Source organism: Massilia sp. BKSP1R2A-1 (assembly GCF_050586525.1).
In the GTDB taxonomy this organism is placed as follows: domain Bacteria; phylum Pseudomonadota; class Gammaproteobacteria; order Burkholderiales; family Burkholderiaceae_D; genus Telluria.
In genome coordinates this window covers 54,910-280,882 of record NZ_JBOBRE010000008.1, presented here as the reverse complement: position 1 = coordinate 280,882, position 225,973 = coordinate 54,910, and the positions used below count along the sequence as shown (strand labels likewise).

General features: G+C 66.6%; 192 protein-coding genes and 1 pseudogene (1 of these 193 cut by a window edge). 78 read left to right on the top strand and 115 right to left on the bottom strand.

Annotated elements, in window-relative coordinates; translation table 11 throughout:
• Together ACQ7JA_RS14745 and ACQ7JA_RS14740 are read right to left on the bottom strand one after the other, a co-directional pair.
• On the bottom strand, positions 1-1,210 hold the 5' portion of the coding sequence (locus ACQ7JA_RS14745; RefSeq protein WP_430898953.1) for a homoserine dehydrogenase. Its footprint begins 110 nt before the window's first position; the window shows 1,210 of its 1,320 coding nt (coding positions 1-1,210); its start codon is at positions 1,208-1,210; its stop codon lies beyond the left edge, outside the window.
• Positions 1,211-1,235: 25 nt separating this feature from the next.
• A complete protein-coding gene (locus tag ACQ7JA_RS14740) occupies positions 1,236-2,462 on the bottom strand; it encodes a pyridoxal phosphate-dependent aminotransferase (RefSeq protein WP_430898952.1) in 1,227 nt (408 codons plus the stop codon).
• A gap of 128 nt (positions 2,463-2,590) precedes the next feature.
• Between ACQ7JA_RS14740 and ACQ7JA_RS14735 the strand changes: the two genes are divergently transcribed.
• Positions 2,591-2,977, top strand: coding sequence for an Mth938-like domain-containing protein (locus tag ACQ7JA_RS14735; RefSeq protein WP_430898950.1), 387 nt, complete (start codon positions 2,591-2,593; stop codon positions 2,975-2,977).
• Positions 2,978-3,049: 72 nt separating this feature from the next.
• The gene (locus ACQ7JA_RS14730; protein WP_430898948.1) at positions 3,050-3,424 is read left to right on the top strand and encodes an EamA family transporter; all 375 of its coding nucleotides are present in this window, start codon (positions 3,050-3,052) and stop codon (positions 3,422-3,424) included.
• Between the two features lie 30 nt (positions 3,425-3,454).
• Here ACQ7JA_RS14730 and ACQ7JA_RS14725 read toward each other — a convergent pair whose 3' ends face one another.
• Positions 3,455-4,078: a PEP-CTERM sorting domain-containing protein gene (locus ACQ7JA_RS14725; protein WP_430898946.1), complete on the bottom strand. Its 624-nt coding sequence runs from the start codon at positions 4,076-4,078 to the stop codon at positions 3,455-3,457.
• A gap of 294 nt (positions 4,079-4,372) precedes the next feature.
• Between ACQ7JA_RS14725 and ACQ7JA_RS14720 the strand changes: the two genes are divergently transcribed.
• From ACQ7JA_RS14720 to ACQ7JA_RS14685, 8 genes are all read left to right on the top strand, one after another.
• Complete coding sequence (locus ACQ7JA_RS14720; protein ID WP_430898944.1) at positions 4,373-4,864, top strand: peroxiredoxin; 492 nt, start codon at positions 4,373-4,375, stop codon at positions 4,862-4,864.
• Between the two features lie 226 nt (positions 4,865-5,090).
• Positions 5,091-6,941 (top strand): PhoH family protein, encoded by a 1,851-nt coding sequence (locus ACQ7JA_RS14715; protein WP_430898942.1) that lies wholly within the window; start codon positions 5,091-5,093, stop codon positions 6,939-6,941.
• Between the two features lie 76 nt (positions 6,942-7,017).
• Positions 7,018-7,800, top strand: coding sequence for a hypothetical protein (locus tag ACQ7JA_RS14710; RefSeq protein ID WP_430898940.1), 783 nt, complete (start codon positions 7,018-7,020; stop codon positions 7,798-7,800).
• Positions 7,801-7,831: 31 nt separating this feature from the next.
• Positions 7,832-8,197, top strand: a complete 366-nt coding sequence (locus tag ACQ7JA_RS14705) for a YciI family protein (protein ID WP_430898938.1) — start codon at positions 7,832-7,834, stop codon at positions 8,195-8,197.
• Positions 8,198-8,281: 84 nt separating this feature from the next.
• Positions 8,282-8,677, top strand: coding sequence for a YciI family protein (locus ACQ7JA_RS14700; protein WP_430898936.1), 396 nt, complete (start codon positions 8,282-8,284; stop codon positions 8,675-8,677).
• Positions 8,678-8,688: 11 nt separating this feature from the next.
• On the top strand, positions 8,689-9,120 hold the full coding sequence (locus ACQ7JA_RS14695) for a VOC family protein (RefSeq protein ID WP_430898934.1): 432 nt from the start codon (positions 8,689-8,691) through the stop codon (positions 9,118-9,120).
• 11 nt (positions 9,121-9,131) lie between these two features.
• Positions 9,132-9,560: a VOC family protein gene (locus tag ACQ7JA_RS14690; RefSeq protein ID WP_430898932.1), complete on the top strand. Its 429-nt coding sequence runs from the start codon at positions 9,132-9,134 to the stop codon at positions 9,558-9,560.
• Positions 9,560-10,831 carry an RNA polymerase sigma factor gene (locus ACQ7JA_RS14685; protein ID WP_430898930.1) on the top strand — a complete coding sequence of 424 codons (1,272 nt, stop codon included), beginning with the start codon at positions 9,560-9,562 and terminating at the stop codon, positions 10,829-10,831. The genes ACQ7JA_RS14690 and ACQ7JA_RS14685 overlap by 1 nt, the downstream gene beginning before the upstream one ends.
• A gap of 8 nt (positions 10,832-10,839) precedes the next feature.
• On the opposite strand, the gene ACQ7JA_RS14680 is transcribed toward ACQ7JA_RS14685, so the two are convergent.
• From ACQ7JA_RS14680 to ACQ7JA_RS14660, 5 genes are all read right to left on the bottom strand, one after another.
• A complete protein-coding gene (locus ACQ7JA_RS14680) occupies positions 10,840-11,607 on the bottom strand; it encodes a FecR family protein (RefSeq protein ID WP_430898928.1) in 768 nt (255 codons plus the stop codon).
• Complete coding sequence (locus ACQ7JA_RS14675) at positions 11,573-15,892, bottom strand: filamentous hemagglutinin N-terminal domain-containing protein (protein ID WP_430898926.1); 4,320 nt, start codon at positions 15,890-15,892, stop codon at positions 11,573-11,575. Before ACQ7JA_RS14675 ends, ACQ7JA_RS14680 begins: the two co-directional genes overlap by 35 nt.
• Before the next feature lie 9 nt (positions 15,893-15,901).
• Entirely contained in the window at positions 15,902-17,503 is a 1,602-nt protein-coding gene (locus tag ACQ7JA_RS14670) for a ShlB/FhaC/HecB family hemolysin secretion/activation protein (RefSeq protein ID WP_430898924.1), read from the bottom strand.
• Positions 17,504-17,713: 210 nt separating this feature from the next.
• Positions 17,714-19,957, bottom strand: a complete 2,244-nt coding sequence (locus ACQ7JA_RS14665) for a CHASE2 domain-containing protein (protein ID WP_430898922.1) — start codon at positions 19,955-19,957, stop codon at positions 17,714-17,716.
• 42 nt (positions 19,958-19,999) lie between these two features.
• On the bottom strand, positions 20,000-21,619 hold the full coding sequence (locus ACQ7JA_RS14660) for a GAF and HD-GYP domain-containing protein (RefSeq protein WP_430898920.1): 1,620 nt from the start codon (positions 21,617-21,619) through the stop codon (positions 20,000-20,002).
• Positions 21,620-21,872: 253 nt separating this feature from the next.
• Here ACQ7JA_RS14660 and ACQ7JA_RS14655 point away from each other — a divergent pair, with 253 nt between their 5' ends.
• From ACQ7JA_RS14655 to ACQ7JA_RS14645, 3 genes are all read left to right on the top strand, one after another.
• Positions 21,873-22,760 carry an MBL fold metallo-hydrolase gene (locus tag ACQ7JA_RS14655; RefSeq protein WP_430898918.1) on the top strand — a complete coding sequence of 296 codons (888 nt, stop codon included), beginning with the start codon at positions 21,873-21,875 and terminating at the stop codon, positions 22,758-22,760.
• Positions 22,757-25,108, top strand: a complete 2,352-nt coding sequence (locus ACQ7JA_RS14650; protein WP_430898916.1) for a GspE/PulE family protein — start codon at positions 22,757-22,759, stop codon at positions 25,106-25,108. The genes ACQ7JA_RS14655 and ACQ7JA_RS14650 overlap by 4 nt, the downstream gene beginning before the upstream one ends.
• A gap of 116 nt (positions 25,109-25,224) precedes the next feature.
• Complete coding sequence (locus tag ACQ7JA_RS14645) at positions 25,225-25,428, top strand: hypothetical protein (protein WP_430898914.1); 204 nt, start codon at positions 25,225-25,227, stop codon at positions 25,426-25,428.
• Positions 25,429-25,543: 115 nt separating this feature from the next.
• Here ACQ7JA_RS14645 and pulA read toward each other — a convergent pair whose 3' ends face one another.
• The 10 genes from pulA to ACQ7JA_RS14595 all read right to left on the bottom strand — a co-directional run bounded on the left by pulA (position 25,544) and on the right by ACQ7JA_RS14595 (position 35,528).
• Positions 25,544-28,630: a pullulanase-type alpha-1,6-glucosidase gene (gene pulA / locus ACQ7JA_RS14640; RefSeq protein WP_430898912.1), complete on the bottom strand. Its 3,087-nt coding sequence runs from the start codon at positions 28,628-28,630 to the stop codon at positions 25,544-25,546.
• A gap of 297 nt (positions 28,631-28,927) precedes the next feature.
• Positions 28,928-29,938 (bottom strand): inorganic phosphate transporter, encoded by a 1,011-nt coding sequence (locus tag ACQ7JA_RS14635; RefSeq protein WP_430898910.1) that lies wholly within the window; start codon positions 29,936-29,938, stop codon positions 28,928-28,930.
• A 23-nt stretch (positions 29,939-29,961) separates the two neighbouring features.
• Entirely contained in the window at positions 29,962-30,588 is a 627-nt protein-coding gene (locus tag ACQ7JA_RS14630; protein ID WP_430898908.1) for a DUF47 domain-containing protein, read from the bottom strand.
• Between the two features lie 107 nt (positions 30,589-30,695).
• The gene (locus ACQ7JA_RS14625) at positions 30,696-32,081 is read right to left on the bottom strand and encodes a replicative DNA helicase (protein ID WP_430898988.1); all 1,386 of its coding nucleotides are present in this window, start codon (positions 32,079-32,081) and stop codon (positions 30,696-30,698) included.
• Between the two features lie 107 nt (positions 32,082-32,188).
• Positions 32,189-32,641, bottom strand: a complete 453-nt coding sequence (gene rplI / locus ACQ7JA_RS14620; RefSeq protein WP_430898906.1) for a 50S ribosomal protein L9 — start codon at positions 32,639-32,641, stop codon at positions 32,189-32,191.
• A 38-nt stretch (positions 32,642-32,679) separates the two neighbouring features.
• A complete protein-coding gene (gene rpsR / locus ACQ7JA_RS14615) occupies positions 32,680-32,970 on the bottom strand; it encodes a 30S ribosomal protein S18 (RefSeq protein WP_036249492.1) in 291 nt (96 codons plus the stop codon).
• Positions 32,971-33,018: 48 nt separating this feature from the next.
• Complete coding sequence (gene priB / locus ACQ7JA_RS14610; protein ID WP_231057184.1) at positions 33,019-33,309, bottom strand: primosomal replication protein N; 291 nt, start codon at positions 33,307-33,309, stop codon at positions 33,019-33,021.
• Positions 33,310-33,348: 39 nt separating this feature from the next.
• The gene (rpsF, locus tag ACQ7JA_RS14605) at positions 33,349-33,735 is read right to left on the bottom strand and encodes a 30S ribosomal protein S6 (protein WP_020656856.1); all 387 of its coding nucleotides are present in this window, start codon (positions 33,733-33,735) and stop codon (positions 33,349-33,351) included.
• Positions 33,736-33,843: 108 nt separating this feature from the next.
• Complete coding sequence (locus ACQ7JA_RS14600) at positions 33,844-34,437, bottom strand: DUF4276 family protein (RefSeq protein ID WP_430898902.1); 594 nt, start codon at positions 34,435-34,437, stop codon at positions 33,844-33,846.
• Positions 34,434-35,528: an AAA family ATPase gene (locus ACQ7JA_RS14595; protein ID WP_430898900.1), complete on the bottom strand. Its 1,095-nt coding sequence runs from the start codon at positions 35,526-35,528 to the stop codon at positions 34,434-34,436. The genes ACQ7JA_RS14600 and ACQ7JA_RS14595 overlap by 4 nt, the downstream gene beginning before the upstream one ends.
• A gap of 191 nt (positions 35,529-35,719) precedes the next feature.
• Between ACQ7JA_RS14595 and lexA the strand changes: the two genes are divergently transcribed.
• Complete coding sequence (lexA, locus tag ACQ7JA_RS14590; RefSeq protein WP_430898898.1) at positions 35,720-36,352, top strand: transcriptional repressor LexA; 633 nt, start codon at positions 35,720-35,722, stop codon at positions 36,350-36,352.
• 77 nt (positions 36,353-36,429) lie between these two features.
• Here lexA and ACQ7JA_RS14585 read toward each other — a convergent pair whose 3' ends face one another.
• From ACQ7JA_RS14585 to ACQ7JA_RS14490, 20 genes are all read right to left on the bottom strand, one after another.
• A complete protein-coding gene (locus ACQ7JA_RS14585; protein WP_430898896.1) occupies positions 36,430-37,164 on the bottom strand; it encodes a tetratricopeptide repeat protein in 735 nt (244 codons plus the stop codon).
• Between the two features lie 97 nt (positions 37,165-37,261).
• Entirely contained in the window at positions 37,262-38,083 is an 822-nt protein-coding gene (locus ACQ7JA_RS14580; protein WP_430898894.1) for a tetratricopeptide repeat protein, read from the bottom strand.
• Positions 38,084-38,180: 97 nt separating this feature from the next.
• The gene (locus tag ACQ7JA_RS14575; protein WP_430898892.1) at positions 38,181-39,419 is read right to left on the bottom strand and encodes a cystathionine gamma-synthase family protein; all 1,239 of its coding nucleotides are present in this window, start codon (positions 39,417-39,419) and stop codon (positions 38,181-38,183) included.
• Positions 39,416-40,942, bottom strand: a complete 1,527-nt coding sequence (gene purF / locus ACQ7JA_RS14570) for an amidophosphoribosyltransferase (protein ID WP_430898890.1) — start codon at positions 40,940-40,942, stop codon at positions 39,416-39,418. Before purF ends, ACQ7JA_RS14575 begins: the two co-directional genes overlap by 4 nt.
• 56 nt (positions 40,943-40,998) lie before the next feature.
• Entirely contained in the window at positions 40,999-41,487 is a 489-nt protein-coding gene (locus tag ACQ7JA_RS14565; protein WP_258825942.1) for a CvpA family protein, read from the bottom strand.
• 28 nt (positions 41,488-41,515) lie between these two features.
• Positions 41,516-42,415 (bottom strand): SPOR domain-containing protein, encoded by a 900-nt coding sequence (locus tag ACQ7JA_RS14560; RefSeq protein ID WP_430898888.1) that lies wholly within the window; start codon positions 42,413-42,415, stop codon positions 41,516-41,518.
• Positions 42,416-42,427: 12 nt separating this feature from the next.
• Positions 42,428-43,726 carry a bifunctional tetrahydrofolate synthase/dihydrofolate synthase gene (gene folC / locus ACQ7JA_RS14555; RefSeq protein ID WP_430898886.1) on the bottom strand — a complete coding sequence of 433 codons (1,299 nt, stop codon included), beginning with the start codon at positions 43,724-43,726 and terminating at the stop codon, positions 42,428-42,430.
• Positions 43,727-43,797: 71 nt separating this feature from the next.
• Entirely contained in the window at positions 43,798-44,670 is an 873-nt protein-coding gene (accD, locus tag ACQ7JA_RS14550) for an acetyl-CoA carboxylase, carboxyltransferase subunit beta (RefSeq protein WP_430898884.1), read from the bottom strand.
• Between the two features lie 261 nt (positions 44,671-44,931).
• Complete coding sequence (trpA, locus tag ACQ7JA_RS14545; RefSeq protein ID WP_430898882.1) at positions 44,932-45,729, bottom strand: tryptophan synthase subunit alpha; 798 nt, start codon at positions 45,727-45,729, stop codon at positions 44,932-44,934.
• Positions 45,730-45,775: 46 nt separating this feature from the next.
• The gene (gene trpB, locus ACQ7JA_RS14540) at positions 45,776-47,017 is read right to left on the bottom strand and encodes a tryptophan synthase subunit beta (RefSeq protein WP_430898880.1); all 1,242 of its coding nucleotides are present in this window, start codon (positions 47,015-47,017) and stop codon (positions 45,776-45,778) included.
• On the bottom strand, positions 46,971-47,693 hold the full coding sequence (locus ACQ7JA_RS14535) for a phosphoribosylanthranilate isomerase (protein ID WP_430898878.1): 723 nt from the start codon (positions 47,691-47,693) through the stop codon (positions 46,971-46,973). Before ACQ7JA_RS14535 ends, trpB begins: the two co-directional genes overlap by 47 nt.
• Before the next feature lie 18 nt (positions 47,694-47,711).
• Positions 47,712-48,512: a tRNA pseudouridine(38-40) synthase TruA gene (gene truA / locus ACQ7JA_RS14530; protein WP_430898876.1), complete on the bottom strand. Its 801-nt coding sequence runs from the start codon at positions 48,510-48,512 to the stop codon at positions 47,712-47,714.
• Complete coding sequence (locus ACQ7JA_RS14525; RefSeq protein WP_430898874.1) at positions 48,509-51,589, bottom strand: FimV/HubP family polar landmark protein; 3,081 nt, start codon at positions 51,587-51,589, stop codon at positions 48,509-48,511. The genes truA and ACQ7JA_RS14525 overlap by 4 nt, the downstream gene beginning before the upstream one ends.
• A 293-nt stretch (positions 51,590-51,882) precedes the next feature.
• Positions 51,883-53,010, bottom strand: coding sequence for an aspartate-semialdehyde dehydrogenase (gene asd / locus ACQ7JA_RS14520; protein ID WP_430898872.1), 1,128 nt, complete (start codon positions 53,008-53,010; stop codon positions 51,883-51,885).
• A gap of 43 nt (positions 53,011-53,053) precedes the next feature.
• Positions 53,054-54,124 (bottom strand): 3-isopropylmalate dehydrogenase, encoded by a 1,071-nt coding sequence (gene leuB / locus ACQ7JA_RS14515; RefSeq protein WP_430898870.1) that lies wholly within the window; start codon positions 54,122-54,124, stop codon positions 53,054-53,056.
• 12 nt (positions 54,125-54,136) lie between these two features.
• Positions 54,137-54,784: a 3-isopropylmalate dehydratase small subunit gene (gene leuD, locus ACQ7JA_RS14510; protein ID WP_430898868.1), complete on the bottom strand. Its 648-nt coding sequence runs from the start codon at positions 54,782-54,784 to the stop codon at positions 54,137-54,139.
• A gap of 30 nt (positions 54,785-54,814) precedes the next feature.
• Positions 54,815-54,937, bottom strand: a complete 123-nt coding sequence (locus ACQ7JA_RS14505) for an entericidin A/B family lipoprotein (protein ID WP_430898866.1) — start codon at positions 54,935-54,937, stop codon at positions 54,815-54,817.
• A 42-nt stretch (positions 54,938-54,979) separates the two neighbouring features.
• Positions 54,980-56,380 carry a 3-isopropylmalate dehydratase large subunit gene (gene leuC, locus ACQ7JA_RS14500; RefSeq protein WP_430898864.1) on the bottom strand — a complete coding sequence of 467 codons (1,401 nt, stop codon included), beginning with the start codon at positions 56,378-56,380 and terminating at the stop codon, positions 54,980-54,982.
• A 247-nt stretch (positions 56,381-56,627) separates the two neighbouring features.
• A complete protein-coding gene (locus ACQ7JA_RS14495) occupies positions 56,628-58,532 on the bottom strand; it encodes a chemotaxis protein CheA (RefSeq protein ID WP_430898862.1) in 1,905 nt (634 codons plus the stop codon).
• Positions 58,532-59,377 (bottom strand): protein phosphatase CheZ, encoded by an 846-nt coding sequence (locus ACQ7JA_RS14490; RefSeq protein ID WP_430898860.1) that lies wholly within the window; start codon positions 59,375-59,377, stop codon positions 58,532-58,534. Before ACQ7JA_RS14490 ends, ACQ7JA_RS14495 begins: the two co-directional genes overlap by 1 nt.
• A 386-nt stretch (positions 59,378-59,763) precedes the next feature.
• Here ACQ7JA_RS14490 and ACQ7JA_RS14485 point away from each other — a divergent pair, with 386 nt between their 5' ends.
• The 3 genes from ACQ7JA_RS14485 (at position 59,764) to ACQ7JA_RS14475 (ending at position 62,169) form a co-directional block, all read left to right on the top strand.
• Entirely contained in the window at positions 59,764-60,231 is a 468-nt protein-coding gene (locus ACQ7JA_RS14485; RefSeq protein ID WP_430898858.1) for a universal stress protein, read from the top strand.
• A gap of 89 nt (positions 60,232-60,320) precedes the next feature.
• Complete coding sequence (locus tag ACQ7JA_RS14480) at positions 60,321-60,965, top strand: response regulator (RefSeq protein WP_430898856.1); 645 nt, start codon at positions 60,321-60,323, stop codon at positions 60,963-60,965.
• Between the two features lie 409 nt (positions 60,966-61,374).
• Positions 61,375-62,169: a Crp/Fnr family transcriptional regulator gene (locus ACQ7JA_RS14475; RefSeq protein ID WP_027866725.1), complete on the top strand. Its 795-nt coding sequence runs from the start codon at positions 61,375-61,377 to the stop codon at positions 62,167-62,169.
• A gap of 114 nt (positions 62,170-62,283) precedes the next feature.
• Here ACQ7JA_RS14475 and ACQ7JA_RS14470 read toward each other — a convergent pair whose 3' ends face one another.
• From ACQ7JA_RS14470 to ACQ7JA_RS14375, 20 genes are all read right to left on the bottom strand, one after another.
• Positions 62,284-63,363: a glycine zipper 2TM domain-containing protein gene (locus ACQ7JA_RS14470; protein ID WP_430898854.1), complete on the bottom strand. Its 1,080-nt coding sequence runs from the start codon at positions 63,361-63,363 to the stop codon at positions 62,284-62,286.
• A 73-nt stretch (positions 63,364-63,436) separates the two neighbouring features.
• The gene (pdeM, locus tag ACQ7JA_RS14465; RefSeq protein WP_430898852.1) at positions 63,437-64,096 is read right to left on the bottom strand and encodes a ligase-associated DNA damage response endonuclease PdeM; all 660 of its coding nucleotides are present in this window, start codon (positions 64,094-64,096) and stop codon (positions 63,437-63,439) included.
• Complete coding sequence (locus ACQ7JA_RS14460; RefSeq protein WP_430898850.1) at positions 64,093-66,555, bottom strand: ligase-associated DNA damage response DEXH box helicase; 2,463 nt, start codon at positions 66,553-66,555, stop codon at positions 64,093-64,095. Before ACQ7JA_RS14460 ends, pdeM begins: the two co-directional genes overlap by 4 nt.
• Positions 66,552-68,186 carry an ATP-dependent DNA ligase gene (locus tag ACQ7JA_RS14455; RefSeq protein ID WP_430898848.1) on the bottom strand — a complete coding sequence of 545 codons (1,635 nt, stop codon included), beginning with the start codon at positions 68,184-68,186 and terminating at the stop codon, positions 66,552-66,554. The genes ACQ7JA_RS14460 and ACQ7JA_RS14455 overlap by 4 nt, the downstream gene beginning before the upstream one ends.
• Positions 68,179-69,255, bottom strand: coding sequence for a ligase-associated DNA damage response exonuclease (locus ACQ7JA_RS14450; RefSeq protein ID WP_430898846.1), 1,077 nt, complete (start codon positions 69,253-69,255; stop codon positions 68,179-68,181). The genes ACQ7JA_RS14455 and ACQ7JA_RS14450 overlap by 8 nt, the downstream gene beginning before the upstream one ends.
• Positions 69,256-69,271: 16 nt before the next feature.
• A complete protein-coding gene (locus ACQ7JA_RS14445) occupies positions 69,272-70,978 on the bottom strand; it encodes a RecQ family ATP-dependent DNA helicase (protein ID WP_430898844.1) in 1,707 nt (568 codons plus the stop codon).
• A gap of 489 nt (positions 70,979-71,467) precedes the next feature.
• Positions 71,468-73,051 (bottom strand): alkyl hydroperoxide reductase subunit F, encoded by a 1,584-nt coding sequence (gene ahpF / locus ACQ7JA_RS14440; RefSeq protein ID WP_430898842.1) that lies wholly within the window; start codon positions 73,049-73,051, stop codon positions 71,468-71,470.
• 122 nt (positions 73,052-73,173) lie between these two features.
• A complete protein-coding gene (ahpC, locus tag ACQ7JA_RS14435; protein ID WP_430898840.1) occupies positions 73,174-73,737 on the bottom strand; it encodes an alkyl hydroperoxide reductase subunit C in 564 nt (187 codons plus the stop codon).
• 413 nt (positions 73,738-74,150) lie between these two features.
• Entirely contained in the window at positions 74,151-75,365 is a 1,215-nt protein-coding gene (locus tag ACQ7JA_RS14430) for a hybrid sensor histidine kinase/response regulator (protein ID WP_430898838.1), read from the bottom strand.
• Positions 75,362-75,967 (bottom strand): chemotaxis protein CheB, encoded by a 606-nt coding sequence (locus ACQ7JA_RS14425; protein WP_430898836.1) that lies wholly within the window; start codon positions 75,965-75,967, stop codon positions 75,362-75,364. Before ACQ7JA_RS14425 ends, ACQ7JA_RS14430 begins: the two co-directional genes overlap by 4 nt.
• Positions 75,968-75,975: 8 nt before the next feature.
• Positions 75,976-76,767, bottom strand: a complete 792-nt coding sequence (locus ACQ7JA_RS14420; protein ID WP_430898985.1) for a CheR family methyltransferase — start codon at positions 76,765-76,767, stop codon at positions 75,976-75,978.
• 50 nt (positions 76,768-76,817) lie between these two features.
• Entirely contained in the window at positions 76,818-80,306 is a 3,489-nt protein-coding gene (locus ACQ7JA_RS14415) for a response regulator (RefSeq protein WP_430898834.1), read from the bottom strand.
• 133 nt (positions 80,307-80,439) lie between these two features.
• Complete coding sequence (locus ACQ7JA_RS14410) at positions 80,440-82,992, bottom strand: excinuclease ABC subunit A (RefSeq protein WP_430898832.1); 2,553 nt, start codon at positions 82,990-82,992, stop codon at positions 80,440-80,442.
• Between the two features lie 126 nt (positions 82,993-83,118).
• On the bottom strand, positions 83,119-84,360 hold the full coding sequence (locus ACQ7JA_RS14405; protein WP_430898830.1) for a glycosyltransferase: 1,242 nt from the start codon (positions 84,358-84,360) through the stop codon (positions 83,119-83,121).
• A gap of 18 nt (positions 84,361-84,378) precedes the next feature.
• Positions 84,379-84,915 carry a pyridoxamine 5'-phosphate oxidase family protein gene (locus ACQ7JA_RS14400; protein ID WP_430898828.1) on the bottom strand — a complete coding sequence of 179 codons (537 nt, stop codon included), beginning with the start codon at positions 84,913-84,915 and terminating at the stop codon, positions 84,379-84,381.
• A 90-nt stretch (positions 84,916-85,005) separates the two neighbouring features.
• The gene (locus ACQ7JA_RS14395; RefSeq protein ID WP_430898826.1) at positions 85,006-85,446 is read right to left on the bottom strand and encodes a MarR family winged helix-turn-helix transcriptional regulator; all 441 of its coding nucleotides are present in this window, start codon (positions 85,444-85,446) and stop codon (positions 85,006-85,008) included.
• Positions 85,433-86,314: an alpha/beta hydrolase family protein gene (locus ACQ7JA_RS14390; RefSeq protein WP_430898824.1), complete on the bottom strand. Its 882-nt coding sequence runs from the start codon at positions 86,312-86,314 to the stop codon at positions 85,433-85,435. Before ACQ7JA_RS14390 ends, ACQ7JA_RS14395 begins: the two co-directional genes overlap by 14 nt.
• A 74-nt stretch (positions 86,315-86,388) precedes the next feature.
• Positions 86,389-87,456 carry an SDR family oxidoreductase gene (locus ACQ7JA_RS14385; RefSeq protein ID WP_430898822.1) on the bottom strand — a complete coding sequence of 356 codons (1,068 nt, stop codon included), beginning with the start codon at positions 87,454-87,456 and terminating at the stop codon, positions 86,389-86,391.
• Between the two features lie 67 nt (positions 87,457-87,523).
• A complete protein-coding gene (locus ACQ7JA_RS14380) occupies positions 87,524-87,991 on the bottom strand; it encodes a DUF1854 domain-containing protein (protein WP_430898820.1) in 468 nt (155 codons plus the stop codon).
• 5 nt (positions 87,992-87,996) lie between these two features.
• Positions 87,997-90,273, bottom strand: coding sequence for an ABC transporter ATP-binding protein (locus ACQ7JA_RS14375; RefSeq protein WP_430898818.1), 2,277 nt, complete (start codon positions 90,271-90,273; stop codon positions 87,997-87,999).
• A 313-nt stretch (positions 90,274-90,586) separates the two neighbouring features.
• Here ACQ7JA_RS14375 and cphA (ACQ7JA_RS14370) point away from each other — a divergent pair, with 313 nt between their 5' ends.
• From cphA (ACQ7JA_RS14370) to ACQ7JA_RS14360, 3 genes are all read left to right on the top strand, one after another.
• A complete protein-coding gene (gene cphA, locus ACQ7JA_RS14370) occupies positions 90,587-92,761 on the top strand; it encodes a cyanophycin synthetase (protein ID WP_430898983.1) in 2,175 nt (724 codons plus the stop codon).
• Positions 92,762-92,836: 75 nt separating this feature from the next.
• Entirely contained in the window at positions 92,837-95,407 is a 2,571-nt protein-coding gene (gene cphA, locus ACQ7JA_RS14365; protein ID WP_430898816.1) for a cyanophycin synthetase, read from the top strand.
• Positions 95,407-96,255: a MaoC/PaaZ C-terminal domain-containing protein gene (locus ACQ7JA_RS14360; RefSeq protein ID WP_430898814.1), complete on the top strand. Its 849-nt coding sequence runs from the start codon at positions 95,407-95,409 to the stop codon at positions 96,253-96,255. Before cphA (ACQ7JA_RS14365) ends, ACQ7JA_RS14360 begins: the two co-directional genes overlap by 1 nt.
• A gap of 13 nt (positions 96,256-96,268) precedes the next feature.
• Here the strand turns inward: ACQ7JA_RS14360 and ACQ7JA_RS14355 are convergent, their stop codons facing one another.
• Positions 96,269-96,910: a PEP-CTERM sorting domain-containing protein gene (locus ACQ7JA_RS14355; protein WP_430898812.1), complete on the bottom strand. Its 642-nt coding sequence runs from the start codon at positions 96,908-96,910 to the stop codon at positions 96,269-96,271.
• Positions 96,911-97,347: 437 nt separating this feature from the next.
• Between ACQ7JA_RS14355 and mutS the strand changes: the two genes are divergently transcribed.
• Together mutS and ACQ7JA_RS14345 are read left to right on the top strand one after the other, a co-directional pair.
• On the top strand, positions 97,348-100,017 hold the full coding sequence (gene mutS / locus ACQ7JA_RS14350; protein WP_430898810.1) for a DNA mismatch repair protein MutS: 2,670 nt from the start codon (positions 97,348-97,350) through the stop codon (positions 100,015-100,017).
• A complete protein-coding gene (locus tag ACQ7JA_RS14345; RefSeq protein WP_430898808.1) occupies positions 100,017-100,979 on the top strand; it encodes a hypothetical protein in 963 nt (320 codons plus the stop codon). Before mutS ends, ACQ7JA_RS14345 begins: the two co-directional genes overlap by 1 nt.
• 87 nt (positions 100,980-101,066) lie before the next feature.
• Here ACQ7JA_RS14345 and ACQ7JA_RS14340 read toward each other — a convergent pair whose 3' ends face one another.
• Positions 101,067-101,600: an FKBP-type peptidyl-prolyl cis-trans isomerase gene (locus ACQ7JA_RS14340; RefSeq protein ID WP_430898806.1), complete on the bottom strand. Its 534-nt coding sequence runs from the start codon at positions 101,598-101,600 to the stop codon at positions 101,067-101,069.
• Between the two features lie 78 nt (positions 101,601-101,678).
• Here ACQ7JA_RS14340 and ACQ7JA_RS14335 point away from each other — a divergent pair, with 78 nt between their 5' ends.
• The 3 genes from ACQ7JA_RS14335 to ACQ7JA_RS14325 all read left to right on the top strand — a co-directional run bounded on the left by ACQ7JA_RS14335 (position 101,679) and on the right by ACQ7JA_RS14325 (position 103,881).
• A complete protein-coding gene (locus ACQ7JA_RS14335) occupies positions 101,679-102,800 on the top strand; it encodes a JmjC domain-containing protein (RefSeq protein ID WP_430898804.1) in 1,122 nt (373 codons plus the stop codon).
• A 24-nt stretch (positions 102,801-102,824) separates the two neighbouring features.
• Positions 102,825-103,313 carry a hypothetical protein gene (locus tag ACQ7JA_RS14330; RefSeq protein WP_430898802.1) on the top strand — a complete coding sequence of 163 codons (489 nt, stop codon included), beginning with the start codon at positions 102,825-102,827 and terminating at the stop codon, positions 103,311-103,313.
• 289 nt (positions 103,314-103,602) lie between these two features.
• Positions 103,603-103,881 carry a hypothetical protein gene (locus tag ACQ7JA_RS14325; RefSeq protein WP_430898800.1) on the top strand — a complete coding sequence of 93 codons (279 nt, stop codon included), beginning with the start codon at positions 103,603-103,605 and terminating at the stop codon, positions 103,879-103,881.
• Positions 103,882-104,118: 237 nt separating this feature from the next.
• On the opposite strand, the gene bamC is transcribed toward ACQ7JA_RS14325, so the two are convergent.
• From bamC to ACQ7JA_RS14275, 10 genes are all read right to left on the bottom strand, one after another.
• Entirely contained in the window at positions 104,119-105,270 is a 1,152-nt protein-coding gene (gene bamC, locus ACQ7JA_RS14320) for an outer membrane protein assembly factor BamC (RefSeq protein WP_430898798.1), read from the bottom strand.
• Between the two features lie 33 nt (positions 105,271-105,303).
• Positions 105,304-106,185 (bottom strand): 4-hydroxy-tetrahydrodipicolinate synthase, encoded by an 882-nt coding sequence (gene dapA / locus ACQ7JA_RS14315; RefSeq protein WP_430898796.1) that lies wholly within the window; start codon positions 106,183-106,185, stop codon positions 105,304-105,306.
• A 65-nt stretch (positions 106,186-106,250) separates the two neighbouring features.
• The gene (locus ACQ7JA_RS14310; RefSeq protein ID WP_430898794.1) at positions 106,251-106,829 is read right to left on the bottom strand and encodes a class I SAM-dependent methyltransferase; all 579 of its coding nucleotides are present in this window, start codon (positions 106,827-106,829) and stop codon (positions 106,251-106,253) included.
• Positions 106,826-107,479, bottom strand: a complete 654-nt coding sequence (locus ACQ7JA_RS14305; protein WP_430898792.1) for a site-2 protease family protein — start codon at positions 107,477-107,479, stop codon at positions 106,826-106,828. The genes ACQ7JA_RS14310 and ACQ7JA_RS14305 overlap by 4 nt, the downstream gene beginning before the upstream one ends.
• A gap of 62 nt (positions 107,480-107,541) precedes the next feature.
• On the bottom strand, positions 107,542-108,165 hold the full coding sequence (locus ACQ7JA_RS14300) for an L-threonylcarbamoyladenylate synthase (protein WP_430898790.1): 624 nt from the start codon (positions 108,163-108,165) through the stop codon (positions 107,542-107,544).
• A 12-nt stretch (positions 108,166-108,177) separates the two neighbouring features.
• Positions 108,178-109,062 (bottom strand): protease HtpX, encoded by an 885-nt coding sequence (htpX, locus tag ACQ7JA_RS14295; protein WP_430898788.1) that lies wholly within the window; start codon positions 109,060-109,062, stop codon positions 108,178-108,180.
• Between the two features lie 126 nt (positions 109,063-109,188).
• Positions 109,189-110,016 (bottom strand): 3',5'-nucleoside bisphosphate phosphatase, encoded by an 828-nt coding sequence (locus ACQ7JA_RS14290; RefSeq protein WP_430898786.1) that lies wholly within the window; start codon positions 110,014-110,016, stop codon positions 109,189-109,191.
• 91 nt (positions 110,017-110,107) lie between these two features.
• A complete protein-coding gene (locus tag ACQ7JA_RS14285; protein WP_430898784.1) occupies positions 110,108-110,656 on the bottom strand; it encodes a FlgO family outer membrane protein in 549 nt (182 codons plus the stop codon).
• 4 nt (positions 110,657-110,660) lie between these two features.
• On the bottom strand, positions 110,661-111,332 hold the full coding sequence (locus tag ACQ7JA_RS14280; RefSeq protein WP_430898782.1) for a hypothetical protein: 672 nt from the start codon (positions 111,330-111,332) through the stop codon (positions 110,661-110,663).
• Between the two features lie 132 nt (positions 111,333-111,464).
• On the bottom strand, positions 111,465-112,358 hold the full coding sequence (locus ACQ7JA_RS14275; protein ID WP_430898780.1) for an alpha/beta fold hydrolase: 894 nt from the start codon (positions 112,356-112,358) through the stop codon (positions 111,465-111,467).
• A gap of 143 nt (positions 112,359-112,501) precedes the next feature.
• Here ACQ7JA_RS14275 and ACQ7JA_RS14270 point away from each other — a divergent pair, with 143 nt between their 5' ends.
• The 3 genes from ACQ7JA_RS14270 to ACQ7JA_RS14260 are packed head-to-tail and all read left to right on the top strand — an operon-like array spanning position 112,502 to position 114,424.
• Positions 112,502-113,026: a gamma carbonic anhydrase family protein gene (locus ACQ7JA_RS14270; RefSeq protein WP_258826000.1), complete on the top strand. Its 525-nt coding sequence runs from the start codon at positions 112,502-112,504 to the stop codon at positions 113,024-113,026.
• 4 nt (positions 113,027-113,030) lie between these two features.
• On the top strand, positions 113,031-113,993 hold the full coding sequence (hslO, locus tag ACQ7JA_RS14265) for an Hsp33 family molecular chaperone HslO (protein ID WP_430898778.1): 963 nt from the start codon (positions 113,031-113,033) through the stop codon (positions 113,991-113,993).
• 8 nt (positions 113,994-114,001) lie between these two features.
• Entirely contained in the window at positions 114,002-114,424 is a 423-nt protein-coding gene (locus ACQ7JA_RS14260; RefSeq protein ID WP_430898776.1) for an acyl-CoA thioesterase, read from the top strand.
• 101 nt (positions 114,425-114,525) lie between these two features.
• Here ACQ7JA_RS14260 and ACQ7JA_RS14255 read toward each other — a convergent pair whose 3' ends face one another.
• Complete coding sequence (locus ACQ7JA_RS14255) at positions 114,526-116,133, bottom strand: hypothetical protein (RefSeq protein WP_430898774.1); 1,608 nt, start codon at positions 116,131-116,133, stop codon at positions 114,526-114,528.
• Positions 116,130-116,873 (bottom strand): hypothetical protein, encoded by a 744-nt coding sequence (locus ACQ7JA_RS14250; RefSeq protein ID WP_430898772.1) that lies wholly within the window; start codon positions 116,871-116,873, stop codon positions 116,130-116,132. The genes ACQ7JA_RS14255 and ACQ7JA_RS14250 overlap by 4 nt, the downstream gene beginning before the upstream one ends.
• A 193-nt stretch (positions 116,874-117,066) precedes the next feature.
• On the opposite strand from ACQ7JA_RS14250, the gene ACQ7JA_RS14245 reads away from it, so the two are divergent.
• Entirely contained in the window at positions 117,067-117,573 is a 507-nt protein-coding gene (locus tag ACQ7JA_RS14245) for a Dps family protein (protein ID WP_258826004.1), read from the top strand.
• A 179-nt stretch (positions 117,574-117,752) separates the two neighbouring features.
• Here the strand turns inward: ACQ7JA_RS14245 and ACQ7JA_RS14240 are convergent, their stop codons facing one another.
• The 5 genes from ACQ7JA_RS14240 to ACQ7JA_RS14220 form a co-directional block, all read right to left on the bottom strand.
• Positions 117,753-118,022, bottom strand: coding sequence for a hypothetical protein (locus ACQ7JA_RS14240; protein ID WP_430898769.1), 270 nt, complete (start codon positions 118,020-118,022; stop codon positions 117,753-117,755).
• A 26-nt stretch (positions 118,023-118,048) separates the two neighbouring features.
• Positions 118,049-118,402, bottom strand: a complete 354-nt coding sequence (gene ftsB / locus ACQ7JA_RS14235) for a cell division protein FtsB (RefSeq protein ID WP_430898767.1) — start codon at positions 118,400-118,402, stop codon at positions 118,049-118,051.
• 51 nt (positions 118,403-118,453) lie between these two features.
• Positions 118,454-119,737 carry a phosphopyruvate hydratase gene (gene eno, locus ACQ7JA_RS14230; RefSeq protein ID WP_430898765.1) on the bottom strand — a complete coding sequence of 428 codons (1,284 nt, stop codon included), beginning with the start codon at positions 119,735-119,737 and terminating at the stop codon, positions 118,454-118,456.
• 86 nt (positions 119,738-119,823) lie between these two features.
• Entirely contained in the window at positions 119,824-120,678 is an 855-nt protein-coding gene (kdsA, locus tag ACQ7JA_RS14225) for a 3-deoxy-8-phosphooctulonate synthase (protein ID WP_430898763.1), read from the bottom strand.
• Entirely contained in the window at positions 120,675-122,363 is a 1,689-nt protein-coding gene (locus tag ACQ7JA_RS14220; RefSeq protein WP_430898761.1) for a CTP synthase, read from the bottom strand. Before ACQ7JA_RS14220 ends, kdsA begins: the two co-directional genes overlap by 4 nt.
• 235 nt (positions 122,364-122,598) lie before the next feature.
• Between ACQ7JA_RS14220 and ACQ7JA_RS14215 the strand changes: the two genes are divergently transcribed.
• The 7 genes from ACQ7JA_RS14215 to ACQ7JA_RS14185 all read left to right on the top strand — a co-directional run bounded on the left by ACQ7JA_RS14215 (position 122,599) and on the right by ACQ7JA_RS14185 (position 133,831).
• Positions 122,599-123,729 carry a YjgN family protein gene (locus tag ACQ7JA_RS14215; RefSeq protein WP_430898759.1) on the top strand — a complete coding sequence of 377 codons (1,131 nt, stop codon included), beginning with the start codon at positions 122,599-122,601 and terminating at the stop codon, positions 123,727-123,729.
• 7 nt (positions 123,730-123,736) lie between these two features.
• The gene (locus tag ACQ7JA_RS14210; protein ID WP_430898757.1) at positions 123,737-124,798 is read left to right on the top strand and encodes a M48 family metallopeptidase; all 1,062 of its coding nucleotides are present in this window, start codon (positions 123,737-123,739) and stop codon (positions 124,796-124,798) included.
• Positions 124,799-124,943: 145 nt separating this feature from the next.
• Positions 124,944-126,653 (top strand): methyl-accepting chemotaxis protein, encoded by a 1,710-nt coding sequence (locus ACQ7JA_RS14205; RefSeq protein WP_430898755.1) that lies wholly within the window; start codon positions 124,944-124,946, stop codon positions 126,651-126,653.
• A gap of 204 nt (positions 126,654-126,857) precedes the next feature.
• Positions 126,858-128,093 carry a YaiO family outer membrane beta-barrel protein gene (locus ACQ7JA_RS14200; RefSeq protein ID WP_430898753.1) on the top strand — a complete coding sequence of 412 codons (1,236 nt, stop codon included), beginning with the start codon at positions 126,858-126,860 and terminating at the stop codon, positions 128,091-128,093.
• 6 nt (positions 128,094-128,099) lie between these two features.
• Positions 128,100-130,454 carry an LTA synthase family protein gene (locus tag ACQ7JA_RS14195; RefSeq protein ID WP_430898751.1) on the top strand — a complete coding sequence of 785 codons (2,355 nt, stop codon included), beginning with the start codon at positions 128,100-128,102 and terminating at the stop codon, positions 130,452-130,454.
• Positions 130,451-131,389, top strand: coding sequence for a hypothetical protein (locus tag ACQ7JA_RS14190; protein WP_430898749.1), 939 nt, complete (start codon positions 130,451-130,453; stop codon positions 131,387-131,389). Before ACQ7JA_RS14195 ends, ACQ7JA_RS14190 begins: the two co-directional genes overlap by 4 nt.
• 153 nt (positions 131,390-131,542) lie before the next feature.
• Positions 131,543-133,831, top strand: a complete 2,289-nt coding sequence (locus ACQ7JA_RS14185; RefSeq protein WP_430898747.1) for a penicillin-binding protein 1A — start codon at positions 131,543-131,545, stop codon at positions 133,829-133,831.
• A 3-nt stretch (positions 133,832-133,834) separates the two neighbouring features.
• On the opposite strand, the gene ACQ7JA_RS14180 is transcribed toward ACQ7JA_RS14185, so the two are convergent.
• Both ACQ7JA_RS14180 and ACQ7JA_RS14175 read right to left on the bottom strand, forming a co-directional pair.
• Positions 133,835-134,326, bottom strand: a complete 492-nt coding sequence (locus tag ACQ7JA_RS14180; protein WP_430898745.1) for a c-type cytochrome — start codon at positions 134,324-134,326, stop codon at positions 133,835-133,837.
• Between the two features lie 142 nt (positions 134,327-134,468).
• Entirely contained in the window at positions 134,469-134,984 is a 516-nt protein-coding gene (locus tag ACQ7JA_RS14175) for a gluconokinase (RefSeq protein WP_430898743.1), read from the bottom strand.
• A 143-nt stretch (positions 134,985-135,127) separates the two neighbouring features.
• On the opposite strand from ACQ7JA_RS14175, the gene ACQ7JA_RS14170 reads away from it, so the two are divergent.
• Positions 135,128-136,744, top strand: a complete 1,617-nt coding sequence (locus tag ACQ7JA_RS14170) for a methyl-accepting chemotaxis protein (RefSeq protein ID WP_430898741.1) — start codon at positions 135,128-135,130, stop codon at positions 136,742-136,744.
• A 2-nt stretch (positions 136,745-136,746) separates the two neighbouring features.
• Here ACQ7JA_RS14170 and ACQ7JA_RS14165 read toward each other — a convergent pair whose 3' ends face one another.
• Positions 136,747-137,049, bottom strand: coding sequence for a PAAR domain-containing protein (locus ACQ7JA_RS14165; RefSeq protein WP_430898739.1), 303 nt, complete (start codon positions 137,047-137,049; stop codon positions 136,747-136,749).
• A gap of 86 nt (positions 137,050-137,135) precedes the next feature.
• Positions 137,136-140,318, bottom strand: coding sequence for an error-prone DNA polymerase (locus ACQ7JA_RS14160; RefSeq protein WP_430898737.1), 3,183 nt, complete (start codon positions 140,316-140,318; stop codon positions 137,136-137,138).
• Positions 140,319-140,417: 99 nt separating this feature from the next.
• On the opposite strand from ACQ7JA_RS14160, the gene ACQ7JA_RS14155 reads away from it, so the two are divergent.
• The 6 genes from ACQ7JA_RS14155 to ACQ7JA_RS14130 all read left to right on the top strand — a co-directional run bounded on the left by ACQ7JA_RS14155 (position 140,418) and on the right by ACQ7JA_RS14130 (position 149,346).
• Positions 140,418-141,212: a PhzF family phenazine biosynthesis protein gene (locus ACQ7JA_RS14155; protein WP_430898735.1), complete on the top strand. Its 795-nt coding sequence runs from the start codon at positions 140,418-140,420 to the stop codon at positions 141,210-141,212.
• 114 nt (positions 141,213-141,326) lie between these two features.
• Positions 141,327-143,159, top strand: a complete 1,833-nt coding sequence (locus tag ACQ7JA_RS14150; RefSeq protein ID WP_430898733.1) for a M61 family metallopeptidase — start codon at positions 141,327-141,329, stop codon at positions 143,157-143,159.
• 171 nt (positions 143,160-143,330) lie between these two features.
• Positions 143,331-145,730 (top strand): TonB-dependent receptor plug domain-containing protein, encoded by a 2,400-nt coding sequence (locus ACQ7JA_RS14145; RefSeq protein ID WP_430898731.1) that lies wholly within the window; start codon positions 143,331-143,333, stop codon positions 145,728-145,730.
• Between the two features lie 171 nt (positions 145,731-145,901).
• Positions 145,902-147,392 carry an ATPase domain-containing protein gene (locus tag ACQ7JA_RS14140; RefSeq protein ID WP_430898729.1) on the top strand — a complete coding sequence of 497 codons (1,491 nt, stop codon included), beginning with the start codon at positions 145,902-145,904 and terminating at the stop codon, positions 147,390-147,392.
• Entirely contained in the window at positions 147,379-149,100 is a 1,722-nt protein-coding gene (locus ACQ7JA_RS14135; RefSeq protein WP_430898727.1) for a response regulator, read from the top strand. Before ACQ7JA_RS14140 ends, ACQ7JA_RS14135 begins: the two co-directional genes overlap by 14 nt.
• Positions 149,101-149,172: 72 nt before the next feature.
• Entirely contained in the window at positions 149,173-149,346 is a 174-nt protein-coding gene (locus tag ACQ7JA_RS14130; RefSeq protein ID WP_430898725.1) for a hypothetical protein, read from the top strand.
• Between the two features lie 104 nt (positions 149,347-149,450).
• On the opposite strand, the gene ACQ7JA_RS14125 is transcribed toward ACQ7JA_RS14130, so the two are convergent.
• The 4 genes from ACQ7JA_RS14125 to ACQ7JA_RS14110 form a co-directional block, all read right to left on the bottom strand.
• Positions 149,451-150,596 (bottom strand): amidohydrolase family protein, encoded by a 1,146-nt coding sequence (locus tag ACQ7JA_RS14125; RefSeq protein ID WP_430898723.1) that lies wholly within the window; start codon positions 150,594-150,596, stop codon positions 149,451-149,453.
• Complete coding sequence (locus ACQ7JA_RS14120) at positions 150,580-150,825, bottom strand: antitoxin Xre/MbcA/ParS toxin-binding domain-containing protein (RefSeq protein WP_430898721.1); 246 nt, start codon at positions 150,823-150,825, stop codon at positions 150,580-150,582. The genes ACQ7JA_RS14125 and ACQ7JA_RS14120 overlap by 17 nt, the downstream gene beginning before the upstream one ends.
• A gap of 10 nt (positions 150,826-150,835) precedes the next feature.
• Complete coding sequence (locus tag ACQ7JA_RS14115; RefSeq protein WP_430898719.1) at positions 150,836-151,963, bottom strand: branched-chain amino acid ABC transporter substrate-binding protein; 1,128 nt, start codon at positions 151,961-151,963, stop codon at positions 150,836-150,838.
• 99 nt (positions 151,964-152,062) lie between these two features.
• Positions 152,063-154,213: a TonB-dependent receptor plug domain-containing protein gene (locus ACQ7JA_RS14110; protein WP_430898717.1), complete on the bottom strand. Its 2,151-nt coding sequence runs from the start codon at positions 154,211-154,213 to the stop codon at positions 152,063-152,065.
• Between the two features lie 148 nt (positions 154,214-154,361).
• Between ACQ7JA_RS14110 and ACQ7JA_RS14105 the strand changes: the two genes are divergently transcribed.
• From ACQ7JA_RS14105 to ACQ7JA_RS14095, 3 genes are read left to right on the top strand one after another with little or no spacing between them, the layout of a single operon-like run.
• On the top strand, positions 154,362-155,453 hold the full coding sequence (locus ACQ7JA_RS14105; RefSeq protein WP_430898715.1) for a sensor histidine kinase: 1,092 nt from the start codon (positions 154,362-154,364) through the stop codon (positions 155,451-155,453).
• Entirely contained in the window at positions 155,450-156,223 is a 774-nt protein-coding gene (locus ACQ7JA_RS14100) for a LytR/AlgR family response regulator transcription factor (RefSeq protein ID WP_430898713.1), read from the top strand. The genes ACQ7JA_RS14105 and ACQ7JA_RS14100 overlap by 4 nt, the downstream gene beginning before the upstream one ends.
• Positions 156,224-156,226: 3 nt before the next feature.
• Positions 156,227-156,823, top strand: coding sequence for a hypothetical protein (locus ACQ7JA_RS14095; RefSeq protein ID WP_430898711.1), 597 nt, complete (start codon positions 156,227-156,229; stop codon positions 156,821-156,823).
• Here the strand turns inward: ACQ7JA_RS14095 and ACQ7JA_RS14090 are convergent.
• The 4 genes from ACQ7JA_RS14090 to ACQ7JA_RS14075 form a co-directional block, all read right to left on the bottom strand.
• Positions 156,820-158,205: an ATP-binding protein gene (locus ACQ7JA_RS14090; RefSeq protein WP_430898709.1), complete on the bottom strand. Its 1,386-nt coding sequence runs from the start codon at positions 158,203-158,205 to the stop codon at positions 156,820-156,822. The two genes, ACQ7JA_RS14095 and ACQ7JA_RS14090, sit on opposite strands and share 4 nt — an antisense overlap.
• Positions 158,202-158,864, bottom strand: coding sequence for a response regulator (locus tag ACQ7JA_RS14085; RefSeq protein WP_430898707.1), 663 nt, complete (start codon positions 158,862-158,864; stop codon positions 158,202-158,204). Before ACQ7JA_RS14085 ends, ACQ7JA_RS14090 begins: the two co-directional genes overlap by 4 nt.
• 47 nt (positions 158,865-158,911) lie before the next feature.
• Positions 158,912-160,444: a Do family serine endopeptidase gene (locus ACQ7JA_RS14080; RefSeq protein WP_430898705.1), complete on the bottom strand. Its 1,533-nt coding sequence runs from the start codon at positions 160,442-160,444 to the stop codon at positions 158,912-158,914.
• Between the two features lie 301 nt (positions 160,445-160,745).
• Positions 160,746-161,201, bottom strand: a complete 456-nt coding sequence (locus ACQ7JA_RS14075) for an Hsp20 family protein (RefSeq protein WP_430898703.1) — start codon at positions 161,199-161,201, stop codon at positions 160,746-160,748.
• A gap of 222 nt (positions 161,202-161,423) precedes the next feature.
• On the opposite strand from ACQ7JA_RS14075, the gene ACQ7JA_RS14070 reads away from it, so the two are divergent.
• The 3 genes from ACQ7JA_RS14070 to ACQ7JA_RS14060 are packed head-to-tail and all read left to right on the top strand — an operon-like array spanning position 161,424 to position 163,592.
• Positions 161,424-162,116, top strand: coding sequence for an aspartate/glutamate racemase family protein (locus ACQ7JA_RS14070; RefSeq protein ID WP_430898701.1), 693 nt, complete (start codon positions 161,424-161,426; stop codon positions 162,114-162,116).
• A 28-nt stretch (positions 162,117-162,144) separates the two neighbouring features.
• Positions 162,145-163,263, top strand: coding sequence for a metallophosphoesterase (locus ACQ7JA_RS14065; RefSeq protein WP_430898699.1), 1,119 nt, complete (start codon positions 162,145-162,147; stop codon positions 163,261-163,263).
• Positions 163,260-163,592, top strand: coding sequence for a low molecular weight protein tyrosine phosphatase family protein (locus ACQ7JA_RS14060; RefSeq protein WP_430898697.1), 333 nt, complete (start codon positions 163,260-163,262; stop codon positions 163,590-163,592). The genes ACQ7JA_RS14065 and ACQ7JA_RS14060 overlap by 4 nt, the downstream gene beginning before the upstream one ends.
• On the opposite strand, the gene ACQ7JA_RS14055 is transcribed toward ACQ7JA_RS14060, so the two are convergent.
• From ACQ7JA_RS14055 to ACQ7JA_RS14045, 3 genes are all read right to left on the bottom strand, one after another.
• Entirely contained in the window at positions 163,593-163,919 is a 327-nt protein-coding gene (locus tag ACQ7JA_RS14055; RefSeq protein WP_430898695.1) for a hypothetical protein, read from the bottom strand. It abuts the gene before it with no gap.
• Positions 163,920-163,960: 41 nt separating this feature from the next.
• Positions 163,961-166,177, bottom strand: a complete 2,217-nt coding sequence (locus ACQ7JA_RS14050; protein ID WP_430898693.1) for a hypothetical protein — start codon at positions 166,175-166,177, stop codon at positions 163,961-163,963.
• A gap of 133 nt (positions 166,178-166,310) precedes the next feature.
• The gene (locus ACQ7JA_RS14045; protein ID WP_430898691.1) at positions 166,311-167,495 is read right to left on the bottom strand and encodes an ATP-binding protein; all 1,185 of its coding nucleotides are present in this window, start codon (positions 167,493-167,495) and stop codon (positions 166,311-166,313) included.
• A 315-nt stretch (positions 167,496-167,810) separates the two neighbouring features.
• Here ACQ7JA_RS14045 and ACQ7JA_RS14040 point away from each other — a divergent pair, with 315 nt between their 5' ends.
• The gene (locus ACQ7JA_RS14040; RefSeq protein ID WP_430898689.1) at positions 167,811-168,020 is read left to right on the top strand and encodes a cold-shock protein; all 210 of its coding nucleotides are present in this window, start codon (positions 167,811-167,813) and stop codon (positions 168,018-168,020) included.
• Positions 168,021-168,133: 113 nt separating this feature from the next.
• Here ACQ7JA_RS14040 and ACQ7JA_RS14035 read toward each other — a convergent pair whose 3' ends face one another.
• On the bottom strand, positions 168,134-170,518 hold the full coding sequence (locus tag ACQ7JA_RS14035) for a sensor domain-containing protein (RefSeq protein WP_430898687.1): 2,385 nt from the start codon (positions 170,516-170,518) through the stop codon (positions 168,134-168,136).
• Positions 170,519-170,711: 193 nt separating this feature from the next.
• Here ACQ7JA_RS14035 and arfB point away from each other — a divergent pair, with 193 nt between their 5' ends.
• On the top strand, positions 170,712-171,107 hold the full coding sequence (arfB, locus tag ACQ7JA_RS14030; protein WP_430898685.1) for an alternative ribosome rescue aminoacyl-tRNA hydrolase ArfB: 396 nt from the start codon (positions 170,712-170,714) through the stop codon (positions 171,105-171,107).
• A gap of 480 nt (positions 171,108-171,587) precedes the next feature.
• Entirely contained in the window at positions 171,588-172,298 is a 711-nt protein-coding gene (locus tag ACQ7JA_RS14025; RefSeq protein WP_430898683.1) for a GNAT family N-acetyltransferase, read from the top strand.
• A 5-nt stretch (positions 172,299-172,303) separates the two neighbouring features.
• Here ACQ7JA_RS14025 and ACQ7JA_RS14020 read toward each other — a convergent pair whose 3' ends face one another.
• From ACQ7JA_RS14020 to ACQ7JA_RS14010, 3 genes and pseudogenes are all read right to left on the bottom strand, one after another.
• A complete protein-coding gene (locus tag ACQ7JA_RS14020) occupies positions 172,304-172,744 on the bottom strand; it encodes a response regulator (RefSeq protein ID WP_430898681.1) in 441 nt (146 codons plus the stop codon).
• A 182-nt stretch (positions 172,745-172,926) separates the two neighbouring features.
• Positions 172,927-173,082, bottom strand: coding sequence for a hypothetical protein (locus tag ACQ7JA_RS14015; RefSeq protein WP_430898990.1), 156 nt, complete (start codon positions 173,080-173,082; stop codon positions 172,927-172,929).
• Positions 173,015-173,250: pseudogene (locus ACQ7JA_RS14010) on the bottom strand (GntP family permease); the annotation flags it as partial. The gene ACQ7JA_RS14015 and the pseudogene ACQ7JA_RS14010, both read right to left, overlap by 68 nt.
• Here ACQ7JA_RS14010 and ACQ7JA_RS14005 point away from each other — a divergent pair.
• Complete coding sequence (locus tag ACQ7JA_RS14005; RefSeq protein WP_430898679.1) at positions 173,240-173,497, top strand: hypothetical protein; 258 nt, start codon at positions 173,240-173,242, stop codon at positions 173,495-173,497. The pseudogene ACQ7JA_RS14010 and the gene ACQ7JA_RS14005 sit on opposite strands and share 11 nt — an antisense overlap.
• A gap of 19 nt (positions 173,498-173,516) precedes the next feature.
• Here ACQ7JA_RS14005 and ACQ7JA_RS14000 read toward each other — a convergent pair whose 3' ends face one another.
• Together ACQ7JA_RS14000 and imuA are read right to left on the bottom strand one after the other, a co-directional pair.
• Positions 173,517-175,031: a Y-family DNA polymerase gene (locus ACQ7JA_RS14000; RefSeq protein ID WP_430898677.1), complete on the bottom strand. Its 1,515-nt coding sequence runs from the start codon at positions 175,029-175,031 to the stop codon at positions 173,517-173,519.
• On the bottom strand, positions 174,961-175,668 hold the full coding sequence (gene imuA / locus ACQ7JA_RS13995; protein WP_430898675.1) for a translesion DNA synthesis-associated protein ImuA: 708 nt from the start codon (positions 175,666-175,668) through the stop codon (positions 174,961-174,963). Before imuA ends, ACQ7JA_RS14000 begins: the two co-directional genes overlap by 71 nt.
• 229 nt (positions 175,669-175,897) lie before the next feature.
• Here imuA and ACQ7JA_RS13990 point away from each other — a divergent pair, with 229 nt between their 5' ends.
• Both ACQ7JA_RS13990 and hepT read left to right on the top strand, forming a co-directional pair.
• Positions 175,898-177,136: a putative Na+/H+ antiporter gene (locus ACQ7JA_RS13990; protein ID WP_430898673.1), complete on the top strand. Its 1,239-nt coding sequence runs from the start codon at positions 175,898-175,900 to the stop codon at positions 177,134-177,136.
• A gap of 18 nt (positions 177,137-177,154) precedes the next feature.
• Positions 177,155-177,574: a type VII toxin-antitoxin system HepT family RNase toxin gene (gene hepT, locus ACQ7JA_RS13985; RefSeq protein WP_430898671.1), complete on the top strand. Its 420-nt coding sequence runs from the start codon at positions 177,155-177,157 to the stop codon at positions 177,572-177,574.
• A 137-nt stretch (positions 177,575-177,711) separates the two neighbouring features.
• Here hepT and ACQ7JA_RS13980 read toward each other — a convergent pair whose 3' ends face one another.
• The 3 genes from ACQ7JA_RS13980 to ACQ7JA_RS13970 form a co-directional block, all read right to left on the bottom strand.
• Positions 177,712-178,206 carry a hypothetical protein gene (locus ACQ7JA_RS13980; RefSeq protein ID WP_430898669.1) on the bottom strand — a complete coding sequence of 165 codons (495 nt, stop codon included), beginning with the start codon at positions 178,204-178,206 and terminating at the stop codon, positions 177,712-177,714.
• A gap of 16 nt (positions 178,207-178,222) precedes the next feature.
• Positions 178,223-179,335 carry an endonuclease/exonuclease/phosphatase family protein gene (locus ACQ7JA_RS13975; RefSeq protein WP_430898667.1) on the bottom strand — a complete coding sequence of 371 codons (1,113 nt, stop codon included), beginning with the start codon at positions 179,333-179,335 and terminating at the stop codon, positions 178,223-178,225.
• 101 nt (positions 179,336-179,436) lie between these two features.
• Positions 179,437-180,105, bottom strand: coding sequence for a class I SAM-dependent methyltransferase (locus tag ACQ7JA_RS13970; RefSeq protein WP_430898665.1), 669 nt, complete (start codon positions 180,103-180,105; stop codon positions 179,437-179,439).
• 142 nt (positions 180,106-180,247) lie between these two features.
• On the opposite strand from ACQ7JA_RS13970, the gene ACQ7JA_RS13965 reads away from it, so the two are divergent.
• Together ACQ7JA_RS13965 and ACQ7JA_RS13960 are read left to right on the top strand one after the other, a co-directional pair.
• Complete coding sequence (locus tag ACQ7JA_RS13965; RefSeq protein WP_430898663.1) at positions 180,248-180,721, top strand: hypothetical protein; 474 nt, start codon at positions 180,248-180,250, stop codon at positions 180,719-180,721.
• Positions 180,722-181,633 carry a DUF2145 domain-containing protein gene (locus tag ACQ7JA_RS13960; RefSeq protein ID WP_430898661.1) on the top strand — a complete coding sequence of 304 codons (912 nt, stop codon included), beginning with the start codon at positions 180,722-180,724 and terminating at the stop codon, positions 181,631-181,633.
• Positions 181,634-181,640: 7 nt separating this feature from the next.
• On the opposite strand, the gene ACQ7JA_RS13955 is transcribed toward ACQ7JA_RS13960, so the two are convergent.
• Both ACQ7JA_RS13955 and ACQ7JA_RS13950 read right to left on the bottom strand, forming a co-directional pair.
• The gene (locus tag ACQ7JA_RS13955) at positions 181,641-182,027 is read right to left on the bottom strand and encodes a VOC family protein (protein ID WP_430898659.1); all 387 of its coding nucleotides are present in this window, start codon (positions 182,025-182,027) and stop codon (positions 181,641-181,643) included.
• Positions 182,028-182,155: 128 nt separating this feature from the next.
• On the bottom strand, positions 182,156-182,350 hold the full coding sequence (locus tag ACQ7JA_RS13950) for a hypothetical protein (protein WP_430898657.1): 195 nt from the start codon (positions 182,348-182,350) through the stop codon (positions 182,156-182,158).
• 445 nt (positions 182,351-182,795) lie between these two features.
• Between ACQ7JA_RS13950 and ACQ7JA_RS13945 the strand changes: the two genes are divergently transcribed.
• The 4 genes from ACQ7JA_RS13945 to ACQ7JA_RS13930 all read left to right on the top strand — a co-directional run bounded on the left by ACQ7JA_RS13945 (position 182,796) and on the right by ACQ7JA_RS13930 (position 189,605).
• Positions 182,796-184,313, top strand: coding sequence for a BCCT family transporter (locus ACQ7JA_RS13945; protein ID WP_430898655.1), 1,518 nt, complete (start codon positions 182,796-182,798; stop codon positions 184,311-184,313).
• Between the two features lie 122 nt (positions 184,314-184,435).
• The gene (locus ACQ7JA_RS13940; RefSeq protein WP_430898653.1) at positions 184,436-185,011 is read left to right on the top strand and encodes a DUF2760 domain-containing protein; all 576 of its coding nucleotides are present in this window, start codon (positions 184,436-184,438) and stop codon (positions 185,009-185,011) included.
• Positions 185,008-186,843, top strand: coding sequence for an Hsp70 family protein (locus ACQ7JA_RS13935; RefSeq protein ID WP_430898651.1), 1,836 nt, complete (start codon positions 185,008-185,010; stop codon positions 186,841-186,843). The genes ACQ7JA_RS13940 and ACQ7JA_RS13935 overlap by 4 nt, the downstream gene beginning before the upstream one ends.
• Entirely contained in the window at positions 186,840-189,605 is a 2,766-nt protein-coding gene (locus ACQ7JA_RS13930; protein ID WP_430898649.1) for an Hsp70 family protein, read from the top strand. The genes ACQ7JA_RS13935 and ACQ7JA_RS13930 overlap by 4 nt, the downstream gene beginning before the upstream one ends.
• On the opposite strand, the gene ACQ7JA_RS13925 is transcribed toward ACQ7JA_RS13930, so the two are convergent.
• A complete protein-coding gene (locus ACQ7JA_RS13925; protein ID WP_430898647.1) occupies positions 189,589-190,809 on the bottom strand; it encodes an MFS transporter in 1,221 nt (406 codons plus the stop codon). The genes ACQ7JA_RS13930 and ACQ7JA_RS13925 overlap by 17 nt on opposite strands.
• A 95-nt stretch (positions 190,810-190,904) precedes the next feature.
• Here ACQ7JA_RS13925 and ACQ7JA_RS13920 point away from each other — a divergent pair, with 95 nt between their 5' ends.
• A complete protein-coding gene (locus ACQ7JA_RS13920) occupies positions 190,905-191,807 on the top strand; it encodes a LysR family transcriptional regulator (RefSeq protein WP_430898645.1) in 903 nt (300 codons plus the stop codon).
• A 193-nt stretch (positions 191,808-192,000) separates the two neighbouring features.
• Here the strand turns inward: ACQ7JA_RS13920 and ACQ7JA_RS13915 are convergent, their stop codons facing one another.
• The 5 genes from ACQ7JA_RS13915 to ACQ7JA_RS13895 all read right to left on the bottom strand — a co-directional run bounded on the left by ACQ7JA_RS13915 (position 192,001) and on the right by ACQ7JA_RS13895 (position 201,775).
• Positions 192,001-192,630 carry a TetR/AcrR family transcriptional regulator gene (locus ACQ7JA_RS13915; protein ID WP_430898643.1) on the bottom strand — a complete coding sequence of 210 codons (630 nt, stop codon included), beginning with the start codon at positions 192,628-192,630 and terminating at the stop codon, positions 192,001-192,003.
• Between the two features lie 82 nt (positions 192,631-192,712).
• Positions 192,713-195,682 carry a TonB-dependent receptor plug domain-containing protein gene (locus tag ACQ7JA_RS13910; RefSeq protein WP_430898641.1) on the bottom strand — a complete coding sequence of 990 codons (2,970 nt, stop codon included), beginning with the start codon at positions 195,680-195,682 and terminating at the stop codon, positions 192,713-192,715.
• 32 nt (positions 195,683-195,714) lie between these two features.
• On the bottom strand, positions 195,715-196,968 hold the full coding sequence (locus ACQ7JA_RS13905; protein ID WP_430898639.1) for a DUF3472 domain-containing protein: 1,254 nt from the start codon (positions 196,966-196,968) through the stop codon (positions 195,715-195,717).
• Positions 196,969-197,011: 43 nt separating this feature from the next.
• Positions 197,012-198,373, bottom strand: a complete 1,362-nt coding sequence (locus tag ACQ7JA_RS13900; protein ID WP_430898637.1) for a Gfo/Idh/MocA family protein — start codon at positions 198,371-198,373, stop codon at positions 197,012-197,014.
• Between the two features lie 93 nt (positions 198,374-198,466).
• Entirely contained in the window at positions 198,467-201,775 is a 3,309-nt protein-coding gene (locus tag ACQ7JA_RS13895) for a TIM-barrel domain-containing protein (protein WP_430898635.1), read from the bottom strand.
• A gap of 323 nt (positions 201,776-202,098) precedes the next feature.
• On the opposite strand from ACQ7JA_RS13895, the gene ACQ7JA_RS13890 reads away from it, so the two are divergent.
• The 8 genes from ACQ7JA_RS13890 to ACQ7JA_RS13855 all read left to right on the top strand — a co-directional run bounded on the left by ACQ7JA_RS13890 (position 202,099) and on the right by ACQ7JA_RS13855 (position 211,275).
• Positions 202,099-203,235, top strand: a complete 1,137-nt coding sequence (locus ACQ7JA_RS13890) for an SIS domain-containing protein (protein ID WP_430898633.1) — start codon at positions 202,099-202,101, stop codon at positions 203,233-203,235.
• Positions 203,222-204,160, top strand: a complete 939-nt coding sequence (locus tag ACQ7JA_RS13885; protein ID WP_430898631.1) for an ROK family protein — start codon at positions 203,222-203,224, stop codon at positions 204,158-204,160. Before ACQ7JA_RS13890 ends, ACQ7JA_RS13885 begins: the two co-directional genes overlap by 14 nt.
• A 12-nt stretch (positions 204,161-204,172) precedes the next feature.
• Positions 204,173-205,495, top strand: coding sequence for a D-tagatose-bisphosphate aldolase, class II, non-catalytic subunit (locus ACQ7JA_RS13880; protein ID WP_430898629.1), 1,323 nt, complete (start codon positions 204,173-204,175; stop codon positions 205,493-205,495).
• A gap of 35 nt (positions 205,496-205,530) precedes the next feature.
• A complete protein-coding gene (locus ACQ7JA_RS13875) occupies positions 205,531-206,298 on the top strand; it encodes a DeoR family transcriptional regulator (RefSeq protein WP_430898627.1) in 768 nt (255 codons plus the stop codon).
• Positions 206,299-207,387, top strand: a complete 1,089-nt coding sequence (locus ACQ7JA_RS13870) for an N-acetylglucosamine-6-phosphate deacetylase (RefSeq protein ID WP_430898625.1) — start codon at positions 206,299-206,301, stop codon at positions 207,385-207,387.
• 37 nt (positions 207,388-207,424) lie between these two features.
• Positions 207,425-209,140: an MFS transporter gene (locus ACQ7JA_RS13865; RefSeq protein WP_430898623.1), complete on the top strand. Its 1,716-nt coding sequence runs from the start codon at positions 207,425-207,427 to the stop codon at positions 209,138-209,140.
• Between the two features lie 83 nt (positions 209,141-209,223).
• A complete protein-coding gene (locus tag ACQ7JA_RS13860) occupies positions 209,224-210,252 on the top strand; it encodes an SDR family oxidoreductase (protein WP_430898621.1) in 1,029 nt (342 codons plus the stop codon).
• A gap of 360 nt (positions 210,253-210,612) precedes the next feature.
• Positions 210,613-211,275: a PRC-barrel domain-containing protein gene (locus tag ACQ7JA_RS13855; RefSeq protein WP_430898619.1), complete on the top strand. Its 663-nt coding sequence runs from the start codon at positions 210,613-210,615 to the stop codon at positions 211,273-211,275.
• Positions 211,276-211,435: 160 nt separating this feature from the next.
• Here ACQ7JA_RS13855 and hrpA read toward each other — a convergent pair whose 3' ends face one another.
• Positions 211,436-215,482, bottom strand: coding sequence for an ATP-dependent RNA helicase HrpA (gene hrpA / locus ACQ7JA_RS13850; protein WP_430898617.1), 4,047 nt, complete (start codon positions 215,480-215,482; stop codon positions 211,436-211,438).
• Positions 215,483-215,537: 55 nt separating this feature from the next.
• Between hrpA and argA the strand changes: the two genes are divergently transcribed.
• Complete coding sequence (argA, locus tag ACQ7JA_RS13845; protein ID WP_258826079.1) at positions 215,538-216,851, top strand: amino-acid N-acetyltransferase; 1,314 nt, start codon at positions 215,538-215,540, stop codon at positions 216,849-216,851.
• 162 nt (positions 216,852-217,013) lie between these two features.
• Positions 217,014-217,289, top strand: coding sequence for an oxidative damage protection protein (locus ACQ7JA_RS13840; protein WP_027864371.1), 276 nt, complete (start codon positions 217,014-217,016; stop codon positions 217,287-217,289).
• A 44-nt stretch (positions 217,290-217,333) separates the two neighbouring features.
• Here ACQ7JA_RS13840 and ACQ7JA_RS13835 read toward each other — a convergent pair whose 3' ends face one another.
• Both ACQ7JA_RS13835 and rpiA read right to left on the bottom strand, forming a co-directional pair.
• Positions 217,334-217,681: a hypothetical protein gene (locus ACQ7JA_RS13835; protein ID WP_430898614.1), complete on the bottom strand. Its 348-nt coding sequence runs from the start codon at positions 217,679-217,681 to the stop codon at positions 217,334-217,336.
• A 14-nt stretch (positions 217,682-217,695) separates the two neighbouring features.
• The gene (gene rpiA, locus ACQ7JA_RS13830; protein ID WP_430898612.1) at positions 217,696-218,373 is read right to left on the bottom strand and encodes a ribose-5-phosphate isomerase RpiA; all 678 of its coding nucleotides are present in this window, start codon (positions 218,371-218,373) and stop codon (positions 217,696-217,698) included.
• A gap of 167 nt (positions 218,374-218,540) precedes the next feature.
• Between rpiA and ACQ7JA_RS13825 the strand changes: the two genes are divergently transcribed.
• The 5 genes from ACQ7JA_RS13825 to ACQ7JA_RS13805 all read left to right on the top strand — a co-directional run bounded on the left by ACQ7JA_RS13825 (position 218,541) and on the right by ACQ7JA_RS13805 (position 222,942).
• Positions 218,541-219,749 carry an efflux RND transporter periplasmic adaptor subunit gene (locus ACQ7JA_RS13825; RefSeq protein ID WP_430898610.1) on the top strand — a complete coding sequence of 403 codons (1,209 nt, stop codon included), beginning with the start codon at positions 218,541-218,543 and terminating at the stop codon, positions 219,747-219,749.
• The gene (locus ACQ7JA_RS13820) at positions 219,749-220,486 is read left to right on the top strand and encodes an ABC transporter ATP-binding protein (protein ID WP_430898608.1); all 738 of its coding nucleotides are present in this window, start codon (positions 219,749-219,751) and stop codon (positions 220,484-220,486) included. Before ACQ7JA_RS13825 ends, ACQ7JA_RS13820 begins: the two co-directional genes overlap by 1 nt.
• The gene (locus ACQ7JA_RS13815) at positions 220,483-221,706 is read left to right on the top strand and encodes an ABC transporter permease (protein ID WP_430898606.1); all 1,224 of its coding nucleotides are present in this window, start codon (positions 220,483-220,485) and stop codon (positions 221,704-221,706) included. The genes ACQ7JA_RS13820 and ACQ7JA_RS13815 overlap by 4 nt, the downstream gene beginning before the upstream one ends.
• Positions 221,699-222,136, top strand: a complete 438-nt coding sequence (locus ACQ7JA_RS13810; protein WP_430898604.1) for a GNAT family N-acetyltransferase — start codon at positions 221,699-221,701, stop codon at positions 222,134-222,136. The genes ACQ7JA_RS13815 and ACQ7JA_RS13810 overlap by 8 nt, the downstream gene beginning before the upstream one ends.
• Before the next feature lie 71 nt (positions 222,137-222,207).
• A complete protein-coding gene (locus tag ACQ7JA_RS13805) occupies positions 222,208-222,942 on the top strand; it encodes a hypothetical protein (protein ID WP_430898602.1) in 735 nt (244 codons plus the stop codon).
• Positions 222,943-222,945: 3 nt separating this feature from the next.
• On the opposite strand, the gene ACQ7JA_RS13800 is transcribed toward ACQ7JA_RS13805, so the two are convergent.
• From ACQ7JA_RS13800 to ACQ7JA_RS13790, 3 genes are all read right to left on the bottom strand, one after another.
• Positions 222,946-223,443, bottom strand: coding sequence for a DUF1203 domain-containing protein (locus ACQ7JA_RS13800; RefSeq protein WP_430898600.1), 498 nt, complete (start codon positions 223,441-223,443; stop codon positions 222,946-222,948).
• 96 nt (positions 223,444-223,539) lie between these two features.
• Entirely contained in the window at positions 223,540-224,547 is a 1,008-nt protein-coding gene (locus tag ACQ7JA_RS13795) for a cyanophycinase (protein WP_430898598.1), read from the bottom strand.
• A 125-nt stretch (positions 224,548-224,672) separates the two neighbouring features.
• Positions 224,673-225,176, bottom strand: coding sequence for a hypothetical protein (locus ACQ7JA_RS13790; RefSeq protein ID WP_430898596.1), 504 nt, complete (start codon positions 225,174-225,176; stop codon positions 224,673-224,675).
• A 308-nt stretch (positions 225,177-225,484) separates the two neighbouring features.
• Here ACQ7JA_RS13790 and ACQ7JA_RS13785 point away from each other — a divergent pair, with 308 nt between their 5' ends.
• The gene (locus tag ACQ7JA_RS13785; protein ID WP_430898594.1) at positions 225,485-225,928 is read left to right on the top strand and encodes a response regulator; all 444 of its coding nucleotides are present in this window, start codon (positions 225,485-225,487) and stop codon (positions 225,926-225,928) included.
• Positions 225,929-225,973 lie beyond the last annotated feature (45 nt).

Genomic DNA, 225,973 nt, shown 5'->3' with positions numbered 1-225,973 from the left:
GCAGGATGATGTCGAGGTTGACCTGGTCGCCCGGTTCCTTCTGCAGCACGGCGTCGATCGAGATGCCGGCGTCGGCCAGGATGCGGGTCAGGTCGGCCATCACGCCGAGCTGGTCCTTCACATAGACGCGCAGATAGTAGCTGGTGGTGATCTCGGCCATCGGCATGATGGCGACGTCGGTCATCTGGTTCGGCTGGAAGGCCAGGTGCGGCACGCGGCAGTAGGGGTCGACGGTGGCCAGGCGGGTCACGTCGACCAGGTCGGCGATGACCGCCGAGGCGGTCGGTTCGGAACCCGCGCCCTTGCCGTAGTAGAGCGAAGCGCCGACGGCGTCGGCCTGCACCAGCACCGCGTTCATCGCGCCTTCCACGTTGGCGATCAGGCGCGACGAAGGAATCAGGGTCGGATGCACGCGCAGCTCGATGCCTTCGCCAGACTCCGTCCGGGTGCGGCGCGTGATGCCCAGCAGCTTGATGCGGTAGCCGAGCTGCTCGGCGTAGCGGATGTCGCGCGCCTGCAGCTGGCTGATGCCCTCGATATACGCCTTGTCGAACTGCACCGGGATGCCGAAGGCGATCGCCGACATGATGGTGAGCTTGTGTGCCGCATCCACGCCCTCGATGTCGAAGGTCGGGTCGGCTTCGGCGTAGCCGAGTTCCTGGGCCTGCTTCAGCACGGTGGCGAAGTCCAGGCCCTTCTCGCGCATTTCCGAGAGGATGAAGTTGGTGGTGCCGTTGATGATGCCGGCCACCGACTCGATGCGGTTGGCGGTCAGGCCCTCGCGCAGCGCCTTGATGATCGGCACCCCGCCGGCCACGGCCGCCTCGAACGCTACCGTCACGCCCTTTTCCTGGGCCGCGGCGAAGATTTCGTTGCCGTGCAGGGCCAACAGGGCCTTGTTGGCGGTCACGACGTGCTTGCCGTTGGCAATGGCCTTGAGCACCAGTTCACGGGGCAGATCGTAGCCGCCGATCAGTTCGACGACGATGTCGATGTCCGGATTGTTCACCACAGCGAACGGGTCGCCCACGACCTCGACGCCCGCGCCGACGACCGCGCGCGCCTTGTCGAGGTTGCGCGCCGCCACCATCGTAATCTCGATACCGCGGCCGGCGCGGCGGCGGATCTCCTCCTGGTTGCGTTGAAGAACGTTAAAGGTGCCGGCGCCGACGGTGCCGACGCCCAGGAGGCCTACTTTGATGGGATTCATGTGATGTGTCCGTGTATACGTGATGTCAGCGCGCGTGGCGTCGTCGGTAGCCGTCGAGGAAACGCGCGATACGACCGCAAGCGTCTAGCAGGTCGTCGGAATTGGGAAGGAACACCAGCCGGAAGTGATCCGGGGCAATCCAGTTGAAGCCGGTGCCTTGCACCAGCAGCACTTTTTCCTCGGACAGCAGTTCGCAGATGAACTGCTGGTCGTCCGTGATCGGGTACATCTTCGGATCGAGGCGGGGGAACATGTAGAGCGCCGCTTTTGGCTTGACGCAGGACACGCCCGGAATATCGGTGAGCAGCTTGTGCGCGAGGTCGCGCTGTTTCAGGAGGCGTCCGCCGGGGCCGACCAGGTCGGCGATGGACTGGTAGCCGCCGAGGGCGGTCTGGATCGCGTACTGGCCCGGGGCGTTGGCGCACAGGCGCATCGAGGCCAGCATGTTCAGGCCTTCGATATAGCCTTTCGCATGGCGCTTCTCGCCCGAGACCACCATCCAGCCGGCGCGGTAGCCGCAGGAGCGGTAGTTCTTGGACAGGCCGTTCAGGGTCAGGAACAGCACGTCGTCGGCCAGCGAGGCGATCGAGACGTGTTCCTCGCCGTCGTACAGGGTCTTGTCGTAGATTTCGTCGGCGTAGATGATCAGGCCGTGCTGGCGCGCCAGCTCGACGATCTCGAGCAGCACCTCGCGGTGGTACAGGGCGCCGGTCGGGTTGTTCGGATTGATGACGACGATCGCGCGCGTGTTCGGCGTGATCTTCTTGCGCATGTCCTCGATGTCGGGCAGCCAGCCGGCCCCCTCGTCGCAGACGTAGTGCACCGGGTTGCCGCCCGCCAGGCTGACCGCCGCGGTCCACAGGGGATAGTCGGGCGCCGGCACCAGCACCTCGTCGCCGTTATTCAGCAGGCCCTGCATCGCCATGACGATCAGTTCCGACGCGCCATTGCCCAGGTAGATGTCGTCGATGCCCACGCCGGCAATGTTCTTGCCCTGGGTGTAGTGCATGACGGCCTTGCGCGGCGCGAACATGCCCTTCGAATCCGTATAGCCGGCGGCGCCATGCATATTGCGGATCATGTCATGGACGATCTCGTCCGGCGGATCGAAGCCGAACACGGCCAGGTTGCCGATATTGAGCTTGATGATCTTCTGGCCGTCGTCCTCCATCTGACGGGCCTTTTCCAGCGCCGGGCCACGAATTTCGTAGCAAACATCATCCAGCTTGTTCGATTTCAGGATCGGTCGCATGTCTCTCCAGCTCGGTGGCGCTTTGTTGCAGTGCGAAAAATACCATTCTGCCGAAAGCGCCCGATTTAAGCAACCTCGCCTCTCCGGGTACAATGTTTCGACTAAAGTAACCCCGGATCGACCATACGATGAAGCTCCATTCCGACAACAACGAGAAGTACCAGACCGTCACCGGCTACGACGCCAGCGGGGTCGAGATCAACGCCCAGCGCTTCAATTTCAGCCTGACGGTGCTGCCGGAAGTGCCGCCGCGGCCCTGGCCTGTGACGCGCTTCGAAGACCTGACGGCTGCCCATTTCGAGCAGATCGCCCAGGACCGGCCCGATGTGGTCGTGCTCGGCACCGGCGCGCGCCAGCGCTTCGTGCACCCCAAGCTGGTCGCCAGCCTGTCCGCCCTCCACGTCGGCGTGGAAAGCATGGACAGCCAGGCCGCCTGCCGCACCTACAATGTGCTGATGGGCGAAGGCCGCAAGGTCACCCTGGCCCTGATCATCGAAGCATCCGCTGGCGCCTGAGTTCGCCAAGCTCCGCCTCGACGCGCCGTTCGCCACGACGCGGCGGGCGCTTGCAACCACCATAACAAGAACATGAATTCTTCCGCCTTCATCTTCATCATCACGGGCGTCATCCTGAACGCCGCCGCCCAGCTCCTCCTCAAGGCCGGCACCAATGCCCTCGGCGGCGCCATCCACCTGACCCGCGAGAACTGGTTCGCGACGGGACTGAAGGTCGCCACGCAGTGGCCGATCATGGCCGGCATGCTCTGCTACGTCATTTCGCTGGTGGTCTGGATCATGGGCCTGTCGCGTACCGACGTGACGGTCGCCTACCCCATGCTCTCGCTGGGCTACGTGATCGGCGCGATCGGCGCCTGGCTGTTTCTCGGTGAAGTGATTTCGCCCCAGCGCATGCTGGCGATCGGGGTGATCATGCTGGGCGTGGTGCTGCTGGCCCGTAGCTGACGGGCCGCAGGATGAAGCGATGAGGAGGAATCAGGCCTTGCGGCGCGCGGCGAGGAAACCGAGCATGCCCAGGCCCAGCAGCGCCAGCGAGGCCGGTTCGGGCACGTCGCCGCTTGCCGACGGGTCCGTCACCACGAAGGAACCGTAGACCGGGCCGGTGTATGCCAGGTCATCGCCGATGCTGCCGCTGACGGCCATGAAACCCCAGGCTTCGCCCAGGCCCAGGTTGAGGGTGAAGGATGTCGACAACAGCGCGTCGCCGGTAGCGCCTGCCAGCAGCGTCGTGTTGGCGGGCTCGCCCTGCCAGATGTACATGCCGGTCGACGAGCCATCCCATTGGCGGTTGGAACTCAGGTCGATGTTCAGCGTCAGCGCGCCGGCCTTGACGGCCCTGGTGCCGAACACATAGGTCTGGGTCGGCGTGCCGATCCAGCTTCCGCCCGCGATGTAGCGATAGGACAGGGTGTTGCGGTCGATGGTCACATCGCTGAACCATTCGGTGATGTTCCAGCCCTCGGCCCAGCCGCCGACCCACTGCTGGCCCAGCGGGCCCTTGCCGGTAGTCTGCTCGTAGATGCCGATCGGTTCGGCCATGGCCGGAATGACGGACAGGGCGAGGCTGGCGGCGAGAGCGATGGTGCGGAAAGTGCGCATGAAGATCCTTCGATGTTTGATTGGAAACTATACATCCATTAAAGCAACTTTCATGCCAAAATAAAATGTTCATTTGAAACAAATGCTTATGCGCTGGCGTTTTCCTCAATGTAAAAGATTTCGACAGTCATCACGATCAAACAAATAAATTTCAATTCGACATCTTGAAAAATTGAAACATTGCCTCACCTTGCCTCCCTGAGCCGTCCATACAGGACTAGCGAGGGAGCACAGCGCCGATTATCATTCTGGTATTCGTCCTGCCCCACCAGGAACCCGGCAGCCAATGCCGCCATGACACGCCAGGAGAGCCCCGTGGCCGAAAGCCTTACCGCCGCACCCGTCGAGAATTTTTCCGCGCCCATGACGGGCGAGCAGACCTTTGAACTTGCCGGCCGTCCGGCGAAGTACACCGTGCTGTACTTCTACCCCAAGGACAACACGCCGGGCTGCACCACGGAGAGCATCGCCTTCCGCGAAGCGTATCCGCAGATCCAGGCCCTGGGGGCCGAAATCTACGGCATCAGCCGCGACTCCCTGCGCTCGCACGAGAACTTCAAGGGCAAGCTCGGCCTGCCCTTCGAGCTGATCTCCGATCCGGAGGAAAAAGTGTGCAATCAGTTCGCCGTCATGAAGATGAAAAATATGTATGGCAAACAAGTGCGCGGTGTAGAGCGCAGTACGTTTATCATTGACGCTCAAGGCCGATTGGTGAAAGAATGGCGTGGCGTGAAAGTCAACGACCACGTGGCCGAAGTGCTGGAATTTCTGAAGAGCCAGCCCTGAAAAATGGATGGCTCCGGTGATTAACTTGCTGGATACCTGCCGCCTATTTTGAGTCACACGTTTCAATCACATCCGCACCAATCCAACCTGGCTCCAGCCGGACCGGCATCCTCCGGCTTGCAGCCTGCATTCCACCAAGCCTTCCTAGTTGCATCGTTCCCGCGCAGCGGCGCTGCCCTGCCGCGCCCGCGCGCTCGACCAAGCCTTTTTTAGATAGAGAACCAAGATGCCACTGCCAAAAATGCCCACGAAGCCGGCCACCATGCTGCTGGCAAAAGATTACCCGAAGGCTGAACCGGGCAAGTCGCCCGTGCGCCCGGCGTCCGCCAAGACCGACGCCGACCTCGAAGACCTGATCAGCGGCCAGGCCGTGCCATCGCCGAAAGCGGGCAAGGCGCGCAAGGGCAAGGCCGCCGCCAACGAACCGTCCGTCGCTGCCGGCGTCACCGGCGCCGCGCCGGTCGACACCAATGCCACGCCGAGCGCCCCAGCCCCCGCTGGCGAAGCGCCGCTGGCCAAGGCGCCCGCCCGCAAGTCGAAGGACGGCGCCACCGCGCGCCTACCGGTTGTCCGTACCCGGGAAACCGACGCCGACCTGCCGCATCCGGCCAAGCACAAGCCGGTCGAAGTCACCGTCAAATCGTCCACCAGCCGCAAGGCCGACAAATCCGGCACCACCAAGGTCTTCGTGCTCGACACGAACGTGCTGATGCACGACCCGACCTCGCTGTTCCGCTTCGAGGAACATGACGTCTACCTGCCGATGATGACGCTGGAAGAACTCGACAACCACAAGAAGGGCATGTCCGAAGTCGCGCGCAATGCGCGCCAGGTGGCGCGCACCCTGGACGCCCTGATCGCGAATGTCGATGACGATGCCATCGAAGCCGGCATCCCGCTGGCCAAGCTCGGCAACAAGGATGCCCGGGGCCGCCTCTACTTCCAGACCAACCTGGATTCCGCGCCTTTGCCGGAAGGTCTGCCGGAGGGCAAGGCCGACAACCAGATCCTCGGCGTGGTGCGTGCGCTCGAAGACCGGATGGCCGGCCGCGCGATCGTGCTGGTGTCGAAAGACATCAATATGCGCATCAAGGCGCGCGCCCTGGGACTGCCGGCCGAGGACTATTTCAACGACCACGTGCTGGAAGACACCGACCTGCTGTACTCGGGCATCGTCCAGCTGCCGGACGATTTCTGGAACAAGCATGGCAAGGACATGGAGTCCTGGCAGGAAAACAAGAACGGCAACTCGGCCACCTTCTACCGCGTGACCGGCCCCGTGATTCCGACCCTGCTGGTGAACCAGTTCGTGTTCATGGAGCCGCAGAATGGCGAGGCGCCCTTCTATGGCCAAGTGAAACAGATCAACGGCAAGACCGCCGTCTTCCAGACCCTGCGCGACTATAGCCACAACAAGAACAATGTCTGGGGCATCACGGCGCGCAACCGCGAGCAGAACTTCGCCCTGAACCTGCTCATGAATCCGGAGTGCGACTTCGTCACCCTGCTCGGCCAGGCCGGTACCGGTAAAACCCTGCTGGCCCTGGCCGCGGGCCTGGCGCAGGTGCTGGAGACCAAGCAGTACAACGAGATCATCGTCACCCGCGTCACCGTGCCGGTAGGCGAGGACATCGGCTTCCTGCCGGGTACCGAGGAAGAGAAGATGTCGCCGTGGATGGGCGCTTTCGACGACAACCTCGAGGTGCTGATGAAGTCCGACAGCGACGGCGGCGACTGGGGCCGCGCCGCGACCCAGGACCTGATCCGCTCGCGCATCAAGATCAAGTCGCTGAACTTCATGCGTGGCCGTACCTTCGTGAACAAATTCCTCATCATCGACGAAGCGCAAAACCTGACGCCGAAGCAGATGAAGACCCTGGTCACGCGCGCCGGTCCCGGCACCAAGATCCTGTGCCTCGGTAACATCGCCCAGATCGACACGCCCTACCTCACCGAAGGCTCGAGCGGCCTGACCTATGTGGTCGACCGCTTCAAGGGCTGGGGCCACAGCGGCCACGTCACCCTGGCGCGCGGCGAACGCTCGCGCCTGGCGGACCACGCCAGCGACGTGCTCTGAGCGCATCAAGCCATTGTCCGAAACGCCCGCTTGCAAAAGCGGGCGTTTTTCTTTTCAGCCCCCCCATTCACCACGCATGCTTTTTCTCCTCAAGCTCCTGCTCGTCCCTTCCCTGATCGCCCTCGTCACCCTGGCCGGCCGCCGCTGGGGTCCCGCCATCGCGGGCTGGCTGTCGGCCTTTCCCATCGTCGCCGGCCCCATCCTGCTGGCGATCGCCCTCGAACAGGGTCCGGCCTTCGCCTCGGTCGCCGCCGCCAACACCCTGATGGCGGTGCTGGCCATCCTGGTCTTCAGCGTCGCCTACGCACGCAACGCCCGGCGCGGCATGCCGCGGGCGATGCTGGCCGCCCTGCTGGCCTATGCGCTGGCGGTCGCCGTGCTGCAGGCGCTGCCACTGCCGCTGTGGGCCGGTTTCCCTGCCGTGCTGGCCGGCCTGCTGGTGGCGCCTTACCTGTTCGGCCCTGCGCCGGAACAGGTGCCCGCCACCGGCAAGCCGGCAAACGACCTGCCCTGGCGCATGCTGGCCGGCGCCATCCTTTCCCTCAGCGTCACCTATGCCGCGGCCTCGCTCGGCCCGCGCCTCTCCGGCCTGTTTGCCATGTTCCCCGTGATGAGCACGGTGCTGGTCGGCTTCTCGCACCGCGCCAACGGGCCCGGCTTCGCGGTCGCCCTGCTGCGCGGGATGATCAAGGGCTATTTCGCCTTCGCAGTGTTCTGCGTGACCCTGTCGCTGCTGCTGCGCGACCAGGCGATCGGCGCCGCCTTCCTGCTTGCGACCGGCGCCGCCCTGCTCGTGCTGCTCGTGCAGAAAAAGTGGATCGGTGCGCCGCAGCGTGCCAGCCGGACCAAGGCGACTTAAAATAGCCGGGTCCAAACACGAGGAGACATCCATGCCGCACATGCTGTTGATCCACGAACCGGTCGGCCAGCGCGCCACCCGCAGCGAGCCTGAAGGCCGCGCCCTCTACGAGCGCATGCTGGGATGGGGCGAGGAACTGCGCGAGCGCGGCCTGCTGCTGGCCGCCGAATCGCTGATGGGCACCGAAAAGTCGGCGCGCGTGAGTGTCCCCGGCGGGAAACTGCGCATCGTCGACGGCCCCTTTGCCGAGGCCAAGGAAATGGTGGGCGGCTTTTTCCTTGTCGACGTCGACACCCACGAGGAAGCGGTGGCGCTGGCGCAAGCCTGTCCGGCTGCCGAGTGGGCGACCGTCGAGGTCAGGGGACTGGGGCCCTGCTTCGTGCGCCAGCCCGGCTGAAAAATAATCCTGCACGCGTGTCGAATCGCCGGCCTGCCCTTCGTCGTAGGGAATGCAAGCCCAATCTACGACAAGGAGACCACGATGCGTTTCATGATCATCGTCAAGGCGACAGCGGACACGGAAGCCGGCGTCCTGCCGAGCGAACAGCTGTTCGCCGCCATGCACGACTACAACCAGGAGCTGGCCCGGGCCGGCGTCCTGCTCGAAGCCAATGGCCTGCGCCCCAGCCGGGACGGCTGGCGCGTGCGCTATCGCGAGGGACGCCGCTCCTTCACCGACGGTCCCTTCACCGAGACCAAGGAGCTGATAGCCGGCTACACGCTGATCCAGGTGCGTTCGCGCGACGAGGCGATGGAATGGTCGCGCCGCTTCCCCGCCCCGCATGGCGAGATGGCTGACGCCGAAATCGAAGTGCGTCCGCTCTACGAGCTCGAGGACCTGCGCACGCTCTGCCCCACAACCGACGCCGCCGCCTGAAAGGACACGCCATGAAAAAGCAGCTCGCCATCACCCTCCCGGTCCGCGACCTCGCCCGCAGCCAGGCCTTCTTCACCGCCCTGGGCTTTTCCTTCAACCCGCAGTTCAGCAGCGAGCAGGGCTCCGGAATGAACATCTCCGAAGACATCTTCGTCATGCTGGTCAAGGAAGCCTTCTTCGGCACCCTGACGAAGAAGCCCATGGCCGACCCGCGCAGCAGCACCATCGCCCTGCTCTGCCTGTTCTGCAACAGCCGCGAGGAAGTCGACGCCATGGCCGCCCGGGCGCAGTCGCTCGGCGCCACCCTGCCGGAAGACCCGGAAGACCATGGCTTCATGTACCAGCACGGCTTCGAAGACCTCGACGGCCATATGTGGGCGCTGACCTATATCGCCGACATGCCGGCGCAACAAGCGGCCCAGGCCGATGCAGCTACCATTTGAAGGAGACAAGCATGAACCAGCAGATCTACGTGAACCTCCCGGTCAAGGACCTGGAACGCAGCAAGGCCTTCTTCGGCGCCCTCGGCTTTTCCTTCAACCCGCAGTTCAGCGACCAGAACGCGGCCTGCATGATCGTCAGCGAGAGCATCTACGTCATGCTGCTGACCGAACCCTTCTTCCAGGGCTTCACGAAAAAGCCGATCGCGGACGCGAAGAAGACGACCGAAGTGCTGCTCTGCCTGTCCTGCGACAGCCGCGCCGCCGTCGACGACATGGCAGGCAAGGCCAAGGCGGCCGGCGGCGCCTGGCCGAACGAGCCGAAGGACCATGGCTTCATGTACCAGCACGGCTTCGAAGACCTGGACGGCCATATGTGGGAACTGGCATACATGGAGAGCATGCCGGAACGGCAGCCGGAATCCGCCAACGCTGCGATCTGATGAACGCACAGGTCGAACGCAGCATCGCCGCCGTCTGGCGCATCGAGTCGGCGAAGATCGTCGCCGTGGTTGCGCGGATGGTGCGCGACGTCGGCCTGGCCGAGGAGCTGGCCCAGGACGCCCTGGTCTCGGCCCTCGAGCACTGGCCGGCATCAGGCATCCCGGACAATCCCGGCGCCTGGCTGATGACGACGGCGAAGCACGCCGCGCTCGACCGGATGCGGCGCGACCGCCTGCTGCAGCAGAAGCTGGAGCAGATCGGCCTCGACCTCGAAGCACAGGAGGCCCTCGTGGTGCCCGATTTCGTCGACGGCCTCGATGCCCGGCGCAACGACGTCTTCCAGGACGACCTGCTGCGCCTGATGTTCACGGCCTGCCATCCGGTACTGTCGCTGGACGCGCGCCTGGCGCTGACCCTGAAGCTGCTGGGCGGCCTGTCGACCCAAGAGATCGCGCGCGCCTTCCTGGTGCCGGAAGCTACCATGGCCCAGCGCATCGTGCGCGCCAAGCGCACGCTCGGGGACGCGGGCGTGCCCTTCGAACTGCCGCCGCCCGCCGAACTGGGCGAACGCCTGGGCGCGGTGCTGGAGGCCGTCTACCTGATCTTCAACGAAGGCTATACCGCCACCGCGGGCGAGGACTGGATGCGGCCGGCGCTCAGTGACGAAGCCTTGCGCCTGGGCCGCATGCTGGCCGAGCTCGCACCTGGCGAGCCGGAAGCGCTGGGCCTGGTGGCCCTGATGGAACTGCAGGCCTCACGCATGCGCGCGCGCCTCGATGCCGAGGGACGCCCGGTGCTGCTGATGGACCAGGACCGCACGCGCTGGGACGGCGTGCTGCTGCGCCGCGGCCTGGCCGCCCTCGAACGGGCCGAAGGCCTGGGCCTGCCGCATGGGCCCTACCTGCTGCAGGCCGCGATCGCCGCCTGCCATGCGCGCGCCCGCGCTGCGGAGGAGACCGACTGGCAGGCCATCGCCGGCCTGTATGCGGAGCTGGCGCAGGTGCAGCCTTCGCCCGTGGTCGAACTCAATCGCGCGGTCGCCGTCGGCATGGCCGAAGGGCCGGCCGCCGGCCTGGCGCTGGCAGACGCGCTGCTCGAAGAGGGAAAACTGCAGGACTACCACTGGCTGCCCAGCGTGCGCGCCGACCTGCTGGCCAAGCTCGGACGGCGCGAAGAGGCGCGCCGCGAATTCGAGCGCGCGGCCGGGATGACCGCCAACGGCCGCGAACGGGCGCTGCTGCTCGAGCGCGCCCGCGCCCAACTGTCCTGAGCGATGCTTCAGCGGACCACGCAGTCGACCGCGTTCGACGGCCCCGGCGGGCCGCCCGCGCCGCCTTCCGGCCCGGCGCCCGCACCGTTGCCGAAGGAAGGCGGAGGCGTGAACTGCAGGCCCGGATTGACCGGCACGATCACGGGCGGCTGGTTCATGCTCGGCACATAGCCGAACTGGCCGGCGGAAAAGCCAAGCGAGCCGCCGCTGTTGCTCACGACGATCGCGCCGTCGCTGACGGAGACGTGCAGGCCCGGCGCCATCGGCGGCGCGACGCGGCCGGCCAGCGCCTCGGGCGGCACGTACTGCGCGATGAAGGTGGTGCCGCGGATGCCGATGGTGGCGTTCGGCGTCTTCAGGGAGAACTTCTCCTTGTTGCGCTTGCCCATCAGGCCGGTGATCGAACGCAGGCCGCCCTTCACCAGGGCGAAGCTGGCCTGGTCCGCCTCCGGTTTTCCTTCCTCGTAGGCGAAGTCCTCGACCTTGAAGGTCGTCCCCGGGCGCAGCGTGATTTCGCTGTTGTCGATGAACCTGATCTGGGCGTAGGTGTTCTTCTCCGAGACCAGGGTATCGCCGCTCTCGATCTCGGACTTCAGGGCGAGCACCTTGACGCTGCCGTCCGCCTTCTTCGCCATCAGCGGTCCGCTCAGGCGCTCGACCCGGCCCGCCACCTGGGCGGCCCAGGCCGGGTTGCCGAACACGAGCAGCGCCGCGAACAGCAGCGCGCTCCATGCGCCGGCCTTAGTTGCAGTACATTTTTGCAGCTGGTTTTTCATTCTGTGCTCCAGTGTTCGGGCCCTGCGCCGGGCCGGCCTGCTTTTCCGATGCCTTGCGGCCGTCGCCGCCTTCGCCCGGACCGCTTTGCGCCGGGCCTTCCGGCGCGCGTTGCTGCGTGGTCGGGATGCGGGTGTTGATCAGGTTGACCGCGACCTGCTGGGCGGTGGCGACCGGCTTCTTGCCCTGGTTGCCCGTGGAGGGCGATGGCTGGAACACCTGGCAGCTCGCGTCGCCCGGGTGGGTGGAGCAGAAGTCAGGCTTGGGCAGCACCGCTTCGCAGCCGGCCGTGTTCGGATTCACCGCGCACTGCTCCAGCCTGGGCAGCCGCACCGAGCAGCCCTGCAGCGTCGGGCTGCCGATGCACTGCTGCAGAGTCGGCAGCACGACCTGGCAGCCGGCCGCGGTCTTGTCGTTCACGCACTGCGACAGGGTCGGCAGGATGCCCACGCAGGATGCGTCGCCTGGGGTGGCCAGGCAGGCATCGAAGGTCAGCTGCAGCACCTGGATGCAGCCTTCCAGGCCAGGCGTCGCCTTGCAGACCGCCAGGGCGGGCAGCACGCTGGCGCAGCCGGCCCCGGTCGGGTTGACGAGGCAGGCGTCGAAGGCGGCGCGCGCCAGCACCGGCGCGCAGCCGAGGATGCTGCCGTTCACGCGGCACTGCTCGAGCGGCGGCAGGATCTCGCCGCAGCCGGCGCCTTTCGGATTCAGGATGCAGGCCTCGAGCTGCTGGCGCGTCAGCAGCACCGGGGCGCAGCCGAGGATGTTGCCATCGAGCCTGCAGGACTCGATGGTCGGCAGGATCTCGCCGCAGCCCGCGCCCTTCGGATTCAGGAGGCAGGCCTCGAGCTGCTGGCGCGCCAGCAGCACCGGGGCGCAGCCGAGGATGTTGCCATCGAGCTTGCAGGCCTCGATGGTCGGCAGGATCTCGCCGCAGCCGGCGCCCTTCGGGTTCAGGATGCAGGCCTCGAGCTGCTGGCGCGCCAGCAGCACCGGGGCGCAGCCCAGGATGTTGCCGTCGACCTTGCAAGCCTCGATAGTGGGCAGGATCTCGCCGCAGCCGGCGCCCTTCGGGTTCTGGATGCAGGCGTCGAGCTTTGCGCGCGCTTCGATCACCACCGCGCAGCCGAGGCGGCTCTGGTCGTTGCGGCAGCTGTCGTAGGGCGGCAGGATGGCGCCGCAGCCGGCGCCCTTCGGATTCTGGATACAGGCCAGCAGGGCCGCGCGTTCCATCACCACGGTGCAGCCCAGCGTTCCCGGGTTGCGCTCGCAGACGCCGGTCGTGGGCAGCACCTGGCCGCACTGCGGGCCGTCCATATTGGCGATGCACTCGCGGGTCTTCGCTTCCAGCACCGCGCCGCAGCCGTTCGTGCTCGGGTTGGAGATACAGCTGTCCAGCGGCGGCGTCGGGATGGGATCGGGCCGGTTGGTGTCGGTGACGTTCAGCTTGTCCGGGCTCGACACCACCACGGTGCCCGCGGCGATCGAGGTACTGCCGCCGGTGATGCTGATGTTGCCCGAGGCGGACGCCACCCGGGCGGAGCTGGTGATGGTCAGCGCCCCGTTGTTGTCCGCCAGCAGACGGATGTTGCCGCTCTCGGTGCTCACGTTGCCGGCGATGGTCATCGGGCTGTGGGTGACCAGGCTGATGTTGCCGCTGCTGGTCTTGACGCCCTGGCCTTCGCCCGTGGTTGCCGTCACGGTCAGGCCGCCGAAGCTTTCGACCGAAATCGCGCCGCCGTTGCCGGCGCCCGCCTGCACCACGTCGCGCAGGATCACCGCGCGGTCGTTCACGATATTGATCGGGGCGTTGCCGGACTGGCTGTTCCATGCGGAGAGCACGCCGGCGCTGGTGCGCAGCGGGCTGTCGCCTGCGCCGATGCCGCCGCGCGAGGCCAGGTCCACGAAGTTGCCCTTGATGGTGCCGGCGCCGCCGATGGCGTCGGCGTCGATGAACACGGCCACGCCCTCGATGCCGGCGCCCGCCGTCAGGGCGCCGCCCGTCAGGTCGACTTCGCCGTTGGCGCGCACGCCGCTCACATCCGCAACGCTGCCGATCGCCATCGCATCACGCCAGTTGAAGCGGAAGTTGCCCGTCGACGCGTTGCCGGCCAGGGTGCCGACGCGGTTTACGCCCAGCATCTGCACCTGCTTACCGGTCGCCAGCAGGCGTTGCGCCCGGATCGAGGACGCGCCGTTCTGGTACAGGGTGCCGTTCGAACGCAGGGTGATCTCACCGGCCGCATCCAGGTCGGCGCCCTCCTGCAGGTCGATGCCGCTGCTGCCGGCATCGATGGCGATGGCGTCGGACGCGAGGTCGCCCAGCACGCGCACCGAACCGCCGCTCAGGGCGATCTTCTTGCCGGCAGTGATCGAGCCGGCGCCGTCGATCTGGATTGCGCCGCCGCCAAGATAGGGATGCAGGGTGGCGGTGAAGCGGCTGCCGGCGTCGCCCAGCACCACCGGCGCGTTGACGTTGATGGTGCCGCCGGTGTCGATCGACAGGTGGCCGGCGATGCTCAAGCTGTTGTCGATGCTGATTGCGCCGGTATGGGCGCTGGAACCGATATTGATGCCGAAGGCTTCGAAGTCAGCCAGCTGGGACGGCTTGAGGGTCAGGGCGCCGGGGCCTTCGGTGCCGCGCACATTGATGGGCGTGCTGTTGTTGAAGGTGGTGAGCGAGACGATCGGCGCCACGCCGTCCAGGCTGCGGATGCGGCCGAACAGGTCCATGCGCTCGGCCTTCAGGTCGATGTAGTTCGGGCTGCGCAGTTCGCCGCCCTCGCCCAGGGTCAGGCGGTTCCCGGCGCGCAGGTCGATGTCGCCCCCGGCACGGATGCGGGCATCGACGGTCAGGTCGTTGCCGGCCTCCGCGCGCACGCTGTGGTCCGTGGTGAGGTCGTCCTCGAAGCGCAGGTCGTTGCGGGCCTGCAGGACGATGTTCGCGTTGGTGTCGCGCAGTGCCACGGGGTCCACCACCGCATCTTCGTCTCCGGGCATCTTGTCGAACATGTCGGCGTTGGCGGGCGCGGTTTCGCCGCCGTCGCGCACGACGATGTTCCAGGGGTCGAGCAGCCAGGTGCCGCTCTTGCCGCCCTGCCTGCCGCCAGCCGCGTCGATGCGGATGCCGCCGGTGGACAGTTCATGGCCCGAGGTTTCGATCAGGCCGCCGTTGCCGCGCCCGGCGCCGCGCGCCGAGATGCTGCCGTAGGCGCCGGTGGCGCCATCCGACCACAGCACGACCTTGCCGCCCTCGCCCGATACCAGCGCGTCGGCGCGGATGCGCGCGTCCTTGCCGAACCAGGTCTGCTGCGCATTGGGCAGTGCTGCGCGGTTATCCTGCTGCTTTCCCTGGTAGTCGCCGCCGGCCAGCACGGCGCCGCCGCCTTGTGCGCCGCTGGCGTCGACCAGGGCGTTTCCGCCAATGCCGACGCGCGTGCCCAGCAGCTGGATCTCGCCGCCCTTGCCCGCGCCCGTCGCGCTGGTGACGCTGCCCGCCTCCAGCACGGTATCGCCGCTCGCCTTCAGGACGATCTTGCCGTTCTCGCCGACCACCGCGCTGTTGGCGTTGACCACGCCGCGCTGGTTGACGAGGGCGCCGTAGATGCCGATGCGCCCGCCGCTGGAGACCACCTGGCCCAGGTTGATGGCGCGGTCCTGCGGCGCCGAGACGACGACATCGAGATCAGGGTTGTTCGAGTCGACCAGCTTCACGCTGCGGCCGGCCGCCAGCACCACCTCGCCGTTCGGCGCGGTGATGATGCCGTTGTTCTCGACGCTCGGCGCGACCAGGAAGACCTTGCCGCCGCCGGGGGTCGTGATGGCGCCGTCGTTGCGGACCGCGCCCGCGGTGGCGCCCGCCGTGAAGGTCTTCTTCCCGGCCAGGAAATCGCCGTCGCCGATGTTCAGGGTCGAGGCCACCAGGCCGTTCACGTCCACGCGCGCGCCCTGGCCGAACACGATGCCGTTCGGGTTGATCAGGAAGACCTTGCCGTTCGACTGCAGGGCGCCGAGGATGCGGCTGGGGTCCTGCCCGGTGACGCGGTTCAGGACCGCGCTGTCGCTGCTTTGCTGGATGAAGCGGGTCACCTCGCCGGCATTCACGTTGAAGCTTTGCCAGTTGATGATGGCGCCGGGCGTGTTCGTGATCGAGAACACCTTGCCCTGCTGGGAGAAGGTCGCCTGGCCGGCCACCACCTGCGGCGAGGTCGGCGCGGCCTGGGCGCTGCCGTAGCAGGCTGCCACGCAGACGGCGACCCGAGCGAATCTGACTAATCCGTTCTTCATGAATCTCTCCTAGTAGGCCAGGCCGACGCGCACGTGCAGCTTGCCATTGCCGGCGCCTTTCATGGCGCCTTCCTTCACGATCGCGCCATAGTCGACCTGCACGCTGGCGGACCGCCCCGCCGCGAAGCGCAGCCCGAGGCCGCTGCCTGCGATCGTGGTGCTGCGCAGTTCGCCCGGCAGCGCATCGTTGCGCTTGCCCCAGGCGGCATCGATGAAGCCGAGCAGGCGGCACTGCCAGCCGGCGCGGCTGCACAGGTTCGGGGTATACAGCTCCAGGTTCAGGCCGGCGCCGATGTCGGTGGACAGGGTGCGTTCGTCGAAGCCGCGCACCGAGGTGCTGCCCCCTGCGCCGAACTGCTCGCCCGAGACCAGGGCGTCGCCGCTGTATTGGCCATTGGCCAGCACGCGGGTCTGCCAGTCGCTTGTGCCCAGCGCGCGGGTCCAGGCCGCGGCCAGGCGCAGCGCCGTGTAGCCAGGTTTAGCGCCTGCGCGCGCGGCTTGGAAGTCCGCTTTACTGCCGCGCGAACCGCCCGGGATGTTGCGCAGCAGGGTCGCCGAGACGTTGGCTTCGCCATTGTCCAGGCCCATGCGGCCGATGTAGCCGATGCTGATGGGACGCACCGTGACGTCGTTGCCGAAGTCCTGGTTGAAGAAGACCACGCTGCTCTTGTAGGCCTTGGTCTCGACACCGTAGACGATGCGGCCTTCCAGCTCGCGCCCGCCGATGTCGCGCTTGGTCAACACCTGGCTGTAGCGCGCGCCGTAGACGGCGCCGCGACCGCTGACGGCCAGGTCGAACAGGCCGGCAGTGACCAACCCGGAATCGACGTCCGAGTAGCTGGCGTAGAGGTCGAGCGCCCCGTCCTGGGCGTAGAAGGGTACGTGGTAGCCGACGCCCCAGACGCCGACCTGCGAGGGCTCCTCGACGGTGGTGGTGTACTGCAGGCTGGCCACGTGGTCGCGGCCCCAGAGGTTGGCATGCTGGAGCACGACGCCGGCGTGGGTCTTGCCCGTCTCGCCCGTGCCGGTGTTGTCGAAGTTGGCCATCACGGTCCAGGGGCGCTCGTCGACCACCTCGATGCGGGCATCGACCGTGTCCTCGCGCTGGCCGCCCTCGAGGCTCAGCTTGATGCGCTTGGCCGGGTTTTCGTTGGCCAGCTTGAGGTTGGCCGAGACGCGCGTGAGGTTCGGGGTTTCGCCTTCGCGCAGCGCAGGCAGGCTGCGGCGGATGTTGGCGGTATCGAAGCGCTGGTTGCCGCTGACCGTCACCTTGCCGACCTTCGTCTGCGCCACGTCCAGGCGCACCACGCCGCCATTGAGTTCCTGCTCGGGCAGCCGGACCGTGACCACGTTATAGCCGCGCGCGTGGTACAGGCCTTCCAGCGCTTCGAGGGCGCGCTGGACGTCGCCGAAGTCGCGGCCCGGGCCGGTGAAGGGCGTTACCGCGCGCTCCACCTCGTCCCGGGCGAGCAGCGTGTTGCCGCCCACCTCGAAGCGGGTGATCGTGAAGCGGACCACATCGTCTGCGGGCGCAGCCTCCTGCGCCCAGGCCGCGCTGACGGCCATGGCAAGCACGGAGCCTGCGAACAGGCGTGCAAAGCGTTGTTTCATCGGTTTTGCTTTATGAAGAGTCGTATTGAGCGGTTTTCTTATGACCGCATATCCAGCACATGGGCCGGGAAGACCTGAGGGCTGCAGATAGTTTACCGGCGATATAGTTGCCCTGGGGGAAAAACTCAGTAGATCGGGCAACTTCCCCCTCGGGTAGGGGGATACTTTCGGGATAGTGTTGCTGGGCTGTCACAACCCAGCATGCATACCTTACTTCGTCTCGAATGTCGTGACGCCGTCCCAGGTCGATCCCGGCGGGTGAACCCTGTAATGGGCGATGCGCTCGAGGTAGAGCATGTACAGGCCGCATGCGGGATGCCGGGCAGCGAGGGCGACGATGGCCTCTTCGGCCGCGTCCCACTGCTGGGCGCGAACCTTGGCCAGCGCGGCCTCCCATTGCGCCAGTTCTTCCAGCACCTCGCCGGCCAGTTCGGCCGGTTTGCCGAGCGGCTCGAAGATCGCGACCGGCTCGTTCTTGCCCTTCACGCGCACCAGGTCGAGTTCGCGCCACGCGAATTCCGGCGCTTGCTGCCGGGTCGCCGCGCCCACGGCGATGCCGACGCCATAGACCTTGGTGATGCCCTCCAGGCGCGAGCCCAGGTTCACCGCGTCGCCCATGACGGTGTAGGCGCGGCGGATCTTCGAGCCCATGTCGCCCACGTGCATGGGGCCGGTGTTCAGGCCGATGCCGATCTTCAGCTCGGGCCAGCCGCGCGCCAGGAAGTCGCGGTTCAGGCGCGCTGCGCTGTCCTGCATCAGGAGGGCCGTGGCGACGGCCCGGCTGGCATGGTCGGGGAAGCTCACCGGCGCGCCCCAGAAGGCCATCACGGCGTCGCCGATGTACTTGTCGAGCGTGCCCTGGTGGCTGGAGCGGATGTCCTCGGACATCGCGGTGAGATAGCGGTTGATGTACTCGCGCAGCTCCTTCGGGCTCAAGCCTTCGGAGATGGTGGTGAAGCCGCGCACGTCGACGAACATGACGGTCAGCTCGCGGCTCTCGCCGTCCATATTGTAGGCTTCCGGGTCTTCGGCCATGCGCTCGACCAGCTCGGGCGCCACGTATTCGCCGAAGCGCGAGACCAGCGCCCTGCCCTTGCGCACCTCGAAGAACCAGCCCCAGGCGAGGTTCAGCACGAACAGGGCGGCGACCAGCAGCAGGCAGATGAAGACGTTGGTGATGACGTCGTAGCGGCTGTACAAGTGATAGTTGAGGGCGCCGCAGGCGACGAAGGCGCCGGCGGCCAGCAGCACCGACCAGGCGGGGCTGAGCACGGCGAGCAGGAGGGCCAGCAGCACGCCGAGCGTAGCCGCCAGCACCGCTTCCAGCGACTGCGCCCAGTCGGGACGGACCTTGAAGCGCCCGTCCAGCATCGACTTGATCATGTTGGCGTGGATCTCGACCCCGGGGTACTCGGCATTGACCGGCGTGGCGCGCAGGTCCTGCAGGCCGGGCGCAGTGGTGCCGACCAGGACGATGGTCCCTTCGAGCACCTCCTTCGCTACCCGCCCGGCCAGGACGTCGGCCGCCGACACGTAGCGGAAGGCCCCGCCGTTCGGCCCGCCGGTTCCGCGGAACTGGACGGTGGCGATCATCGCCTCGCCGACCGGGAAGGAAACGGGCTTGCGGTCGACCCACATCTGCATCGTGTCGAAGCTGGACGCGGCGCGCTCGTTTGCCGACATGGTATCCACGGTAGCGTCCAGCCTGGGCTTGATCGCGGTGGCGCCGAGGGCGGTGGCCAGGGTCGCCGCCGACAGCGAGGGGTAGTAGCCGTCGCCGATGCGGAACAGGACGGGCGAGGAGCGCACCAGGCCATCGGGATCGGTCATGGCGGTGAACACGCCGGCGCCGGCGGCGGCTTCCTGCAGGCGCGCGATGTTCGCCTCGAAGCCCTTGGCGGAATAGGCGATGCCTTCGCGGCCATTCAGGAAATCACGGGTGAAGGCGGGCTCCGGCAGCACGCCCTTGCGCTGGCTATCAGAAAGATTAAAACCCAGCACGACCGGCTGGCCGCGCAGCGCTTCGGCGAACATGCCGTCGTAGTCCAGCGCAGGCTCCAGGCGCTTGATCTCGTCCTTGAGTGCGGGAATGCCCTTCAGCTCGCGGTTCGCCAGCTGCGCCAGCACGTCGTAGCCCGAGCTGGTATCGGGCTCCGGGAAGGAGACGTCGAATCCCACCGCGCTGACTTCGTAGTGGCGCGTGAGCTGCTCGACCAGCTTCGCCATCACGTTGCGGCTCCAGGGGAAGCGTCCGACCTCGGTCAGGCTCTTGCTGTCGATATCGACGATCACGATGCCCGGCTCGAGCGCGAAAGGCTCGAGGCGCATGCGCAGGTCGGAGATGATGGTGTCCTGGCGCGCGATGGTGTGGCTGGTCCACACGTCCAGGGTGTACAGCACGGCGGCGAGGGTCAAGAGCAGGCCGAGCGCCCAGCGCCCGCCATATCGTGCCAATGCGCGCCCTAGCCGCTGCCGGATCCGTCCCACGCCCTGCCCTTAGGGCCGGTAGCCGGGGATGGCCGACTCGTCCACCTCGTCGATCTGGTGGGCGTCCATGTTCTTGTGCGCGAACTGCAGGTAGACGCGGTTGCGCACGAAGATGTCGAACAGGTCCGGGTCGATGTGGCCGTTGAGGGCGAAGCGGCCCAGGATGTGCAGCGACTCGGACAGCTTCTTGCCCTTCTTGTAGGGCCGGTCGCAGGCGGTGAGCGCCTCGAAAATGTCGGCGATCGCCATGATGCGCGCCTGCACCGACATCTGCTCGCGCGTGAGTCCGCGCGGGTAGCCCTTGCCGTCCATGCGTTCGTGGTGGCCGCCCGCATACTCCGGCACGTTCTTGAGGTGCTTGGGCCAGGGCAGCGACTCCAGCATCCGGATCGTGACGTCGATGTGGTTGTTGATGATCTTGCGCTCGTCGTCGGTCAGGGTGCCGAAGCGCACCGTCAGGTTATGGACCTCGTTCTCGCTCAGGAAGGCTTCTTCCTGGCCGCTCGGCCCCATCCAGCGATACTCGGCGATGCGGCGCACGCGCTCCTGGTCGCCTGGCGCCATGCCCTCGCCGCCCACGTTGGCGCGGCGCAGGAATTCGCGGTCGGCCCGGATGCGCGCCAGCTCGGAGCCCAGGCGGTCGTCGATCGCCGCATGGTTCGCATCCGGTTCGCACTTGGCGCGCAGGGCGCGGATCTCGGCATCGCGCAGCAGCACCTCGAAGCGGGTGTCGACCATGTGGATGCGGTCGAAGATGGTTTCCAGCTTGGTCGACTTGTCGACGATGTGCACCGGGGTCGTGATCTTGCCGCAGTCGTGCAGCAGGCCGGCCAGCCACAATTCCTTGCGGTCGGCATCGCTCATGCGGAAGGCCGCCATCGGGCCCTCGCTTGTCGCATGCACGGCCTCGGCCAGCATCATGGTCAGCTCCGGCACGAACTGGCAGTGGCGGCCGGTGTAGGGCGACTTCTCGTCGATGCCGATGTTGATCAGGTTGACCAGGGCTTCGAGCAGGTTCTCGAGCTGCGCGATCAGGAGCTGGTTGGTGAGCGCCACCGCGGCCTGGGCCGCGAGCGCCTCGATGAAGCGCTGGTCGGTCTGGGAAAAGGCGCGGATGCCGCCGGTCTCGGGGTCCTTGGCGTTGATCAGCTGGAGCACGCCCAGCAGCTCGCCCTCGTGGTCGGTCATCGGCACCGTCAGGAAGGACTGCGAGTGGTAGCCGAAGGCCGCGTCGAAGGAACGCATGCCCGAGAAGTTGAACACGTCCGCTTTGTAGACGTCCTCGATGTTCACCGACTGGTTGAAGTTGGCGGCGTAGGCGGCCACCGAGGCCAGGTTCTTGTTGCCGTAGCTGTCGCACAGGGGCACCGGCGCGATGTCGATCGGCCGCCCGCTCACGCCGCCCTGGTAGATGCCGAGGGTGTCGTTGATCGAGATGTGGTAGCACAGGCTGCGCCGGTCTTCGCTCGGGCGGTACAGGGTGCCGCCGTCGGCGTCCGTCATGTGCTTGGCCACGCGCAGGATGCGGTCGAGCAGCGCGGCGGTATCGTGCGTATCCCCGAGCGCCACGCTGACTTCGGTGAGCTGGTGCAGGCGTTGCGCGATTTGTGAGGGGTTCAGCTCTTGCATGGTAGGTGCTCGGACAGCTTGATGAGGCGGGACGCGATATACATATCAGACTGTTACAACGGACATTTTCTTATGAAAAAGTCTTTTGCCAGTCGGTAATTTCCGAAGTGTAGCTTTGTTGGGTTCGCCTGTATATGCTCCATCGGATAATTACAATTTTTCGGCCAAGGAATGCCACAAACTGGCTATCATTCGCGGTGTTTCAGAAAAATAACTAGAAAAATAACTAAACCAAGTCCGGCTGGGAGTACTGATGAAATTCCGTTTCTGGGGGGTGCGGGGATCGATTCCGTCCCCAGGCCCGCGCACCGCGCGCTATGGCGGCAACACCACCTGCATCGAGGTAAGGACCGACGACGGCACCCTCATCATCCTCGACGGCGGCACCGGCCTGTTCCCGCTGGCCCAGCACCTGCTGACCAAACTCCCGGTCCACGCGAACATCTTCATCACCCACAGCCACTGGGACCACATCCACGGCCTGCCCTTCTTCACGCCGCTCTTCATCAAGGGCAGCCGGGTGCGCCTGCACGGCGCCCATGACCCGGTCACGGGGCACGGCATCGAGCACGTCATGGGCGTGCAACTGCAGAACAGCTACTTCCCCGTCAGCGAAACCCAGATGGACGCGACCATCGAATACCGCACGCTCGACATCGGGGCGCCGATCGAGGTGGGCGATGCCATCGTCGGCAACGTGGTCATGAACCACCCGGTCACCAACCTGGGCTACCGCGTCGCTTGCCGCGGCCGCTCGCTCTTCTTCACCGGCGACCACGAGCCCTGGCACAACCCCTATGTCCCGGACGACCCGGCCTTCGATGCCTGCGAGGCACATCTGGCGGCGCGCCAGGACGCCATCGACGCCGCCATGCGCGATGTCGACGCCCTGATCGTCGACTGCTCGTACACGCGCGAGGAATACCCGTCCAAGGCCGGCTGGGGCCATGGCACCTTCGATGCCGCGATCGAGATGGCGCTGCGCGTGGGCGCGAAGCGCCTCTACTGCACCCACCACGAACCCACCCGCAGCGACGACGACCTGGAAGCGGCCTTCGCCGACGTGCTGGCGCGCCATCGCGCGCGCATCGGCAGCCTGGAAGTGCACCTGGCCTTCGAGGGTCTCGAGGTCACGCTGTGACCGGGCAGGCGCTCCCGCCGGACGAAGCCGCGCGCCGCCTGGCCTTCTTCCAGAAGCTGCAGGCGATCACCAACCGCATCCACGCCACCGCCAACGTCGAGGAAATCATGCTCGACCTGGGCCTGGACTTCTGCGACCTGCTCGACTGCGACCGCTTCACCCTGTACGCGGTCACGCCTGACAAGGAACACATCGTCTCCAAGGTCAAGACGGGCCTGGCCACCTTCCGCGAGCTGCGCCTGCCGGTGGGGTCGTCCTCGATCGCCGGTTTCGTGGCGGCTTCGCGCCAGCCGGTCCAGATCGACGACGTCTACGACGAGGAAGAGCTCAGGCGCCTGGCGCCCGGCCTGCAGTTCCAGCGCGGGGTCGACCAGCGCAGCGGCTACCGCACCCGCGAGATGCTGGTCGCGCCTCTGGAAGACGCCGATGGCGGGCTGCTGGGCGTGGTCCAGTTCATCAACCACCGCAAGGATGGGAACGAGCGCGGCCCCTTCCCGCCGCATGCGCTGGAGGCGGTGCAGCAGCTGTGCGCGACGCTCTCGGTGGCGCTCGGCCAGCGCCTCGGCCCGCAGCGCATGCGGGGAAAATACGATGCCCTGGTCCAGGAGGGCCTGCTCACCCGCGCCGAACTCGATGCCGCGGGGCGCCAGGCGCGCGAACGCGACCTCGATCTCGAAGAAGTCCTGGAGAACGCGTTGCGGGTGCGGCGCGCCGCCATCGGCGCGGCGCTGGCGACCTTCTTCAAGGTTCCCTATGAGCCCTTCCGCCCGGACCGGGTCAAGCCGGTCGACCTGCTGCGCAACCTGAAGGCCCAGTACGTCGAGGAGAACGGCTGGCTGCCCCTGGAAGACGGCCCGAACGGACTGGTCGTTCTGGCGCTCGACCCGGAACGCACGGCCGCCTCGCGCATCGTCGCCCAGCTGTTCCCGAAGTCGAAGGTGGCCTGGCGCGCCACCACGCGCGCCGACTTCCGCGACACCACGAACGCCTTCTTCGGCCTGGGCGCCTCCTCCGAATCGGTCGGGGAACTGCTGTCTGGCCTGGAAGATGACGAAGACGGTGAGCATGCCACCGAGGTCTCGGAAGCGGTCGAGAACGAGCTGGTGCGCCTGCTGAACAAGGTGATCATGGACGCCCACCGCCAGGGCGTCTCGGACATCCACATCGAGCCGCAGCCGGGCAAGGGCAAGACCGGCATCCGCTTCCGCAAGGACGGCGTGCTGGTGCCCTATATCGAGATCCCGTCCAGCTACCGCAACGCCCTGGTCGCGCGCATCAAGATCATGTGCGACCTCGACATCTCCGAGCGCAGGAAGCCCCAGGACGGCAAGATCCGCTTCAGGAAGTACGGCCCGCTCGACATCGAGCTGCGCGTGGCGACCATCCCCTCTTCCGGCGGCGTCGAGGACGTGGTGATGCGCATCCTGCAGGCGGGTGAGCCGATCCCGCTGGCGAAGCTGGGCCTGACCGGCTACAACCTCGAGCGCCTGCTGCCGGCCATCGGGAAGCCCTACGGCCTGTTCTTCGTGTGCGGCCCGACCGGCTCGGGCAAGACCACGACGCTGCACTCGATCCTGCACCACCTGAACACGCCGGAAACCAAGATCTGGACCGCGGAAGATCCGGTCGAGATCACCCAGAAAGGCCTGCGCCAGGTGCAGGTCAACCGCAAGGCGGGACTGGACTTCGCCAGCGTGATGCGGGCCTTCCTGCGCGCCGACCCGGACGTGATCATGGTCGGCGAGATGCGCGACAAGGAAACCGTCAGCACCGGCATCGAAGCCTCGCTCACCGGCCACCTGGTGTTCGCCACCCTGCACACCAACAGCGCGCCCGAATCGATCGTGCGCCTGCTCGACATGGGCATGGACCCGTTCAACTTCGCCGACGCCCTGCTCGGCATCCTGGCGCAGCGCCTGGCGCGCCGCCTGTGCACCAGCTGCCGCCAGGCCTACCACCCGGACCAGGAGGAAGTCGAGGCCCTGCTGGCGGAGTATTGCGAGGACCTGCGCGGCACCGCCTCCTTCAGGGAGGACCCGCAGGCCGCGCGCAGCCGCATCCTGGCCGACTGGCGCGGCCGCCATGGCGATGCCGGCGGCCGCCTGACCCTGTATCGCGCGGTCGGCTGCGACGCGTGCAACAAGGGCTACCGCGGCCGCATCGGCCTGCACGAACTGATGCTCGGCACCGACACGGTCAAGCGCCTGCTGGTCGAACACAGCCGCGTTTCGAGCCTGCTCGCGGCGGCGCTCGACGACGGCATGCTGACCCTCAAGATGGACGGGATCGAGAAGGTGCTCGGCGGCTTCACCGACATCAAGATGGTGCGCGCGGTCTGCATCAGGTAGCAGCCACCCCTGGAGGGTAATCTTGCGCCGGCCGGCCAGAAACCGCCCCGCTCCGGCGCGGGCGGCACTACAATCGACCCCTCCTTACCTACCGATCGATGATGGAGTTGGACGTTATGAAGAAGTTGATCCTCGCCGCCGTGGCATCCACCCTGCTGGGCGGCTGCGCCCATGAACCCTCCGCTCCCCGCGAGAGCCGGGCCAGGGATGACGATTACGTCTCGGTCGGCAGCCACCTCAAGCGCAAGAAGGGCCAGGGCAGCACCAGCAGGGTCAGCACCGGGAACGCGGCCGACGTCGAAGAAGCGAAGATGCAGTAAGCCGCATCCGCCCGCCAGGGCCGGGCGTGCAAAAAAGGCAGGACGCGCGCGTCCTGCCTTTTTCATTTGCCGGCGGAAGCCGGTCAGACGATGCCTATCGGTTTCGGGATACTTCTCAATCGTCCCCGCGCCTGCCGCCCTTTTCCACGAACACCGCCGCCGTGCGCGCCGGGATCGTGAAGCTGCCGTTCGCGTCGCCGTAGCTCGAGGTCTTCACCACCGGATCGTCCGACCCGGCCTGCACCTGGTGCAGCTTGAACCTACGCCCCTTCAGTTCCGGAATCGCGATGGTCCTGGCTTCCTTGTCCACGTTGAACAGCACCGCGACGCTGCGGTAGCGTGCGTCCGGATAGCTGCGCGGCTTGTCCCCGTCGATGTGCATCACCACGAGACCGGGCTGCTGGTCCGGTCCGGTGTTGTAGAAGCGCAGGCGCTCTTCCACATCCTTCGCCGTGCGCAGGCGGAACAAGGCGCTGTCGAAGCGGATCCGGAGCAGGTCCTCGAAAGCGGCCTTCGCCGCCAGGATCGCCTTCGTGTCCGGCTTGATCAGCGGGTTTTCCAGCACCGGCGTCATCAGGCCCCAGTTGTCGCGGTTCTTGTCGCTCGATGGCAGGCCCACGCCGAAGTTGTTCGAGGCATAGCTGTAGTCGAGGCGGTTGAACCAGTCGCCCGCGTTATAGCTGTCGCGGTCGAGCGACTTGGAGCGCAGCAGTTCCTGGCCCGCATGGATGAAGGGAATACCCTGCGACAGCATCACGATGGCCGACCCCAGGTTCTGCACCCGCACCCGGTCGGCAAGGGACGTCGACTGCGGCAGGCGCAGGGCGTTGATGTCGAACAGGGTCTGGTTGTCGTGCTTCTCGACGTAGTTGATGGTCTCTACCGGGCTGCCGGTATAGCCTGCGCGCTGGCCGAAATAGTCGATGTCCGCGTTGCTGCGCAAGGAGCCGAAACGGTCCACGAAGCGGTAGTCGCGCAGGGTGCCCGACAGGCCCACGCGCACCAGGTCGGCCAGGCGCAGCGCATCGTCGCGCGACTGCCTGGCCAGGTCGTTCGGGTCGTACCAGACGCCGTTGATGAAGCCCTGCTCCCTGACCAGGCTCTCGCCGCTGTCGCAGCAGCCGCCGCCGCGCACCGTGTCGCGCAGGCGGTCGTTGAAGGAACCGATGCCGGTGCCGAACAGATTGGCCTGGCGCGCCGTCACGAAACGCGCGTCGTTGGCGACGGCGCCGAAGTTCCAGCCTTCGCCGTACAGGTAGATCTCGCGGCCGGCGGCCCCGTTGGCGCGCGCCTGCACCTGCTTCATCACGTCGAGCGGCGCGAAGGTCATGATGTCGAAGCGGAAGCTGTCGATCTTGTACGCGCTGGCCCACAGTGCGACCGAGTCGACCATCAGCTTGCCCATCATGGTGTGCTCGGCTGCGGTGTCGGCGCAGCAGCTGTCGTTCAGGGTGCCGCCCTTGTCGTTCAGGCGGTAGTAATAGGCAGGCACGATCTTGTCGAGCACCGACAGGGGTCCCTGCTGCGAGGAGCTGGTGTGGTTGTAGACCACGTCCATGGCGACCCGCAGGCCGGATTCGTGCAGGCCCTGCACCATCGCGCGGAACTCGCGCACGCGCACGGCGCCGTCGTTCGCATCCGATGCATAGCTGCCTTCCGGCGCGTTGTAGTGCACCGGGTCGTAGCCCCAGTTGAAGCAGTCGCTGTCGCGGACCGCCGCCACCGCAGCCTGCTGGTCGGCGGATGCCGGGCCGGCCTCGGGAATGGCAGGCGTGAGGCAGCCCGCTTCGTCGATGCTGGCCAGGTCGAAGGCCGGCAGCAGGTGCACGTGGGTCAGCCCGGCCTTCGCCAGGGATTTCAGATGGCGCATGCCGCGCGAATTGCGCTCGGTGAAGGCCAGGTACTTGCCGCGACGGGCGGCAGGCACCGAGTCGTCGCTGACCGAGAAGTCCCGCACGTGCAGTTCGTACAGGGCGATGTCGGCCGCATGGGCCAGGTCCGGAATGCGGTGCCTGTCCCAGCCGCGCGGCTTGAGCTGCTCGCTGTCCAGGTTCGCGATATAGGTGCGCGCGCTGTTGGCATTCAGGCTGAGCGAATACGGATCGGTCACGGTGTTCGTGACCAGCGTATTGTTCGCCCAGCGCGACAGCACCTTGACGGTATAGGTGTAATAGGCGCGGTTGGTCCAGGCGGCGTTCGGCGCGGTGTAGCTCCACACCCCGGTCGCGGCGTCGAGGCGCATCGGCACCTGCGCGCCGGCGGGCGCGTTCGCGTCCGGATAGATGTCGAGCGCCACCGACTTTGCGGTCGGGGCCCAGACGCGGAAGGTCGGCACGCCGGCGCCGTTGAAGCTCACGCCCAGCTTCGCATCGGCCGCGCGGGCGCCGAACACATTGTCGAGCATGCCGGCCGTCTGCAGCGAGGTGACCTGCACCAGCTTGCCGGCCGTGTCGAACTGGGCGATGGCGAACTGGTTGCTGGCCAGCGCGGCGACCTTAGCGGCGTCCTGGCTTGAGAGCGCGAGGCCGGTGGCGCCCGCCAGGTGCGGGAATTTGTCGCGCACGTCCTGCGGCAGAGGCGCCGGACGCAGGTCCATGCTGCCGTCGGCGCCGGTCACGCCTTGCACACCCGAACCGAGGCCGCCGCCCGCCGCGTAATACAGCTTGTAGCTGCCGGTGGCCGGGACGCCCGGCCAGGCCAGACTGGTGCGCGACAGCCAGTGGGCGCTGGCGGCGGACAGGTTGCCATAGCTGACCGCCGGCTGGCTGGTGTAGACGGTGCAGTCGCCTTCCAGCAGCCAGATCTCGTGGCCGCGGGTGGCGACGTCCGGGTTCAGCGGCGCGCCCTGGTCGGCGCCGCAGTTCTTGTTGCCGCTGCCATCGGTGACCAGGAACCACAGCGCCGTCTTGCCGGACGCAAGCGGGATGTCGACCCAGCCGCCGAAGGCGTCGGATTGCGTGAACATGAAGCGGTCGGTGATCCAGGCCGAGCTCGGATTCAGGGGGCCGTCCCAGGAATACACGCCCCACTCGGCGGTGTCGTTTTGCACCCGGCGGAAGTGAATACGGATGGTGTTCGGCGCGACCGGCGCCGCGGCGGAAGGTCCCGGTTGGACCTGGGCATGCGCGGTGCCTGGCGCGAGCATGGCGGCGCCGAGGCTCAGCGCTGCGCAGAGCAGGGCCGAGCGCCATCTTGAAGTCAAACTACGTCTATTGCGCATCTTGTCTCCGTTGTCGTTGTTTTCATTGGTATTTTCCGCCAGAAAGACTTTGTGAGGCGGGAATATGGCGAGCGCCACCATGTAATATTACTACCAAAAATGAAATGCACGTCGACATACGGGCTCGACTCATGGATGCGACCAGGCGACGCCCCTGACATTTGAACGCGCAGGCAAAGGATTGCCACCCTACGATTGAAAAGAAAAATGCCGTTCAGCGTTAACTGAACGGCATTCCGGCTCGCGCCCTGATTTCTTGTGCTTCCAGCCAGCCCGGCTTTACATGATGTGGGTGCCGATCCACCAGGCCACCGCCGCCATGAAGGCCGACGCCGGGATGGTGAAAATCCAGGCCCAGACGATGTTGCCCGCCACGCCCCAGCGCACGGCCGACATCTTCTGCGAGGCGCCCACGCCGACGATCGCGCCGGTGATGGTGTGGGTGGTCGAGACCGGGATGCCGAAGTAGCTCGACATCAAGAGCGTCATGGCGCCGCCGGTCTCCGCGCAGAAGCCGCCGACGGGCTTGAGCTTGGTGATCTTCTGGCCCATGGTCTTGACGATGCGCCAGCCGCCGAACAGCGTGCCGAAGGCGATCGCCGCGTAGCAGGAGATGATGACCCAGGCCGGCGGATGCGTATCGCTGGCGCTGACGTAGCCGGCCGCGATCAGCAGCATCCAGATGATGCCCATGGTCTTCTGCGCGTCGTTGCCGCCGTGGCCCAGCGAATAGGCCGCGGCCGAGGCCAGCTGCAGGCGGCGGAACCAGGTGTCGACCTTGCGCGGCGTGGACTTCACGAAGCTCCACGAGACGATCAGCATGATGATCGAGCCGAGCACGAAGCCCAGCATCGGCGCCACCACGATGAAGGCCACGGTCTTGAGCAGGCCGCCCGAGATCAGCGAACCGGTGCCCGCCTTGGCCACGGCCGCGCCCACCAGGCCGCCGATCAGCGCGTGCGAGGACGAGGACGGGATGCCGTAGTACCAGGTGATGATGTTCCAGGCGATCGCGCCCACCAGCGCCCCGAAGATGACGTAGTGGTCGACCACGTGCGGATCGATGGTGCCCTTGCCGATGGTCTGCGCCACCTTCATGTTCACCACGAAGATCGCGATGAAGTTGAAGAAGGCGGCCATGGCGACGGCGTGGTGCGGCTTCAGGACGCCGGTCGACACGACGGTGGCGATCGAGTTCGCCGAGTCGTGGAAGCCGTTCATGAAGTCGAAGACCAGCGCCAGCAGCACCAGCATGCCCAGCACGTAAATGCTGATGTTAACAGTTTCCATGATTGTTCTTGTTGTTGGACGCGTTATGCGTTTTCGACGATGATGCCTTCGATGATGTTGGCGACATCCTCGCAGCGGTCGGTGACGGTCTCGAGGATCTCGTAGATGGCCTTCATCTTGATCAGGTTGCGCACGTCCGGTTCGTCGCGGAACAGCTTGGACATGGCGGCGCGCATCACGTGGTCGGCGTCCGACTCGAAGCGGTCGATCTCTTCGCAGATGGCGACGATCTTCTGTGCGTTGCCCATGTCGTGCAGCATGGCGACCGCTTCCTGGACCTTCTTGCAGGCCGACAGGCACAGTTCGGCCAGGCGCGCGGCTTCCGGGGTCACGGCGTGCAGGTCGTACAGCGACACGGTCTGGGCCGCGTCTTCCATCATGTCGAGGATGTCGTCCATGCTGGTGATCAGCTTGTGGATGTCGTCGCGGTCGAGCGGGGTGATGAAGGTCTTGTGCAGCAGGTCGACGCAGGTGTAGGTGATCTTGTCCGCCTGTTTCTCAATGCTTTCCACGGCATGGGTGCGGTTTTCCAGGTCGTCGAAATTGGTCATCAAGCCGACCATCTCCTGCGCGCCTTTCACGCACAGCGCGGCGTGCTGGTTGAACAGGTCAAAGAACTTGCCCTCCTGGGGCATCAGGCGTCCAAACATTTTATTCTCCGTTGAATCTCTTGGGACTTCGAAACCGCCGCCACGGCTGGCAGCGGCAAAGTGAACCGGCTCGTGGCCGGCTGATTTATAAGAACTGCTTCAGAAACTTAGTCGCCCTGATAGATACTCAGGTTACCGCTGTAGTTGCCGAACTTGGTGTAGGAGCCGATCCAGGTAAGGCGGACGGCCCCGATCGGACCGTTACGCTGCTTACCGATGATGATTTCGGCGGTTCCTTTATCGGGCGAGTCGGGATTGTAGACCTCGTCGCGATACAGGAAGATGATCACGTCCGCATCCTGTTCGATAGCGCCCGATTCGCGCAGGTCGGACATGACGGGACGTTTGTTGGGTCGTTGTTCCAGCGAGCGGTTCAGCTGGGACAGCGCGATGACGGGGCAATGCAGCTCCTTGGCCAGGCCTTTCAGGGAACGGGAGATCTCCGAGATCTCGGCCGCGCGGTTGTCGCCCGGCTGGCTGCCCTGCATCAGCTGCAGGTAGTCGACGATGATCAGGCCGAGCTTCCCGCACTGGCGCGCCAGGCGTCGTGCCCGTGCGCGCATCTCGATCGGGTTCAGCGCCGGCGTCTCGTCGATGTAGAGCTGGGCATCGTTCATTTTCTGGATGGCGTGCGTCAGGCGCGGCCAGTCCTCGTCGTTCAGGCGGCCGGTACGCAGGCGATGCTGGTCGAGCTGGCCCACGGAACCGAGCATACGCATGGCCAGCTGGGCGCCGCCCATCTCCATCGAGAACACGGCCACCGGCAGGCCGGCTTCGATCGCGACGTTCTCGCCGATGTTGACCGAGAAGGCGGTCTTGCCCATCGAGGGACGTCCCGCCACGATGACCAGGTCGCCCGGCTGCAGGCCGGAGGTCATGCGGTCGAGGTCGATGAAGCCGGTCGGCACGCCGGTGATCTCGCCCTGGTTTTCGCGCGAATACAGTTCGTCGATGCGCTCGACGACTTGCGTCAGCAGCGGCTGGATCGGGTTCCAGCCCTGCTGGCCGCGAGCGCCGGTTTCGGCGATCGCGAAGATCTTCGACTCGGCCTCGTCCAGCATCTGCTTGACCTCCTTCCCTTGCGGGTTGAAGGCATTGCCCGAGATCTCATCGGCCACCGTGATCAGGTTGCGCAGGATGCCGCGGTCGCGCACGATCTCGGCGTAGCGGCGGATGTTGGCCGCCGACGGCGTGTTCTGCGCCATCGCGTTCAGGTACTGCAGGCCGCCGACCTCCTCGGCCTTGCCGAGCATATTGCAGGCCTCGTAGACCGTGATGACGTCGGCTGGTTTACCGGCGTTGATCAGGCGGATCATCTGTTCGAAGATGATGCGGTGATCGTAGCGGTAGAAATCCTCCGCGTGCATGAAGTCGGCGATGCGGTCCCACGCGGCGTTATCGCGCAGCAGGCCGCCGATGACGGACTGTTCTGCTTCGATGGAGTGCGGCGGGATGCGCAGGGAATCGACTTGCGGATCGGCTGGGGAATTCATGGCGGGCATTATACCTTCTCCTGTCACACGGCTGTCATAAATGACCGGTTTTTCAGGACGTAAAAAAAGCCGGGCGAACCCGGCTTTTTCGTTTTTACAACAAATGCTTATGCAGCTTCGCCGACGACAGCGATGGTGATTTCCGAGACGACGTCGGTGTGCAGCGCGACGGCAACCGGGAACTCGCCGGTGGTCTTCAGCGGGCCGGTCGGCAGGCGAACCTGCGACTTCTCGACTGCGAAGCCTTGCTTGCTCAGGGCTTCGGCGATGTCGAAGTTGGTGACCGAACCGAACAGACGGCCGTCCACGCCGGCTTTCTGGGCGATGGTGACGGTCATGCCGCTCAGCTTGTCGCCTTGCGCCTGGGCTGCCGACAGCTTTTCAGCTGCTGCTTTTTCCAGTTCGGCGCGCTTGACTTCGAACTCGGCCACGGCGGCCTGGGTAGCGCGGCGCGCCATCTTTTGCGGGATCAGGAAGTTACGTGCGTAACCGTCCTTGACTTTGACGACGTCGCCCAGGTTACCGACGTTAACAACTTTTTCGAGCAGAATAACTTGCATGTTTTTTTCTCCAGGATAACTGACTGACGTGCCGACGCTTAGGCGTTGTGCAGGTCGGTGTACGGCAGCAGCGCGAGGTAGCGTGCGCGCTTGATGGCGGTGTCGACCTGGCGCTGGTAGTGCGCCTTGGTACCGGTCAGGCGTGCCGGCATGATCTTGCCGTTTTCCTGGACGAAGTCCTTCAGGGTGTCCACGTCTTTGTAATCAACCTGCTCAACGCCGGCGGCGGTGAAGCGGCAGAACTTCTTGCGCTTGAACAGCGGGTTCTGCTGCTTGCGCTTGAGTTTTTCTTTGGCTTTGTTTTTGTCGAACTTTTTACCGAATGCCATTTTGAGGCTCCTGTATCTGTAATCTAAATAGGCCGTGTCGCTGGGCGACTATGCGGCACTGAAATCAATGATGTGAAACACCAAGGCTTTGCTGTTGCGGTTCTTTCTGGCGAGGAATCCCTCGAAGCGGTAAGCGGCGCCGAGTTCGGCGCTGTCCAGCCGGCCTGAAATCTGGCCCGCGCCAAGCGCAGGCATTTCAAACTCGACCAGCCTTGCCACCCCTGCTTCTTCCTGCTGCGAACTATGCTGCAGGATCACGCCCACGATGGGGACGCCGGCTGGGGTGTAACGCAGTACGTCACGCTCCGCGATGGTCGCGATGAGCTGGAACTGGTTCACTTCCGTTTAAAGGTTCCCGAGAAAAAACTCAGTGACAGCTTAAGCAGCGGCGGCCGGGGCAGCAGCTGCTGCTTCAGCGCGGTGGCTCTTGGCTGCGTCTTCGCGCTGGACCGACTTCATCATCGGCGACGGTGCGGTTTCGGCCTTCTTCATCTTGACGGTCAGGTGACGCAGGACGGCATCGTTGAACTTGAATGCGGTTTCCAGCTCGACCAGGGTCTCGTTGTCGCACTCGATGTTCATGCAGATGTAGTGGGCTTTCGGCAGCTTCTGGATCTGGTAAGCCATTTGACGGCGGCCCCAGTCTTCCACGCGATGGATGTTACCGCCGCGGCTGGTCACCGTGGTCTTGTAACGCTCGATCATCGCCGGGACTTGCTCGCTCTGGTCCGGGTGGACGATAAAAACGATTTCATAATGACGCATGCAACACTCCTTAAGGACGTTTAAACAAATGCCCACCTCGGCGTCAAGACGAGTGTGGGAAGGGAAAGCCCACGATCATAGCATGGATTGCGAACCGCAGCAACAGGACTAGAGCGCCTCCAGCCGGGTCACCCACATATCAAATCTGGGACAATGCGCTCGAATTTCCTGAAGTCCTGCCAGCTCGAGAATCTCAGGACCATGTAGTTTTTTGTCGTAGGCTTTGAAGATGTTTTTCAATCGATGAGATGGACTTGTCTCCACTGCTCCGTTCACGTTCTCGGGCGAGCCACTACGGTGCACTGCATCGTTCAGTAGCACTAGCTCAGCATCTCCACCACTCAACCATTCCACCACATGAGCGGGAACCGCGAACAGTAGCGCTTCGAACTCATATTTTTGGATATATGGCAAAAAGCGCTGGCCCCTTCCCTCCCCCACTCGAGCCACCATTTCTGCTTCAAGCTCGTCTACGGACAAAGTGCCGCGCCCTTTAAAGCCGTAGAAGTCGTAAAGGGTACTGACTCGATCGAATGATCCGAACAGCGCAGGCAGTTGCCCAGCCATTTTATCCAGACTCACATTACCACGAAGGTCGATGGCGGTAACCTGCTTTCCGAAAGGGGTCAGGTACGGCTTTAGTACGCGCTGGACAAACTCCCGCTCGGTCGCACCTTCGACGCTAATTGCCAAGCGCGTCATTCCGGCGTCCCTCCCAGGACATTCATCTCCCAGATATCACCGATCCGGTATTCTTTCATCCACTCCGAGACCTCGACCTCGCTCAGGCGACGAAAAGCCGATGCGTTTTCCACTTGATCGACAACGACCATGTCCTCCCAAGAAAATTGATTCGCTAACGTCACTGACTGCGTCGAAGCAATGATCTGCGTGATCTCACTCGCTGAGCGCATCATCGCGGCCAAGAGCTGCATAGCGAATGGATGCAAGCCAAGCTCAGGCTCATCCAAAAGAATGATAGTTGGCAATTTTGGCTGCAAGAGCAAGGTTGCCATGCAAATGAAACGCAGAGTTCCATCTGAAAGCATCGTCGCATCAAAGTAATCTTCACTTCCCTTGTGTTTCCAGCGCAGGCGAATAGTGTCGTTTGGCTCAGGCACGAACACAAAGTCATGAAAGTATGGGGCAACGCGTTGAATGGTATGGACTATGCGACGGTAATTTTCAGTTTCACGTATGTCATACAGGAAAGCAGCTAAGTTCTCCCCCTGTGGTAGCAGGCGCTCTGTTGCATGAATGCTATACGCACCCTTGACACGTGCTGTGTCGCTAGTGTCGTGAAAATGGTAAACCTTCCAGTCACGCAGGTAGCCCGCGACGTGCTGACTAGGCGTGCCGGTACCGGGCAGCGGGAGGCCTGACTCTGCCGCACCGGGCGGCGCGAGGTCTCGCACCTTCGTACCCCCTGCGTAGCCTATTTCACCACCGTGAAACAATGCCTGCTCACGTTTGAACACCAAACTATCGTCATTGGTCGCCACCATTGTGGCTCGGTAACCATTAGGCGAAAAATGGAGATCGATATGGAGCTCATCCGTTGTCTTGCGTCCAAAAAAAAGTGTGCGATCCGCGCCGTTTAGTCCGGCTCGCACGAAGAGCTGCAGCTCCTTTTCAAGCAAACGATTCATGAACTTGAAGAAGCTGATGAAATTCGATTTGCCAGCCCCATTCGGACCAATGAGGACATTCAATCTCTTCAGCTCTAGATCAAGCGAACGTATTGAGCGAAAACCGCTAAGCTTAATGTGCTGAAGGCACCCGAGCTTTGCCATGTAGTTACCTTTTGAAAATTTTTCTGCGGAGCATGCTTCGCCGGCCGACTGTAGGCGGCATGTTCAAACGGTGCGTAGAACGCACCCCGCGCGTAACTTACACACAAACCGCGCTTGAGACAACGAAATAGCTTGCGTTTGCTCGAACACTGTATAAAAATACAGTCTCGAATGATATCAGTGGTACATCCATGCTCAAGCTCACTGCAAGGCAAGAACAGATCCTCAACCTGATCAAGGAAGCGATCGAGAACACCGGTTTCCCGCCGACCCGCGCCGAAATCGCGGCCGAACTGGGCTTCAAGTCGGCCAATGCCGCCGAGGAACATCTGCAGGCGCTGGCGCGCAAGGGCGCCATCGAGATTTCCCCGGGCACCTCGCGCGGCATCCGCCTGGTGGGCGCCTCGGTCGAACAGATCCCGATGCCGCCGGCCGCCCTCATGATGTCGCTGCCGCTGGTCGGCCGCGTGGCCGCCGGCTCGCCCATCCTGGCCCAGGAACACGTGGAAGCCACCTATTCCGTCGACGCCGCCATGTTCTCGGCCCGTCCGGACTTCCTGCTGAAGGTCAAGGGCTGGTCGATGCGCGATGCCGGCATCTGCGATGGCGACTTCCTGGCGGTCAAGAAGATCGACAGCGCCAAGAACGGCCAGATCGTGGTCGCCCGCCTGGGCGAGGAAGTCACCGTCAAGCGCTACCGCAAGACCGGCAACATGGTCGAGCTGTTGCCGGAAAACCCTGACTTCAAGGTCATCCAGGTATCGCCGGAAGACGAATTCGCACTCGAAGGCCTGGCCGTGGGGCTGATGCGCAGCTGGCACTGAGTCCGCGCTTCACACGCACAACGGGGTAGTCGGGGCCGCTGGCCTCGACTACCCCGTTTTTTATTGGCGCATTCGTCTTACTGGATCTTCTTGTCCGCCCAGTAGGAATCCTTCTTGGCGTCCTTGACCATCTTGTTGTGCTGCTCCACATAGCTTTCCGTCGCCTTGCGCCAGGCGTCGAAATCGGCCAGCAGCAGCTTCGAGCTCACCCTCGCCTCTTCGCTCAGGTTTTCCTGCAGCTGGGCCAGGTAGGCGTTCGACTTCTCCGTCTCTTCCTTGTTCATCAGCTTCTGGATGTCGGCGGGAATGCGCTTGGCCAGGGGCATGGAATTGTTCAGGTGGGTGACGTACTTGTTGTAGCACTCCTGCCAGGCCTTCACGGCCGCACCGATGCGGTCGATATCGGCGTTGATCTTCGACATCGCCGGAATGCGCGGCGCCACGCAGCGGTACTCGCCCGTCTTCAGGTCGGCGCCATCGTAGCCCTTGATCCAGTAGTCGATGTCGGCGCGGCGCTTGGCGCGCTGGTCGATCAGCTCGAGCGAGGCGATCGCGACCTTGTTGCCCTTGGCAGCCGCCTTCTTGAACAGCTCGACCGCCTTCGCCTCGTCGACCTGCCCCGCCTCGCCGTAGAAATACATCTGGCCGAGGGCCTGCTGGGCGGCCGGATTGCCGGCATTGGCGAGCTTGGTGTAGAGCTTCATGGCGCCCGCGTAGTCCTGCTTCTCGAACAGGGCGTTGGCGTCTTCCAGTTCGCCGGCAAAGGCGGCGCCGCACAGCAGCAGGGAGGCAAGGAACAGCTTGGTCTTCATGGTCGCACACGGTGAGGGATGGAGCCCCATGATAGCGGCAAGTGCGCCGCTCGCTCAACCGTTGAAACAATTCCGGCAGCCAGGGCTGCCGGAAAGCTTAGCGCCGGGTAGGGGCCACAACCGGTGGGGCCGGCTTCGTGCTGGGCTTACGATCCATCAGCAGGCGCCGATCGTCATTCTGGCGGCGCTGCTGCTCGATGTACATGCGCTTTTCCTCGTCGGCGCGCATGGCCATGCGCAGGTTTTCTTCCTTGGCGAAGGCGTCCGTCGCTTTATGCCATTCCATCTGCTTGCTGGCGACGGTGTTGACGTCGGCGATGGCCTTCGCCTTCAGGCTGGCATAGACCGCCTGCACATGGTCGCGGGCGCGCTTGACTTCCGATGGCGTCATCATGCCCAGCACCTCGGCAGGAATATGCTTGCCGTCCGATACCGTCGCATTGAAGTTGGCCATGAAGCCCTGCTGGCAGGCGCGCCAGCTGTCGATGGCATCCTTGGTGGCCTTGATTTCCTCGTTGGTCCTCGAGGCCTCCGGGATCGCCGGCATCGGGCAGTCGAACTTGCCTGCACGCAGGTCGGCGCCGTCGTATTGCTGGGTCCAGTAGGCAATCTCGGCGCCATGGATCTTGCGCCGGTCGAGGACAGCCAGCGACTCCTTCGCGCCCGCGTTGCCGGCCGCCGCCGACTTCTCGAACCAGCGCCGCGCGGCGTCCAGGTCTTCGCCGGTGCCTTCGCCGAACCAGTGCATTTCGCCCAGGCGCAGCTGCGCGTCCGGGTTGCCGGCATCGGCGAGGCGGGTAAACATCGCCATCGCCTTGCCGTAGTCCTTGGCCGCCAGCAGCCGGTTCGCCTCCGCCAGATCATCCGCGGCCAGGGCGCCGCAGCTGACGAACAGCAGGGACAACAGGAATCTCCGCATGATTACCCTCCAAATATTGTCATTAGGAGTTCATCCTAGAACGGAGTCATGCCGCACTCAAGCTCCAAAGGGGGAATGAGGGCGATCCAGCGCGATTTCATGCAGATAGGGCAGCGCGGAAGTCCTCGAGCAGGTCCTCGGTGTCTTCGATGCCCACCGAGACCCGGATCAGGGACTCGGCGATGCCCATGCTGGCGCGGCGCTCGGCGCCCATCTCGAAGAAGATGGTATGCGCCACCGGAATCACCAGGGTACGGGTGTCGCCGAGGTTGCTGGCCGGGATGGCAAGCTTGAGGCGGTTCAGGTAGTCGAAGGGATCGATGCTCTCCTTCAGCTCGAAACTGAGGAGCGAGCCGCCCGCACGGAAGAGTTCGCGCGTGATGCCGTGCTGCGGATGCGAAGCCAGGCCCGGATAATGGACCGCCGCGACACGTTCATCCGACTCCAGCATCTGCGCCAGCGCCAGCGCATTGGCGCTGGTGCGCTCCATGCGCAGGGCCAGGGTCTCGGCGCCGACCGCGATGTGGTGGGCCGCTTCCGGTCCCAGGGCCGCGCCGAAGTCGCGCAGGGCCTTGGCGCGCAGCTGGGCCAGGCCCTGGTTGGCGGCCGGCTGCTTGCGGAAGTTCTGCGCGATGTTCGGATACAGGCTCCAGTCGAACAGGCCAGTGTCGGTCAGGGCGCCGCCCAGCGCATTGCCGTGGCCGCCGATCGATTTGGTCAGCGAGTTCACCACCAGGCCCGCGCCCACGCTCTTCGGGCGGAAGAGATAAGGCGTGGTCATGGTGTTGTCGACCACGTAGAGAATGCCGCGCTCGCGGCACAGCTGGCCGATGCGCGCCAGGTCGGCGACCTGGGTGCGCGGGTTGGCGATGGTCTCCACGAAGACCATGCGCGTCTCCGGCTTGAGCGCCGCTTCCACCTGGGCCACATCTGTCGCGTCGACGAAGTCCACCGCCACGCCCTGCCCCGCCACCGTCTGCCACAGGCTGTTGGTGTTCCCGAACAGGAAGGAGGACGAGACGATGTGGTCGCCGCTCTTGAGCAGCGCCTGGAACAGGGCGCCGATCGCGCCCATGCCGGTGGCAAAGCACAGGGTGCCGACACCGTCTTCCATCTTCGTGATCTTGTCCTCCAGTGCGCCGACCGTCGGGTTACCCTGGCGGCCGTAGCGGAACCCGGGCTCCTTGCCCTGGAAGACCGCGGCCAGCTGGCGCGCATCGCCATAGCCGAAGGCCACCGAGGTGTGCACCGGCTTGTGCAGCGAGCCCTGCTCGATGCTCTTCCTGCGGTCGTTGTGCAGGATGGTGGTGGTGAAGCCGTACTCCCGGTCGCTCATGGCGCTTCGACCGCCGGGGTATTCAGGTTCAGCTGGGTGCGCACCGGGTCCTCGACCTGGTTCTTCTTCGGATTGTGGCGCGCGGTCTCCTGGCGGTCCAGGTATTCCGGGGTGACGTCGCCGGTCACGTAGACGCCGTCGAAGCAGGAAGCCTCGAAGTTCTTGAGCGCCGGGTTGACGTCCGAGATGGCGCGCTTGAGAGCGTCGACGTCCTGGTAGACCAGGCGGTCGGCGGTGATCTCCTTGCACACCTCTTCCACGGTGCGGCCGTGGGCGATCAGCTCGTCGCGGGTCGGCATGTCGATGCCGTACACGTTCGGGTAGAGCACCGGCGGCGCGGCCGAGGCGAAGAAGACCTTGCGGGCGCCGGCGTCGCGCGCCATCTGCACGATCTCGCGACTGGTGGTGCCGCGCACGATGGAATCGTCGACCAGCAACACGTTCTTGTCCTTGAACTCGGCGGCGATCGCATTGAGCTTCTGGCGCACCGACTTCTTGCGCATGCCCTGGCCCGGCATGATGAAGGTGCGGCCGATGTAGCGGTTCTTGATGAAGCCTTCGCGGTACTCGACGCCCAGCTTCAGGGCCAGCTGGATCGCGGCCGGACGCGAGGAATCGGGGATCGGCATGACCACGTCGATCTCGCCTTCCGGGATCTCCTTGCGGATCTTGTCGGCCAGGTATTCGCCCATGCGCAGGCGCGTCGCGTAAACCGAGGCGCCGTCGATGACCGAATCGGGACGGGCGAGGTAGACGAACTCGAAGGCGCAGGGATTCAGCGAGGGGTTCTCGGCGCACTGGCGCTCGTGCAGCTTGCTGTCGTTGTCGATGAAGATGGCTTCGCCCGGCGCGATGTCGCGCACGAAGCGGAAGCCCAGGCCTTCCAGGGCCACCGATTCGCTGGCCACCAGGTACTCGACGCCGTGTTCGCCCTCGTTCACGCCCAGGCACAGCGGACGGATGCCGAAGGGGTCGCGGAAGGCCAGCATGCCGTGGCCGGCGATCTGTGCCACCACGGCATAGGCGCCGCGTACGCGGCGGTGCACCGCGCTGACGGCCTTGAACACCGCGTCGGTGCTCAGGTTGTAGCCGTCGGCCGCTTCCTGGATCTCGTGGGCCAGCACGTTCAGCAGCACTTCCGAATCGGAGTCGGTGTTGATGTGGCGGCGGTCGTTACGGAACAGCTCCTCCTTGAGCGCGGCCTGGTTGGTCAGGTTGCCGTTGTGCGCCAGCGTGATGCCGAACGGCGCATTCACGTAGAACGGCTGCGCTTCCTCTTCGCTCGAGGAACCCGCGGTCGGATAGCGGCAGTGGCCGATACCGGTATTACCCTGGAGCGAACGCATGTTCCGGGTGCGGAACACGTCGCGCACCAGGCCGTTGGCCTTGTACATCGAGAACATGCTGCTGTGATTGGTCGCGATGCCCGCCGCGTCCTGGCCGCGGTGCTGCAGCAGCAGCAACGCATCGTAGAGAAGCTGGTTGACGGGATTGTTCGAGACGACGCCGACGATGCCACACATGGTGTGCTCCTAAAGCTGGACTGCTGATTGCAAAAATGAAACTTGTATCTCGTTGCCTAATATCGGACGTGCTGCGCGAGCGCAGCGGGAAGGAAAGGCTTGACCGTCCGCGCGCCCGTTTCCGCCATCGGCGACAGCAGCGCGTTCCTCCAGAAATCCTGCTGCGGGATGGACGTCATCCCGCACAATATGACGGCGGCCAGCACGATTACAATGCCGCGCGCCAGGCCGAACAATCCTCCCAGGCCGCGATCGGCAAGCGTGAGGCCGGTGGCGGTGATCACGGCGCCGATCGCCAGCGACAGCAGGCCCATGAGGATGCGCACGCCGAGGAAGAGCACGACGAAGGCCATGATCAGGCGCGCCGTCTCGCCCGGCAGCAGCTCGGGCAGCATCGGGGCCAGCTTCGCGCCGTAGGCATTGGCCACCACGAAGGCCACGATCCAGCCCAGCAGCGAAAGGATTTCCTTGACCAGGCCGCGCAGGGTGGAGATGACGACCGACGAAATCAGGACGAACAGCACCAGATAGTCGAAGATCGTCACGCCACCACACCCTGCATCACACTGCCCTTCAGAGCGGGACCATGGTGCCCGACAGGCCCATGGCGATCAGCTTCGAGCGGATTTTTTCGCCCTCTTCCTTCGTGTACGGACCGACGCGCACGCGGATCAGCTCACCGTTCTTCTCGGTGAAGGAGGAGACGCCGGCGGCGCGCAGGCGGCCCTGCAGCTCGTTGACCTTTTCCTGGGTCGCCAGCGCGGCCACCTGCACCACGTACTTCTGCGACGGGCCCGCGGCCTTCACGGCCGGCTTGCCTTCGAGGATGGCCATGGCGCGGGCCGCCTCATCCTTTGCCACCGGCGGCTTCGCTTCCACGGGTTTGGCGGCCGGCTTCTCGACCTTCTTCGCGTCGAGCTCGGCGACTTTCGGGTGGGTCTCCTCAGGCTTGCGCTTCGGCTCGGGCTTCACCGGCTCCGGCTTCACGGGCTCCGGCCTGGTGGCGGGCACTTCGGCACGCGGCGTCTCGAGCGTGCGCAGCGGCGGCGGGGGTGGCGGCTCGCTCGGCGCCGCTTCAGCCTGGGCGGGCGCGGCGTCCTGCGGCTCGACGATTTCCTCGCCGCTGTCCACGGTGCTGGCGGCCGGCACCGGCAGCGGCGCCGCCTTGTCCTTGGCCGGGATATTGATGGCGATGTCGGTGCCGAGCGGCTTGGGCTCGGAATCGAGCAGCATCGGCAGGCCGACGGCCGCCGCCAGTGCCAGCGCGATCGCGCCGACCAGGCGGCGGCGCGCGCGCTTCTTCTCGGGCAGGATGGGGTCGGCGCCGCGCTTGCCGCGCGCCCCTTCGCCCGCGTGCGACGCGCGCTTGGCGCGGGCCTGCTGGCCGTAGGCGGCATCGTCGTCCTTGACGAAATGACCGCTGTCCCGGACAGTGTCTTGCTTGTTTTTGCTACCGAACGAGAACAAGCCCATGCGTTTCTTGTATCAGTGAAGAGAGTTTTTGCGGGCCGCCATCACGCCGGCGACCGTATAGAACGAGCCAAAGACCACAATTCTATCATTCTCCCCTGCGCGGCTCACGGCATTCGCATAGGCATCAAGCGGATTGGAGAAGGCGGCGACCGAAAAATCGTCCGCCTTCGCGCCCGCGGGCTTGAGCAGTGCGAGCTTTTCCGCCAGCTTGGCCGGGTCGGCCGAGCGTGGCGAGGGCAGCGCGGTAACGCACCAGTGGTCGATGTACTGGGCCATCGGGGCGATCACGGCGTCGATGTCCTTGTCTTCCATGATGCCGAACACCGCATAGGTGTAGCGGTGGAAGCCCATATTGCCGAGGTTCTGGGCCAGCGTCGCGCTGGCGTGCGGGTTGTGCGCCACGTCCAGCACCTGGGTCGGGCGGCCCGGCAGCACCTGGAAGCGGCCCGGCAGCTCGACCATGGCCAGGCCGGCGCGCACTTCCTGGGCGCCGCAGGGCAGCTGCATGCGCAGCACTTCGAGGGCGGCCAGGGCGGCCGAGGCGTTGAGCAGCTGGTTGGCGCCGCGCAGGGCCGGATAGGCCAGCGAGTTGCGGCGCTGGCCGCGGCCGCCGTAGCTCCACTGCTGCTGGTCGCCCTGGTAATTGAAGTCGCGGCCCAGCAGCCACAGGTCGGCGCCGATGTCTTCCGCGTGCTGGATGAGCGTTGCCGGGGGCACCGGGTCGCTGCAGATGGCCGCTTTGCCGGGGCGGAAGATGCCGGCTTTCTCGAAGCCGATCTTCTCGCGGGTGTCGCCGAGGTAGTCGGTGTGGTCGATGTCGATGCTGGTCACGATGGAGACGTCGGCGTCGATCACGTTGACGGCGTCCAGGCGTCCGCCCAGGCCGACTTCGAGGATGGCCACGTCCACGCCGGCTTTCGAGATCAGGTGCATGATCGCCAGCGTGGTGAATTCGAAATAGGTCAGCGAAATATCGCCGCGCACGCTTTCGACCGCATCGAAGGCTTCCACCAGCGCCTCGTTCGAGGCCATCTCGCCATTGATGCGGGCGCGCTCGTTGAAGTCGAGGAAGTGCGGCTTGATGTAGAGACCCACGCGGTAGCCGGACTGCAGCAGCATGGCTTCCAGCATGGCGCAGGTCGAACCCTTGCCGTTGGTGCCCGCCACCATGATCACGGGGCAGTCGAAGGCGAGTTGCATGCGCTCCTTGACGGCGCGCACGCGGTCCAGGCCCATGTCGATATGGGTTTCGGCATGGCGCGACTCGAGCAGCGCCAGCCAGTCGGGCAAGGTGGTCGGAAGTTGGGACATAGATGGGAGCACTTCAGTGGTGCGCGCGGGGCGCCGGTGCGGACGCGTGGCGCCCGCACCGTTGGAATGGATCAGGCCAGGACGTCGGCGGCCTGGTTCTGCAGCAGGGCCAGCAGGCGCGCGATCTCTTCGCGCATCTTGCGGCGGTCGACGATCATGTCGACGGCGCCCTTCTGGACCAGGAACTCGGCGCGCTGGAAGCCTTCCGGCAGCTTTTCGCGCACGGTGTTCTCGATGACGCGCGGGCCGGCGAAGCCGATCAGGGCCTTCGGCTCGGCGATGACGACATCGCCCATGAAGGCGAACGAGGCCGAGACGCCTCCCATGGTCGGGTCGGTCAGCACGCTGATGAACGGCAGCTTTTTCTCGGACAGCTTGGTCAGCATGGCGGTGGTCTTGGCCATCTGCATCAGCGACAGCAGGCCTTCCTGCATGCGGGCGCCGCCGGTGGCGGTGATGCAGATGAAGGGCACCTTCTGCTCCAGCGCGACCTGCGCGCCGCGAGCGAAACGCTCGCCGACCACGGAACCCATCGAGCCGCCCATGAATTCGAATTCGAAGCAGGCGACCACGACCGGCAGGCTCATGATCGAGCCGCCCTGCACGATCAGGGCATCGGTCTCGCCGGTGGCGTCCATGGCCTGCTTGAGGCGGTCCGGGTATTTCTTGGAATCCTTGAACTTCAGGGTGTCGACCGGCAGGGTTTCCTGGCCGATGTCGTAGCGGCCGCCTTCATCGAGCAGCGCGTCGAGGCGCTCGCGGGCGCGGATGCGCATGTGGTGGTCGCACTTCGGGCAGACGTGCAGGTTCGATTCCAGGTCGGCGCGGTAGAGCACCGCTTCGCACGACGGGCACTTGACCCACAGGCCTTCCGGCATGGTTTTGCGATTGGCGGCATCGGAGCGCTGGATCCTTGGGGGCAGCAGTTTTTCTAGCCAACTCATCTGTTCTCCTTTGCGGCAAGTCTTCGAGGTGGCGGTAGTGTAGCCGCAAGCGCCCCGCTTGTCGAATGATGCCGGCCAGACAATTGGCATTCAGACATCAACCGCCAGATCATTTCCTTGATGCCGAGAACCACTACAGCCGGTGTCAGGTCTGACAAGCGGACACGGGCTCGACCGTTATCGCATGCAACGGTTGAGCTCGTGTCTGAATGTCAGACCTGACACCGAGGTTGACGTATGACAAGGGCGAGCTAAGGGTGCTCACGCGTCCAGTGCGCTGCGGATGCCGGCCGTAAAGGTGCGCACCGCGGCCACCGCCTGCTCTTTCGGCACCGATTCCAGCTCCTGGATGATGCGGCTGCCGATCACGACCGCATCGGCCACCTCGGCCACCGCGCGTGCGGTGGCGCCGTCGCGGATGCCAAAACCCACGCCGATCGGCAGCTTCACGTGCTCGCGGATGGCGTTTACGCGGCGCGCCACGTCCGCGGTGTCGATGCTGCCGGCGCCGGTCACGCCTTTCAGGGAGACGTAGTAGCTGAAACCGCTGCCGTACTGGGCCACTTGCTGCACGCGTTTCGTCGTCGACGTTGGCGCGAGCAGGAAGATCAGGTCGAGGTCGCTGGCACGCATGGCCTCGGCGAAGGCCGCGCACTCTTCCGGCGGGTAGTCGACCACGATGGCGCCGTCGGCGCCGGCTTCCTTCGCGCAGCGAATGAAGTTGTCGGGGCCGATGCGCTCGATCGGGTTGGCGTAGCCCATCAGGACCACGGGCGTCGTCGTGTTCGTCTTGCGGAATTCACGCACGAAATCGAAGACGTCCTTCAGGCCGATATTGAATTTCAGCGCGCGTTCGCAGGCGCGCTGGATGACCGGGCCCTCGGCCATGGGGTCGGAAAACGGAACGCCCAGTTCGAGGACGTCGGCGCCGCCTTCCACCAGGGCGTGCATGAGGGGCACGGTCAGTTCGGGGCCGGGGTCGCCGGCGGTAATGAAGGTGACCAGGCCGGTTTTATTCTCCGCCTTGAGGGCGGCAAAGGTCGATGCAATTCGGGACATGCTGTTCTTTCTTATCGAAGGTTGACGGAGGCGCAAGCAAAGGAGGTCAGCTGAAATCCAGCCCCATCCTCTGCGCCACCGTGTGCATGTCCTTGTCGCCCCGGCCCGACAGGTTGACCAGGATGAGCTGGTCCTTGGGCAGGGTCGGCGCCAGCTTCACCGCGTAGGCGATCGCGTGCGAGGACTCGAGCGCCGGGATGATGCCTTCGATGCGGCAGCAGTCGTGGAAGGCCTGCAGCGCTTCCTCGTCCGTGATCGTCACGTACTGCGCGCGCTGAATGTCCTTCAGCCAGGCGTGTTCCGGACCCACGCCGGGATAATCGAGGCCGGCCGACACCGAATGGGTCTCGATGATCTGGCCGTTCTCGTCCTGCAGCAGGTAGGTACGGTTCCCGTGCAGCACACCGGGGATGCCGGCGTTGAGCGACGCCGCATGCTTGCCGCTCTCGATGCCCTCGCCCGCCGGCTCGACGCCGACCAGCTTCACGCCCGGCTCGTCGATATACGGGTAGAAGATGCCCATGGCATTCGAGCCGCCGCCCACGCAGGCGACCACGTAGTCGGGCTGGCGACCGGTCATGGCCGGCATCTGCACCCGGCATTCCTCGCCGATCACCGACTGGAAGTCGCGCACCATCATCGGATACGGGTGCGGGCCGGCCACCGTGCCGATGATGTAGAAGGTGTTTTCGATATTGGTGACCCAGTCGCGCATCGCTTCGTTGAGCGCATCCTTCAGGGTCTTGGAGCCCGATTCCACCGGCACCACGGTCGCGCCCAGCAGCTTCATGCGGTAGACGTTCTGGGACTGGCGCTTGACGTCTTCGCTGCCCATGTAAACCACGCACTCCATGCCGAAGCGGGCGCAGATGGTGGCGGTGGCCACGCCGTGCTGGCCGGCGCCGGTCTCGGCGATGATGCGCTTCTTGCCCATGCGGCGCGCCAGCAGGGCCTGGCCGATCACGTTGTTGATCTTGTGTGCGCCGGTATGGTTGAGGTCTTCGCGCTTGAAGAAGATCTGGGCGCCGCCGGCCTGCTCGGACCAGCGGGCCGCGTGGTAGACGGGCGAGGGACGGCCGACGAAGTGGGCCAGCTCGTAGCGGAATTCTTCGAGGAATTCAGGATCGGTCGAAAAGCGCGCGTAGGCGTCGTTCAGCTCGGCGAGCGCGTGCGACAGGGTTTCGGCGACAAAGCTGCCGCCGTAGGGGCCGAAGTGCCCGGTCTGGTCGGGCAGCTGGTAGTCAGGAGTCTGGAACAGCGGGCTGTTGCCGCTCGGACGGTCTTTCATGATGGTTCTCACTCGAAATGATGGCGTCGGCGCCCCGCACTGCCGCGATGAAGTCGGCAATCCTGCGGGCGTCCTTGATGCCCTTCTGCGCTTCGACGCCACTGCTGACGTCGACCGCGAAGGGACGAACACGTACCACCGCGTCAGTCGCGTTTTGTACGTTCAAGCCACCACTCAAAACGACCCGAGGCGCGAGCTCTTTTGGGACGAGAGACCAATCGAAAACCTTTCCTGCGCCGCCGTAGGCATCGACCCAGGTATCCAGCAGGAGGCCGGAGAACCAGGGGCTGGCGGCGCGGTATGTGCGCTCATATTCTAGCAGTTCATCCGGGCTTGTGTCCGGCCTGACGCGGAAGGCGCGGACAAAAGGACGGGACACGGCCGCAGCCAGTTCCGCGCATTGCCCGGCCGTTTCATCGCCATGGAACTGGATCAGGGCCAGCGGCGCCTTGTCGGCCACCGCCCTCACCTCCTCGACCGTCGCGTTCACGAACAGCGCCACCGCGCTCACATAGGGCGGCAGCACCGCGCACAGCTCGGCAACCTGTTCGGGCGTGACGTAGCGCGGGCTGTTCGGATAGAACACGAAGCCCAGCGCGTCGGCGCCGGCTTCCACGGCCGCGCGCAGGTCTTCCTGGCGCGTGATGCCGCAAATCTTGATACGGGTGCGTTGCATGATGCTCCTTTGGACTGCTTACAGCCAGGGCAGCGGCGACGCCGGCTCCTGCGGCAGTCCCCACTTCGGATCGTAATCGATCCTGGCCAGGTACAGGCCGTCCGGCATGAAGGTTGGCGCGGCGACGTCGCGCGAGCGGCTTTCCAGCACTTCCTTCATCCAGGCCGGCTCGTTGCGGCCCGTGCCCACATAGATGAGCGAACCGACGATATTGCGCACCATGTGATGGAGAAAAGCGCTGGCGCGCACCGTGAACACGATCACGTCGCCATGGCGCTGGATGCTCACCTCGTGCATCAGCTTGACCGGCGTATTCGCCTGGCAGCCGGAAGCCCGGAAGGCCGAGAAATCGTGCTCGCCGATCAGGTACTGGCCGGCCTCGCGCATGCGCTCGACATCCAGGGGACGGAAGGTCCACCCTGCCCGCCCGGCCAGCAGGCTCGATGGATTCGGGTGGTTGTAGAGCACATAGTGGTAGGTGCGCGAGCGCGCCGAGAAGCGCGCGTGGAACTCGTTGCCCTCCGCATCGGGCTGGACCTCATGCGCCCAGCGCACCACGATCGAGTCGGGCAGGAAGGCGTTCACGCCGCGCACCCAGCTCTGCATGGCGCGGTCCAGCTCCGTGTCGAAGTGGACCACCTGCTCGATGCCGTGCACCCCCGCGTCGGTGCGGCCGGCGCAGGTGGTGCTTAAGAACGTGCAGGCGAACTTCTCGAGCGCGATCTCGAGCTGGTCCTGGACGGTGTTGCGCGCCGGCTGCTTCTGGTAGCCGTTCCAGGCGGTGCCGACGTACTGGACACCAAGTGCAATGCGCCTCACGCCAGCAGGGAGCGCATGGCGCTGGCCTTGCTCACCTGCTCGCTGCTGCCACCCTTGATGACTTCGTCGAGCAGTTCGCGTGCGCCCTCCTTGTCACCGATTTCCTGGTAGGCGATCGCGAGATCGAGCTTGGTTTCCATCTCCATGTGCTCGGGCGACATGGCGGCTGGCTCGAGGGCCTCGCCGACTTCCGGCAGGGCTGGCGCAGCCGGGGCCTCGGCGCGCTCGAAGTCCGGCAGCTCGAGGTCGATGTCGGCCATGTCGAAGCTCGGCTCGACCGGCACGCCCGGGCTCGGGCTTGCCACGTCGGCCGGCGCCGCGGCCGGGGTGTCAGGCAGCGCAAAGGGATCGATCGCGTCCGGCTCGGCCAGGTCGAAGGAGAATTCCTCCTTCGGCTCGGCGGCCGCAGCCGGCGGCGCGTCGAATTCGAAGGGCTCCACGGCCGGCTGGGCAAGCGCGGCGGGCGCCGGCTCGGCCGGGCTGCCGAAGTCCATGGTGTCGAGGTCGAACAGCGGGTCTTCGACGCTGCCCGGGGCCGCCGGGGCGCCGAGGATGGCAGGGACTTCGCCGTGGAAAGGCGTCGCCTCGGCCACGGCGGCCGGCTGGGCCGGGGTCGGCGGCAGGCCGAAGTCCATGGAGTCGAGGTCGAACAGCGGATCCTTGTCGAGTGCTTCCGCGTCGTTCGATGCCGGCTCTTCGGCGACTGCCGGCAGCGGCGGCAGGTCGAACTCGGCGGCCAGGCCGGCCATGTCGACCGGGGCGGCAGCGGCCGGCGCCTCGGTGCGCAGGGCGTCCTGCGACGCCGTCTGCGGATCGCCGAAGCTCATGTCGAAGGCCAGGTCGAAGGGTTCTTCCTCGGCCGGGGCCGGGGCCGCGGTCACATCGGGCGGGGTGACCGGATCGAGGGCGAATTCCAGGTCCGGCACGGCGGTGTCGTCCTGCGAGGCAGCATCCGGGCCGTTCATCGCGATCGGCTCGTTGTTCGTCACCGGCTCGAAGGTCAGGCCGCCGAGGTCGAAGTCAAGCGAATTGTCCTCGCCGCGGGCAGCCACCGGCTCGCTCTCGAAGCCCGGCACGGCGGTTGCGTCGGCGTCTTCCGGCTTGTCCTCGTCGTCCATCGCGGCGTAGGCGGCGCCTGCGGCCGCACCCGCGCCGAGGACGGCTGCCGGGGCAGCGCCGCCGCGGAAGGCGTCTTCCAGCTGCGCCGACAGCAGCGACTGCTGGTCGCGTTCCTGCGGGCTCTGGGCCTGCGCGACCGGCGCGACGCCGGTGGCGCTGGCGTACAGCGGATTGGTGGGGTCGATGCTCTGGCCGAGCGCGGCGGCCTGGGCCCACTCGTCGCCCTGGCCACGCGTCAGGCCGTACAGCTCGCCGGCCTGGGTTTCGAAGGCGCGCAGGTCCTTGCGTGCGGCGTAGATCTCGAGGAGCTTGAGGCGCACCGGATGACGTTCCGGATGGGTGCGCAGGGCTTCCTTGAGGATTTCCTCGGCCTGGGCGTCGCGGCCGTAGGCGATGTAGACGTCGGCTTCGGCAACCGGATCGACCTCGTTGGTATCGAGCTGGGAAGCCGAAGGGGCGAAGCTGGAATTGAACACGCTGTTGCTGGTGTCGACGCTCTGGCCGCCCGCTTCCGCGAACAGCGAGTGCGCACCCTGGGTCGGCACGCCCAGCACCGAGGGCTCGGCATCCAGCTCACGGGCCTGCTGCGCCTTCTTGCGGCGCTGCGAGATGCCGAAGGCGGCCAGCAGCAGCACCAGGGCGCCACCGGCGACGATGTTGATGTTGTCCATCAGGGTGTCGGCCAGGCCCTTCTCTTCCGGCGCGACGGGCTTGGGCGGGGTGCTCGGCTTGGCGGCCGGCTTCGCTGCCGGCGCTGCCGGGGTGGCGGCCTTGTCGACGCCGGCGACGGCGCCGGCAGCCGCGGCATTCTCGGCCTCGCTGCCGGCGCGGCTCTTCACTGTCATCAGCTTCTCGAGGTCGTTGACGTTGCGCTCGAGTTCCTTGACGCGGGCCTGGGCCTGGTCGAGTTCCTTCTGGCGCGCGATCGCCTCTTCCGCGCTGGCGGTGGCCGGGGCCGCGCCGTTGGCGCCGGTGGTCGGCTGGGTGGCTTTCGACAGCTGCAGCTTGTCCTGCGATTCATTGGCGGCGGTCGGGCGTTCCTCGACCTTGGCGGTGATCCTGCCGGCCGCGCTCTGGCCGGCCTGCGGAGTGCGCTGCGGCGCCGCGTTGGCGACCTGGCCGGCCAGCTTGTTGCGGTAGGCATTGAAGTCGGCCGCATGGGCGACGACCATGGCGCCTGCTTCGGCGCTGTCGGTGCCGCGCAGGGCGTCCGAATCGGGCACCTTGAGGATCTGGCCCGACTTCAGGCGGTTCATGTTCTGGCCGATGAAGGCGTCCGGATTGGCGCGGTAGAGCGCGACCAGCATCATGTCGAGCGAGATGTCGGCCGGCTTCAGGCGGGTGGCGATCTTGCCCAGGGTGTCGCCCTGGCGCACGCGGTAGCTGGTCGGGGTGTCGACGGCCGGACCTGCTGCGCGCGGGGCCGGGGCGGCTGCTTCGCGGCGCGGCTGTTCCTGCGGCGCTTGCGCCACCGGTGCGGCGGGCTGGGGAGCGGCGGCGCGCGGCTGGGCCGCCGGACGCGCGGTCTCGGCCGCCACCTGGGCCGGCTGGGTGGCGCGCAGCTCGGCCGGATCGAGCAGGAAGGTGTACTCGCGCACCAGGCGGCCGTTATTCCAGGACAGCTCGAGCAGCATGTCGACGAAGGGCTCGTTCAGCGGCTGGGTCGAGGTCACGCGGATGATCTGGCGGCCGGCACGCTGCTCGACGTTGAAGCGCAGCGACAGCAGGGCCGGGTTGAATTCGATGTTCGCCGCGCGGAAGGCTTCCGTCGAAGCCAGCTTCACGGCAAGGCTGGACGCATCCTCGCCCGCGGTCGTCGTCAGTTCGATCTCGGCACGCAGCGGCTGCCCGAGCGCCGACAGCACCGTCAGTTTGCCGAGGCCGGCAGCCGAGGCAGCGGACGACAGGAGCACGGCGCTGGCCACGGCCGCGGTGACTGTTTTCAGCGCGGTTGCCATGAGCGGAGGACGAAGAGGAAAAGGCATAGTCGGATGAGGAAGACAGTTAACCGGAAAGTTGGCCGGAGGAAAGACGATTTCCTGGGAGTCTCAACATATCATCATGCTCTGGAGCATGCAAGCTTCCCGCGCACACGGAGCGTGCCGCAGGGAGGGATGTGTGGCCAGAATGACCGATGCGGAGGGCGTTTGATAGCGTTTGATTACAAGCGCTTAGCAATTTTACAGCGGGTGTGGCAAGGCTGCCAATACGGTGTTCGCGGGTGGACGGCGGCGCCGTCCACCCGCGGGAATTACTTGTCCAGCACGATGCGCAGCATGCGGCGCAGCGGCTCGGCGGCGCCCCACAGCAGCTGGTCGCCGACGGTGAAGGCCGACAGGTAGTCGTTGCCCATGGCCAGCTTGCGCAGGCGGCCGACCGGGATGCCCAGGCCGCCGGTCACGGCGGCCGGCGACAGGTCGCGCATCGAGGCTTCGCGGGTGTTCGGCACCACCTTCACCCACTGGTTGTGCGAGGCGATGATGTCGGAGATCTCGTCGAGCGGCACATCGCGGGTGAGCTTGATGGTGAGCGCCTGCGAATGGCAGCGCATCGCGCCGATGCGCACGCACAGGCCGTCGACCGGAATCGCCTTGCTGCCAAAACCTTCGCCGCGGCCGAGGATCTTGTTGGTCTCGGCGCCGGCCTTCCACTCTTCCTTCGATTGGCCGTTGCCCAGGTCCTTGTCGATCCAGGGGATCAGGTTGCCGGCCAGCGGCACGCCGAACTGTTTCGTTTCTTCAGCGGACAGGCCATGCTGGGTCGCCAGCACGGTGCGGTCGATCTCGAGGATGGCCGAGGCCGGATCGTCCAGCAGCGGCTTGACCGCGCCGTTGATGGTGCCGAACTGGGTCAGCAGTTCGCGCATGTGCTGGGCGCCGCCGCCCGATGCGGCCTGGTAGGTCATCGAGGTCATCCACTCGACCAGGCCCTGCTCGAACAGGCCGCCCAGTCCGATCAGCATGCAGGACACCGTGCAGTTACCGCCGATGTAGTTCTTCACGCCGCGCGACATGGCGTTCTTGATCACGTCCTTGTTGACCGGATCCAGCACGATGACGGCGTCGTCGTTCATGCGCAGGGTCGAGGCCGCGTCGATCCAGTAGCCGTTCCAGCCGCTGGCGCGCAGTTTCGGGAACACTTCCGTGGTGTAGTCGCCGCCCTGGCAGGAGATGATGATCTCGCACTTCGAGAGTTCCGCGATGTCCGTCGCGCTCTTCAGGGTGGTTTCGTTCTTCGCCATCTTCGGCGCGGCGCCGCCCGGGTTCGAGGTAGTGAAGAACACCGGCTCGATGTGGTCGAAATCGCCCTCTTCCTGCATGCGCTGCATCAGGACCGAGCCCACCATACCGCGCCAGCCAACCAGGCCTACTAATTTCATTATCTTCCCTCAGGTATAAAAATATAAGTCTTGTGTTAACGCGTCAGGCCAGCGCTGCGACGACCGCGTCGCCCATTTCTTTTGTGCCGACCTTGGTGCTGCCCGGCTCGTGGATGTCCGGGGTGCGCAGTCCCTGCGCCAGCACGCGCTTGACCGCGTTCTCGATGCGGTCGGCCTGCTCCGTACGGCCGAAGGTAAAGCGCAGCATCATGGCGGCGGACAGGATGGTCGCCAGCGGATTGGCCACGCCCTGGCCGGCGATGTCCGGCGCCGAACCGTGCGAAGGCTCGTACAGGCCCTTGCTGTTGGCGTCGAGCGAGGCGGACGGCAGCATGCCGATCGACCCCGTCAGCATCGCGGCGGCATCCGACAGGATATCGCCGAACATATTACCAGTGACGAGGACATCGAACTTTTTCGGGGCCCGAACCAGCTGCATGGCCGCGTTATCGACGTACATGTGCTCGAGCTCGACGTCGGGGTATTCCCTGTGCACATCGGTGACGACGTCGCGCCAGAACTGGAAGGTTTCCAGCACATTGGCCTTGTCGACGCTGGTCACGCGGCGGTCGCGCTTGCGCGCGGCCTGGAAGGCCACGTGGGCGATGCGGCGGATCTCGCCTTCGGCATAGCGCATGGTGTCGAAGCCTTCGCGCTGGCCGGCGAAGGGCCCGTCCGGGCATTCGCGCACGCCGCGCGGCTTGCCGAAGTAGATGTCGCCGGTGAGTTCGCGGATGATCAGGATGTCGAGACCCGACACGACCTCGGGCTTGAGCGTGGACGCGCCCGCGAGTTCCGGATACAGGATGGCCGGACGCAGGTTGGCGAACAGGCCGAGCTCCTTGCGCAGGCCGAGGATGGCCTGCTCGGGACGCAGGGCGCGCTCGAGGCTGTCGTACTGGTAGTCGCCGACGGCGCCGAACAGCACGGCGTCGGCCGCCTTGGCCAGCTTCAGGGTGCCTTCCGGCAGCGGGTGGCCGTGGGCCGCATAGCCGGCGCCGCCGACTTGCGCGGTTTCGAGTTCGAACGATTCGCCCAGCGCGTTCAGGACCTTGACCGCCTCGTCGACGATCTCCGGGCCGATGCCGTCGCCCGGCAGGACTGCAATCTTCATGCGTTCTCTTTCTTAGATGGTGTTGGCGAGCCAGGGCTGGGCGGCCAGGTGGCGTTGTTCGAAGGCGCGGATCTCGTCGGCGTGGCGCAGGGTCAGGCCGATGTCGTCCAGGCCGTTGAGCAGGCAGTACTTGCGGAACTCGTCGATGGCGAAGCCGTACGACAGGCTGCCGTCGCCGGTTCCGATGCGCTGCTGCGCCAGGTCGACCACCAGCCTGAAGCCGGGGTTCGCTTCGACCGCCCTGAACAGGCCGTCGACATCCTCTTCGCCCAGCACGATCGGCAGCAGGCCGCTCTTGTAGCAGTTGTTGAAGAAGATATCGGCGAAGCTCGGCGCGACGATCGCCCGGAAGCCGTACTGCTGCAGCGCCCACGGGGCGTGCTCGCGCGAGGAGCCGCAGCCGAAGTTCTTGCGCGCCAGCAGGATCGAGGCGCCCGCATAGCGCGGCTGGTTCAGCACGAAGTCGGGATTCACGGGACGGGTGCTGCAGTCCTGGCCCGGCTCGCCGTGGTCCAGGTAGCGCCACTCGTCGAATAGATTCGGGCCGAAGCCGGTGCGGCGGATCGATTTCAGGAACTGCTTCGGGATGATGGCGTCGGTGTCGACATTGGCGCGGTCGAGCGGCGCCACCAGGCCTTCGTGTACGGTGAATTTATCCATTGAGTCGTTCCGCCTTTTCTTTTTTATCGATTACCTGCCGCCGGCGCCGGTGATGACCTGGCCGGCCTTCTGCACGTCGCGGCCGATGCCCGAGATGGTGTTGCAGCCGCTCAGCACGATGGCGGCGATGGCGATGACAAATGCTTTCTTCATGATGTTCCTGTATTCCTGTTTATCGGGATTGCTGATGACGCTCTAGAAGCCGCGTACGTCGACAAAGCGGCCGGCGATGCCCGCCGCCGCCGCCATCGCGGGCGACACCAGGTGGGTGCGGCCGCCCTGCCCCTGGCGTCCCTCGAAGTTGCGGTTCGAGGTCGAGGCGCAGCGCTCGCCCGGCTCCAGGCGATCGGCATTCATGGCCAGGCACATCGAGCAGCCCGGCTCACGCCATTCGAAGCCGGCGTCCTTGAAGATGCGGTCCAGGCCTTCGCGTTCGGCCTGTTCCTTCACCAGGCCGGAGCCCGGCACCACCATCGCCAGCTTGACGCTGGGCGCACGGTGACGGCCGCGCACCACTTCCGCAGCGGCGCGCAGGTCTTCGATGCGCGAATTGGTGCAGGAGCCGATGAAGACCTTGTCGATCGCGATCTGCTCGATCGGCGTGTTCGGGGCAAGGTCCATATAGGCCAGCGCCTTTTCGATGGCGCCGCGGCGCACCGCGTCGCTTTCCTCTTTCGGGTCCGGCACGCGGCCGTCCACCGAGGTCACCATCTCGGGCGAGGTGCCCCAGGTGACTTGCGGGCGGATCTCCGATGCCTCGAGTTTCACGACGGTGTCGAATGTCGCGCCTTCGTCGGAGTGCAGGGTGCGCCAGTAGGCGACCGCCTGCTCCCACTGCTCGCCCCTGGGCGAGAAGGGACGGCCCTTCACGTAGTCGATGGTGGTGTCGTCCACCGCGACCATGCCGGCGCGTGCGCCCGCCTCGATCGCCATGTTACAGACCGTCATGCGGCCTTCCATCGACAGCGCGCGGATGGTGGAGCCGCCGAATTCGATGGCGTAGCCGGTGCCGCCGGCGGTGCCGATCTTGCCGATCACCGCCAGCACGATGTCCTTCGCGGTGACGCCCGGCGGCAGCTCGCCCTCGACCTGCACCAGCATCGATTTCGATTTCTTGGCCAGCAGGGTCTGCGTGGCCAGCACGTGCTCGACTTCCGAGGTGCCGATGCCGTGCGCCAGGCAGCCGAAGGCGCCGTGGGTGGAGGTATGCGAGTCGCCGCAGACCACCGTCATGCCCGGCAGGGTCGCGCCCTGCTCCGGCCCGATCACGTGGACGATGCCCTGGCGCTTGTCGTTCATGTTGAAATAGGTCAGCCCGAACCCTTTCGCATTGGCGTCCAGCGTCTCGACCTGCAGGCGCGAAGTCGGGTCCGCGATGCCGTGGGCGCGGTCGGTGGTCGGCACGTTGTGGTCGGCCACGGCCAGGTTCGCCGAGGTCCGCCATAGTCCGCGGCCGGCCTCGCGTAGCCCGTCGAAGGCTTGCGGGCTGGTGACTTCGTGCACCAGGTGGCGGTCGATGTAGAGGACGGTGGTGCCGTCAAGGTCGGCACGCACGACATGCGAATCCCAGAGTTTGTCGTAGAGCGTTTTTTGCATGGTCTATCCAGTGAACGCGCCCTGCCATATGCAAGGTCGGTTTTTGATTATGCCATAATTGTGCAGTGCCGCACCAAGAGGGGGCGGCGCATTTTTCTGCCAAGGAGTGCAATTTCATGCAAATTTAATTTGCATGTACAACTCTCAATGCAAATAAAAAAAGCCTGAGCTGGAAAGCTCAGGCTTTTGTATGCGTTTTTATGACATAGCGGCGCGGCATTCGCATGCCGCATCGCGTCAAGACGCGTCAGGCGGCGAGTCGCACGTTGCTGCGGCAGCCATCCATCAGGAAGGACAGGCCGACCACCAGCACCAGTTCGCCCTCTGCCGAGCGCGCGGTACCGGTGATGCCCTCGACGGACAGGGCCGTCATCGGCTTGATCACCAGGTCGGCCGTGCCATCGACCGCCGCCACCGCCAGGATGTAGGGCTGCGGCGCGTTGATGACGATGCCGACGCGTTCGGAGCAGGCTTCGTAGCCCAGCGCCAGGGCCAGCGAACGCACCGGCAGCGGACGTCCCTGGTCCTTCAGCACCGGGGCGCCGCCCACGCAGGAGAACTCTTCCGGCAGCTCGACCACGCGCTCGACGACGGCCATCGGCAGCGCCAGCGAAGCGCTCGAGGTCGACACCAGCATGGTCGGCACGATCGACAGCTCGATCGGCAGGCGGATCGCGAACTTGGTGCCGTGGCCGAGCGAGGAATCGATGCGGATCGCGCCGCGGTTCTTTTCCACCGCCGTCTTGACCACGTCCATGCCCACGCCGCGGCCCGAGACCGAGGAAGCCACTTCCTTGGTCGAGAAGCCCGGCAGGAACACCAGCTGGTAGGCGTCGTCGTCGTTCGGGGCGCCGTTCTCGCCGATCAGGCCCTTGTCGATCGCCTTGCGGCGCAGCTTGACCGGGTCCATGCCCTTGCCGTCGTCCTGCAGCACGATCATGACGCTGTTCGCCTCCTGCCATGCCTTGAGCAGGATGAAGGCCTTGGCCGGCTTGCCGGCGGCGACACGCTCTTCCGGCGACTCGACGCCGTGGTCGAGCGCGTTACGCAGCATGTGCACCAGCGGGTCGTAGAGGCTGTCCACCACGACGCGGTCGACTTCGGTCTCGGCGCCTTCGATGGTCAGCTCGACGTCCTTGCCGAGATCCTTGGCCAGCTCGCGCACCAGGCGCGGGAACTTCTGGAACAGGCGGCCCACCGGCTGCATGCGGGTCGCCAGCGTGGCGCGCTGCAGTTCGGCCGAGTAGCGCGAGGCGCGTTCCAGGGTCTCGGTCAGCGTCGCCATCAGGGCGGCGGCCGGACCTTCGAACTTGAACTGCTGCAGGCGCTCGAGCAGCACGGCGGCCTGGTTGGCGGCCTGCACCGACTCGCCCGCCACTTCCAGCAGGGCGTCCAGCTTGACCGCATCGATACGGATGCTTTCGTCTTTCGCAGGTGCGGCGGCGGCGCGCGCATCGGCGACCTTGTCATTCTGGCGGCGGTCGACGCCGTCCCAGCCGCCCTGCCTGGCGGCCGGCGCGGCGTCGGCGGGCGCGGCTGCCGGAGCAGCAGCGGCGACCGGCGCCGGCGCTGCGGCAGCGGCAGCACCCGGCGCAGCGGCGATCGCGGAACCTTCCGGCACCACGGCGTTGTACATCCCGACCCAGTCCAGGCCATCTTCACCGACGGCCGGGGCAGCGGCCGCCACGGGCGCTGCGGCCACGGCCGGCGCGCTTGCAACCGGCGCCGGGGCGGCGGCGGGAGCGGCAGCCGGCGCGCTCGGCGCGCCCTTGCCTTCGATCGCGTCCGTCAGGATGCGCTCGAGCTCCGCCGGCATCTGCGCCAGGCCTTCCGGCGGGGTGCCGTTGTTCAGGTCATTGAGCTGGTCGGCCACGAAGCCCGAAGCTTCCAGCGCGGCTTCGATCGCCAGCGGGGTCACCGGCGCCTGGCCCGTGCGCAGGGCGTCGAACAGGTTCTCGGTCAGGTGGCAGGCCGCGACCAGCGCGGGCAGGCCCATGAAGCCGGCGCCGCCCTTGATGGTGTGGAAGGACCGGAACACCGCATTCAGCGTTTCCTTGTTGTCCGGATCGCGTTCGAGGCGCAGCAAATGTTCTTCAACATTCACCGCAAGGTCCATCGCCTCGACGACGAAGTCCTTGAGCATATCGTCCATTAGAATCCCAGATCGGCGAGAAGGTCGTCAACGTTGTCCTGGTTCAGCGCCGTATCCGGCACCGAGGGGCCCGACATCAGCGGAGCGGGCGCAGGCGGAGCTTCCTTCTTGGCGAGCTTCTCCTTCAGGTCGGCCGGCGCGTGGTCGCGCAGCAGCTGGGCCAGTTCCTGCTCGACCGTCTGGGTGATCTTCACCACTTTCTTGATCAGCTGGCCGGTGATGTCCTGGAAGTCCTGGGCCATCATGATCTCGAGCAGGCGCGCCTTCTCGGCTTCGGTGGCTTCGTTGACGGCGGCCGCGAACTGGCGCGAATCGCCGGCCAGGGCCTTGAATTCGTCCAGGCTGAGCTTGCCCGAGAACAGGTCGGCCCAGCGGTTTTCCATGTCCTTGGCCTGCTTCGACAGCAGGTCCTGGGCCGGCATGCCCTCGTCCAGGGTGTTCAGCACCTTGTTGGCGGCCTGTTCGGTCAAGGTGGCGACGTATTCCAGGCGGTCCTGGGCGTCCACGATGGCCGAGGAGGCTTCGGTCAGCGCCTTGTCGTAGCCCAGTTCGCGCAGCGAATCGTGCAGCAGGCGAACGATGCCACCCAGGCGCTCGAACATGCCGTGCTCGCCTTCAGTGGCGGCGCCGGCCGCAGCGGCCGGAGCGACGGCAGCCACCGCGGGAGCGGCGGCGACGGCCGGCGCGGCGGTCGCCGACACCTGATCGAACAGCGACTCGAGGTCGTCTTCATCGGCGGCCACGGCCCCAGGTTCCGGTGCGGGCGCCGGTGCGGCGGGGGCGCTGGTGCGCTGCGCCGCCACTTCCTCGAATAGTGCGTCGAAATCGTCAGCGGCGTCGGTCATAATCCCTGCTTCTCCATGATGTATAAGTTCGCAATGAGCGTTTGCAATTCGGTCGGTGCTGCGTCCACCCGCGCCAGGTGGGCACGTTAAATGATGGTTAGAGTCTGCATGCGAGTGTAGCAGCGTGGTTGCCCTAGGTAAATGTCGACGACGGAGACGCAACAAAATGGACAGCGAAACTTAATTCCGCGACAATTAAAACGGGCAGTTCCTGAATATTTACACAAGGGAGTTGTTGTTTTTCGTAACGTAATGGCTGACGCAGCGGTGTTTACGGGCGCCGGAATAGCAGCCTGAAGTTTGATCGAGCTCAACAGTTTGCGTTCTCGCAATCGCCGCCGCGTCCAGGACGCTTCAGAATGGCGTGGCCATGGGAGGAGTCAATCATGTACCGGAAAATCCTGATCACTACCGACGGCTCGGCCGTGTCGCAGCATACGGCCTGCGCCGGCGTCAAATTCGCGCAACAGATGGGCGCCGAGGTGCTGGCCCTGTTCGTCGCGCCCGATTACCAGTATCCCGTGTACGTGGAAATCATCCCACCGTCCTACCCGAGCGAAGAGGAATACATTGCCCAGATGCGCCGCCTGGGCGAGGAATACATGGGCAAGATCATGCGTTCCTGCGGCGCGGCCGGGCTCAAGCACGAATGCATGACGGCGTTTTCCGACAACGCCGCCCTCAAGATCGTCGACGTGGCCGAGCAGGAAGGCTGCGACCTGATCTTCATGGGCTCGCACGGACGCAGCGGCTGGGGCCAGCTGCTGCTGGGCAGCGTGACCAACAAGGTGCTGTCCCATACGACCAAGCCGGTGCTGGTGCACCGCCTGATCAGCGAGCCGGCCGCCGCCTGATCACAGTTCGATGAAGAAGCGCGACATACAGGCCTGGGAAGCTGTGCTAGCCTGTCAGGGTCATTCCCGGGTCACATGAAGGGCACACCATGATTCGCATTGTTATTGCCGACGACCACACGATCATGCGCGAGGGCCTCAAGCGCATCCTTGACGGCGCGCCGGACATCGAGATCGCCGGCGAGGCGACCAATGGCTTCGAAGTGCTGGCCCAGGTGCGCCAGGGCGGCTTCGACCTGCTGCTGCTCGACCTGTCCATGCCGGGCCGCAGCGGGGTCGACCTGATTCGCCAGGTGCGCAGCGAGGCGCCCAAGCTCGCCGTCCTGATCCTCACCATGCATGAGGAAGAACAGTACGCGGTGCGCGCCATCCGCGCTGGCGCCCAGGGATATCTCACCAAGGAAAGCGCGGGCACCCAGCTGGTGGGCGCGATCCGCAAGGTGGCCTCCGGCCGTCCTTATATCAGTACCGAAGTGGCCGAGCAGCTGGCGCTGAATATCATGGCGCCGAACGAGCAATTGCTGCATAAGCAACTGTCTGACCGGGAATTCGAGGTGTTTTCGCTACTTGTCAGTGGGAAGTCGATCACCGAGATCGCCAACGGCCTGCATTTGTCGGTCAAGACCGTCAGCACCCACAAGACGCGCATCATGCAGAAGATGGGCATGAGCTCCCTGTCGGAAATGGTGCAGTACGCCGTGGCGCACCGGCTGCTGTCGCCAATGAAGGCCTAACAGAATTAGACACGCGGCCGCGCCCTTGGTGCGGCCCGCGCCACGCTGCTCCCTCCCCACCCTGCCCCACGGCAAGGCCAGCGCATACCGCCTTCCACTGGGTTCTCCCTCTGTCGCCAAGGCCGGCAGTCAGAAAATTCCTACAAGCCTAGCAACCGTCCTACCTACATATTCAGCAATAGCTGATATTCGTGCCGGACTCGTGTTGGCATACTGAATTCACCGTTTCGACTTGCTTGCGATCCAAGTCCCAGCGTGAGCCAGCCGCCAGCGGGGTCCGCCTCCACCGAGCCGGTAGCAGCTTCGCCCCGTGGTCGCCGCCTAAACCATGAGTCTTTCACTGGAGATGAGCATGCAGTCCCAGCCAACAGAACAACGCAACGTCACCCAGCCGACCCTGCATTCGCCCATGGAAGCCGGCCGCCAACGCCAGGGACGCCTCTGGTCCAACCTCAAGGAAGTGTGCGACCTGCTGCGCATCCCCGCCAGTGTCTCGGTCACGTCGGAAGAGCTGCTGTTCCAGCACGTGCAGTTCAAGACCGGCCAGCGCGTCCACACCATCGGCCAGGCCTTCGATACCTTGTATATCGTCAACTCGGGCTTCCTGAAGACCGTGCTGATCGACGAATTCGGCAACGAGCAGGTGCTCAGCTTCCCGATGAAGGGCGACATGCTGGGCGTGGACGGCATCCACACCCGCCACTACGCCTCGGAAGCCGTCGCCCTGTCGGACTGCGACCTGATCCTGCTGCCGTTCAAGAAGCTTACCGCCCTCGGCCGCGTCCACGCCGAACTCGAGAACATGATGTACGGCGTCATGAGCCGTGAGCTGGTGCGCGAGCAGACCATGATCGGCATGCTCGGCGCCTTGTCCGCCGAAGCGAGAGTCGCCCGCTTCCTGGTCTCCCTGGCCGACCGCTTCGCCGCCATGGGTTACTCGAGCAAGCTGTTCAACCTGCGCATGACCCGCCACGAGATCGGCAGCTACCTGGGTCTCACCCTGGAGACCGTCAGCCGCACCCTGTCGGCCTTCAACGAGATCGGCCTGATCACCGTCGACCAGCGCACCATCGGCATCAAGGACGCCGAAGCGCTCAAGACCCTGCGCCGCCTGCCGCCCTCGCGCTCGCGGACCAAGGGTGGAGCGAAGCAGAAGGCGGAGTCGGAGCAGCCGGGTGACGATCAGGTGCTGGCAACGGCCTGAGGCGCCATCTACTAATGAGAAGGCCGGCGTTCCTTACGGACGCCGGCCTTCTGTTTGTAAACACTGCGGGTACTATCTATACGTAGGGTGGTCGGCTCTGCCGACCGCCCTACCTCACTGGTCACGGGTCAGGACACCGTTGTTGACGCGCACACGATCCCCCTGGCGTACGCCGGGGTCATTGTCATACTGCAGCGTCTGGGTCGCACCGCTGGTGGAGTAGCGCACCATCACCTCGAAACGCTGTTCCTGGTTCATATTGCGCTGGATATTGCGCCCAGCCAGACCACCCGCCACCGCGCCGGCAACAGTCGCTGCGGTACGCCCGCTGCCGCTGCCGACCTGGCTGCCCAGCAAACCGCCCACCACGGCGCCGCCGGCCGTGCCCAGGTAGTTGCCATTACCCGACACTTCGATCACGTTCACCGCTTCCACCACGGCGCAATTACTGCAGTAGCGCGCCTGGCGCGGTTCGCTGGCGCGTCCGCCTGCCAGCAGCGGACGGCCCAGCACGGTGGTGGCGTAGCGGCCGTCGGCGCGAATGGTCGCGGTCACGCGGCTGTCGGCCGTGATGCGGTCGGTGTTGCGGATCGTATAGATGGCGTCGTACTCGCCCGGACGCACTTCCGGCAGGAAGAACACGCCGCGCGCGCCGGCGATCGCCACTTCGACCCGGGCGCCCGGCGTACCGAAGACGGTGAAGCGCAGCTCGTTGCCCGGGCCGAGGTCCGGGCTGCCCTGCACGTCGAAGCGTTCCACGCGCGGCTGCGAGGCCAGCTGGCCGCGCCGGTTGCGCGGGGCGTTCGGCTGCAGCAGCGATTCGCTGAGCAGGCTGGTCGCCACCTGGTTGCCCAGGCGCAGGTTCGCGGTCACGCCGCTCTCCGGACGGATGCGGTCATGGGTGCCGATGGTATAGGTGCCGGTGTACTGGCCGGGCTCGACCTCGGTCAGGTTCAGGTTGCGGGTCGCGCCGTCGATGCGCAGCGTGGCCACGCCGCCGGGGCTGCCGTAGAGATCGAAATGCAGCTCGACACCCGGGTTCAGCCGGCGCACCTCTTCCACATTGAATCCATTGATCACCGGGGCGTAGTTGCGGGCGCTCTGGTAGCCCTGCGCCTGGGCGCCGCCCGGGATCGCCGGGCCGAAGGCCAGCATGGCGGCAAAAACGGCATGTAAACAGGTGCGGAAAAACATGGCAATTCCTCCGTGAGCGATTGACGTACTGTCCTTATAGAACTTACGCCTCAGCACATGGAGAGTCAGTACGCTAACGTACGCAGTGGACGGCGTCCCCGGAGCTCACGTAGATCGTGTCGCCCGGCTCGCGACGGATCGCGTGGCCGCCGGTGAAGGAACCGAAGGAAGGCAGGATCATCCGCTCGCTGCCGACCACGAAGCACGGCAGGCGCAGCGCGTCGAAGCGGGTCGCCAGCACGTAGACGGGATGGATGTGGCCGGCCAGCGCATAACCGGGCGTGTCGATGTCCGGATGGTGGCAGAAGGCGAAGGGGCCGATTTCATACGGCTCGTCGACCAGCGCGATCCCAAGTTGCGCCGCCGGGTCGCCCGCGTGGCGGTCGTGGTTGCCGCGCACGAGGGTGAGGCGCAGGCCGCTCCTGCGCTCGCGCCAGGCCAGCATCGCCTGCTGGGTGGCGCTGGCGTGGGCCGCGCGCGCATGCAGGAAGTCGCCGAGGAAGACGATGTGCTCGGCCCCGTGCGCGTCGACGAGGGCGTCGAGACCCGTCAGGTTTTCGGTCGTGGTCCCGCGCGGCACCGGCACGCCCAGCGCGCGAAAGGCGGCCGCCTTGCCGAAGTGGATGTCGGCCACGATCAGCATCTTCTGCGCCGGCCAGTAAAGCGCCTTCTCCGGCAGCAGCAGCACCGTCTCGCCGGCCACCCTGGCCGCCACGCTCGTCGTGTGCATCATGCAGCCGCCGCCTTCTCCAGTTCGCGCACCATGCGCGCCACCCGGTCCGACAGCTTCTCGGTACTGACCTTCTCGCGGAAGCGCTCGACCATGAGCGCGAAGCCGAAGGGCGTGGCGCGCTTGACCTCGCGGAAGGCGACGCGGCGTGCGTGCAGTTCACCCAGCGTCTCGCGCAGGCGCGTGAGTTCCAGCTCCTGCTCCAGCACCTCGCGCTGGGCCTGGGTGAGCAGCAGGTTGCCGCTGTCGTGCTTGCGGAAGACTTCGAAGAACAGGGAGGAAGACGCCTGCAGCTGCCGGTTCGACTTGGGCTGGCCCGGATAGCCCTGGAACACCAGGCCCGCGATGCGCGCGACTTCCCTGAAGCGCTGCTGCGACAGCTGGGTCGCGTTGAGGCTGCCCAGCACATCCTCCAGCAGGCAGTCGGTCGTGAACAGATCCACCCCCGCACCCGTCTCGGCATCGAAGATGCGCGCCCAGTCGACCGGCTCCGGCGTGAGCAGCTCGAAACCGTAGTCGTTCACGGCGATGGAAAAGGTCGAGGGCTGCATGCGCCCGATGCGGTAGGCGAACAGCGAGGCCAGGCCCGTGTGCACCGAGCGCCCGGCAAAAGCGAACACGAAGAGGTGCCAGCCTTCGCGGCTCTTCATGCTTTCCAGGACCAGGGTCTCGCTGGTGGGAAGCGCCGACCAGCGGCACTGGATCTCGATCAGCGGCTGCAGGGCCTGCATCTCGGGGCTGTCGTAGATGCCCTGGGAAGCCAGCCGCAGCTCTTCCAATGCCGCGTGCGCGAGCTCGGACGACATCGGCATCTTGGCCCCGCCCCAGCGCGCGATGGCGCCGCGGTTGCTGGTCGCGCGTTTCACGAAGGCCGTCATCTCGTGCACGCGCACGAATTCCAGGATGCGCCCGCCGAACAGGAAGTGGTCGCCCGGCTTCATGCGCGAGATGAAGGATTCCTCGACGCTTCCGATGCGTCCCCCGCTCATGTACTTCACCGAGATGGTCGAGTCGGACACGATGGTGCCGATGCCCATGCGGTGCCGGCGGCCGATGGCCGAATCCGGCACGCGGTAGACGCCCTCCTCGTCCGGCAGCACGCGCCGGTACTCCGGATAGGCCAGCAGGCTCTGGCCGCCGCGCGCGACGAAGTCCAGCGCCCACTGCCACTCTTCCTCGTTCAGGTTCCGATACGACCAGGCGCGCTTCACTTCGTCGTACAGCGCGTTTGAGACGAAGCCGCCGCCCAGCGCCACCGTCACCAGGTGCTGCACCAGCACGTCGAAGGGTTTGTTCGGCACATAGCGCCCTTCGATGCGTCGCGCCGCCACGGCTTTTTTCGCACCGGCCGCTTCCAGCAGTTCCAGGCTGTTGGTCGGCACCAGGGTCACGCGCGAGACCCGGCCCGGCGAGTGGCCGCTGCGGCCGGCCCGCTGCAGCAGGCGTGCGATGCCCTTGGCGCTGCCGATCTGCAGCACGCGCTCGACCGGCAGGAAGTCCACGCCCAGGTCCAGGCTGGCCGTGCAGATCACCGCCTTCAATTCACCCTTCTTGAGACCCATTTCGACCCACTCGCGCACCTCGCGGTCGAGCGAGCCGTGGTGCAGCGCGATGACGCCGGCCCAGTCGGGACGTTGGTCGAGGATGTTCTGGTACCAGATCTCGGACTGGGCGCGCGTGTTCGTGAACACCAGGGTCGCGTCGTAATGCTCGATTTCCCTGATGACGGGCCCCAGCATCTGCAGGCCCATGTGGCCGCCCCAGGGGAAGCGCGCGACGTTCTCGGGAATGAGGCAATCGACGACGATCTGCTTGCGCAAATCACCCTCGACCAGCACGCCCTCGTCACCGCCCAGCAGCACCTGGCGCGCGAGATCCAGGTTCCCCATCGTCGCCGACACGCCCCAGATCAGGAGCTCGGGACGCCAGTGGCGCAATCTTGCCAGCGCCAGCTGCACCTGCACGCCGCGCTTGCTGCCCATCAGCTCGTGCCACTCGTCGATGACGATCATGTCGAGGTGCCTGAACTGCTCGGCGGCCTGGGCGTGGCTCAGCATCAGGGTCAGGCTTTCCGGCGTGGTGACCAGGGTCGCCGGCATCTTGCGGGTCTGGCGTGCGCGCTCGGCCGAGCTGGTGTCGCCGGTGCGGGCGCCGATCTGCCACTCGGGCATCAGTTCGGCGGCCGACTCCTCCAGCGCGCGCGTGGTGTCGGCGGCAAGCGCCCGCATCGGCGTGATCCACAACACGCGCAGGCCGGCCGTGTGCCGTCCGGTCTTGAGACCCGCGCGCTGCAGGGCCGCGAACCAGACGGCAAAGGTCTTGCCGGCGCCGGTACTCGCGTGCAGCAGGCCGGACTGGCCCTTCAGGGCCGCCTTCCACACATTGCGCTGGAAGGGAAACGCCGTCCACCCTTTCGCCGCAAGCCAGGCGTCGATGCGCTCGGTGACCGGATTGACGCTCATGGGCTCGCGGCGGCCAGCAGGCCTTTCAGGGTGTCGAGGGTATCCGCCTCCTCGACCGGCTTGTCGAAGCGCCGCCGCAGGATGCGCGGGAAGCGCACGGCGATGCCGGCCTTGTGGCGGGTCGACAGGGCGATGCCTTCGAAGCCGATCTCGAACACCATGGTCGGTTTGACGGAGCGCACCGGCCCGAACTTCTCGATCGTGGTCTTGCGCACGGCATTGTCCACTTGCGCGATCTCGGCGTCGGTCAGGCCCGAATAGGCTTTGGCGAAGGGCACCAGGCGGCGCTCTTCCCCTGCCCCGTCCCAGACCGCGAAGGTATAGTCGGTGTACAGCGAGGCGCGCCGTCCGCTGCCGGCCTGGGCGTAGATCAGCACCGCGTCCACCGTATAGGGGTCGATCTTCCACTTCCACCAGGTGCCGACATCCTTGGTGCGGCCTACGCCATACTGGGCGGAGCGTGCTTTCAGCATCATTCCCTCGACGCCACGCTCGCGCGACTCGGCGCGCAGGGCTGCCAGGTCATCCCAGCTGTCGGCCTCGATCACTGGGGACAGCCGCAACCGGGGCGAGTCGATGGCCGCCACCTCCGTCTCCATCAGCGCGCGGCGCTCGTGCTGGGGCAGCGCGCGCAAGTCGACGCCGCCGAATTCCAGCAGGTCGTAGCAGCACAGGACGGCCGGCAGCTCGCCCAGGATCTTGGGGCCGAGCGTCTTGCGGCCGATGCGCTTCTGCAGGTCGGCAAAAGGCGCCGGCGCGTCGCAGCCGGGCTGCCAGATCAGAACCTCGCCATCGAGCACCGTCCCCTCCGGGAGGCGGACATTGGCCAGTTCCGGGAACCGTTCCGTGATCAGGTCTTCGCCGCGCGACCACAGGAAGTTCTGGCCGCCGCGCCGCACCAGCTGGGCGCGGATGCCGTCGTACTTCCACTCGACCTGCCAGTCGTCGACCTCGCCCAGCGCGCTTGGCTCGCCCTGCAGCTGGTGGGCCAGGAAGAAGGGGTAAGGCTGGCCGCCGCGCAGCGTGTGCTCTTCATCGGACTGCTCGGCGATCAGCTGCAGGAAGCTGGCGGCGGTCGGACGCACCGAATTGTCGGTCCAGCCCATCAGGCGCTGGGCAATCAGCTTGCTGTCCACCGCCGCGATGGCCGCCAGCGCGCGCGTGACGAGCAGGCGCGAGACACCCACGCGGAAGCCCCCGCCGATGAGTTTCACGAAGAGGAAGCGCTCGCGCCAGTCGAGTTCATCCCAGGCCGCATACAGGGCCTCGCGGATGGTGCCGGGGTCGGCGCCGCGCAGGGGGCCGATCCGCCCCTCCATCCACTCGGCCAGGCCGACGTCGCTGCGCTTCGAGGGCGGCGGCAGGATGTGGGCGATGGTCTCGGCCATGTCGCCCACGGCGTGGTAGGACTCGTCGAACAGCCACTCGTCCAGGCCCGCATACTCGATCGCATACTGGCGCAGCAGCTTGGTCGGCACCGCCTGGCGCGGCTTGCCGCCGGCCAGGAAGTAGACGGCCCAGGCGGCGTTCTCGGGCGCGGCCCTGGAAAAGTAGGCTTGCAGGGCGTCGAGCTTGCGGGTGGTGGAGGTGGTCTCATCCAGCTCCGCATACAGGCGGGCGAACTCACGCATCGCGCTCTCCCGCCGCAGTTTCTCCCCCCTTCTCCTGGCGGGCTTCCTTCGTCGCCGCCGCGCCCGCGGGCGGCAGCGCCTCGTCCTCTTCCTCATCACCGTACTCGGTATCGAAACCCTTGGCATCCAGGCCGTTCTGGCATAGCCAGCGCACCATGGTCGGAATCGAGCCGTGGGTGACGATGATTTGCTGGGCCTCGGTCGCCTTGATGGCGCTCATCAGGCCGGGCCAGTCCGCATGGTCGGACAGCACGAAGCCGCGGTCCACGCCGCGCCGCCGGCGTGCGCCGCGCAGCAGCATCCAGCCGCTGGCGAAGGAATCGCTGTAGTCGCCGAAGCGCTTCATCCAGGGCGAACCGCTGGCCGAAGGAGGCGCGATCACGATGGCGCGGCGCAGTGCGGCCTTCTCGATCTCGCTGACCATCACGGTCTCGGGCAGCTCCACGCCGCCCGCGCGGTAGACGCGGTTGAGCGGCTCCACCGCGCCATGGCAGACGATGGGGCCGATGCTCGGGTCGAGCCTGGAGAGGATGCGCTGCGCCTTGCCGAAGGCATAGGCGAACACCACGCTGCAGCGGCCTTCATCGGCGTTGCGGCGCCACCAGGCATTCATCTCGTCGATGACCTGCTGCTCCGGGTCCCAGCGGTAGATGGGCAGTCCGAAGGTCGACTCGGTGATGAAGGTGTCGCAGCGCACCGGCTCGAAGGGAGCGCAGGTCTTGTCGGGTTCGATCTTGTAGTCGCCCGAGGCCACCCAGACCTCGCCGCCGCACTCCATGCGGACCTGGGCCGAGCCCAGCACGTGGCCGGCCGGGTGCAGCGAAATGGTCACGCCGTTGTGAACGACGGTCTCGCCATACTCGACGCCCTGGACGTCGATGTCGCCCAGCCGGGACTTGAGGACGTTCACGCCGGGCGCCGCCGACAGGTAGTGGCCGTGGCCATAGCGGGCATGGTCGCCGTGGGCGTGCGTGATCACCGCGCGGTCGACCGGCCGCCACGGGTCGATGTAGAACCCTCCGGGTACGCAATACAAGCCTTCCCTGCGAACGACGACCATGTCTCCCATGCGGTCCCTTCCCGGCTCAGGCCGGCTCCAAGTACTCGGCCAGGAAGGTGCGCGGCTCATCCTGGCCAGGAAATTCCAGTGTGATCTGGTCTCCGGCGACAGCGACGATCACGCCCTCGCCAAGCTTCGGCGACCTGGCGCGCCCGCCCACTTCGTACTGTGGCCGCGTCGGCTCGGGCGCGGGTTCGCGGTCGAACTCGTCATCACGGATCTCGATGTCCTCGATCATGGCGGCCGGCGGATTGCGGCAGTTATCGCACTTGCAGCACTTTTCGAAGCCTTCGACCTCGTCGCCAAAATAATCCAGCAGCAGCTTCCAGCGGCAGAAACCGCTCACCGCATAGCCTACCATCTGGTCGAGGGCCACACGGTCGCGCTCCGCCTTCTGAACGTAGACCTCGGCCAATTCCCCGAACAGAGCCGGGTCAGGTTCCTTGTTTGTGGGCACGTACTCGAGCTTGCGGTTCTGGCGCAGCAGCTTGCCGTCCTTGAGCAGCTTCAGGCAGACCTTGAGCTTGGCCTCGCCCGCTTCCTCGAGCGCCTCTTCCAGGCGCGTCATAGTGAGCGGTCCCTCCTCCGCCAGCTCGCGCGCGACGGTATGGACCGTCTGCAACTCGGCCGCGGCGGGATAGTGCTTGACCAGGAAGAACTGCTGGATGCGCTTGTCGTCCTGCAGGAAGAGCAAGGTGCATTGCGCGTCCAGGCCATCGCGGCCGGCGCGGCCCGATTCCTGGTAGTAGGATTCCAGGTTGGCCGGGATCTGCAGGTGGATGACGAAGCGGGTATTGCTCTTGTCGATGCCCATGCCGAAGGCATTCGTCGCGACCATCACGCGGCGCTCGCCGTTCATGAACATGTCCTGGTTGAGCTTGCGCTCGCTTGCCGCCAGCTTGCCGTGGTAGATCGTGACCGATTCGCCCGCCTCTTCCAGCACGGCCAGCATCTCCTCGGCAACCTTGACGGTAGCGGCGTAGACGATGCCCACGCCTTCGGTCTGCCGCACCAGCTCCAGGGCCCGCACCAGCTTCTCCTGCTGGTTGGTGACCTGCACCACGCCGTAGTGCAGGTTCGGCCGGTAGATACCCGTGTTGATGACGTTCATCCTGCGGGCCAGCTGCTTCGAGATGTCGCGCACCACCTCCTCGGTGGCGGTCGCCGTCAGCGCCAGCACCGGCGGCTTGCCGAGGGCGTCGATGGCGGCGGAAAGACCGATATAGGCGGGACGGAAGTCGTGGCCCCACTGCGAAATGCAGTGGGCCTCGTCGATGACGACGATGTCGAGCGTGACCCCCTTGAGCACCGCGATGAACTCGGGCGAGACCAGGCGCTCCGGGGTGCAGAACACGATCTCGCAGGCTTCGTTCGCGATCGCCTCGATGGCGGCCGCCTCTTCCTCGGCGTTCAGGCTGCTGTTGACCTGGACCGAGCGGATGCCGAGTTCCTCCAGCTTCTCGAGCTGGTCCTTCATCAGCGAAATCAGGGGAGAGACGACGATGGTGATCCCCTCGAGCATCTTGGCGGGAATCTGGTAGCACAGCGACTTGCCGCCGCCGGTGGGCATGATGGCCAACGTGTTTTTGCCGTCGAGGACGCTGTCGATGACGCTTTGCTGGCCCTCGCGCAGCTGCTCGATGCCGAAGACGGAGCGCAGCAGGCGGCGGATGGTGTTACGGCGCACGGCGAGCAGGCCGCGGTGCAGGAGCTTGGGTTCGTGTCGGGTCATGATGCTGGCTACTGTATGCCCGGTGCATGCGGCGCACTATAGGACGGAACCTACCTGACCCGTAGGAGCTCAACTTTAAGCGGGAGCTGTGACCGCAGTGACATTGTCACAAGGCTTATTCCTACAAACTCGCGGAGTTTTTGCCGATGGCTACGGATGGGCCCAGCGCCTAAGATGGCACCATTACCACTACGAATCGATCGACAAGGGAGCTCCATCATGGCACGCCATCATCCGAAGACCTGGACCGCAGTCCACCTGGCACTGGCCAGTGCGGCGACATGGCTGCTGCTGGAGACCGAGGCGCTGACAGGGGCCTTGTTGGTCGCCTTCCACTGATCATAAGGCATTTGCCCGTATCGGCCGCGCACGCTAGCGCAGCTGTACCGAGGCTTCTTCGCCGAAGATACAAAAACAAAACGCCATCTTCGCGTGAAGATGGCGTTTTTTACGTCCGGCAGGAGCGGGCCCTAAGGCCCGCTTGCCGATTCAAGCTGCCTTGGCTTCGGCCGTCAGTGCTTCCTCTTCCACCGGCTGGCGCATCAGGTAGTCGAATGCCGCCAGCGAGGCCTTGGCGCCCTCGCCCACTGCGATGACGATCTGCTTGAACGGCACCGTGGTGACGTCGCCCGCAGCGAACACGCCCGGAATCGAGGTCTGGCCCTTGGCGTCGACTTCGATCTCGCCGTGCGCCGACAGGTCCATCGTGCCCTTGAGCCACTCGGCATTCGGCACCAGGCCGATCTGCACGAACACGCCTTCCAGGTCGATCTTCTTCAGCTCGCCGCTGTTGCGGTCCTTGTAGGACAGGCCGTTGACGATCTTGCCGTCGCCGTGGATCTCGGTCGTTTGCGCCGACTTGATCACGGTGACGTTCTTCAGCGAGTAGAGCTTGCGCTGCAGGACAGCATCGGCACGCAGTTCCGCGCCGAACTCGATCAGGGTCACTTCCTTGACGATCCCCGCCAGGTCGATCGCCGCCTCGACGCCCGAGTTGCCGCCGCCGATCACGGCCACGCGCTTGCCCTTGAACAGTGGGCCGTCGCAGTGCGGGCAGTACGCCACGCCGTGGTTGCGATATTCACGCTCGCCCGGCACGTTGATCTCGCGCCAGCGGGCGCCGGTGGCGATGATCACCGATTTCGACTTCAGCACGGCGCCGGTCTCGGTGTGCACCTCGATCAGCTTGCCCTCGACCAGCTTGCTGGCGCGCTGGGTATTCATGATGTCGACGTCGTAGTGCTTGACGTGCTCTTCCAGGGCGACGGCGAATTTCGGGCCGTCGGTTTCCTTCATCGAGACGAAGTTCTCGATGGCGAGGGTGTCCAGCACCTGGCCGCCGAAGCGATCGGACAGCACGCCGGTACGGATGCCTTTGCGCGCGGCATAGATCGCCGCGGCCGCGCCGGCAGGACCGCCGCCGACGATCAGCACGTCGAAGGGGTCTTTCTTGTTCAGTTCAGCGGCCTTGCGGGCGCCGGCGCCGGTGTCGATCTTCGACAGGATCTCTTCCACGCTGGTACGGCCCTGGCCGAAGTGCTGGCCGTTCAGGAACATCATCGGTACCGCCATGATCTGGCGCGCTTCGACTTCGCTCTTGAACACGCCGCCGTCGATGGCGACGACCTTGATGCGCGGGTTGATGACCGACATCGAGTTCAGCGCCTGCACGACTTCCGGGCAGTTATGGCAGGACAGCGAGATGAAGGTTTCGAAGACGTAGTCGCCTTCCAGGTTCCTGATCTGCTCGATGACCGAGGCATCGAGCTTGATCGGGTGGCCGCCCACCTGCAGCAGGGCCAGCACCAGCGAGCTGAATTCGTGGCCGAGCGGGATGCCGGCGAAGTCCACGCCGATATCGGTACCCACGCGCTTGATCGAGAACGATGGCTTGCGTGCATTGTCGCCGTCGTTGCGCACGGTGATCTTGTCGCTCAACGCGGCGATTTCGCGGAGCAGTTCATCCATTTCGCGCGCTTTCGGCGAATCATCCAGCGATGCAACGAGCTCAATCGGCTGCACCACTTTTTCCAGATAGGCTTGCAACTGCTTCTTGAGGGTTGCGTCCAGCATGATGTTTTCCTTGACTATGACGTTGTTCTTAGAGGGTATGACAGTGCCTGGAATCAAAAACTGATCCCTGAAATGCACCGGGCCGCCACGGCGGCCCGGGACAGGTACTACTGAACTGCTATTTAGATCTTGCCGACCAGGTCCAGCGACGGGGTCAGGGTTTCAGCGCCTTCGGTCCACTTGGCCGGGCACACTTCGCCCGGGTGCGATGCGACGTACTGGGCAGCCTTGACCTTGCGCATCAGTTCCGATGCGTCGCGGCCGATGCCGTTGTCGTGGACTTCCATGACCTTGATCTGGCCTTCCGGATTGATCACGAAGGTGCCGCGCAGTGCCATGCCTTCTTCTTCGATCATGACTTCGAAGTTGCGCGACAGGGTGCCGGTCGGGTCGCCGATCAGCGGGTAGTTCACTTTCTTGATGGCGTCCGAGGTGTCGTGCCATGCCTTGTGGGCAAAGTGGCTGTCGGTCGACACGCCATAGACGTTCACGCCCATTTTTGCGAATTCAGGCTGGAAAGCAGCCAGATCTTCCAGTTCGGTCGGGCAGACGAAGGTGAAGTCGGCCGGGTAGAACATCAGCACCGACCAGGTGCCCTTGAAGTTCTCTTCCGTCAGATCGATGAACTTGCCGTTGGCGTATGCGGTAGCTTTGAACGGCTTGATCTGGGTGTTGATGAGGGACATGTATGCTCCTGTTTTCGGGTGGTTAATAATTTGAACTACATTTGATAGACGCCAGTGTACCGAGGTCAACGTCTTTTGTGAAATTGATTGAAACGATACAGCCGATTGATTTTAACTATCGAGCAAGTATTGCTTCTCCCTCTTGCGAAGGAAAACCGGGCCGGCGAACCGGCGCGATCCGTGAAGTGTGGACGAAACGACAGCCGCATGCAAGCTGTGAGGCAATCGTACGAAGGAAATTGATAGATTTCTTTGGCGCTGAGGCTATCGCCCGTAGGGTGGGCGCCCCCCCGCCCACGCGTGCAACCGGCTCGACAATGGACGAGGCGCGTCAATTCACCGTGGATTTGAACGCGTGGGCGGAATTCAGTCCACCGGACTGAATTCCCCACCCACCCTACGTATAGAAGTGTTCAGGCGGTCGTGGCCGCGATAAGCGTCTGCTCGCAGGTCGGCAGGCTCAGGGTAAAGGTCGAGCCCTCCCCCGGCTTGCTCGTCACTCGCAGCTCGCCGCCGTGGGAAACGGCCAGCTGGCGCGAAATGTACAGGCCCAGGCCAAGCCCTTTCGGCTCGCCATTGCGGGCGCCACGCTCGTAGGGCTCGAAGATGCGCTCCAGGTCTTGCTGCGCAATGCCCTTGCCTTCGTCGCGCACATGGATGCGCACCAGGTTCTCCGCATACTGCACGCTGACCTCGACCGGCTGGCCGCCGCCGTAGCGCAGCGCATTGGTGAGCAGGTTGACGACCACCTGCTCGATGCGGAACTCGTCCCAGCAGCCCTGCACGGGCGGATGCTCCTGCAGCGAGAGCTTGCAGCCGGTGGCCGCGGCCTGCAGCGACAAGTCGCTCACCACGCGCTCGAGCAATGTCATGAGCTCGACCTGGGCCGGGCGGATCGAGAGTTGGCCGCTACGCATGCGCGAGACGTCCAGCATGTCGTCGATCAGGCGGATCATGGCCTTGATCTGGCGCTCGTCGCGCTTAATCATGGCGTCGAACTGTTCCGGCTGGATCGAGGCCAGGGTGCCGCGCTTGAGCTGCAGGCTGCGCATCTGCGTTTCCAGGAACAGGGTGTTGAGCGGCGTGCGCAGCTCGTGCGCCACCAGCGACATGAACTCGTCGCGCATGCGGAGCGACCGCTGCAGCTCGCCCTGGGTCTGGTTCAGTTCGCGCAACAGGGTTTCCTGCTCCTGGCGGCTGCGTTCCAGCGCGGCCATCTGGCGCTGCATCTGGCGGCGCTGCTGGTCGAGCGTGACGAAGACGTTGACCTTGCTGCGCACTGCGTCCGGGTCCAACGGTTTATACAGGAAGTCGACGGCGCCGGTCTCGTAGCCCTTGAAGGCGTAGTTCAGCTCGCGGCCGGCGGCCGAGACGAAGACGATCGGGATGTTGCGGGTGCGCTCGGTACCGCGCATCAGCTCCGCCAGCTCGAAGCCGTCCATGCCCGGCATCTGGACGTCGAGGATGGCCAGCGCGAACTCGTGCTCGAGCATCAGCGCCAGCGCTTCTTCGCCACCGGACGCCTGGAACACCAGGCGCTCTTCGCCGCGGATCAGGGCGTCGAGGGCGCGCAGGTTTTCCGGCAGGTCGTCGACGATGAGAAGTTTGCTTGGGTCTTGGACGCTCATTGTGTCTCCAACAGGGGAAGCAGTGCCCGGATGCCGGACAGCGGCAGGACGAGGTGCGGGGCGCAGCGGCGGATCGCCTCGCCGGGCATGGCGCTGGCCTGGGCCTCGTCCGGGTCTTGCACGATCGTCAGCCCGCCGCGCTCGCGCACACGGCACATGCCGTCGGCGCCATCGAAATTGGCGCCGGTCAGCAGGATGGCGGCCATGGCCGGGCCGTAGGCGTCGGCGCTCGACTCCATCAATACATCGATGGCCGGCCGCGCGAACTGCACCGGTGGCTCGCAGCTGAGCGAAAAGGTGCGGTCGCGCTCGACCGACAGATGATAGCCCGAACCGGCGAAATAGATCATGCCTGGCTCAATGGATTCCTTGTCCCGCGCCTCGCGCACCGGCAGCGCGGCGCGCAGCTCGAACAGCTCGGCCAGGCGGCTTTCGCGGTCGGGCGGCACGTGCAGGATGCACACCACGCTCGAGCGGAAGGAGGTCGGCAGAACCGGCAGCAGGCCGATCAGCGCGTCGACGCCGCCCGCCGAGCCGCCGATCACGACCAGCTCGATGCTGCGGCCGGCCAGCGCCGGCCCGACCTCTTCCGATGCGCTCATCAGGCGGCTCATGCCACGCCCTTGCGGAAGATGCGCTCGCGCCGCGCCAGCATGTCGAAGCGGTTGGCATAGCTGGAGAAATCGATGCTCTCCTTGCTGCCCAGGCCGAGGAAGCCGCGGTAGCACAGCGACTCGTGGAACAGGCCGAGCACGCGGTCCTGCAGCTTGCGGTTGAAATAGATCAGCACATTGCGGCAGCTGACGAAGTGGGTCTCGGAAAACACGCTGTCGGTCGCCAGGCTGTGGTCGGCGAAGGTCACGTTCTCGATCAGGCTGCGGTCGAACAGCGCCCCGGCATAGGCTGCCGTGTAGTAGTCGGAAAAGGCGCGCTTGCCGCCGGCCTTCTGGTAGTTCTCGGTGTAGAGGCGCATGCGCTCGAGGTTGAACACCCCGCGCCGCGCCGCCTCGAGCGATTCCGGATTGATGTCGGTGGCGTAGATGATGGCGCGCTCGAGCAGGCCCTCTTCCTGCAGCAGGATGGCGAGCGAATAGACTTCCTCGCCCGTGCTGCAGCCCGCCACCCAGATCTTCAGGGACGGATAGGTTTTCAGGAAGGGCACTACCTGCTCGCGGATCGCCAGCCAGTACTCGGGGTCGCGGAACATCTCGGTGACGGGAATCGTCAGGTACTGCAGCAGCTGGGCAAAACCGTCCGGCTCGTGCATGACCTTGGCCTGCAGGCTCGACACGGTGTCGCATTCCATCTCGCGCATGGCGACCAGGATGCGGCGCTTTTGCGAGGCGCCCGTGTAGTCCCTGAAGTCGTAGTTGTACTTCAGGTAGACGGCTTCGACGAGCATCTTGAGCTCGATGTCGAAGGCGTCCGGCGGGTTGGTCAAGGGTGGCAGGTTCAAATCCGCTCCAGGGTCGGCATCCACACGCGCAGCAGCGAGTACAGGCGCGAGAGGTCGATCGGCTTGGCCAGGTAGTCGTTGGCGCCGGCCGCCAGGCACTGCTCCTGGTCGTCCTTCATGGCTTTCGCCGTGATGGCGATCATCGGCAGGCGGTCGAAACGACCGTCGGCGCGGATGCGGCGCATCGCTTCCAGGCCATCCATGCCCGGCATCATCACGTCCATCAGCACCAGGTCGACATTCGGCACTTCGTCGAGCTTGGCGATCGCTTCGAAGCCGTTCCTGCCGACTTCGACCTTGGCGCCGCGCGCCTCCAGGGCGCTGGTCAGGGCGAAGACGTTGCGCACGTCGTCGTCCACCAGCAGGATGGTACGCCCTTCGAAGACGCGGTCGCGTCCGCGCACGGCCTTGAGCATGGTCTGGCGCTCGGACGAGAGTTCGCTCTCGACCTTGTGCAGGAACAGCGTGACCTCGTCCAGCAGGCGCTCCGGCGAACGGGCGCCCTTGATGATGATCGAGCGCGAATACTTGAGCAGCTCGGCCTCCTCGTCGCGGGTCAGGTTGCGGCCTGTGTAGACGATCACCGGCGGGAAGGAGCACAGCTCTTCCTGCGACATGCGCTCGAGCAGCTCGCCGCCCTGCATGTCGGGCAGTTTCAGGTCGATGATCATGCAGTCGAAGATCTCGGCATGCAGTAGTTCGAGCGCCTCGCCGCCCGTGCCGACCGCGCGGATCTCGACGTCGGCGTCGGTGATCAGCTGCACCACGCTTTCGCGCTGGCGCTCGTCGTCCTCGACCAGCAGCACGCGCTTGATTTTCTGGCTCGATTTTTCCTGCAGCTTGCGGAACACCTCTTCCAGCTGCTCGCGCGAGGTCGGCTTGAGCGCATAGCCGATCGCGCCCAGGTGCAGGGCTTCGCCGCCGTTCTCCATGCTCGACAGGATGTGCACCGGGATGTGGCGGGTGGCCGGGTTGTCCTTCAGCTGCTGCAGCACCGACAGGCCCGAGCTGTCCGGCAGGCGGATGTCGAGCAGCACCGCATCCGGCTTCTGGCTGGCGGCCAGGGCCAGGCCCTCGCCGGCGCTCAGCGCCACCAGGCAGCGGTAATCCATCTCGTGGGCCAGGTCGAACAGGATGCGCGCGAATTCGGGTTCGTCCTCGATCACCAAGACGGTGCGCGTACCATCGGCGGGCGCGTCGCGGTCGTCCGGGAACACGGCCGGCGGATCGACATCGAGGGGCGCCGGCACGGGAGCCGCAGCGCCCGGCGCGGGCGCGGCCGGCAGCGCATGCCTCACCGGCTGGGCTGCCGGCATGGCCGGTGCGGCAGGCGGCGTCGCCGCCACCGCGCCATTGCGCGGCAGGCTGAGGGTGAACAGGCTGCCCTCGCCCGGCGTGCTGGCCACGCCCAGCGAGCCGCCCAGCAGGTTGGTCAGGTCGCGCGAGATCGACAGGCCCAGGCCCGTGCCGCCGAAGCGGCGGCTGGTGGTGCCGTCGGCCTGGTGGAAGGCATCGAAGATCTTGTCCTGCTGCTCGGGGGCGATGCCGATGCCGGAATCGCGCACGCCGAACTGCACCCAGCCTTCCGGCGTCACCGACACCGCCATGCTGACCGCGCCCTGGTCGGTGAACTTCACCGCGTTGGACAGCAGGTTCTTGAGGATCTGCTCGACGCGCTGGCGGTCGGTGGTGATCGCCATCGGCACGTTCGGATCGACCGTCACACTGAAGTCGAGCGCCTTCTGGCGCGCCAGCGGCTCGAAGGTGCGCGCCATGCCCTCGACCATGCGGCGCAGCGGCACCTCTTCCGGCACCAGTTCGAGCTTGCCCGCCTCGACCTTCGAGATGTCGAGGATGTCGTTGATGAGGTGCAGCAAATCGTTGCCGGCCGAGTAGATGGTCTGGGCGAAGCGCACCTGTTCTTCGTTCAGGTTGCCGGCTGCGTTATCGGCCAGGAGCTTGGCCAGGATCAGCGAGCTGTTGAGCGGCGTGCGCAGCTCGTGCGACATATTGGCCAGGAACTCGGATTTGTAGCGGCTCGCGCGCTCCAGTTCCAGCGCGCGCTGGCGCAGCTGCTCCTGGGCGTTGGTCAGCGCCGCGTTCTTCATGTCGAGATTGAGCGCCTGCTCTGCCAGCTGGTCGTTGGTGGCGCGCAGCTCGGACTGCTGGTTTTCCAGCGCCGACTGCGATTCTTCCAGCGCACGCGACTGCTCTTCGAGCTCCTCGTTGGCGGTGCGCAGCTCTTCCTGCTGCACCTGCAGCTCCTCGTTGAGCGTCTGCGTCTCTTCCAGCGCATGCTGCAGGCGCAGGCGGTACAGCACCGCGGCCATGGATGCGCCCACGGCCGGGGCGATTAGGTCCATGAACTCGCGGTCGCGATCCGTCACCGGATGCAGGAAGCCGATCTCGATCACCCCCTTGATCTTGCCGTGGTTGTGCACCGGCGAGATCAGGAGTTCGCGCGGCGGCGTCTCACCCAGGCTGGAAGCAACCTTGATATAGCCGGGCGGCAGGTCGTGCAGCACCAGCAGGCGGTTTTCGCGCACGGCGCGGGTGGCCAGCGAATCGCCCGGCTGGATCACCTGCTTGTCGTCGCTGCTGTCGTAGGCGAAGCCGTAGGCGCCGATGCGGCGCAGCACGCCGTCCTCGCCGTTCACGTACATCGCGGCCACCACGCCGTCGAGGTAGCGCGTCACGTGGCCCAGCACCGCATCGGCCAGCGGCTCGAGCGAATGGATGCCGGTGCTGACGGCCGCCAGCTCGGCCTGGCCGGAGCGCAGCCAGTCCTGGTGGCGCAGCTGGGCATTGTGCTCGGCCTCGTGTTCGAGCGTCTCGTTGTAGGAATTCGACAGGGTGACCAGCTGGCGGCGGCCGAACAGGGCCAGGCCGATGCCGACCGCCAGGCTCAGTAGCAGGAAGCTGACTACCGACCAGGTGGTGACGCGGCGCGCGGCATCGTTTCTCTCCTGCAGCAGGCGGCGCTCGGCATCGAGGAACAGTTCGAAGGTACGGCGGATATCGTCGGTCAGGTTCTTGCCGCGGCCGGTGCGCACCGGCGTGACCACGTCGCCATTGATGCGGCGCAGGCTGATCATCTCCTCGGCGAACTGGATCCACTGGTTCTCGAGCGACTGGATGCGGCGCACGCGATCGGTCTGGACCTGGTTGTCCTTGACCAGCTCGGCGAGGTTGCGCATGCCGTCTTCCGTGCGCTGGCGGGCCAGCATATACGGCGACAGGAAGTTCTCTTCGCCCGCGATCAGGTAGCCACGCATGCCTGTTTCCATTTCGGAGGACAGCTTGCTGACTTCCTGCGCCTGGCCGATGACGCGTTCCGAGTGCTCCACCCAGTTCAGGACATTGATCAGGTAGGCGATGATGCCGACGAAGACGATCGCCGTCACGACACTCATTACCAGGGGCAGGGCCACATTACGGGTCAGGATGCGGCGAAACTGTGAATTATCGATGGAGGGGCCGACCATGCGTGACGAAATGTTAGGAAAAAAATATCCTAAGTGTAACGCATGAGCGTGCTTTTACCCCACACAATTGAATGTCTGTTTCTACACATTCATTGTATGGACAGAAATTCAATTGATACAAGTTTATGTCGGCTCACGGAAGGTGGGCAGCCAGGTAAGGCGCCGTGCGGCTCGCCTTGCAACGGGCAACCTCCACCGGCGGCCCCGCGCAGATCAGCTTCCCGCCCTCGTCCCCGGCGCCCGGTCCGACGTCGATCACCCAGTCGCAGCCGGCCACCACCCGCATCGTGTGCTCGACCACGATCACCGTGTTGCCGGCGTCGACCAGGCGGTTCAGCTGCAGCATGAGGCGGTCGGCATCAACCGGGTGCAGGCCGGTGGTCGGCTCATCCAATACATAGAGGGCGTTGCCGCGCCCGGCGCGTTGCAGCTCGGACGCGAGCTTGATGCGCTGGGCCTCGCCGCCGGACAGCTCGGTGGCCGGCTGGCCCAGGCGCAGGTAGTCCAGGCCCACCTCAGCCAGCACTTCCAGCGAACGCTCGACCAGGGCCTCGCCCTCGAAGAAGCGGATCGCCTCGCCCACCGTCATGCCCAGCACCTCGGCGATGTTCTTGCCACGATAGCGGACCTCGAGGGTCTTGGCGTTGTAGCGCGCGCCCTCGCAGGTCGGGCATGGCGCGTAGACGCTGGGCAGGAACAGCAGCTCGACCATCACGAAGCCCTCGCCCGCGCAGTGCTCGCAGCGTCCCTTGGCGACATTGAAGGAGAAGCGGCCGGCGTCGTAGCGGCGCTTCTTCGCATCGGGCGTGGCCGCGAACAGCTTGCGCACCTGGTCGAACAGGCCCGTATAGGTGGCCAGGTTGGAGCGCGGGGTGCGGCCGATCGGCTTCTGGTCGACCCGCACCATGCGCCGGACACCCTCCATGCCGGCCACGATGCGGCCTTCGAGCGGCAGGGCCGCTTCCTGTTCCAGGCCCGGTTCTTCCGGCTCGGATGCCTCGGCTTCCGGCGCCGCCTGGCCGAGCGCCGCCCCGACCAGCTCGACCAGCACCTGGCTGACCAGGCTCGATTTGCCTGAACCGGAGACTCCGGTCACCGCGCTCAACACGCCGAGCGGGAAGGCGGCGTCGATGCCGTCGAGGTTGTTGCGGCGCACGCCTTCCAGGCGCAGCCAGCCGCTGGGCGCGCGCGGCGTGCGCGGCGCCAGGGGCGCCTCGTCGAACAGGTAGCGGCGGGTCTGCGAGGCCGCGACCTTCTTCAGGCCATCGGGCACGCCGCTGTAGAGCACCTGCCCGCCCTGCTCGCCCGCCCGCGGGCCGACGTCGACGATCCAGTCGGCGCGCCGGATCACGTCCAGCGCATGCTCGACCACGAACAGGGAATTGCCCGCGCTCTTCAGCTGGGCCAGCGCGCCCAGCAAGGCCTCGGTATCGGCCGGGTGCAGGCCGGCCGAGGGTTCGTCGAGCACGTAGACCACGCCGAAGAGATTGGAGCGCACCTGGGTCGCCAGGCGCAGGCGCTGCAGCTCGCCCGGCGACAGGGTCGGCGTGCTGCGGTCCAGCGCCAGGTAGCCCAGGCCCAGGTCGAGCAGCACGCCCAGGCGCGCGCACAGGTCCTGGGCGATGCGCTGGGTGACGATCATCTGTTCCGGGTGTTCCTTCGCGCGCGCCTTGTCGACCCGTGCCTCGCCCGCCGCATAGGGTTTCAGGAGCTCGGCCAGGCGCGCCAGCGGCATGCGCGACAGTTCCATGATGTCGATGCCGGCGAAGGTGACGGACAAGGCCTCCTGGCGCAGGCGCTTGCCGCGGCAGAGCGGGCATCCGGTGCTGACCATGTAGCGCGCGACGCGCTTCTTCATCGAGGCGCTTTCCGTGTTGGCGAAGGTCTGCAGCACGTAGCGGCGCGCGCCGGTGAAGGTGCCCTGGTAACTGGGCGTTTCCTTGCGCCTGAGCGCGGCCTTGGTTTCCTTGGGCGTCAGGCCCGCATAGACCGGCACGGTCGGCGTCTCGTCGGTGAACAGGATCCAGTCGCGGTCCTTCTTCGGCAGCTCGCGCCAGGGCGTGTCCACGTCATAGCCCATGGTGACCAGGATGTCGCGCAGGTTCTGGCCATGCCAGGCCGGCGGCCAGGCCGCCACCGCCCGTTCGCGGATGGTGAGGGAATCGTCGGGCACCAAGGACTGCTCCGTCACCTCGTAGACCCGGCCCAGGCCCGAGCATTGCGGGCAGGCGCCCTCGGGTGTATTCGGCGAGAACGATTCGGCGTAGAGCAGCTCCTGGCCGGGCGGATAGTCGCCGGCGCGCGAATACAGCATGCGCAGGGAATTCGACAGGGTGGACACGCTGCCCACCGAGGAACGTGCGGTCGGCGAGCCGCGCTGCTGCTGCAGGGCCACGGCGGGCGGCAGGCCGTCGACCTCGTCGACTTCCGGCACGGGCATCTGGTGGAACAGGCGGCGCGCATAGGGCGAGACCGATTCCAGGTAGCGCCGCTGGGCTTCCGCATACAGGGTGCCGAAAGCCAGCGAGGACTTGCCGGAACCGGACACCCCCGTGAACACGACCAGGGCGCCGCGCGGAATGTCGACGTCGACGTCCTTGAGGTTGTGTTCGCGGGCGCCGCGCACCCGGACGTAGCCCGACAGGTCGGCGTCCTCGCCCGCCCCTTGCTTCTGTTTCTTGCGCATGCTGCCCTCGGCATCCTGAACTCGATGCCGTATTTTTCGCCAATCTCGGGAAATCTACCGTGCGCTCACCCACAGTCGCGCACTCCGTGGCGCCGGCACATGGCCGTCATCTTCGACTCGATCTTGTCACGTAGCAAGTGATGCAAGCTGCGCGCACAGCGGGCCCAACTCGGCCGGCTCGGTCATCGCCGCGACCCTGCGGCAAGCCTCGGCGACCGCGGTTTCGCGCAGCAGGCGTTCCAGTCGCCGCCGCAGCCGCCCGCCTGTCAGGCTGGACGCGTGCAGGCTGTCGCCGACGCCGAGCGCCCTCACCCGCGCCGCGTTGTCGAACTGGTCGTGGGCCAGCGGCACGACCAGCTGGCGCGTTCCGGCGCGCATGGCTTCGGCCGTGGTGCCGATGCCGCCGTGGTGCACCAGCGCGGCGACGTGCGGCAGCAGCGCGCGCAGCGGCACATAGTCCTGCCACAGCACCGGGGTCGGCAAGTGGCTGGGAAGCTGAGCGCGGTGCGGCGTGAGCAGGATGGCGCGCAGGCCCAGCCGCGCCGAGGCATCGAGCGCGCAGCGGAAGTAATGGGTCGCCTGCCGGTTGCCGGTGCCGGGCGTGAACACCACCGGCGGCGCGCCTGATTCCAGGAAGCGCGCCACCTCCGGGGACAGCGCGGCATCCGGTGCGGGGTCGTAGAGCGGAAAGCCGGTACGCGCCAGCGGCTGCGGCCAGTCGGGCTGGGTGGGCGCGAACCAGTCGGGGAACAGGGTGATCGACAGATCCGGCACCGCCATGATGTGCTCGACCAGACTGGCGACGGGCGCCAGGCCGTGGGCAGCGCGCGCGGCGTTCACGTCCGGCAGCGCTACCGGATCGATCAGTGCGGCCGTCAGACGCCGCAGCAGCCAGCGCCGCGCGCCCAGCGGCACCCAGCGCGGCACCGGGTAGGGGCCGAGCAGCAGCGGGTCGTGTACGGTGGGCAGGTTCGACGGCGCCAGGTAGGCCGCGGCCACGCGCACGTCTGGGCGGCGCGCGCGGCACAGGTCCGCTTCGGGCAGGGCCAGGGGATGGGCCAGCAGCACCAGGCGTTCGCCAGGCGGCAGCGAGGCGACGAAGGCGGGAATCTGCGCCATCGCCGGACGCGTCGCGCGCCACACCACGGCCAGGCCGCGCGTCGGATGCCACAGGTCCGGATGGTCGAGCACCGCCTCGTCGGCCGGCAGGCCCTGGAAGGCCAGGCCGGTCGGCGCGACGAAGGGCCGGTGCTGCTCGGGGCCGAGCATGGTGACCCGGTGCCCCGCGGCGCGCAGGGCCAGCGCCACGCGCATGAAGGGGAACAGGTCGCCGGCCGAACCGATGGTGACGACGAGGAAGTGCGCCACGCTTCTACAACGTAAAAGCTAGAAGGTCAGGGTGCCCTCGATCGAATCGTCGAGGGTCTTGCCGATCACGGCGCCCACCACCATCTTGGCGCCCGCCACCGCGTCCCCGTGCTTGTTGTCCCAATAGTAGCCACGGCGCGGGGTGACGCGGATCGCGGTGATGCGCGGATCGTCCTCGCCTTCGGTGAACCAGGTCTTCAGCATGAAGTTCCACAGGTCCTTGATGCGCTGGCGGTCGAGCACGATCTCGGCGTGGCCCTCGACTTCGAGGAAGCCCGCATGCGCATTCTTCTGGAAGTAAAGTGTGACGGCGGGATTGGCCTCGATCTCGGCATTCTTGTGGCTGTCGCTGGCGCTCAGGAACCACAGGTGGCCCGCTTCGTCCGCCTCGCGCACGCTCATCGGGCGCACGCCGCGGTTGTCGCTCAGTCCGCCTTGGGTAACGAAAAAGCAGGAATCGGCATCCTGCGCCATCTCGCGCAGGCGCTCGGCAGCGTCCGCGCCGCTCAGGTCGCGCCGGTTGGCTTCGGGTTGATTACGGTTGATCGAATCCATGGTGGCTCCGGTTGGCAATGATTGCCGACTATAGCTGCGAACCGGCAGCCGGTATGTGGGCGCGCGTACGCTGCCCGTCCATGGATCGGGTCAATCGCGCGGCAGCGCAACCTCGAGCGCGGCCGCCTGCGCCAGCCAGCGCGCCACCGTCTGCAATTCCTCCTGCGTGAAGCCGGCTGCCAGCCGGCCGTTCAGGTCCGCCAGCGCACTGCGCGACAGCTCGGCCGCGCCAAGGCCGGTCGGCGTCATCTGCAGCCGGGTCAGGCGCGCGTCGCTTGCGTCGGCCACGCGCTCCACCAGGCCCGCCGCCTGCATGCGCTTGGAGAGATTGGTCACGGCGGCGGGCGCCACGCCGAGGTCCTGGGCGATCTCGCCGATGGCCGCATCGCCACGCGACCTCAAGACGAAGAGCAGGCCGACCTGGGCCGCGCTGATGCCCTCCCAGGCTTCCGGACGTCCCTCGATCCAGCGCTGGGTGGCCCTCTGGGCGCGGTTCAGCAGCTGGACGAAACGGTGCTTAACCGGGGACATGCACCGGCTCCTCGACCTTGGCCAGCAGCCAGTCGGCGACTGTCTTCCACAGCACCGCCTCGCAGCGGCGGCGGAAGAATCCCATATGCCCGACTGCCGCCACACCGGCCTCGCGGGGATGGATATTGCGGCGCTCGATGCTTGCATTCGGCAGGTGCGAGAGCAGGATGTCGACGGCCTGCCGGTTGGCCCAGGGGTCGTCTTCGAAACCCAGCACCAGCAGCGGGACGTCGACCTTCGCCATGCGCCGCACCGCATCCACTGCCGGATCGTCGAAGAAATACCGCGGCAAGGCGGTCCATCCCGCCCACTGCAGCATCACGCCGCGCGGCAGGTCTTCGCCGAGACCGATGCGGCGGCCCGGCATGTAGCCGAACAGCGCGCACAGGATCGGCGCCAGCACGCGCAGCACGAAACGCACCCGCAGCCGCTCGCCGAAGCCGCGCACCAGGGCGCTGACGCCCGCATGCGAGGCTACCAGCACGGCCGCACGCAGGCGCGCCGTCTCGCTCGACAGGCCGATCGCATGCCCGCCCACGCTGTGCCCAAGCGCCAGCAGCGGCACGCCTGGCCAGCGATTCGCGGCCCAGCGCGTGACGGCGCCGACGTCCTCGTCGACCCATTCGCGCATGGTGGCGTGGTAGCCGCGCAGGCTGCGCGGACGCGAGCGGCCGGTTCCTCGGTAGTCGTAGGTGAGGACGTTGAATCCCCGCCCCGCCAGGTAGCCGGCGAAAGCCGTGTAATAGGCCTGGGTCACTGCCGTGGCGGGATGCAGGATGACGGTGGCCCGGGCATCGGGAACCTTCCAGCAGCTGGCGCCGAGCGGCGTGCCGTCGGCGGTGGAGATCGAGAGGAGTTCGGGTTCCATGGCGCGGATTTAGTTAACGTGTTAACGACTTTAGCGCAATGGCGCCGGCCGCGCAAGCGGTCGGCGCAAGCAGCTCAGGGAATCAGGCGGGCGGCGCGCAGCTGGGCGAACAGGTCGAAGAAGGATTCGTCGGTGGCCTGGTAAGCGCTGAAGCCGAGCTTGCGGCTCTTCGCCATGTCGGTCATCACCTCGATCGGCCGGCCCAGGTCGAGGTCGGTGTGCCAGGGCGACGCCAGGCGATCCAGGTCGGGTTCGACGAGGCCGTGGCGCGCGGCGATGTCGCGCCACAGCGCGTGGTCGTTCGCCATCGCCGCCTCCAGAGGCTGGACCGTGCCGCTGAAGCCCGCGGCCTGCACGCCGAACCAGTCCGCGATGCGGCCCCACAGCCAGCTCCAGCGGAACAGGTCACCGTTGACGATGTTGAAGGCCTCGTTGCGGGCGGCATCGGTGTCGGCGGCCCAGACCAGCTGCCGGGCCAGCATGCGCGCGTCCGTGACGTCGGACAGGCCGTTCCACTGCGCGTCGGAACCGGGGAACTGGAAGGGACGCCCCGTCTCCTTGCAGATGGTCGCATACACGGCCAGTGTCGTACCGAGGTTCATCGCATTGCCGACCGCCATGCCGATGACGGTGTGCGGGCGGTTCACGGTCCAGCTGAAGCGATCGCGTGCGGCCGCCGCATAGACCTCGTCTTCCTGGGCGTAATAGAAATTCTCGATGGGAAGCCGCGGCTGGCTTTCGCGCAGCGGCGTGTCCGGCAAGGTGCCGGAAGCGGCATAGGCTTCGAAGGGACCGAGATAGTGTTTCAGGCCCGTGACCAGGGCGACGTGGCGCACCGTGCCCTTGCCGGACAAGGCGTCCAGCAGGTTGTGCACCATGGCGGCGTTGACGCGGATGTTTTCCGCTTCCGTATCCTGGCGCATCCAGGTGGTGATGAAGACGTGGGTCGGCGCCACATCGGCCAGCGCAGTGGCGAGGCCGCCCGGATCGAGCAGGTCGGCCGCGACCGGCAACAGTCCCGGCATGCCGGTATCCGGCCGGCGCGCCAGTCCGTAGACCGTCCACCCTTGCTCGAGCAGCGCCCGGGCCGTGTAGTTACCGCCGATCCCGCTTGCTCCCACCACCAGTGCCGTTCGCTTCATCGCCGCCTCCTCTATCCAGGAGGAAGACCATAGCACGGGCGGAAGAAGCGCCGCGCTTCCAAGGAAACTACAGGAAGCGGTCGAGGATCTTGCGGCTGTGCTTATCGATGCGGAACATGTCGCGCACCAGGAAGTTGATGCCGTGGTTGTCCGCGATTAGCAGCGACGTCTCGCCGACGCGGCGGATGTCCTCGTCCACCTTCAGCACGAACTCGGTGTCGCCGCGGTCGGTCGTCACATACCAGGTGCAGGGCGTGGCGAAGCTCGACACATCCTTGATCGTGAGGATCTCGGGGATGAACTCGCGGCCCTCGATCTCTTCCTGCACCAGGGTGCGGATCTGCTCGGGGAGGTCGGCCAGGTCGTCGATCCAGGCCGCTTCCTTGCCGCCATCGCGCACCAGCGAGATGCCGCGGGTAGGCGCCTGGATCGGGAAGGCGCGCACCGGGATGACGCCGACGTGTTCCTCGCCTTCGCTTGTCGTCAGGACCAGTTTGCCGAATGGGTCGCGGCGCAGTTGAAAATTCACGCTCATTATTTTTAATCCTTGTCGTCCGGGTCCTGGTCCACGTTGCGCGCCTGCGCTTCGTAGAGGCGGTGGTAGGCGCCTTCACGCGCCATCAGTTCGTCATGGCTGCCCTCTTCCACCACCACGCCGCGGTCCAGCACCACCAGGCGGTCGGCCCGGTGCAGGGTCGACAGGCGGTGGGCGATGGCGATCGTCGTGCGGCCTTGCACAAGATTGTCGAGCGCCTTCTGGATTTCTTTCTCGGTCTCCGAGTCCACCGAGGACGTGGCCTCGTCGAGGATCAGGATCGGCGGATCGATCAGGAGCGCACGCGCGATCGAGATGCGCTGGCGCTCGCCGCCCGACAGGCCCTGGCCGCGTTCGCCCACCATCGAATCGTAACCCTGCGGCAGGCGCAGGATGAACTCGTGGGCGTGGGCCGCGCGCGCCGCCGCGATGATCTCTTCGCGGGTGGCGCCCGGCTTGCCGTAGGCGATGTTCTCGGCGATGGTGCCGAAGAAGAGGAAGGGCTCCTGCAGCACCAGGCCGATGTTGCGGCGGTAGTCGCTGACGGCGAAGGTCCGGATATCCTGGCCGTCGAGCAGGATCGCGCCTTCGGCCACGTCGTAGAAGCGGCAGATCAGGTTGACCAGGGTGCTCTTGCCCGAACCCGAATGGCCGACCAGGCCGACCATCTCGCCGGCCCTGATCTTCAGCGAGATGCCGCGGTTGACGGCGCGGTTACCGTAGCGGAAACCGACTTCGCGCAGCTCGATATTGCCCGCCACCTTGTCGACCTTCACCGGATTGGCCGGATCCGGCACGCTCGAGACGTGGTCGAGGATGTCGAAGATGCGCTTGGCCGCCGACGCCGACTTCTGGGTGACGGACACGATGCGGCTCATGGAGTCGAGCTTCACGTAGAAACGGCCGCTATAGGCGATGAAGGCGGACAGCGTCCCGACCGTGATGTCGCCCTGCGAGACCTGCCAGATGCCGAAGCACCAGATCACGAGCAGGCCGATTTCGGTCAGCAGCGACACCGTCGGCGAGAACAGCGACCAGACCTTGTTCAGTTTGTCGTTGACGGCCAGGTTGTGCTTGTTCGCCTCGCGGAAGCGCCGCGCTTCGCGCTTTTCCTGGGCAAAGGCCTTCACCACGCGGATGCCGGGGATGGTATCGGCCAGCACGTTGGTGACCTCGCCCCAGACCCGGTCGATCTTCTCGAAGCCGGTGCGCAGCCTGTCGCGCACCACGTGGATCATCCAGGCGATGAAGGGCAGCGGCACCAGCGTGACCAGCGCCAGCCAGGGATTCATGCTGAACAGGATCACGCCCGTCATGATGATCAGGAGGACGTCCGACAGGAAGTCGAGCAGGTGCAGCGACAGGAAGACACTGATCCGGTCCGAGCCGCTGCCGATGCGCGACATCAGGTCGCCCGTGCGTTTGCCCCCAAAAAATTCGAGCGAGAGGCGCAGCAGGTGCTCATAGGTGGTCGAGCGCAGGTCGGCGCTGATGCGTTCGGACGCCAGCGCCAGTACATAGGTCTTGCCCCAGCCCAGCGCCCAGGCCAGCAGCGAGGCGCCCAGCAGCCCGCCCATATAGAGATAGATGAGCGAGGTATTGATCTCCTGCCCGTTCTGGTACGGGATCAGGACGTTGTCCATCAGCGGCTTGGTCAGGTAGGGCGGAATCATGTGCGCGCCCGTCGAGCCCACCATCAGGAGGAAGCCGAGCAGCAGCTGGCCCTTGTACGGCTTGGCGAAGCGCCACAGGCGGAACAGGGTCCAGGTCGATGGCGGGGTGTGCAGCACCTTGGCGCATACGGCGCATTCGGCGTCGTCGGCTTCCAGCGGGGCCTTGCAACTTGGACAAGTATGCTGCTCGGGCGGGACCACCGGCACCCCGGTGGCCTGGCTTTTCGCCTGCTCGGCGAAATGGTCGACCACGCGCACGGCGTTCAGGTTCTGCCCCAGGGTGAACCGCCAGGCGCCCAGGCGGCTGTGTTCATCGACCAGCTCGAGGTGGCCGATGCCGGCGTGGTCGTGGTGATGCAGGGCCAAGCCGGGGCGGTAAGCCCAGTCGGCCCAGGCGTCTTCGCCGGGCGCGCGCGCGAGCAGGCGGCGGTTCGTGACCACCACCAAACCCTTGGTGAAACGTAATTTCGCGTCGAGGTCAACCTCCACGCTGGCTAAAACGTTTTCCCCTGGTGCAAGCTGTTTCGTAACGTCATTTTGCCAATGTTCAGGCAAGAGTCCGGCGGACACCGCCAGGGACGACGGAATAGCAAGTTGTTGAGTTGTCATGTATTGCGCCCGAAATCAGGCTTTTCATTCTGGTAAGGGGAGGACAAGGCAGTCGGCTCGCCAGTGCACAAAAAAGTGGCCGGGCGCCTGTTTGCGTGAAACGCTCCATAAACAGGCATAACGTTTCAACATATCCTTTGGATGACAGGAACGGTACTGGCAGAAAAGGTTTCGGCCCAGTAAGCTGCGGGCCGGCAAGTATACAAGATGTGCGCTGCGGTATCCCGGCTTTGGGTACCGTAGTGACAGGCAGGCAAACAAAGGTAAAACGCCGGCGATGCGCAGCAGACCCGCCGCCGGCAAACACAACTTCATGAACAAGAAGAACGACATCAAGTTCCTCCGCGTCAGTCACCTGCGCGGCCCGAACATCTGGACCTACCGACCGGTGATCGAAGCCTGGCTCGATATCGGCGAACTCGAAGACTGCCCCTCGAATACCCTGCCCGGCTTTACCGGCCGCCTCGTCGCCTGGCTGCCCGGCCTGGTCGAACACCATTGCGGCGTCGGCCACCGCGGCGGCTTCATCGAACGCCTGGAGAGCGGCACCTGGGCCGGCCACATCCTCGAACACATCGTGCTCGAGCTGCAGAACCTGGCCGGCATGAAGACCGGCTTCGGCAAGACCCGCTCCACCGGCGAGCACGGCATCTACAAGATGGCCTTCCGCACCCGCGACGAGACGGTCGGCCGCGCCGCCCTGGAAGCCGGCCACGCCCTCATGATGGCCGCGATCAACGACACGCCCTTCGACCTGGCCGCCACCGTCGCGCGCCTGACCGAGCTGGTCGACCGCTGGTGCCTGGGCCCGTCGACGGCCCACATCGTCGACGCCGCCACCGAGCGCCGCATCCCCTCGATCCGCCTCACCGAAGGCAACCTGGTCCAGCTCGGCCACGGCGCCGCCCAGCGCCGCATCTGGACCGCCGAGACCGACCGCACCAGCGCCATCGGCGAAGGCATCGCCAGCGACAAGGACCTGACCAAGACCCTGCTGGGCGCCGTAGGCGTGCCGGTGCCGGAAGGCGCCCTGGTGAGGAGCAGCCAGGCGGCCTGGGAAGAAGCCCAGGACATCGGCCTGCCGGTGGTGGTGAAACCGGTCGACGGCAACCACGGCCGCGGCGTGACCCTGAACCTGATGAGCGAAGCCGACGTGACGGCCGCCTATGCGATCGCCGCTGAAGCGGGCGACAGCAGCGCCGTGCTGGTCGAGCGCTTCATTCCCGGCAACGAGCACCGCCTGCTGGTGGTCGGCCGCGAAGTCGTCGCCGCCGCCAAAGGCGAATCGCTGTGGGTGACGGGCGACGGCGCCTCCACCGTGCTGCAGCTGTGCGACAGCCAGATCAACACCGACCCGCGCCGCGGCGAAAGCGAAGAGCACCCGCTCGGCCGCGTGAATCCGCATGACCACGAGATCATGCTGGACCTGAAGCGCCAGGGCCTGACGCCTGAATCCGTGCCGCAGGCCGGCCAGAAGGTGCTGATCCAGCCGAACGGCAACGTCGCCGACGACGTCACCGACCTGGTCCACCCCGAGGTCGCCCACGTGGCGGCGCTGGCCGCGCGCGTCGTCGGCCTGGACATCGCCGGCATCGACCTGGTGTGCGAAGACATCTCGCGCCCGCTGGCCGAACAGCGCGGCGCCATCATCGAAGTCAATTCCAGCCCGGGCCTGCTGGCCCACATCAAGCCGGCCAAGGGCACGCCGCGCAACGTGGGCAAGGCGATCGTCGACAACCTGTTCGCACAAGAAGAAACCGGCCGCATCCCGGTGGTCGGCGTCACCGGCACCCTGGGCGCGAGCCTGATCGCGCGTCTGGTCGGCTGCCTGGTCCACATCACCGGCAAGCACGTGGGCGTCGCCAACGGCGAAGGCCTCTACCTCGACGCGCGCCGGGTGACGAACAAGGACGCCACCGGTTTCGAAGCCGGCCAGCGCCTCCTGATCAACCGCACCGTGCAGACGGCCGTGTTCGAATCGAATGCGCGCACCATCCTGGCTGAGGGCCTGCCCTACGACCGCTGCCTGGTCGGCATCGTCACCGACATGGAAGGCCTGGCCGAACTGGACGAGTTCTACGTCCGCGACGAAGACGCGCAGTACAACGTCATCCGCAGCCAGGTCGACGTGATCCTGCCGGAAGGCGCCGCCGTGCTGAACGCGGCCAACGAGCGCGTCGCCGCCCTGGCCGAACTGTCCGACGGCCGCGTGATCTTCTACGCGCTGGACGAAGCCAATCCGATCATGGCGGAGCACCGCGCGAAAGGCGAACGCATCGTGTTCGTGCGCGACAACCGCATCGTGCTGGCCGAGGGCAGCGAGGAAACGGTCCTGCTCGAACTGTCGAAGATCCAGCCGGCGACGGTGAAGCATCCGGACAGCGTGCTGGCGGCGGTGGCCGCGGCATGGGCGCTGGGCGTGCCGTCCGACCTGATCTGCGGCGGCCTGCGCGCATTCGACGCGACGCCGAAGAAAACGAATTACTAAACATCTCGATGCCCGTTGTGCGGGCACTGGCGCCCTTCGACTCTGCGGCGGGCGCCGCGAAAGGAATGAAGGTTTATGGAAGTATCACGCGTACGGGCCCTGCGTGGCCCCAATCTCTGGAGCCACCACACCTCGGTCGAGGCGATCGTTTCGTGCACGCCTGAAGAAGAATCGATCCGCGAACTGGGCGGCTTCGAGACCCGCCTGCGCGCACGCTTCCCCCAGGTCGGCGAGCTGCAGCCCTACGGCCATGACGACATCGTGTCGCTGGCCCATGTGCTCGAGCAGGTTGCCCTGACCCTGCAGGCCGAAGCCGGCTGCCCCGTCACCTTCAGCCGCACCACCGCCACCATCGAACGCGGCATCTACCAGGTGGTCGTCGAGTACAGCGAGGAAGACGTCGGCCGCCTGGCGCTGGAACTGGCCGAGCAGCTGGTCGACGCCGCACGCAAGGACGCCGCCTTCGACCTGGCCGGCGCGCTGGCCCGCCTGCGCGAAGTCGACGAGGACGTGCGCCTCGGCCCGTCCACCGGGTCGATCGTGCAGGCTGCCGTCGCCCGCAACATCCCCTTCCGCCGCCTGACCGAGGGCAGCCTCGTGCAGTTCGGCTGGGGCAGCCGCCAGCGCCGCATCCAGGCCGCCGAGATCGACGCCACCGGCGCCATCGCCGAGACCATCGCCCAGGACAAGGAACTGACCAAGAAGCTGCTCGACGCCGCCGGCGTGCCGGTGCCGATGGGCCGCAGCGTGAGCGATCCGGAAGACGCCTGGGCGGCCGCGCTCGAAGTCGGCCTGCCGGTCGTGATCAAGCCGAAGGACGGCAACCAGGGCAAGGGCGTGACCGTCAACGTCACGACGAAAGAACAGCTGACCGCGGGCTTCCATACCGCTTCCGAATTCCGCGACGACATCCTGGTCGAGCGCTACCTGCCGGGCCACGATTACCGCATGCTCGTCATCGGCGACAAGCTGGTCGCCGCCGCGCGCCGCGATCCGCCTTTCGTCGTCGGCGACGGCCTGCACACGGTGCGCCAGCTGGTCGAGGAAGTGAACAAGGACCCGCGCCGCGGCGAGGGCCATTCCACCTCCCTGACCAAGATCCGCTTCGACGACATCGCCCTGGCGACCCTCGCCGCGCGCGGCCTGAACGCCGACTCCGTGCCGGACCGGGGCCAGCGCGTGGTCCTGCGCAATAACGCCAACCTGTCGACCGGCGGCACCGCCACCGACGTGACCGACGACGTCCACCCGGACGTCGCGGCGCGCTGCATCGCAGCCGCCCACATGGTGGGCCTGGACATCTGCGGCGTCGACCTGGTGTGCGACTCGGTCCTGAAACCCATCGAAGAGCAGCACGGCGGCATCGTCGAAGTGAACGCCGCGCCGGGCCTGCGCATGCATCTCTCGCCCTCCTTCGGCAAGGCCCGCCCGATCGGCGAAGCGATCGTGGACACCCTGTTCGCGGAAGGCGACGACGGCCGCATTCCGGTGGTGGCCGTGACCGGCACCAACGGCAAGACCACCACCGTGCGCCTGATCGCCCACCTGCTGACCGCATCGGGCCTGCGCACCGGCATGACCAATACCGACGGCGTCTACATCGAGGGCCGCCGCATCGACAGCGGCGACTGCTCGGGCCCGCGCAGCGCGCGCAACGTGCTGCTGCACCCGGACGTCGACGCGGCCGTTTTCGAAACCGCGCGCGGCGGCCTGCTGCGCGAAGGCCTGGCCTTCGATCGCTGCCAGGTGGCGGTGGTGACGAATATCGGCGCGGGCGACCACCTGGGCCTGAACTACATCACCACGCTGGAAGACCTGGCCGTGCTGAAGCGCGTGATCGTGCAGAACGTGGCGATCGGCGGCATGGCCGTGCTGAATGCCGCCGACCCCGTCGTGGCGGCGATGGCCGAGGTCACCCGCGGCGACGTCACCTTCTTCGCCCTCGACGTGAACAACGCCCTCATGGCGATGCACCGCGCCCAGGGCCGCCGCGTGGTCTTCGTGGAAGACGGCCACCTGGTGGCGGCGCAGGGCAAGATCGAGCACCGCGTGCCGCTCGGCGACGTGCCGATCACCCGCAACGGCGCCATCGGTTTCCAGGTCGAGAACGTGATGGCCTCGGTGGCCGCCGCCTGGGCCGTGGGCATCGACTGGGACCGCATCCGCGTCGGCCTGAAGACGTTTGTCGGCGAAAGCGACAATGCGCCGGGCCGCTTCAATGTGTTCGACTACCGCGGCGCGACCGTGATCGCCGACTACGGCCACAACCCGGACGCGATCGCCGCCCTGGCCAATGCCGTGGAAGCGATGCCGGCCAAGCGCCGTTCGGTGGTGATCAGCGGCGCCGGCGACCGCCGCGACCAGGACATCACGCAGCAGACGCAAATCCTCGGCAAGGCGTTTGACGACGTGCTGCTTTACCAGGACCAGTGCCAGCGCGGCCGCGCCGACGGCGAAGTGATTTCCCTGCTGCGCAAGGGCCTGGATGGCGCAACCCGCACCAGCCACGTCGAGGAAATCAACGGCGAATTCGTCGCCATCGACCGGGCGCTGGCGCGCCTGGAAGCCGGCGACCTGTGCCTGATCCTGATCGACCAGGTCGACGAGGCCCTGGCGCACATCGCACGCCGCGTCGCCGAGGGTTGATGCCCGCCTCTTCGACCCATGTGCCGGCGCTGCCGGCCATGGGCGTCGACATCCTGCTGCGGGCCCTGTTCAAGCGCCCGCAGCATCCGCTTCCCGATTCATTGCCGGAACTGGCAAGCAGCTATCGTCTCGACGGGCTGCCGCTGGACGACATCGCCCGCTACCGCGCGGCCTTCGGCTTCGAAGGCCAGCATGTTCCGCTGACCTGGTGGTACCTGCTGGCCCAGCGCGCCCACCTGGCGACCATGCTGGCGCCCGGCTTCCCCTTCCGGATCGTCGGACTCGTCCACATGGACAATGCGCTGCGCGTGTTTCAAGAGCCCGCACCCGGCCAGCCCCTGCTGATCGACACCGTGCTGCGCCTGCTGCCGCCCTCCTCCAGCGGCGCCCTGCGCTGCATGCTCGACACCACGGGCTACAGCGATGGCGTCCCGGTGTTCGGCTGCACCAGCACCTACCTGATCCGGCGCGGTTCGCGCAGCAGCGCAAAACAGGAGGAGTCCGTCCTGCCGCAGGGTGCGCCGCTCACGCAGTGGACCCTAGGCGTCGGCGCCGGCCGCCGCTACGCGCAACTGTCGGGCGACTGGAATCCGATCCACCTGACCCGCTGGAGCGCACGGCTGATGGGCATGCGCGCGCCGATCATCCATGGCATGCACACGCTGGCCTCGGCCTGCGCGGCGCTGGAGCGCTCTGCAGGCCGGCACGCGCTCGCCATCGACTGCCGCTTCCGTGCGCCGGTGGCGCTGGGCAGTACGGCGGCGCTGTCGTTCGACGCGGTATCGGGGGAATTCGTGGTGGCAGCCGCCGGCAAGCCGGCGGTGACGGGATCGGTCACGCTGGCGTAAAGCCAGCGCGGATTCAGGCCTGGCGGCGCTGACGGCGGCGCAGCGCGCCCAGTGCGAAAAGGCCGGCGCCGAACACGGCGAGGCCGGTCGGTTCCGGCACGTCGGCCGGCGCATCCGCACTGTTGAAGATCAGGCTCGACGAGAACACTTCGAGCGGGTCGCTTCTGGTGGTGTCCTCGAAATACAGCTTCCACTCGCCGAACATGTCCATGCCGTCGAACAGGCTCAGGGACTGCACCGGACGGAAGGCGCCGGCCTGCACGCGCTTGCCCAGCTTGGCGCCTTCGTCATCGAAGGTCATGGTGATGCGGCCGATGCCTGGCGTATCGCCCTGGTCGAAGGTGCCATATTCGACCAAGCTGAGCACTCGTCCATCCGGGCCGACCAGGCGCATGACGATTTCGTTCTCAAAAGGCGTGTCCCGGCCGACGCAGGCGCTGCCCGCCGGATCGATATACGGGTTGTCGCATTTAGAGAACTCGACGGCGATATTCAGGTCGTCGACCAGGCCATGCGTCGCAACGTTGAAGGTCACGTATGCCGACGAGGCGTCGAAGTCGCGGTAGGTCTTGTCGGTATAGATGACGTCGGCATGAGCAGCACCTGCGGCGAACAACATGGCGATGCCGGAGAACAGTGAAGTAATTGCTTTCATAGAAATCCCTTTAGATTTCCTCAGTTCAAGCAATATTCGGACCAGCCGGTAATTTTTTAATTAATACAGTTACTTACTAAAATTCCTTATCCGAATTATTTCCAACTGTAAAAATTTCCGACACTAGTCAATAGCATCGGCGTCACATACCCTTTGCCGCGGTAGATTTCGCGCGCTTTCTTATGTTGGTCCGTCGCCCATGGACGCGTCTTCTTGTAGCCCGCATGACGCGCGAACTGATGGCAGACGTCGACCATGGGCATGGCAACTCCAACGATTAGTCGGCCCATTCTGGAATAGATTGCTGACTCAGGCAACAATCCCTTGCGCCGATGCGGGTATGCCGAATTGTCCGTTTTGCAGCGCTGAGCTACCTGATCGCGGTAAAATGACTGGCCTTGGCTCCGCCCTCGCTTTGCCGCACGACCACCGAAGAAATGAACGCTCCCTCCGAGATCAACGCCGCCGCCCTCAAGGCCAGCACGGCCGAAAAGCATACCCCCATGATGCAGCAGTACCTGCGCATCAAGGCCGACTACCCGACCATGCTGGTGTTCTACCGCATGGGCGACTTCTACGAACTCTTCTTCGAGGACGCCGAGAAGGCCGCCCGCCTGCTCGGCATCACGCTGACCGCGCGCGGCAAGTCCGACGGCGAGCCGATCAAGATGTGCGGCGTGCCCTTCCATTCGCTGGACGGCTACCTGGCCAAGCTGGTCAAGATCGGCGAATCCTGCGCGATCTGCGAGCAGATCGGCGACCCGGCCCTCTCGAAAGGCCCGGTCGAGCGCAAGGTCGTGCGCGTGGTCACCCCCGGCACCCTGACCGACAGCGACCTGCTGCCGGAAAAAGCCGACCGCCCGCTGCTGGCCCTGTGCATGCACAGCCAGCGCAAGACCATCACGGTCGGCATGGCCTGGCTGTCGCTGGCGAGCGGCGTGCTGCGCCTGATGGAATTCTCGGGCGAGCAACGCGCCGTGGAGTCGCGCCTGGCGCACGAACTCGAGCGCATCGCCCCGGCCGAGATCCTGCGCGCTGAATGTAACGGCGGCGCCGACCTGTTCGAATCCGAACCGGTAGCCCACACCCAGCGCATGCCCGAGTGGCACTTCGACGTCCTCAAGGGCCACCAGGCCCTGCTCGACCAGCTCAGCGTGGCCACCCTCACCGGATTCGGCGCGGACGGCCTGGGCGCCGCTTTCGGCGCGGCCGGCGCGCTGCTGCGTTACGCGCAGTCGACGCAGGGTCGCGGCCTGCAGCACGTGAAGAGCCTGGCTTGCGAACAGGAGAACGAATACATCGGCCTCGACGCCGCCACCCGCCGCAACCTGGAACTGACCGAGACCATCCGCGGCCAGGAATCGCCGACCCTGTTCTCGCTGCTGGACGGCTGCCGCACCGCCATGGGTTCGCGCCTGCTGCGCCACTGGCTGCACCATGCGCGCCGCAATCAGCGCGTGGCCCGTTCGCGCCATGAAGCCATCGCCGCGCTGGCCCAGGCGGAAGCCACGCATGGCCTGTCCGCGACGCTGGCCAACGTGCCCGACATCGAACGCATCACCACCCGTATCGCCCTGCTGTCGGCGCGCCCGCGCGACCTGTCCTGCCTGCGCGACGGCCTCAAAACATTGCCGCTGCTGCGCGAGCAGGTGGCGCGCTGCTTCGTCCCGGGCGACACCAGCCTGCTGCGCGAAATCCACGACCTGCTCGAGCCGCCAGCCAGCTGCCTCGACCTCTTGAGCCGCGCGATCGCGGAAGAGCCGAGCGTGCAGGTGCGCGACGGCGGCGTGTTCGCGCGCGGCTTCGACGCCGAACTCGACGAACTGCGCGCCCTGTCCGAGAACGCCGGCCAGTTCCTGGTCGACCTCGAAACGCGCGAGCGCGCCCGCACCGGGATTGCCAACCTGCGCGTCGAATACAACCGCGTGCACGGCTTCTACATCGAAGTCACCAACGGCCAGGCCGACAAGGTGCCGGTCGACTACCAGCGCCGCCAGACACTCAAGAACTGCGAGCGCTACATCACGCCGGAACTGAAAGCCTTCGAGGACAAGGCCCTGTCCGCGCAGGACCGCGCGCTGTCGCGCGAGAAGATGCTGTACGACCTTCTCCTCGGCGAGCTGGCGCCTTTCATCACGACCCTGCAGTCGGTCGCGGGCGGCCTGGCCCAGCTCGACACCCTGGTGGCCCTCACCAGCCACGCGGTGCGCAACAACTGGTGCGCACCGCAACTGGTCGACGAACCCTGCCTGACCATCGTCGAAGGCCGCCACCCGGTGGTGGAGAACCAGATCGAACGCTTCATCGCCAACGATTGCCGTTTGTCGGACGACCGCCGCCTGCTGCTCATCACCGGCCCGAACATGGGCGGTAAATCGACCTTCATGCGCCAGGTCGCCCTGATCACGCTGCTGGCCTATGTGGGCAGCTATGTGCCCGCTAGCCAAGCAACCATCGGCCCGATCGACCGCATCTTCACCCGCATCGGCGCCAGCGACGACCTGGCCAACGGCCGCTCGACCTTCATGGTCGAGATGACCGAATCGGCGGCCATCCTGAATGGCGCCACCGAGCACTCCCTGGTGCTGATGGATGAAGTCGGTCGCGGCACCTCGACCTTCGACGGCCTGGCGCTGGCCTGGGCCATCGCGCGTCACCTGATCGAGAGCAGCCGCAGCTTCACGCTGTTCGCGACCCACTATTTCGAGCTTACCCAGCTGCCCGAGACCCACCCGAGCGCGGTCAACGTGCACCTGTCGGCGGTCGAGCACAAGGACAGCATCGTCTTCCTGCACGCGGTGCAGGACGGCCCGGCCTCGCAGAGCTACGGCCTGCAGGTGGCGCAGCTGGCCGGCGTGCCGCCCGCCGTGATCCGCGCCGCGCGCAAGCATCTGGCGCGGCTCGAGTCGCAGGCGCTGGATGCGACGCCGCAGCTCGACCTGTTCGCCGCGCCGAGCGACGACGATGCCGGTGAGCCGCCCGCTCCGGTCATGGAAGCCGCCCGTGACGATGCCCTGAAGTCCGCGCTCGATGCGATCGATCCGGATGCGCTCACGCCGCGCGAGGCGCTGGAACGGCTCTACGAGCTGAAACGGCTGGCCGCCTGATGCGGGCGCGCCGTCCCTTCGTCTTCGCCGCACTGCTGGCGGCCGCGCTGCTCGCCAGCGGCGGCGCTGGCGCCGCGCGCGACAAGAAGAAGGACAAGGACGGCAACGCCCACCACTTCGCCATCGTCGGCCACCGCGCCGCCACCGATGGCGAAGATGGTTTGAAAAGCGCCCTCGACGACGCGAAGGACGAGGACCTCGCTTTTGTCGTCGTCACCGGCATCAAGGGCGCGAACGAAGCCTGCGGCGACCGCGTCTACCAGAAGCGGCGCGATCTGTTCGACAAGGCCAGGCGCCCGGCGATCCTCTCGCTGTCAGGGAACGACTGGACCGGCTGCCGCAATTCGGCGGGCCGCACCGCCGCCATCGAACGCCTGAACCGCCTGCGCGAGCTGTTCTATGGCGAGCCCGAATCGCTGGGCAAGCAAAAAATCCCGATGACGCGCCTGTCGAGCAGCCCGCGCTTTCGCAGCTATGCCGAGAACGCGCACTGGCGGGTCGGCAAGGTGCTGTACGCGACCATCAACCTGCCGGCGGCGAACAACCACTACCTGCCGGCGGCGGGGCGCAACAGCGAATTCGAAGACCGCGCGGTGGCAAACCGCTTCTGGCTCAACCGCCTGTTCGCGATCGCCAAGCAAGACAAGGTGAGCGCCGTGGTGCTGTTCGCCGAAGGGAATATGCAGCCGCTGCTACAGCCGGCCAACGGCCTGCGCGCCCTGCTGCAGCGCTCGCCGACCGGCTACGACGGTTTCGCGGACACGCGCCGCCAGGTGCAGATGCGCGCGGCGAAGTTCTTGGGCCAGGTGCTGGTGGTGGACAGCGCGGGGCTGCCGAAGGAAGCGAAGCCGGCGGTCGAGTGGCACGGCAATGTGGGACATCTGTCCGTCGGGGCGCACGCGGTCGAGGTGCGCGTGGCGGAGGATGGGAAGAACGTGTTCAGTCTGGGGCCGGTGCGCTGAGGAGCGCCGGCGGGCGGTCATCCAAACATGGGTTCCGGCCTTCGCCGGAACCCAATTTCCATAGCAACCCCGTAGCGCAAGGCGCGATCAGTTCAGCGGCTGGCTGCGGAAGTGGTCGCCTTCGTCGCTGTCGTCCATCTCATGATGGTGGCCATGCTCGCCATGCACGTGGCCGTGGGCGATTTCTTCGTCCGAAGCGGCGCGCACATCCACCACCGACAGGTCGAAGCGCAGGGCCATGCCGGCCAGCGGGTGGTTACCGTCGAGGACGACCTTGTCGTCGGCGATGTCGGTGACGGTAAAGATGGTCGGCTCTTCGTCCACGCCTTCCGCCACGCCTTCGAACTGCATGCCGACTTCGAGCGGCTCAGGCAGGCGCTTGCGGTCTTCGACCTTTACCAGCGCCGGGTCGTAGTCGCCGAATGCATCTTCCGGCTCGACCTGGATCGTCGACGAATAGCCCTTTTCCTTGCCGTCGAGCTCTTCTTCGATCTTCGGCAGGGTATTCTCGTAGCCGCCGTGCAGGTACACCATCGGCTGGGAGCCCTCTTCGATCAGGTTATTCTGGGCATCCGACAGCTTGTAGTTCACCGTCACGACCGTATCCTTGGCAATTTTCATCGCAAATCCTTTCGTTGTGAGGTCGGGATTATAACCCCTGCCCGGCCGTGGCTTCGGCCTGGCTGGTTATAATGGCGCATGAAAAAATTACAGCTCCTTGGGAATATTACTCCCGCCCAGTTCCTGCGCGATTACTGGCATAAAAAACCGCTGCTGATCCGCGGCGCCATTCCTGACTTCAAGCCGCTGCTCAAGTTCGAGAAACTGGCCGAGTTGGCCAAGCTGAACCACGTCGAATCCCGCCTCGTGACCATGAAGGGTGGCCAGTGGGACATGCAGCACGGCCCGCTGCCCGAGCTGCCTTCGCGTAGCGAGCGCGAGTGGACCATGCTGGTGCAGGGCGTCAACCTGGTCGACGAGCGCGCCGACGAACTGCTGCGCCAGTTCCGCTTCGTGCCGGATGCGCGCCTGGACGACCTGATGGTCAGCTTCGCCACCGATGGCGGCGGCGTCGGCCCCCACTTCGATTCCTATGACGTGTTCCTGCTGCAGGCCCACGGCAAGCGCCGCTGGCGCATCGGCGCCCAGCAGGACCTGAGCCTGGTCGAAGGCCTGCCGCTGAAGATCCTGGCCAATTTCGAACCGGAAGAAGAATTCGTGCTCGAGCCCGGCGACATGCTCTACCTGCCGCCCCACTACGCCCACGACGGCGTGGCCGAAGGCGAATGCATGACCTACTCGATCGGCTTCCGCTCGCCTTCCTTCCAGGAACTAGGCGAAGCCTTCCTGCAGTTCATGGCCGACTCGATCGACCTGCCGGGCCGCTATGCCGATCCGGAACTGCAGCCGGCAAAGAGCCCGGCCGAAATCCCGCGCGAGATGCTGAGCACCATCACGGAAGAGCTCAACAAGGTGCGCTGGGACGAGGAAGACGTCACCATCTTCCTGGGCGAATACCTGTCCGAGCCGAAGCACAATGTCTTCTTCACCGGTCCGGCCAAGCCACTTGTGGTAGGCAAGTTCATGGAGACTGCGGCCAAGCGCGGATTGAAGCTGTCGAGCAAGACCCTGATGCTCTACCGCGGCAAGAACGTCTTCATCAACGGCGAATCCTTCGCCGTCGGACGCGCCGACAAGGCGGTGCTGGACGTGCTGGCCAACGAGCGCCGCCTCGATGGCGCCGTCCTGGCGAACGCGACCGACGACGTGCTGGAAGCGCTTTATACCTGGTACCAGGACGGCTGGGTGGAACTGGGCTGATTGCAGACCGGGAAGGAGGCAGGCATGCAGGAACCGACCAAGGAAGGGAGCGCGCGCTTCGATACCCGCGCCGGGTTCGAGACCCACTTGCGTGCCTGCCTGGCCGCCGCCCACGTCACGCTCGATCTCTTCGATCCGGACTTTCGGGTCTACCCGCTCGGAAGCATCGAGAGCGACACCCTGCTGCGCGCCTTCCTCGGCCGTGGCGGCATGCTGCGCCTCGCCATGCATTCGCCGGCTCACATCGACAGGCATTACCCGCGCCTGCTGCGCCTGCTGCGCGACTACAGCCATGCCGTCGAGTGCCGCGCCACGCCGAAGGCGCTGCACAATCTGACCGATTCCTTCTGCATCGTCGACAAGCGCCACGTTCTCCGGCGTTTTCATAGCGACCACACGCGTGGCGAGATGGCTTTCGATGCGCCGGGCGCCGTCGATGTGCCGGCTCATCGTTTTGAAGCGATCTGGGTCGAATCGCGCCCTGCTTTGCAGCCGACGATAACCGGTTTATAGCCTGTCAACCGATCTCTTGGTCAGTCCGTTAACAGCGCAGTTACCTGGGAATTTGCTGCGGTTGCATCTTGTAACAAGATAAACCTTAGCAAGGCACAAATTACTTTCGCCAGAGCATGAGTTTCCTGTTGCGATTCAGTAAATTTGGCTATAATATCAGGTCAGGAGATTCCGTTGCTTATGCGGCAGTATTGCCTCATATGTAAGCGTCAGAATTCCTCTGAGCAATAATTACCGGTAATTATTATTCAAACAAGCAGTACTTACTTTTAAGATATTAAGGAAAATCATGAAAAAATCCCTGCTGATCGTTTCCCTGATGGCTGTTGCTCTGGCTGCTTGCAGCAAGAAAGAAGAAGCCGCTCCGGTCGCTCCGGCTGCTGTCGAAGCACCGGCTGCAACCACCGACGCAGCTGCTACCACCCCGGCCGTTACCGACGCTGCTGCCACCACCGCTCCGGCTGACGCTGCTGCTGCCGCTTCGGCTGCTGCTTCGACCGCTGCCGACGCTGCTGCTGCTGCTTCGACCGCTGCTTCGCAAGCTGCTGACGCTGCTGCTACCAAGTAATCAGCGCAAGCTCGATTCGAAAGACCGGCCTGCGGGCCGGTTTTTTTACGCCTGTACGTTTTACCGTAGGGTGGGCCTGGGCGGCCCCGCAGTTTCTGCCCACGCGGTCGACGAACCGATGTGAGCCACGGCGCGGGCCAAGATACGTGGTTTGAACGCGTGGGCGGAGGACCGCCCACCCTACATAAAAAAACCGGCCGATGCAGGCCGGTTTTTCACTTAAAGCGCTGAAACCGATTACTTCAGCTCGTCCGTCAGCAGACGCAGGATCTTCGCGCCGGTCTCGCCGGTTTCCGACTTGCCGTCGTTGGTCTGCACGGTCACGTCGCTGGCTGCAGCACCCTGCTCGGCCTTGACGATCACGCGGTAGCGCTGGGCTTCCTTGGCCTTCTCGTCGGCGCCGAAGGTGAACAGGCGCTTGAAGAAGCCGTCCTTGTTGGTGGCATCCGGATCGACGTAGCGGACGAAGTACACGCCCTGCACGCGGTCGCGGTCTTCCACGGTGAAGCCGACGCGGTCGAGCGCCAGGCCGACGCGGCGCCAGGCGCGGTCGAAACCTTCTTCCAGGCGGATCACGCCACCGTCGAGCTTGGCTTGCGGGGCGGCGACCGGTGCGTTGGCGACCATGGTCTCGGCCTGCCTGGTTTCCTTCTGGCCGGTCAGCTGGGCCACCAGGCGGCTCAGGAACTGCGACTCCAGGCCCGGATCGTTCGGACGCACGGTCCAGATCGTGGTTTCCTTCTGGCTACCCTGCAGCACTTCTTCGGCGCCGCGGTGGCTGACCCAGATCTCGGTCGAGCCGTCCGGCAGGCGCTCGAGGCGGGTGCGGAACTTGTCGCGCTCGCCGGTCGAGTAGGCGCGGTCGAAGACCTTGCCGATGGCGCCGCGGATGAAGTCCTGCGGGATCTTCGAACGGTTCTCGACCCAGTTGGTTTCCATGGTGCCGGTCGTGAGCGATTCGGTCTCGACGGCGAAGCCCTGGTTTTCCCAGAACTGGCGCAGTTGCGGCCACAGCTGTTCCGGAGTCTGCTTGACCACCAGCCAGCGCTGGTCGCCGTTGCGCTGCACGCTGACGGCATCGGTCGAGATCGGGCCGACGGTGCCGGCGATACCCGGCACACCGGCAACTGGTGCACCTGCCTGTGCGCCCACCTGCTGCTGGTAGCCCGAAGCGGTCGCGACGCCCTTGCCGTCGGGGATGGCGTAGCGGTTGTCGCGCTGCAGCGCGGTCAGGTCCGGCGGGACTGCCAGGTCGGCGGAACGCTTGGCGCCACGGTAGTCGACCTTGTCCGATTCGAAGATGGTGGTACAGGCCGAGACGCTCAGCGCGATCGCGGTAAGCGTCAGCACGCGCGCGGCGGCAGGAGTCGTGATAGTGCGTTTAGTCATGTGTTCGATATCAGGTAAGGAACCCTCGCGGGTTCAGGCAGAGAGAAGGCCCGCCTGGGCCAGTGCGCCGCGCACGGTATCGTGCCAGGACGAAGACAGCGGCGCCAGCGGCAGGCGCAGTCCGGCCGGCATCTTGCCCATTTCGGCCAGCGCCCACTTCACCGGCACCGGGTTCGGCTCGACGAACAGCTTGGCGTGCAGGTCGAGCACGCGGTTGTTGATGTCGACGGCGCGCTTGACGTCGCCGGCCATGGCGGCGGCGCACAGCTCGTGCATCGCGCGCGGGGCCACGTTGGCGGTCACCGAGATATTGCCGGCGGCGCCGCAGAACATCAGGGCCATCGCGGTCGGGTCGTCGCCCGAGTAGACCGCGAAGGAGCTGTCGACGCTGCGCAGCAGCTCGATGCCGCGGCCGACGTTGCCGGTGGCGTCCTTGATGCCGACGATGTTGTCGATCTGCGCCAGGCGCACGACGGTCTCGTTGGCCATGTCCGCCACGGTGCGGCCCGGCACGTTGTACAGGATCACTGGCAGGTCCACCGCTTCGGCGATGGCGCGGAAGTGGCGGTACATGCCTTCCTGGGTCGGACGGTTGTAGTACGGCACCACCTGCAGGGTGGCGTCGGCGCCCACTTCCTTGGCGTGGCGGGTCAGTGCGATGGCTTCGACCGTGGAGTTGGCGCCGGCGCCGGCGATCACCGGGATGCGGCCGGCGGCGTGCTCCACCGCGAGCTTGATCAGTTCGCCGTGCTCTTCCGGCGACACGGTGGCCGATTCGCCCGTGGTGCCGACGATGACGATGCCGTCGCTGCCCTCGGCGATGTGCCAGTCGATCAGCTTGCGCAGGGAGTCGCGGTCAAGACTGCCGTCCTCGAACATCGGGGTGACGATTGCTACGATGCTGCCCTTAATCATATGCGTGACGCTGCCAGTTAGTTAAGAAAATACATAAAACGCTGATTGTAGCGGATCACCCGCCTCTATGGTTCATTCGCTACCAGATTATGGTCGAGCTTCGCCTCGGTTTTAAGGAAGGCCGGGCCCGCCGCGCACAGGCGCTGCACCTGGGCGGGCATCGGCCGGTCGACGTGGCCATCCTCGTAGGCGAGCACTTGCAGGCCGCCCTCCCGCGCCAGGCCCAGCAGCTCTTCCGGCGCCAGCAGGAAGGCCGGATTCGACGGCTTTCCGTAGACCTGGTTGCCCTGCGCGAAGGTTTCGTAGATCAGCACGCCATCGGGCGCCAGGCTGCGCGCCAGGTCCGCGAACAGCGGGCGGTGCAGGTAGTTGGTGACCACGATCAGGGCAAAACGCCCCGCTTCGAAGGGCCAGACGGCGTCCTCGGCTTCCAGGTCGTGTTCCCACGTCTGTACATTGTCGCCGGCCAGCGGCGCCAGCAGCTCGGCATTCCGGTCCAGCGCCACGACCCGCAGGCCGCGCGCGGCGAGCATGCGCGTATGGCGCCCGCTGCCGCAAGCCAGGTCGAGCGCCTCGCCGCTTGTAACGAGCGGGGCGAACCGCGTGACCCACGGCGACACCGGCAGGTTCATCATTGGGCTCATGTGAGCAGCAGCGAGAACGGCGAGGCAAACAGCTGGATCAGGATCCGGCCCAGCTGCATCACCGGCATGACCCAGAAGGACAGCAGGTTAAAGAACAGCAGCGCGAGCACGATGTAGAAGCCGTAGGGCTCGATCCGCGCATATTTATAGGCCAGGCGGTTCGGCAGGAGGCTGGTCAGCACGCGGCCGCCGTCCAGCGGCGGGATCGGCAGCAGGTTGAAGGCGAACATCAGCAGGTTCGCGATGATGCCGGCCTGCGCCACCTTGTGCGGGAAGGCCTCGTCCACGTTCAGCGCCACCAGCAGGATGCCCAGGATCAGCCATCCCAGGGCCATGATGAAGTTCGCGCCGGGTCCGGCCAGCGCCACCCAGGCCATGTCGCGTTTCGGATTGCGCAGGCGGCCGAACTCGATCGGCACCGGCTTGGCGTAGCCGAACACGAAGCCAGTGGTCAGATACAGCACCAGCGGAATGATGATGGTGCCGAACAGGTCGATGTGCACCAGGGGATTCAGGGTCATGCGCCCCGCGGCATAGGCGGTGTTGTCGCCGAAATAGCGGGCGACGTAGGCGTGGGCGGCTTCGTGCAGGGTAATCGCAAAAAGAACGGGGAGCGCGTAGACAGCGATGTTGCGTATCGTTTCATCCATACCGGGATTCTATCAGAGCCGATTGCCCGCAGCCTGTGCCTTCAGGCAAGCTTAAGGACCGCTTATAAGCCGAAGGCGGCAGGATCTCCCCTGCCCTCGCGCACCAGTTCCGGCGTGGGGCCGGTCAGATCGACCACGGTGGTCGGCTCCAGCGTGCCGGCGCCGCCGTCGATGACGAGCTCGATCTGCTTGCCCAGGCGTTCGATCACCTCGTCCGGATCGGACAGCATGTGGTCGTCGCCCGGCAGCTGCAGGGTGGTGCCGATCAGCGGTTCGCCCAGCTCCTCGAGCAGACCGAGCAGGATGGCATTTTCCGGCACCCGCACGCCGATGGTCTTGCGCGAAGGATGCGACAGGCGGCGCGGCACTTCGCGGGTCGCTTCCAGGATCACCGTGTAGGGCCCCGGCATGGCGGCCTTCAGCAGGCGGTACTGGGCATTGTCGACGCGCGCGAAGTGGGCGATCTCGGACAGGTCGCGCACCAGGAGGGTCAGGTGGTGCTTGTCGTCGATGCCGCGGATGCGGCGCAGCTTCTCGACCGCGGCCTTGTCGTCCAGGCGGCAGACCAGGGCATAGGCCGAATCGGTCGGCGCGGCGACGATGCCGCCGCTGCCGATGATCTGGGCGGCCTGCTTGAGCAGGCGCGGCTGGGGATTCTCGTGGTGGATCTGGAAATGCTGGGCCATCGCAACCTTTCTTTATGCGCCTTGGCGCAGCGCCTGCAGCGCGGCAATGCGCTGCTCCATCGGCGGGTGGGTGGAGAACAACGCGCCCCAGCCGCCGCCGCTGCCCGAGATGCCGGACGCGGCCATCGACGAAGGCAGCGCGCCGGGCACCAGGCCGCCGAGGCGGGCCAGCGCGTGCTGCATCGGCACGGACGAGCCCAGCAGCCTGGCGGAACCGGCGTCGGCGCGGAATTCGCGCTGGCGCGAGAACCAGGCGACGATGATCGAGGCCAGGATGCCGAACAGGATCTCGCAGACGAAGACCGTGACCATGTAGCCGATGCCGGGGCCGCGGTCTTCGCTGCGGAACAATACCTTATCGACAAAGAAACCGACCACACGCGCGAGGAACACGACGAAGGTGTTGACCACGCCCTGGATCAGGGTGAGCGTGACCATGTCGCCGTTGGCGATGTGCGCGACTTCGTGACCGATCACGGCCTCGACCTCGTCCTGGTTCATGTTCGCGAGCAAGCCCGTGGACACGGCCACCAGGGCGGAATTCTTGAAGGCGCCGGTGGCGAAGGCATTCGGCTCGCCATCGTAGACCGCCACTTCCGGCATGCCGATGCCGGCGCGCTCGGACAAACGGCGCACGGTATCCACCAGCCAGCGCTCGGTGGGTGTGGCGGGCTGCTCGATGACGCGCGCGCCCGTCGACCATTTGGCCATGGGTTTGCTCATCAGGAGCGAGATGATGGAGCCGGTGAAGCCGACCACCAGCGAGAACACGGCCAGCGCGCCGACGTTGATTCCCTCTCCCGTGACGGCACGGCCCACGCCGAGCAGGTTGAGCACGAGCGACACCACCAGCACGACAGCGAGGTTGGTGGCGAGGAACAACACGATACGTTTCATGGACGAGTCTCCCGGCAGCTGAAAAAGATATCAGGCTGCCAAGATAGGGCTGAGATGGGGAAAACTCAAGGGCTCGGCGATGAACTTAAGTCTGCCCTCAGGTAGGGTGGGCGGTCCCCCGCCACCCTACCAGTCTTGCCAGACCGGCGTCAGGTTGCCGGGCAGCGGCGGCAGCTCGGCAAACTCGACGCGCGACTCGCCCGGCGCGTGGAAGTCGGTCCCGCGCGACGCCAGGAAACCGTAGCGCCGCGCCTTTTCGGCGTACTCGCCGTACTGGTCCGGCGTGTGGCTGCCGGTCACGACCTCGATGGCCGTACCGCCCAGCTGGCGGAATTCGTCGAACAGCGCGCCTTCGGCCGTATCGCTGAAGGGATAGCGGCCCGGGTGGGCGATCACCGGGATGCCGCCGGCGCCGCGGATCCAGCCGACCGCCTGCTCGAGCGTGGCCCAGCGGTGCGGCACATAGCCGGGTTTACCTTCGGTCAGGTATTTGCGGAACACTTCGGCCGGCGTGGCGCACACGCCGATCTCGACGAGGTAGCGCGCAAAATGGGTACGCGACATCAGGTCCGGGTTGCCGACGTAGCGCAGCGCGCCCGCGTAGGCGCCGGGGATGCCGGCGCTTTCCAGCTGGGCCGAGATTTCCATGGCGCGCGCCTGGCGGCCGTTGCGGGTCGCGGCCAGGCCGGCGGTCAGGGCGGGGTTGTCTTCGTCAATCCGCAGGCCGACGATGTGCACGGTCTCGTTGGCCCAGGTGACGGAAATCTCGACGCCGGCCACGAAGCGCATGCCGAGCTCGCCGGCAGCCTGGCGCGCGGCCTTGATGCCGCCGACTTCGTCGTGGTCGGTGAGGGCCCACACGTCGACGCCGCTTTTACGGGCGTAGGCCGCCACCGCGGCGGGCGCGAGCACGCCGTCGGAGACGCTGGAATGGCAGTGGAGATCGACTTTCATGGTGCGGCGGTTCGCAAGAGCAGTAAAGCGGAACATTGCATTGTACGCGTCAATGGCCTGCTCCGCTTCCAGCGGGCCGCGGTGGAACGACCTAGTTGGATTGCAGCATCGAACGCACCGTCGCCTCTTTCGCCAGCACGTAATCGTGGCCGGCGAGCACGAGGTTGGTGGTCGGCTGGATCACCTTGATGTTCACGAACACGGCTTCGCGGGTCTCGGCATAGGAGCCGACCACGACCGCCTCGGCATTGTGGGTATGCGCCACGTCGCCGATCTCGCGCGTGAGCATGAGTTCGCCCTGGCCGCGCTTCAGGTAGACGCTGTTGCGCAGCTTCATCTCCAGCATCTTCATGCCGCCCTGCGCCAGGCGGGTCGACAGTTGCTCGGACACCAGGCGGCCCAGCATCGAGGTCTGCTCGAGCGCGTCGATGTTGACGATGGTGGCCATGATCAGGGGCTTTTCGTCGGACAGCTTGCCACGCAGCTGCAGCGCCAGCGCATCGGCGGCGCGGTAGTTGGCGGCGACGAAAGCATTCGCCGAGACCGAGGTGTAATCGGTGTCCGCCTGCTGGGTCGAGCAGGCGCCCAGCAGCAGCGGAAGCACGAGGACGGCGGCGCGCATGGTCGGGAATCGCATCATGGCCTCAATAGTTGCGGACCGCGAAGGTCTTCGATGGCTGGAAGGCGGCGTCGTACAGGGCGCGGTCGGAATCGACCGTGTAGTACACCATGGTGCTGCGTGCGTAGTAGCGCGAATCGTCGGCCAGCGAGAGGTTGACGATGATCTCGGTCTTCGGCGTGGCGCCGGTGGCGAACTGCGCGCGGAACCAGGTGTAGGCATCGTGGCCGGCGATCGCGACCGTGGCGAGCCATTCGACCGAATGGTCGATGCCGGTCAGCACCCAGGCGCCGGCCACCAGGGCGGTGCGCTCGCCGGCAAACTTGTACTGCGGACGCTTGGGCGAGAAGGCCACTACCTGGGTGTCGAGCTCGATGCGCAGCGCATTAGCGTCCGGCACCTTGACCACGGCATAGCCCTGGTTGACGAGGGCCGTGACCAGGTGGGAACTGACGCCCTGGGCGAAAGCGCTCGACTGCTGCGAGGTCACGTAGAGCGGACGCTTGGCGTTCACCTTGAGCGAAGGCGCGAGCTGGCCCGTCATGTGGCGCGCGATGACGCCCCAGTGGGCGGCCGCCTGCAGCTTGTCCTGCTGGGTGCTCGGGAAATTGGTGGCCACCGGGGCCGGGCTGTAGGGAACGGCGCAGCCTGCCGTCAGCAGGGCGCCAAGAAGCGCGAGGCCGGCTCGAAATCGCATGAAGATGAAGGTCCTGTCAGTCTGTCTCGATGGCGCCGGAACGGCGCGGGTTCGGGATGGGACTGTAGCACAGGAGTTTCCCTACAGCAATTACGCCATATGGCTGTGATGGCTGCCAGCAACGGTCGATGCTCAGCCTGGCACCTCGGCCTCAAGCAGGAAGGCTTCGATCATCGCCGCCAGCAATTCCGGCTGATCATGGTGCAACATGTGCCCGGCCCCCGGCATCATGCGCGCCGTCACCTTCGCCAGGTGCTCGCGGCGGCGGTCGATTTCCGCCCTCGCCTGCTCCTTCGGCCCCATCCAGCGCCACATTTCCGTCTCTTCCGCCTCGACCCACAGCACCGGCGCCGTGATCTGGGTCCAGCAAGCCAGCACCTCGTCCGCGTGATAGAGCAGCGGCCCGGTCATCTTGTGCGCCGGGTCGCCCAGGATGCGCCATTGGCCGTCCGCATCCTGGGCCGACCAGTGTCCGGCCAGGAAGGCGGCGCGTTCGCCGGACAGGCGCGGGTTGGTCTTCTGCAGGCGGCCCGCCACCTCGTCCAGGCTGGCGTAGCCGCGCATCTCGGGTTTGGCGCGCAGTTCGTCCAGCCATTTGGCGTATCGGCCCGGCGCTTGCGAAGCACGCGTGGCCGGCAGGCCGAAGCCTTCCAGGTTGATGAGCTTCGCAATGCGGGAAGGTCGGATGCCCGCGTACAGGCTGACGATGTTGCCGCCCATGCTGTGCCCCAGCAGGTTCACGGCTTCGCCCGGCGCGTAATGGTCGAGCACGGCCTCGAGGTCGGCCAGGTAGTCGGGGAACCAGTAGGTGTCGCCGTGGGTGCGCTCGCTCTGGCCAAAACCGCGCCAGTCGAAGGCGATCACATGCCAGTCGCCCTCGAGCGCGTCGACCACGAACTGGAAAGAAGCCGCCACGTCCATCCAGCCATGCTGCATGAAGATCTTGGGCGCACCCTCGCGGCCCCAGTGGCGCACGTGGCACGTCAAACCGCGGATGGTCAGGAATTCGGAACGGGAGGCGTGCATGGCTTTTCAATAAAAAGAACGATCGTTCGCATTATACGGCGATGAACTTGATTTCGCACGGGATGCCCCCATTTGCTCGCGACCGGACGATGGCGGACGCAGGGTTTACAATAGCGGCATTTCAACCTTCCGCGAGCACATCCATGGCGATTTACCAGCTGGGCGAGCATGCGCCCGAGATCGACGCCTCGAGCTTCGTGGCCGATTCGGCTACCCTGATCGGCAAGGTCACGCTCGAAGCCAACGCTTCGGTGTGGTACGGCGCCACGCTGCGCGGCGACAACGAACGCATCACCATCGGCGAGAACAGCAATGTGCAGGAAGGCACGGTGATGCACACCGACATGGGCTTTCCCCTCACCCTTGGCAAGAACGTGACGGTCGGTCACCAGGCCATGCTGCATGGCTGCACGGTCGGCGATGGCTCGCTGATCGGCATCCAGGCCGTGATCCTGAACGGCGCGAAGATCGGCAAGGGCTGCCTGGTGGGCGCCGGCGCCCTGGTTACCGAAGGCAAGGAGTTCCCGGACGGTTCGCTGATCCTGGGGTCGCCTGCCAAGGTCGTGCGCACCCTGACGGAAGAAGACATGCTGCGCCTGCAGGCCAGCGCCGCGAGCTATGTGGCGCGCGGCCAGCTGTTCAAGGCGCAGCTCAAGCAAATCGGATAAGACAATGATAGAAGCAATGACCACCCCGCGCGACACCCTGCAAAAATTCATCTTCGACAACGCCGCCGTGCGCGGCGAGCTGATCGAGATTTCCGACACCTGGCGCGAGATCCAGGCGCGCCACGCCTACCCGAAAGCGGTGCGCTCGGCGCTCGGCGAGATGGTCGCGGCCAGCGCCCTGCTCTCGGCCAACCTGAAGTTCAATGGCGCCATCGTGATGCAGATCTTCGGCGACGGACCGGTACGCCTCCTGGTGGTCGAATGCGACGCCCAGCTGCGCATCCGCGCCACCGCCAAGCTCGCGCCGGACGCCGAGATTCCCGAGACCGCCTCGCTGACCGACATGTTCAACGTGAACGGCAAGGGCCGTTTCGTGATCACCCTCGACCCGGCCGACAAGGTCCCGGGCCAGCAGCCCTACCAGGGCGTGGTGCCGCTGATCGGCGAGGACATGGCGACCGTCATCGAGAACTACATGCTGCGTTCCGAGCAGATGGACACGCGCCTGTGGCTGGCGGCCGACGACAGCGTCTCGCGCGGCCTGCTGCTGCAGAAGCTGCCGCGCCACAGCGGCAAGGACGACCAGCAGAAGCAGGCTTCGGAAGCCGAGGACCTCGAGACCTGGAACCGCGCCGTGATGCTGGGCCAGACCCTGAAGCGCGACGAACTGCTCTCCACCGGCATCGAGACCCTGCTCAAGCGCCTGTTCTGGGAAGAGACCATCCGCGTCTTCGATCCGCAGCATCCGCAGTTCCACTGCAGCTGCACGCGCGAGAAGGTCGGCAATATGCTCAAGATGCTGGGCCAGCCGGAAGTCGAGTCGGCGCTGGCGGATCTCGGCGAACTGGGCATCAATTGCGACTTCTGCGGCAAGCACTACGCCTTCGACAAGGTTGACTGCGCCCAGCTGTTCGCCAGCGATACACCGGTGGAAACCATGATGCCGGCCAGCGGCAGTATCCAGTAAGGACGGCGATGCGCGACACGCCCCGTAGCGAATTTCCCCACTTCCTCGCGATTTCCACGCGCTGGATGGACAACGACAGCTACGGGCATGTCAACAACGTCAACTACTACAGCTTCTTCGACACGGCGGTCAACCGCCACCTGATCGAGCAAGGGGTGCTGGACATCCACCAGGGCGGTGTGGTCGGCCTGGTGGTGGAAACCGGCTGCCAGTATTTCAGCCCGATCTCCTTCCCCGACACCGTGCATGCCGGCGTGCGCGTGGCGAAGCTCGGCAACTCGAGCGTGCGCTACGAGATCGCGCTGTACCGCAACGACGACCCCCTGCCCTCGGCGGCCGGCCATTTCACCCACGTCTACGTGGACCGCGGCACCAACCGGCCGACGCCGATTCCCGCCGCGACGCGCGCGGTCCTCGAAAAGCTTATGTAGGGTGGGCGGCTTTGCCGCCCGCGCGTTCAAGCGGCTCTCGGGCATCCGCGTCGCATCCGTTCACACGGGAGTTGAACGCGCGTTGGGCAAAGCCGAACACCCTACAACCCCAACGCCTTCATGACTTTGCCGATATCCGCCGCATACACCTGCGTCATCGGCTGGTACGGCGTCCGGCACGGCATCGCCAGCGTCGACCCATCCTCGAGTCCCAGCTCCACCACATGCCGCGCGGCGCAGGCCGCGACAATGGCCGGCAGCGCCTCGGCTCCGCCGAACACCGGCAGACCTTCGACACGCTTCACCACCGCGTCCTTGCGCAGCGTACTGCACTTCGGCAGGGTGTCGAGCAGGATCCTGTCGGGCGCCGGCGTGATGCTGCGCCCGCCCGCGCAATCTTCCTGCATCAGCCGGGTGATCGCCTGCAGCATCATGGCGTCGACGTGCGCCTGGCGCGGCGCACGCGGCGTCGCCAGGCCGGTCTCGCCGAGCACCTCCGCCCACCGCGCGCGCATCGGGCCGGCGCCATCCAGCAACGCCGGCAGCACACGCGGCGCGCAGGAAGCTTCGCCGCATTCCAGCGCGCGCATGAACTCCGGCCGGGCGCCAAGCCGCAACTGCGCGTAGAAGCGATCCAGCCGCGCGTAGGGCCTGCCCCCGCCCTGGCGCGCCGCCAGCGCGTAGACGTAGGCCGGCAGGCCGCAGCCGTATTCGAGCCGGCGCGCATCGATCTCGCGGGCCGGCATCGCGCGCCAGCTGCGCTCACCCGTGCCGAGCATGCAATCGGCCAGCGCGTCGTCGAGTTCCGCGGCCGCCTGCCCAGGGGTGAGCCAGCCCTGGCGCAGCGAGACGCTCCAGCGCAGGAACTCGGCCCCGCCTTCGTGGATGAGCCGCGCATCCGGATAGCTGTCGACCGCGTCGCGCATCTGGAAGCGGTGGCTGACTTCGTGGGCCACCAGCTTGTTCAGCTTGCGCTGGTACTCGGGCGCGGGGTCGGCCGGCCAGTTGAACAGGGTGAGCAGCAGCACGTCGCCGGCGCTGCCGCCGATGTTCGGCCCGCCCGGCTCCTCGGCCAGGCCCGCGGCGATGATGGGAGGGATGTAGTCCGCCTGCGGCATTTCCCGCTTCAGGGCGCGCGTGACGCCTTCGGCCACGCTGCGGATCCGGGCGACGGCCGACCTGCTCAGCGCCGGGTCGAAGTAGTCGAGGCCGGCGCCGCTCTGGCGGGCCGGGAACAGCAGGCTTGAAGCGTCGGCGTGCGCCGGGGCGCTGCGATCGAAGGTCCGTCCCGCTGCGCGGATCGTGGCCGGGCCGGCGAAACGGTAGCTGACCGGCCCGCATTCCTCGCCCACCGCGTAGTTCGACATGTGGGCGTACAAGGCCTGGCCCACCGGGAAGGAGCCGGGATAACCGGCCACCTTGTCGCTGGTGGCCGGCACCCGGAAGCGCAGTGCGGCGCAAGCCTGGGCGCCGCGCGCGAGCGTGTCGCCGCCGGCGGCTCCGCAGCCATCCGGGGCCTGCCAGCGCGCACGGATGCGTGCGGCGTCCGCGCCCTTCTTCAGGAAGGACAGCCCGGTGCAGGCGGCCGGCAACTCGTATGCGGCCTCGAGCGCGTCGGCTGCGGCCAGGCGCACCGTGACGGCAACGCCGCCAGCCGTGGCCTGCAGGCCGATGGCGAACAGGCCGCAGGCCAATCCGGCGCGGATCATGGCTTGCCGGACGGTTCGGGCTCCGCGAAGGTGTACACGATCAGCGCATCGTTGTCCCAGCTCTTGTCGCGCAGCGGCGTCTGGAAGACATGGCCGTTATCGCGCAGCGGCAGTCCGGACTTGCGGTCTCCGGAAACCACCGTGGCCGAGAGCAGGCGTTGCGGCGCGCGATACAGGTAGGCCGTCATCGGCAGGTTGCAGATGCCGCCGGCCGCCACCGCGCCGGCGCGGTACATCAAGGGAATCTCTTCCTTGCGCACCGCCGCCCGCACCTCGCATTCCATGCGCAGGTCGCCCAGCCGGCGCGCGTTCGCCGGCACGCCTGGCGTATTCACGCGCGGACGCCAGCGGAACTGGTCCTTCTTGCGGTTCAGGATCAGGTCCGCATTGTCCGACAGCGCTTCCGGGCTGCGCGGCAGCAGGAAGGTGCTGTCCTGGTCGAGCGGCAGCGCGATATCGACCGTGTTGCCGGCAAGGCGCAGCTGCAGGCCCTCGGCGTTCGCCATCTTCCCGTCCCTGGTCCAGAGCTCGAAACGCAGGCTGGCCTGGGGCGCCAGGCGCGCGCGCTTGTCATCCCAGACGTCCAGGCCGCGCACCATGTGCCGGTAGGGCTGCAGCTCGGGGTCCTTGACGCTGCTGACCTGCACCTGTTCGGCCGGCGGGTCCTGGATTGCCGCGTCCTGGGCGGACGCTGGGGCGGCCATCGTCAGCAGGACGGCCATGATCGACAAGGGTTTCATGCGTCTCCAATCGGGATTTCGATCCATCGATTGTAAAGACTTCCACGCTCCGAAAATACGCACATCCTCACGACCCGCTGATGAACCGGGACACCCAAAACACGCGATTTTCAAAGGAGTGCTAAGCTGATGCATCTTTGACAGTGTTGTCGATTTATACAAACACTGCAGTACTCACCACAGGAGAAATGCGATGCACATGGATACTGGAATCAGCACCGAAGACCGCGCCAAGATCGTCGAATCCCTCTCGACGGTCCTGGCCGATGCCTACATGCTCTACCTGAAGACCCACAACTTCCACTGGAACGTGACCGGCCCGCTGTTTTCGAGCCTGCACGTGATGTTCGAAGAGCAGTACACCGAGCAGTGGAATGCGCTGGACGAGATCGCCGAGCGCATCCGCGCCCTGGGCCACTTCGCCCCGGCCACCTATAAACGCTATGCCGAGCTGTCGAGCATCAAGGAAGAGCCGGAAGTGCTGTCGTCGAAGGACATGCTGCGCCAGCTGGTCGACGGCAACGAGACCCTGATCCGCACCCTGCGCGCTGGCGTCAAGGTCGCCGACGAGCTGGAAGACTATCCGACCGCCGACATGCTGACCACCCGCATGGAAGTGCACGAGAAGAATGCCTGGATGCTGCGCTCCTTCCTGGAGCAGGGCGCCGGCGCGCAACAGGGCGACGCGTCGTCGGACTGATTCGGCAACCGCAGTAAGTAAAAACGCGCCTTGTGGCGCGTTTTTTGTAGGGCGGACGGGGGCGCCTGGCCGGCTCAGCCGTGCGCGCGTTCAACGTCGGTTTGCGTAGTTGCTGCGCGTCCGTGAGCTGAACGCGCGGACGGGAAACCCGTCCACCCTACGGAAACCCAGCGTTCATTTCAAGCGCGGCCACCCGACATGTGCAGGTCGACCACCTTCATGATCTCGAGGGTGAGATCGAGGTTGAACTCCTCGGCCATCAAGGCCGCCTGCAGCTCCTCGCGCGGCATGCCGACGCCTGCCGCCAGTTCGCCCAGGCCGGGCGCTGCGGCCACCGCCTTCATGGCCGCCGAGATGGCGGCGCCGTCGCCGTCCTCGAAGGCGTCGGCCAGCAGATCGGCGATGGCGTCGAGCGAATCGAGTCCGCCCTGGTTCCTGGTTGCGCTCATGATGTTCCGTGGTTCCCTGGCGCCGCTCAGTGCGTCACCTTCTGCTTGTCCTTGTTCTTCGGCTCGGGCGGCGGCGGCGGCACGGTCATCGAGACCGCGGGCTGCTCGTCCTTGCGCAGCACCTGCACGAAGATTTCGTTCTGCTTGATCATGCCGAGATCGAAGCGTGCGCGCTCCTCGACGGCGCCGAGGCCGTCGCGCAGGTCGCGCACTTCCGATTCGAGCATGGCGTTGCGCGCCTTGAGCTGTTCGGTCTTGAGGCGGGTCGCCTCGACCTGGTCGCGCATGTCGGCGACCAGCAGCCAGCTGCCCTTGCCCAGCCACAGCGGGTACTGGATCAGGATCAGCAGGGCGGCAAGCGCAATGGTGATGAGTCGCATGAGGGGTACAAAAAAGGCCGGCCCTGGACTGCAAGGCCGGCCGGCTTGACATTACTTCAGGTTGTAGAAGGCGTCGCGGCCCGGGTAGCTGGCGACGTCGCCCAGGTCTTCCTCGATGCGCAGCAGCTGGTTGTACTTGGCCATGCGGTCCGAACGCGACATCGAGCCGGTCTTGATCTGCAGGGCGTTCAGGCCCACGGCGATGTCGGCGATGGTCGAGTCCTCGGTCTCGCCCGAACGGTGCGAGATCACGGCGGTGTAGCCGGCGCGCTTGGCCATCTCGATGGCGGCGAAGGTCTCGGTCAGGGTGCCGATCTGGTTGATCTTGATGAGGATCGAGTTGGCGATGCCCTTCTGGATGCCCTCTTTCAGGATCTTGGTGTTGGTGACGAACAGGTCGTCGCCCACCAGCTGGACCTTCTTGCCCAGGGCGGCGGTGAGCGTTGCCCAGCCTTCCCAGTCGCCTTCGGCCATCGCGTCCTCGATCGAGATGATCGGGTACTTGTCGCACCAGGTGGCCAGCATGTTGGTGAAGTCTGCCGCCGACAGCGACAGGCCTTCGCCTTCGAGCACGTACTTGCCGTCCTTGTGGAACTCGCTGGCGGCGCAGTCCAGGCCGATCGCGATCTGCGGACCGGCGACGTAGCCGGCCTTCTCGATCGCCTGCATGATCAGCTGGATCGCTTCCTCGTGGCTGCCGACGTTCGGCGCGAAGCCGCCTTCGTCGCCCACCGAGGTGGCCAGGCCCTTGTCGTGCAGGATTTTCTTCAGCGAGTGGAACACTTCGGCGCCCCAGCGGATCGCTTCCTTGAAGCTCGGCGCGCCGACCGGGATGATCATGAATTCCTGGATGTCCAGGTTGTTGTCCGCGTGCGCGCCGCCGTTGATGACGTTCATCATCGGGACCGGCATCTGCATCGCGCCCGAGCCGCCGAAGTAGCGGTACAGCGGCAGGCCGGCTTCCTCGGCCGCGGCCTTGGCGACGGCCATCGACACGGCCAGCATGGCGTTCGCGCCCAGGCGGCTCTTGTTCTCGGTGCCGTCGAGGTCGATCAGGGTACGGTCCAGGAAAGCCTGTTCGTTAGCGTCCAGGCCCATGATCGCTTCGGAGATCTCGGTGTTGATATTCTCGCAGGCCTGCAGCACGCCCTTGCCGAAATAGCGGGACGGATCGCCGTCGCGCAGTTCGATCGCTTCGCGCGAACCGGTCGAGGCGCCCGAAGGAACGGCGGCGCGGCCCATCACGCCCGACTCCAGCAGCACGTCGCACTCGACGGTCGGATTGCCGCGCGAGTCAATGATTTCACGGCCGATAATATCAACGATGGCACTCATGTTCTACAGTCTCCGGAAGTAAAAAGTCAGTGTATGCGGTACGCGCGTGCGCCCAGCCGCAGGGGCGCACGCGGCAGGTGGTGCTGTTACTTGAAGTCCGCTTCGAGGAAGCCGGTCTTCTTGACGATGCGGTCGATCTCGACCAGGGTCGTGAGCAGTTCCTTCATGCGGCCGAGCGGCACGGCGTTCGGGCCGTCCGACATGGCGTTTGCCGGATCCGGGTGCGTCTCCATGAACAGGCCGGCGACACCGGCGGCGACCGCCGCACGCGACAGCACCGGGACGTGCTCGCGCTGGCCGCCCGATGAGGTGCCCTGGCCGCCCGGCAGCTGCACCGAGTGGGTCGCGTCGAACACCACCGGGCAGTTCGATTCGCGCATGATGGCGAGCGAACGCATGTCCGACACCAGGTTGTTGTAGCCGAAGGAAGCGCCGCGCTCGCAGGCCATGAAGTTATCTTCCGGCAGGCCGGCTTCGCGCGCTGCCGCGCGGGCCTTGTCGATCACGTTCTTCATGTCGCCCGGCGCGAGGAACTGGCCCTTCTTGATGTTGACCGGCTTGCCCGAACGCGCGCAGGCGTTGATGAAATCGGTCTGGCGGCAAAGAAAAGCGGGAGTCTGCAGCACGTCGACGACGCTCGCCACCTGCGGGATCATCTCTTCGTCGTGCACGTCGGTCAGGACCGGCACGCCGATCTCCCGGCGCACGTCGGCCAGGATCTCGAGACCCTTGTCGATGCCCGGGCCGCGGAAGGTCTTGCCCGACGAACGGTTCGCCTTGTCGAAAGACGACTTGTAGATGAAGGGGATGCCCAGCGCGCTGGTGATTTCCTTCAGGGTGCCTGCGGTGTCGAGCGCCATCTGGCGCGATTCGATGACGCAGGTACCGGCGATCAGGAAGATCGGCTTGTCTAGGCCGATGTCGAATCCGGCGAGTTTCATGCAGCATCTCCTTGCAGTGCCGAGGCGCGGTCCTGCGCCTGCGCGGCCACGTTGGTGTTGGCGGCCTGGTGCTTCAGAGCCGCCTGGATGAAGGCGGTGAACAGCGGATGGCCGTTACGCGGGGTCGACTTGAACTCCGGGTGGAACTGCACGCCGATGTAGAACGGATGGGTGTCACGGGAGAGTTCCATGATCTCCAGCAGGTCTTCGTTCGGGGTGCGCGCCGACACCACCAGGCCTGCCGCTTCGATCTTCGGCAGGTAGTAGTTGTTGCCTTCGTAGCGGTGGCGGTGGCGCTCGGTCACGACATTGCCGTAGATCTCGGCAGCCAGGGTGCCCGGGTTCACCGCGCAGGTCTGGGCGCCCAGGCGCATGGTGCCGCCCAGGTCGGAGTTGACGTCGCGCTTCTCGACCTTGCCGTCATGGTTCTGCCACTCGGTGATGAGGGCGACTACCGGCTGGTCGGTCTCCGGATCGAACTCGGTCGAGTTCGCGTTCGGCAGTCCGGCCACGTGGCGCGCGTATTCGATCAGCGCGACCTGCATGCCCAGGCAGATGCCGAGGTAGGGGATCCTGTTTTCGCGGGCGTAGCGGGCAGCCATGATTTTGCCTTCCACGCCGCGCTTGCCGAAGCCGCCCGGCACCAGGATGGCGTCGTACTTGGCCAGGTGCTCGCAGCCTTTCGATTCGATCTCTTCCGAGTCGAGGTATTCGATGTTGACGCGGCTCTCGGTGTGGATGCCGGCGTGGCGCAGCGCCTCGGTCAGCGACTTGTACGATTCGATCAGGTCGACGTACTTGCCCACCATGCCGATGGTGATCTCGTGCTTCGGGTTTTCCAGGGTGTGGATCAGCTTGGTCCACATCGACAGGTCGGCTTTCGGTGCTTCCAGGCCGAGCGCTTCGAGGATGATGTCGTCCAGGCCCTGGTCGCACAGCACCTGCGGCACCTTGTAGATGGTGTCCACGTCCCACACGGAGATGACGGCCTGCTCTTCCACGTTGGCGAACAGCGAGATCTTGGCGCGCTCGTCGTCGGGAATGCGGCGGTCGGCGCGGCACAGCAGCGCGTTCGGCGAAATGCCGATCTCGCGCAGCTTCTGCACCGAGTGCTGGGTCGGCTTGGTCTTCAGTTCGCCGGCCGATGCGATGTAAGGCACCAGGGTCAGGTGCACGAAGGCGGCGCCCTTGCGGCCCGAGCGCAGCGACAGCTGGCGCGCGGCTTCCAGGAAGGGCAGCGACTCGATGTCGCCGACGGTGCCGCCGATCTCGACCAGCGCCACGTCCACGCCTTCGGCGCCGCGGCGGATGTAGTCCTGGATCTCGTTGGTAATGTGCGGGATCACCTGCACGGTCTTGCCGAGGTACTCGCCGCGGCGCTCCTTACGAATCACGGATTCGTAGATCTGGCCGGTGGTGAAGTTGTTCACCTTCTTCATGCGGGTGCTGATGAAGCGCTCGTAGTGGCCCAGGTCCAGGTCGGTCTCGGCGCCGTCGTCGGTGACGAACACTTCGCCGTGCTGGGTAGGACTCATGGTGCCCGGGTCCACGTTGATGTACGGGTCGAGCTTGAGCATGGTGACCTTGAGGCCGCGCGATTCGAGGATCGCGGCCAGGGAAGCGGCCGCGATCCCCTTGCCCAGGGAAGACACGACGCCGCCAGTGACGAATACGAATTTGGTCATTTGTACTGAAGGTGCCGAATGGCACGCGCGGGAAATAGAAATTATACCTTAAACGGCGCAAATACTCCCGGCCGCCCGGCCAAATCCTGATAAAAGCGTCCATTGACAGAAAAAAACACCGCATCTCGCCAACCCTCTTTCCAATTGCAGAGCAGGCCCCGGCCTCACTCTATGCCTGGCAAATTGACCGCCGGGTGGGGGCGCATCCTATACTGCAACTTTTTGTGGCGCCGCCATGCACACACTCATCGACCAGCCCGCCGACGCCATCGCCGCTCCACCGGATCCCGGACCGCGCACCCTGGCCCTCTCCTTCACCGGCGACGGCCGCGAGTATTTCCGCATCTGGGTGGTCAACCTGCTGCTCTCGCTGGCCACGCTCGGCATCTACTCGGCCTGGGCCAAGGTACGCCGCCTGCAGTATTTCGACCGTAACACCCATCTTGCCGGCGCCACCTTCGATTTCCACGGCAACCCGCGCGCAGTGCTGGTCGGGCGCCTGCTCTCGGTCGTGCTGCTGGGCGCCTACCATTACGCCTTCGGTTTCTCGACCGCCTTTGGCCTGGCCGTCATCGTCGGCCTGCTGGCGGCCTTTCCCTACCTGATGCGCGGCGCCCTGCGCTTCCGCCTCGGGAACACCAGCTACCGCGGCCTGTGGCTGGGCTTCGACGGCTCCATCGCCCAGGCCTACCTGGCCTGGCTGCCACCCGCACTCACCTTCGTCCTGCCCGGCGCCCTGCTGGCGCTCAATCCCGGCAGTCCGGAACTGGCGGCCGCGGTGCTCCCCCTCTACCTCGCCTGGCCGCTGATGCACGGGCAGCTGCGCCGCTTCCAGCATGCCCACCTCCTGCTCGGCGACCAGCACTCGGGCTATACCGTCAAGGCGCGCCGTTTCTACAAGCCCTACCTGGTCGTCAGCCTGCTCGGCCTGGGCGCGATCGTCGCCGTGGCGCTGGTCGCCGGCATCGCCTCCTTCGCCGCGCAGGGAAGCCGCGGGCTGGTCTTCGCACCCATGATCGCTGCCATCCTCATGGTCTACGTCATGTACCTGCTGGCCGGCCCCTATATGGTGGTGCGGGTCTCGAACCTGGCGTGGTCGAACACCACCTTCCCCGGCGTGCGCATCCGCTCCACCCTGCCGGCGCGCGCCTTCATGAAGCTGCAGACGAAGAACGTGCTGCTCACCCTGCTCACCCTGGGCCTGTACCGGCCCTTCGCAGTGGTGAGCGTCTACCGCTTCCGCCTCGCCCATGTGCACATCGAGGTCGACGGCGATATCGAAGCCTTCGCCACCCACGTCGCGAAACGCGGCGGCGCGGCCGGCGACGGCGCCGCCGACGGTTTTGGCATCGACCTTTCCTGGTAAGGACATCATGAGCGCAGCCCATTATTTCGACGGCCACAGCGCCCGTCTGCACGTCGTCCAGCTCAGCACCGGCAACGGCGCCATCCACCTGCACGGCGAGACCTCGCGCAGCTATTCGCTGGCCGGCACGCGCCTGGCCGAACCCTTCGAGCATGCCCCCACCGTCCTCTACTTCAAGGACGGCAGCCATGCCGAAGTCCTCGACCCGGGCGTGCAGCAGCATCTGATGGAGGCCCTCGGCTACCGCAAGTCCTGGGTGGTGCGCTGGCAGGAACACATGGCGGCCAGCCTGCTTGCGCTGGCGCTGCTGATGGCCCTGATCGTCGCCACCTGGTTCTGGGGCCTGCCGGCGGCGGCCGAGCACCTGGCGCGCGAGGTGCCGCCCTCGGCCGACCGGGCCCTGGGCGAGAATGCCCTCGCCCTGCTGCAGAAGCAGAACCTCCTGCAGCCCTCGCGCTTCAGCGAGGACCGGCTGGAGGCGCTGCAGGGCCTGCTCCAACGGGTCCAGCCGGCGTCGCCGCGCATCCCGCTGCGCCTGAAGGTGGTGGATGCGCCCCTGCTCGGACCGAACGCGCTGGCCTTCCCGGACGGGACCATCGTCCTCACCGACCAGCTGGTGCGCACCGCCCTCGGCGAGAGCGGCGACCTCGATGCGCGCGCCGCCGCCATGCTGGCCGGCGTGCTGGCGCACGAGGTCGGCCACGTCGAGATGCGCCACAGCGTGCGCAGCATGACGCGCGCCTCGCTGACGGCGGCCCTGTCGGCGACCCTGTTCGGCGACTTCAGCGCGGTCGCCGCCGGCCTGCCTGCCCTGCTCGGCAATATGGAATATTCGCGCGACATGGAGCTGGCCGCAGACGGCTACGCGGCGGCGGCATTGAGCCGACGCGGCATCTCCACCCTGCCCCTGGCCGACCTGTTCGACCACCTGGACGAGCAGGCGGACAGGACGACGCCGAAGATGCTGCGCCAGGTAATGTCCTATGCCTCGACCCATCCGGACGGTTATGCGCGCAGCCAGCGCCTGCGCGAGGCCGAGCCTGAAACCGACGGAGAAGCCGCGGAGTAGTCACGAATTGTTGCAAATCGTCTATACAGGCAGCCGTGGGTGCTTGTTTTGGGTGCGTTTACGTTTCAGTTGGGCAATAATCCTTACTTTCCGTTCTTGAGAAAGTAAGCGGCGCCTGGCAACAGGTCGCCAGCCCGACCGCCCCATGCGCACCTTCAACAATCTCACCATCGGCGTGCGGCTTGCCGCCGGCTTCGCCCTGACCCTGTTCATGGCCGTCCTGATCGCCGGCACCGGCATGTGGCGCCTCGAGCAGGTTGCCACCGCCGCCCGCGTCACCCTGGCCACGCCGCTGGCCAAGGAGCGCCTGATCGCCGAGTGGTACACCCAGATTTTCGGCGCCGTGCGCCGCACCGCCGCCATCGTCAAGAGCAGCGATCCTTCGCTGACCGCCTACTTCAAGGAAGACGCGGCGGTGACTGCCAAGGCCGCCGCCGAGCTCGTCAAGCAGATCGAGACGCTGGTTGCGGGCGAGAAGGAAACCGCCCTGTTCCAGCGCATCATGGAGCAACGCAAGCAGTACGGCGCCGCGCGCGACAACGCCGTCAAGGCCAAGGAAGCGGGCGACCAGGCGCTGGCCGACCAGATCCTCGACGAGAAGTTCACGCCCGTGTCCAGGGCCTACCAGGAATCGATCCACGAACTGCTGGCCCTGCAGCGCGACAGCATCGCCGTCACCGCCGCCGAGATCGACGCGACCGCCGAGCGTGGCGAGACCTGGATCGCCAGCCTCACCGCCCTGATGGTGGTGCTCGGGGCGCTGTTCGCATGGACGCTCACGCGCGGCATCACCCGCCCGATCCGCGAAGCCGTGCAGGCCGCCGAGACCGTCGCCGCGGGCGACCTCACCGTGAGCATCGCCTCGAACAGCCGCGACGAGACCGGCGCCCTGCTGCGCGCCCTCTCCCACATGAATGACAGCCTGGCGAAGATCGTCAGCGAGGTGCGCAGCGGCACCGACACCATCGGCACCGCATCGGGCGAAATCGCCGCCGGCAGCATGGATCTCTCGAGCCGCACCGAGCAGCAGGCCGCCTCGATCGAGGAAACCGCCGCCTCGATGGAAGAACTGACCGGCACCGTGCGCCAGAACGCCGACAACGCGCGCCAGGCCAACCAGCTCGCCATCACCGCATCCAGCGTCGCGACCCAGGCCGGCACCGTGGTCGAGCAGGTCATCGCCACCATGGGCTCGATCAACGATTCCTCGAAGAAGATCGTCGACATCATCGGCGTCATCGACGGCATCGCCTTCCAGACCAATATCCTGGCGCTGAACGCCGCCGTGGAAGCGGCGCGCGCCGGCGAACAGGGCCGCGGCTTCGCGGTCGTCGCTTCCGAAGTGCGCACCCTGGCCCAGCGTTCGGCCGCCGCCGCCAAAGAAATCAAGGGCCTGATCGGCGACTCGGTCGAGAAGGTCGAAGCGGGCACCAGGCTGGTCGACCAGACCGGCGAGACCATGGACCAGGTGGTCAGTGCGATTCAGCGCGTGACCGACATCATGGCCGAGATCTCCTCGGCCAGCCAGGAGCAGATCCACGGCATCGACCAGGTCAACCAGGCCATCGGCCTGATGGACGAATCGACCCAGCAGAACGCCGCGCTGGTCGAGGAATCGGCGGCCGCGGCCGGATCGCTCCAGGAACAGGCTTCGCGCCTTGCCGGCCTCGTGAACGTGTTCAAGCTCGACGCGCGCAGCAGCGCCGGTGCAGCGCCGGCTTCCTCGCGCGCGGTTGCGGTGCGCAGCCAGCCGGGCGCGCGCGCCGTCAAGACTGGAGCAGGCAAGTCACAGTCCGCCAAACCTGCCAAACCCGCCAAAGCGGTCGAAAGCGAAAGCGAGTGGGAAACCTTCTAAGCAGTCCGCTTCGTCAAATGAGCCCGGTTCGCCGGGCTTTTTTGTTTCCCTATCGTCATTTGAATAGACAAATTGGTCAAAATTTGACGATTCTGCGCGACACTTTAAGGCGTCCTGGTCGTGTTTCCTTGACGCACTATCTGCCCTCCGGCACAGTCGTGGTGAAAGCGCCCTCGTCCGTTTATTCTTGCTTCGCCATCGCCCATGCCCATCGATTACCAGCAGCCTCCCGCCGAAGTCGTCCAAGCCGCCACCGCCCCCACCGCCTCTTTCGACGAACAGTACGAGGCCGCCCGCAAGCTCGCCAACGAGGGCCAGCCCGAGCTGGCCGTGGCTGCCTACAACAGCTTGCTGGCCCGCTCGCCGGGCAATGTGGACGTGCTGCTGGGCCGCGGCATCGTGCTGTCGCGCCTGGAGCGCTGGCAGGAAGCGGAAGCCGACCTGGCGGCCGCCGCCAAGGCCTCGCCCGACTATGCGGACGTCTGGTTCGCGCTGGGGAATGTGTGGCAATGGCAGGACCAGTATGCGAAAGCCGCCGACGCCTACGGGCGCGCGGCCGCGCTGCGCCCGCAGGATGGCGCCACCCGCCTGGCCCAGGCCCGCGCCCTGCGCGCCGCCGGACAGCCAGACCAGGCCCGCGCCGCACTCGAACAGGCGCGCGCCGCCGGCGGCGACAGTGCCGAGGTGGATGCGGCGCTGCGCGCCATGCAGCCTCCCCGTCCCGGCAATCCGGAAGCGGCGATCGCCTCCGGCTACACCTGGTCGACAGGCCTTTCCGGCAGCTGGCAGGACGTGGGCGACGGCCCCCGTTGGAACGACCAGACCCTGAGCGCGCGCCGCTATTTCAAGAACGGCTCGATCGGCTTTGAAGCCCTGCGCGCCCACCGCTTCGACCAGACCGGCCGCGCATGGGCGATCGACGCCTATACCGGCTTGTGGAATGGCGCCTACGCCAACCTGCGCTACCAGCGCGCGCCGAGCGAGCGCCTGTTCCCGGCCAACTCGGGCCGCGTGGAGATCTACCAGTCGCTGGGCGACGGCTGGGAGGCCTCGCTCAGCGACGACGTGCTCGGTTTCGAGTCGCGTGTGAACATCTACGGCGTCGGCCTCGGCAAGTACGTGGGCAACTTCTACGTCCAGCTGCGCCACCAGAACATCGTCTCCGAAGGATCGCACAGCTCGGGCGACCGCCTGCTGGCGCGCTGGTACTACCGCGGCGACGGCGACAGCTACCTGGAAGCGACGGCCAACCGCGGCCGCAGCGACGATCCGCTCTCGCTCACGGGCGGGCGGGCGCGCTCGGGCGGCGGCAGCGTGAACTGGGTCCACTACTTCTCGCGCGACTGGGGCGGCAAGATCGGCGCCAGCTACGCGCGCAGCGGCGGCGCCGACGGCGACCGCGAACACGGCGTCTCGATCGGCCTCTACCGCCGCTGGTAAGCGCGCATGGAAAGCCCCACCCTCAAACAGCGCCTGCGGGCCGCCCTTGGGGCCGCGCTGGATGCCTGCGCCTTCGTGCTCGAATGCCTTCCCGCCCTGATGGCCGCCTGGCTCTGCCTGCGCATCGCCGAGGGCATCCACGCGGGCGCCGCCGGCGTGCCGCAATCGACGCTGTTCGGCGTCGGCGTCGGCAACGACGCCCTGGTGCTGCTGCGCTATGCCTTCGTCTTCCTGCTGGCGGCCCTGCCGCTGGCCTTCGTCGCCGCGCGCAAGCGCCGCATCGCCTGCATCGGCCTGCTGTGGAGCGTGCTGCTGTGCGCCCAGGCGGCGCTGCAGCAGTATCACTGGGTGTCCGGCGTGCCGCTCGGCGCCGACCTGTTCGCCTACAGCGGCAGCGAAGTGGCAACGACCGTCGCGGGCGGCTGGCAGGCCAGCCCGCTGCTGGTCGCGGCCCTCCTCGCCTCGCTCGCCGTCCTGTGGGGCGTGCTGCTGCTTACCCGCCACGAGCTGTGGCCGCGCGCCAGCCGCCAGCAGGCCGGCATCGTGCTGGCCGCCAGCCTGCTGGCCTTCGCCTTCGCGCCCGGCCGCGTCGCCCCCGCCGTGGTGCGCACCGACGCCGACCTCGATTTCGTCGCCAACAAGACCGGCTTCTTCCTGGACGCGAGCCTGGCCGCCCTGCGCGGCGAAGGCGGGACACAGGCAAGCCACGCCCAGCCCAAGGGCCACGCTCCCTGGGACGGCGCCGACCCGCGCCACCCCTTCCTGCATGAAGAACGCACGCCCGACACCCTCGGTCCGCTGTTCGACAAGCGCGCCGGCACGCCACCCAACCTGGTCTTCATCATCGTCGAAGGCCTGGGCCGCAGCTTCTCGGGACCGGGCGCGCGCCTGGGCAGTTTTACCCCCTTCCTCGACGAACTCGCGGGCCGCAGCCTGTACTTCGAAAACTTCCTGGCGGGCCAGGGCCGCACCTTCGGCGTGCTCACCACGGTGTTCGGCTCGCTCCCCTTCGGCGAACACGGCCTGGCGGCCCTGGGCGAGCGCATGCCGCGCCACGATTCTCTGCTGTCCATCCTGAAGGGCCAGGGCTACGACCTGCGTTTCTACTCGGGCTCGAACATGGAGTTCGACAACGAGGGGGTGTTCCTGCGCCGCCAGGGCGTCGACACCATCGTCAGCGAACAGGACTACCGCCTGCCGGCGCGCCGCGCCAACGACTGGGGATACGCGGACCGCGAGCTGATGGAGATGGCCTTGCAGCGCGAAGCGTCGGCGCGCGCCCAGCCTTTCGCGAGCATCATCCAGACCACCAGCATGCACAGCCCCTTCACTTTCCCGGGCAAGGACGACTACCTGGGCCGTGTCGACCGGCATGTGACGCGCATGAAACTGGGCGACCGTCCGGAATACCGCAACGGCCGCGAGATCTTCGCCAGCGTCCTGTACACCGACGACGCATTGCGCCTGTTCTTCGAGCGCGCCGCGCAGCTGCCGGGTTTCGACAACACGGTGTTCGTCATCACGGGCGACCACCGCCTGCCGGAACTGCCGATGGACACGCGCATCGAGCGCTACCACGTGCCGCTGATCGTGTATTCGCCGCTGTTGAAGCGTCCACGATCGATCAAGTCGGTGTCCTCCCAGTTCGACATCGCGCCCTCGCTGCTGGCCTGGCTGTCGAAGCAGCACGGCATCCGCACGCCAAAGCAGGTGAGCTGGCTGGGCACGGGCCTGGATCTCGAACCCGCCTTCCGCAACCTGCACGCGATCCCGCTCAAGCAGACCAAGACCGAGATGAGCGACTTCGTCTCCGGCACCGCCTACCTGGTCCAGGGCCAGCTCTACACCCTGAGCGACGGCATGGCCATCGACCGTGCCGAGAATCCGGCCGCCCAGGCCCAGGCCAAGGCCCAGTTCAGCGCCTTCCTGAAGGCCAACCGCCTGGCGGGACAGGCCGAGGCCCTGGCCCCGAGCGGCGCGCCGCTCGCGCCCTACGGGGGCGAACGCAGCCTGCACTGCGTGCCCCTGGTGCAGACGCTGGGGGCGGTTGGCGTGCGTGGCGTGCGGGCCCGCCCGGGCGCCGGCGCCCTGGCGGTCGAAGCCACCTTCACCAACAGCGCGGACGTGGAATCGCGCGCCTTCGCCCCGCTGCTCGTCATCACCAACGAACACGGCCTGGAACTGGGCGAAACCACGGGCGAGGTGCGCACCCTGGCCGCCGGCGAGGCGGCAACCCTGTCCCTGCGCCCGGACCTGAAGAAGCTGCCGCCGGGCACCTATTACCTGTCGGTGATTCCGTCCAACCCCGAGACCGGCCACTCGATCGGGGTCGGCCAGTACCACGTGGAGATCAAGCTGTGACAACCCTGTTCAGGCACTTGCTGGCCTGCGTGGCGCTCGCAGCCGGCGCCCACGCCGCCGCGGCGGACGGCCCGGCCGCGCCGCGCGCGATCTGGACCTGGGAGGAAGACAGCTATGCCATGCTGCAGCAGCCGGCCCAGGCCGGGCGCGCCATCGCCTTCCTGCGCGCGAAATCGGTCGACACGGTCTTCCTGTACGCCGACGCGCTGCAGGGACGCAACCTGATCGTGAGCGAACCGGCCCTGTACCGGCGCCTCCTGCGGCGCATGCATGCCTCCGGCCTCAAGGTCTATGCCCTGCTCGGCTCGGGCTACCTGCACACCGAGCGCTACGTGCTGCCGCAGCACCATGCGCGGGCGCAGGCGATGCTGCAGCGCGTGCTCGACTACAACCGCGCGGCGGCGCCGGAAGAACGCTTCGACGGCGTCAACGTCGACATCGAGCCGCACATCCTGGACGCCTGGTCCACCCGCAAGATGGAACTGCTGGCGGGCTTCCTCGACATGTCGGAGCTGCTCATGCGCACCGTGCGCGCATCCGGCCAGGCGCTGCCGGTGGGCCCTGCCATCCCCTTCTGGCTCGACGGCATCGAGCTCGAATGGAAAGGCAAACGCAAGCCGGTCAGCCAGCACACCCAGGACACCTACGACTACGTGGCCCTGATGGACTACCGCGACCGCGCCGAGGGCGGCGACGGCATCGTCAGCCATGCGATGGACGAGCTGGAATATGGCGGCGCGATCGGACGCAAGGTGATGATCGGGGTCGAAACCCTGCCGAATGCGATCAGGAAGGTTTCCTTCCACCACCTGACCGAGGCCGATATGGAGCGCGAACTCGGCAAGACCCGCGCCGCGGTGGGTGCCATGCCTGCCTATGGCGGCTTCGTGGTGCACCATTACGGTTCGTATCGGCGCTGGCTGGGGCTGGACTGAGCCAGGTAGCATTTCCCGCTCCCCTGCAATGCACACGGCGCTACCTTGCCGGCTCCGGATGCGCGTTCCGTGCAGTAGCGCTATGATCGGCCCCGCATTGCAGCCCCCAAAGCCGGGCGGCGCAATGCGCTCCCCTACCAGCGACACGGAACCATGCACACCATCCACCGGCCTTTGCCACTTCGTTTCCTGCGCCGCGGCGCCCTGCTCACCGCTTTGCTGTCTCCCGTGGCCGCCGCGCCGGCGGGCGCCGGCATCCTGGACGACGTCCCGGACATCAAGGCCGTCACCGACTACCAGCCCAAGATCCCGCTGCGGGTGTACTCTGCCGACAAGGTCCTGATCGGCGAATTCGGCGCCGAGCGCCGCGAATTCGTGCCGATCGCGAAGATCCCGGCCCTGATGAAGGCCGCCGTGCTGTCCATCGAGGACGCGCGCTTCTACGACCACGGCGGCATCGACTGGATCCGGGCGCTGGGCGCCGCCAAGGCGAACCTGTCCGGGAGCTTCCGCCAGGGCGGCTCCACCATCACCATGCAGGTCGCCCGCAACTTCTTCCTCACCCGCGACAAGACCCTGCCGCGCAAGCTGACCGAAGTGGCCCTCGCCTACAAGATCGAAGAGGCCTTGAGCAAGGACCAGATCCTCGAGGTCTACATGAACCAGATCTACCTGGGCCAGCGCGCCTATGGTTTTTCCAGCGCCGCGCGCACCTATTTCGGCAAGGGCCTGGACCAGCTCTCGCTGGCCGAGATGGCCATGCTGGCCGGGCTGCCGCAGAACCCCTCGCGCCACAATCCGGTCGCCAATCCCGAACGCGCCCAGGCGCGCCAGCGCATCGTCCTGCGCCGCATGTTCGAGCTGAAGCACATCACGGAAAGCCAGTACCGCCGCGCCCTGGCCGAGACCCTGGTCGTGCGGCGCGACGGCGGCGGCCCCTTGCCCGGCGCCGAATACGTCGCCGAAATCGCGCGCCAGGCGGCCTACGCGCGCTTCGGCCAGGCGGCCTACGAGCGCGGCTACAGCGTGACCACGACCGTCCTCGCGGCCGAGCAACGCGCGGCCTATGAGGGCGTGCGCAAGAGCGCCATCGCCTACGACCGCCGCCACGGCTACCGCGGCCCCGAAGACCGCATCACGCTGCCGAAGGAGAGCCAGGCGCGCCAGGAAGCCATTGCCGAGGCCCTGCAGAAGCGGCCGGCGGTGGACGGCTTCACGCCGGCCGTCGTGCTGGCGGCATCGCCGAAACGGGTGAAGGTGGCGCTGCGCGACGGCGACATCATCGACATCACGGGCGCCGGCCTGGCCCTGGCGGCGCCCGCCCTGCCGGCCAACGCGAAGGCCGGCCTGCGGCTGTCCGCGGGCGCCGTGGTGCGCATCAGCAGCACCGGTAAAAGCTGGGCGATCAGCCAGGTGCCGCAGGTGGCGGCCGCCTTCGTTGCCCTGGACGCCCAGACCGGCGCCTACCGCGCCATGGTCGGCGGCTTCGACTACGGCCTGCAGAAGTTCAACCACGTGACCCAGGCCTGGCGCCAGCCGGGTTCCGCCATCAAGCCCTTCGTGTATTCGGCGGCGCTCGAGCGCGGTTTCTTCCCGGGCACCCAGATCCTCGACGAGCCGATCGATTTCTCCGCCGAGCCGGCCTATGCCAACTGGTCGCCGCGCAACGACCATGGCGGCTTCGAGGGTCCGATCACGGTGCGCTACGCGCTGGCCCATTCGAAGAACGTGCCGGCCGTGCGCCTGCTGCGCACCCTCGAAATGGATTACACCCGAGACTTCCTGACGCGCTTCGGCTTCGACGCGGCGCGCCAGCCCAGGACCCTGAGCCTGGCCCTGGGCACCGGCACGGTGACGCCGCTGCAGCTGGCCGGCGCCTACGCGGTGGTCGCCAATGGCGGCTACCGGGTCGAACCGTGGCTGGTGACGGGTATCCTGGACCGCGAAGGCAAGCCGGTGTTCGAGGCGAAGCGCCCGGCAGCGCTTGGCGATGCGGCCCGTGTGCTGGACGCGCGCAACGCCTTCATCACCGACAGCATGCTGCGCGACGTGACCCGCTACGGCACCGGCGCGGAGACGGTGCGGCAGCTGAAGCGCGGCGACATCGCGGGCAAGACCGGCACCACCAGCAATGCGGTCGACGGCTGGTTCGCGGGCTACGGCGGCAAAGTAGTGGCGGTGGCCTGGATGGGCTACGACGAGCCGCGCTCGCTCGGCAGCCACGAGTATGGCGCGACGGTGGCGATGCCGGCCTGGATCGACTACATGCGGGTGGCGCTGGCCAAGGTGCCGGAGCGCGCGCCGCTGGTGCCCGAGGGCGTGGTGCGCTCGGGCGAGGACTGGGTGTATGCGGAGTTCGCCGAGCAGGCCACAGGCCAGGAAGCGCCGCCGCCGCCCGTGCAGGATGCCGGCGCGGCGCCGGCCGGCGTGCAGCTGCCCTGAGGCTTACTTCGGCGGCGCCGGGAACTGGATGAAGGGGCCGGCCGGGGTGCGCTCCGGCGGCACATAGCCCGGGGCCGGCTTGCCGGCCTTGCCGAGGTGGCGCACATAGCGGTAGATCGCGCGCAGGTCTTCCTCGTCCATCGCGTGCAGGGTGAACCAGGGCATCGGCGGGCGCGTCTTCATGGTCTGCGCCATGCGGATCCAGTCGTCCTCCTTGACCGCGTTCATCGACAGGCGCAGATTGGTCGGGTAGGTCGTCCCCCAGGGGCCGCGCCAGCCGAGGCAGTCGCCGGTCAGCCATTCCTTTTCCGGCACCTGGCCGGCGCTCATGCCGTAGCCGGGCGTGTGGCAGTCGTTGCAGCCGCCGACCTTGACCAGGTAGCGGCCCCGTTCGATGTAGTTGCCGTGCGATTTGTCTTGCGCCAGCGCACCCGCAGGCAGCGCGACGGCCAGCGCCAGCAGCATCGCGGCGCGCGTGGTGGTTCCCGTCATCATGGTGGTCTATCCTCCGATCGTGTTGTCCTGCCGGCGGCGCCGGCGCCATGACACGCCACGCCGGTGGAGGCGCGACGGGCCGATATGCATGACGATATACGGCCTGGCCCCGGACAGACAGCCCCACGCAGGGGGGATTGACTTAGTCGATACCGGGCTCCGGCAGGGACAGCAAGGCCTGCTCGACCAGCTTGTCCGGCGGATCGCGCACGTCGAGCGTGACCCCTGCCTCGTCCGGCTGCAGGGGTTCGAGGTCGCGCAGCTGGCTGTCGAGCAAGGCTGCCGGCATGAAGTGGCCCGTGCGCGCGTCCATGCGCCGCGCGATCAGCGCGCGCTCGCCATGGAGGTGCACGAAGCGCACCTCGCCCCCACCGGCCCGCAGGATGTCGCGGTAGCGCCGCTTGAGTGCGGAACAGGCCAGCACCGCAGGCTTTCCTTCCTCCCAGATCCGCGCGATCTCGGCCCGCAGGACGTGCAGCCAGCCGAGGCGATCGTCGTCGCCGAGTGCGATTCCAGCCGCCATCTTCGCCAGGTTCCCGGACGGATGAAAGCTGTCGCCCTCGATGAAGCTTGCTTCGAGCGCCTCTGCCAGGCGCATGCCGACCTCGCTTTTGCCGGAACCGCTCACACCCATGACCACCCAGGCAATTTGTGTCATCTGTATTTACTCATGTTTCAATTGTTGCGTTTTAGCGAATCAAGATTGTTTCACTTTTACTGGATTGAGCGTGGCGCTATACTCGTCTTCGAAATTTCTCATAAGAATGATCTCCTGCCCTAACGCATTCAGAAGGAAAAGTCATGCGCCTCAATACGCCAGTTACAGACAGGGAAGTCATCCTCGCGGAAGGCAAGACCATCGTCTCCACCACCGACCTGCAGGGTAACATCCAGTTCGCCAATCCCTACTTCGTGGAAGTCAGCGGTTTCACCGAGGAAGAGCTGATCGGCGCCCCACAGAACCTGGTGCGCCACCCGGACATGCCGGTGGAAGCCTTCGCCGACCTGTGGGCCACGATCCGTGCGGGCATGCCCTGGAGCGGCATGGTCAAGAACCGTTGCAAGAACGGTGACTACTACTGGGTCATGGCGAACGTCACCCCGGTGATCGAGAACGGCAAGGCGGTCGGCTACATGTCGGTGCGCACCAAGCCCTCGCGCGAGCAGGTGACGGCCGCCGGCGCGCTGTACGCCGAATTCAAGGCCGGCAACCCGCGCAAGCTGGTGCTGCAGCGCGGCCGGGTGCGGGAAACGGGCCTGCTTGGCCGCCTCGCACGCCTGCGCCGCCTGCCGCTGCGCACCCAGGTCAACGTCGGCATGGGCCTGGTGTCGGCGGTCATGATTGCTAACCTGCTCCAGGCCTGGCAGCTGCAGTTGTCGCCCTGGAGCGCGCTGGCGATGGGCGTCTCGCTCGTCATCGTCGTCAATCTCTGGCTCAGCCTGCGCCGCAACGTGCTGCGCCCGCTCGAACGCGCCACCGACTTCACCCGCCGTCTGGCCGGCGGCGACCTGACCGGCCGCATCGACCACGTTGCCGACAACGAGATGGGCCAGCTGGTCGCGGCCCTGCGCCAGACCTCGGTCAACCTGTTCAGCGTGATCGGCGACGTGCGCGCCAACTTCGACGAGATCCGCCATGCCACCGGCGAGATCGCCAACGGCAATATGGACCTGTCCAGCCGCACCGAATCGCAGGCCTCGAATCTCGAAGAGACCGCGGCCAGCATGGAGCAGCTGACCCAGAACGTGGCGCAAAACAGCGACAACGTGAAGACCGCCAACGAGCTGGCGCTGCGGGCGTCCGGCATGGCCACGCGCGGCGGCGAGACCGTCGGCGAAGTGGTCAGCACGATGGAAGCGATCAGCGCCTCCTCACACAAGGTACTCGACATCATCGGCATGATCGACGGGATCGCCTTCCAGACCAATATCCTGGCCCTGAACGCGGCGGTCGAAGCGGCGCGCGCCGGCGAACAGGGGCGCGGCTTCGCGGTGGTTGCGGGCGAGGTGCGCAACCTGGCGCAGCGTTCGGCGGCGGCAGCCAAGGAGATCAAGGGCCTGATCGACGTCTCGATCGCCACCGTCGCCAGCGGCAGCCGCCTCACCGCGGCGGCCGGCCAGACCATGGGCGAAGTGATGGACGCGGTGGAGAGCGTCAAGCGCGTGATGGAAGAAATCGCGGCCGCCACCCATGAACAGGCCGGCGGCATCAAGCAGGTCAACCAGGCAGTGGGCCAGCTCGACGGCATCACCCAGCAGAACGCGGCGCTGGTCGAGGAAGCGGCGGCCGCGGCGGCGACCCTGGCCGAGCAGGCCGAGAGCGTGGCGCAGGCGCTGGCGGTGTTCCGGCTGGAGACGGGTGCGTCGGCGCGTGCCCTCCCCGCGCGAGGCGCGCAGCAGTTGCGCCTCGCGTCCTGAAACTAGGCCTGCGCCGCGTCGACCAGCTGGCAGGCGATGGCCTGGCCGGCCAGCAGGCGCGGCGCAGGGCTGCAGCCGCACAGGCAGAGATCGTCGCCCAGGGCGACTTCCCTGCCGTCCAGGGTCTCGCGCAGGCGTGGCCCGTCAAGGGCGATGACCCCCTCCGCATCGCAGGCGGGACAGCGCACCTTGTCCCCCTCGAGCGCTATGGGGACACCGTCGATGCGGTCGCCATGGCTGGCCGAGATCACCGTGCCGCCGGCCGTGGTCTGCGCGCCAAGCGTGATGTAGTAGCGCCTGATCATGCTGTTTCCTCCGCTTGCCGCTTGCAAGCAGCCAATCTAGCTGCGCTCTGGCTGTCATGTTTTGAGAAGCGGCAAAGCCGCAGGCATCAGCAGAAATCGCGGCTCGGCGCCCGCAGCTTGCCCAGCAGGTGCGACATGTCGACCAGGCGCTTGGCCACCAGGTGGCGGACCTCGCCCTGGCGCTGCCACACCCCATACACCCCGAGCAGCGGTGCGTTCAGCACCTCGCGCCGCTGCTGCTCCACCAGGGTCGGCCAGACGATCACATTGACGTTCCCGGTCTCGTCCTCGATGGTCATGAAGAGCACGCCCTTGGCGGTGCCGGGCCGCTGGCGCACCGTCACCAGGCCGCAGGCGCGCGCCAGCTGGCCGTTCTGGTAATCCATCAGGATCGAGGCCGGCATGAAGCGCCTGGCCAGCAGGCCTTCGCGCAGCAGCGCCAGCGGATGGCGGCCGAGCGTCAATCCCTGGGAGCGGTAGTCGCCCACGATCTCGTCGGCCTCGGACGGCGCCGCCAATATCGGCGTCTCCTCCTGCGGCGTGGTCGGGCGCAGCAGGTCGCGGTCGGGCACCGCGCCCACCGCCTGCCACAGGGCTTCGCGCCGGTGTCCCGCCAGCGAACGCAGGGCATTCGCGGCCGCCAGCACCTGCAGGTCGGCGCGATCCAGGTTGGCCCGGCGCGCCAGGTCGGCCACGCTCTCGAAAGGCCGGATGGCGCGCGCATCCTCGATGCGGCTTGCCGCCTCCTGCTTCAGGCCGCGCTGCAGCGATAGCCCGAGCCGCACCGCGGGCTGGCGCGAGCGGTCGACCGGGTCCAGCTCTTCCAGGGTCGAGTCCCAGCCGCTGATGGTGACGTCGCAAGGGCGCACCTCGATGCCGTGGCGGCGCGCGTCCTGCACCAGCTGCGAAGGGCTGTAGAAGCCCATCGGCTGGCTGTTGAGCAGCGCGCACAGGAAAGCCGCCGGCTCGTGGCACTTGAGCCAGGAGCTGGCATAGGCCAGCAGGGCGAAGCTGGCCGCATGCGATTCCGGAAAACCGTATTCGCCGAAGCCCTGGATCTGGCTGAAGATGGCCTCGGCGAATTCCAGCGTGTAGCCGCGCTCCAGCATGCCCTTCACGATGCGCTCGTAGTATTTTTCGAGCCCGCCCTTGCGCTTCCAGGCCGCCATCGCGCGGCGCAGCTGGTCGGCCTCGCCCGGCGTGAAGCCGGCGCCGAGGATGGCCACCTGCATCACCTGCTCCTGGAAGATCGGCACGCCCAGGGTGCGCTCCAGGGCGACCTTCATCTCCGGACTCGGATACACGACCGGCTCGAAGCCCTGGCGCCGCTGCAGGTAGGGGTGGACCATGCCGCCCTGGATCGGCCCCGGGCGCACCACCGCCACCTCGATGACGAGGTCGTAGAAGCGGCGCGGCCGCATGCGCGGCAACATGCTCATCTGGGCGCGCGACTCGATCTGGAACACGCCCACGGTATCGGCCGCGCAGATCATGTCGTAGGTGGCGGTGTCGTCGGCCGGGATGTCCTGCATCTCGAACAGGTTGCCGTGGCGCTGGCCCACCAGCTCCAGGCCGCGCCGCATCATCGACAGCATGCCCAGGGCCAGCACGTCGACCTTCATCAGGCCGAGTTCCTCGAGGTCGTTCTTGTCCCACTGGATCACGCTGCGCTCCGCCATGGTCGCGTTCTCGATCGGCACCAGGCGCGAGAGCTTGCCGCGCGCGATGACGAAGCCGCCCGGGTGCTGGGACAGGTGGCGCGGGAAGTTCAGCAGCTTCTCGGCCAATGTCGCCCACTGCTGCGCCAGGCGCGATTCGGGGTCCAGTCCCGCCTCGGCCAGGCGGCCCAGCAGATCGGCGCGGCTGTCGAACCAGTGGTGGGTCTTGGCCACCTTCTCGACGATGGCCAGGTCGATGCCGAGCGCGCGGCCGCTGTCGCGCAGCGCGCTCTTGGGACGGTAGCTGATCACCACCGCGGCCAGTGCCGCCCGCTCGCGTCCGTATTTCGCGTAGATGTACTGGATGACTTCCTCGCGCCGCTGGTGCTCGAAATCGACGTCGATGTCGGGCGGCTCGTTGCGCTCCCTGGAGATGAAGCGCTCGAACAGCAGGCTGGCGCGCGCCGGGTCGACCTCGGTGATGCCGAGGCAGTAGCACACCGCCGAGTTGGCGGCCGAGCCGCGTCCCTGGCAGAGGATGTGCTGGGAACGCGCGAAGCGCACGATGTCGTAGACGGTGAGGAAGTAGTGCTCGTACTTCATCTCGGCGATCAGTAGCAGCTCGTGCTCGATCTGGGCCTGCACCCTGGCGGGAATGCCATCGCGGAAGCGCCGGTGCGCCCCGATATAGGTTTCCAGGCGCAGGTAGCTGGTGGCGTCGTGGCCGGGCGGGACCACCTCGTCCGGGTATTCGTAGCGCAGCTCGTCGAGCGAGAAGGTGCACAGGCGCGCGATGCGCACCGTCTCGGCCAGGGCCTCGCGCGAATGGATGTTCGCCAGGCGCAGGCGCGCGCGCAGGTGCTGCTCGGCGTTCTGCGCCAGGCCGTAGCCGCATTCGGCCACCGGTTTCTTCAGGCGCGTGGCGGTGAGCGTGTCCTGCAGGGGTTTGCGCGAGCGCACGTGCATCACCACGTGGCCGAGCGCCGTGATCGGCAGGCCGTGCTGCCAGCCCACCTCTTCCACCGTGGCGCGGTGGGCCTCGTCGAAAGCGCGGTGCAGCAGGGTCAGGCCGAGCCAGGCGCGGCCCGGAAAGGTATTCGCGACCCAGGCGGCCTGCGCGTGCAGGCGGTCCACGTCCTGGGCCTCGTGGCCGGGATAGGCCGGCAGCAGGATCGCCAGGCAGTCGGGCATGTGCTTCAGGTGGGCATACTCCGGCGCGGGGTCGGCCAGGTCGCCGGGTGTCAGGAAATACGTGCCCTTCTCGGCGCGGGTGCGGCCCAGGGTGATGAACTCGGCGAGGTTGCCGTAGCCGTTGCGGTTCTGGGCCAGCAGGATCAGGGACAGGGCCGGGCTGCCGTCGCGGTTCTTCAGGTGGAAGTGGGCGCCGATCACCAGGGGCAGGCCGGCCTTCTTCGCCTCGGCATGAGCGCGCACCACGCCGGCCAGCGAGCATTCGTCGGTGAGCGCCAGCGCGAAATAATCGAGCTGCACCGCCCGCGCCACCAGCTCCTCCGCATGCGACGCCCCTTCGAGGAAAGAGAAGTTCGACAGGCAGAACAGCTCCGCATAGGGAGGCAAAACCTGGTTGGGCGGCTGGAGCGGGTCGGTCATCGGCAAGGCTGGAACAAAGGGACTACAATGCAATCGAAAGCAGCAATACTGTATAAAAACACAGTATAACCGACGCGCGTCGCACAACAAGGAGAAGTCATGCAGGTCCATGCATTGAAGTGTTTCGGGGAGCGCCCGGGCGACGGCAATCCGGCCCTCGTCATCGAAGGCGACGCGTCCGGCGAAGAAGCGCGCCGCGCCTTCGCCCGCTCCCGCAACACCACCTGCGTCTTCCTGGATGGCGACGTCGTCGACTTCTACTATCCCCACACACGCAGCCCCCTGTGCCTGCACGCGACGCTGGCCGTGGCCCATGTGCTGTTCGCGCGCCAGCCCGGTGCGCCCCTGCTCGCGGTGAGGACGGCGATGCGTGGCCAGCGGCTGGAACTCGTGCGCGATGGCGAGTCCTTCTTCATCCGGCTGCAGGCGCAGGACGTGACCCAGCCCGCGCTCGAAGCAGGCCTGCCCGCGCGCCTGCTCGCCATGCCGGGCCTGACGCCCGCGTCGATGCCGCGCGTGGCCTCGATCGGCAGCCCCAAGCTGCTGGTCGAAGTGCCGGACGCCGCCACCCTGCACGGCCTGCGCCCCGACCTGCAAGCCATCACGGCCTGGGGCAAGGAAGCGGGCGTCAACGGCATCTATGCCTGGTGCCGCCTTCCCGACGGGCGCTTCGAGGGCCGCAACTTCAACCACCTCGACCCGCTGCTCGAAGACGCGGCCACCGGCGTCGCCGCCGGTGCGCTCACGGCCCTGCTCGGGCAAGGACTCGTGCTGCTGCAGGGGCGCGCCACAAGCCAGTCCTGCCTGATCGCCACCCGCATCGAAGACGGCGCCATCCTGGTGGGCGGACGCGCCGAAACGGCGGCCGTCGTGACCTCCTTCGCCGCATGCTGAATCCGCAACGCCGCCCGTACTTACAGGGAAATTTGGCTGTTCTCCCCCGACAAGCTGGTATACACTTTCGCGCACAATAAAGCGCCTATCCCGGGCGCATACCAGACCGCAGAGATGAAACCTACCTTCCTTGCCTATGCCCTCCCCGCGCTGTTCGCTCCCCTTCTGCTCGGCGCCAGCGCCACCGCGCGCGCCGACGTCGACTACCAGCTGAAGATCACCGACGCCGCCCAGCACCTGGCCGAAGTGCGCGCCACCTTCCCGGCCGCCACCGGCACCACGCTGGACGTCTCGATGCCGAACTGGCGCACCGGCCGCTACAACATGCTGAACCTGGCCAACGGCGTGCGCCTGTTCAAGGCCTTCGACGCCAAGGGCGCGGCGCTGCCGGTGGAGAAGACCGACAAGGGCACCTGGCAGGTCAAGACGAAACCGGGCGACGCGGTCACCGTGCAGTACGAGCTGTATGCGAACACCCTGGGCGAGCGCACCCGCCACATCGACGACACCCACGCCTACCTGGACGCCAGCGGCGTGTTCGTCTACGCGGCGCCCTTCCGCAAGGAGAAGGTCAACGTCAAGCTGGACGTGCCGCAGGGCTGGAAGTCGCGTTCGGGCATGGATGCGGGGAACTGCGACCACTGCTTCGTCGCCGCCGACTACGACGTGCTGATCGACGCGCCGATCGAGACCGGCCTGCACGAGTTCTACACCGATAAGGTCGATGGCCGCACCATCGAACTCGCCATCTGGGGCCGCGGCAACCACGACGGCAAGCAGATGATGCTGGATCTGAAAAAGATCGTCCATGAAACGGCGAAGCTCTACGACGGCAAGTATCCCTTCCAGCGCTACCTCTTCATCGTCCACGCGACCGACGGCGCCGGCGGCGCCACCGAGCACGCCAACTCCACCGTGATCCAGAAACCGCGCTGGACCTTCGCGCCGCGCAAGCAATACCAGGGCTTCCTGCGCGTGGCCGCCCACGAGTTCTATCACACCTGGAACGTCAAGGCCTACCGTCCGAAGGAGATGGTCCCCTACGACTACCAGAACGAGAACTACAACCGCCTGCTGTGGGTCGCCGAAGGCCACACCTCCTACTTCGAAGAGCTGATCGTGCTGCGCGCCGGCCTGGTCAAGCGCGACGAGTTCTACGAGGAATACGCCAAGCTGATCGACGATTACCAGCACCAGCCGGGCCGCTTCCAGCAGAGCGCCGCCGATTCCAGCTTCGACGAGTGGATCGCGGTCGGCGGCGAGCGCGCCCGCAACGCCTCGGTCAACATCTATTCGAAAGGCCAGCTGCTGGCCCTGATGATGGACATCGAGCTGCGCCGCCAGACCAATGCGAAAAAGGGCCTGGAAGACGTGCACCGCATCCTGTTCGAGAAGCACTCGACCGCCCAGGGCGGCTACGACGTGCCGGCCGTCCTTGCCGCGCTGCGCAGCGTGAGCGGCCAGGACTGGAGCGGCTGGTGGAGCCAGTACGTGGACGGCACCGCCGAGATCCCCTTCGACACCCTGCTGGCCCAGGTCGGCCTGCAGAAGCTGATCGACGTGCCGAAGGACCAGGAACAGAAGACCGAATGGTGGGCCGGCTGGACCCTGCGTGAAGGCAGCGACCCGGCCGTCGTCACCGTCGTCGAGCGCGACAGCCCGGCATGGAAGGCCGGCGTGGTTTCGGGCGACACCCTGCTGGCGGTGAACGGCCTGCGCGTGTCGGCCAAGGACATCGGCGACAAGATGTCGCTGTCGAAATCCGGCCCGTTCAAGGTCCACCTGTTCCGCCGCGACGAGCTGGTCGAACTGCCGGTCACCCCGGTGCAGCAGGCGAAGGGCAAGGCCAAGGTCAAGACCCTGGACAAGCCGAACGCCACCCAGCAGTCGATGAACGCCGCCTGGACCGGCGTCGCCTGGCCGAAGGAAGACAACAAGAAGCATTGATCGCCTCCCTATCCATGCAAACCGCGGCCCCGGTCTCCCGGCGCCGCGGTTTTTTGTTCCGTAGAACCCATGAATTTTGACTATGTAATGACAATGTTGCGTTATTAATACAAGACCACCTTGGGTATAAACAAATTTGATTAATATGCAATTTTGCCCTTGGAGATGTCCGTGTTCAAACTGAGACTGTTGCCGCATTCCGTACTGCTCGCCCTGTATGGGAGCGCCCTCGCTTTCGCCCCCGCCGCGCAGGCGCAGACCACGGACGCCCCCAGCGCGCCGACGGCCCAGAACCAGGTCATCCCGAGCGTGAGCGTGGTCGGCTCGCGGCGCGTCGGTAACGCCTCGTCCACCGACACCGCGGTCCCGGTCGACTTCATCCCGATGACCAAGGCCACCGAACAGGGCGGCCAGTTCGACCTGGCCCAGGTCCTGAACAACGTCTCCCCGTCCTTCAACTCGACCCGCCAGACCGGCGCGGACGGCGCCGACCTGGTCGACTCGGCCGCCCTGCGCGGCCTCGGTTCGGACCAGACCCTGGTGCTGGTGAACGGCAAGCGCCGCCACACGGTCGCCCTGGTCAACCTGTTCGGCGCGCGCAACCGCGGCAACACCGGCACCGACATGAACGCGATCCCGCTGATGGCGATCCGTAACGTGCAGGTGCTGCGCGACGGCGCCGCCGCGCAATACGGCTCGGATGCGATCGCGGGGGTGATCAATATCGAACTCAAGAAAACCCTGGGCTGCGAATCGGTGCTGGGCTACGGCCAGTACACCGAAGGCGACGGCGAGAACTGGCTGGCCTCGGCCTACTGCGGCGTGGCCGTGGGCGGCGGCGTGCTGGGCATCACCGGCGAATACTATGACCGCGGCCGCTCCAACCGCGCCGACGCCGACAGCCCGCGCATCATCGGCGACACCAAGTCGCAGAACCAGACCGTTTACCTGAACGGCGAATTCCCGGCGGGCCCGGGCAAGCTGTACTTCACCGCCGGCGCGCAGCGCCGCGATGCTTCCTCGGCCGCCTGGGCGCGCGAAGGCATCGGGTCCGAGGATATCCCCTCGCGCAACTCCGCCGCCATGTATCCGAACGGCTTCGTTCCCTTCATCAACGGCGACGTCGACGACCGATGGGGCACCGTGGGCTTCCGCTGGCAGCTGGGCGAATGGAATGCCGACCTGTCGCAGACCTACGGCTACAACCGCCTGATGTACACCATCGCGAACACGCTCAACGCCTCGATCGCGAACCAGAACTTGCTGGCCGGCCGCCCGGCCACCAGCGCAAGCGCCTTCGATGCCGGCGGCTTCTCCTTCCGCCAGGCGACCACCAACCTGGACTTCTCGCGCTTCTTCAACGGCATCGCGAACGGCATGAACGTGGCCTTCGGCTTCGAGCACCGCCGCGAGAACTACCAGATCTTCGCCGGCGAAACCGGTTCCTGGATCGACGCCGACGGCGTCGGCGTGGGCGGCAATGCAGGCAGCCAGGGCTTCCCGGGCTTCCAGCCGGGCGACCAGACTGACGCCGACCGCCACTCGAGCGCCGCCTACCTCGACATCGAGACCGACCTGACGGACCGCTTCAAGCTGCAGACCGCGCTGCGCCACGAACGCTATTCCGACTTCGGCTCGACCACCACCGGCAAGCTGGCCGGCGCATATCGTATCGATCCAATGGTGCTGCTGCGCGGTTCCGCGAGCACGGGCTTCCGCGCGCCATCGCTGCAGCAGGCCTGGTTCTCCTCGACCTTCACCGACTTCGTCAGCGGCCAGCCGCTCGACGTAGTGCTGGCGCCGACCGGCGGCCGCGTGGCGAACGCCGCAGGCATCCCGCAGCTGAAGGACGAGCAGTCGAAGAGCTTCACGTTCGGCGTCACCTTCACCCCGACGCAGGCGACCTCGGTCACGGCCGACCTCTACCGCATCGACATCGACGACCGCATCGTGCTGTCGGGGCGTTTCGACGCCGACAACTACCCGGCGCTGGGCGCCACCCTGCAACAGCTGGGCGTGGGCCAGGCCCAGTTCTTCGTGAACTCGGTCGACACCAAGACGCAAGGCCTGGACATCACCATGTCGCACCGCATGGACCTGGGCGCCGGCAAGCTGAACGCTTTCCTGGCCCTGAACTTCGGCAAGACCGAAGTCACCGGCGTGCATGCGCCCAGCAGCCTGGCCGGCTTCGAGGATGTGCTGCTGTCCGAGCGCGAGCGCCTTTTCATCGAGGAAGGCGCGCCGCGCCGCAAGGCCACGCTGGGCTTCGACCATACCATCGGCAAGCTGGAAACCGGGCTGCGCATCGTCCACTTCGGCCCGCAGACCCTGGGCACCTTCTCGGGCCCGCCGGTGCCGAACCAGTACTACAAGGCCAAGACCTCGGCCGACCTGTCCTTCACCTGGGCCTTTACCGAGAAAACCAGGTTCACCGTGGGCGGCACCAATATCTTCAACGTGAAGCCGACGCGCCAGGATCCGAACGAGACCGATAACGGTTTCCATTACGAAAGCGTGCAGTTCGGCCTGAACGGCGCGGCCTGGTTCGCACGCCTGGCGCACCGCTTCTGACACAGGCAGCTTCATCAAAAAGGGTTCCTCCGTGGAACCCTTTTTTTGTTGCAACAAGCGTGCCGGAACGTGAGCGTGCCTTCCTTGGGGTTTGCGTATAATGCCTCTGACCATTCTCACGATGTCAGCCACCCACCAATTCCGCGAGCTGCGGCATCCATAGGCCGTTCCATGCATACTGCAGTATCCTCCCGCATCTCCACCGGCATTCCGGGTCTCGACGACATCCTCGGCGGCGGACTGACGCCGCAGCGTGTTTACCTCGTGGAAGGCTCGCCCGGCGCCGGCAAGACCACCCTCGGCCTGCAATTCCTGCTCGACGGCGCGGCCAAAGGCGAAGCGGGGCTGTACATCACCCTCTCGGAGACGGCGGACGAACTGGCGGCCGTGGCAGCCAGCCATGGCTGGTCGATCGATGCGCTGGCCGTGTTCGAACTGGCCGGCGAGACGGCGCTCGACATCGACGCCCAGCAGTCGGTGTTCCACCCTTCCGAGATCGAACTGGGGGAGACGACCCGCGACGTCATGAGCAAGGTCGACGACGTCAGGCCGGTACGGGTCGTGTTCGACAGCCTGTCGGAGATGCGCCTGCTGGCGCAGAACCCGCTGCGCTACCGCCGCCAGATCCTGGCCCTGAAGCAGTTCTTTTCCGCGCGCGCCTGCACCGTCCTTCTACTCGACGACAAGACCAGCCAGTCGGACCAGCACCTGCACAGCATCGCCCACGGCGTCATCAGCCTCGAGCAGATCGCCAAGGAATTCGGCAAGGAGCGCCGGCGCGTGAACATCATTAAAATGCGCGGCATCCGCTTCCGCGGCGGCTACCACGATTACGTCCTCGATACCGGCGGCATCACGATGTTCCCGCGCCTGGTGGCGGCCGAACACCTGCGCGACTTCAAGCCGGCCGTGCACCCCACCGGCTCCGACGGCATCGACGCGCTGCTCGGCGGCGGTCTGGTGCGCGGCACCAATACCCTGATCGTCGGGCCGTCCGGCATCGGCAAGACCACCGTGTCGACCCGCTGCCTGCTGTCGGCCCTGGAACGCGGCGAAAGAGCGGCCTTCTACCTGTTCGACGAGGGCCTGTCCACCTTCTTCGCGCGCAGCACGGCGCTCGGCATGGACATGCGCCCCTTCGTCGACAGCGGACAGCTCGCCATCCACCACATCGACCCGGCCGAGCTCTCGCCCGGTGAATTCGCCCAGAAACTGCGCGACTCCGTCGAACAGCGCGGCATGAGCTTCATCGTGATCGACAGCCTGAACGCCTACCTGCAGGCCATGCCGGGCGAGCAGTACCTGATCCTGCAGATGCACGAACTGCTCTCCTACCTGAACCAGCAGGGCGTCACCACGGTGCTGGTGCTGGGCCAGCACGGCATGGTGGGCGAGGTGAAGTCGGACGTCGACCTGAGCTACCTGAGCGACAGCACGCTCCTGATGCGCTTCTTCGAGTCGAACGGCCGCCTGCGGCGCGCCATCACCGTCATCAAGAGCCGCGCCGCCGAGCATGCGCTCACCATTCACGAACTGCAGCTGGGCCGCGAAGGCGTGCGGGTCGGACCGCCTCTCGAAGGCTTCGACGGCGTCCTCTCCGGCCTGCCGAGCTACCGCGGCGCGACGCCGATGATGGCAAGCACGCCGCATGCGGACAGCTAGTCCCCACGACGACCGCATCCTGATCCTCGCGCCCCAGGGGCGCGACGCCGAAGTCATGTGCTCGGTGCTGGCGCGCGACGACGGCGCCTGCACCATCGTGCGCGACTTCGCCGCGCTCGCCGCCGCCATCGAGGAAGGCGCCGGCACCGCCATCGTCGCGGAAGAAGCGCTGAACGGCATCGATGCGGCGCGCCTGCATGCCTGGCTCGGGCGTCAGGAGCCATGGTCCGATTTTCCCTTCGTGCTCCTGCTCGCCAAGCTGATCGGCCTGCCGGCCGACGACGCCCGCGCGCGCCTCGAGCAGCTGGGCAACATCATCCTGCTGGAGCGCCCGCTGAACGCCCAGACCCTGCGCAGCGCCGCCACGTCCGCGCTGCGCGCGCGCCGCCGCCAGTACCAGGCGCGCGACCTGCTGGCCGAGCGCGAACGTACCGCCGCCAGTCTCCAGCACAGCCAGGACGCGCTGCTCAGCCTGAACGAGACCCTTGAATCGCGCATCGAGGAGCGTACCCGCGCCCTGGCCCAGGCCAACGACCGCCTGATGAACGAGGTGATCGAGCGCGAGCGGGTTCAGCAGGCCATGGTGCAGTTCCAGAAAATGGAGGCGGTCGGCCGCCTGACCGGCGGCATCGCCCACGATTTCAACAACCTGCTCAATGTGGTCCAGGGCAGCATGGACCTGATCCTGTTGCTGTCGAAGGACGAGGTGGCGAAGCAGCGCGCCGAGGTGGCGCGGCGCGCCTGCCAGCGCGGCGGCAAGCTGACCAGCCAGCTGCTGGCCTTCGCCCGCAACCAGAACCTCGACCTGCGCCAGTCCGAAGTCGGCGCGCTGTTCGACGGTGTGCGCGAACTGGTCGCCACCTCGCTGGGTTCGCGCATCCGCCTGCGTTTCGCGGTCGAGCCGGACTGTCCCCTGGTGATGGCCGACGCCAACCAGATGGAGATGGCGCTGCTGAACCTGGCCATCAATGCGCGCGACGCCATGGACGGCGGCGGCGAACTGTGCTTCCACGCAGGTCCCGCACGGCCGCCCGAGGGCCTGCTTCCACCCGGCGACTACGTGCGCATCGCGGTCGCCGACAACGGTCCGGGCATGTCGGCCGAGCTGGTCGCCAAGGTGTTCGAACCCTTCTTCACCACCAAGGCGGTCGGCAAGGGCACGGGCCTCGGCCTGAGCCAGGTCTACGGCATGGCGCGCCAGTCCGGCGGCGCCGCGCGCATCCTGAGCGAACCCGGCGCCGGCGCCACCGTCGAGATCTGGCTGCGCGCCTGGGACGGGGACCTGGCGGCGGCGCCCGTGCCTGCCTCCGCACCGGTCCAGCCGGTAGCCGGCGCCCGCATCCTGGTGGTCGAGGACGACAACTTCGTGCGCGAATCGATGGTATCGGCGCTCGAGGCCTTCGGCCATACCGTCACCCAGGCCGCGGATGGCGAAACGGGACTGCTTGCGCTGCGGCGCGACTGCCCCGACCTCGTGATCACCGACTACCTGATGCCGGGCATCACCGGAGCCGAGCTGATGCAGCAGGCGCGCGCGATCTTCCCCGGCATTCCGATGATCATCGCCACCGGCTACGCGGACATGCACGCGATCGACCAGGTGCTCGGCAGCGACATCCTGCTGCGCAAGCCTTTCCAGCTGGCCGAGCTTGCGGCCAGCGTCGGGCGCGCGCTCGACCGTGCCGCACGCCGGGAAAGACCGGCCTGAGGCGGACGCCGCGCGGTGCGGCTCTGTGCCACACTGTTCCCGAATCCTGTCTCAGACAATCGGGAGCCACTCATGGACAATCGACACAAGGCGCCGCAAGCGCGGGGAAAGCACGCCGACGCGCAGCGCGATGGTACAAAGGCCGAGGATGTCGACGGCTTGAAGGACAAGAAACCGGAAGAGCTCACGCCTGAAGAGCTGCGGCTGATGGCGGACACCATGCCGGGAGAAGGACCGGGCGACTGATGTTCCTGTTCTTCTCGAACAAGCTGGGTTGCCTGGGCTCGATCCTGGTGTCGGCCGTGCTGACCCTGCTGGTGCTGCTGGTGCTCGGCGTTCTCTAGGGCGCTTCAGGGAGTTGGTGCGCGCACCGGCTGGCCGCCCTTCATGACGAAGACCACCCGCGTCAAGGCCTCCAGGTCGACCATCGGGTCGCCCTGGACGGCGATGATGTCGGCGTGGGCGCCTGCCTCGATCACGCCCAGCCCCGGCACGCCGAGCAGGCGCGCGCCGTTGATGGTGGCGGCCTGCAGGATGTCGCGCGGCGCCAGCCCCGCCTCGACCCAGGCCAGCAGGGCGCGCCGGGCGGCGTCGCCCCGTTGCGGCTGGGCGCCGGCGTCGGAACCCGCGGCGAGCGTCACCCCGGCGGCCCGGGCCTGCCGAAGGCGCTCGCCGAAGGGCTGGAGCGGCACCATGGGCACCGACTCCTGGCGCATCCTGTGCAGTGTGTCGTTCGATGCGGCCTCGCCATGTTCGATGGCGTCGACGCCGGCTTCGAGCGCCCGCGCGATCGCCGCGTCGCTCGTGGCATAGGCCGTGACCTTCAGCTTTGCCGCACGGGCTTCGCCCACCGCCGCCTGCATTTCCTCGAGCGACATGGTGGCCTCATCCACGCCGTTGGCGTCGATGCGGATCAGGTCGACGCCCTCCCGGGCATGTTCGCGCACCGCGGCGCGCGCGTCATCCGCTCTGCGCACGTTGCGTTCGTCGCCGCCCGCGGCGCCGGGCGCCAGCGCGGGACCGGACACGAACAGCCGCGGACCGGGCACGCTGCCCTCCTCGATCGCCCGCTTGAGCGCCACGTCGGCATAGCGTCCCGCCTTGCCGAGATTGCGCACGCTCGTGTAGCCGGCCTCGAGATAGCGGCGCGCATGCCCCGCGCCGCGCAGGGCGCGCAGCGACTCTCCCGCCGCGGCCGGGGGCGCGGAAGCGTCCATCAGCAGGTGGGCGTGGGATTCGATCAGTCCCGGCAGCACCGTGTAGGCGCGCAGGTCGATGCGCCGCGTTCCCGGCGGCACGGCGATCGCCGTGCCGATCTCCGCGATCCTGCCGTCCTGCACCAGGATCAGGCGCGGACCCAGCATGCGCCCGCCCTCGCTGTCGAAGACGCGGCCCGCGTAGATGAGGGTGGCAGGTTCCGCCGCCGCTACCGTAGCGGACAGCAGCGCCCCGGCGAGCGCCGCCAGCGGCAGCAGCGCCTTACAGCGCGCGCGCATGGACCAGCACCTCCTCGACCCGGCCTTCGGCCACGGCCTGCGCCGGCGACTTGCCGCCCAGCGCCGCGAGCGGTGCTTCCATCCAGCCGCTCGCCGCCTCGTCGTTCTTCAAGGCGCCGCGCGCCGCATGCATGACGGTGTAGTAGGCCTGCGCCTTCTTCGACTGCTGGCCGAACCGGGCCTGCAGAGCGGCGAAGGCATCGGGCGTGACGCGGTCTTCGTCGGCCATGGCGCGCTCCTTACTTGGTGACCATCAGGAGCGACCGCTTGCCGCCCTTGAAGGTGTACAGGGTGATGGTGCCGTCCTTGATGTCGCCGCGCGCATCGAAAGCGATCGGTCCGGTCACGCCCCTGTACTGGATGTTCGCGAGCACCGGCAGGTATTTCGCCGGCTGGTAAGAGCCGGCCTTGACCATCGCCTCGGCCATCGTCATCACCGCGTCATAGGCGTAGGGCGCATTGATCTGCACGTCGATGCCGAAGCGCTTCCTGTAATCGGCGCGGAACTTGTCGAGCGCGGCGCGCGCTTCGCCCTGCACCCCGCCCGCTTCCGCGCACACGACCTGGTTATCGAGCATGGTGCCGCCGGAGAGCTTGTGGATCTCGTCCGAGCAGATGCCGTCGCCGCCGATCATGCGCACGTTCATGCCGAGCTGCTTCATCTGGCGCAGCATCGGGCCGGCGGTGGCGCTCATGCCCCCAAAAAAGACCAGGTCAGGCTTGGATGCGCGGATGCGCGTGATGATGGCGGAAAAATCGGTCGCCTTGTCGTGGGTGAACTCCTTGGCCACCACCGTCCCGCCCTGCTTCTGCAGGCTGCGCGAGAACTCGAGCGCCAGGCCCTGGCCATAGGCGGTGCGGTCGTCCACCACGGCGACGCGGCGCGCCTTCATTTCGGCCACGGCGTGGCGGCCCAGCGCCTGGCCGAGCTGGATGTCGTTGGCCACCACGCGGAAGGTGGTGTTGAAGCCCTGCTGGGTGTACTTCGGACCGGTGGTCGAGGGCGAGATCTGCGGGATGCCGGCCGTGTGGTAGATCTTGGACGCGGGAATCGTGGTGCCCGAGGTCTCGTGGCCCACCATGCCGTGAATCTTCGCGTCGGCCAGCTTCTGCGCCACGGTGGTCGCCTGCTTCGGGTCGCCGCCGTCGTCTTCCGCCATCAGCTGGAAGCTCACCTTCTTGCCGCCGATCGTCACGCCCCGGGCGTTGAGCGCCTCGATCGCCATGCGGGCGCCGTTCTCGGTATCCTTGCCGAAGTAGGCCACCGGGCCCGTCACGGCGGCCGCATGGCCGATCTTCACCACTTCCTGGGCGGTGGCCGCGCCGGCCACCAACGACATCGCCAACACGGCTGCTTGCTTCTTCATCGCTTCCTCGTCAATTCTGAATGTTCCACGGCGGGCTCGCGCCAAACGGCCCATTTTACATTCAGAGCAAGTGCGCTGCAGGACGAAGCGGCCCAATCGTCACAGGGACTGTTCCCACACCAGGCGCACGGTCGGGCGCACCTGGTACAGGCTCGTACGCGCCAGCGGCGCCGCAGCCTCGTAAACGAGGCGTTCCCGGTAGCTGCGCTGTCCGAGATTGGACAGGGCCAGGCGCAGCCGCGCCTGGGCGTCGAACTTCCAGAGCGCGTACAGGTCGAGCTGGCGGCGCGGGGCGTCGAGGCTGAAGACCGGGCTGCCGGCGCGGCTGGCGACCGTGCCGCGGTAGCTGAAGGTGCCGCCGGCCTCCAGGCGGCTGGAGGGCGCACTGAAGTCCAGTCCGAGATTGCCGCTCCATGCCGGCTGGTCCTCGATACGGTTGTCCGGGCCAGGGACGCTGTCCAGGCGCGACCAGTTGCGCGCCAGGTTGACGCGCGCCGCCAGCGGCCCGCGCGCGATGCGGCCTTCGAATTCGAGGCCGCGCGCGGTCGCGCCGCCGTGGTTGTCCGGCGTGGCGGTCCACGCGCCGCCCTGCAGGGCGATGCGGGTCAGGATGATGTCGCGGATGCGCTTGTGGTAGGCGCTGACGCTGACCATGTCCGCCTTGCCAAGATAGCGCTCCCAGGCCAGGTCCACGCTCGTCGCGAGTTCGGGCCGCAAGTCCGGATTGCCCTGCAGGTCCGGGTTGGTGGCGCTGTTGTTGTTGTCGACAGTGTAGCGGCGCGGCATGAGCTGGACGATGCTCGGCGCCTTGTACGTGCGGCCGAGTGCGAAGCGGAACTGGTCGCGCGATCCGGTATCACCTTGTTTTTGCCGCGGCTTGAAGAGCAGCTGGAAGACCGGGCTCCAGGCGCCCGCGTCGACATCGACCGGGGCCGCCGCATTGCCCTGGCCCGTCGTGCGCAGGTCTTCGCGGCGCAGGCCGATGTAGGCCGACCAGTCGGCGCCCATGTCCCATTCGTCCTGGACGAAGAAGGCGCTCCGGTCGACTTCGGCGAAGTAATCCTCGTCGCTGGTGTAGAACTGGCTGCCTGCGGCATCCAGGCGCCGTTCGCGCCGGTATTCGCTGCGGTCCTTGCGCCCGAACTCCCAGCCGGCGGCCAGGGAGTGGCTGCCCCACAGCGGCCGGCGCCAGCTGCCGCTGAAGGTCCATTCGCGCTCGACCGGGCCGGAGGCGACCAGATGGGATGCGCGCAGCCGGTCCTGGCCGTCCATGCCGAGGAACACGAAGTCGGCCTCGCGCCGCATGTGAAAGCCCGCCAGCTTGGTGCTCAAGCGGGCGCCGCCCTCGAACTTGCGGGTCCAGGCCAGGTCGGCGTAGAGGTGCAGCGGGCGCGTCTCGAAACGCTGCCGGTTATGCGGGAAGGCCGTCGGCGCGCCCCCCTCGAGGGTTTCGCTTTCGCGCTTGACGTTGTGGATGTGGCGCCGGCGCACATAGCTCTGCGAAGTGATGCTGTCGGCGGCGCTGGGCTGCCAGGAAAGGCGCGGCGCCAGTTCCGCGACGTCCTCGACCAGGTGATCGGTCCAATCCGTGTGGCGCAGCAAGGCCGGCGCCGTTCCCTCCTCGGTACTGCGGGCCTCGATCGGGTTCACGGTGCGCTTGAGCGTCGCCGCCAGGGTATAGGCGAGCGCGCCGCGCCTGCCGCTGTGCCGGGCCAGCAGCTGGGGAGCCGCGTGGCCGCGCAGGAAGGCGCTGCCGGCCTTGATCTCGTTTGCGGGCGCGCCCCTGGCCGGTCCGGCTCGGCGCATGATGACGTTGATCGAACCCGCCACCGCCTGGCTGCTGGTCTCGGCGGTGGCGGCGCGCTGGATCTCGATGCGTTCGATGAGCTCCGGGCTGATCGATTCCAGCGAAAAGCCGCTGGGCGCAGGCAGGCCGTTGAGCAAAATGGCGACGTAGCCGTTGCCGAGACCGCGCATCCGGACCTGGGCGTCCCTGCCGGGAGTCGCGTCCACGGTGACGCCGGGCTGGCGTTTCAGCACGTCGGCCAGGCTGGCGTCGCCCTGGCGCAGGAGTTCCTCGCGTCCGACGACGATGGCGGTGGTGGTGGATTGCGCGCGCTGCTGCTGTTCGTCGATCGTGGCCGCGCTGACGACGACCTGCTGCACGGGTTCGGTGGCGGTCTGGGCGCAGGCGCTGGCGTGCGCGGAGAGCAGCAGCGCGCAGGCAGAGGCGGTTCGGGTAATTCGCATGTGTGATGACGCCCTATCTGGATGGATGATCCCATTGTGGGTACAGGGCGACGCTGCGCCACCGGCTGTGTGACGAATTGCCGTTTCCGCGGGATGGCGCTTCCCGCCGCCAGGGCGTGGGGCAGGAGCGCGCTGCTATACTTTTCCGATGACGTCCTTCGCCCACCGCATACCGCCCTCCCTCAGGATCGCCGTCACCGTCCTGTGCCTGTGGACGGCGATCAGCGTGCTGGGGGCGCTCCAGACCTACAGCGACAACCTGCGTGCCGGCGCCGACAGCCACTATCCGGCGCTATTGCAGACCTGGTTCGTCGAGTACGCGGTGCCGCTGATCGTCCTGAGCTGGTCCCTGAGCATGACGCTGACGCGCTGGCCCGCCCTGCTCGACCGGCCGCGCAACGTGGTGTTCCTGTTCGCCGCGCTGGTGCTGGTGTTCCAGCCCTTGCAGTGGACCTGGATGGCCTGGCAGCGCGACTACCTCGACATCGCCAGCCTCGACGACGCGCGCCGGCTGCTGATGAAGATGCTGCTGGTGGGCTGGTTCTCGACCACGGGCACCTTCGCGGCCGTCCTCGCCTGGTTCTATTCGCGCCGGGCGAAGGAACGCGAACTGGCCTGGCAGCGCTCGCAAACCGACATGCTCAACCTGCGCCTGGCGCTCGAGGAACAGCGCATGCTGGCCCTGCGCGGCCAGCTCGAACCGCACTTCCTCTTCAATGCCCTGAACGCGATCAGCGCCCTGGTGCGCAGCGACGACAAGCCGCTGGCCCTGCACGGCATCACGCTCCTGAGCGAACTGCTGCGCTATGTGCTCTCCGCCAGCGCGCGCAACACGGCCACCCTGGCCGAGGAACTGCGCTTCGTGCAGGACTACCTGGACCTGCAGCGCCTGCGCTACGGCGAGCGCCTGCAGGTGCACGTGGAGGGTAGCCAGGACCTGGCCGGCGTCGCCTGCCCGCCCCTGCTGCTGCAGCCCCTGGTCGAAAACGCGCTGCGCCACGACCTCGAATGCTGCGAAGATGCCAGCGACATTCGCCTCTCCTTCGTCCGGGAAGACGGCGCCATGCTGGTGCGCGTCTCCAATCCCGCGCGGCGCGGGATCAAGGCCAACCCGGGCGCGGGACTGGGCATTCCCAACACCCGTGACCGCCTGCGCCTGATGCACGCCGAAGCGCGGCTGCGCACGCAGCTGGAGGGGGAGCGCTTCGTGGCCGAGATCCGCCTGCCGCTGGCCGAATGAGCATGGGCATCCGCTACCTGATCGTCGACGACGAGATGCCGGGCCGGGTCAACCTGCGCCTGGCGATGGCGGCCCATGCGGGCTGGCAGCTCGCCGCGGAATGCGGCGGGGCCGCCTCTGCCCGCGCCGCCCTGGCGCAGCAGCCGGTGGATGTCGTCTTCCTCGACATCCGCATGCCGGGACAATCGGGCCTCGAACTGGCGCGCGACATCGGCCGCCTGCAGGAGCCGCCCCTGGTCATCTTCGTGACCGCCTACAGCGAGCACGCCATCGACGCCTTCGACGTGCACGCCCTCGACTACCTGCTCAAACCCATCGATGACGCACGCCTGGCCCAGGCCGTCGAGCGCGCGGCCGCAATGCTGGGGCAACGCGAAGCCTATGGCGCGGCGCTGCGCCGCTACGTGGAGGCAGGCGAAGGCGGCCGGCCGCTCGACACCATCAGCGTGCGCTCGGTCGGCCGCATCGAGCAGGTCAAGGTGAGCGACATCCTGCGCATCGAGTCGGCGGGGAACTACGTCGAACTGCACCTGGCCGGGCGCACGGTACTGCACCGGATGACGATCAGCCGTTTGGCGAGCCTGCTGCCGCCGGGCGAATTCCTGCGCGTGCACCGGGGAACCATCGTGCGGCGCGCGCAGATCGCCAGCCTGGAAAGCGGCGGCGACGGCAGCTACGCCTTGACGCTGCGCGGCGGCGGCACGGTGGCGGTCAGCGAGCGCTACGTCGCGGCCGTGAAGCTGTTCCTACAGGCTGGAAAGTCCGTGTGACAATTGGATAGAATCCGGCGCCGCGAACTCTTGTATGCTCGCCGGCTGACCAAAAAGAGAGAGGGCCGGCGCCGCCGGGCAGCCCTCCAGCATCCGGAGACCACCATCAGAACCCCGTCGATCCGGCGCGCCCAGGGCGCGTCGCTGGCCGCCATTGTCCTCGCGGGCGCGGCCATCACGGCCGCGGCGCAGGAGCAGCTGCCCCCACCGAGCCGTACCATCTACAAATGCCAGGCAAACGGCAAGATCAGTTACGCGGACGAACCTTGCGTCGGCGCTCAGCGCCTCGACACGACTCCGACCCGTGGAGTGGACCGTCTTTCCGGCAAAAGCAGAATTGGAAGCGAAGTTGCTGGCGAAATCCGTTCCGAACAGCTAGCACAAGCCATCCGGCCGCTGACGGGCATGACGCCGTCCCAGTTTGCAACCGCGAGCCGGCGCCACCGCCTGAGCGGCGAAGCGCAGCGTGAATGTCGTGCGCTCGAATCGGCCATCCTCGAATCGGAACAGGCGGAACGCCGCGCCCGCGCGGCGATGATGGAATCGATCCAGCAGGACCTCTTCATCCTGCGCAAGCGCTTCCGCCGGCTGGGCTGCTAGGACGCCGCGGGCGCCTTGAAGGTGACCGTGGCGGCCAGGCCGCCGAGGCGCGCCGATTGGCCCAGGGCCAGGCTGGCGCCGTGCCGCTCCGCGATGGCCTTGATGATGGCCAGGCCCAGGCCGCTGCCGGCCGCCTCGCTGCCGGCCACGCGGTAGAAGCGGTCGAACACGCGCTCGCGTTCTTCCGCCGGGATGCCGGGCCCGCTGTCCTCGACCGTGACCGTGACCTGCGCGGCGCCCTCCACCACTTCGTTCTTCACCGTGATGTCGGCGGTGCCGCCGCTCGGCGTGTACTTGATCGCGTTGTCCACCAGGTTGCGCAGCAGGATCTGCAGCGCGTCCGGCTGCCCTTCCACCTGGGCCGCGTCGGCCTGCTGGACGCCCACGTCGACGCCCTTGGCGGCGGCCACGCCGGCGAGATCGGCCACGGTGCGGCGCGCCAGTTCCGCCAGGTCCACCGGCCGGGTGGCGGCGCCGCCGGCGGCGGTGGCTTCCTGGCGCGCCAGCACCAGGAGCTGCTCGACCAGGCGGGTGGCGCGGTCGATGCCCGCGGTCAGGCGCGAGACGGCCAGCTTGCGCGCTTCAGGCGACTCGGCGCGGTCCAGGCTCTGGGCCTGCAGGCGCAGGGCGGCCAGCGGCGTGCGCAGCTCGTGCGCCGCGTCGGCAACGAAAGTCTGCTGGGCGTCGAAGGCGGTTTTCACGCGCCCGAACAGCAGGTTCAGTTCCTGCACCAGCGGCCGCACCTCGTCGGGCAGGCCGTTGTCGGACACGGGCGACAGGTCGTCGGCCTGGCGCGAGGCCACCTGCGAGCGCACCCGCGCGACCGGCTCCAGCGAGCCGCTCACGACCCACCACACCACCAGCATCAGGATCGGCATCATGACCGCGATGGGGCCCAGGGTGCGCAGGGCCAGGTTGCCGGCCATGTTGCGGCGCACGGCCAGGTCCTGGGCCACCTGCACGGTCTGGTTTGCGGTCTGGATCGAGAACACGCGGTAGGTGGTGCCGTTTGACTTCACGTTGGAAAAGCCCAGCACGGCGCGCTGCGGCAGCTTGGCGCGCGAGACGCTGTGGAAGACCTGCACCCCGTCGGGGGACCACATCTGCACCACCATGTCGTCGTTGTCGCCGCCCGCGGCCTGGGCGCCGCCTTCGGCCTGGGCGGCGATGCGCTGCTGCGCCTCGGTGTTCGACAGCGGCGTGCCCGAGCGCAGCGACAGCGCCATCTGCTGCATGTGGTAGTCGAAGATCTGGTCGGCGTCGTGCAGGGCGGTACGGTAGGCGATCGAGGCCTGCGCCAGGGCGGCGATGGTGATCGCCGCCAGCAGGTACCACAGCAAGCGGCCGCGCAGCGAGTGCGTGACCCGGGACTTCAGCTTCATGCCTTGGGCACCATGTAGCCGACGCCGCGCACGTTCTGGATCAGCTCACTGCCCAGCTTCTTGCGCAGGCCGTGGATATACACTTCGACCGCGTTGCTGGAGACTTCGTCGCGCCAGCTGTACAGCTTTTCTTCGAGCTGGGCGCGCGAGAGTACCGCGCCGGGACGCGCCACCAGTGCTTCCAGCACGGCCCATTCGCGTGCGGACAGCGCCACCGGGGCGCCGTCGACCAGCGTTTCGCGGGTGGCGGGATTGATGGAGATGTTCTTGTACTCGAAGATGGGCTCGGCGCGCCCGGCGGCGCGGCGCAGCAGCGCGCGGATGCGCGCCAGCAGTTCATCGAGGTCGTAGGGTTTGAGGACGTAGTCGTCCGCGCCGGCATCCAGCCCGGCGATGCGCTGGGCCACCGAATCGCGCGCGGTGGCGATCAGCACCGGCGTGCGGTCCTTGCGCGTGCGCATCGAGCGCAGCACGTCGAGCCCGTCCTTGCGCGGCAGCCCAAGGTCGAGCAGGACCAGATCGTAGTTCTGGTTCTGCATGAGGGCCGTGTCGGCCATTTCGCCGTCCTTGACCCAGTCGACGGCGTAGTGCTCGGCCCTTAACAGGTCGAGCACTACTTCGCCGATCATCGTATCGTCTTCCACCAGCAGTAGCCGCATGAATTCCCCGTTCTTGAAACCGTGCCGATGAAGGACGCTACGCTTCCTTACCCGATCCGCACAGGAATGAAGATTTTGTCACTCCCGCGCTGGATCAGCAAGGCCACCGACTTGCTGGCCTTCGCCACCACGTCGCGGACCTGGCCGACCGAGTTCACCGGACGGCCGTTAACCGAAATGAGTACATCGCCCGGCTGGATGTCGGCCATCGCCGCCGCGCCTGAAACGTCCTCGATCACGAGGCCGCTGGCGATGCCGCTCTGGCGGCGCTCGATGGGCTCGAGCGGACGCAGGGCCAGGCCCAGCCTGGCGCTGTTGTCCTGGTTGGACGCCAGCTCTTCCTGCGGAGCGCGCCGGCCCTTCTCGTTGGCGTCGGCCAGGGTTGCATCGATGCGCACCAGTTTGCCGTCACGCCAGACGTCGAGCGCGACTTTCTCGCCCGGCTTGGACAGCCCGATGTTGCTGGACAGGTCGCCCGACGATACGATCGGCTGGCCGTTGATACGGCGCACCACGTCACCCGACTTCAGGCCGGCGCGTTCGGCCGGGCTGCCACGTTCGACGCTGGCGATCAGTGCGCCGTCCGGCGTTGCCAACCCGAAGGAATCGGCGAAGTCCTGGCCGACCTCCTGCACGCTCACACCCAGCTTGGCATGCTGCACCTTGCCGGTGGCGAGGATCTGGTCCTTGATCTTGACCGCGACGTCGATCGGGATCGAGAAGGCCAGGCCCTGGTAGCCGCCGGTCTGGCTATAGATCTGCGAGTTGATGCCCACCACCTCGCCGCGGGTATTGAACAGCGGGCCGCCCGAGTTGCCGGGATTGATCGCCACGTCGGTCTGGATGAAGGGCACCTGGCCGTCCGACAGGTTGCGGCCGGTGGCGCTCACCACGCCGGCGGTGACGGTGCTCTCGAGGCCATAGGGCGAACCGATGGCCAGCACCCACTCGCCGGGCGACAGGTTGCGCGATTTGCCGAGCGGCGCCACCGGCAGGTTCTTCGCATCGATCTTCAGCACGGCCACGTCGGTGCGCGCGTCCGAACCCAGGACCTTGGCGCGGAATTCGCGGCGGTCCTGCAGCTTGACGGTGACTTCGTCGGCGCCTTGCACGACGTGGGCGTTGGTCAGGATGACGCCGTCCGGGCTTACGATGAAGCCCGATCCGGCGCCGAAAACGGGAGCTTCGCGACCACCGCCGCCGCCGTAGCGCGGATCCTGGAACTGTCGGAAGAACTCATAAAGAGGATGGTTCGGGTCGAGGCGCGGCACGTTGCCGCGGTTGGCGGTCTTCATGCCGCCGACGACGCGAATGTTCACCACCGCCTTGCCGTTGGTGGCGGCGATGCGGGTGAAATCAGGAAGGGTCACCGTGGCCGCCGGGGCCGGTGCAACGCTGGGCGCGGGCGCCACGCTGGCTGCGGGCGCAGGCGCTGCGGCTGCCGCGGCTGCGGTTTCGGCCGCGACGTTGTTGTGGTTGACTGCAAGCGCACCCACCGCTCCGCCAACGACGCCCGCGGCACACAAGGCCAGCGTGAGGCGTTTGGCAGTGATGGCAGTGACGGCACCTTGGTTAGGCATATTGTGCTCCCGATGAAAATGGTTGACCGATGATGGTGTCTATCGATGGAAGTAGTTTCCCAAAGCTGGCTTAGAACATGCTTAAGCTGGCAACTCCGGAGGCTTAGAGCGCTCTTAAGTAGGGTGTTCGGCTCTGCCGAACGCGCGTTCAACTCCGGCTCGCGCAGTTACAGCGCATCCGTGAGTTGGACGCGCGGTCGGCGAAGCCGCCTTTCGTGGCCCGGACCACCCTACAAACCCACATTCCAATCGTCAAAAAGGGCGCCACATGGGCGCCCTCTTTCAAGCTGCTGCTAGTACCTTATGCGGCGCGCTGTTCCAGCGTCTGCACGTTGCCGGTATTGCCGTTCGCGTCGCCGATGGCGATCTTGCGCGGCTTGAAGGCTTCGGGCACTTCGCGCACCAGTTCGATGGTCAGCATGCCGTTATCGAAGGAAGCGCTGGTGACCTTCACGTGGTTGGCCAGCTGGAAGCGCTGTTCGAAGTCGCGGGCTGCGATGCCACGGTGCAGGAAGGTGCGCTGGGTCTCGTCCTTCTGCTTGCGGCCGGTGACGTGCAGGGTGTCGCGCTCGGTCACGATTTCCACCTCATCGCGGGTGAAGCCGGCGAGGGCCATCACGATGCGGTAATTGTCTTCGCTCACCAGTTCGATGTTGTACGGCGGGTAGCTCGGCTCGCCACGCTGCTCGAGCAGGCTGGCCAGGCGATCGAAACCGATGGCGGAACGGTACAGGGGAGTCAGGTCAAAAGTACGCATGGTATATATCCTCGTAAAAGTTAAGCGATATGTTGCCGGACCTCATCGTGAGCATCCGGTGAGTCCAATCTAATACCCGGTCAATGGATTTTCAAGGCATACAAAATATGGATTTTTATCCACATGTGCAAATTTTGTTTGCACTCATGCTTTAATCCACGTTTGGTCTCCGGGCCTGCGTGCTAGACTCGTCCGCCTGATTTTTCGAACGGAAGCGGCATCATGAAGACTATCGGCCTGATCGGCGGCATGAGCTGGGAATCGACCATTCCCTACTACCGCAGCATCAACGAAACCGTCCGCGACCTGCGCGGCGGCCTGCACTCGGCGAAGATCGCGATGGTCAGCGTGGACTTCGACGAGATCGAGCGCCTGCAGCGCCTGGGCGACTGGGACACGGCAGGCAGCCTGCTGGCCGACTGCGGCCGCAGGCTGGCCCTGGCCGGCGCCGACTTCCTGGTGCTGTGCACGAACACCATGCACAAGGTGGCGCCTGCGATCGAGGCCGCGGCCGGCATCCCGCTCCTGCACATCGCCGACCCGACCGCCGCGGCGATCCGCGCCGCCGGCCTGCAGACCGTGGGCCTGCTGGGGACGCGCTTCACGATGGAGCAGGATTTCTACCGCGCGCGCCTGGCGCGGCAGCATGGCCTGCGCGTGGTGGTGCCGGTTGAAGCGGGCCGCGAACTGGTGCACCGCGTGATCTACGAAGAGCTGTGCCAGGGCCGGGTGCTGGACGCCTCGCGCGAAGGCTACCGCGCCGTCATGCAGCAGCTGGTCGATGCCGGCGCCGAAGCGATCGTCTTCGGCTGCACCGAGATCGGCCTGCTGGTCCGGCCGGCCGACAGCCCGGTGCCGGTCTTCGACACCACCGCACTGCACGCGCGCAAGGCGGCCGAATTTGCTTTAATGTGACGGTCCCTGCCATGTCGACCCTCCCCGCATGTTTTCGATCGTCCTGAATATCGTCGGTTCGCTGTTCCACCTGTTCGTCGCTGCCCGCCTGTACGCCCTCGCCCCGATCCGCAGCCGCATCCCGGCGCGCACCTGGTGGATCGGCGCCCTGCTGCTCTGGTTCGTCTACATCGCCGGCGTGCACGTGGGCGACGCGGCGCTCGACTGGCGCTGGTGGCCGGCGCAGTTCGCCGTCACCTGGCTCGGCATCACCTTCCTGATGTCGATGTGCCTGCTCGCCGCCGACCTGCTGGGCGGCTTCGGTTTCTGGTGGCGCGCGCATACGCAGGCAATCCGTCTGGGGGGCGCCTTCGCCGGCGTGCTGCTCGCCGCATTTGCCCTGTTCCAGGGCATGCGCGCGCCCGTCATCGTCGAACAGGAAGTCGTGATGCGCGACCTGCCGCCGGCCCTGGACGGTACCGTCATCGCCGCCGTCAGCGACATCCACCTGGGCGCCCAGCGCCGCTCGGAATGGATGGCGGCGCGCGTCGAACAGATCAACGCATTGACGCCTGCGGCGGTGCTGCTGGTGGGCGACCTGGTCGAGGATGAACCGGTGGGAGAGCCCCAGCTGGCCGGCGTGCTGCGCGGCCTGCGCGCGCCGCTGGGCGTATGGGCGGTGACGGGCAACCACGAGTTCTACGGCGACGCCGAGACCACGGTGTCCGAGTTCGCCGAGGGCGGCGTACGCTGGCTGCGCGACCGCCAGGTAGAGCTGGCGCCCGGACTGGTGCTGGCCGGGATCGAGGACATCGGCGCCGCCATGCGCCGCGGCGGCAGCCTCACCAGGGGGCTGGCCGGCACCCTGAACGCGCAGGAGGACAAGGCGACCATCCTGATGTCGCACATCCCCGCCACCGCCATCGTCAGTGAGGCGAGCCGGCGCGGCGTGGACCTGATGCTGTCCGGGCACACCCACGGCGGCCAGATCTGGCCCTTCAGCTATGCCGTCGAGCGGCGCTTCCCGAAGTACGCGGGCGCCTATGACGTCGAGGGCATGATGCTGTACGTGACGCGCGGCGCCGGCAGCTGGGGCCCGCGCATGCGCCTGTGGAAGCCGGGCGAGATCATCAAGCTGACCTTGCGCGCGCCGGGAGGGGCATCATGACCGACTTCAAACGCGCCCTCTTCATCTGCACCCAGAACCGGCTGCGCAGCCCGACCGCGGAACAGGTCTTCTCCACCTGGCCCGGCGTCGACACCGACTCCGCGGGCCTTGGCAACGACGCCGACGTGGCGCTGTCGACCGAGCAGATCGACTGGGCTACGATCATCTTCGTGATGGAGAAGGCACATCGCAACCGCCTGTCCAGGCGCTTTCGCCAGCACCTGAACGGCAAGCGCGTGGTCTGCCTCGACATCCCGGACGACTACGCGTACATGCAGCCGGAACTCGTCAGGCTGCTCGAGGCGAAGGCAGGCCCTTTCCTGCGTTGATCAAGGCGTATCGGGCAGGCCCGCGTACCAGCCCGCATACGGCGTGTTCACAACCATCCTGCGGTTGAAGTCGGGCGCGCCGTCTGTCCACCATACCGGACCGCGCTCACCGAGGGCCCGCTTGGCCGCGTCGACCTGGCCGCGCGCGGCGCGCTCGGCAATCGTGTCGCCGGCCCTTTTCGCGATGCCGACCTCGCGGCGCGCATCCATCAGGCGCTTGACGAGGCGCTCCCGTTCATCGGGCGCGAGATCGGGATTGCTGGTGCGCCAGAGACGGCCCCTCACCACGAAGTAGCGGCCGTCGGGCGTGCGGGGATAGTCGGGCATGGCGCTACTCTACCCGATGGGAATGCAGGCAGCCGCCCGCCTCAGATCTCCCACTGCAGCTTGAAGGTCAGCGACTTGCTGCGATTCCCCGCCAGCGGCATCTTTTCGTCCACATAGCCCGCCGACACCGAACGCCCATGGCGCCACAGGTAGCGGTACAGGAAGGAGCGATGCACCTGGCGCTCGTTCCACGCTTCCAGCTGCGTCACGCCGTCGTCGCGGCGCGCGGACCAGGTGTTCTGGGCCAGCAGGCGCAGCGAGTCGCGCGGGGTCAGGTGCAGCATGGCGAGCCAGCGCCAGGAGGTGTCGGCGAACGCCGGCTGGCCCAGCGTGCCGCGCACCCAGGCGCGGTTCACGTGGTGGTCGAGTTCCAGCGCCCAGCCGCGCACCACGGGAAAACGCAGGCCGGCGTCCAGGGTCACGTTGCCGCCCGGGCCGACGCGGTCGGCGTCGACGTCGAGCTGGCGGCCGAGCGTGACTTCCCCCGAGATCCGCGTCACCCAGGGGTAGGGCGTGGTTTCGACACCGAAGTGCAGCGCGCGCGTGTCGTGCAGCTTGCCGCCGGTGCGGCCGCGCTGCCTGTCGAAGCCGAGCTGGGTCCAGAACTCGGTCTGGCGTCCGGCCGCGAACCAGATCCCGGGCCGCAGCTTGCGCTCCACGACCTCATTGCCCGGCTGGCCGAGAGTGCGGTCGCTCAGGGTGCGGATCTCGTGCAGGCCGAAGTGGGCTTCGAACTCGTATAGCGCCAGTCCGGCGACGCTGCGCTGTCCCAGCACGCGGTTGATCTCCGCATCGAGCTTGACGATGCCGGCCTGCGGCACGAAGCCGTTGTCGTTGACGAAGCCCGGACCGATCGCCTCGACCATCGCCTCGTTCCACCAGCGTTCCGAGCTGTGGATATATTTGCCGTGCAGGTAGGCGCCATCGCGTTCATCAAGGCGCGAATGCATGGCGGTGACGATGGCCTGGCGCTGGACGCCGTCCTTGCCGGTGCCGCGCCACTGCATGTCGACGCCGAGGACGTCGTTGCCGCCGCCTCCCATTACCTTTCGCTGCGAGGCGAGGGCCCCCAGCAGCAGGCCTTCGCCATGCCAGCGCATGCGCAGCAGGCTGGCGCGCGTGGGCCGCTCCCGCACCGTCTCGATCGTCTCGTAGGCGCGGCCGCGCAGCACCCGCCCGCCCTCCTGGTCGCGCAGGCTCATGGCGGTGGCGTCGGCATCGGCCGCGCGCCAGGTGGCGCGCAGCCCCCAGGCCGGGTTGCCCACGGTGCGCGAATAGAAGGCCGGCAGCGGCAGGCCAAGCACGTCGGCGCTCTCGAGGAAGAAGCCGCGCTTCTCGGGCAGGCTCATGGCGATGTTGCCGGCGCCCTGGGACACCGGCTGGTCGACCTCGACCTGGGAATAGTCCGGGTTGATGGTGGCGTTGAAGACCCAGTCGGCGCGCGGCCGCGCATTGATCTCCAGTCCCAGTTCGGCGGCCTGGGCGCGATGGCGCAGGCCATCGGTCCTTCCGCGGTCGCCGCGTACGGTCAGTTCGGGGCGCAGCTCGATAAAGCGCCGGTCGCGCACCGCGGCCACGGTCGCGTCCATGCCGCCGACCTCGCGCAGGAAAGACAGGTGGCTCAGGGCGTCGGTGCGCAGCGGCGCGCTCACCAGCAGCAGGCCGTCGGCATGCGGCACGCTGCGCTCGACCAGCACCTGCCAGTCCTTGCCGCCGGTGTAGGGAAAACGCAGGTTCGACAGCGGCCAGCGCACTTCCATGCTGTAGCCATCTAGAAGCTGCTGCACGCCCGCGTCGATCGGGAAGTCCGGCCCCAGGTCCGATTCGTCGTCGTCGGCCCGGTGCAGGCCGTCGCTGAGGACACCGGCCAGGTTCACCCGCACGAACTGGGCCGCGCGGCCGTGGCCGACCGGGTCGATCCAGATACCGATGAAGTCCTGGTCCAGGGCGACCTTGTCGCGCCGCGCCAGCGAGCCGCGCATGCGCTCGGGGCGCTCGTCCCAGGCGCGGATGCCGAAGACCAGGGCGTCGTCCCGGACCAGCATCTTCACCGTCGTGCGCGGGCCGGCGTCGAGGGGTTTGCCGTCGCGCGGGGCGTGCTTGTGGAAGTCTTCAAAAGCGGGCGCATCCCGCCATGCCGCTTCAATGAGCCTGCCGTCGATGGCGAGCGGCGCCGGGGCACTGTTCCGGTGCGCCAGCAGGCCGCGCCGCTTGTCGCCGGTGTCCGGGACGGCGCCGAGCGCGCCGCCAGCGAGCATGACGCCACTCAACAGGAGGGAAAGAAGGCGGTTCGGGAAGCGTGGCACGCGTGCAGTCTTGACGAGAAACGGCGGGCCGGCAGTGTAGCATCGGTCCAGGATGCCCGCTTCCACCATTTGGCGGAGAGGGCCTTCAGCCGGGCGCGCGGGGCTTGTCCAACGCGCGGCGCCGTTGCTGCGCAGCCAGCCCGCGCGGCATCGTCACCCTGAAGGTCGTGCCCTGTTCGGCATTCGATTCCACGCACATGGTCCCACCGTGGGCCTTGACGATCTCGCGCGAAATGAACAGACCGATGCCGAGGCTGGTACGCTCGGCATCGTCGCTGCCGGTGCCGACCGCGATACGCACCAGCGGGTCGAAAATGCAGGCCAGCTTTTCAGGAGGAATGGCCGGGCCGAGGTTATTGACCGAGATGACGACGTCGCCCGTATCCTCGGCCACGCCGACCTTGACCGGCGCACCCACGCTGCCGTACTGGATCGCATTGCCGATGAGGTTGGAGAGCATCTGGGCGATACGCCCGTCATCGAAAACTGCCTCGATGCCGGCGGGCGCGTGCAGGTCGATGCTGCGCTCCGGATGAAAGGTGCGCAGTTCCCCCACCACTTCTTCGCACACCGCCGCGATGCAGCCCGTCCTGGGCCGGATCGGGATTCCGCGGCCAAGGTGGGTACGCGTGAAGTCGATCAGGTCGTTGATCAGCTTGCTCATCCGCTTGCCGCTGTTGAACATCCGAGTAGCCACGAGCACGTATTTCGGTGCAATGTCATTGGCTTGCATCACGAAGCTCGCGCCGGTGGTCAGGGTCCCCAGCGGATTGCGCAGGTCGTGGCCCAGAATCGCCATGAACATGTTTTGCGACTCCTTGACCAAGCGTTCGTAACGCGCAACCGACTCCGCCAGCGCCTGGTCGACGGCTTCGTTAAAACGGATCATGTCGGCCATGTTCTGTTGTTGGTCTCCCTGGGTCGCCGGTCCCCACAGCGTCAGCACGCTCGATCGCAAGGCCCGGTATTCGGACACGAGCTGCACGGCCGTATATCCCGACAGCAGGCGCGCTTCCGCATGGGCTTCCGCAGCAGTGGCCCCGTTGTCACGCCTGCCCAGTCCCTGGGACTTGGCGTCCCGTTCCGCGTCGGTCTGGGAGGTGGCGAGGTCGGCCGCGAACACCTGCAGCATCGCGCGCGCGTGGTCGCGCAACGCTTCGTCGTCCATGGTGAGCGCAGGCGGCTCGATGGTGCGTGCGAAATCCTCCCATGCCTGCAGAATGGATGCCATATTATCGCCGATGAAATCGGCGAGCCTGTGTGACGTCATATTCAAGCATTCCTGTTTTACCCGATTCCGCGCAATTGGCATCGAAGGGGAATGGCGATGTTAACATCGTTACTGGATATTCCTGGACGAATCCCGTAAGGATTCGCATTTAAAAAATAAATCGAAAATAATTAGGCGCTGGTCGCAAACTCCTGTATCTTATGTCGGGCACTACATCAAGTCCTTGTTATTGTTGGTCTTTCTCTCCCGTCTCGCCAGCTACGCCGGCGGTCCTGTTTGATTTCCTTCGCTATATCTTTTCTTGGTCAATGTGCACCGGGCGTTTTGCCCATGCAATTATTTTCAAGGATTAAAATGACTACTCAAACCGGCACCGTCAAATGGTTCAACGATTCCAAGGGCTTCGGCTTTATTACTCCCGATGCGGGCGGTGGCGACCTGTTCGCCCATTTCCAGGATATTCAATCGGAAGGTTTCAAAAGCCTGTCTGAAAATCAGCGTGTTTCATTCGTACGCTCGAGCAGCCCGAAAGGCGAAAAAGCCGGGAATATCCGTGCGATCTGAGCCGTGATTGCCTTGCGGCCCGCACCACGCAGATAGCGTGGGCGCCGCCGTCGCAATGAAGAGCCCGCCATTCGGCGGGCTCTTGCGTTAACGCGGACATGTCGCAAGAAAGCCTAGTCCGGCAAGCGTGTATCCCGCGCCACCATGTCCTGCAGCGTTTCCTTCGACAGCGCGGGGCTGAAGTAGTATCCCTGCATCTCGTCGCACTGGTGCTTGCGCAGGAAGGCCAGCTGCTCGCGGGTCTCGACGCCTTCGGCAATCACCTTGAGCTTGAGGTTGTGGCCGAGCGCGATGATGGCGCGCGTGATCACGAGGTGGCCGTTGTGGCCGACGTCGCCCAGGAAGGAGCGGTCGATCTTGATGTAGTCGACCGGGAACCTCTGCAGGTGGCTGAGGCTGGAATAGCCGGTGCCGAAATCGTCGATCGACAGGCGCACCCCGAGCGCTTTGAGCTCTTCCAGCGCTTCCCTGGCTTCGTCCGGATGGTCCATCAGCTGGCTTTCCGTGACCTCGAGCTCGAGGTTGCGCGCATCGACGCCGTGGCGCCCCAAGGTAGCGGCCAGGCGTTCGGCGAACTCACGCTGTCGCAGCTGGCGCGCCGACAGGTTCACCGAGATCACGAAGTCCTCGATGCCGAGCATCCGCATGGCTTTCAGGGCGCCGCAGGCTTCGTCGATGACCCATTCACCGAGCGGCACGATGAGGCCGGTCTCCTCCGCCACGGGAATGAAGCGGTCGGGCGCGATCACGCCGTCCACCGGATGACGCCAGCGCACCAGGGCCTCGGCTCCCACCACCTTGCCGGTGCGCAGGTCGACCTTGGGCTGGTAGTCCAGCACCATCTGGTGCTCGCGGATCGCGCGGCTCAGGCTCGCTTCCAGCAGCAGGTGCTCGTGCACGATCTGGTTCAGTTCCTCTGAATAGAACTGGAGGTTGTTCTTGCCGAGGGTCTTGGCGTGGTACATGGCGGCGTCGGCGGCGCGCAGGATCCTGTCGGCGTTGTCGCCATCGTCGGGGAAGAGGCTGACGCCGATGCTGGTGCCGGGGAAGATCTCCTGCTCGCCGGCGTGGACCGGGCGCATGACGCTGCGGCGCACCCGCTCGAGCAGGTCGGCCAGGCGCTCCCGGCTGGCGACATGACAGACCAGCAGGACGAACTCGTCGCCGCCGAAGCGGGCGATGGTGTCTTCCTCGCGCATGTTCTCGCTGAGGCGCTGGGCGATCTCGCGCAGCACCGCGTCGCCCGCGTCATGGCCGAAGTTGTCGTTGATGTGCTTGAAATTGTCGAGGTCGAGGAAGGCCAGCGCGCCGCAGCTCTCGCTGCGCATGGCGTGCTCGATCGCGCTGCGCAGCCTTTCCTGCAGCAGGGTGCGGTTGGCCAGGCCGGTGAGCGGATCGTGGTGGGCCAGGTGGTGCAGGCGGCGCTCGTAGTGGCGCGCCTCGGTGATGTCGTTGATGACGCCGACGAAGTGCGTGATCTCGCCGTCGAGGTTGGCCACCGGGTCGATGCGCAGGTCGTTCCAGAAGATCTCGCCGTTCTTGCGCAGGTTGCGCAGCACCGCGCGCACGCCCTCCTTGCGCTTGAGCGCCTCGCGGATGCGGCCCCGCTCCTCGAGGTCGTGGCCGTCGGCGCGCATGAAGCGCGGGTCCTTGCCCTTGATCTCGGCGAGCGCATAGCCGGTGATCTGCTCGAAGGCCGGGTTGACGTATTCGATGCGGTGCTCGCCCTCCTCGCACTGGGTGATCACGATCGCGTTCAGGCTCGAGGTGATGGCGCGTTCGCGCACCAGCATCGCGTGCTCGCTGTGCTTACGCGCCGTGATGTCGAGGCCGGTGCCGAACACGCAGGGCACGTTGCCCAGGCTGGTGCGCGCGCACTGGAACAGGAAGGCGGTGCGCTTGCCGTTCTTGCCGATCATCTCGGCCTCGTGCCAGGAGCCGCCTTGCTCGAAGGCGCTGAGGATCTTGTCGACGACCGCCGGGCGATCCTTCTCGTCGAAGAAGAACTTGACGTTGGTGGTGGGCAACTCCTCGGGCTGCATCTCCAGCGCTTCCTCGAGCTGGCGGTTCCACAGCAGCAGGTGGCCGCTCTGGTCGATGACGTAGAACACGCAGGGCAGCGCCTCGATGATGTCGCCCACCGGCAGGTCCTGGATCAGGGCGTAGCGCGGCGGCAGCTCGCCGGCGCGCGGGATCACGATCACGCTATAGGTACCGGGCTGCTCGGGATCGAGCGACTGGGGCGCCACCATGACCCGCACCGGCAGGCGGCGGCCGTCGGCGCAGACCAGCACGGCCTCGTTCTCGGCATCGGCGCGCGCCGCCATGCGCGGGTGCGCGCCCGGAGGATCGTCGAACTCGATGATGCGTTCGATGGTCATGCCGTGGATGGTGGCCGCGTCGTAGCCGGCCAGCTTTTCGCAAGCCTTGTTCCAGCTGGCGACGGCGCCGGAAGCATCGACGACGAAGACGGCGAGTGGCAGGGGCGAGAGGTTCAAGGGGTCTCCAGCGTGTCCAGGTATCCGGGCTCTCCAGGCCGGCGGGAGCGCCGCTGCGGGCCGCAGCGGCCAATCCGTAAATACATGATAGCGCAGCAATCCGTCGCAGGCGAATGCAAGCTGTTGTCGTGCGGCACAGGGCGCCGGACGCCGCGCACCGTACAATGCGGCCTGGACGGATACAGGACAGAAGATGGCAACGATCAACCCGGCGGAAGTCGAGTTCAGCGCGATCCGGGCGCAAGGCCCGGGCGGGCAGAACGTCAACAAGGTATCGTGCGCGGTGCATGCGCGCTTCGACGTTACGGCCTCGTCGCTGCCCGATCACATCAAGGAACGCCTGCTGGCGCTGCGCGACGGACGCATCACCCAGGAAGGCGTGATCGTCCTGAAAGCCCAGGCTTCGCGCAGCCTGGAACAGAACAAGCTCGACGCCTTGCAGCGCCTGCAGGCGCTGGTCGATGAAGCCGGCGTGGTGCGGGCCGTGCGCCGCCCGACCCGGCCGACCCGCGGTTCGCAGCTGCGGCGCCTGGACTCTAAGGCACGAAGCGGCCGCATCAAGGCGCTGCGCGGCAAGGTCGGCGACTAGCGCAGCTTCCCTTGAGTGTCACCCCTGGGTGTCAGGTCTGACAATCGGACACGGCCTCGACATTGGCAGCCGGGTTATGGTTGAGACCGTGTCTAAATGTCAGACCTGACACCCGGGCGTTGCGTAAGGCACGAAGCGGCCGCATCAAGGCGCTGCGCGGCAAGGTCGGCGACTAGCGCATCTTCCCACTGGGTGTCACCCCTGGGTGTCAGGTCTGACAATCGGACACGGCCTCGACATTGGCAGCCGGTTTTTGGTTGAGACCGTGTCTAAATGTCAGACCTGACACTCGGGCGTTGTGCCCTGGGTGTCACCCCTGGGTGTCAGGTCTGACAATCGGACACGGCCTCGACATTGGCAGCCGGGTTATGGTTGAGACCGTGTCTAGATGTCAGACCTGACACCCGGGCGTTGTGCTGATGGGAGAAGGAAGGCGCGGTATCATCGGAGGACTCCTGCTCAACCATTTGCCTGGATAGCATGAACCCATTCGAGCTCTCCCCTTCCCTGCATGCTGCACTGGACCGGCCGGTCTGGTCGTCCCTGAACGGCGGCCACCGCCATCTCGCCCTCGGCGGGCCGCTGGCGCAGCGCTACCCACGCGACATCGGTCCCTTTGCCGCGCTGGCGAGCGAGGATCTGCCTGCCTGGATGGCGCTGGCGGAGCTGTTGCTGCCCGGCGAGGCGGTCATGCTGGTCACCCCTGGCGCAAGCGAGGCCCCTGGCGCGTCGGGACTGGTTTCCACGCCGCTCGAGCCGGTGCTGCAGATGGTGGCCACGCGCGAGCTGCCGTCCGCGTCCCTGCCCGTCGAGGTGCTGAATGAGGCGGATGCGGAAGCGATGCGGCTGCTTGCCGGGCTGACCAATCCGGGACCGTTTGCCGCGCGTACCCATCGACTCGGCGAATTCATTGGCATCCGCGAAGGCGGGGAGCTGGCGGCGATGACGGGAGAGCGGATGCGCCCGGATGGTGCGGTCGAGGTGAGTGCCGTCTGCGTGCATCCGGCGCACCGGGGCAAGGCCTATGCGCGCCATCTGTTGGCGGAGCGGACCCGGCGCATCGCGGCTGGCGGCCGCCTGCCTTTCCTGCACGTCTATCCCAGTAACCTCGGGGCGATCGCGCTGTATGAGTCGCTGGGCTATGTGGTGCGCAACCAGTTGCACCTGACGCGGGTGATGCCGGCCGCCTGAAATGTTCAGGTGCGCAGGAGCTGGAGCAGCTGCTCGATGCGGTAGGGCTTGGCGAGGAAGAGGCGCTTGAGCGGCTGGCCCCGGGTCATGTCCGGCGCCATATAGCCCGATGCCAGTACGACCTTTACTTTGGGATAGTGCTCGTCGATTTGCTCGGCCAGTTCAAGGCCGTTCATGCCGGGCATCATGACATCGCTGACCACGGCGTCGATGTCGCGATGGGCGGCCAGCATGAGCAGGGCATCGGCGGCCGAGTAGGCGACGATGGCTTCCAGACCATGGGCCGCCAGCAGGACTTCGGCCATGTCCGCGACATCGGGCTCGTCGTCGACGACCAGCACCTTGCGGATGCGACCCACCGCCTCTCCCGCCTCCTGTCCGGACGCATAAGCGCCGCCGGGCTCCTGGGGCGGCTGCCCCTTGCCCGCGAACGTGCGGCTGTACATTGCTCCGAACACTTGACCTCCGTCGTGGAATGGCTGGCTGTCCACGCATGGCTGCGCATGCGGCGGATGGGCATAGTATCGGACAAGATGGGTAATCGAAGCGCCCGGTTAACACTGCGGCCGCGAGGTGCAGCGTGGAACGGGTTGCTGGCATGCGGCTCCATCGGCCTTTATTTTCCCTGCTAGACGATGCCGAACATGTAATACAGGGCGATCACCAGCAGTACGGCCGATGAGACGACCAGGACCGTCATCATGAAGATATCCCGGTAGGACTGCCGGTGCGTCAGCCCTGTCACGGTCAGCAGGGCCCACTGCCTGGATAACGGCTTTGACAATTGCTTGGGAAAATCTCGACAGCTCGATCAGCTTGCCGAATACCGCTCCCAGCACGAAGACGGGAAAATACAGCTTGACGAAAGCGACCAGCTTTTCCATGAAGACGCCGCTGAACATCGCCGGCACGGATGCGGATCGGTCACGAGCACGCCGAGCATGGCGCAAACCGAGGGCCGCACCAGCCTGGCGATCGGCCTGGCGTTTGTCTGCGCCTGCCTGCTGCTCGCCGAGCTTGCGGTGACCGTCATGACAGGACCTGCCCGGTCGATCATCCGCGAAAGCCTGACCATCATCGGTTGGGTTGCGATGTGGCGGCCCGTACAGATCTTCCTGTACGACTGGTGGCCGCTCAAAGGCCGCATCCGGGTATTCGACAACCTGCGTTTTGCCCGCGTCACCGTCGTCCAGGCCTGACGTCGCCTGCACGTGTCCGCTAGCCGAACAGCCCATGCAAATACCAGCGCGGCTCGGCATCCACGCCGGACCCGACGATGCGTTCGCGGTAGATCCAGTACAGCGTATGGTCCTGCCCTTCCGCGATGAAATAGTCGCGCGTCTGCGTCTCGCTCCACCAGCCCGCCTCGATGCGTTCGGGCGTCGAGGCGACCTTGAGCGGTGAACCATAGAAGGGCCGGTGGTTGCGCATCAGCAGTGCGATCGGCTTGGCCAGCAGCCAGCTCGGGCGCGGCAGGCTGGCCACATCCACCGGCAGGCGCGCCGCCCGCTCGGCGGGCCGCACCTTCTGCTGCACCGGCACCCATTCGTTGGCGACCTCGGGCCGGTAGTCGGCCTGCGGCAGCGCCTGCAGCACGTTTTCCGGCCCCAGGCGCGCCACCAGCAGCTCGAGCATGCGCATGCGGTCTTCCTCCGTGCCGCCGGGCTCGGGAAACAGCGACTCCGTGGGCGGCGCCATGGCCCGCACCTGCAGCGCTTCCAGCGCCAGCCCGATCACGGGTGCGGGCAATTCCTGCTTGGCCAGGCGTTCCCTCAAGAGACGCATCAGGTGCTCGTCGCGCCAGGTGGGCTCGGCCAGGGCGATCTCGAGCGGCGTGGGCGGCATCGCCACCCGCCCCCGTTCGTGCTCCATCAAGAGGGTGATGCGCTCGACCGCCAACTGGCGCGCGCACAGCCAGCCGACCAGCTGCAGCACCAGGTGGCCGGCGCCGGCCAGCAGCAGATCGGCCTGCTCGATGCGGTGGAACAGTTCCAGCCGGGCGCGGAAGCTCTCGGGCGGCGCCACCCAGTCGAACAGTTCCGGACACAGGCCATAGGCGGCATCGAGCATGTCGAGCAGCTCGCGTCCGCAGCGGCGCTGCAGGCCGGGACGCGGCAGGCGGCGCAGCTCACCCAGACGCTCGCAGCCCAGGCCTTCGAACCAGGCCGCATACAGCCGCGCCGGCGGCAGCAGCCCCACCGGGAGACGGTCCAGCCGGCGTTCGAGCGAGGCCATGCGCAGGGAGCGTCCCGGCACGCGGCCGCCGCCCTGCCCCTGCTGATGCCCGCCGTAACGCGCCAGCAGCCAGGCCGCGCGCGCCGTGGGCGCACAGCTGACCGCGGCGCTGAAGCCGAGCGCGCGCAGGCTGGCGCGGACCCGTGCGCACAGGGCGCGGATGCCGCCGAACAGGCGCAGGCTGGCGCCGATGTCCATCAGGAGCGTCGCCTCTTCGGCCAGCGCGACCTGGGGCGTGTACTGCAGCATCGCCAGCGCCACCGCGTCCAGGGCCTCGGCCTCGCGCGCCGGGTCGCGCTCATACAGGCGCGCCTCGGGCAGGAGCATCAGGACGCCGCCCCGCCGCATGCCGCGCCCGATGCCCGCCGCGCGCGCTACTGGAGACAGGGCCAGCACGCGCTCCTGCTCCAGCACCACGCTGCCGGGGTCACTGCACCAGTTGGGGCTGAAGACCTCGAGCGGCAGCTGGGACAGGGACAGGCCGATCCACAAACGCATGTCGTTGCAATAAAGAAGGAGTAAGGGGCAGGAACAGCGGCGCATCGCGCTGCGGTCCCCGGCGTTTGACGAAGTCGATGCTCATGCCGCCGGCCGCCGGGCGCAGCGCGAGGCGCAGCGGCGCGGGCGAAGCGTCTTGCGCCGCGGCCAGCGGGCGCAGCATGAAGAACAGGGTTTCGCCATGCTGGGCCGCCAGGTGCAGGCGGCGCAGGCTTTCGCCGCGCATATGGTTGGCCCAGAACAGCAAGGCGCCGCAACTGCCGCTGCGCAGCACCTGCTCGGCCGCCCACAGGGCGTCGGCGCTGCGCTGCGTACGCAGCCACAGCAGTTGCGAAGGCGGCAGGCCCAGCGCGGCCAGCGCCAGGGCTTGCGGGGGATGCGGCGGCTGCAGCAGGACGATGCGGCGCTCGGCGCAGGCCTGCAGGGCCGGACGCAGCAGGCGCATCTCGCCGATGCCGGGCTGCTGCTGCAGCAGTTCGACGAGGGTGCCGACCGGCCAGCCGCCGCCGGGCAACTGGGACGAGAGCGGCGCATGCCCCGTATCGACGCAGCGCGTGCTGCCCCGCGCCAGCTGCGATGCCCGCCAGAGCGCGGGGTGCAGGGCTTCCGGCGCAGTGGAAATGGATGAGCAGATCATAGGGTGTTGGCAAAATATACTGTATAAACATACAGTACTCGCTGAGCCCGGATTTGGCAAGGTGTATTCAAACCGGCTATACCAGTTATTGATTGGTATTGACAGAAGCTAAAGGTGTCGCATCCTCCTGAAAGTCAGGCCCGGCGCGGTAAACGTGGAATAATGTTGGCTTCTTCATTAGCAGCAAGACAATGACCAATCTGTCTCCCGCACGCCACGGAGTGCATCCGTGACCACGATCCAGCTCGTCGGCGCCATCCTGTTCGCCATCGCCCTCGTCCATACCTTTTCCACCAAGCTGTTTCACTCCCTGGCCCAGCGCCACCCGCGCCACGCCGGCCTCTTCCACCTGCTGGGCGAAGTCGAAGTCGTGTTCGGCTTCTGGGCCTTCGTGCTGGTGCTCGCCATGGCCCTGCTGGCCGGGAGCGGGAGCGCGATCGGCTACGTCGAATCGCGGCACTATACCGAACCGCTGTTCGTCTTCGTGGTGATGGTGATCGCCGCCTCGCGCCCGGTGCTGGACGCCGTGCGCGACCTGCTCGCCCTGCTGGCGAGACTGGCCCCGGTGCGCACCGAGGTGGCGCTGTGCTGGCTCGGCCTGGCCCTGGTGCCGCTGGCGGGCTCCCTGATCACCGAGCCGGCCGCGATGACGCTGGCGGCCCTGATGCTGGCGCCCCAGGTGTTCCGGCCCGGCATTCCCGAGTGGATGAAGTACGGCGCGCTCGGCGTCCTGTTCGTCAACGTCTCGATCGGCGGCACCCTCACCTCCTATGCCGCGCCGCCGGTGCTGATGGTGGCCGGCGCCTGGGGCTGGGACAGCGCCTTCATGGCCTCCACCTTCGGCTGGCGCGCCGCGGTGGCGGTGTGCTTCAACGCGACCGTCATCACCCTGCTGCTGCGCCCGCACCTGGCGCCGGGCGCGGTGGTCGAAGACGTCAGGATGCCCTGGGTGGTGTCAGGCGTGCACCTGGCCCTGCTCGCCGGCGTGGTGCTGCTGGCCCACCATCCGGTGCTGTTCATCGGCCTGTTCCTGCTCTTCCTCGGCTATACCCAGGCCTATCCCAAGCACCAGTCGCCGCTGATCCTGAAGGAAGGCCTGCTGGTGGGCTTCTTCCTGGCCGGCCTGGTGGTGCTGGGCGGCATGCAGCAATGGTGGTTGCAGCCACTGGTGTCGAGCCTGGAGCCGACCGCCCTGTTCTTCGGCGCGCTGGCCCTCACGGCAATCACCGATAATGCGGCCCTGACCTACCTCGGTTCGCTGATCGAGGGACTGTCCGACCACGCCAAGTACATGCTGGTGGCCGGCGCGGTCGGCGGCGGCGGGCTGACCGTGATCGCCAACGCCCCGAATCCGGCCGGCGCCGCCCTGCTGCGCGACGGTTTCGATGGCGGCTCGATCGGCATGGGCGGCTTGTTCCTGGGCGCGCTGGGCCCGACCTGCGTGGCGGCGGCGCTGTTCCTCCTGTAAGACCTGAAAGGGAAAGCAATGGACGACGACATCCTGGTAAGCAAGGCCGGCACCATCGAACGCTGCTGCCGGCGCGCCCGCGAGGAATACGAGAAGGACCCGACCACGTTCGTGAGCGACGTCACGCGCCAGGATGCGGCCACCCTCAACGTCATCCGCGCCTGGGAAGCGGCCATCGAGATGGGAGATTACGTGATCGGCAATGCCCGGCTCGGCCTGCCGCACGACGAGCGCGAAGTCATCACCCTGCTGGCCGAGCATGGCTGGATCGAAGCGACCCTGGCCGAGGACCTCAAGCGCACGGGCGAATTCTGCCGCGCGGAATGGGATTACCAGGAGGCGCCGCTGCCGGCGCTGGTGACCATCATCAAGCGCGGGCTGGATGATTTCGGGGTGTATGCGCAGGCGCTGGTGGCGGGTGCGGGGACGCCGACGTAGGGTGGACGGCTCCACCCGGCAATCAGATCAGCCTGCTCCTTGAACGCCGTCCGCGCGTTCAACTTCCCTCCGAACAGACGGAGCGGCTATTCACAAGCTGCCTGAACGCGTGGGCGGAGGACCGCCCACCCTACGAATCAGCGGTAGGACATGTGTGCGGGCACTGCAGGCTTTTGCGTCGACAGCGCCACGATCGCACTGCCCGCCGCCACGACCAGCGCATCCTCGATCAGGCCGCTCTTGGTCTGCCCGATCTTCGCCATCGCCTGCTTGCGGCCGGCCAGGGTCAGGTAGGCCAGCGGGACGGCGGTCGCGATCGCAACGGCCGCGCCGGCCTTTTCCTTTCCGCGCGGCGCCAGGGCGGCGCCGGCGATCCCGGCGCTCATCACGCGCGCCAACAGTCCCAAGAAGACCGTGCGGTCGGGCGCCGTCTTCATCTTGTCGCCGGCCAGTTCACCGAGGCCCATGGCGAGGGCGCCGTACTTGAACATGGGACGGTCCAGCAGGAACAGTTCTCCCGGCGTCTTGCGATGCGCAAGGCGCGCCGTCGCAATGGTGGCCATGGGGGTCATCGACCGGGCGCTGGCGACGGCGCCGATCAGGACGGAAGACAGCAGGCTGCGCATATTCATTGTTTCCTACTCCTACTCAGGTTGAAATTCCTTTTGCCGGCACGCCCTGGGGCTCCGGCTCGTGCACATCGTCGACTTCCACCGGCTCGGCCGCGATCTTCTCGTCCGCCAGCGCGTGGTCTTCCGCGTCGGCCTCCAGTCCCTCCTGCTCCATGCCGTTGGCGCGGTCGTAGGTGAGCTCGACCAGCATCGGGAAGTGGTCGGAGCCGAAGGACGGCAGGCGCCTGATGAAGGACAGCGTGAAATGCTGGCTGTGGAACAGGTGGTCCAGCGGCCAGCGCGCGAACCAGAAGTCGGCGTGGAAGGTATTGAACATGCCGCGCCCGATACGCGGATCGAGCAGGCCGGAAATCTTGCGGAACAGCCGCGTCGTGGTCGACCACGCCACGTCGTTCAGGTCGCCGGCGACGATGACCGGGGTGTCGAGCCCCGCCACGCTCTTGGCCACCACCAGCAGCTCGGCGTCGCGCTGGGTCGATTCCTCGTGCTCGGTCGGGCTGGGTGGCGTCGGGTGCAGGAAGTGCATACGCACCTTGTGGCCGGATTTCAGTGTCACGAGGGTATGCATGGAGGGGATGTCGTCTTCCACCAGGAACTGGATTTCGCTGTCCTCCAGCGGCAGGCGCGAATACACGTGCATGCCGTACAGATTGTCGAGCGGGCACTTGATGGAGTACGGGTAGTCGGGGTCGAACACGTCCAGGCGCTCCTGCCACCAGGAATCCGTTTCCAGGGTCACGAAGATGTGGGGCTGGTGCTCGCGGATCAGGGCGATCAGGCCGTCCGTGTTGCGGTTCGGGGTCAGGACGTTGGCCGTCAGGATGCGGATCTGGCGGTCGGGCACGCCGCCGACGGTCTGCTTGACCTCATTCGGAAAGGGCTTCGTGTACGGGATGATCCACCAGGCCTGGTAGGCCAGGCAGGCCGCGTTGACGAACGCCAGCAGCTGGAACAGGCTGTCGCTCCAGTCGAGCAGGACGCACTGCGCCGCCAGCACCACCAGCGACAGGATGGCCAGCTGCAGGCGCGGGAAATCGAGGTCGCGGATCCACCATTTCGTACAGCGCGACAGCGGCAGCAAGGTCGCGCAAACGATCAGGGCAACGAGAATCTCGAAGGTCGGAAACATGGCGGCGTAGTGGCGTGAACACTCGTAACAGAATGCAATGTCACGAGCATGCACCGTTCCAACGCAACAGTCTGTGCGCTAGCGTGCACAACGCGGATGCCTCAGCCCAGCCGGCCGACCAGGATCAGGGACACCGGCTTGCCGGTCTCGGGATGCAGCGGCTCGCGCATCTCCACGGGGCGCAGGCCGTGGGCCGTGAACAGGCCGAGCCAGCTTGATACCGTTCGGAAATACCACGGCGGCGCGTCGGCGAAACCGCTGTTGAAGCCGGCCCAGCTGCCGCTGCGCCAGCCATCCTGGTAGGCGGCGTCGCCACAGGACGCCAGCGGGTGCACCGTCTGCACGACCAGGGCGCCGCCCTTGCGCAGGTAGGTCGGCGCGGCGCGGAACAGGCCGTCGACGGCCTCCTTGCCGATGAGGGAGAAATTACACACGGCCAGGTCGACCGCCAGATCGAGCTCGCCCGCCGCGATCTGCTCATAGGACAGCTGCCGGAACTCGCCGCCGCCGGCCAGCCGGGCCGCCTCCACCAGTTCGGGAACGGCGTCGACCCCGACCATGCGCACTTCCGGCAGCGCACGCACCAGCCAGCCTTCGCCGCAGCCGAGGTCGACCGCCGTGCGCGGATGCCGGGCGCGCACCGCCTCGACGATGGCGGCATTGGTGACCAGCACGCGCGAGGCGATTTCGTTCTCGCGTACGGCCGTCACCCAGGGATCGGCATTGCGGGACCAGGAAGCGAGGACGGCGGCGTCGTTGTGCGAAGACATGCGACTCTCCAGAAAGTTCCTCGCATTATGCACGGCACTGTCGTATTACAGAACCTTACATAAAATCCTCTCCTTGCCGCCTTCTCAACCGTTGCCCGGGCTTGTACCATAGACCCTGTCCAGAACAAGCAGAAAGAGCACCATGAATTTCAGCACCATCCTGCGCGCACTTGGCCTTGCCGCCTTCGCAGCCGCTGCCGCCGCCCCGGTCCAGGCCGACAGCTTCACCTCCTCGGCCTCCAGCGCGGGCTCGGCCTCCTCGGCCAGCATTTCCGACAGCATTTCCGATTCCTTCGGCAGCTCCAGCAACTCGGGCGAAGAAAAGCGCGTGGCCGCGGGCGAGTACCGCGTGATCGACGTGGCCCAGGCCCCGGCAAAGCCGGACGCCACCCGCATGACCCTGCGCGCCACCGCCGCCGGCGCCACCCGCGAATTCCACCTCGACGTGCCGAACCGCGCCCTGGCCGCCCGCCCTGTCGCCACGGGCGAACTGGTGCAGGTGAACGAACGCGCCTACGGCTACGAGTTCGCCCACGCCGACACCAAACGCTCCTTCTTCCTGGCCCTGCAGGACGACTGGTACCGCGAACTGGGTTCCCGCAAAGTCACGATCTAAATGTTTGTCCGCTCGGCCCTCGCCGTCCTCCTCCTGACGGCGAGCGCGGGCGCATGGGCAGGCCTGCCCACCTTCTGCGAACGCTCGACCGATATCTCGGCCGCCGAGCAGGACCGCGTGCTGCGCTTCGCCGGCGCCGTCAAGGACGAGTTGAATCGTTCCGGATCGCGCGTCGCCGTGATCGCCCGCGCCGGACTCGACCTGAGCCGCTTCGGCCTGCTCTACTCCCACGCCGGCATCGCCCTGCGCGACAATCCCGGCGGTCCCTGGGCCGTGCGCCAGCTCTACTACGCCTGCGAGGAATCGCGTCCCCAGCTCTTCGACCAGGGCATCTCCGGTTTCGCGCTCGGGGCCGATGCCCCTTCGCGCGGTCACATCGCCCTGCTGTTCCCGCCCGAAGAAGCCGCGGCTCCGCTGGAGCAGGCCGCGCTCGACAAGCGCCTGGCCCTGTCCCTGCTGGCCGGTAAGTACAGCGCCAACGCCTATGCCTTCGGCACCCGCTACCAGAACTGCAACGGCTGGGTGGCGGAGATGATTGCCAGCGCCTGGGGCCGGCTGGATACGGGCGAACATGCGCGCAAGGATGCACGAGTAAGCGCCCAGCAATGGCTGCGCGAACAGGGCTACACGGCAGGCCCCGTCAGGATTCCCTCGCACTGGCTGATGTTCGCCGGGCAGTTCGTGCCCCTGGTGCATCTGAACGACCATCCGCTCGAGGATGCCCATGCGCTGGCCCTGCACGTGAGCGTGCCGGCCTCGATCGAGGCCTTCGTCCACAAGCAGGCGCCGCAGACCAGGCGGGTCGAGCTCTGCCACGCCAACGGCCGCATCGTCGTGCGGCGCGGCTGGGAGCCGCTGGGCGCCGCCTGCGAACCGGGTCCTGGCGACGAGGTCATCCCCATGGCGCCCTGAAGGCGCCCTATTTGCCGTTGATGCTGAGGATATTTCCGTCCGGGTCTTTCAGCCACGTCACCTTGAACCCTTCCGTCACGTACAGCTCGCCTTCCAGGCGCATGCCCGGAATGTCGTAACGCTCGAAGGTGGCGCCCTTCGCTTTCAGGGTGTCGACGATTTCCACGATGCGCTCGCCGACGTCCCAGGTGATGGCGGTGGCCTGGTTGGTCCCCGCAAAGTCCGAACGGTAGACCTGGACCCGGGTATTGCCGCTCCTGAAGATCAGGACATCGGGCTGGGGGCAGTCACCGGGCTCGCCTTCCAGCAAACCCAAGACATTGCCGTAGAACTCGCGCGCCGCCTCGATATCGCGCACGCCCACCGTTGCAATCGCATCCGCATGTGCCAGCATCGTTGCCTCCACAAAGTTGTCAGCTCCTCGTGTAAGCATAACCGCAGCAGCCGCACGTGCAAGCATCCTTTGCCGGAAAAACAAACGCCCTGCTCGAGGCAGGGCGTCGTGGTGTAGGCGAAGGCGGCTTAAGCGGCGGCGTGCTTGTCGAGCTCGCGCAGCACGGCGGGGGACACGGAGTCGCGGCCGCGGCTCAGGCTGTAGAGGGTCCAGAGGTCCGCGCCTTCTGTGTCGCGCGCCGCCGGCTTTGTACCGAACAGGCGTGCAATGAAACCGAATGCGACACTGGCAACGTTGGCGGAAACCGGCAGGGAAGTGGACATGATGTTCTCTCAGGAAAATTTTTGGATACCTTCAGTATGGTCGCTTTCAGATAGAAATCAAATTGCGATCCATGATGATCGCCATTCACCGATCGACTATCTCAAGGTAAATCCTTTCGTTTCCCTATGGAACGTAGCCTGCCTTCGCTGGAAGGCCATTTCGCCTTTATGTCCAGCGATTGTGTGCATGCTGCGCAGACACCACAGCTGCATTTGTGCAAATGTGTTGTTTCCGCTACAATACGGCTCAGCCGGCCTGCGCCGGCTCGCAATTCCATTCGCCCAACCATGGGCGCATCCAGAACCCGGCACGCTTGTCCGCCCCATACCGGACACGCCGCGAAGCGGCAGCCCGCGTGCCCACCCAACCCCGCCATTCCGGACCTTGCAGCGTGCCTCGCCGCGCCCCGCCGGATGGCGCCGCATGCACTGACAAGGAGGCACCATGCAAATGCTCTGCTCTGCGGGCTTCATCTTCCTGATCGTCCTATGGGGCATCGTTGCCCCGGACAATATGGCGAGCGTGTTCGACACCATGCTCGCCTCCCTCACCCGCAACTTCGGCTGGTTCTACCTCTGGGTCGTGCTCGGCCTGGTGCTGTTCGCCGCCTACGTCGCCTTCAGCCGCTACGGGCAATTGCGCCTGGGCGGAGAGGACGATGAGCCCGAATTCAGCATGAGCAGCTGGTTCGCCATGCTGTTCGCCGCCGGCATGGGCATCGGCCTGGTGTTCTGGGGCGTGGCCGAACCGGTCTCGCACTACGTCACCGCGCCACCGGGCATTACCGCAGGCACGCCCGAAGCCGCCAACGCGGCCATGCGCTATGTCTTCTTCCATTGGGGCATTCATCCCTGGGCGGTGTACAGTGTGGTCGCGCTGGCGATCGCCTTCTTCCAGTACCGGCGCGGCGGCAACTCCCTGATCAGCACCGTCACCGAGTCGCTCCCCTGGCGTCCGGTGCGCGCGATGTCCGGCCTGTTCAACGGCCTGGCGGTGGTGGCGACTGCTTTCGGCGTCGCCGCCTCGCTCGGCGTCGGCGCGCTGCAGATCAACAGCGGGCTGAACGCCGTGTTCGGGCTCGAGATCGGCCCCACTTCGCAGGTGGCGATCATCCTCGTGACCGCCGCCATGTTCATCGGCTCTGCCGTAAGCGGCGTCGACAAGGGCATCCAGTTCCTGTCCAACCTGAACATCCGCGTGGCCGCGCTGCTCGCGCTGGCCGTGTTCCTGCTCGGCCCCACGGTTGCCATCATCGACACCCTGACCAATACCCTGGGCAGCTACGCCAGCGAGTTCGTCCGCATGAGCCTGCGCTCGACGCCCTTCCGCGACAGCAGCTGGGTCGCCAACTGGACCATCTTCTACTGGGCCTGGTGGATCGCGTGGTCGCCCTTCGTCGGCCTGTTCATCGCCCGGGTCTCGCGCGGCCGCACCATCCGCGAATTCATCGTCGGCACCGTGCTCGCGCCCTCGCTCGCGGCCTTCGTCTGGTTCTCGATCTTCGGCGGCACCGCCCTCTACATGGAGATCTGGCAGCACGTGCCACTGACTGAAGCGGTCAAGGCCGACGTGGCCACCGCGCTGTTCGCGATGTTCGACGCCATGCCCTTCGGGAACATCATGTCGGTGGTGGCGACCCTGCTGGTGGTGATCTTCTTCGTGACCTCGGGCGACTCGGCCGTGCTGGTGCTCGGCATGATGAGCCGCAACGGCGACCCGAATCCGTCCACCCGCACCAAGCTGGTCTGGGGCGTGCTGATCGCCGGCATCGCCATTAGCCTGCTGCTGGCCGGCGGCATCGACGCGGTGCAGACCGCCACCATCCTGTTCGCCCTGCCCTTCGCGCTGGTGATCGTGCTGATGGTGATCGCGCTGTGGCGCGCGCTGCGCGAGGACTGGCAGGTGGAAGCGCGGCGCGAGCGCGAAATCCGGCGCAAGATGCGCGAGATGGCGTCACGCTAGGTCCGGCTGGGGTAAGGGAGGCGCGCCTTCGTTTTGTTGAACTGGTATCATGCGCGTTTTCCGGACCCTGGCCCGACGCTGACCGACAGCGCGCCCGTCCCTTACCTTACAGAACATCAAGAATGAACACTCCAACCCAGCTGCCCGGCTTCTTCAGCCGGCTTTCGATCGCCTTCGGCGCCTTCTTCAAGTCGCTCGGCGACGCGGAATTTGCCGCGCGCGTGCGCGATGACGGTGTCGGCCCCGTTGTTGCACCACCTTCCGCACCTGCCCCGGCCCCGGCTCCCGCGCCAGCGCCGGCCCCGGTGCTGCGCGCCCCGACCGCCGAATCGGCCCTGCAACTGCTGAGCCTATTCCAGCGCGAGGCGCGCCTGATCGACTTTACCCAGGAAAACCTGGCCGCCTATTCCGATGCCGACATCGGCGCCGCCGCCCGTGTCGTGCACGAAGGCTGCGCGCGCGTGCTGCGCGAGCACTTCACCATCGAGCCGGTGCGCAACGAGGCCGAAGGTTCGCGCCTCACGCTGGAAGAAGGTTTCGACGCCGCCAGCGTGCGCCTGACCGGCAACGTCGTCGGCCAGGCCCCGTTCAAGGGCACGCTGTCGCACCGCGGCTGGCGCGCGACCAAGGTCGAGCTGCCGCAACTGGCCGAGAAGCACGACGCGCGCGTGCTGGCGCCGGCGGAGGTGGAACTGTGACCGACCCACGATATGCCATCGGCATCGACCTCGGCACGACGCACAGCGCCCTGTCCTATGTCGACCTGCAGGCCAGCGACGGCGAGAAGACCGTCGACGGCGTCCTGGGCGTTCCGCAGCTGACCGCGCCGGGCACGGTGGAAGCGCTGCCGCTGCTGCCTTCCTTCCTCTACCTGCCGCACCCGGACGAACTGGCGCCGGGTGAACTCGGCCTGCCCTGGAATGCACAGGGCGAAGGTTTCGTGGCCGGCGAAATGGCGCGCAGCCGCGGCGCCACCACGCCGATCCGCCTGGTGTCCTCGGCCAAGAGCTGGCTGAGCCATCCGAGCGTGGACCGCCGCGCCGCCATCCTGCCGCACGATGCGCCGGAAGAAGTCGCGCGCGTCTCGCCGCTGGAGGCCTCGACCCGTTACCTGGCCCATCTGCGCCAGGCCTGGAATGCGGCGCATCCGGACGCGCCCTTCGACCAGCAGCAGGTCACCGTCACGATCCCCGCCTCCTTCGATCCGGGCGCACGCGAACTGACCGCGGAAGCGGCGCGCAATGCCGGCTTCCAGCCGACCCTGCTGGAAGAACCGCAGGCCGCCCTGTACAGCTGGATCCAGGGATCGAAAGGGGCCTGGCGCAAGCAGGTCAAGGCCGGCGACATCGTGCTGGTCGTGGACGTGGGCGGCGGCACCAGCGACTTTTCCCTGATCGCCATCCTCGAGCGCGATGGCACCCTGGAACCGCACCGCGTGGCCGTGGGCGACCACATCCTGCTGGGCGGCGACAATATGGACCTGGCGCTGGCCCACTTCGTGGCGCGCAAGCTGCAGGCGAACGGCACCCAATTGGACGCCTGGCAGATGCGCGCCCTCACCTACGGCTGCCGCAGCGCCAAGGAACACCTGCTGGCCGACGCCAACGCGACCGTGTGGCCGATCGTGGTGCCGAGCCGCGGCTCGAAACTCATCGGCGGCTCGATCCGCACCGAACTCACGCGCGACGAGGTCACGGCCTTCATCACCGACGGCTTCTTCCCGCGCGTGGAAGCCGGCGCACGTCCTGCAGTGCGCACCCGCGCCGGCCTGACCCAGGTCGGTCTGCCCTACGCGCAGGATGCGGCGATCACGAAACACCTGGCCGCCTTCCTGGCGCGCCAGGCCGGCGCCACCGCGGAACTGGAAGGCTTCAGCGGAGCAGTCAACCCGGAGCACAGCTTCCTGCACCCGAGCGCGGTGCTGTTCAACGGCGGCGTATTCAAGTCGGACATCCTGGCGCAACGCGTGATGGACACCATCAACGACTGGCTCTACATGGAAGGCGCGGAACCGGCACGCTGCTTGGCGGGCGCGGATCTCGACCTGGCAGTCGCGCGCGGCGCGGCCTACTTCAGCTATGCCCGCCGTGGCGGCGGCGTGCGCATCCGCGGCGGCACGGCCCGTTCCTACTACGTGGGCGTGGAGTCGTCGATGCCGGCGATTCCGGGCATGGAGCCGCCGATCGAAGCCCTGTGCGTGGCGCCATTCGGCATGGAAGAAGGCAGCGAACTCGAACTGCCGGGCCAGGAATTCGGCCTGGTGGTCGGCGAGCCTGTGAACTTCCGCTTCTTCGGCTCGACCACGCGCCGCCAGGACCGCATCGGCGCGGTGCTGGACTTCTGGGGTCCGGAAGAGCTGCAGGAACTGGGCGAGATCCAGGCGACGCTGCCGGCGGAAGGCCGCGTGGCGGGCGACGTGGTGCAGGTCAAGCTGCATGCGCTCGCGACGGACGCGGGTACGCTGGAACTGGCCGCCGTCTCGCGTGAAGGCCAGCGCTGGAAGATCGAGTTCGACGTCCGCCAGCAGTGAAGTACCTCGTCAGCATCGACCTGGGCACCACCAACACGGTGCTCGCCTATGCCGCGCAGAACAAGGCGCAGGTCGAGCTGCTGGCGATCGAGCAGCTGGTGGCGCCCGGCGAAGTCGCCGGTTCGCCCCTGCTGCCGTCGATGCGCTACCACCCGGGCGAGAGCGAGCTCGCGCCTGGCGAACTCCAGCTGCCATGGGCCCTCGAGGATCCGGCCGGCGTCGAACGCGTCGCCGTCGGGCGCCTGGCGCGCGTGCTCGGCGCGCAAACGCCGGGCCGGCTGGTGGCCAGCGCCAAGAGCTGGCTGTCGCACGCGGGCGTGGACCGCATGGCGCCCATCCTGCCCTGGGGCGCCGAGGAGGCCGACGTCGCCAAGGTCTCGCCGGTGGCGGCCAGCGCCAGCTATCTCGCCTACCTGCGCGCCGCCTGGGACAAGCGCTTCCCCAAAGCGCCCCTGGCGAAGCAGCAGATCGTCCTCACCGTCCCCGCTTCCTTCGACGAAGGCGCGCGTGCGCTCACGCTCGAGGCGGCGCGCATGGCCGGGCTGCCGGAACTGCGCCTGCTGGAAGAGCCGCAAGCGGCGCTGTACGACTGGCTGTACCGCCACCGCGCCACCCTGGCCGACGATCTCGCGCAGACGAAGCTGGTGCTGGTCGCCGACGTCGGCGGCGGCACCACCGACTTCAGCCTGGTCAAGGTGGAACTCGGTGAAGACGGCCAACCGAAACTCAGCCGGACAGGCGTAGGCAACCACCTGATCCTCGGTGGCGACAATATGGACCTGGCGCTGGCCCGCCTGGCCGAATCGCGCCTGGCGGGTGAAAATGCGCCGGAGCGCCTGAGCGCTGCCCGTCTGGCCCAGCTGATGGAACGCTGCCGCGCCGCCAAGGAACAACTGCTGGCGCAAGACGCGCCGGAACAGGTCACCGTCACCCTGCTCGGCGCCGGCTCGCGCCTGATCGGCGCCAGCCGCTCGGCCACCATCACGCGCGAAGACGTCGATAGAATCGTGCTGGACGGCTTCTTTCCCCTGAACGAAGCCCAGGAAAGCCCGAAACGCGCGCGCGCCGGCATCGTCGAATTCGGCCTGCCGTATGCGAGCGACGCGGCGATCACGCGTCACCTCGCCGCTTTCCTGCGCCAGCATGCGCAAGGCGTGCCCGATACCCTGCTGCTCAACGGCGGCGTGTTCCGCGGCGCGGCCCTGGCCGAGCGCCTCGCCACCGTGCTGTCGAACTGGCGCGGCGCGCCGGTCACCGTGCTGCACAACGACGATCCCGACGTGGCCGTCGCGCGCGGCGGCGTCGCCTATTCGCTGGCGCGCGCGGGCCAGGCCCCATCGATCGAAAGCGGCTCGGCGCGCAACTATTACCTGGTGCTCGATGCGGAACAGTCTGGCGACACGGTGCGCGCGGTCTGCCTGCTGCCGCGCGGTGCGCCGGCCGGGGAGGAAGTGCGGCTCACGGAGCGCAGCTTCGCCCTGCGTCTGGGCCGGCCGGTGCGCTTCCACCTGGTCTCGTCCACCGGCGACCCGGACGGCAAGCTGCCCCAGGCCGGCGAGCTGTTCGACCTGCCCGTAGCAAGCATCGTGCGCCTGCCGGCCATCTCCACGGTGCTGCGCAGCTCCCGCACGACGGACATCCCGGTGCAGCTGGCCACGCTCTTGTCCGAGGTCGGCACGCTGGAAGTCTTCTGCGTGGCCGAGGACGACGCGTCGCAGCGCTGGCGCCTGGAATTCCAGCTGCGCGGCAACGAGGAGGCGTCTGAAGAAGATGTGGTGCTGCCGATGGAACTGGACGATGCGATCGCCCGCATCGATCGCATCTTCGGCAACCGCTCGCAGCAGGTCGACCCGCGCGAGGTGCGCCAACTGCGCGCCGCATTGGAACAGCTGCTGGGCGCGCGCGAACGCTGGACCACGCCGCTGCTGCGCCGCCTCTTCGACGCCCTGCTCGCGCGCGCCAAGGGGCGCCGTCGCTCGGCGGAACACGAACGCGTGTGGCTGAACCTGGCCGGCTACTGCCTGCGCCCCGGCTTCGGTCACCCGCTCGACGAATGGCGCATCGAGCAGCTGTGGGCCATGTTCGACCTTGGCGCGCAGTACCACAAGGACAGCCAGGTGCGCGCCGAGTGGTGGACGCTGTGGCGGCGCGTCGCAGGGGGGCTGTCCACCGAAGCGCAGCTGCGCCTGCTGGACGATTTCGCCTTCAACCTGCAAGCCGACGCATCCGAGCGCGGACGCCGTCCGGTGACGCTGGTCGACGGCAGCGAGGACGACATGCTGCGCATGGGCGCTTCGCTGGAACGCATTCCGTCCGCCTACAAGGCCGAGATCGGCGACTGGCTGATCGAGCAGATCATGGACATGCCGGCCGGGCCGAAGATCGATGCCAGGGCAACCGCGCGCTACGCACGCTACCTGTGGGCGCTGGGCCGCGTCGGCGCGCGCCAGTCCTTCCACGGCGCCGCGCACGAGGTGGCCCCCGCCGCATCGGCGGAGAGCTGGCTGGGCCAGCTACTCACGCTCGACTGGAAGAAGATCGAGCCTGCGGGCTTCGCCGCCGCCCACATCGCCCGCATGACCGGCGACCGCTCGCGCGACATCGGTGAAACGGTGCGCGATGAGGTGCTGCGCAAGCTGTCCGCCAGCGGCGCCCCGCACGCCTGGCCCGCGATGGTGCGCGAGGTGGTGGAACTCGACCAGGCGGTGGAAACGCGGATGCTGGGCGACGCCCTGCCGCCGGGCCTCAAGCTGCTGCGCTAGGCAGGGCTGCCGATTTGCCGTTGGCCGCCCAGGCCACCAGCAGGAAGGCCAGGATGCTCATGACCGCGCCGCCGAACAGCACCGCCGGATACGCGAGACCCGCATTCAGGATCGCCGCACCCAGCGCCGCGCCGATCGCGTTGCCCAGATTGAAGGCGCCGATGTTGACCGACGAGGCCATCCCCGGCGCTTCGCTCGCCGCGCGCATCACACGCATCTGCACCGGCGGCACCAGGGCGAAGGCCGCGGCCGACCAGACGAACAGCCCGATGGCGGCGCCCGCCTTGCTGGAAGCCAGCCATGGGAAGGCGATCATGGTCGCCGCTTCCACAGCCAGGAAGAACAGGATGGTCTTGTCGACCGAGCGGTCGGCCATCTTGCCGCCGATGGTGTTACCCACCGTGAAACCGATGCCGATCAGCGCCAGCATCATGGTGACGAAGCCTGGCGAGGCCTGCGTAAAGGTCTGCAGCACCGGATTGATGTAGGTGTAGAGGGCGAACATGGCGGCCGAGGACAGCACCGTGGTCAGGAGCGCCTGCAGCACCCTTGGCCTCGCCAGCACCTTCAGTTCGCGGCGCACTTCCAGCGCCTGCCCTTTGCTCCCGGCCGGCAGGAACATCAGGAGCGCGGCCATCGCGATCACGCCCAGCACGCCGATCGCAGCAAAGGACTCGCGCCACCCCAGGTGCTCGCTGACCCAGGTCGCCGCCGGCACGCCGCCGATGTTCGCGATCGTCAGGCCGAGGAACATCATCGCCACGGCGCTCGCCTGCCGCTCGCGCGGCACCACGCTCGCCGCTACCACCGAGCCGATGCCGAAGAAGGCCCCGTGCGCCAGGCTGGTGACCACGCGCGCGCCCATCAGGCTGGCGTACTGCGGGGCCAGCGCCGACAGGATGTTCCCGACGGCGAAGATCGCCATCAGGGCGATCAGGGCGCGGCGCCGCGGCCAGCGCGCCAGCAGCAGGCTCATGACGGGTGCGCCGGCCATGACGCCGATGGCGTAGGCGGAGACCAGCATGCCGGCCGCCGGGATCGAGACGCCGACACCGCCGGCGATCGTCGGCAGCATGCCCATGGGGCCGAATTCGGTGGTGCCGATGCCGAAGGCGCCGACTGCCAGCGCCAGTAGCGCGAGCCCGGCGCCGCGCTGGGCGCTGGCAGGAGAAGAGAGATCGGTCGAAGAAGATGATGCGTGCATACTCGGCTTTCATGTAACGGGCCGAGCATTATCTCGACAATCATTTTTCGGATAAAGTAGGGAATCCAAGAAATACCTTTGCAAAATCCGAGAAAATGAAGATCGAGCTGGACGAACTGGTGGTGTTCCTGGCAATCGTGGACACGGGGTCGATGACGGCGGCCGCCGAGCGCCTGGGCCAGCCGGTATCGACGGTGAGCCGGCTATTGGGCCGGCTGGAAGAGAAGCTGGCGACGCCCCTGCTGCGCCGGACCACGCGCAGGCTCGACCTCACCGACGAGGGCAATGCTTTCGTGAGCGACGCACGCGGCATCCTGCATGCCGTGCAGGCCGCCGAAGACCGGCTGGTGGAGCGGCGCGGGCAGCTGTCGGGGCAGCTGCGCATCGACGCGGCGACGCCTTTCATGCTGCACGTGCTGGTGCCCCTGATACCCGAGTACCGCGCACGGCACCCGAACGTCACCCTCACCCTCAGCAGCAACGAAGGCTTCATCGACCTGCTGGAACGCCGCGTCGACCTGGCGGTGCGGATCGGCGAACTGAAGGACTCGACGCTGCACAGCCGCCTGCTGGGCCATGCGCCCCTGCGCCTCGTCGCCAGCCCCCGCTACCTGCAAACGCACGGGACGCCGACGACGATCGAGGAACTGATGCGTCACGAACTGCTGGGCTTCAGTGAACCGGACAGCCTGAATGTCTGGCCGCTGCGCGACCCCGACGGCAAACGGGTACGCATCGAACCCACCCTGAAATCGTCCAGCGGCGAGACCCTGTGCCGGCTCGCCCTGCAGGGCATGGGCATCGCCAGCTTCTCCGATTTCCACACCTGGGCCGACCTCGAGGCAGGCCGCCTGGTCGAGGTGCTGCCCGAGCTGACGATCCCGGCAAGCCGGCCGATCCAGGCGGTGTACTACCGCCATTCCGCGGTGTCGGCCAAGATCGAATCGATGGTGAGCTACCTCGCCGAGTCCCTGCGCCGCCAGCCATGGCTGTGCTAGCAAAACACGAAATCCTCATTGCAGCCCGGGCAGAGGCCCATCACGGAAGCGACGAAACGCCAGGCGAATCCGGCAACGGGGAGTAACAGCAACCAAAGGGCAGACATGGCAATCTCCTTGCACACAAGATTTCGCACACCTGTGCGAAATTAATCCAAAAAAAGGGACAGGCAGGCCCGTCCACCGCGATTCCCTATTCCAGGTCGCCGAAACTCCTGTACGTCGATATCAGCCGGTTGAAGGCCCGCTGCGCCCTGCGCGGCGTGGCGTCGGCCCGCAGGAAGCGCGCGTCGTGCATCACCCCGATGGCCAGGCTGTAGATCTCGAACACCAGCTGCCCCGGTTCCGTATCCGGCCGCAGGTGTCCAAGTTCCATCGCCTGCAGCACCGTCTTGCGCATCGAAGCGCGCCAGCGGTTGACGCCCTCCTCGATGCGGTCGCGCAGCGGGCCCGGCACGTCGTCGAACTCGAAGGCGCCCGCCGTATAGAGGCAGCCGCCGCGTGCCGTCTCGTTGCCGATCTTCTGCAACCACAGCTCGACCTGCACCGTCAGGCGCGGCAAACCGCGCGGCACCTGCAAGGACGGCAGGAAGACATCCTCCGAAAAGCGCCGGTCGTATTCGTCCAGCACCGCCGACTGCAGGGCCTCCAGCGAGCCGACGCGGGAAAAGATGCCGCTCTTGCTGATGCCGGTGCGCTTGGCCAGCTCGCCCAGCGACACCTTGCCCAGGCCCTCGGCCCCGGCCATGTCGTAGGCGGCCGCGAGGATGGTCGCGTAGGTGGCTTCGCTTTTCGCGGTGGCGCTTTTGACGGTGGTGTCCATGGGCCCACTTTAGCACACCTGTGCGAAACTACAAGAAAAATCGGGCCGGTCCCGCAACCCGGGAACCGGCCCCCTTTCCCGCTTACCAGAACTTGTAGCTGGCCGAGAAGGCGTACTGGCGGCCGAACAGGTTCTGGCTGTGGTTATAGCCTTCCCAGCCGTTCGGGTCGTAGTACGGTTTCTTGTCCGTCACGTTCTTGATGTTGAGACCCAGGTTCAGGTTCTTCGTCGGCTTCCAGTTGAAGCCGAGGTTCACCGTCGTGAACGAAGGCGCCCCGCCGCACAGGTCCTGCGGCAGCGAAACGCCGGCGGCCAGGCAGCTCTCCGGCGTGTTGACGGTATCGAACTGGTCGTAGGCCCACTTGGTCTTGCCCGTGTAGTTCACGAACAGGCTGGTGGTGAAGTCGCGGTAGACCCAGTCGGCATTGAAGGTGCCGCGCAGGCGCGGCGAGCCGTAGTAGCCGACGTAGTTACCCGAGAAGCCACTGCCGTCCTCGTAGTCGTAGGTCTCGCGGCGGCGGATCGTCACGGCGGCGCCCAGGTTCAGGCGGCCATAGTTGCCCAGCCCGACGCGGGTGCGCGCATCGATGTCGAAGCCGTCGACCAGGGTGCCGCCGCGGTTCAGGTAAGAGTTGATCAGACCGCCCAGGTTGCCCACCGAGTAGGTCGGCAGCGGGCCGGCGCAGGCCGCCGCGTTGGCCGGGTTGGCGCACATCGTCGCCACGGCCGCCATGTTGGCGCGGTCGGCGTCGGTGAGGTCGTTGCGGATCGCCTGGCTGGTGCCGGCCAGGGCCGGGCCATGCTCGGCAACCAGCAGGGTGAACAGCTGGTTGAAGTCCTGGCGCACGATCTCGTTGCGGCGGTTGATGTACCAGTAGTCGAGCGAGACGCTGACATCGCGCGCCGGCTGCAGCACCACGCCCAGGGTGGCGATCTTCGCCTTCTCGGGTTTCAGGTCCGGATTCGGCGGCGTCAGGCCGCCCACCGTGGTCGAGCAGTTCGAGTTGAGCAGGCTGCGGCCCAGGTCGACCTCGGCGCTCGACACCGACTTTTGCAGCAGCCGCGCCATGGCGTTGGTCTCGTCGCAGCGCACGGTGTCGCGGATGCCACCCACCTGGGCGAACACGCCGCCCTCGCCGGATTCGGCCAGGTTGGGTGCGCGGAAGCCATGCGAATAGGTGCCGCGCACCATCACGTCGGGACGCGCGCGCCACACCACGCCCAGCTTCGGCGCCAGGTTGGCGCTGAAGTTCGGGTATTTGTCGAGGCGCGCGGCGGCGTTCACCTCCAGGGTCTCGGTGACCGGCACCACCACCTCGCCGAACAGGGCCGAGATGGTGCGTTCGCCGTCGAACCAGGAACCGCCCTGCTGGGTGATCAGGCCGTTGGCGGCGTCCGCATTGCCCGGGGTCTCGAAGCTCTCGCGCATCAGGCTGGCCCCGAAGGCGGCGCGCAATTCGCGGTCGCCGATCTTCGCCAGCGTGCCTTCGATCTTGCCGTCCCAGGTGATCAGCTTGGTCCAGGACTGGATGTCGAAGGTCGGATAGGCCTGGCGGATCAGCGCGGCGTTGGCTTCGCTGATCTCGCCGAATTTATAGGCTGGGTTGTCGGAGATGTTGGTGCGGCCCGTCACCGGATCCTTCGTGAAGGGACCGAAGGCCTTCTCGAACCCCTTGGTATTGATGTTGACGGTCTGGTAGAGCGTCGAGTGGCTGCCCGCCACCGCGAGCGCGGTCTCGAACTCCCAGTCGCCGAAGATGGGGCCGCGCACGCCAGCCAGGGCGCGATAGCTGTCGTCGATATTGCGCTGGCCGAAGTGGTTGGTGGCGTCCTGCAGCAGGTAGTTCAGGCCGGACGCCCCACCCATCAGCGCGGCCATCTCCGGCGCCAGCTTGCCCTTCAGGTAGACGTTGTTCGGGCCCAGGTAGGGCGTGGTGAAGGTATTGAGCCTGGTGCCGGTATTGCGCGAGAACCAGTTGCTGGTGCTGCCGCTGTTGAACGAGGTCGGGCCGTTGCGGCCGACCATCTTGATGTGGGTGTAGGCCGCTTCCGCGAAGCCTTCGAAGCCGTCCCCGAAGCGCATGCGGCCGGAAAGGAAGCCGGTCGCGCGGTCCGAGGTCGGGCCGGTGTCCAGGCCGTTGGGCAGGGTGTTCCAGACGCAGCGCGTGCCGGAAGCCTCGGTGATCTGGGTCGGGCAGCCGCCCACCGCGCGCTGCACACGCGCATTGTTGCGCTTCGGGTCGAAGACGAAGAAGGTGCCCGGATTGAGCTGGCCCGGCTCGCTGCCGACGCCGATCCGCATGTTCGGGATGTAGTTCGGGTTGTTGACGTAGAAGTGCTCGGGGCGCTTGTCGTAGGTGTCGGCCAGGGCGATGCGGTCGCGCTGGTAGACGTTGAGCGAGCCGATCACGTTGAAGCCCTGGCTGGCCAGGTCGCCGGTGCCGAACACGATGCCGCCCTGCTTCTCGCCATAGGAGTCGACCCGCTCCGACATATCGAAGGTGCCGCGCGCTTCCAGGCCCTGGTAGTTCTTCTTGGTGATCACGTTGATCACGCCCGCCACCGCGTCCGAACCGTACACCGCCGAGGCGCCGTCGGTCAGGATCTCCATGCGTTCGATCGCCGCGGCCGGAATCGCGTCGATGTTCACGAACATGGTCTGGAAGCCGGACGGCGCGCCATAGAAGGACAGGCGGCGGCCGTTGAGCAGCACCAGCGTGCCCTGGGCGCCGAGGCCGCGCAGGTTGGCCTGGGAGCCGCCGTCCGAACCCGTGAACATCGAGCGGAAGTCCTGCTGGGCCGGACGCGCGGCCGGCAGGTTGTCGAGCACCTGCATCAGGGTGCGAGCACCCATGTTCTCGATCTGCTTGGCGTCGACCACCTGCACCGGCGACGCGGTCTCGGCGTTGATGCGCTTCAGGCTCGAGCCGGTGACCTCGACGCGCGCCATCTTGTCCTCTTTCTTCTCCTCGGGCTTGCTGCTTTCCTGGGCCAGTGCGGTGCTCGCCAGTCCTGCCGCCACCAGTGCGGCCATCAGTGTGTTCAGTTTCATTGCCTCTCCTTTTCTTATAGATGTGTGTCGCGTTATTGCATCGGCAGCGTGCTGACGTCCACCGCGGGTGCGCTGCCGGTCGCGGGACGGGTGAAGTTCTGGTTGAGCGGGACGGTGTCGCTGAAGAAGCCGCCGTTGCGCAGGTAGAAGCGGCCGTTGCGCAGGCCGCCCGCATAGTCCATGCGCTGGCCATTGGCGGCGGTGGCGTCGCCGGTGAAGCGTGCGGATGTAATCTCGGTCCAGGCGCCCGCCGTGCTGCGCGCCCACTGGTTGCCGTGTTCGGCCTGGCGGCCCAGGTAGCCCCTGGTGTCGATGAAGTTCTCGAGGAAGGAATAGACGCCGGCATGCCAGGTCGTCGTGGCCGGGCGCTTCCAGGTGGCGATGTAGCGCCAGGCGCCCGTCTCCGGCGCGAAGAACCAGGCCGAGAAGTCGGTGCCGCCGGCGCCGTCCGGCCGTGCGCGGGTGATGAAGCGGTAGGTGTTCCCGGCCACCCAGTTGTAGACCAGGTAGGTCTGTCCACCGGTTCCCTCGCCGCCGAAGCCGTTGTCGATCACGCCGGCGCCCTTGCTGACCAGCGTCGTCTTGGCGCCGTTGTCGGCGTCCCAGATCGAGAACAGCACCCAGCGCTCCGAAGGCGACTTCACCTGGATGCCGAAGTAGCCGCCATTGAAGCCGTTGGCCATGTAATAGGAACCGATCGCGTCCTGGCCGGTCGGCACCGTCACTTCGCTGTAGAAGTACTCGGTGTTGGCGGGCACGGTATAGCCCAGGTGGACCGAGGGTCCGCGCCGCGACCAGTAGTAGTTGGCGGCATCGTTCGCGTAGTTGAGCTTTGCATTGGTAGTGACCTTGATGGCGGAGACGTCGCCGTAGTAGCCGCCATCCTTGCTAACGCCCTGCAGGTCGACTTTGATGTAACCGGCCGGCAGGTTCACCGTGCCGACCTCATAGGTCTTCGTCGCACCTTTCGTCAGGTTCACCTGGAAAGGGGTGCCATTCACCGTCACCTTCACCGTGCTCGTATTGCTGCCGGCCAGGCTGGCATCCAGGCCGATGGTCGCCGTGCCCGCCTCCGCCATGCGGAACCAGACACTGCTCACGGTGGACTTGGTGGTCCAGTTGGCCAGGCCGCTCGTGGTGATGATCTCCGTCGCGCCGGTGCCGGGCTTGGTGACGAAGCCGTTGCCCGGCAGGGCCACGGTGGCGGAGGTCTGGGCGGAGGCAGGCAGGCTGCCTGCGCTAACTACGATCAGGGCGGTACTCAACATCAGCTTCAAGCGTTTCATCTTGTTCTCCCGGGAAGGTGGAAAAGCGGTGATGCGTCAGGTCTCAATAACGGTCGTCGAAAGCGAAGATCGGTTTGCGGGTACGCCATTTGCCGCCCGTGAAATCGGGGAAGTCCAGGGTCTGGAAGCCGAGCGCGATCGACTGCTCGGACAGCGGCGTGATCGCGCTCCAGGTGATGGCGTCGTAGATATCGATGGGCATCGGCGCGTTTTCCTTCAGCGCCTCGATGAAGGCGTGGATCACGAAGAAGTCCATGCCGCCGTGGCCGGCGCTCGCGGCCTGCTCGCCGTACTTGCGCCACAGCGGGTGGTCGTATTTCTCGAACCAGAGCCTGGCGTCGTCCCACTCGTGGGGCTTGCTGATGCCCTCGACGTGCACCGAGCGGTTCAGATCCATCCACAGGCCGCGTGTGCCCTGCACGCGGAAGCCCAGCGAATAGGGGCGCGGCAGCGAGGTGTCGTGCTGCAGGATGATGGTCTCGCCGTTGTCGCAGGCCAGGGTGGTGGTGACGATGTCGCCGAGCTGGAAGCGGGTGCGCGCGTTCGGGTGGTCCTTGCCGCCCTGCTGCACCACGTACTCGTGCAGGCCGGCGGCCTTGCTGGCGAAGGCGTTGATGCGGGTGAAGCGGTTGCCGCGGTTGATGTTGGTGTACATCGCGCAGGGGCCGATGCCGTGGCTCGGATACAGCTCGCCGTTGCGGCGCACCGAGTGCTCGGTGCGCCAGCGCGCTTCCGACCAGCCTTTCGGCCCGAACTCGACGCCGCCGCCATAGGGCTTGTTCGGGTCGCCGCTGTTGAACTTCACGGCGCGCAGGTCGTGCTGGTAGCCGCCCTGCAGGTGCACCAGGTCGCCGAACAGGCCGGAGCGCACCATGCGCAGCACGGCCAGCACGTCGCGGCGGTAGCACACGTTCTCGAGCAGCATATAGGGCGTGCCGGTCTTGAGCTGGGCGTCGAGCACGTTCCAGTGGTCCTGCAGGCTCACGCCGGCGACCACTTCGCAGCCCACCGGCACCTTGGCCTGCATCGCATCGATCGACATCTGCGCATGCCATTCCCAGGGCGTGGCGATGATCACGCCATCCAGCTTGCCCGCGTCCAGCATGCGGCGGTAGGCGTAGCCGTCGCCGTTCTCGCCAAAGGTGGCGGGCGCCGGCTTGCCTGCGGCCGTGACCATCTGGACCGCACGGCCCAGCATGATCGGCTCGATGTCGCACAGCGCGGCCACCTCGACGTCGTCGCGCCGCACCAGCTCGCGCAGCAGCACCTGGCCGCGCATGCCGGTGCCGATCATGCCGATGCGCAGGCGATCGCGGCCGGCCGCCGCCGCGCCGGGCATGGCGCCCGCATACAGGGCGCTGCCCGCCAATGCCGAACCGAGGGAGAGAAAATTGCGTCGCTTCATATGCTGTTTCCGTTCTGTTTTCAGAGGTCGAAGGATGTAAGAGGCCCTCCCCGTCCGTGGAGGGGCTCTTTGAGTGCAAGTGTGTGAGGTGGCTTAGCGCAGCTTGAGCGTCGCGCCTTCCGTGCCGGTCAAGGCGGCGTTGGCCCAGTTGCCGCACGTTCGGGAAGCCTTGTCGCCCAGGGTGCGCAGGCTGAGCTGGCGCAGTCCACGCACGTCGATCTCGGGCTTCACGACTGCCGGCGCCTTGACGATGCCGCTGTCGTACAGCAGGCGCTCGCCGCTCCAGACCTGGAAGCGCATGCTGCCCGCCGTCCGGCAGCTGTCGTCGACGCCGAGGTCGGCGCGCAGCAGGTTCCAGTTGCCTTTCAACTCGAGATCGAGGCGGCTGTTGGGGCCGACACCGACGCCCTTGTTGAAGCGCAGGCCGTTCATGCGCATCTCCGGCGCCTTGCCGGCGGGCTTGTCGCGCCCGAAGGACTTCGGCAAAGGCAGTTCGCTGACGTACTTGCGCAACTCGCGGCCTTCCGGCAGCTGGTGTTCGAGCACGCGGAATTCGGACAGCGTGACCGGCGACACCTCGAGCGGCGCGGCGGCGTCGAAAGCGCGGGCCGGGGCGCTGCCGCCCGCCGCGGTGACCATCGGGTCGATACTGGACGCGCCGCTGCCGTCCGGGTTCTGGGTGCTCAGCACGCGGAAGCGCAGCAGGCGGCCGGCGGTGGCCGGGAAGGCGATCGCCTGCGCGGTTTCCTGCAGCTTCAGGGTGCCGCGCTGCACCGGCACGCCCCACTCGCCATTGCTGTCGGCGATGTAGATCTCGTAGTCGCGCACCTGGCCGTGCTTCCAGTTCTTGTCGTTCCTCGGCGCGATCTCGATGCCGTCCACCAGGCGGCGCTCGGTGAAGCCGATGGTCCACTCGTGGGCGCCGCTCTTGACGGCCTGGCTGCGCACGGTGCGGAACCAGGTCTCAGGCTTGCCGTCGAAGGCGTTCTCCAGCGGATGGCCCCCTTCTTCGGCAGGACGGTTCACGACGATCATTGCGTCCGGCGGCAGCGCGCGGCCCGGTTTCGGTGCGGCCGGGAAGGCGTCTTCGCTTGACGGGCGGGCAATGCCCTGCAGCGTGAAGGCGAGCGGCTGGCGGATGTCCTGGCTCGGCGCTTTCACGTGCACGGTGCCGAGGCGTTCGGCGGCGTCGAAGAACCAGCCGGCGTCCATCGCATCGAATTCGGCGCGGCTGGCGGCCTGCTTCAATGCCGCCGAGCCAAACGTCACGCCGCCCGGCTGCCGGCGGCTCGGCAGGCGCAGGCTGTAGCCGCGGCGCGCTTCCTGGCCGTCATAGCTGCCTTCGACCGGATGGATGGCGACATCCACGCGGCCGGCGGCCTCGCGCATGGTGAACTTCTGGCGGCTGGAGGCGCCGGCCTGGTATTTGCGGGTGTTGCCGTCGTCCTCGTACAGCACGTATTCCGAGTCGCCCTCCGGATAGAGGTCGAGGGTCAGGCGGTCTTTCGGCTTGTGGCCGTCGTAGAGCATCTCGGGATACATCGGGATGATGGCGCCGCCGCGCACGAACACCGGGAGCTTGTCCAGCGTGACCTGCAGGTCGATGTCGCGTCCCTGCTCGCCCGCTTCTACCAGCCGGCCATCCCAGTAGTCCAACCAGCGGCCCTGCGGCAGGTGGATGCCCTTGCGCCAGCCCTGGCTGACGGCCTGGCTGCGGTAGACCGGGGCAACCAGCAGGTCGCGCCCGAGCAGGAACTGGTATTTATGCGTCTCGCCGAGCGCGGCCGGGTCGTTCGGGTAATCCCACATCAGGCCGCGCACCAGCGGCGCGCCGCTTTGCTCGGCCTCCTGCGCCAGCGTGTACATATAAGGCGTGAGGCGCATCTTGAGCTTCAGGTAGCGCCGGTTGATGCTGCGGTAAGGCTCGTCGAACCACCACGGGTGCTTGCGCGCACTGGCCGACCAGCCCGACATCCCCATCAGCACCGGGGTAAAACTCTTCCACTGCAGGTCGCGGGTATAGGTTTCGGGGCTGCCGCCGAAGATGGCGTCGACGTCGCCGGTGGCATAGGCCTGGCCCGACAGGCCCGAGCCGATCAGGGTCGGCACGTGCCAGCGGATGTAGTCCCAGCTGGCGCTCTGGTCGCCGGTCCAGGCCACCGCGTAGCGCTGGGTGCCGGCCCAGCCCATCACGGTCCAGATGAAGGGACGGCTATCGGAGTTGTTCAGGATGCCGTCGTAGGCGGCCTTGTTGGCGTCGAGCGAGAACTGGTAGCCCTTGCCGGTCCAGGCCACGTCGAGCTTCTGGGCGCGGCTGCCGGCCTGGCCGACTTCCCAGGCGATCTTGTCGACGCCATTCTCGGTCCACAGGCCGGTGCGGAAGCCGTGTTTCGCCAGGCCTTGCACCGTCTCGGGCAGGGCCGTGTAGCCGCAGCCGTAGCCGTCGTTGGGCAGGATCCAGCCGCCCGGCATATCGTGCTCGCGATACTGGCGCGCCACGCTCTCGACGACGTCCGGGGTCTTGCCGGTGGGGCCGTCGGTCCAGCCCTTCGGCGCCGTACCCGGCTTCTTGACATTGTCGCCGTCGTTGTAGCAGTCGGCGTCGCCGTATTCCAGCGCCCAGCGGGGGACCAGGCGCGCGCGGCCGGTCCATTCCGTATAGCGGGCCAGCACCTCGCGCATGGAGTTGCCGACGAAGTAGTAGGCGTCGAAGCGGCCTTCCGCATGCTGCAAGGTGAGCTGTTCGTCCTCGCGCAGGTCGTAGTTCCCGTCGGCCCAGGTATTGCGCAGCATGCCCCAGCCGCGTGAGCTCATGAGGAAAGGCGCCGGGTTCGGGCGGTCGCCCTCTTCCCAGCCGCCCGAATAGGAAACCGGCAGCTCGCGGCCCTTGAACTTGAAGCGCCCGTTCTGCTGGCCGCCGCCATAGAAGCGCTCGTCCTTGCTGCTGGAGAATACCTGCACGTTCTGCTTGTCTTCCAGGTCGAGCGGCTGCAGTTCGCGCCACAGCGGCTGGGCTTCGCCCGTGCGGTAGAGAGTGAAGCGCAGCGGAGCGCGATCGACGCGCAGGGTCAGCGCGGCGGTGCGCAGCACCAGCTGGCCGTTCTCTTCCTTGAATTCATGCGGCACGTCCGCGGCAGGCCGCGCCACCACGATCGGCGCCGCCTTGTCGCCCGGGCCGCTCAGCGCCTTGCGGCCGGCCTGGATGTGCAGCACGTCCGCGCGCGGCAGGCTTACCCGCACCTTGGCGCCGGACTCCGAGACCAGGTCCCAGGACGGGCCGTCGGCATTCCCGGGGCTGACCGTGCGCAGCTTGCCGAGCGGCGCCGCGAAGGCCAGGGCCGGCAGGGCCAGCACCAGCGCGGGTACAGTGAACGAAGGGCGCAGACGGGACGTGTATTTCATGACGGTCTTTTGGTTCGTGTTGCGTTTTGATGAAGATAATGTATGAACAAAAACAAAGCAGGTCAACAAAAAGGAAAGAAAAAATACAAAAAAGTTCGAAATAATGCGCTAACCATGCTTTAAATCTTTCGTTTCACAGAATTATTGCGCAGACAGCTTTCGAAAAGGTCGAAAGCTGATGCGAAAAACACACAGACACCTGCATGGGACGCCCTGTGCACGCGCCACCCACGTGCATATAACTTTCGATATCTTTCGTATTTGACTTTCGCAAACTTTCTATTTAAGATTAACGGCACTGAAAACTCTTTAGATATCTTTCGATGACTACTCTCCTGCAGCGAAGCCAACAAGCGTGGCGCGACATCGGTGGCCTGCATACCGCCGAGGAGATCGCACACCAGCCCGCCCTCTGGCGCGAACTGGCCGCGAGCCTGAAGGATGGGCGGGAAGCAGTCGCCGCCTTCCTGGGCGACAGCCTGGCCAATCCGCTGCAGCGGGTGATCCTGACCGGCGCCGGCAGCTCGGCCTATGTCGGCGAGATCATCGCCGACGAACTCAATGCCGCCTGGCCGGCCCAGGTCCGCGCGATCGCTACCACCACCCTGCTCACCCACCCCGAGCTCTACCTGGAAGCCGGCGCGCCCACTTTACTGGTTTCCTTCGCACGCAGCGGCGACAGCCCGGAGAGCCTGGCCGCCGTCCACCTGGTGCGCGACCTGGTGCCCGGCGCGCGCCTGCTGAACATCACCTGCAACCCCGAGGGCCAGCTGGCGCGCGAAAGCGCCGGCGATCCGGATGCCTTCAATCTCATGATGCCGGCCGCGAGCTGCGACCGCGGCTTCGCCATGACCAGCAGCTTCACCTGCATGCTGCTGGCCGCGCTGGCGGTGCTGGGCAAGGCCGTGCCGCCCGATCGCATCGACACCCTGGCCGGCCTGGCGCAGCAAGCCATGCAGTCCTGGGAAGCGCCGGTGGCAAATCTGGCCGCCGTCGAGGCCGGACGCGTGGTCTACCTCGGCAGCGGTCCGCTCGAAGGCCTGGCCAAGGAAAGCGCCCTGAAGCTGCTGGAACTGACGGCCGGACGCGTGCCGGCCATCGCCAACACCCCGCTGGGCTTCCGCCACGGCCCCAAGTCGGTGCTCACTAGCGACGCCCTGGTCTTCGTCTACGGCAGCAGCAAGGCGCTGTCGCAACGCTACGAGGCCGACCTGGTGGAAGAACTGCGCCGCGACGGCGTGGCCGGCCGCGTGCTCACCATCGGCGTGAACGGCGACATCGGCATCGACGCGCCGGACTGGCCCGACGCCTGGCTGGCGCCCCTGTGGCTGCTGGTCGCCCAGCAGGTCGCCCTGCACCAGTCGGCTGCCATGCAGCTGCGTCCCGACAATCCATTCGCCAGCGGCACGGTCAACCGCGTCGTCAAGGGCGTCACCATCTACCGCCATGACGAACACTGAACCGCGCGGCTACCACGGCATCGACATCGGCGGCAGCAAGATCGAGCTGGTCGCCTTCGATGCGGCCTTCGCCGAAGTCTTCCGCGAGCGCGTCGCCACGCCCGGTCATGACTTCCTCGCCTTCGTGCAGGCCGTTGCCGGCCTGGTGAAGCGCGCGGACGACGCGTTGGGCAGCAAGGCGCCGGTCGGCATCGGCCTGCCCGGTGTCGCCGATGCCCAGACCGGACGCCAGCTCAGCTCCAACGTGCCGGCCCTGAACGGCCGCCTGGTGGCGCCCGCGCTCGAAGAAGCGCTCGGCCGGCCGGTTGCGATCGGCAACGACTGCCAGTGCTTCGCCCTGTCCGAGGCGCAGGGAGGCGCGGCCGATGGCCTGCCCACCATGTTCGGCGCCATTCTCGGCACCGGCGCCGGCGGCGGCTATTGCGCGGGCGGCCTGCTGCAGCGCGGCTTCAACGGCGTGGCCGGCGAATGGGGCCACTGGTCCGTGCCCGCCCACCTGCTGGCCCGGTATGGCTTGAGCGTGATTCCCTGCGCCTGCGGGCGCCAGGGCTGCTTCGAGCGCTACGTGTCCGGCCCCGGCATGAGCATGCTGCACCGCCACCTCGGCGGCGATGGCGCAGAACCCATGGTCATCGCGGCGCGCGCCAATGCCGGCGACGCGCTGGCGCAGGCGGCCCTGGCCACCCACCTCGACCTGCTGGCCCATGCGTTGTCAAACCTGGTGCTGGGGCTCGATCCGCACGCGATCGTGCTGGGCGGCGGCCTGTCCCAGCTGCCGCATCTCTACCAGCACCTGCCTGGCGCGGTGCGCCGCCACCTCTTCCCGGGCGCGCAGGTGCCGCCGATCCTGCCGCCGCGCTTCGGCGACGCCGGCGGCGCGCGCGGCGCGGCCCTGCTGGCGCGCCAGCACCTTCCTTCGAACTGAACGCGAGCGCACATGAACCAGGACCACTCCCCCATCCAGCAACGCGTGAAGGCCCACCGCCGCGGCGAGCCGGTCGGCCTGTACAGCGTCTGCTGCAGCCATCCGATGGTGCTCACGGCCGCCATGCAGGTGGCGCAGCGCTACGATACCCTGCTGCTGGTCGAAGCGACCTCGAACCAGGTCGACCAGTTCGGCGGCTACACGGGCATGAACCCGGAACAGTTCCGCAGCTACGTCAACCTGCTGGCGCACGAGCGCGGTTTCCCCCTCGAACGCCTGGTGCTGGGGGGCGACCATCTCGGCCCCAATGCCTGGCAGGCACGCCCGGCCGTGGAAGCGATGGCGAACGCCGAGGTGCTGATCGCCGCCTATGCCGCCGCGGGTTTCCACAAGATCCACCTCGACTGCAGCATGCGCTGCGCGGACGATCCGGGCACGCTCACTGATGAAACCGTGGCGGCGCGTTCGGCGCGCCTGGCGGCGATCGCGGAGGCGGCGGCCGCACAAGCCGGCCATCCGCCGCCGGTCTATGTCATCGGCACCGAAGTACCGGTGCCCGGAGGCGAATCGGCCCTTGCGGACGCCGGCGCGCCGACCTCGCCGCAGGCCGCCGCGCGCACGCTGGAAGTGCATTGCCGCGCCTTCCTCGACGCCGGCCTGCATGGCGCCTGGCGCCGCGTGATCGCGATGGTGGTGCAGCCCGGCGTGGACTTCGACGCCAGCCACATCCAGCACTACGACGCCGCCGAGGCGGCCAAGCTGTCGGCCTTCGTGGCCGGCCAGCCCGGCCTGGTGTTCGAGGCCCATTCCACCGACTACCAGCGCGAATCAAGCCTGCACGAGATGGTGCGCGACCACTTCGCCATCCTGAAGGTCGGCCCGGCCGCCACCTTCGCCCTGCGCGAAGGCCTGCTGGCCCTGTGCCAGATCGAGGACGAGCTGCTGCCGCCGGAACGCGCCTCGCGCCTGATGGAAGTACTGGACGAAGTCATGCTGGCCAAGCCCGAACACTGGCGCAAGCACTACCCGGGCAGCAGCGAGGAACAGCGCCTGATGCGGCGCTACGGCCTGTCGGACCGCTGCCGCTACTACTGGAACGAGGCGCCGGTGGCGGCTGCCGTGGAGGCGCTGTGCGCCAACCTCGATGCGATCGAAATCCCGCTGCCGCTCCTGAGCCAGCACCTGCACGAGCAATACCTGGAAGTGCTGCAGGGCCAGCTCGCCGCGAAGCCGCGCGCCCTGCTCGAGCACAAGGTCGGCCGGGTGCTGGCCCAGTATGCGCGCGCCTGCAACCACAACGCGGCAGCGGTCAACACGCCTGCCCCGATCTGTTAAGCTCGGCGTTTTTGAACGCCAACCGAGCTGCCACCATGCGAAACACGACCCAACGCCGCGAAGCCATCCTCCAGCACCTGACCCGCAAGGGATCGGTCCAGGTGACCGACCTGGTGCAGGAGTTCGGCGTCTCGGCGGTCACCATCCGCAACGACCTCAGTGCGCTGGAATCGCAGGGCCTGGCCTCACGCAGCCACGGCGGCGCGACGCTCACCCGCACCCCGCCGCCGGAACAGTCGATCCGCCAGAAGGATGCGATCAACCAGGAGCAGAAGGACCGCATCGGCGCCCTGGCCGCCACCCTGGTGCAGGACGGCGACAACATCATCATCGACTCGGGCACCACCACGATCTCCCTCGCGCGCCACCTGCGCGAGGCGAACGGCGTGACGGTCATGACCAATGGCCTGAACATCGCCTGGGAGCTGGCCGACACGCCCGGCGTGGAGCTGATCCTGACCGGGGGCCTGTTGCGCAAGCAGTCGCTGTCGATCCAGGGCAGCCAGGCCGAGGCGACGCTGCAGGCCTATAACTTCGACAAGCTGTTCCTCGGCGTGGACGGCTTCGACCTGCAATTCGGGGTCACCACCCATCACGAGGCCGAGGCGAGCCTGAACCACAAGATGGTCGAACGCGCGAAGAAGATCATCGTGCTCACCGACGCCTCCAAGTTCGGCCGGGTCAGCCTGCACCGCATCGTGCAGGCCGGACAGGTCGATACCGTCATCACCGATGCCAGCATCAGCCAGGAGTACCGAGAAGGCCTGCAGAAGCTGGGCATCGAATTACTCATAGCGGACTAAATGCTCAGCGGCAGAATCCTGACTCCCTCCGGCTGGATCACAGGCAGTATCGATTTCAGCGAACGCATCCACCGGATCATCGAAGGCCCTGCCGCAAGCGGGCACACCATCCTCCCCGGCTTCGTCGACCTGCACGTGCACGGCGCGGCCGGCACCGATATCATGGAAGGGGGAGACGCCGGCGCAGTCGTGGCCCGTACCCATGCGCGCCACGGCACCACCTCCCTGCTCGGCACCACGCTGACCGCGAAGGAAGACCATATCCGCCGCGCCCTGGAGGGCATGGCCGGCGTGATCGCGCAGCGCCCGATCGGCGCCGCGCGCATGCTGGGCGTGCACCTCGAAGGGCCGTTTCTCAACCTGCAGCGCCTGGGCGCCCAGCCACCCGACGTGGTCCCCGCGCGCCTGGACCTGGTGCGCAGCCTGCACGCCATCGCGCCGATCCGCGTGCTGACCATGGCGCCGGAAGTCGACAACAATCTTCTCCTGATCCCGCAGTTGGCGGCGCTCGGCATCCGCGTCCAGATCGGCCACAGCGCCGGCACCTACGAGGACGGCGTGGCCGCGCTGCGGGCCGGTGCTAGCGGCTTCACCCACCTGTTCAACGGCATGAGCGGCCTGCTGAACCGCGATCCCGGCATGGTGGGCGCCGCACTGGCCAATGCCGAGTACGCGGAAATCATTCCCGACCTGCAGCACGTGGCCCCCGGCGCCCTGCGCACCGCCCTGCGCGCCATTCCGCGCCTCTACGGCGTCACCGACGCCACCTCGGCGACCGGCATGCCGGACGGCGAATATGCGCTCGGCACCCAGCGCGTGTTCAAGTGCGGCGCCTGCGTGCGTTTGGCGACCGGTTCGCTGGCGGGCAGCGTGCTGACCATGGACCAGGCCCTGCGCAACTTCGTCGAGCTGGGTCTCGACCTGGCCGACGCTTCGCGGCGCCTGTCCCTGTATCCGGCCGACTACCTGGGCGAACCCGAACGCGGGCGGCTCATGCCCGGCGCCTGGGCCGACATCGTGGTGCTGGACGAAGCACTGCGGCCCACGGCGGTGTATGTCGAAGGCGAAGCGATCGCGCTCGCACAATAAGAAGTACCGCACCACAAGCACAACAAACGGAGACAACATGACTACTACGCCAGAGCGCGCGCGGCGCTATCTGCTGTTCATTGCCGGCATGGGCGGCCTGCTGTACGGGATCGACGTCGGCATCATCGCCGGCGCCCTGCCCTACCTGGAGTCGACCGCCACCCTGGCCTGGAAGCTGAGCACCCAGCAGCTCTCCTTCATCGTGGCGGCCGTGCTGCTCGGTTCCGTGCTGTCCTCGCTGTTCGCCGGGGCCCTCGCCGACCTGGTCGGGCGGCGCTGGTGCATGGTGCTTGCGGGAGCCCTCTTCACCATCAGCATTCCGATGATCGCCCTGTCCGACGGTTACGTTCCGCTGCTGCTCGGCCGCCTGCTGCAGGGCATCAGCGGTGGCCTGATCGGCGTCGTGGTGCCGCTCTACCTGGCCGAGTCGCTGCCGGCGGACGGGCGCGGAAGGGGCGCGGCCCTGTTCCAGCTGATGCTGACCATCGGCCTGGTGGGCGCCGCCGTCATCGGCCTGTCCCAGGCCCGGGAGGTCGATGCGGTGACCCAGGCTGCCGCTTCGCTCGAACCCGCGCAGCGCAGCGCGATGGTGTTCGCGGCCCAGGACCATGCCTGGCGCACCATCTTCTGGCTCTGCCTCGCGCCGGGCGTGGTGTTCACCGTCGGCAGCCTGGCCTTGAAGGAATCGCCGCGCTGGCTGGCCCTGCGCAGCGGCGCGAAAGCGAAGGCCGTCGATGCGCCGGTCTTGGTGCGCGATTCGCTGGCCAGCCGCCGCTACGTACTGCCCTTCCTGCTGGCCTGCCTGGTGCTGGCCCTGACCCAGGCCACCGGCATCAACTCGGTGCTGGCCTATGTCGTCACCATCCTGAACCAGGCCGGCCTGCCCGGCGCCACCGCCAACACGGCCGACGTGGCCCTCAAGGTGCTCAACGCCGTAATGACCGTCGTGGCGGTGGTGCTGGTCGACCGCAAGGGCCGCAAGTTCCTCTTGAAGCTGAGCAGCGGCGCGATCGTCGTGGCGCTGGTGTCGGCCGGCCTGCTGTTCCGCGGCGCCGAAAGCACGCAAGTCGATGTGCGTCCGCTGATCGAGGCCCAGGTGCGCGACGACAGCCTGGCGCTGCGCCTGGACGAAGACCTGCTGGCCAGGCTCGGCGCGCGCGGCAGCGCACCGCAGCAGCTGACGGTCGCCTATGCCTACGGCCCCTTCACCAATGTGAAGTCCCTGCGCAGCGACGATCCCCTGCTGCCCACCGTCCTGCTCAGGCGCGAGGACGCCATCCATGAGGACAGCGTGATCGGCGCCACCCTGCGCCGCTGGCGCCTGAATCCCTTCGCCGACCCGGCAGAGGGACGCACGGCGCCCCTCGTCATCGAGCGCGCCTGGCTCGGCACGGTGCCGGCCGAAGCGCACGGCTGGCAGGTGGCGCTGGCGATCTGCCTCTTCGTGGCCGGCTTCGCGGTGGGACCGGGGGTGTGCGTGTGGCTGGCCCTGTCGGAGCTGATGCCGACCCGGATCCGCTCCAACGGCATGAGCATTGCGCTCCTCATCAACCAGTTCGTCTCGACCCTGATTGCGGCCATGTTCCTGCCCACCGTCGGCTTCTATGGCTACTCGACCGTATTCTTCGTCGGCGGCGGCTTCTCGGTGCTCTACTTCCTGACGGCGGCCTTCCTGCTGCCCGAGACCAAGGGCAAGACCCTGGAAGAGATCGAGCTGCACTTTACCGGTGCAGGCAAGCCCCAGGCGACATGAGTTTCTTTCTGCCGAGCTAGCTGGCTCCATGCCTGTTCGATAAGGTCTACCATCGCTGGTCCCCTTGATCTCCAGGAGCCAGCATGGATTCGGACAAGAACAAACCCGACGCCGTCGCACCCTCGCGCCGGCGCTTCGTCAGCACCGTCGCCACCGGTATCGCGGCCTCCGCCGCGGTCGCGCCGGCGACGGCGCAGCAGGCAGGCGCCGACATGGCCAACCAGCCGCCGCCGGGCCGCGCCCGCGAGGCGGCCAAGCGCTATCCGGCCCCGCCCTTCCCCAACCAGTCGCAACCCTGGCCGGGCCTGGCCAGCAAGATGACGCCGCGCCCGGACCACGGCGAAACCACCTACCGCGGCAGCGGACGCCTGGCGGGACGCAAGGCCCTGGTGACGGGCGGCGATTCGGGGATCGGCCGCGCCGCGGTGATCGCCTTTGCGCGCGAAGGCGCGGACGTGGCCATCAACTATCTGCCGGCGGAGGAAGCGGACGCCAGGGAGGTCGTGGAGCTGATCCGCCAGGCCGGCCGCAAGGCGGTGGCGATCCCGGGCGACATCCGCGACGAAGCCTTCTGCCGCAAGCTGGTCGACGAAGCCGTGCGCCAGCTGGGCGGGCTGGACCTGCTGGTCAACAATGCCTCGCGCCAGAAGTCCGTCGATTCGATCCTCGACATCTCGACGGCGGACTTCGACTGGACCTTCAAGACCAATGTGTATGCGATGTTCTGGATCACGAAGGCGGCGCTGCCGCACCTGAAGGCGGGCAGCTGCATCATCAACACGGCCTCGCAACAAGCCTTCGATCCCTCGGAAAACCTGGTGGACTATTCGATGACGAAGGCGGCGGAAGTGGCGCTGACGAAGTCGCTGGCCAAGCAGCTGGCGCCGAAAGGCATCCGGGTGAATGCGGTGGCGCCGGGGCCGGTGTGGACGCCCCTGCAGGTGTCGGGCGGGCAGACCCAGGAAAACCTGAAGAAGTTTGGCGGCGATACGCCGATGAAGCGACCGGGCCAGCCAGCCGAACTGGCCCTGGCATACGTCACCCTGGCGGCGGACGAATCGAGCTTTACCACCGGACACGTCTACGGCGTATCCGGTGGCAATGGTCAATAAAGGTCCCGAGACTGGCGCGCGCGGGCCGGGGCCAGCCCGCGCGCGGCGCCCCGGTTCAGCGGCGGCTGAACCAGCTCAGGCGGGCGAACAGGGAATTCAGCGAGCGGGTCGGGATGAGTTTGCCAAGCGGACCAGCGACATTGCAGCGCGAAGTGACAGTCATTTCTTTTCTCTCCGAAACATTACTTGGCACAATAACCACGTTTCAATAACTCTTCTGTGCGCTAGTTCGCATAGCGCCAGGCCTGCCGCGCGCGCCCACACACAATTGAGTCATATCATCCGCAAAGCAGGGCCGGGCCCTACCCTTGACGGGTATGCCCGCTGCCTCGCACAGCCAACCCAACAGGGAGAGATGATATGAGCTACGCAGATCGTGACAAATACGGGATGTACCGGAATACGCGCAGCACCGGGCCTGGCCCGGCGCTGATGGGCGCCGACACCCTGATCGGCGACAGCGTCGTCAACGCCGCCGAGGAAGACCTCGGCGACATCAGGGAAATCATGCTGGACATGCAGACCGGCCAGGTAGCCTACGCCGTGCTGGCCTTCGGCGGCTTCCTCGGCATCGGCGAAAAACTCTTTGCCGTGCCGTGGCAGGCGCTGCACCTCGACACCGCCAACAAGCGGATGGTGCTCAATGTCGAGAAGGAACGCCTCAAGCACGCCCCCGGCTTCGACAAGGACGCCTGGCCCGACATGAGCGACGTGAGCTGGGCCGGCGGCATCCACTCCTTCTACGGCACCGACCCCTCCCGTTCCGGGGCGCCGACCATGGGGCCGGGTTCCACCTTCAGCGGCGCGGGCAGTGGCTCGGCGATGGGCGGCGCCGTCGGTTCGAGCATGGGAGCGGGCTCGGCAGGCAGCAGCAGCGGCGCCGGCACCAGCCTCGGCACTGGCGCAGGCGGCGGCACGCTGCATGGCGATTCCTATGGTGTCAGCGGCAGCCCTGACCCGCGGCCCGGACATGAAGGTGACGACAAGGACCTGAGCCGTATCCGCGGCAGCAATATCGGCTGATCTCCTAGGGTGGGCGGTCGTCCGCCCACGCGTCCAACTGTCCGATGATTGAACACGCAACGTGTTTAATCGTCGGCTCTCTCGTGATTCATTTACCAATCGTAATGCCGGCGTAGTTTGAACGCGTGGGCGGAGACCGCCCACCCTACGAAAACCGCGATCAGCGGATCATCGATTCCCACACTTTCTGCAGGCGCTTTGCCGACACCGGCATCGGCGTCCTCAGCTCCTGCGCGAACAGCGACACGCGCAGTTCTTCCAGCATCCACCGGAATTCCGTCATGCGTGGATCGTTGTTCTTGCCCGCCTGGTTCTTCAGCGTGCGCTGGAACTGGCTGGCCGCGCTCTGCCATTCCGCCATCAGCTGCGCATCGCGCGAAGGATTGCCGCGCAGCTTCTCGAGACGCACGTTGATCGCCTTCAGGTAGCGCGGGAAGTGCGACAACTGGCTGTACTCGTTGTCCGCGATGAAACGCTTGTGGATCAGGCCCTGCAGCTGCGACTGGATGTCCGACTGCACCGCCGGCGGCAGGCTCTGGATGCGCTTCGGCATGCCGTGGAATTCGGACAGGATGGAACCCACCAGGCGCGCGATCTCGTTGATCAGCAGGCCGATGCGCCCCTTTCCCTCGTCCTTGCGCTTGTTGAACTCACCGGAGTTGATCGGCAGCGGATCCTGCAGGCAGGCGATGTCGATCGCCTTGGCGATGATCTGGTCGCGCAGGTCTTCCTGCGTGCCCACGCTCATGAACTGCATGCCCATGCCCTGCAGGCCCGGGATGTTCTTCTCCGCGAACTTGAGCTGGTCCTTCAGCTGCAGCGCGAACAGGCGGCGCAGGCCGATGCGGTGGGTGCGCGCCGCCACGTTCGGGTCGTCGAACACTTCCAGGTCGCAGTGCGTGCCCTTGTCGACCAGGGCCGGGAAGCCGATCAGGGTCAGCTTGCCCTGGGTGATCTCCAGCAGCTCCGGCAGCTCGCCGAAGCTCCAGGTGGTGAGGCCCGTGTGCTGGATCGCGCCAGCCGCGGGCGCGGGGGCTGCGGCTTGCGCAGCTGGCTTCGTGACCGGCGCATTGCCCTTGCCCCTGGCGGGTGCGGAAGGCGCCGCCGGCGCGGCAGCCTGCAGCTTCGCCGGCGCGGCCGCCGGCGTCGCTTCCGCCATCTTCTGGAAGCTCTGGCGCGCCTGTCCGCCCAGCTCCGCCTGCAGCGTCGCCAGGTTGCGGCCCATGTCGAGCTGGCGTCCGTGTTCGTCGATCACCTTGAAGTTCATGAACAGGTGGGCCGGCAGGGTCTCGAGCTTGAAGTCGGTCGTGAGCACGCGCGCGCTGGTGTGCATGTGGATGTCGGCAATCAGGGCGTCGATCAGGTCGCCGCGCGCGAAGCGCAGCGGGTCCTGGTGGCGCTCGAAGAACTTCGCCGCGTAGTCCGGCAGCGGCACGCAGTGGCGGCGCAGCTTCTGCGGCAGGGATTTCAGCAGCAGGTGCACCTTCTCCTTCAGCATGCCCGGCACCAGCCAGCCCGCGCGCTCTTGCGGAATCTGGTTCAGTGCGAACAGCGGCACGGCGAGGGTCACGCCATCGCGCGGGCTGCCCGGCTCGAAGTGGTAAGTGAGTCCCATCTCGATCCCGGTGACGTTCATCGTCTTCGGGAACAGTTCCGTGGTGACGCCGGCCGCCTCGTGGCGCATCAGCTCTTCGCGGTTCAGGAACAGCAGCTTCGGATTGTCGCGCGAGGCGTCCTTGTACCACTTCTCGAAACCCGCGCCGTTGACGACCGTGTGCGGGATCTCCTTGTCGTAGAAGGCCGCGATCAGCTGCTCGTCCACCAGCACGTCCAGGCGCCGCGATTTATGTTCGAGGTTCTCGATCTCGCGCACCAGCTTGTGGTTGTGCGCGAAGAAGGGCAAGCGGGTCTCGTAGTCGCCGGCGACCAGCGCGTCGCGGATCAGGATCTCGCGCGCCTCGACCGGGTTGTGCAGGCTGTAGTTGATGCGGCGGTTGCTGTAGACAACGATGCCGTACAGGGTCGCGCGCTCCAGCGCCGTGACTTGCGCCTGGCGTTTCTCCCAGCGCGGCTCGCCCCAGGATTTTCTCAAGAGGTGCCCGCCGATCTTTTCCACCCATTCGGGCTGGATCTGCGCGATGGTGCGCGCGTACAGGCGCGTGGTCTCGACCAGCTCGGCCGCCATCACCCAGCGTCCCGGCTTCTTGGCCAGGTAGGAACCCGGCCAGATGTGGAACTTGATGCCGCGGGCGCCCAGGAAGACCGGCTCGTCCTCGGCCTTGAAGCCGATATTGCCGAGCAGGCCGGTGAGCAGCGCCATGTGCAGCTGGTCGTAGGTCGCCGGAGCGGAATTCAGGCGCCAGCCCTGCTCGCGCGCCACGGTCAGCAGCTGCGAATGGACGTCGCGCCACTCGCGCAGGCGCAGCTGCGACAGGAAGTTGGCGCGGCAGTTTTCCTGCAGCTGGCGGTTGCTCTTCTTGTGGGCAATCGCGTCGTCGAACCAGGCCCAGATCTTGAGGTAGCTGAGGAATTCCGATTTCTCGTCCGCGAACTTCTTGTGCTTCTCGTCGGCCTGCTGCTGGTACTCGATCGGCCGGTCGCGCGGATCCTGCGTCGACAGGGCCGATGCCACGACCAGCATCTCGGTCAGGCAGTCGTTGTCGACCGCGGCCAGGATCATGCGGCCCACGCGCGGGTCGAGCGGCAGCTTGGCGAGCTTCTTGCCAAGGGGCGTGAGCGCGTTGCTGTCGTCGACCGCGCCGACTTCCTGCAGCAGCTGGTAGCCGTCGGCGATCGCGCGGCCCTGCGGCGGCTCGATGAAGGGGAAGGTCTCGACGTCGGTCAGGTGCAGCGACTTCATGCGCAGGATGACCGAGGCCAGCGAGGAACGCAGGATCTCCGGGTCCGCGAATTTCGGACGCTTGTTGAAATCGTCTTCCTCGAAGAGACGGATGCAGACGCCGTCGGCCACGCGGCCGCAACGGCCGGCGCGCTGGTTGGCCGAGGACTGCGCCACCGGCTCGATCTGCAGCTGCTCGACCTTGTTGCGGAAGCTGTAGCGCTTCACACGCGCGAGGCCCGTGTCGACCACGTAGCGGATGCCCGGCACCGTCAGCGAGGTCTCGGCGACGTTGGTCGCCAGCACGATGCGGCGCGCATTCGTGGTCTTGAAGACGCGGTCCTGTTCTTCCACCGACAGGCGCGCGAACAGGGGCAGGATGTCGACGTGCGGCGGATGGTGCTTGCGCAGCGCCTCGGCCGCGTCGCGGATCTCGCGTTCGCCCGGCAGGAAGACCAGCACGTCGCCCGAGCCGATGCGGCACAGCTCATCGACGGCGTCGACCACCGCGTCCATCAGGTCGCGCTTGTCGCGCGCGACCTGCGCCTTCGGCGCAGCTTCGCCCGGCTTCGGCTGGATCGTGACCGGATCCTTGTCCACCGGGCGGTAGCGCACCTCGACCTTGTACAGGCGGCCCGAGACCTCGATCACCGGGGCTGGTTTCTCTGCCGTGCCGAAGTGACGCGAAAACCGTTCAGCATCGATGGTCGCCGAGGTGATGATGACCTTCAGGTCCGGACGGCGCGGCAGCAGCTGCTTCAGGTAGCCGAGCAGGAAGTCGATGTTCAGGCTGCGTTCGTGCGCCTCGTCGATGATGATGGTGTCGTAGCCGCGCAGCAGTGGGTCGGTCTGGGTTTCGGCCAGCAGGATACCGTCGGTCATCAGCTTGACCGAGGCGCCCTTTTGCAGGGTGTCGTTGAAGCGCACCTTGAAGCCCACGTGCTCGCCCAGCGGCGAGCCGAGTTCCTGGGCGATGCGCTTGGCGGTGCTCGACGCTGCGATACGGCGCGGCTGGGTGTGGCCGATCAGGCCCGCCTGTCCGCGGCCCAGCTCCAGGCAGATCTTCGGCAGCTGCGTGGTTTTACCCGAACCCGTTTCGCCCGAGACGATGACGACCTGGTTTTCCGCAATCGCCTTCGCGATCTCGGCGCGCCGGCTTGATACCGGCAGGTCTTCGGGGAAGGTGATGGGCGGGAGCGGATTCCGGAAGGGCGGGGTCCGGACCTCCGCAGTACGCGGTTCGCCGCGCGGCGTACGCGCGCCGCGCGCCTCTCCCTCCTGGCGCGGCTTGCGCTGCTCAGGTGCGGAAGGATTGGTGGAAGCGGCGCGCGCCGTGTGCGGCGAAGGCTTGTTACTCTGTTCAGACATTGATTTTTACAAGGTATTTGGTGCGCACATCGCGCAGCGAATTATAATGCGGCAAATGGAAAACCCTACCCAATTCGTCCAGTGGCTGCGCTCTGTCGCGCCGTATATTCATGCCTTTGGCGGCAAGACTTTCGTGGTCGCCTTCCCGGGCGAACTGGTCACCTCCGGCGCCCTGCCGGTGCTGGCCCAGGACTTGTCCCTGCTGCTCGGCCTCGGCATCCGCCTGGTGCTGGTGCACGGCTCGCGTCCGCAAGTAGCCGAGCAGCTCGAACTGCGTAACGTGGAGGGCCGCTTCCATAACGGTATCCGGATCACCGATTCCGCCGCGCTCGAATGCGCGAAGGAAGCGGCGGGCGAATTGCGTCTCGACATCGAAGCCGCCTTCAGCCAGGGCCTGCCGAACACCCCGATGTCGAACGCCCAGATCAGCATCGTGTCGGGCAACTTCGTCGTCGCCCGCCCCCTCGGCGTGATCGACGGCGTCGACTTCGAACTCACCGGCGTCACCCGCAAGATCGTCGCCGAGAAAATCCAGCCGATGCTGCAGACCGAGGACACCCTGGTGCTGCTTTCCCCGCTGGGCTTCTCGCCCACCGGCGAGATCTTCAACCTGACGATGGAAGACGTCGCCGCCTCGGCCGCGATCGCCCTGCACGCCGACAAGCTGATCTTCATCACCGAGACCCCGATGATGCAGGACGCCGCCGGCGCCGAGATCCGCGAACTGTCCTCGCACCAGGCCGAAGCCGTGCTGCAGGCTGGGTTCCTGCCGGCCGACGCCGCGTTCTACCTGCAGCACGCCATCAAGGCCTGCAACAGCGGCGTGGACCGCGCCCACATCGTGCCGTTCGAGATGGACGGCTCGGCCCTGCTCGAACTGTTCACCCACGACGGCGTCGGCACCATGATCTCGCACGAGAACCTGGAAAGCCTGCGCCAGGCCACAATTGAGGACGTCGGCGGAATTATCAAGCTCATCGAGCCGCTGGAAGCCGACGGCACCCTAGTGTATCGCGGCCGCGAGCTCATCGAGCGCGAAATCGACCAGTTCTCGGTCATCGACCACGACGGCGTGATCTTCGGCTGCGCGGCCCTGTATCCCTTCCCGGAGTCGAAGATGGGCGAGATGGCCTGCCTGACGGTGAGCCCGGACGCCCAGACCCAGGGCGACGGCGAGCGCATCCTCAAGCACATGGAAAACCGCGCCAGGGCCGCCGGCCTCACCAAGCTCTTCGTCTTGACGACCCGCACGGCGCACTGGTTCAAGAAGCGCGGCTTCGTGCCGGCCACCGTGGACGACCTGCCCAAGGATCGCCAGCACATGTATAACTGGCAGCGCCGATCACAGGTCTTGATCAAGACTCTATAATGGCGGTCTGACCCTCGTAGGGTGGACGGGTTCCCCGTCCGCGCGTTCAACGCACGTTCGCTCCGTGGCAACGTCATTGTTCGTTGAACGCGTGGGCAGAATCTGCCCACGCTACGACAAGCGCTCACCGCTTAACCATTAACAGGATTACAGGAGTACACCATGGCCCGCACCGTCCAATGCATCAAACTGAACAAGGAAGCCGAAGGACTGGACTTCCCGCCGGTTCCAGGCGAAATGGGCAAGAAGCTCTACCAGTCGGTCTCGAAAGAGGCATGGCAGGCGTGGCTGAAGCACCAGACCATGCTGATCAACGAAAACCGCCTGAACCTGGCGGACGACCGCGCACGCAAGTACCTGGCGACCCAGATGGAGCGTCATTTCTTTGGTGACGGCGCCGCCGACCAGGCGCAGGGCTACGTGCCGCCGGCGGCGTAAGGCTGCCGCAGGGTGGCCGGCTGTGCCGGCCACCTGTCAATGCATCACATCTTCACGCACTGGCGCAAGTCGCAGCGCGCCGTGAACACCTTCCCACGCATCGCCCCTTCCTCGCAGCGCATCCGGTAGACCTCGACCGGCCCGGCCTCGGTCATCAGGCCGGCGCCCTGCCCACCCGTGCACCCCTGCTCTTTCGCCATCTTCTCGACGGTGGCCGACGACACCCCGGTGCGGAAGGGCACGCGCTCGATCGTCGTGCCGTTCGGATCCTGCAAGCCGGGGGCAGCCGGCTTCACGACGGCGACGGGACGGCGCACCGGTTCCGGCTTGCCCTTGAACAGCGAACAGCCGCCCAGCATGACGGCCACCACCAGTACCAGCGCGCGTTTCATCTATCCTTCTCCGGTCAGAAAGTCAGGGTCTTGACGCCTTCAGGGGTGCCCAGCAGGCAGACGTTGGCGCCGGACTTGGCGAACAGGCCGACGGCGATCACGCCGACGATCTGGTTGATCTTCTCTTCCAGGCCGACCGGATCGGTAATCGACAGGCCGACCACGTCGATGATCTCGCCGCCGTTGTCGGTGATGAAGGCCTCGTCGCTGCCAGCTTTGGTGCGCAGGCGCGGCTCGCCGCCCAGGGCCGCCAGCTGGCGCATGACGGATGCGCGCGCCATCGGGATCACTTCGACCGGCAGCGGGAACTTGCCGAGGGTCTCGACCAGCTTCGAGCCGTCCGCGATGCAGACGAATTTCTTCGACACCGAGGCCACGATCTTCTCGCGGGTCAGCGCGGCGCCGCCGCCCTTGATCATGGCGCCGGTATCGGTGATCTCGTCGGCGCCGTCGATGTAGACCGCCATCGAGCTGACCTCGTTCAGGTCGAACACCGGGATGCCGTGGCCGCGCAGGCGCGCCGCGGTGGCTTCCGAGGAGGCGACGGTGCCCTTGATGCGGTCCTTGATCTTGGCCAGCTCGTCGATGAAGAAGTTGGCCGTCGAGCCGGTGCCGACGCCGATGATCTCTCCGTCCACCACGTAATCGATGGCGGCGCGGGCTACGGCTTGCTTGAGTTCGTCCTGGGTCATGATGCGAAAGGTAAGAGTGAAAAGGAATGCGCCATTTTAACGGATCGCGCCATTCGCCCCCCGAAATCGACCGTTCGTCGCACCAGATCGCCAGTCGATGCAACATGCATTGCCAAGGTGTCATCCGCACCGCACACTGCAATTTTCAAGGCTATCCAGAAAGTACGATGAAACTCTTCACGAAGAAGCGCGTGGCCATCGCGGCCGCGGTAGTCGTGGTCGGCGGCGCGGCCGCCGCGTGGCTGGCGCCGAAAGGCCCGCCGAAGGTGCCTCCCTCGAAATACCGCACCGCGGTGGTCGACACGGGCGCCATCAACCAGACCGTCACCGCGACCGGCACCATCAACCCGGTGGCGCTGGTGAACGTCGGCTCCCAGGTATCCGGCACCGTGGTCGAGCTGAACGCCGACTTCAACGACCGCGTCACCAAGGGCCAGGTGCTGCTGAAACTCGACCCGACCATCTTCAATGCCCAGATCCGCCAGGCCGAGGCCAGCCGGGCGTCCGCCATGGCCAACCTGAAGCTGGGCGAGGCCAACTACGCGCGCAACCAGCAGCTGGTGGCCCAGAACTTCGTCTCCAGCACGGCGCTGGACCAGTCGCGCCGCGAGATGGACGTCGCCCGCGCCAACGTGCAGCTAGCGCAAGCCCAGCTCGATCGCGCCAGGGCGGACCTGAACAACAGCGTAATCCGCTCGCCGATCGACGGCGTGATCATCAAGCGCACCATCGACCTGGGCCAGACCGTGGCGGCCTCGTTCAACACGCCGAACCTGTTCCAGATCGCGCGCGACCTGACCAAGATGCAGATCGACACCAGCGTGTCGGAAGCCGACGTCGGGGCGCTGAAGGACGGGCTGCCGGCGCGCTTCGTGGTCGATGCCTACCCGGACCGCGAATTCCACGCCACCATGCGCCAGTTCCGCCTGGCGGCCAACGTGGTGCAGAACGTCGTCACCTACAACGTCGTGCTCGACGTCGACAACAAGGACGAGATGCTCAAGCCCGGCATGACGGCCCAGGTGCGCCTGGTGGTGGCGAACCGCCCGAACGTGCTGCGCATCCCGACCACCGCCCTGCGCTTCCAGCTGCCCGAGGAAGAACAGGAAAAGCTGCGCAAGAAGGAAAAGGAAAGCGGCGTGAAGCAGGTGGCCCTCACGCCTGCCGCGGCGCCGGACGACGACCTGGCCTTCCGCAGCGCCGCCGAGACCGCGCGCATGTTCAAGGTCTATCGCCTCGACGCGCAGAACCAGCCGCAGCCCGTCGACATCCGCGTCGGCCTGTCCAACTTCCGCTACACGGAAGTGGTGTCCGGCAGCCTGAAGGCCGGCGACAAGGTCGTCACGCGCACCCTGGCGGAGCCCAGGAACGAATGATGAGCGCCTCCCTGATCGATATCCGCGGCGTCACCAAGACTTACCTGAGCGGCAGCGTCGAGACCCATGTCCTGCACGGGATCGACCTGCAGGTGGCGCGCGGCGATTTCGTGTCCATCATGGGCCAGTCGGGCTCGGGCAAGTCGACCCTGATGAACATCCTCGGCTGCCTCGACCAGGCCACGGGCGGCGCCTATCTGCTGGGTGGGACCGACACGCGCTCGCTGTCGCGCGCCCAGCTGGCCGACATCCGCAACCGCAGCATCGGCTTCGTGTTCCAGAGCTTTAACCTCATCAAGCGCATGAGCGTGGCCGAGAACGTGGCGCTGCCGCTGATCTACGCCGGCGCCAGCCGCGGCAAGGCGCATGCGCGCGCCCTGCAGGAACTCGAGCGCGTCGGCCTGGGCGGCCTGGCCAAGCGCACGCCGAGCCAGCTCTCGGGCGGCCAGCAGCAGCGCGTGGCGATCGCCCGCGCCCTGGCCACCGATCCGCCCCTGCTGCTGGCCGACGAACCGACCGGCAACCTCGACACCCAGACCAGCGACGACATCATGAACAGCTTCCGCCAGCTGAACAAGGAGCTCGGCATCACCATCGTCCTCGTCACCCACGAGGCCGATGTCGCCGCCTACAGCCAGCGCCTGGTGCGCCTGAAGGACGGCCGCGTGCTGTACGACGGCCCGTCCGCGGAAGGACTGCGCCAGCTCGCGGCCAGTCACGCGGAGGCGCCGGCATGAACTTCATCCAGATCCTGGTCGAGTCCTTCCGCTCGATGGCGGCCAACCGCCTGCGCACCGCGCTGACCATGCTCGGCATCGTCATCGGCATCGCCTCGGTGGTGCTGCTGCTGGCGATCGGCGACAGCATGCAGCGCTTCATCGGCAAGGAGCTGCAGGCGCTCGGCACCAATATGCTCTACGTGTTCCCGGGCGGCGACCGCACCACCGAGCGCCGCGCGCGCGCCGGCGCGATCCAGTCGATCACCATGTCCGATGCGGAGGCCCTGAACCGCCTTCCGAGCCTGGTCGGCGCGGCCCCGGCCCTGCAGGGAAGCTTCAAGCTCACCTCCGGCAACGAGACGGCGAACAGCACCGTGCACGGCGTCACGCCGGCCATGTTCAAGATCCGCAACTGGAAGCTCGACCAGGGCGACAGTTTCAGCGAGGCCGACATGCGCGCGTCGGCGCGCATGGTGGTGATCGGGCAGAAGGTGGCCGACCAGTTCTTCTACCGGACCGACCCGCTGGGCCGCACCATCCGCATCGAGAACGTCGCCTTCACGGTGATCGGCGTGCTGGCGGGCGAAGGCAAGCAGATCGACGGCGGGAATATCGCCGACATGGTGCTGGTGCCGGGCACCGCGGCCAGCGCGCACCTGATCCGCACGCCCTTCCCGCAGAACGCCCATTACATCGCGGCGCAGGGCAAGCCGGGACTGTCGCTGGACGAAGCGGTCGAGGACATCAAGGAAACCCTGCGTGTCCGCCACCGCATCCGCCCCGGCGATCCGGACGATTTCCGGGTCGAGAACATCGCCTCCTTCGCGGAGACCGCCAACAAGATCAGCGCCGGCGTCGCCCTGCTGCTCGGCCTGATCGGCGCCATCTCGCTGCTGGTGGGCGGCATCGGCATCATGAACATCATGCTGGTGTCGGTCACCGAGCGCACCCGCGAGATCGGCATCCGCATGGCGATCGGCGCCCGCCCCGGCCACATCCTGATGCAGTTCCTGGCCGAGTCGGTCGTGATCTGCATCGCCGGCGGCCTGGTGGGCGTGGCGATCGCCGCGCTGGGTGCGGCGGCGATCACCTCGACCGGCCAGTTCGACGTCTTCCTGAGCTTGCAGGGCGTGGTCGTCGCATGCGGCTTCTCGACCGCGGTGGGGATGTTCTTCGGTTTCTATCCTGCGCGCCGGGCCTCGCGCCTGCTGCCTGTGGACTGCCTGCGCTATGAGTGAGCACATCGTACTGCGGCGCGCCTGCAGCGCCGACATCCCCGCGATGTCGGCGATCAGGCTGTCCGTCACCGAGAACGTGCTGTCCGACCCGGGCCGCGTCACCCTGCAGATGTACGAGGACTACCTCGACAGGGATGGACGTGGCTGGGTGGCGGAAATCGACGGCGAGATCGCCGGTTTCGGCTACGCCGACCGCCACGAAGCCTCGATCTGGGCCCTCTTCATCAGTCCCCGATTCGAAGGCCGGGGACTGGGAAAGGCCCTGCTCGACCTGGCCGTCACGTGGCTGTTCGGGCAAGGGCACGAGCGCATCACGCTCGGCACCACGCCCGGCACACGGGCGGAGCGCTTCTACGCCGCGCAAGGCTGGACCCGGATGCCGGGGAACGGCCGCGAGGTCGAATTCGTGCTCGCGCGATCCCAACGATAATACGGACCACAGGGACGAATTTCAGCATGAGAACTTTCGCATGGCGCCTTGTCGCAGCAGCGCTACCCGGCATGCTCGCCGCCTTCCCCATCTCCGGCGCCTTCGCCCAGGAGGCGGCGGCGGGAGCGGTCAAGGAGCTTTCCCCGGTCACGATCCATCGCACCAAGAATCCGGGAGACCTACAGTACAGCTATTTTTTGAGTGGCTGGAAGTTCCTCCTCTCTACCCTCCCCCCCGAGCCCCGTGTACTCGACGCCCGTTTGCGGCTGTCTTTCACCGAGCTTTCGGGCCCCGCACGGGACGACTATCTCCCCACCTCCTGGGCCGTTGCCATCGTCGGGGACACGCTCGACCAGGCCATCGAGGTGGAGCGCGGAGGATATTTCGTACTGCCCGAACTGGAACAGGCCGTCAGGGAAAAGGCGACCATCATGTTCAATGCCCGGACGCGCAAGGAATACATCAACACGGCATGGAAATTCCGGATAGGCGCAGGGCAGACGCTTTCCTACGCGGACTTCGCGAAAGCCTTCGACGAGGTGGCCGGCGTCCAGAAGAGGATTCCCTGGTACAAGGCCAGCCTGCACGACGAGAAGGTCGCCCGTTTCGACAGCCTGAAAGCCTGCTTCCACCCGGGTGAAGGCCGCATCGAGATCGATGGGCGGCCTGCCGACACGATCAAGGCAGGGTCATGCCAGGTGCTGAAGTTCGATCCTGCGCTCGCGCGCACCGGCAGGCCGGAGATCGCCTTCGTGGGACCGCTCGACATCGTCACGCTGTGGGACGAGCGCAGTGCAGGCAAGTGAAGGTCAGGCCGCGTCAATCCGCAAGGCGTAGCAGCCGTAGGTGGGAAAGCGCGCCAGTACGAAGGCCGTGTCCGGGCGGTCGAACAGGATTGCCAGGTCGTCGATCGCTGCACCGGGATTGCTCAGGCGTGCATCGACGATGCGTTCCTCGCGCGAGTAGGCGCGCAGGACGAAACTGCTGCCCAGGTAGGGGCGCTCGCCGCCGAGTGGCAAGGCGTCGGGCGGCGACCCGGCCTGGGGCGATGCCGAGACGAACACCGGGCCATATTCCCTGTAGGGCCCGGCGACCGTGAAGGGGCAGTAGCTGGCCAGCAGGATTGCCTCGCCAGACCTTGCCCGCCGCAGGCAGTCGCGTAGGGGTTCGCCGCCGCTGGCGATATGGCGTTCCACCGGCTGTCCCAGGTCGTCCAGGCCGGCCCGGACACGCAGAAGGTATTCGGGCGGGAGCGGTGCGATACGCAGCGACGCGGGCAGGACGGCTGAGGATACGGGAGCATTCATGTCGGTGGCCTTTCAGGTGAAAGCCCGATGATGCCGGGCGGCGCCAGGCGCCGCACCCCGGTTCTTGCTGCCGAACTCCGGGCCTGCCCTTGCCCGCTAGTAGACCGAACCGCCGGGCTGCGTCGAACTCAGTACACCCTGCACCGCCGAAACCGCATAGTTGGTGGTGGAGCCATAGCCGGCCCAGTTATTCAGGTCGAAGGTGCCGGCGCCGGACAGGCGCTGCACGCCGAGGTTACGGTAGGTGAGCGGCGTCTTCGGCGCGCAGACCTGGGGCAGGCCGACGGTCTGCAGGAAGTAGACCGAGCCCAGGCCGACGCGCTGGGCCTGGCCGTTCTCGACCAGCAGCGCCGTCTCCACGTCCACACCCAGGCCGCGCGCCGTGCCGCTCCAGCCATCCTGGACGATGCGTCCCAGGAAGGCGACCAGGCGGCCGATGCGGTCGCGCGTGTCGAGGTGCGAATCCGTGATCACCCGGCCCATGGTGGGCAGGGTGAGGAAGTCGCGTCCCAGCGTGACGTTCCTGTTGTAGGGGTTGGCCAGTGCCTCGGGCGAGGTCACCGACTGGTTCTCGCCGGTATAGATGAACTGTCCCATCACCGCCAGGCCGGCGCTGGTGCCGCCAATCGGAATGTTGCGGTTGGCCAGCTCCTGCAGCGCCGTGTCGAGCGGGGTGTCCTTCCAGTTGCGCATGTAGTCGCTCTGGTCGCCGCCCGCGATGAACACGGCTTCGGCATTGCGCACACGCTCCAGCACGAAGGGGTCGCCCGCCGCGACGCGGCTCGGAATGATCAGGGTCTCGACCGAACGCACCCCGCCCATATCGTAGATATAAGGATTGTAGGCATCCGTGCCGGTCGCGCGGATCACGACGAAGTTGCCGCCGCCCGACTTCTGGATCATCCATTTGAAAGCGGCGTCGACGTCCGGTCCGCCGCCCATCAGGACCAGTGAGGGATAGGCGGGCTTGGGAAGAACGACGTTGCTGCCGTCGCCGGTGACGAAGTGCTGGTAGGGCTTGCCCGCGAGGGCGGCGTGCGAAGCGCCGAATGCGAGGGTGAACAGGGCGATGCGGGAGAGCCGCGAGAAAAACGAGGTGTTCATGAGACCCTTTCAGATGAGAAAGCGGAAACCCATTCTCGCACCGAAAACGAAGCGCCCACAAGCGGCCGATCGCTCAATCGCGCCGGATCAACCGTGCTGCATACGAACGTCGTGCGCCAGTCCGCTCACGTCGCTTGGTCGCGCGCCTGTGCGAGCCGCCAGCGCAGCAGGCCCGAGGCGTACACCAGGTAGTAGCCGGCGACCACGCCCATGATGCCCATCGTCAACGGGCTGCTGCCGAAGGATGGCGTCTGCTGCGGGCCGAGGGTCGCCATCTCGAAGATGCGGTACAGGACGCGGACGATGAAGATCATCGCGACCAGCATGCCGATCGGGGCATAGGGCGTGTAGAAGTAAGCGTCGCCGACCCTCTCGAAACCGGAGCGGCGCAAGGCATGCCAGCCGAGCGCGCCGCCCGCCGCCACGCCGCCGATCAGGCTCGCCAGCGCCGGCGGGTGCGCGGCCATGAAGAAGCCCATTGCCAGCAGCGCCAGAGGCAGGAAGGTCACGCCGAACCAGTGGCGCCACAGGCGCGATTGCTGGCGTACCGTCAGGCGCTGCACCCGCTTGTAGATGCGCCACAGGATGAGTGGCGACATGGCGAGCATGATCATATGGGACTGGGTCATGGATACCTTCGGTGCGGTGAGTCGAGGAGGCGGCGCCTTGCAGGCGGCAAATTTATTGCCTCATCTTAAATGAATTGTCTTGAATTGTCGTCATCATCCGGCCGGCCTCGACGGGCTGGGTCGCCGTTGAACTTGTCGCAAATTTGTATCCCAAGGGCAACTTCCACCATGCATGGGGGAAGCCATTCCCGGCAGCTCAACACAGGGAAAAACGCTTTTAGAATGCGGACAAGCCGGCGCCGCGGAGTCCATCCCCATGCCGGTTCCATCGCGGGACGTCCCGCCGTTTACCCGCCCAGGAAACCATCGTGCAAGCCAATCCAAGCAACCGTCCCACCTCTCCCCGGCTTGATACCGCACCGGCATGCCGGCGCCGCCTCCTGATCGTCGACGACGACGTCGGCACCGCCACCGTGCTGGCCATGACGATGAGCGAGTACGGGCACAGCGTCGAAGTGGCCTACAACGGCACCGACGCGCTGGCCGCCGCCGAGCGCTTCCGTCCGGACGTGGTCTTCCTCGATCTCGTCATGCCCGGCATGAGCGGCTTCGAGGTCGTGCGCGCCCTGCGCGCCCTCCCCGGCCTGTCGAACGTCCTGATCGCCGCCCTGACCGGCTGGAACGACCAGGTGACCCGGATGGCCGTCGTGGAGGCGGGCTTCGACCGCCACCTGGTCAAGCCGCCCTACCTGGCCGAGATCTTCGACGTCCTCGCTTGCGCGGCGCAAGGCGGTGGCGCGGTCACCCGATAGGGGGAGCGTATTTTTCCGAAGACCCTCAAGGGCCGTATCACCGCC

What these genes read in the sequence shown, in the direction of transcription:
- ACQ7JA_RS14740 (WP_430898952.1), bottom strand. Translation starts at nt 2,462, where the DNA reads ATGCGACCGATCCTGAAATCGAACAAGCTGGATGATGTTTGCTACGAA.
- ACQ7JA_RS14735 (WP_430898950.1), top strand. Translation starts at nt 2,591, where the DNA reads ATGAAGCTCCATTCCGACAACAACGAGAAGTACCAGACCGTCACCGGC.
- ACQ7JA_RS14730 (WP_430898948.1), top strand. Translation starts at nt 3,050, where the DNA reads ATGAATTCTTCCGCCTTCATCTTCATCATCACGGGCGTCATCCTGAAC.
- ACQ7JA_RS14725 (WP_430898946.1), bottom strand. Translation starts at nt 4,078, where the DNA reads ATGCGCACTTTCCGCACCATCGCTCTCGCCGCCAGCCTCGCCCTGTCC.
- ACQ7JA_RS14720 (WP_430898944.1), top strand. Translation starts at nt 4,373, where the DNA reads ATGACACGCCAGGAGAGCCCCGTGGCCGAAAGCCTTACCGCCGCACCC.
- ACQ7JA_RS14715 (WP_430898942.1), top strand. Translation starts at nt 5,091, where the DNA reads ATGCCACTGCCAAAAATGCCCACGAAGCCGGCCACCATGCTGCTGGCA.
- ACQ7JA_RS14710 (WP_430898940.1), top strand. Translation starts at nt 7,018, where the DNA reads ATGCTTTTTCTCCTCAAGCTCCTGCTCGTCCCTTCCCTGATCGCCCTC.
- ACQ7JA_RS14705 (WP_430898938.1), top strand. Translation starts at nt 7,832, where the DNA reads ATGCCGCACATGCTGTTGATCCACGAACCGGTCGGCCAGCGCGCCACC.
- ACQ7JA_RS14700 (WP_430898936.1), top strand. Translation starts at nt 8,282, where the DNA reads ATGCGTTTCATGATCATCGTCAAGGCGACAGCGGACACGGAAGCCGGC.
- ACQ7JA_RS14695 (WP_430898934.1), top strand. Translation starts at nt 8,689, where the DNA reads ATGAAAAAGCAGCTCGCCATCACCCTCCCGGTCCGCGACCTCGCCCGC.
- ACQ7JA_RS14690 (WP_430898932.1), top strand. Translation starts at nt 9,132, where the DNA reads ATGAACCAGCAGATCTACGTGAACCTCCCGGTCAAGGACCTGGAACGC.
- ACQ7JA_RS14685 (WP_430898930.1), top strand. Translation starts at nt 9,560, where the DNA reads ATGAACGCACAGGTCGAACGCAGCATCGCCGCCGTCTGGCGCATCGAG.
- ACQ7JA_RS14680 (WP_430898928.1), bottom strand. Translation starts at nt 11,607, where the DNA reads ATGAAAAACCAGCTGCAAAAATGTACTGCAACTAAGGCCGGCGCATGG.
- ACQ7JA_RS14675 (WP_430898926.1), bottom strand. Translation starts at nt 15,892, where the DNA reads ATGAAGAACGGATTAGTCAGATTCGCTCGGGTCGCCGTCTGCGTGGCA.
- ACQ7JA_RS14670 (WP_430898924.1), bottom strand. Translation starts at nt 17,503, where the DNA reads ATGAAACAACGCTTTGCACGCCTGTTCGCAGGCTCCGTGCTTGCCATG.
- ACQ7JA_RS14660 (WP_430898920.1), bottom strand. Translation starts at nt 21,619, where the DNA reads ATGCAAGAGCTGAACCCCTCACAAATCGCGCAACGCCTGCACCAGCTC.
- ACQ7JA_RS14655 (WP_430898918.1), top strand. Translation starts at nt 21,873, where the DNA reads ATGAAATTCCGTTTCTGGGGGGTGCGGGGATCGATTCCGTCCCCAGGC.
- ACQ7JA_RS14645 (WP_430898914.1), top strand. Translation starts at nt 25,225, where the DNA reads ATGAAGAAGTTGATCCTCGCCGCCGTGGCATCCACCCTGCTGGGCGGC.
- ACQ7JA_RS14635 (WP_430898910.1), bottom strand. Translation starts at nt 29,938, where the DNA reads ATGGAAACTGTTAACATCAGCATTTACGTGCTGGGCATGCTGGTGCTG.
- ACQ7JA_RS14630 (WP_430898908.1), bottom strand. Translation starts at nt 30,588, where the DNA reads ATGTTTGGACGCCTGATGCCCCAGGAGGGCAAGTTCTTTGACCTGTTC.
- ACQ7JA_RS14625 (WP_430898988.1), bottom strand. Translation starts at nt 32,081, where the DNA reads ATGAATTCCCCAGCCGATCCGCAAGTCGATTCCCTGCGCATCCCGCCG.
- rplI (WP_430898906.1), bottom strand. Translation starts at nt 32,641, where the DNA reads ATGCAAGTTATTCTGCTCGAAAAAGTTGTTAACGTCGGTAACCTGGGC.
- rpsR (WP_036249492.1), bottom strand. Translation starts at nt 32,970, where the DNA reads ATGGCATTCGGTAAAAAGTTCGACAAAAACAAAGCCAAAGAAAAACTC.
- rpsF (WP_020656856.1), bottom strand. Translation starts at nt 33,735, where the DNA reads ATGCGTCATTATGAAATCGTTTTTATCGTCCACCCGGACCAGAGCGAG.
- ACQ7JA_RS14600 (WP_430898902.1), bottom strand. Translation starts at nt 34,437, where the DNA reads ATGACGCGCTTGGCAATTAGCGTCGAAGGTGCGACCGAGCGGGAGTTT.
- ACQ7JA_RS14595 (WP_430898900.1), bottom strand. Translation starts at nt 35,528, where the DNA reads ATGGCAAAGCTCGGGTGCCTTCAGCACATTAAGCTTAGCGGTTTTCGC.
- lexA (WP_430898898.1), top strand. Translation starts at nt 35,720, where the DNA reads ATGCTCAAGCTCACTGCAAGGCAAGAACAGATCCTCAACCTGATCAAG.
- ACQ7JA_RS14585 (WP_430898896.1), bottom strand. Translation starts at nt 37,164, where the DNA reads ATGAAGACCAAGCTGTTCCTTGCCTCCCTGCTGCTGTGCGGCGCCGCC.
- ACQ7JA_RS14580 (WP_430898894.1), bottom strand. Translation starts at nt 38,083, where the DNA reads ATGCGGAGATTCCTGTTGTCCCTGCTGTTCGTCAGCTGCGGCGCCCTG.
- ACQ7JA_RS14575 (WP_430898892.1), bottom strand. Translation starts at nt 39,419, where the DNA reads ATGAGCGACCGGGAGTACGGCTTCACCACCACCATCCTGCACAACGAC.
- purF (WP_430898890.1), bottom strand. Translation starts at nt 40,942, where the DNA reads ATGTGTGGCATCGTCGGCGTCGTCTCGAACAATCCCGTCAACCAGCTT.
- ACQ7JA_RS14560 (WP_430898888.1), bottom strand. Translation starts at nt 42,415, where the DNA reads ATGGGCTTGTTCTCGTTCGGTAGCAAAAACAAGCAAGACACTGTCCGG.
- folC (WP_430898886.1), bottom strand. Translation starts at nt 43,726, where the DNA reads ATGTCCCAACTTCCGACCACCTTGCCCGACTGGCTGGCGCTGCTCGAG.
- accD (WP_430898884.1), bottom strand. Translation starts at nt 44,670, where the DNA reads ATGAGTTGGCTAGAAAAACTGCTGCCCCCAAGGATCCAGCGCTCCGAT.
- trpA (WP_430898882.1), bottom strand. Translation starts at nt 45,729, where the DNA reads ATGTCCCGAATTGCATCGACCTTTGCCGCCCTCAAGGCGGAGAATAAA.
- trpB (WP_430898880.1), bottom strand. Translation starts at nt 47,017, where the DNA reads ATGAAAGACCGTCCGAGCGGCAACAGCCCGCTGTTCCAGACTCCTGAC.
- ACQ7JA_RS14535 (WP_430898878.1), bottom strand. Translation starts at nt 47,693, where the DNA reads ATGCAACGCACCCGTATCAAGATTTGCGGCATCACGCGCCAGGAAGAC.
- ACQ7JA_RS14525 (WP_430898874.1), bottom strand. Translation starts at nt 51,589, where the DNA reads ATGGCAACCGCGCTGAAAACAGTCACCGCGGCCGTGGCCAGCGCCGTG.
- asd (WP_430898872.1), bottom strand. Translation starts at nt 53,010, where the DNA reads ATGAAATTAGTAGGCCTGGTTGGCTGGCGCGGTATGGTGGGCTCGGTC.
- leuB (WP_430898870.1), bottom strand. Translation starts at nt 54,124, where the DNA reads ATGAAGATTGCAGTCCTGCCGGGCGACGGCATCGGCCCGGAGATCGTC.
- leuD (WP_430898868.1), bottom strand. Translation starts at nt 54,784, where the DNA reads ATGGATAAATTCACCGTACACGAAGGCCTGGTGGCGCCGCTCGACCGC.
- ACQ7JA_RS14505 (WP_430898866.1), bottom strand. Translation starts at nt 54,937, where the DNA reads ATGAAGAAAGCATTTGTCATCGCCATCGCCGCCATCGTGCTGAGCGGC.
- leuC (WP_430898864.1), bottom strand. Translation starts at nt 56,380, where the DNA reads ATGCAAAAAACGCTCTACGACAAACTCTGGGATTCGCATGTCGTGCGT.
- ACQ7JA_RS14495 (WP_430898862.1), bottom strand. Translation starts at nt 58,532, where the DNA reads ATGGACGATATGCTCAAGGACTTCGTCGTCGAGGCGATGGACCTTGCG.
- ACQ7JA_RS14490 (WP_430898860.1), bottom strand. Translation starts at nt 59,377, where the DNA reads ATGACCGACGCCGCTGACGATTTCGACGCACTATTCGAGGAAGTGGCG.
- ACQ7JA_RS14485 (WP_430898858.1), top strand. Translation starts at nt 59,764, where the DNA reads ATGTACCGGAAAATCCTGATCACTACCGACGGCTCGGCCGTGTCGCAG.
- ACQ7JA_RS14480 (WP_430898856.1), top strand. Translation starts at nt 60,321, where the DNA reads ATGATTCGCATTGTTATTGCCGACGACCACACGATCATGCGCGAGGGC.
- ACQ7JA_RS14475 (WP_027866725.1), top strand. Translation starts at nt 61,375, where the DNA reads ATGGAAGCCGGCCGCCAACGCCAGGGACGCCTCTGGTCCAACCTCAAG.
- ACQ7JA_RS14470 (WP_430898854.1), bottom strand. Translation starts at nt 63,363, where the DNA reads ATGTTTTTCCGCACCTGTTTACATGCCGTTTTTGCCGCCATGCTGGCC.
- pdeM (WP_430898852.1), bottom strand. Translation starts at nt 64,096, where the DNA reads ATGATGCACACGACGAGCGTGGCGGCCAGGGTGGCCGGCGAGACGGTG.
- ACQ7JA_RS14460 (WP_430898850.1), bottom strand. Translation starts at nt 66,555, where the DNA reads ATGAGCGTCAATCCGGTCACCGAGCGCATCGACGCCTGGCTTGCGGCG.
- ACQ7JA_RS14455 (WP_430898848.1), bottom strand. Translation starts at nt 68,186, where the DNA reads ATGCGTGAGTTCGCCCGCCTGTATGCGGAGCTGGATGAGACCACCTCC.
- ACQ7JA_RS14450 (WP_430898846.1), bottom strand. Translation starts at nt 69,255, where the DNA reads ATGGGAGACATGGTCGTCGTTCGCAGGGAAGGCTTGTATTGCGTACCC.
- ACQ7JA_RS14445 (WP_430898844.1), bottom strand. Translation starts at nt 70,978, where the DNA reads ATGACCCGACACGAACCCAAGCTCCTGCACCGCGGCCTGCTCGCCGTG.
- ahpF (WP_430898842.1), bottom strand. Translation starts at nt 73,051, where the DNA reads ATGCTGGACGCAACCCTCAAGAAGCAGTTGCAAGCCTATCTGGAAAAA.
- ahpC (WP_430898840.1), bottom strand. Translation starts at nt 73,737, where the DNA reads ATGTCCCTCATCAACACCCAGATCAAGCCGTTCAAAGCTACCGCATAC.
- ACQ7JA_RS14430 (WP_430898838.1), bottom strand. Translation starts at nt 75,365, where the DNA reads ATGAGCGTCCAAGACCCAAGCAAACTTCTCATCGTCGACGACCTGCCG.
- ACQ7JA_RS14425 (WP_430898836.1), bottom strand. Translation starts at nt 75,967, where the DNA reads ATGAGCGCATCGGAAGAGGTCGGGCCGGCGCTGGCCGGCCGCAGCATC.
- ACQ7JA_RS14420 (WP_430898985.1), bottom strand. Translation starts at nt 76,767, where the DNA reads ATGCTCGTCGAAGCCGTCTACCTGAAGTACAACTACGACTTCAGGGAC.
- ACQ7JA_RS14415 (WP_430898834.1), bottom strand. Translation starts at nt 80,306, where the DNA reads ATGGTCGGCCCCTCCATCGATAATTCACAGTTTCGCCGCATCCTGACC.
- ACQ7JA_RS14410 (WP_430898832.1), bottom strand. Translation starts at nt 82,992, where the DNA reads ATGCGCAAGAAACAGAAGCAAGGGGCGGGCGAGGACGCCGACCTGTCG.
- ACQ7JA_RS14400 (WP_430898828.1), bottom strand. Translation starts at nt 84,915, where the DNA reads ATGGATTCGATCAACCGTAATCAACCCGAAGCCAACCGGCGCGACCTG.
- ACQ7JA_RS14395 (WP_430898826.1), bottom strand. Translation starts at nt 85,446, where the DNA reads ATGTCCCCGGTTAAGCACCGTTTCGTCCAGCTGCTGAACCGCGCCCAG.
- ACQ7JA_RS14390 (WP_430898824.1), bottom strand. Translation starts at nt 86,314, where the DNA reads ATGGAACCCGAACTCCTCTCGATCTCCACCGCCGACGGCACGCCGCTC.
- ACQ7JA_RS14385 (WP_430898822.1), bottom strand. Translation starts at nt 87,456, where the DNA reads ATGAAGCGAACGGCACTGGTGGTGGGAGCAAGCGGGATCGGCGGTAAC.
- ACQ7JA_RS14380 (WP_430898820.1), bottom strand. Translation starts at nt 87,991, where the DNA reads ATGAGCGTGAATTTTCAACTGCGCCGCGACCCATTCGGCAAACTGGTC.
- ACQ7JA_RS14375 (WP_430898818.1), bottom strand. Translation starts at nt 90,273, where the DNA reads ATGACAACTCAACAACTTGCTATTCCGTCGTCCCTGGCGGTGTCCGCC.
- cphA (WP_430898983.1), top strand. Translation starts at nt 90,587, where the DNA reads ATGAACAAGAAGAACGACATCAAGTTCCTCCGCGTCAGTCACCTGCGC.
- cphA (WP_430898816.1), top strand. Translation starts at nt 92,837, where the DNA reads ATGGAAGTATCACGCGTACGGGCCCTGCGTGGCCCCAATCTCTGGAGC.
- ACQ7JA_RS14360 (WP_430898814.1), top strand. Translation starts at nt 95,407, where the DNA reads ATGCCCGCCTCTTCGACCCATGTGCCGGCGCTGCCGGCCATGGGCGTC.
- ACQ7JA_RS14355 (WP_430898812.1), bottom strand. Translation starts at nt 96,910, where the DNA reads ATGAAAGCAATTACTTCACTGTTCTCCGGCATCGCCATGTTGTTCGCC.
- mutS (WP_430898810.1), top strand. Translation starts at nt 97,348, where the DNA reads ATGAACGCTCCCTCCGAGATCAACGCCGCCGCCCTCAAGGCCAGCACG.
- ACQ7JA_RS14345 (WP_430898808.1), top strand. Translation starts at nt 100,017, where the DNA reads ATGCGGGCGCGCCGTCCCTTCGTCTTCGCCGCACTGCTGGCGGCCGCG.
- ACQ7JA_RS14340 (WP_430898806.1), bottom strand. Translation starts at nt 101,600, where the DNA reads ATGAAAATTGCCAAGGATACGGTCGTGACGGTGAACTACAAGCTGTCG.
- ACQ7JA_RS14335 (WP_430898804.1), top strand. Translation starts at nt 101,679, where the DNA reads ATGAAAAAATTACAGCTCCTTGGGAATATTACTCCCGCCCAGTTCCTG.
- ACQ7JA_RS14330 (WP_430898802.1), top strand. Translation starts at nt 102,825, where the DNA reads ATGCAGGAACCGACCAAGGAAGGGAGCGCGCGCTTCGATACCCGCGCC.
- ACQ7JA_RS14325 (WP_430898800.1), top strand. Translation starts at nt 103,603, where the DNA reads ATGAAAAAATCCCTGCTGATCGTTTCCCTGATGGCTGTTGCTCTGGCT.
- bamC (WP_430898798.1), bottom strand. Translation starts at nt 105,270, where the DNA reads ATGACTAAACGCACTATCACGACTCCTGCCGCCGCGCGCGTGCTGACG.
- dapA (WP_430898796.1), bottom strand. Translation starts at nt 106,185, where the DNA reads ATGATTAAGGGCAGCATCGTAGCAATCGTCACCCCGATGTTCGAGGAC.
- ACQ7JA_RS14310 (WP_430898794.1), bottom strand. Translation starts at nt 106,829, where the DNA reads ATGAGCCCAATGATGAACCTGCCGGTGTCGCCGTGGGTCACGCGGTTC.
- ACQ7JA_RS14305 (WP_430898792.1), bottom strand. Translation starts at nt 107,479, where the DNA reads ATGGATGAAACGATACGCAACATCGCTGTCTACGCGCTCCCCGTTCTT.
- ACQ7JA_RS14300 (WP_430898790.1), bottom strand. Translation starts at nt 108,165, where the DNA reads ATGGCCCAGCATTTCCAGATCCACCACGAGAATCCCCAGCCGCGCCTG.
- htpX (WP_430898788.1), bottom strand. Translation starts at nt 109,062, where the DNA reads ATGAAACGTATCGTGTTGTTCCTCGCCACCAACCTCGCTGTCGTGCTG.
- ACQ7JA_RS14290 (WP_430898786.1), bottom strand. Translation starts at nt 110,016, where the DNA reads ATGAAAGTCGATCTCCACTGCCATTCCAGCGTCTCCGACGGCGTGCTC.
- ACQ7JA_RS14285 (WP_430898784.1), bottom strand. Translation starts at nt 110,656, where the DNA reads ATGATGCGATTCCCGACCATGCGCGCCGCCGTCCTCGTGCTTCCGCTG.
- ACQ7JA_RS14280 (WP_430898782.1), bottom strand. Translation starts at nt 111,332, where the DNA reads ATGCGATTTCGAGCCGGCCTCGCGCTTCTTGGCGCCCTGCTGACGGCA.
- ACQ7JA_RS14275 (WP_430898780.1), bottom strand. Translation starts at nt 112,358, where the DNA reads ATGCACGCCTCCCGTTCCGAATTCCTGACCATCCGCGGTTTGACGTGC.
- ACQ7JA_RS14270 (WP_258826000.1), top strand. Translation starts at nt 112,502, where the DNA reads ATGGCGATTTACCAGCTGGGCGAGCATGCGCCCGAGATCGACGCCTCG.
- hslO (WP_430898778.1), top strand. Translation starts at nt 113,031, where the DNA reads ATGATAGAAGCAATGACCACCCCGCGCGACACCCTGCAAAAATTCATC.
- ACQ7JA_RS14260 (WP_430898776.1), top strand. Translation starts at nt 114,002, where the DNA reads ATGCGCGACACGCCCCGTAGCGAATTTCCCCACTTCCTCGCGATTTCC.
- ACQ7JA_RS14255 (WP_430898774.1), bottom strand. Translation starts at nt 116,133, where the DNA reads ATGATCCGCGCCGGATTGGCCTGCGGCCTGTTCGCCATCGGCCTGCAG.
- ACQ7JA_RS14250 (WP_430898772.1), bottom strand. Translation starts at nt 116,873, where the DNA reads ATGAAACCCTTGTCGATCATGGCCGTCCTGCTGACGATGGCCGCCCCA.
- ACQ7JA_RS14245 (WP_258826004.1), top strand. Translation starts at nt 117,067, where the DNA reads ATGCACATGGATACTGGAATCAGCACCGAAGACCGCGCCAAGATCGTC.
- ACQ7JA_RS14240 (WP_430898769.1), bottom strand. Translation starts at nt 118,022, where the DNA reads ATGAGCGCAACCAGGAACCAGGGCGGACTCGATTCGCTCGACGCCATC.
- ftsB (WP_430898767.1), bottom strand. Translation starts at nt 118,402, where the DNA reads ATGCGACTCATCACCATTGCGCTTGCCGCCCTGCTGATCCTGATCCAG.
- eno (WP_430898765.1), bottom strand. Translation starts at nt 119,737, where the DNA reads ATGAGTGCCATCGTTGATATTATCGGCCGTGAAATCATTGACTCGCGC.
- kdsA (WP_430898763.1), bottom strand. Translation starts at nt 120,678, where the DNA reads ATGAAACTCGCCGGATTCGACATCGGCCTAGACAAGCCGATCTTCCTG.
- ACQ7JA_RS14220 (WP_430898761.1), bottom strand. Translation starts at nt 122,363, where the DNA reads ATGACCAAATTCGTATTCGTCACTGGCGGCGTCGTGTCTTCCCTGGGC.
- ACQ7JA_RS14215 (WP_430898759.1), top strand. Translation starts at nt 122,599, where the DNA reads ATGCACACACTCATCGACCAGCCCGCCGACGCCATCGCCGCTCCACCG.
- ACQ7JA_RS14210 (WP_430898757.1), top strand. Translation starts at nt 123,737, where the DNA reads ATGAGCGCAGCCCATTATTTCGACGGCCACAGCGCCCGTCTGCACGTC.
- ACQ7JA_RS14205 (WP_430898755.1), top strand. Translation starts at nt 124,944, where the DNA reads ATGCGCACCTTCAACAATCTCACCATCGGCGTGCGGCTTGCCGCCGGC.
- ACQ7JA_RS14200 (WP_430898753.1), top strand. Translation starts at nt 126,858, where the DNA reads ATGCCCATCGATTACCAGCAGCCTCCCGCCGAAGTCGTCCAAGCCGCC.
- ACQ7JA_RS14195 (WP_430898751.1), top strand. Translation starts at nt 128,100, where the DNA reads ATGGAAAGCCCCACCCTCAAACAGCGCCTGCGGGCCGCCCTTGGGGCC.
- ACQ7JA_RS14185 (WP_430898747.1), top strand. Translation starts at nt 131,543, where the DNA reads ATGCACACCATCCACCGGCCTTTGCCACTTCGTTTCCTGCGCCGCGGC.
- ACQ7JA_RS14180 (WP_430898745.1), bottom strand. Translation starts at nt 134,326, where the DNA reads ATGATGACGGGAACCACCACGCGCGCCGCGATGCTGCTGGCGCTGGCC.
- ACQ7JA_RS14175 (WP_430898743.1), bottom strand. Translation starts at nt 134,984, where the DNA reads ATGACACAAATTGCCTGGGTGGTCATGGGTGTGAGCGGTTCCGGCAAA.
- ACQ7JA_RS14170 (WP_430898741.1), top strand. Translation starts at nt 135,128, where the DNA reads ATGCGCCTCAATACGCCAGTTACAGACAGGGAAGTCATCCTCGCGGAA.
- ACQ7JA_RS14165 (WP_430898739.1), bottom strand. Translation starts at nt 137,049, where the DNA reads ATGATCAGGCGCTACTACATCACGCTTGGCGCGCAGACCACGGCCGGC.
- ACQ7JA_RS14160 (WP_430898737.1), bottom strand. Translation starts at nt 140,318, where the DNA reads ATGACCGACCCGCTCCAGCCGCCCAACCAGGTTTTGCCTCCCTATGCG.
- ACQ7JA_RS14155 (WP_430898735.1), top strand. Translation starts at nt 140,418, where the DNA reads ATGCAGGTCCATGCATTGAAGTGTTTCGGGGAGCGCCCGGGCGACGGC.
- ACQ7JA_RS14150 (WP_430898733.1), top strand. Translation starts at nt 141,327, where the DNA reads ATGAAACCTACCTTCCTTGCCTATGCCCTCCCCGCGCTGTTCGCTCCC.
- ACQ7JA_RS14140 (WP_430898729.1), top strand. Translation starts at nt 145,902, where the DNA reads ATGCATACTGCAGTATCCTCCCGCATCTCCACCGGCATTCCGGGTCTC.
- ACQ7JA_RS14135 (WP_430898727.1), top strand. Translation starts at nt 147,379, where the DNA reads ATGCGGACAGCTAGTCCCCACGACGACCGCATCCTGATCCTCGCGCCC.
- ACQ7JA_RS14130 (WP_430898725.1), top strand. Translation starts at nt 149,173, where the DNA reads ATGGACAATCGACACAAGGCGCCGCAAGCGCGGGGAAAGCACGCCGAC.
- ACQ7JA_RS14125 (WP_430898723.1), bottom strand. Translation starts at nt 150,596, where the DNA reads ATGCGCGCGCGCTGTAAGGCGCTGCTGCCGCTGGCGGCGCTCGCCGGG.
- ACQ7JA_RS14120 (WP_430898721.1), bottom strand. Translation starts at nt 150,825, where the DNA reads ATGGCCGACGAAGACCGCGTCACGCCCGATGCCTTCGCCGCTCTGCAG.
- ACQ7JA_RS14115 (WP_430898719.1), bottom strand. Translation starts at nt 151,963, where the DNA reads ATGAAGAAGCAAGCAGCCGTGTTGGCGATGTCGTTGGTGGCCGGCGCG.
- ACQ7JA_RS14110 (WP_430898717.1), bottom strand. Translation starts at nt 154,213, where the DNA reads ATGCGAATTACCCGAACCGCCTCTGCCTGCGCGCTGCTGCTCTCCGCG.
- ACQ7JA_RS14105 (WP_430898715.1), top strand. Translation starts at nt 154,362, where the DNA reads ATGACGTCCTTCGCCCACCGCATACCGCCCTCCCTCAGGATCGCCGTC.
- ACQ7JA_RS14100 (WP_430898713.1), top strand. Translation starts at nt 155,450, where the DNA reads ATGAGCATGGGCATCCGCTACCTGATCGTCGACGACGAGATGCCGGGC.
- ACQ7JA_RS14090 (WP_430898709.1), bottom strand. Translation starts at nt 158,205, where the DNA reads ATGAAGCTGAAGTCCCGGGTCACGCACTCGCTGCGCGGCCGCTTGCTG.
- ACQ7JA_RS14085 (WP_430898707.1), bottom strand. Translation starts at nt 158,864, where the DNA reads ATGCGGCTACTGCTGGTGGAAGACGATACGATGATCGGCGAAGTAGTG.
- ACQ7JA_RS14080 (WP_430898705.1), bottom strand. Translation starts at nt 160,444, where the DNA reads ATGCCTAACCAAGGTGCCGTCACTGCCATCACTGCCAAACGCCTCACG.
- ACQ7JA_RS14075 (WP_430898703.1), bottom strand. Translation starts at nt 161,201, where the DNA reads ATGCGTACTTTTGACCTGACTCCCCTGTACCGTTCCGCCATCGGTTTC.
- ACQ7JA_RS14070 (WP_430898701.1), top strand. Translation starts at nt 161,424, where the DNA reads ATGAAGACTATCGGCCTGATCGGCGGCATGAGCTGGGAATCGACCATT.
- ACQ7JA_RS14065 (WP_430898699.1), top strand. Translation starts at nt 162,145, where the DNA reads ATGTTTTCGATCGTCCTGAATATCGTCGGTTCGCTGTTCCACCTGTTC.
- ACQ7JA_RS14060 (WP_430898697.1), top strand. Translation starts at nt 163,260, where the DNA reads ATGACCGACTTCAAACGCGCCCTCTTCATCTGCACCCAGAACCGGCTG.
- ACQ7JA_RS14055 (WP_430898695.1), bottom strand. Translation starts at nt 163,919, where the DNA reads ATGCCCGACTATCCCCGCACGCCCGACGGCCGCTACTTCGTGGTGAGG.
- ACQ7JA_RS14050 (WP_430898693.1), bottom strand. Translation starts at nt 166,177, where the DNA reads ATGCTCGCTGGCGGCGCGCTCGGCGCCGTCCCGGACACCGGCGACAAG.
- ACQ7JA_RS14045 (WP_430898691.1), bottom strand. Translation starts at nt 167,495, where the DNA reads ATGACGTCACACAGGCTCGCCGATTTCATCGGCGATAATATGGCATCC.
- ACQ7JA_RS14040 (WP_430898689.1), top strand. Translation starts at nt 167,811, where the DNA reads ATGACTACTCAAACCGGCACCGTCAAATGGTTCAACGATTCCAAGGGC.
- arfB (WP_430898685.1), top strand. Translation starts at nt 170,712, where the DNA reads ATGGCAACGATCAACCCGGCGGAAGTCGAGTTCAGCGCGATCCGGGCG.
- ACQ7JA_RS14025 (WP_430898683.1), top strand. Translation starts at nt 171,588, where the DNA reads ATGAACCCATTCGAGCTCTCCCCTTCCCTGCATGCTGCACTGGACCGG.
- ACQ7JA_RS14020 (WP_430898681.1), bottom strand. Translation starts at nt 172,744, where the DNA reads ATGTACAGCCGCACGTTCGCGGGCAAGGGGCAGCCGCCCCAGGAGCCC.
- ACQ7JA_RS14005 (WP_430898679.1), top strand. Translation starts at nt 173,240, where the DNA reads ATGGCGCAAACCGAGGGCCGCACCAGCCTGGCGATCGGCCTGGCGTTT.
- ACQ7JA_RS14000 (WP_430898677.1), bottom strand. Translation starts at nt 175,031, where the DNA reads ATGCGTTTGTGGATCGGCCTGTCCCTGTCCCAGCTGCCGCTCGAGGTC.
- imuA (WP_430898675.1), bottom strand. Translation starts at nt 175,668, where the DNA reads ATGATCTGCTCATCCATTTCCACTGCGCCGGAAGCCCTGCACCCCGCG.
- hepT (WP_430898671.1), top strand. Translation starts at nt 177,155, where the DNA reads ATGGACGACGACATCCTGGTAAGCAAGGCCGGCACCATCGAACGCTGC.
- ACQ7JA_RS13980 (WP_430898669.1), bottom strand. Translation starts at nt 178,206, where the DNA reads ATGAATATGCGCAGCCTGCTGTCTTCCGTCCTGATCGGCGCCGTCGCC.
- ACQ7JA_RS13975 (WP_430898667.1), bottom strand. Translation starts at nt 179,335, where the DNA reads ATGTTTCCGACCTTCGAGATTCTCGTTGCCCTGATCGTTTGCGCGACC.
- ACQ7JA_RS13970 (WP_430898665.1), bottom strand. Translation starts at nt 180,105, where the DNA reads ATGTCTTCGCACAACGACGCCGCCGTCCTCGCTTCCTGGTCCCGCAAT.
- ACQ7JA_RS13965 (WP_430898663.1), top strand. Translation starts at nt 180,248, where the DNA reads ATGAATTTCAGCACCATCCTGCGCGCACTTGGCCTTGCCGCCTTCGCA.
- ACQ7JA_RS13960 (WP_430898661.1), top strand. Translation starts at nt 180,722, where the DNA reads ATGTTTGTCCGCTCGGCCCTCGCCGTCCTCCTCCTGACGGCGAGCGCG.
- ACQ7JA_RS13955 (WP_430898659.1), bottom strand. Translation starts at nt 182,027, where the DNA reads ATGCTGGCACATGCGGATGCGATTGCAACGGTGGGCGTGCGCGATATC.
- ACQ7JA_RS13950 (WP_430898657.1), bottom strand. Translation starts at nt 182,350, where the DNA reads ATGTCCACTTCCCTGCCGGTTTCCGCCAACGTTGCCAGTGTCGCATTC.
- ACQ7JA_RS13945 (WP_430898655.1), top strand. Translation starts at nt 182,796, where the DNA reads ATGCAAATGCTCTGCTCTGCGGGCTTCATCTTCCTGATCGTCCTATGG.
- ACQ7JA_RS13940 (WP_430898653.1), top strand. Translation starts at nt 184,436, where the DNA reads ATGAACACTCCAACCCAGCTGCCCGGCTTCTTCAGCCGGCTTTCGATC.
- ACQ7JA_RS13925 (WP_430898647.1), bottom strand. Translation starts at nt 190,809, where the DNA reads ATGCACGCATCATCTTCTTCGACCGATCTCTCTTCTCCTGCCAGCGCC.
- ACQ7JA_RS13920 (WP_430898645.1), top strand. Translation starts at nt 190,905, where the DNA reads ATGAAGATCGAGCTGGACGAACTGGTGGTGTTCCTGGCAATCGTGGAC.
- ACQ7JA_RS13915 (WP_430898643.1), bottom strand. Translation starts at nt 192,630, where the DNA reads ATGGACACCACCGTCAAAAGCGCCACCGCGAAAAGCGAAGCCACCTAC.
- ACQ7JA_RS13910 (WP_430898641.1), bottom strand. Translation starts at nt 195,682, where the DNA reads ATGAAACTGAACACACTGATGGCCGCACTGGTGGCGGCAGGACTGGCG.
- ACQ7JA_RS13905 (WP_430898639.1), bottom strand. Translation starts at nt 196,968, where the DNA reads ATGAAACGCTTGAAGCTGATGTTGAGTACCGCCCTGATCGTAGTTAGC.
- ACQ7JA_RS13900 (WP_430898637.1), bottom strand. Translation starts at nt 198,373, where the DNA reads ATGAAGCGACGCAATTTTCTCTCCCTCGGTTCGGCATTGGCGGGCAGC.
- ACQ7JA_RS13895 (WP_430898635.1), bottom strand. Translation starts at nt 201,775, where the DNA reads ATGAAATACACGTCCCGTCTGCGCCCTTCGTTCACTGTACCCGCGCTG.
- ACQ7JA_RS13890 (WP_430898633.1), top strand. Translation starts at nt 202,099, where the DNA reads ATGACTACTCTCCTGCAGCGAAGCCAACAAGCGTGGCGCGACATCGGT.
- ACQ7JA_RS13885 (WP_430898631.1), top strand. Translation starts at nt 203,222, where the DNA reads ATGACGAACACTGAACCGCGCGGCTACCACGGCATCGACATCGGCGGC.
- ACQ7JA_RS13880 (WP_430898629.1), top strand. Translation starts at nt 204,173, where the DNA reads ATGAACCAGGACCACTCCCCCATCCAGCAACGCGTGAAGGCCCACCGC.
- ACQ7JA_RS13875 (WP_430898627.1), top strand. Translation starts at nt 205,531, where the DNA reads ATGCGAAACACGACCCAACGCCGCGAAGCCATCCTCCAGCACCTGACC.
- ACQ7JA_RS13870 (WP_430898625.1), top strand. Translation starts at nt 206,299, where the DNA reads ATGCTCAGCGGCAGAATCCTGACTCCCTCCGGCTGGATCACAGGCAGT.
- ACQ7JA_RS13865 (WP_430898623.1), top strand. Translation starts at nt 207,425, where the DNA reads ATGACTACTACGCCAGAGCGCGCGCGGCGCTATCTGCTGTTCATTGCC.
- ACQ7JA_RS13860 (WP_430898621.1), top strand. Translation starts at nt 209,224, where the DNA reads ATGGATTCGGACAAGAACAAACCCGACGCCGTCGCACCCTCGCGCCGG.
- ACQ7JA_RS13855 (WP_430898619.1), top strand. Translation starts at nt 210,613, where the DNA reads ATGAGCTACGCAGATCGTGACAAATACGGGATGTACCGGAATACGCGC.
- hrpA (WP_430898617.1), bottom strand. Translation starts at nt 215,482, where the DNA reads ATGTCTGAACAGAGTAACAAGCCTTCGCCGCACACGGCGCGCGCCGCT.
- argA (WP_258826079.1), top strand. Translation starts at nt 215,538, where the DNA reads ATGGAAAACCCTACCCAATTCGTCCAGTGGCTGCGCTCTGTCGCGCCG.
- ACQ7JA_RS13840 (WP_027864371.1), top strand. Translation starts at nt 217,014, where the DNA reads ATGGCCCGCACCGTCCAATGCATCAAACTGAACAAGGAAGCCGAAGGA.
- ACQ7JA_RS13835 (WP_430898614.1), bottom strand. Translation starts at nt 217,681, where the DNA reads ATGAAACGCGCGCTGGTACTGGTGGTGGCCGTCATGCTGGGCGGCTGT.
- rpiA (WP_430898612.1), bottom strand. Translation starts at nt 218,373, where the DNA reads ATGACCCAGGACGAACTCAAGCAAGCCGTAGCCCGCGCCGCCATCGAT.
- ACQ7JA_RS13825 (WP_430898610.1), top strand. Translation starts at nt 218,541, where the DNA reads ATGAAACTCTTCACGAAGAAGCGCGTGGCCATCGCGGCCGCGGTAGTC.
- ACQ7JA_RS13820 (WP_430898608.1), top strand. Translation starts at nt 219,749, where the DNA reads ATGAGCGCCTCCCTGATCGATATCCGCGGCGTCACCAAGACTTACCTG.
- ACQ7JA_RS13815 (WP_430898606.1), top strand. Translation starts at nt 220,483, where the DNA reads ATGAACTTCATCCAGATCCTGGTCGAGTCCTTCCGCTCGATGGCGGCC.
- ACQ7JA_RS13810 (WP_430898604.1), top strand. Translation starts at nt 221,699, where the DNA reads ATGAGTGAGCACATCGTACTGCGGCGCGCCTGCAGCGCCGACATCCCC.
- ACQ7JA_RS13805 (WP_430898602.1), top strand. Translation starts at nt 222,208, where the DNA reads ATGCTCGCCGCCTTCCCCATCTCCGGCGCCTTCGCCCAGGAGGCGGCG.
- ACQ7JA_RS13800 (WP_430898600.1), bottom strand. Translation starts at nt 223,443, where the DNA reads ATGAATGCTCCCGTATCCTCAGCCGTCCTGCCCGCGTCGCTGCGTATC.
- ACQ7JA_RS13795 (WP_430898598.1), bottom strand. Translation starts at nt 224,547, where the DNA reads ATGAACACCTCGTTTTTCTCGCGGCTCTCCCGCATCGCCCTGTTCACC.
- ACQ7JA_RS13790 (WP_430898596.1), bottom strand. Translation starts at nt 225,176, where the DNA reads ATGACCCAGTCCCATATGATCATGCTCGCCATGTCGCCACTCATCCTG.